The 173,727-nt window shown below is 60.3% G+C and carries 168 protein-coding genes, 2 tRNA genes and 5 pseudogenes; 78 read left to right on the plus strand and 97 right to left on the minus strand.

The window, feature by feature from the left end; genetic code table 11:
- Window positions 1-30: 30 nt before the first annotated feature.
- The 6 genes from MKZ87_RS13465 to MKZ87_RS13490 form a co-directional block, all read right to left on the minus strand.
- Window positions 31-1,272 carry an SfnB family sulfur acquisition oxidoreductase gene (locus MKZ87_RS13465; RefSeq protein WP_266201084.1) on the minus strand — a complete coding sequence of 414 codons (1,242 nt, stop codon included), beginning with the start codon at window positions 1,270-1,272 and terminating at the stop codon, window positions 31-33.
- 266 nt (window positions 1,273-1,538) lie between these two features.
- Complete coding sequence (locus tag MKZ87_RS13470) at window positions 1,539-2,303, minus strand: hypothetical protein (protein WP_085702745.1); 765 nt, start codon at window positions 2,301-2,303, stop codon at window positions 1,539-1,541.
- A 456-nt stretch (window positions 2,304-2,759) separates the two neighbouring features.
- Complete coding sequence (gene tcyN / locus MKZ87_RS13475) at window positions 2,760-3,509, minus strand: L-cystine ABC transporter ATP-binding protein TcyN (RefSeq protein ID WP_064382730.1); 750 nt, start codon at window positions 3,507-3,509, stop codon at window positions 2,760-2,762.
- Between the two features lie 3 nt (window positions 3,510-3,512).
- Entirely contained in the window at window positions 3,513-4,178 is a 666-nt protein-coding gene (gene tcyL / locus MKZ87_RS13480) for a cystine ABC transporter permease (RefSeq protein WP_011331947.1), read from the minus strand.
- On the minus strand, window positions 4,178-4,978 hold the full coding sequence (gene tcyJ / locus MKZ87_RS13485; RefSeq protein WP_085697993.1) for a cystine ABC transporter substrate-binding protein: 801 nt from the start codon (window positions 4,976-4,978) through the stop codon (window positions 4,178-4,180). Before tcyJ ends, tcyL begins: the two co-directional genes overlap by 1 nt.
- A 285-nt stretch (window positions 4,979-5,263) precedes the next feature.
- A complete protein-coding gene (locus MKZ87_RS13490) occupies window positions 5,264-6,268 on the minus strand; it encodes a D-cysteine desulfhydrase (protein WP_085702744.1) in 1,005 nt (334 codons plus the stop codon).
- Between the two features lie 190 nt (window positions 6,269-6,458).
- On the opposite strand from MKZ87_RS13490, the gene epsC reads away from it, so the two are divergent.
- Both epsC and betT read left to right on the plus strand, forming a co-directional pair.
- Window positions 6,459-7,385, plus strand: coding sequence for a serine O-acetyltransferase EpsC (gene epsC, locus MKZ87_RS13495; protein WP_085697995.1), 927 nt, complete (start codon window positions 6,459-6,461; stop codon window positions 7,383-7,385).
- 288 nt (window positions 7,386-7,673) lie between these two features.
- Window positions 7,674-9,635 carry a choline transporter BetT gene (betT, locus tag MKZ87_RS13500; RefSeq protein ID WP_176247724.1) on the plus strand — a complete coding sequence of 654 codons (1,962 nt, stop codon included), beginning with the start codon at window positions 7,674-7,676 and terminating at the stop codon, window positions 9,633-9,635.
- A 24-nt stretch (window positions 9,636-9,659) separates the two neighbouring features.
- On the opposite strand, the gene MKZ87_RS13505 is transcribed toward betT, so the two are convergent.
- The gene (locus MKZ87_RS13505) at window positions 9,660-9,920 is read right to left on the minus strand and encodes a hypothetical protein (RefSeq protein WP_085697997.1); all 261 of its coding nucleotides are present in this window, start codon (window positions 9,918-9,920) and stop codon (window positions 9,660-9,662) included.
- 268 nt (window positions 9,921-10,188) lie between these two features.
- On the opposite strand from MKZ87_RS13505, the gene MKZ87_RS13510 reads away from it, so the two are divergent.
- Window positions 10,189-10,371 carry a type II toxin-antitoxin system HicA family toxin gene (locus tag MKZ87_RS13510; RefSeq protein WP_065261145.1) on the plus strand — a complete coding sequence of 61 codons (183 nt, stop codon included), beginning with the start codon at window positions 10,189-10,191 and terminating at the stop codon, window positions 10,369-10,371.
- A 59-nt stretch (window positions 10,372-10,430) separates the two neighbouring features.
- Window positions 10,431-10,832, plus strand: coding sequence for a type II toxin-antitoxin system HicB family antitoxin (locus MKZ87_RS13515; protein ID WP_085684410.1), 402 nt, complete (start codon window positions 10,431-10,433; stop codon window positions 10,830-10,832).
- 22 nt (window positions 10,833-10,854) lie between these two features.
- On the opposite strand, the pseudogene MKZ87_RS13520 reads toward MKZ87_RS13515, so the two are convergent.
- Window positions 10,855-11,595, minus strand: a pseudogene (locus tag MKZ87_RS13520) (substrate-binding domain-containing protein); the annotation flags it as partial.
- Here MKZ87_RS13520 and MKZ87_RS13525 point away from each other — a divergent pair.
- The 3 genes and pseudogenes from MKZ87_RS13525 to mgrA form a co-directional block, all read left to right on the plus strand.
- Window positions 11,596-12,690 (plus strand): annotated as a pseudogene (locus tag MKZ87_RS13525) (TonB-dependent receptor); the annotation flags it as partial. It lies immediately after the preceding pseudogene.
- A 1-nt stretch (window position 12,691) separates the two neighbouring features.
- Window positions 12,692-14,011: an LLM class flavin-dependent oxidoreductase gene (locus tag MKZ87_RS13530; protein ID WP_085702741.1), complete on the plus strand. Its 1,320-nt coding sequence runs from the start codon at window positions 12,692-12,694 to the stop codon at window positions 14,009-14,011.
- A gap of 39 nt (window positions 14,012-14,050) precedes the next feature.
- A complete protein-coding gene (mgrA, locus tag MKZ87_RS13535) occupies window positions 14,051-15,088 on the plus strand; it encodes an L-glyceraldehyde 3-phosphate reductase (RefSeq protein WP_085702740.1) in 1,038 nt (345 codons plus the stop codon).
- A 161-nt stretch (window positions 15,089-15,249) separates the two neighbouring features.
- On the opposite strand, the gene tauD is transcribed toward mgrA, so the two are convergent.
- The 7 genes from tauD to MKZ87_RS13570 form a co-directional block, all read right to left on the minus strand.
- Window positions 15,250-16,092: a taurine dioxygenase gene (tauD, locus tag MKZ87_RS13540; protein WP_085698001.1), complete on the minus strand. Its 843-nt coding sequence runs from the start codon at window positions 16,090-16,092 to the stop codon at window positions 15,250-15,252.
- Window positions 16,093-16,149: 57 nt separating this feature from the next.
- Window positions 16,150-16,989, minus strand: coding sequence for a taurine ABC transporter permease TauC (gene tauC / locus MKZ87_RS13545; RefSeq protein WP_266201089.1), 840 nt, complete (start codon window positions 16,987-16,989; stop codon window positions 16,150-16,152).
- Window positions 16,986-17,780, minus strand: coding sequence for a taurine ABC transporter ATP-binding subunit (gene tauB, locus MKZ87_RS13550; RefSeq protein WP_085702738.1), 795 nt, complete (start codon window positions 17,778-17,780; stop codon window positions 16,986-16,988). The genes tauC and tauB overlap by 4 nt, the downstream gene beginning before the upstream one ends.
- A 16-nt stretch (window positions 17,781-17,796) precedes the next feature.
- Window positions 17,797-18,774, minus strand: a complete 978-nt coding sequence (gene tauA, locus MKZ87_RS13555) for a taurine ABC transporter substrate-binding protein (protein WP_007952702.1) — start codon at window positions 18,772-18,774, stop codon at window positions 17,797-17,799.
- 267 nt (window positions 18,775-19,041) lie between these two features.
- Window positions 19,042-20,625 (minus strand): glutamate--cysteine ligase, encoded by a 1,584-nt coding sequence (gene gshA, locus MKZ87_RS13560; RefSeq protein ID WP_266201091.1) that lies wholly within the window; start codon window positions 20,623-20,625, stop codon window positions 19,042-19,044.
- Between the two features lie 317 nt (window positions 20,626-20,942).
- A complete protein-coding gene (locus MKZ87_RS13565; protein WP_266201092.1) occupies window positions 20,943-21,326 on the minus strand; it encodes a PaaI family thioesterase in 384 nt (127 codons plus the stop codon).
- Window positions 21,326-23,650, minus strand: a complete 2,325-nt coding sequence (locus tag MKZ87_RS13570; protein ID WP_085698005.1) for a Tex family protein — start codon at window positions 23,648-23,650, stop codon at window positions 21,326-21,328. The genes MKZ87_RS13565 and MKZ87_RS13570 overlap by 1 nt, the downstream gene beginning before the upstream one ends.
- Window positions 23,651-24,010: 360 nt before the next feature.
- On the opposite strand from MKZ87_RS13570, the gene ompR reads away from it, so the two are divergent.
- Entirely contained in the window at window positions 24,011-24,751 is a 741-nt protein-coding gene (gene ompR, locus MKZ87_RS13575; protein ID WP_007952694.1) for a two-component system response regulator OmpR, read from the plus strand.
- A gap of 114 nt (window positions 24,752-24,865) precedes the next feature.
- Window positions 24,866-26,179 (plus strand): ATP-binding protein, encoded by a 1,314-nt coding sequence (locus tag MKZ87_RS13580; RefSeq protein ID WP_085698006.1) that lies wholly within the window; start codon window positions 24,866-24,868, stop codon window positions 26,177-26,179.
- A 35-nt stretch (window positions 26,180-26,214) separates the two neighbouring features.
- Here the strand turns inward: MKZ87_RS13580 and rimK are convergent, their stop codons facing one another.
- From rimK to MKZ87_RS13595, 3 genes are read right to left on the minus strand one after another with little or no spacing between them, the layout of a single operon-like run.
- A complete protein-coding gene (gene rimK / locus MKZ87_RS13585; protein ID WP_065257794.1) occupies window positions 26,215-27,120 on the minus strand; it encodes a 30S ribosomal protein S6--L-glutamate ligase in 906 nt (301 codons plus the stop codon).
- Window positions 27,117-27,563 (minus strand): ATP-dependent zinc protease, encoded by a 447-nt coding sequence (locus MKZ87_RS13590; protein WP_170844915.1) that lies wholly within the window; start codon window positions 27,561-27,563, stop codon window positions 27,117-27,119. Before MKZ87_RS13590 ends, rimK begins: the two co-directional genes overlap by 4 nt.
- A gap of 49 nt (window positions 27,564-27,612) precedes the next feature.
- On the minus strand, window positions 27,613-28,392 hold the full coding sequence (locus MKZ87_RS13595; RefSeq protein WP_227235557.1) for an EAL domain-containing protein: 780 nt from the start codon (window positions 28,390-28,392) through the stop codon (window positions 27,613-27,615).
- Window positions 28,393-28,508: 116 nt separating this feature from the next.
- On the opposite strand from MKZ87_RS13595, the gene MKZ87_RS13600 reads away from it, so the two are divergent.
- On the plus strand, window positions 28,509-28,916 hold the full coding sequence (locus MKZ87_RS13600; protein ID WP_085702734.1) for an RNA-binding S4 domain-containing protein: 408 nt from the start codon (window positions 28,509-28,511) through the stop codon (window positions 28,914-28,916).
- Between the two features lie 65 nt (window positions 28,917-28,981).
- Here MKZ87_RS13600 and MKZ87_RS13605 read toward each other — a convergent pair whose 3' ends face one another.
- Complete coding sequence (locus MKZ87_RS13605; RefSeq protein WP_085698009.1) at window positions 28,982-29,782, minus strand: phosphatase PAP2 family protein; 801 nt, start codon at window positions 29,780-29,782, stop codon at window positions 28,982-28,984.
- A 104-nt stretch (window positions 29,783-29,886) separates the two neighbouring features.
- On the opposite strand from MKZ87_RS13605, the gene hslO reads away from it, so the two are divergent.
- Together hslO and MKZ87_RS13615 are read left to right on the plus strand one after the other, a co-directional pair.
- On the plus strand, window positions 29,887-30,789 hold the full coding sequence (hslO, locus tag MKZ87_RS13610) for an Hsp33 family molecular chaperone HslO (RefSeq protein ID WP_085702733.1): 903 nt from the start codon (window positions 29,887-29,889) through the stop codon (window positions 30,787-30,789).
- A 181-nt stretch (window positions 30,790-30,970) separates the two neighbouring features.
- Window positions 30,971-32,512 carry a phosphoenolpyruvate carboxykinase gene (locus MKZ87_RS13615; RefSeq protein WP_085702732.1) on the plus strand — a complete coding sequence of 514 codons (1,542 nt, stop codon included), beginning with the start codon at window positions 30,971-30,973 and terminating at the stop codon, window positions 32,510-32,512.
- Window positions 32,513-32,577: 65 nt separating this feature from the next.
- Here MKZ87_RS13615 and nadS read toward each other — a convergent pair whose 3' ends face one another.
- The 5 genes from nadS to MKZ87_RS13640 all read right to left on the minus strand — a co-directional run bounded on the left by nadS (window position 32,578) and on the right by MKZ87_RS13640 (window position 35,448).
- Window positions 32,578-32,865, minus strand: a complete 288-nt coding sequence (nadS, locus tag MKZ87_RS13620) for a NadS family protein (protein ID WP_234206267.1) — start codon at window positions 32,863-32,865, stop codon at window positions 32,578-32,580.
- 2 nt (window positions 32,866-32,867) lie between these two features.
- Window positions 32,868-33,182 (minus strand): type II toxin-antitoxin system RelE/ParE family toxin, encoded by a 315-nt coding sequence (locus MKZ87_RS13625; protein WP_011331970.1) that lies wholly within the window; start codon window positions 33,180-33,182, stop codon window positions 32,868-32,870.
- A 111-nt stretch (window positions 33,183-33,293) separates the two neighbouring features.
- Window positions 33,294-33,593 carry a hypothetical protein gene (locus MKZ87_RS13630; protein WP_227234123.1) on the minus strand — a complete coding sequence of 100 codons (300 nt, stop codon included), beginning with the start codon at window positions 33,591-33,593 and terminating at the stop codon, window positions 33,294-33,296.
- 343 nt (window positions 33,594-33,936) lie between these two features.
- A complete protein-coding gene (locus MKZ87_RS13635) occupies window positions 33,937-35,064 on the minus strand; it encodes a hypothetical protein (RefSeq protein WP_266201098.1) in 1,128 nt (375 codons plus the stop codon).
- 102 nt (window positions 35,065-35,166) lie between these two features.
- A complete protein-coding gene (locus tag MKZ87_RS13640; RefSeq protein WP_085698016.1) occupies window positions 35,167-35,448 on the minus strand; it encodes a hypothetical protein in 282 nt (93 codons plus the stop codon).
- A 304-nt stretch (window positions 35,449-35,752) separates the two neighbouring features.
- Here MKZ87_RS13640 and MKZ87_RS13645 point away from each other — a divergent pair, with 304 nt between their 5' ends.
- The 4 genes from MKZ87_RS13645 to MKZ87_RS13660 all read left to right on the plus strand — a co-directional run bounded on the left by MKZ87_RS13645 (window position 35,753) and on the right by MKZ87_RS13660 (window position 40,352).
- Entirely contained in the window at window positions 35,753-36,256 is a 504-nt protein-coding gene (locus tag MKZ87_RS13645) for a polysaccharide deacetylase (RefSeq protein ID WP_227234124.1), read from the plus strand.
- A gap of 371 nt (window positions 36,257-36,627) precedes the next feature.
- Entirely contained in the window at window positions 36,628-38,556 is a 1,929-nt protein-coding gene (locus MKZ87_RS13650) for a RecQ family ATP-dependent DNA helicase (protein WP_227234126.1), read from the plus strand.
- 109 nt (window positions 38,557-38,665) lie between these two features.
- Window positions 38,666-39,889, plus strand: a complete 1,224-nt coding sequence (locus MKZ87_RS13655) for a 3-hydroxyacyl-CoA dehydrogenase (protein WP_266201101.1) — start codon at window positions 38,666-38,668, stop codon at window positions 39,887-39,889.
- Between the two features lie 31 nt (window positions 39,890-39,920).
- Window positions 39,921-40,352 (plus strand): acyl-CoA thioesterase, encoded by a 432-nt coding sequence (locus MKZ87_RS13660; protein WP_085698020.1) that lies wholly within the window; start codon window positions 39,921-39,923, stop codon window positions 40,350-40,352.
- Window positions 40,353-40,416: 64 nt separating this feature from the next.
- Here the strand turns inward: MKZ87_RS13660 and MKZ87_RS13665 are convergent, their stop codons facing one another.
- The 4 genes from MKZ87_RS13665 to MKZ87_RS13680 form a co-directional block, all read right to left on the minus strand.
- Window positions 40,417-40,896: a YMGG-like glycine zipper-containing protein gene (locus MKZ87_RS13665; RefSeq protein WP_085698021.1), complete on the minus strand. Its 480-nt coding sequence runs from the start codon at window positions 40,894-40,896 to the stop codon at window positions 40,417-40,419.
- Between the two features lie 210 nt (window positions 40,897-41,106).
- A complete protein-coding gene (locus MKZ87_RS13670; protein WP_227234130.1) occupies window positions 41,107-43,455 on the minus strand; it encodes an FdhF/YdeP family oxidoreductase in 2,349 nt (782 codons plus the stop codon).
- On the minus strand, window positions 43,452-44,291 hold the full coding sequence (gene fdhD, locus MKZ87_RS13675) for a formate dehydrogenase accessory sulfurtransferase FdhD (RefSeq protein ID WP_085702727.1): 840 nt from the start codon (window positions 44,289-44,291) through the stop codon (window positions 43,452-43,454). Before fdhD ends, MKZ87_RS13670 begins: the two co-directional genes overlap by 4 nt.
- Window positions 44,292-44,383: 92 nt before the next feature.
- The gene (locus MKZ87_RS13680) at window positions 44,384-45,271 is read right to left on the minus strand and encodes a LysR family transcriptional regulator (RefSeq protein WP_234206281.1); all 888 of its coding nucleotides are present in this window, start codon (window positions 45,269-45,271) and stop codon (window positions 44,384-44,386) included.
- 137 nt (window positions 45,272-45,408) lie between these two features.
- Between MKZ87_RS13680 and lysM the strand changes: the two genes are divergently transcribed.
- The gene (gene lysM, locus MKZ87_RS13685) at window positions 45,409-45,849 is read left to right on the plus strand and encodes a peptidoglycan-binding protein LysM (RefSeq protein ID WP_085698024.1); all 441 of its coding nucleotides are present in this window, start codon (window positions 45,409-45,411) and stop codon (window positions 45,847-45,849) included.
- 70 nt (window positions 45,850-45,919) lie between these two features.
- On the opposite strand, the gene yrfG is transcribed toward lysM, so the two are convergent.
- Window positions 45,920-46,582, minus strand: coding sequence for a GMP/IMP nucleotidase (gene yrfG, locus MKZ87_RS13690; RefSeq protein WP_085698025.1), 663 nt, complete (start codon window positions 46,580-46,582; stop codon window positions 45,920-45,922).
- A gap of 88 nt (window positions 46,583-46,670) precedes the next feature.
- Between yrfG and nudE the strand changes: the two genes are divergently transcribed.
- Window positions 46,671-47,237, plus strand: coding sequence for an ADP compounds hydrolase NudE (gene nudE / locus MKZ87_RS13695; RefSeq protein WP_064382762.1), 567 nt, complete (start codon window positions 46,671-46,673; stop codon window positions 47,235-47,237).
- A gap of 5 nt (window positions 47,238-47,242) precedes the next feature.
- Entirely contained in the window at window positions 47,243-48,076 is an 834-nt protein-coding gene (gene cysQ, locus MKZ87_RS13700) for a 3'(2'),5'-bisphosphate nucleotidase CysQ (RefSeq protein WP_085698026.1), read from the plus strand.
- Window positions 48,077-48,089: 13 nt separating this feature from the next.
- Here the strand turns inward: cysQ and MKZ87_RS13705 are convergent, their stop codons facing one another.
- From MKZ87_RS13705 to rfbC, 4 genes are all read right to left on the minus strand, one after another.
- Window positions 48,090-48,545 carry a YiiD C-terminal domain-containing protein gene (locus MKZ87_RS13705; RefSeq protein ID WP_085698027.1) on the minus strand — a complete coding sequence of 152 codons (456 nt, stop codon included), beginning with the start codon at window positions 48,543-48,545 and terminating at the stop codon, window positions 48,090-48,092.
- Window positions 48,546-48,585: 40 nt separating this feature from the next.
- Window positions 48,586-49,974 carry a sigma-54-dependent transcriptional regulator gene (locus tag MKZ87_RS13710; RefSeq protein WP_085698028.1) on the minus strand — a complete coding sequence of 463 codons (1,389 nt, stop codon included), beginning with the start codon at window positions 49,972-49,974 and terminating at the stop codon, window positions 48,586-48,588.
- Complete coding sequence (locus MKZ87_RS13715; protein ID WP_085702725.1) at window positions 49,971-51,779, minus strand: sensor histidine kinase; 1,809 nt, start codon at window positions 51,777-51,779, stop codon at window positions 49,971-49,973. Before MKZ87_RS13715 ends, MKZ87_RS13710 begins: the two co-directional genes overlap by 4 nt.
- Before the next feature lie 106 nt (window positions 51,780-51,885).
- On the minus strand, window positions 51,886-52,431 hold the full coding sequence (rfbC, locus tag MKZ87_RS13720; RefSeq protein ID WP_085698029.1) for a dTDP-4-dehydrorhamnose 3,5-epimerase: 546 nt from the start codon (window positions 52,429-52,431) through the stop codon (window positions 51,886-51,888).
- Window positions 52,432-52,611: 180 nt separating this feature from the next.
- Between rfbC and MKZ87_RS13725 the strand changes: the two genes are divergently transcribed.
- The 9 genes from MKZ87_RS13725 (at window position 52,612) to MKZ87_RS13765 (ending at window position 62,222) form a co-directional block, all read left to right on the plus strand.
- Complete coding sequence (locus tag MKZ87_RS13725) at window positions 52,612-55,524, plus strand: aminotransferase (protein WP_085702724.1); 2,913 nt, start codon at window positions 52,612-52,614, stop codon at window positions 55,522-55,524.
- 179 nt (window positions 55,525-55,703) lie between these two features.
- Entirely contained in the window at window positions 55,704-56,810 is a 1,107-nt protein-coding gene (aguA, locus tag MKZ87_RS13730) for an agmatine deiminase (protein WP_085702723.1), read from the plus strand.
- A gap of 245 nt (window positions 56,811-57,055) precedes the next feature.
- The gene (locus MKZ87_RS13735; RefSeq protein WP_007952633.1) at window positions 57,056-57,268 is read left to right on the plus strand and encodes a hypothetical protein; all 213 of its coding nucleotides are present in this window, start codon (window positions 57,056-57,058) and stop codon (window positions 57,266-57,268) included.
- Between the two features lie 239 nt (window positions 57,269-57,507).
- Window positions 57,508-58,176: a DsbA family protein gene (locus tag MKZ87_RS13740; protein WP_085702722.1), complete on the plus strand. Its 669-nt coding sequence runs from the start codon at window positions 57,508-57,510 to the stop codon at window positions 58,174-58,176.
- 299 nt (window positions 58,177-58,475) lie between these two features.
- The gene (locus tag MKZ87_RS13745; RefSeq protein WP_085702721.1) at window positions 58,476-59,777 is read left to right on the plus strand and encodes an OprD family porin; all 1,302 of its coding nucleotides are present in this window, start codon (window positions 58,476-58,478) and stop codon (window positions 59,775-59,777) included.
- 232 nt (window positions 59,778-60,009) lie between these two features.
- Entirely contained in the window at window positions 60,010-60,756 is a 747-nt protein-coding gene (locus tag MKZ87_RS13750) for a 2OG-Fe dioxygenase family protein (protein WP_011331995.1), read from the plus strand.
- A gap of 79 nt (window positions 60,757-60,835) precedes the next feature.
- Window positions 60,836-61,213, plus strand: coding sequence for a GNAT family N-acetyltransferase (locus tag MKZ87_RS13755; RefSeq protein WP_007952618.1), 378 nt, complete (start codon window positions 60,836-60,838; stop codon window positions 61,211-61,213).
- Window positions 61,210-61,926 (plus strand): AzlC family ABC transporter permease, encoded by a 717-nt coding sequence (locus MKZ87_RS13760; RefSeq protein ID WP_085702720.1) that lies wholly within the window; start codon window positions 61,210-61,212, stop codon window positions 61,924-61,926. The genes MKZ87_RS13755 and MKZ87_RS13760 overlap by 4 nt, the downstream gene beginning before the upstream one ends.
- The gene (locus tag MKZ87_RS13765; protein ID WP_007952614.1) at window positions 61,905-62,222 is read left to right on the plus strand and encodes an AzlD domain-containing protein; all 318 of its coding nucleotides are present in this window, start codon (window positions 61,905-61,907) and stop codon (window positions 62,220-62,222) included. The genes MKZ87_RS13760 and MKZ87_RS13765 overlap by 22 nt, the downstream gene beginning before the upstream one ends.
- On the opposite strand, the gene MKZ87_RS13770 is transcribed toward MKZ87_RS13765, so the two are convergent.
- Window positions 62,139-63,065 carry a LysR family transcriptional regulator gene (locus MKZ87_RS13770; RefSeq protein WP_085698035.1) on the minus strand — a complete coding sequence of 309 codons (927 nt, stop codon included), beginning with the start codon at window positions 63,063-63,065 and terminating at the stop codon, window positions 62,139-62,141. The two genes, MKZ87_RS13765 and MKZ87_RS13770, sit on opposite strands and share 84 nt — an antisense overlap.
- A 446-nt stretch (window positions 63,066-63,511) precedes the next feature.
- On the opposite strand from MKZ87_RS13770, the gene MKZ87_RS13775 reads away from it, so the two are divergent.
- The 4 genes from MKZ87_RS13775 (at window position 63,512) to MKZ87_RS13790 (ending at window position 65,997) form a co-directional block, all read left to right on the plus strand.
- The gene (locus MKZ87_RS13775; RefSeq protein ID WP_227234136.1) at window positions 63,512-64,045 is read left to right on the plus strand and encodes a PBECR2 nuclease fold domain-containing protein; all 534 of its coding nucleotides are present in this window, start codon (window positions 63,512-63,514) and stop codon (window positions 64,043-64,045) included.
- Between the two features lie 348 nt (window positions 64,046-64,393).
- Window positions 64,394-64,612, plus strand: coding sequence for a tautomerase family protein (locus MKZ87_RS13780; RefSeq protein ID WP_007952610.1), 219 nt, complete (start codon window positions 64,394-64,396; stop codon window positions 64,610-64,612).
- Entirely contained in the window at window positions 64,609-65,253 is a 645-nt protein-coding gene (locus MKZ87_RS13785; RefSeq protein ID WP_085702719.1) for a DsbA family oxidoreductase, read from the plus strand. Before MKZ87_RS13780 ends, MKZ87_RS13785 begins: the two co-directional genes overlap by 4 nt.
- A 33-nt stretch (window positions 65,254-65,286) precedes the next feature.
- On the plus strand, window positions 65,287-65,997 hold the full coding sequence (locus tag MKZ87_RS13790) for an SDR family NAD(P)-dependent oxidoreductase (RefSeq protein WP_085608639.1): 711 nt from the start codon (window positions 65,287-65,289) through the stop codon (window positions 65,995-65,997).
- 59 nt (window positions 65,998-66,056) lie between these two features.
- Here the strand turns inward: MKZ87_RS13790 and MKZ87_RS13795 are convergent, their stop codons facing one another.
- On the minus strand, window positions 66,057-66,323 hold the full coding sequence (locus MKZ87_RS13795) for a DUF3077 domain-containing protein (protein ID WP_085702718.1): 267 nt from the start codon (window positions 66,321-66,323) through the stop codon (window positions 66,057-66,059).
- Window positions 66,324-66,851: 528 nt separating this feature from the next.
- On the opposite strand from MKZ87_RS13795, the gene MKZ87_RS13800 reads away from it, so the two are divergent.
- Window positions 66,852-67,277 (plus strand): type II toxin-antitoxin system HicB family antitoxin, encoded by a 426-nt coding sequence (locus MKZ87_RS13800; protein WP_074689493.1) that lies wholly within the window; start codon window positions 66,852-66,854, stop codon window positions 67,275-67,277.
- 115 nt (window positions 67,278-67,392) lie between these two features.
- Here MKZ87_RS13800 and MKZ87_RS13805 read toward each other — a convergent pair.
- The 7 genes from MKZ87_RS13805 to MKZ87_RS13835 form a co-directional block, all read right to left on the minus strand.
- A tRNA-Thr gene (locus tag MKZ87_RS13805) sits at window positions 67,393-67,468 on the minus strand.
- A 76-nt stretch (window positions 67,469-67,544) separates the two neighbouring features.
- Entirely contained in the window at window positions 67,545-68,360 is an 816-nt protein-coding gene (locus MKZ87_RS13810; protein ID WP_085702717.1) for an FkbM family methyltransferase, read from the minus strand.
- Window positions 68,361-68,705: 345 nt separating this feature from the next.
- Window positions 68,706-69,941, minus strand: a complete 1,236-nt coding sequence (locus MKZ87_RS13815) for a methyltransferase (RefSeq protein WP_266201104.1) — start codon at window positions 69,939-69,941, stop codon at window positions 68,706-68,708.
- The gene (locus MKZ87_RS13820) at window positions 69,922-70,611 is read right to left on the minus strand and encodes an ABC transporter permease (RefSeq protein ID WP_007952568.1); all 690 of its coding nucleotides are present in this window, start codon (window positions 70,609-70,611) and stop codon (window positions 69,922-69,924) included. Before MKZ87_RS13820 ends, MKZ87_RS13815 begins: the two co-directional genes overlap by 20 nt.
- Window positions 70,608-71,303 carry an ABC transporter permease gene (locus MKZ87_RS13825; protein ID WP_266201105.1) on the minus strand — a complete coding sequence of 232 codons (696 nt, stop codon included), beginning with the start codon at window positions 71,301-71,303 and terminating at the stop codon, window positions 70,608-70,610. The genes MKZ87_RS13820 and MKZ87_RS13825 overlap by 4 nt, the downstream gene beginning before the upstream one ends.
- 78 nt (window positions 71,304-71,381) lie before the next feature.
- Window positions 71,382-72,128: an ABC transporter substrate-binding protein gene (locus MKZ87_RS13830; RefSeq protein WP_085684088.1), complete on the minus strand. Its 747-nt coding sequence runs from the start codon at window positions 72,126-72,128 to the stop codon at window positions 71,382-71,384.
- A 13-nt stretch (window positions 72,129-72,141) separates the two neighbouring features.
- Window positions 72,142-72,915 (minus strand): ABC transporter ATP-binding protein, encoded by a 774-nt coding sequence (locus MKZ87_RS13835; RefSeq protein ID WP_007897462.1) that lies wholly within the window; start codon window positions 72,913-72,915, stop codon window positions 72,142-72,144.
- A gap of 552 nt (window positions 72,916-73,467) precedes the next feature.
- Between MKZ87_RS13835 and gabP the strand changes: the two genes are divergently transcribed.
- The gene (gabP, locus tag MKZ87_RS13840) at window positions 73,468-74,859 is read left to right on the plus strand and encodes a GABA permease (protein ID WP_266201108.1); all 1,392 of its coding nucleotides are present in this window, start codon (window positions 73,468-73,470) and stop codon (window positions 74,857-74,859) included.
- Between the two features lie 70 nt (window positions 74,860-74,929).
- Here the strand turns inward: gabP and MKZ87_RS13845 are convergent, their stop codons facing one another.
- The 4 genes from MKZ87_RS13845 to MKZ87_RS13860 form a co-directional block, all read right to left on the minus strand.
- Window positions 74,930-75,382 (minus strand): hypothetical protein, encoded by a 453-nt coding sequence (locus tag MKZ87_RS13845; RefSeq protein WP_085698044.1) that lies wholly within the window; start codon window positions 75,380-75,382, stop codon window positions 74,930-74,932.
- Between the two features lie 6 nt (window positions 75,383-75,388).
- Window positions 75,389-75,802, minus strand: a complete 414-nt coding sequence (locus tag MKZ87_RS13850; protein ID WP_085702715.1) for a hypothetical protein — start codon at window positions 75,800-75,802, stop codon at window positions 75,389-75,391.
- Window positions 75,803-75,822: 20 nt separating this feature from the next.
- Window positions 75,823-76,794: an alpha/beta fold hydrolase gene (locus tag MKZ87_RS13855; protein WP_085702714.1), complete on the minus strand. Its 972-nt coding sequence runs from the start codon at window positions 76,792-76,794 to the stop codon at window positions 75,823-75,825.
- A 69-nt stretch (window positions 76,795-76,863) separates the two neighbouring features.
- The gene (locus tag MKZ87_RS13860; protein WP_266201110.1) at window positions 76,864-77,922 is read right to left on the minus strand and encodes a PDDEXK nuclease domain-containing protein; all 1,059 of its coding nucleotides are present in this window, start codon (window positions 77,920-77,922) and stop codon (window positions 76,864-76,866) included.
- A 261-nt stretch (window positions 77,923-78,183) separates the two neighbouring features.
- On the opposite strand from MKZ87_RS13860, the gene MKZ87_RS13865 reads away from it, so the two are divergent.
- Window positions 78,184-78,633: a hypothetical protein gene (locus MKZ87_RS13865; protein WP_085702712.1), complete on the plus strand. Its 450-nt coding sequence runs from the start codon at window positions 78,184-78,186 to the stop codon at window positions 78,631-78,633.
- Between the two features lie 5 nt (window positions 78,634-78,638).
- On the opposite strand, the gene MKZ87_RS13870 is transcribed toward MKZ87_RS13865, so the two are convergent.
- The 5 genes from MKZ87_RS13870 to MKZ87_RS13890 form a co-directional block, all read right to left on the minus strand.
- Window positions 78,639-78,899: a hypothetical protein gene (locus MKZ87_RS13870; RefSeq protein ID WP_227234145.1), complete on the minus strand. Its 261-nt coding sequence runs from the start codon at window positions 78,897-78,899 to the stop codon at window positions 78,639-78,641.
- A 455-nt stretch (window positions 78,900-79,354) separates the two neighbouring features.
- Window positions 79,355-79,849: a hypothetical protein gene (locus tag MKZ87_RS13875; RefSeq protein ID WP_266201112.1), complete on the minus strand. Its 495-nt coding sequence runs from the start codon at window positions 79,847-79,849 to the stop codon at window positions 79,355-79,357.
- 8 nt (window positions 79,850-79,857) lie between these two features.
- Window positions 79,858-80,484: a hypothetical protein gene (locus MKZ87_RS13880; RefSeq protein WP_266201113.1), complete on the minus strand. Its 627-nt coding sequence runs from the start codon at window positions 80,482-80,484 to the stop codon at window positions 79,858-79,860.
- A 1-nt stretch (window position 80,485) separates the two neighbouring features.
- The gene (locus MKZ87_RS13885) at window positions 80,486-81,292 is read right to left on the minus strand and encodes a TIGR04255 family protein (protein ID WP_266201115.1); all 807 of its coding nucleotides are present in this window, start codon (window positions 81,290-81,292) and stop codon (window positions 80,486-80,488) included.
- A gap of 223 nt (window positions 81,293-81,515) precedes the next feature.
- A complete protein-coding gene (locus MKZ87_RS13890; protein WP_266201116.1) occupies window positions 81,516-81,734 on the minus strand; it encodes a hypothetical protein in 219 nt (72 codons plus the stop codon).
- Between the two features lie 869 nt (window positions 81,735-82,603).
- On the opposite strand from MKZ87_RS13890, the gene MKZ87_RS13895 reads away from it, so the two are divergent.
- Together MKZ87_RS13895 and MKZ87_RS13900 are read left to right on the plus strand one after the other, a co-directional pair.
- On the plus strand, window positions 82,604-83,536 hold the full coding sequence (locus MKZ87_RS13895; protein ID WP_266201117.1) for a hypothetical protein: 933 nt from the start codon (window positions 82,604-82,606) through the stop codon (window positions 83,534-83,536).
- Between the two features lie 698 nt (window positions 83,537-84,234).
- The gene (locus tag MKZ87_RS13900; RefSeq protein WP_262158834.1) at window positions 84,235-84,399 is read left to right on the plus strand and encodes a hypothetical protein; all 165 of its coding nucleotides are present in this window, start codon (window positions 84,235-84,237) and stop codon (window positions 84,397-84,399) included.
- Between the two features lie 3 nt (window positions 84,400-84,402).
- On the opposite strand, the gene MKZ87_RS13905 is transcribed toward MKZ87_RS13900, so the two are convergent.
- The 17 genes from MKZ87_RS13905 to MKZ87_RS13985 form a co-directional block, all read right to left on the minus strand.
- Window positions 84,403-87,033 carry a lytic transglycosylase domain-containing protein gene (locus tag MKZ87_RS13905; protein ID WP_266201118.1) on the minus strand — a complete coding sequence of 877 codons (2,631 nt, stop codon included), beginning with the start codon at window positions 87,031-87,033 and terminating at the stop codon, window positions 84,403-84,405.
- Window positions 87,033-88,403, minus strand: coding sequence for a hypothetical protein (locus MKZ87_RS13910; protein WP_266201120.1), 1,371 nt, complete (start codon window positions 88,401-88,403; stop codon window positions 87,033-87,035). The genes MKZ87_RS13905 and MKZ87_RS13910 overlap by 1 nt, the downstream gene beginning before the upstream one ends.
- Window positions 88,404-88,493: 90 nt before the next feature.
- The gene (locus MKZ87_RS13915) at window positions 88,494-88,664 is read right to left on the minus strand and encodes a hypothetical protein (RefSeq protein WP_266201122.1); all 171 of its coding nucleotides are present in this window, start codon (window positions 88,662-88,664) and stop codon (window positions 88,494-88,496) included.
- 493 nt (window positions 88,665-89,157) lie between these two features.
- Window positions 89,158-89,295 carry a hypothetical protein gene (locus tag MKZ87_RS13920; RefSeq protein ID WP_266201124.1) on the minus strand — a complete coding sequence of 46 codons (138 nt, stop codon included), beginning with the start codon at window positions 89,293-89,295 and terminating at the stop codon, window positions 89,158-89,160.
- 102 nt (window positions 89,296-89,397) lie between these two features.
- Window positions 89,398-90,378, minus strand: coding sequence for a hypothetical protein (locus MKZ87_RS13925; RefSeq protein ID WP_266201125.1), 981 nt, complete (start codon window positions 90,376-90,378; stop codon window positions 89,398-89,400).
- 68 nt (window positions 90,379-90,446) lie between these two features.
- Window positions 90,447-90,722 carry a hypothetical protein gene (locus MKZ87_RS13930; RefSeq protein ID WP_266201126.1) on the minus strand — a complete coding sequence of 92 codons (276 nt, stop codon included), beginning with the start codon at window positions 90,720-90,722 and terminating at the stop codon, window positions 90,447-90,449.
- Window positions 90,723-90,750: 28 nt separating this feature from the next.
- Window positions 90,751-91,275, minus strand: coding sequence for a hypothetical protein (locus MKZ87_RS13935; protein ID WP_266201128.1), 525 nt, complete (start codon window positions 91,273-91,275; stop codon window positions 90,751-90,753).
- On the minus strand, window positions 91,272-91,466 hold the full coding sequence (locus MKZ87_RS13940; protein WP_266201129.1) for a hypothetical protein: 195 nt from the start codon (window positions 91,464-91,466) through the stop codon (window positions 91,272-91,274). Before MKZ87_RS13940 ends, MKZ87_RS13935 begins: the two co-directional genes overlap by 4 nt.
- Before the next feature lie 705 nt (window positions 91,467-92,171).
- Entirely contained in the window at window positions 92,172-92,846 is a 675-nt protein-coding gene (locus tag MKZ87_RS13945; RefSeq protein WP_266201131.1) for a KilA-N domain-containing protein, read from the minus strand.
- A complete protein-coding gene (locus MKZ87_RS13950; RefSeq protein WP_266201133.1) occupies window positions 92,843-93,154 on the minus strand; it encodes a helix-turn-helix domain-containing protein in 312 nt (103 codons plus the stop codon). The genes MKZ87_RS13945 and MKZ87_RS13950 overlap by 4 nt, the downstream gene beginning before the upstream one ends.
- A gap of 1 nt (window position 93,155) precedes the next feature.
- Window positions 93,156-93,407, minus strand: coding sequence for a helix-turn-helix transcriptional regulator (locus MKZ87_RS13955; RefSeq protein ID WP_266201135.1), 252 nt, complete (start codon window positions 93,405-93,407; stop codon window positions 93,156-93,158).
- A 117-nt stretch (window positions 93,408-93,524) separates the two neighbouring features.
- Window positions 93,525-94,493 carry a hypothetical protein gene (locus MKZ87_RS13960; protein WP_266201136.1) on the minus strand — a complete coding sequence of 323 codons (969 nt, stop codon included), beginning with the start codon at window positions 94,491-94,493 and terminating at the stop codon, window positions 93,525-93,527.
- Window positions 94,494-94,654: 161 nt separating this feature from the next.
- Window positions 94,655-95,860: a tyrosine-type recombinase/integrase gene (locus tag MKZ87_RS13965; RefSeq protein WP_266201137.1), complete on the minus strand. Its 1,206-nt coding sequence runs from the start codon at window positions 95,858-95,860 to the stop codon at window positions 94,655-94,657.
- Between the two features lie 210 nt (window positions 95,861-96,070).
- Window positions 96,071-96,146 (minus strand) — tRNA-Phe (locus tag MKZ87_RS13970).
- 91 nt (window positions 96,147-96,237) lie between these two features.
- Window positions 96,238-96,510, minus strand: a complete 273-nt coding sequence (locus MKZ87_RS13975; protein WP_007952551.1) for an oxidative damage protection protein — start codon at window positions 96,508-96,510, stop codon at window positions 96,238-96,240.
- A complete protein-coding gene (gene mutY, locus MKZ87_RS13980; RefSeq protein ID WP_085702710.1) occupies window positions 96,507-97,574 on the minus strand; it encodes an A/G-specific adenine glycosylase in 1,068 nt (355 codons plus the stop codon). The genes MKZ87_RS13975 and mutY overlap by 4 nt, the downstream gene beginning before the upstream one ends.
- Window positions 97,571-99,796, minus strand: a complete 2,226-nt coding sequence (locus MKZ87_RS13985) for an AsmA family protein (protein ID WP_085698053.1) — start codon at window positions 99,794-99,796, stop codon at window positions 97,571-97,573. The genes mutY and MKZ87_RS13985 overlap by 4 nt, the downstream gene beginning before the upstream one ends.
- A 355-nt stretch (window positions 99,797-100,151) precedes the next feature.
- Between MKZ87_RS13985 and MKZ87_RS13990 the strand changes: the two genes are divergently transcribed.
- The 7 genes from MKZ87_RS13990 (at window position 100,152) to MKZ87_RS14020 (ending at window position 105,990) form a co-directional block, all read left to right on the plus strand.
- On the plus strand, window positions 100,152-101,816 hold the full coding sequence (locus tag MKZ87_RS13990; RefSeq protein WP_085611172.1) for an OFA family MFS transporter: 1,665 nt from the start codon (window positions 100,152-100,154) through the stop codon (window positions 101,814-101,816).
- A gap of 292 nt (window positions 101,817-102,108) precedes the next feature.
- The gene (gene hisB / locus MKZ87_RS13995; protein ID WP_039764670.1) at window positions 102,109-102,702 is read left to right on the plus strand and encodes an imidazoleglycerol-phosphate dehydratase HisB; all 594 of its coding nucleotides are present in this window, start codon (window positions 102,109-102,111) and stop codon (window positions 102,700-102,702) included.
- Window positions 102,702-103,340, plus strand: a complete 639-nt coding sequence (gene hisH, locus MKZ87_RS14000; RefSeq protein ID WP_085698054.1) for an imidazole glycerol phosphate synthase subunit HisH — start codon at window positions 102,702-102,704, stop codon at window positions 103,338-103,340. The genes hisB and hisH overlap by 1 nt, the downstream gene beginning before the upstream one ends.
- Entirely contained in the window at window positions 103,341-103,601 is a 261-nt protein-coding gene (locus MKZ87_RS14005) for a DUF2164 domain-containing protein (protein WP_056787227.1), read from the plus strand.
- 42 nt (window positions 103,602-103,643) lie between these two features.
- The gene (gene hisA / locus MKZ87_RS14010; protein ID WP_085698056.1) at window positions 103,644-104,381 is read left to right on the plus strand and encodes a 1-(5-phosphoribosyl)-5-[(5-phosphoribosylamino)methylideneamino]imidazole-4-carboxamide isomerase; all 738 of its coding nucleotides are present in this window, start codon (window positions 103,644-103,646) and stop codon (window positions 104,379-104,381) included.
- A gap of 9 nt (window positions 104,382-104,390) precedes the next feature.
- Complete coding sequence (hisF, locus tag MKZ87_RS14015) at window positions 104,391-105,161, plus strand: imidazole glycerol phosphate synthase subunit HisF (protein ID WP_007897430.1); 771 nt, start codon at window positions 104,391-104,393, stop codon at window positions 105,159-105,161.
- A gap of 73 nt (window positions 105,162-105,234) precedes the next feature.
- Window positions 105,235-105,990, plus strand: a complete 756-nt coding sequence (locus MKZ87_RS14020; protein WP_266201143.1) for a substrate-binding periplasmic protein — start codon at window positions 105,235-105,237, stop codon at window positions 105,988-105,990.
- Here MKZ87_RS14020 and MKZ87_RS14025 read toward each other — a convergent pair.
- The 5 genes from MKZ87_RS14025 to gpmI form a co-directional block, all read right to left on the minus strand.
- The gene (locus MKZ87_RS14025; RefSeq protein ID WP_266201145.1) at window positions 105,971-107,377 is read right to left on the minus strand and encodes a Vps62-related protein; all 1,407 of its coding nucleotides are present in this window, start codon (window positions 107,375-107,377) and stop codon (window positions 105,971-105,973) included. The genes MKZ87_RS14020 and MKZ87_RS14025 overlap by 20 nt on opposite strands.
- Before the next feature lie 107 nt (window positions 107,378-107,484).
- Window positions 107,485-108,261 (minus strand): divergent polysaccharide deacetylase family protein, encoded by a 777-nt coding sequence (locus MKZ87_RS14030; RefSeq protein WP_085698059.1) that lies wholly within the window; start codon window positions 108,259-108,261, stop codon window positions 107,485-107,487.
- A 2-nt stretch (window positions 108,262-108,263) separates the two neighbouring features.
- Window positions 108,264-109,583 carry a S41 family peptidase gene (locus MKZ87_RS14035; protein WP_085698060.1) on the minus strand — a complete coding sequence of 440 codons (1,320 nt, stop codon included), beginning with the start codon at window positions 109,581-109,583 and terminating at the stop codon, window positions 108,264-108,266.
- 33 nt (window positions 109,584-109,616) lie between these two features.
- The gene (locus MKZ87_RS14040; protein WP_085698061.1) at window positions 109,617-110,903 is read right to left on the minus strand and encodes a murein hydrolase activator EnvC family protein; all 1,287 of its coding nucleotides are present in this window, start codon (window positions 110,901-110,903) and stop codon (window positions 109,617-109,619) included.
- Window positions 110,904-111,154: 251 nt separating this feature from the next.
- Window positions 111,155-112,681, minus strand: coding sequence for a 2,3-bisphosphoglycerate-independent phosphoglycerate mutase (gpmI, locus tag MKZ87_RS14045; protein WP_085702706.1), 1,527 nt, complete (start codon window positions 112,679-112,681; stop codon window positions 111,155-111,157).
- Between the two features lie 152 nt (window positions 112,682-112,833).
- Between gpmI and MKZ87_RS14050 the strand changes: the two genes are divergently transcribed.
- The 3 genes from MKZ87_RS14050 to secB all read left to right on the plus strand — a co-directional run bounded on the left by MKZ87_RS14050 (window position 112,834) and on the right by secB (window position 114,052).
- Window positions 112,834-113,247, plus strand: a complete 414-nt coding sequence (locus tag MKZ87_RS14050) for a rhodanese-like domain-containing protein (RefSeq protein ID WP_085702705.1) — start codon at window positions 112,834-112,836, stop codon at window positions 113,245-113,247.
- Window position 113,248: 1 nt separating this feature from the next.
- Window positions 113,249-113,503 (plus strand): glutaredoxin 3, encoded by a 255-nt coding sequence (grxC, locus tag MKZ87_RS14055; protein ID WP_039764687.1) that lies wholly within the window; start codon window positions 113,249-113,251, stop codon window positions 113,501-113,503.
- 63 nt (window positions 113,504-113,566) lie between these two features.
- Window positions 113,567-114,052: a protein-export chaperone SecB gene (secB, locus tag MKZ87_RS14060; RefSeq protein WP_007909233.1), complete on the plus strand. Its 486-nt coding sequence runs from the start codon at window positions 113,567-113,569 to the stop codon at window positions 114,050-114,052.
- 183 nt (window positions 114,053-114,235) lie between these two features.
- Here the strand turns inward: secB and MKZ87_RS14065 are convergent, their stop codons facing one another.
- Window positions 114,236-114,691, minus strand: a complete 456-nt coding sequence (locus MKZ87_RS14065) for a tRNA (cytidine(34)-2'-O)-methyltransferase (RefSeq protein ID WP_007952520.1) — start codon at window positions 114,689-114,691, stop codon at window positions 114,236-114,238.
- On the opposite strand from MKZ87_RS14065, the gene MKZ87_RS14070 reads away from it, so the two are divergent.
- Window positions 114,690-115,130 carry a hypothetical protein gene (locus MKZ87_RS14070; RefSeq protein WP_266201149.1) on the plus strand — a complete coding sequence of 147 codons (441 nt, stop codon included), beginning with the start codon at window positions 114,690-114,692 and terminating at the stop codon, window positions 115,128-115,130. The two genes, MKZ87_RS14065 and MKZ87_RS14070, sit on opposite strands and share 2 nt — an antisense overlap.
- A 410-nt stretch (window positions 115,131-115,540) precedes the next feature.
- On the opposite strand, the gene ntrC is transcribed toward MKZ87_RS14070, so the two are convergent.
- The 5 genes from ntrC to glnA form a co-directional block, all read right to left on the minus strand.
- Window positions 115,541-116,977, minus strand: coding sequence for a nitrogen regulation protein NR(I) (ntrC, locus tag MKZ87_RS14075; protein ID WP_007952518.1), 1,437 nt, complete (start codon window positions 116,975-116,977; stop codon window positions 115,541-115,543).
- Entirely contained in the window at window positions 116,974-118,059 is a 1,086-nt protein-coding gene (gene glnL, locus MKZ87_RS14080; protein ID WP_007952516.1) for a nitrogen regulation protein NR(II), read from the minus strand. Before glnL ends, ntrC begins: the two co-directional genes overlap by 4 nt.
- A gap of 230 nt (window positions 118,060-118,289) precedes the next feature.
- Window positions 118,290-118,913 (minus strand): DUF4124 domain-containing protein, encoded by a 624-nt coding sequence (locus MKZ87_RS14085; protein ID WP_234206292.1) that lies wholly within the window; start codon window positions 118,911-118,913, stop codon window positions 118,290-118,292.
- The gene (locus tag MKZ87_RS14090) at window positions 118,910-119,419 is read right to left on the minus strand and encodes a DUF4124 domain-containing protein (RefSeq protein ID WP_085698067.1); all 510 of its coding nucleotides are present in this window, start codon (window positions 119,417-119,419) and stop codon (window positions 118,910-118,912) included. Before MKZ87_RS14090 ends, MKZ87_RS14085 begins: the two co-directional genes overlap by 4 nt.
- A 144-nt stretch (window positions 119,420-119,563) precedes the next feature.
- A complete protein-coding gene (glnA, locus tag MKZ87_RS14095) occupies window positions 119,564-120,970 on the minus strand; it encodes a glutamate--ammonia ligase (RefSeq protein ID WP_085698068.1) in 1,407 nt (468 codons plus the stop codon).
- Between the two features lie 328 nt (window positions 120,971-121,298).
- Between glnA and thiI the strand changes: the two genes are divergently transcribed.
- Together thiI and typA are read left to right on the plus strand one after the other, a co-directional pair.
- Window positions 121,299-122,753: a tRNA uracil 4-sulfurtransferase ThiI gene (thiI, locus tag MKZ87_RS14100; protein WP_085684040.1), complete on the plus strand. Its 1,455-nt coding sequence runs from the start codon at window positions 121,299-121,301 to the stop codon at window positions 122,751-122,753.
- Window positions 122,754-122,892: 139 nt separating this feature from the next.
- Window positions 122,893-124,713: a translational GTPase TypA gene (typA, locus tag MKZ87_RS14105; RefSeq protein ID WP_085702700.1), complete on the plus strand. Its 1,821-nt coding sequence runs from the start codon at window positions 122,893-122,895 to the stop codon at window positions 124,711-124,713.
- Window positions 124,714-124,861: 148 nt separating this feature from the next.
- Here typA and MKZ87_RS14110 read toward each other — a convergent pair whose 3' ends face one another.
- Window positions 124,862-125,299: a YkgJ family cysteine cluster protein gene (locus tag MKZ87_RS14110; protein ID WP_007952500.1), complete on the minus strand. Its 438-nt coding sequence runs from the start codon at window positions 125,297-125,299 to the stop codon at window positions 124,862-124,864.
- A 257-nt stretch (window positions 125,300-125,556) separates the two neighbouring features.
- On the opposite strand from MKZ87_RS14110, the gene MKZ87_RS14115 reads away from it, so the two are divergent.
- From MKZ87_RS14115 to MKZ87_RS14135, 5 genes are all read left to right on the plus strand, one after another.
- Window positions 125,557-128,007, plus strand: coding sequence for a glycogen/starch/alpha-glucan phosphorylase (locus tag MKZ87_RS14115; RefSeq protein WP_227234154.1), 2,451 nt, complete (start codon window positions 125,557-125,559; stop codon window positions 128,005-128,007).
- Between the two features lie 102 nt (window positions 128,008-128,109).
- On the plus strand, window positions 128,110-131,700 hold the full coding sequence (locus tag MKZ87_RS14120) for a DUF2339 domain-containing protein (RefSeq protein ID WP_266201150.1): 3,591 nt from the start codon (window positions 128,110-128,112) through the stop codon (window positions 131,698-131,700).
- Window positions 131,697-133,061 carry a DUF3999 domain-containing protein gene (locus MKZ87_RS14125; protein ID WP_266201151.1) on the plus strand — a complete coding sequence of 455 codons (1,365 nt, stop codon included), beginning with the start codon at window positions 131,697-131,699 and terminating at the stop codon, window positions 133,059-133,061. Before MKZ87_RS14120 ends, MKZ87_RS14125 begins: the two co-directional genes overlap by 4 nt.
- A 195-nt stretch (window positions 133,062-133,256) precedes the next feature.
- Window positions 133,257-134,267: a class 1 fructose-bisphosphatase gene (locus MKZ87_RS14130; RefSeq protein WP_085698074.1), complete on the plus strand. Its 1,011-nt coding sequence runs from the start codon at window positions 133,257-133,259 to the stop codon at window positions 134,265-134,267.
- A 3-nt stretch (window positions 134,268-134,270) separates the two neighbouring features.
- On the plus strand, window positions 134,271-134,873 hold the full coding sequence (locus MKZ87_RS14135; protein ID WP_227234159.1) for a DUF924 family protein: 603 nt from the start codon (window positions 134,271-134,273) through the stop codon (window positions 134,871-134,873).
- Between the two features lie 12 nt (window positions 134,874-134,885).
- Here MKZ87_RS14135 and MKZ87_RS14140 read toward each other — a convergent pair whose 3' ends face one another.
- The 4 genes and pseudogenes from MKZ87_RS14140 to MKZ87_RS29035 form a co-directional block, all read right to left on the minus strand.
- The gene (locus MKZ87_RS14140) at window positions 134,886-135,218 is read right to left on the minus strand and encodes a type II toxin-antitoxin system RelE/ParE family toxin (RefSeq protein WP_085698076.1); all 333 of its coding nucleotides are present in this window, start codon (window positions 135,216-135,218) and stop codon (window positions 134,886-134,888) included.
- Entirely contained in the window at window positions 135,215-135,487 is a 273-nt protein-coding gene (locus tag MKZ87_RS14145; protein WP_085702697.1) for a type II toxin-antitoxin system Phd/YefM family antitoxin, read from the minus strand. The genes MKZ87_RS14140 and MKZ87_RS14145 overlap by 4 nt, the downstream gene beginning before the upstream one ends.
- Before the next feature lie 124 nt (window positions 135,488-135,611).
- On the minus strand, window positions 135,612-136,376 hold the full coding sequence (locus tag MKZ87_RS29030; protein ID WP_371917923.1) for a methyl-accepting chemotaxis protein: 765 nt from the start codon (window positions 136,374-136,376) through the stop codon (window positions 135,612-135,614).
- A gap of 93 nt (window positions 136,377-136,469) precedes the next feature.
- A pseudogene (locus MKZ87_RS29035) lies at window positions 136,470-137,504 on the minus strand (cache domain-containing sensor histidine kinase); the annotation flags it as partial.
- A 282-nt stretch (window positions 137,505-137,786) separates the two neighbouring features.
- Between MKZ87_RS29035 and MKZ87_RS14155 the strand changes: the two are divergent.
- Both MKZ87_RS14155 and MKZ87_RS14160 read left to right on the plus strand, forming a co-directional pair.
- Complete coding sequence (locus tag MKZ87_RS14155) at window positions 137,787-138,041, plus strand: hypothetical protein (protein ID WP_007952486.1); 255 nt, start codon at window positions 137,787-137,789, stop codon at window positions 138,039-138,041.
- Window positions 138,042-138,072: 31 nt separating this feature from the next.
- Entirely contained in the window at window positions 138,073-138,642 is a 570-nt protein-coding gene (locus tag MKZ87_RS14160; protein WP_085702695.1) for a lipocalin family protein, read from the plus strand.
- A 137-nt stretch (window positions 138,643-138,779) separates the two neighbouring features.
- Here MKZ87_RS14160 and MKZ87_RS14165 read toward each other — a convergent pair whose 3' ends face one another.
- A complete protein-coding gene (locus MKZ87_RS14165) occupies window positions 138,780-140,144 on the minus strand; it encodes a formimidoylglutamate deiminase (RefSeq protein ID WP_266201154.1) in 1,365 nt (454 codons plus the stop codon).
- Between the two features lie 146 nt (window positions 140,145-140,290).
- On the opposite strand from MKZ87_RS14165, the gene hutC reads away from it, so the two are divergent.
- The 20 genes from hutC to MKZ87_RS14265 all read left to right on the plus strand — a co-directional run bounded on the left by hutC (window position 140,291) and on the right by MKZ87_RS14265 (window position 164,915).
- Window positions 140,291-141,001, plus strand: a complete 711-nt coding sequence (gene hutC, locus MKZ87_RS14170; RefSeq protein WP_170844914.1) for a histidine utilization repressor — start codon at window positions 140,291-140,293, stop codon at window positions 140,999-141,001.
- The gene (locus MKZ87_RS14175) at window positions 140,998-141,567 is read left to right on the plus strand and encodes a HutD family protein (protein WP_266201156.1); all 570 of its coding nucleotides are present in this window, start codon (window positions 140,998-141,000) and stop codon (window positions 141,565-141,567) included. Before hutC ends, MKZ87_RS14175 begins: the two co-directional genes overlap by 4 nt.
- A 438-nt stretch (window positions 141,568-142,005) precedes the next feature.
- Window positions 142,006-143,703, plus strand: coding sequence for a urocanate hydratase (gene hutU, locus MKZ87_RS14180; RefSeq protein ID WP_085698081.1), 1,698 nt, complete (start codon window positions 142,006-142,008; stop codon window positions 143,701-143,703).
- A 177-nt stretch (window positions 143,704-143,880) separates the two neighbouring features.
- Complete coding sequence (locus tag MKZ87_RS14185; protein ID WP_085684018.1) at window positions 143,881-145,353, plus strand: purine-cytosine permease family protein; 1,473 nt, start codon at window positions 143,881-143,883, stop codon at window positions 145,351-145,353.
- Between the two features lie 70 nt (window positions 145,354-145,423).
- Window positions 145,424-146,392, plus strand: a complete 969-nt coding sequence (locus MKZ87_RS14190; RefSeq protein WP_085702691.1) for an ABC transporter substrate-binding protein — start codon at window positions 145,424-145,426, stop codon at window positions 146,390-146,392.
- A gap of 84 nt (window positions 146,393-146,476) precedes the next feature.
- On the plus strand, window positions 146,477-147,328 hold the full coding sequence (locus tag MKZ87_RS14195; protein ID WP_085698084.1) for an ABC transporter permease: 852 nt from the start codon (window positions 146,477-146,479) through the stop codon (window positions 147,326-147,328).
- Window positions 147,325-148,155 (plus strand): quaternary amine ABC transporter ATP-binding protein, encoded by an 831-nt coding sequence (locus tag MKZ87_RS14200; protein ID WP_085698085.1) that lies wholly within the window; start codon window positions 147,325-147,327, stop codon window positions 148,153-148,155. Before MKZ87_RS14195 ends, MKZ87_RS14200 begins: the two co-directional genes overlap by 4 nt.
- Before the next feature lie 182 nt (window positions 148,156-148,337).
- A complete protein-coding gene (gene hutH / locus MKZ87_RS14205; protein ID WP_266201160.1) occupies window positions 148,338-149,861 on the plus strand; it encodes a histidine ammonia-lyase in 1,524 nt (507 codons plus the stop codon).
- Between the two features lie 130 nt (window positions 149,862-149,991).
- Window positions 149,992-151,524 carry a histidine ammonia-lyase gene (gene hutH, locus MKZ87_RS14210; RefSeq protein ID WP_266201161.1) on the plus strand — a complete coding sequence of 511 codons (1,533 nt, stop codon included), beginning with the start codon at window positions 149,992-149,994 and terminating at the stop codon, window positions 151,522-151,524.
- A gap of 145 nt (window positions 151,525-151,669) precedes the next feature.
- Window positions 151,670-152,875 (plus strand): imidazolonepropionase, encoded by a 1,206-nt coding sequence (hutI, locus tag MKZ87_RS14215; protein WP_266201162.1) that lies wholly within the window; start codon window positions 151,670-151,672, stop codon window positions 152,873-152,875.
- A gap of 10 nt (window positions 152,876-152,885) precedes the next feature.
- The gene (gene hutG / locus MKZ87_RS14220) at window positions 152,886-153,686 is read left to right on the plus strand and encodes an N-formylglutamate deformylase (protein ID WP_266201163.1); all 801 of its coding nucleotides are present in this window, start codon (window positions 152,886-152,888) and stop codon (window positions 153,684-153,686) included.
- Window positions 153,687-153,961: 275 nt separating this feature from the next.
- Entirely contained in the window at window positions 153,962-154,909 is a 948-nt protein-coding gene (locus tag MKZ87_RS14225) for a choline ABC transporter substrate-binding protein (RefSeq protein ID WP_085702686.1), read from the plus strand.
- Window positions 154,909-155,826 carry an alpha/beta hydrolase gene (locus MKZ87_RS14230; RefSeq protein ID WP_266201164.1) on the plus strand — a complete coding sequence of 306 codons (918 nt, stop codon included), beginning with the start codon at window positions 154,909-154,911 and terminating at the stop codon, window positions 155,824-155,826. Before MKZ87_RS14225 ends, MKZ87_RS14230 begins: the two co-directional genes overlap by 1 nt.
- A gap of 104 nt (window positions 155,827-155,930) precedes the next feature.
- Window positions 155,931-156,902 carry a prolyl aminopeptidase gene (gene pip / locus MKZ87_RS14235; RefSeq protein WP_085698092.1) on the plus strand — a complete coding sequence of 324 codons (972 nt, stop codon included), beginning with the start codon at window positions 155,931-155,933 and terminating at the stop codon, window positions 156,900-156,902.
- The gene (gene dtd / locus MKZ87_RS14240) at window positions 156,899-157,336 is read left to right on the plus strand and encodes a D-aminoacyl-tRNA deacylase (RefSeq protein ID WP_085698093.1); all 438 of its coding nucleotides are present in this window, start codon (window positions 156,899-156,901) and stop codon (window positions 157,334-157,336) included. The genes pip and dtd overlap by 4 nt, the downstream gene beginning before the upstream one ends.
- A gap of 321 nt (window positions 157,337-157,657) precedes the next feature.
- On the plus strand, window positions 157,658-159,472 hold the full coding sequence (locus tag MKZ87_RS14245; protein WP_085684400.1) for a glucan biosynthesis protein G: 1,815 nt from the start codon (window positions 157,658-157,660) through the stop codon (window positions 159,470-159,472).
- A complete protein-coding gene (gene mdoH, locus MKZ87_RS14250) occupies window positions 159,465-162,035 on the plus strand; it encodes a glucans biosynthesis glucosyltransferase MdoH (RefSeq protein ID WP_085702684.1) in 2,571 nt (856 codons plus the stop codon). The genes MKZ87_RS14245 and mdoH overlap by 8 nt, the downstream gene beginning before the upstream one ends.
- 254 nt (window positions 162,036-162,289) lie before the next feature.
- Complete coding sequence (locus MKZ87_RS14255; protein WP_085698095.1) at window positions 162,290-163,087, plus strand: transporter substrate-binding domain-containing protein; 798 nt, start codon at window positions 162,290-162,292, stop codon at window positions 163,085-163,087.
- Between the two features lie 141 nt (window positions 163,088-163,228).
- The gene (locus MKZ87_RS14260; protein ID WP_085702683.1) at window positions 163,229-164,188 is read left to right on the plus strand and encodes an amino acid ABC transporter permease; all 960 of its coding nucleotides are present in this window, start codon (window positions 163,229-163,231) and stop codon (window positions 164,186-164,188) included.
- Window positions 164,181-164,915: an amino acid ABC transporter ATP-binding protein gene (locus tag MKZ87_RS14265; protein WP_085702682.1), complete on the plus strand. Its 735-nt coding sequence runs from the start codon at window positions 164,181-164,183 to the stop codon at window positions 164,913-164,915. Before MKZ87_RS14260 ends, MKZ87_RS14265 begins: the two co-directional genes overlap by 8 nt.
- Before the next feature lie 129 nt (window positions 164,916-165,044).
- Here MKZ87_RS14265 and MKZ87_RS29040 read toward each other — a convergent pair whose 3' ends face one another.
- From MKZ87_RS29040 to ubiE, 11 genes and pseudogenes are all read right to left on the minus strand, one after another.
- Window positions 165,045-165,917 (minus strand): methyl-accepting chemotaxis protein, encoded by an 873-nt coding sequence (locus MKZ87_RS29040; protein ID WP_371917924.1) that lies wholly within the window; start codon window positions 165,915-165,917, stop codon window positions 165,045-165,047.
- Window positions 165,900-166,961: pseudogene (locus MKZ87_RS29045) on the minus strand (methyl-accepting chemotaxis protein); the annotation flags it as partial. The gene MKZ87_RS29040 and the pseudogene MKZ87_RS29045, both read right to left, overlap by 18 nt.
- A 107-nt stretch (window positions 166,962-167,068) precedes the next feature.
- A complete protein-coding gene (locus tag MKZ87_RS14275) occupies window positions 167,069-167,776 on the minus strand; it encodes a 16S rRNA (uracil(1498)-N(3))-methyltransferase (protein ID WP_085698098.1) in 708 nt (235 codons plus the stop codon).
- A complete protein-coding gene (tatC, locus tag MKZ87_RS14280; RefSeq protein ID WP_085698099.1) occupies window positions 167,773-168,561 on the minus strand; it encodes a twin-arginine translocase subunit TatC in 789 nt (262 codons plus the stop codon). Before tatC ends, MKZ87_RS14275 begins: the two co-directional genes overlap by 4 nt.
- Complete coding sequence (gene tatB / locus MKZ87_RS14285) at window positions 168,558-169,022, minus strand: Sec-independent protein translocase protein TatB (RefSeq protein ID WP_085702680.1); 465 nt, start codon at window positions 169,020-169,022, stop codon at window positions 168,558-168,560. Before tatB ends, tatC begins: the two co-directional genes overlap by 4 nt.
- A 10-nt stretch (window positions 169,023-169,032) precedes the next feature.
- Window positions 169,033-169,311 (minus strand): twin-arginine translocase TatA/TatE family subunit, encoded by a 279-nt coding sequence (locus tag MKZ87_RS14290; RefSeq protein ID WP_085702679.1) that lies wholly within the window; start codon window positions 169,309-169,311, stop codon window positions 169,033-169,035.
- 25 nt (window positions 169,312-169,336) lie between these two features.
- Window positions 169,337-169,669 (minus strand): phosphoribosyl-ATP diphosphatase, encoded by a 333-nt coding sequence (locus tag MKZ87_RS14295; protein ID WP_085702678.1) that lies wholly within the window; start codon window positions 169,667-169,669, stop codon window positions 169,337-169,339.
- Window positions 169,662-170,063: a phosphoribosyl-AMP cyclohydrolase gene (gene hisI, locus MKZ87_RS14300; RefSeq protein ID WP_085702677.1), complete on the minus strand. Its 402-nt coding sequence runs from the start codon at window positions 170,061-170,063 to the stop codon at window positions 169,662-169,664. Before hisI ends, MKZ87_RS14295 begins: the two co-directional genes overlap by 8 nt.
- Window positions 170,064-170,143: 80 nt before the next feature.
- The gene (gene ubiB / locus MKZ87_RS14305; protein WP_085702676.1) at window positions 170,144-171,748 is read right to left on the minus strand and encodes a ubiquinone biosynthesis regulatory protein kinase UbiB; all 1,605 of its coding nucleotides are present in this window, start codon (window positions 171,746-171,748) and stop codon (window positions 170,144-170,146) included.
- Window positions 171,745-172,368, minus strand: coding sequence for a ubiquinone biosynthesis accessory factor UbiJ (locus MKZ87_RS14310; protein ID WP_085702675.1), 624 nt, complete (start codon window positions 172,366-172,368; stop codon window positions 171,745-171,747). Before MKZ87_RS14310 ends, ubiB begins: the two co-directional genes overlap by 4 nt.
- Window positions 172,368-173,138 carry a bifunctional demethylmenaquinone methyltransferase/2-methoxy-6-polyprenyl-1,4-benzoquinol methylase UbiE gene (gene ubiE / locus MKZ87_RS14315; protein WP_007952418.1) on the minus strand — a complete coding sequence of 257 codons (771 nt, stop codon included), beginning with the start codon at window positions 173,136-173,138 and terminating at the stop codon, window positions 172,368-172,370. Before ubiE ends, MKZ87_RS14310 begins: the two co-directional genes overlap by 1 nt.
- Before the next feature lie 165 nt (window positions 173,139-173,303).
- On the opposite strand from ubiE, the gene MKZ87_RS14320 reads away from it, so the two are divergent.
- Window positions 173,304-173,579: a polyhydroxyalkanoic acid system family protein gene (locus MKZ87_RS14320; protein WP_007952417.1), complete on the plus strand. Its 276-nt coding sequence runs from the start codon at window positions 173,304-173,306 to the stop codon at window positions 173,577-173,579.
- 55 nt (window positions 173,580-173,634) lie between these two features.
- Here MKZ87_RS14320 and MKZ87_RS14325 read toward each other — a convergent pair.
- Window positions 173,635-173,727: pseudogene (locus MKZ87_RS14325) on the minus strand (IS110 family transposase); the annotation flags it as partial.

Consider the following 173,727-nt stretch of genomic DNA (forward strand, 5'->3'; position numbering starts at 1 on the left):
TCCAGAGATCTGGTCAAAGTGTTCTGGTCGTCAGATCCAGGAATGGCGAGCCGGAAGTTTTCCGTTGAGGCAATAAGCGCCGACCGCGTGGTACTTCCAGCGCACCGGATCGTGCAGGGTGTGGACCCGGGCGTTGCGCCAGTGACGATCGAGGTTGAATTCGGCGAGGGTGGCGCGGCTGCCGGCCAGTTCGAAAAGTTTTTCGCTGGCCAGCAGCGAGATCTCGGTGGTCAGCACCTTGGCTTCGGCCACGGCAATCGAAGCGCGGGCGGCGGATTCGGCGGTCAGTGGCGCGGCGTGCACCTGATCCAGCACTTGCCCGGCCTTGCGCAGCAATGCTTCGGCGGCGTGCAGTTCGATTTTCAGTTTGCCGATGTCGGCGATCACGTAGAGGTCATCGCTGGCCCGCTCGACCCTGGCGTCGATCCACGGCCGGGCGCGGGTCTTGACGAATTCGATGGCGTCATCGATGGCGCCACGGGCGATGCCGGCGTCGATGGCCGCTTGAATCAGCTGCGAAACCGCACCCTGGGTGTTGGGCTTTTCGTTGATCTTCCAGTTATCCACCACGAGGCCTGCATCGACCCGCACGTTGTGCAAAAGAATCGTGCCGCTGGCGGTGGTGCGCTGGCCGAATCCCGACCAGTCATCGACGATGCGCAGGCCCGGCGTGCCGCGACGGACGAAGGCCAGTACTTGCTTGCCGTCGTCGTTGAGCGCCTTGACCGCTACCCAGTGGGCGAAGAGGGCGCCAGTGGAGTAGAACTTCTGGCCATTGATCACGTAGTCATCGCCGTCGGCGGTGATGCGCGCTTTCAGTTCCAGCGTGTCCTTGGTGCCGCGCTCAGGCCCGGCGTTACCGATGCGCCAGCCTTCCAGCACGCTCTTCAGCAGCTGCTGTTTCTGCACTTCGGTGGCGCTGCCGAGGATCAGGTTGATGATCCCGAACTGATTCTGCGGGATTTGTCCCAGCGCCGGGTCGGCCGCGGAAATGATCGCGAACACCTCGGCCAACGTGACGAAGGAAACCTGCGGACCGCCGAACTCGCGCGGGATGGCGATGCTGCCCAGACCACTGCGGGTGAACTGTTCGATTTCCGACCATGGCAGCTTGCGCTGGCGGTCACGTTGGGCGGCCTGCACGCGAGCGACTTGCGCCAGTTCATGGGCGGCCTTGATGGCTTGATCGTCGTTGCGCAGCACTTGCGCGGGCAACAACAACGGGGCGATATCCAGGTCACTCTGGACGTTTGCGTCTGCCAGACTGGACATCACTGCCGCTCCTTGACTGCACGCAATGCCCTGGCGATCTGCACTGGGGTGATTGTGTTCCGGACCATGTTACCTACCTCACATCTCATGAAAGACGCCGCAAAAGTGCGGCGAACGAAAGAATGTCCGGTGGTCCGGTTCATATACCCTAAACGCGTATAAATTTTAAATAAACTAACTTTTGGGAATATGTATAGAAGAGGGCGTGGTCCGTCTGGTTAAGCGTGCGGCGGCGAAGGACGTTGTCCCTCGCCGACCATCGATGCTCATTTTTCTCGCGGCTCTGCTGCCTTCAGCGTTTTCTTGAGCGGCACCTTGAGGTAAGGGTTCACGCAGCCGATTTTCAGCGTTCGCGGCGGCGCCCAGCGCGAGTTGTTGCCGACCCGGTCGAGGATGCAGTAGGTGACGTCCAGCCGCAGATCTTCACCGGCTTCGGTGATGATCGCCGGTGGCACCCAAACCTGGACCGGCTTGCCGATGTCGGCCGGGGTGATGCGCGCCAGGTCCATCCGTACATCGCCCCAGCGCAAGGTGATGGCGTCGTCTTCGGCCATGTTCAGATACGGCTCGATGGTCAGCGGCACGCCGCGTCTGATCTGGTTCGCGTTGACGCCGTTGCGGCGAATGGTGTCGGGCAATGTCACCGGTGCAAGTTGCTGGTTCTCGTCGCCACACAGCGCTGGAGGCTGCCCGCCGGGGCAGTCGAGCTTCACCGTGACCCGCGCGGCTGCCGACAGCGATGGCCCGTGACCCACCCGCATGACCCGATAGTGGATGCGTGACGAGCCGCTGGCGATGAAGCTTTCCGGCACTCGCAGGCTGACCGGGGCAGCGACATCCTGCGCTGTCAGCACATGAGAGGCGACATAGCAGTTGTTCCAGAAAAGTTCGATCAAGTCGCCGGTGTCCATGTCCGGATAGGGCGGTACATCGACCCGCAAGCGGGCCGCTGCCGCGAGGTTGATGCCGTTGGTTTGCGAGGGCGCCAGGCGCGGCGCGGCCAGTTCGGGGATGTGCGAAGTGCGGGTCATGAAATCCTCTCCTTGAAGCCTTGCAGCGAAATCCGTTTCTGAAAGTTCAAAAGACCAGAATGACCTGGTAATAAAAAACAGGACTTCTCGGCCGATCGGTATTGGGTATTGGTGATGTGCGGGTTGCGATGAGTGACTAGATAAAAGTTCGCCGAATGGCATGTCAACGGACAGGATTGTTTAATTGAAGAATTACGGACTTATCAGAATGCTCCTACATCGATAAAGCACTCTACCTATCCGGCTTGGCGAATCGGGCCACGGATTTTGCCGGGTTTGACGGTTCTGACGTCGATTGGTTTGGGTAGCTGGCTATTCGAAGGGCGCTGACTTTAATCACGCCGGGTCTGTTGCAGGACATATATATGTACCGCAATGGATTGATTAAGTTCTTGGCAGGAAGGATGTAAATAAAACTTCCATCCATGGAAGTTTGTGTTCAGGAAAGTTAGCGGCTCAGCCGTTGTTTCTGAACTTGCTGAGGAACTGTCGAGTGCGTTCTTCTTTCGGATTGGCAAACAACGCTTTCGCCTCACCTTGTTCGACGATCACGCCTTTATCGAAAAACACCACGCGGTTGGCCACGTCGCGGGCGAACGCCATTTCGTGGGTGACGATCACCATGGTGCGTTTCTCCTCGGCGAGGCCGCGGATGGTCGCCAGCACTTCACCCACCAGTTCCGGATCGAGGGCCGAGGTCGGCTCGTCGAACAGGATCACTTCCGGCTCCATCGCCAGCGCCCGGGCAATCGCCACGCGCTGTTGCTGGCCACCGGACAGGCGCCGTGGGTAGGCGTCTTCCTTGCCCGCCAGGCCGACCTTGGCCAGCAGCTTCTTGCCCAGGGCAATGGCTGCATCGCGGGGCGTCTTCTTGACCACGATCGGGCCTTCGATGACGTTTTCCAGCGCGGTGCGGTGGGGGAACAGGTTGAAGTTCTGGAACACGAAGCCCACATGCTGGCGCAGGTTGCGCACCAGGCTCTGCTGCTGGTTCAGCGGGCGGCTGGTATCGATCTCGATCTCGCCGACCTTGATCCGGCCGCTGGTGGGTTCTTCGAGGAAGTTCAGGCAACGCAGGAACGTGGTCTTGCCCGAGCCGCTGGGGCCGATGATGGCCACGACCTCGCCTTCCTTCACCTCCAGATCAATGCCGTTGAGCACGACTTGACCCTTGAACTGCTTTGTCAGTTTTTCCACGACAATCATGGGTCAGGACTCCTGGTCGTGCCGATTGACCCGCTCTTCCAGCTTGTTCTGGAAGTGCGACAGCACCGTGGCCAGAATCCAGTAGATCAGCGCGGCGGCAAGATACATGGTGAAGACTTCGAAAGTCCGGGCGGTAATCAGTTGTGCCTGACGGAACAGCTCCGGCACCTGAATGGTGGCGGCCAGTGCGGTGTCCTTGACCAGTGAAATGAAGCTGTTGCCCAGCGGCGGCAAGGCCGTGCGCATGGCCTGCGGCAGGATGGCCCGGCGCAGGGTCTGCGCGCGGGTCATGCCGATGCTCGCAGCGGCTTCCCACTGGCCGCGTTCGATCGAACCGATCGCGGCACGCAGGATTTCACAGGCATAGGCGGCCATGTTCAGCGAGAAGCCGATCAGCGCCGCCGGCAGCGGGTCGAGTTCCATGCCCAATTGCGGCAAGCCGTAATAGATCACGAACAGTTGCACCAGCAACGGCGTGCCGCGAAAGAACGACACGTAGATGCGGGCCAGCCAGCTGACCGACTTGAAACGCGACAGGCGCATCAACGCCAGGCCAAAGCCCAGCAGCAGGCCGAAGAACATGCCGCCGAGGCTGAGGATTACCGTGTAGTACGCGCCCTTCAAGAGGAAGGGCGCGGAGTCCAGTGCGAGTTGGAAAGCCTCTTCCATTATTTGGTGACGTCAGCGTTGAAGTATTTCGTGGACAGCTTCTCAAGGGTGCCGTCGGCACGCAGTTCGTCGAGGGCCTTGTTCACGGCGGCCAGCAGCTCAGGCTCGCCTTTGCGCAGGGCAATACCGGCTTCCTGACGCGAGAAGGCTTCACCGGCAGCGACGGTTTTCGGCGCTTTCTTGGCATATTCCAGCGCAGCCAGACGGTCGATCAGGATGGCGTCGGTACGGCCGTTGTTCAGGTCGGCGAACTTGGTCGGATCATCGTCGTAGGTGCGAACGTCGGCACCCGGCACGTTGGCGCGGACCCATTGTTCGTAGTTGGTGCCCAGACCCACGCCGACTTTCTTGCCGGACAGGTCAGCGGCGGACTTGATGTTCAGCGCGGCGGCCTTGTCTTTCAGCACCAGCGCCTGAATCCCGGAAACGGTGTACGGCTCGGAGAAGTCATATTTCTTCTTGCGCTCGTCGGAGATGGTCACCTGATTGACCACGACGTCCAGACGTTTGGATTCCAGGGCCGCGAGGATGCCGTCCCATTTGGTCGGCTGGATCTTGGCCTTCACGCCCAACTTCTTGGCCAGTGCTTCGGACAGCTCGACTTCGAAACCGGACAGCTTGCCGTTCTCGTCAACGAAGCTGAATGGTGGGTAAGTGCCTTCCAGGCCGACGTTGATAACGCCTTTGTCCTTGATCTGTTGCAGTTGCTCACCGGCAACCGCCTGCCCCAGCAGACCGGCGCTCAGTGCCAGGCCCAGCGAACCTACCAGCAGATTTCGACGTAGTGCGGAAAGAATCATGACAAGCCCCTGTGTTTTCTTATGGAAGACGCTTAAGGAAAGTTGGCGAATCCGGGAATTGGACGACAGCGCTATCCTGCCTTAAAGCAGCTTATGCGTCTCTCGCGAAATTCGCCTGCGGCGAGACTATATGACGGCTCCTTTAGAATGGAAAATAATGAATTTTCCATTTGTTATTCTTCTTTGGAATATTTGTTGTTGTTTTGCGAGTGTTCACTGGCTCCGCGTCCCCGGCTGCATTCCCACGCAGAGCGTGGGAACGAGCGCTGCGGTACGCGCTTCGAATTACAGAAAGTCCTTGTAAGCGAACAACGCCGGAGCGCCGCCGGTGTGCAGGAAGATGATCGGGCCTTCATCGAAGCGCCCGCGTCCGATACCGTCGAGCAGCCCGGCCATGGCTTTGCCGGTGTAGACCGGATCGAGCAGCACCGCGTCCTGGCTGGCCAGCAGCTTCACTGCCGACAGCGTCCCGGCATTTGGTTCGCCGTAGCGCGGGCCGAAGTATTCGTCCCACAACTCGACCTTGAAGCTGTCCGGCAGCGCCACGCCCAGCAGGTCGGCGGTGCGTTCGGCCAGGCCCTGGACTTTCGGGCGCTGATCTTCTTCGCTGCGCGAAACCGTTACGCCGATCACCGGCAGTTGCGGCAGGGCTTCGCTCAACGCCAACGCCAGACCGCTGTGGGTGCCGGCACTGCCCGAGGCCAGGACCACGGCGGAAAATTGCAGCCCGGTGTCCTTGATCTGCTCAGCCAGCTCCAGACCGGCGCGCACGTAACCCAGCGCGCCGAGGGCGTTGGAGCCACCGATCGGCACCAGATACGGCTTCTTGCCGTTGCTGCGCAGGCGCACGGCGAGGGCGGCCAGTTGTTCGTCGGCGTTATCGAGGTTGTCGACCAGCTCGACCTTGGTGTCGAACAGATCCAGCAGCAGGCGGTTGCCGTTGCCGGTGTAGTTGCTGTCATCGGTGCCCAGCGGATTTTCCAGCAGGGCCACGCAGCCCAGGCCCAGTTTCGCGGCCAGCGCAGCGGTCTGGCGAACATGGTTCGATTGCAGTGCGCCGGCGGTGATCAACGTATCGGCGCCTTGGGCGAGGGCATCGGCGGCGAGGTATTCAAGCTTGCGCAGCTTGTTGCCGCCCATGGCCAGCGGCGTCAGGTCATCGCGCTTGATGTAGACATCGCGGCCGAGCCAGGTGGACAGGCGTTCAAGTTTTTCCAGTGGGGTCGGTTGGCCGAGCAGGTCGAGGCGGTTAAAGCGTTGCAGCTGTTGTTTGATCGGTTGTGTGGACATGGTTCCGTACTGGCGGAGGAAGATCACAGGACTATAGGCACGCCGATTTTCCGGGGCAACCGCCAATCGCTTATAGCCAAAAGTGCTTGAGCCAGCACTATCGGTTCTTAATTCGCGCCCGTGGGCTTGCCGTAAAGTAGTCGCCGTTGACGCGGCCAGACAGTCCGGCCGCCCGTGAGGAGTCTTTACCGTGAGCGAGCGTTCCAGCCATTGGCAATTGCAGACCATCGTCAGCCAGCTGCGTACCGCGCGGGATCAGTGGCGGGCACAAAATGGCCGTGCTTCCGGCGAGCAGGGCGGGCGCGAATTGCCGTCCCGTGATGCGATGGCGCAGATCCTTGAAGCCCTGTGCGGCGCGCTGTTTCCGATGCGGCTGGGGCCGGTGGATCTGCGTGAAGAGAGCGAAGATTTTTACGTCGGGCACACCCTCGATGTTGCGTTGAATGCGTTGCTGGCCCAGGCACGACTTGAACTGCGTTACGTCGCCCGCCACAGCGCCCGGGATGACAGCGAAGTCGAGGCGCAGGCCACCAGGATCATTCAGGATTTCGCTCTGGCGCTGCCGGGCCTGCGCAGTCTGCTCGACACCGATGTGCTGGCGGCGTATCACGGCGATCCGGCGGCGCGCAGCGTCGATGAAGTGCTGCTGTGCTATCCGGGGATTCTGGCGGTGATCCACCATCGTCTGGCTCACCATTTGTACCGCGCAGGCCTGCCGCTGCTGGCGCGGATCAGTTCGGAAATCGCTCACTCGGCAACCGGCATCGATATTCACCCGGGCGCGCAGATCGGCCGCAGTTTCTTCATCGATCACGGGACGGGAGTGGTGATCGGCGAGACCGCGATCATTGGCGAGCGCGTTCGGATCTATCAGGCGGTGACCCTCGGCGCCAAACGCTTCCCGGCGGACGAGGACGGCCAGTTGCAGAAGGGCCATCCGCGGCATCCGATCGTCGAGGACGACGTGGTGATCTACGCCGGAGCGACGATTCTCGGGCGGATCACCATCGGCAAAGGCTCGACCATCGGCGGCAACGTCTGGCTGACCCGCAGCGTGCCGGCCGGGTGCAACCTGACCCAGGCCAATCTGCAGCATGATGACGGGACACAGAAGTAACACTTGCGCCTCATCGTTCCCGCGCAAGGCGGGAACGATCGCTCTCACTAAAGCGTCATACCCCTCCTTGAGCTAGCGTACGAAAGGTACCGCTGAGCCCTGCGATTAGTCCTGAGCGTACTATCCATGTTTAACTTGAACGTTCATTCAAGTTAAACCGGCGGTTCGCTGCCCGCTCACAACAGGAGGCTTGCCTTTGCTGAGTCCGATCATTTCAGCCATTTTCCAACCCCGTGAGGTGCACCGTTCATGAGTGCATCCTCCACCCCCGCCAGCGGTCTGGTACGCATGAATCCACCGGTGTTCTGGTTCGCCGCAACGGTGATCCTGCTGTTCGGCCTGACGGTCATCGCCATGCCGGAACAGGCCGGCGCCTGGCTTCTCGAAGCGCAGAACTGGGCGGCCAACACGGTCGGCTGGTACTACATGCTCGCGATGACCCTCTATCTGATCTTCGTGGTGGTCACCGCATTGTCGGGCTACGGCAAGATCAAACTCGGTGCCGACCACGACGAACCCGAATTCAGTTACCTGTCCTGGGCCGGCATGCTGTTCGCCGCCGGGATCAGCATCACGCTGTTTTTCTTCTGCGTGTCCGAACCGCTGACCCACATGATCCAGCCGCCGCAAGGCGAGGCCGGCACGGCTGAAGCGGCGCGTCAGGGGATGCAGATTCTGTTTCTGCACTGGGGCCTGCACGGCTGGGGCGTGTTCGCCTTTGTCGGCATGGCGCTGGCGTATTTCGCTTATCGGCACAACCTGCCACTGGCCCTGCGTTCGGCGCTGTACCCGCTGATCGGCAAACGCATCAACGGCCCCATCGGCTACGCGGTGGACGGCTTCGGCATCATCGCCACGGTGTTCGGCCTCGGTGCGGACATGGGCTTCGGCGTGCTCCATCTCAACTCCGGTCTGGACTACCTGTTCGGCATCGCCCACACCCAGTGGATTCAGGTCGGCCTGATCACGCTGATGATGGGCGCAGCGATCATCGTCGCCGTCTCCGGTGTGGATAAAGGCGTGCGGGTCATGTCCGACATCAACATGCTGCTGGCCTGCGCGCTGCTGCTGTTCGTGTTGTTCGCCGGCCCCACACAGCATCTGCTCAACACCCTGATCCAGAATCTGGGCGACTACCTCGGCGCGTTGCCGATGAAGAGTTTCGACCTCTACGCCTACAACAAACCGAGCGACTGGCTCGGCGGCTGGACGGTGTTCTACTGGGCCTGGTGGATTGCATGGTCGCCGTTCGTGGGCCTGTTCATCGCACGGATTTCCCGTGGCCGGACCATCCGCGAATTCGTCTTCGGCGTGCTGCTGATCCCGCTCGGTTTCACCCTGGCGTGGATGTCGATCTTCGGCAACAGCGCCATCGACCAGGTGCTCAATCACGGTATGTCGGCTCTGGGCATGTCGGCCCTCGACAACCCGTCGATGACCCTCTACCTGTTGCTGGAAACCTACCCGTGGAGCAAGACCGTCATTGCGGTGACGGTGTTTATCAGCTTCGTGTTCTTCGTCACGTCTGCCGACTCCGGCACCGTGGTGCTCTCGACCCTGTCGGCCAAGGGCGGAAACCCGGATGAAGACGGGCCGAAATGGCTGCGGGTGTTCTGGGGCGCGATGACCGCACTGATCACCAGTGCGCTGCTGTTCTCCGGCAGCATCGATGCGCTGAAGTCGGCGGTGGTGCTGACCTCGCTGCCCTTCTCGATGATTCTGCTGCTGATGATGTGGGGCCTGCACAAAGCCTTCTATCTGGAGTCGCAGAAGCAGATCGCGCAACTGCATTCGCTGGCGCCGGTGTCCGGCTCACGGCGGGGCAAGGGCGGCTGGCGCCAGCGCCTGAGTCAGGCCGTGCACTTCCCGTCGCGGGACGAGGTGTACCGTTTCATGGACACCACGGTGAAACCGGCCATCGAGGAAGTGACGGCCGTGTTCGCCGAGAAAGGGCTCAATGTCGTTACGCAACCCGATCCGGCGCACGACAGCGTCAGCCTGGAAATCGGTCACGGCGAGCAGCACCCTTTCATCTACCAGGTGCAGATGCGCGGCTACTTCACTCCTTCGTTCGCCCGCGGTGGCATGGGCTCCAAGCAGCTCAACAATCGCCGCTATTACCGCGCCGAAGTGCATCTGAGCGAGGGCAGTCAGGACTACGATCTGGTCGGTTACACGAAAGAGCAGATCATCAACGACATCCTCGACCAATACGAACGGCACATGCAGTTCCTGCATCTGGTGCGTTGATCGGGGCAGGGCGCCGGGACGTTTTCAGGTCTCGGCGCTCAGCACCATGAACAACACCATCGCCGCAATCGGCACGCCGAACACGGCACTGCCGATCGCAATCTCCGACCCCAGCGTCTGCCCGGCGTGCACCACGCCGACCGCCCCGTTGATCACCGTCAACGCCAGCCACAACGCCGCGAAGCCATAGGCCAGCGTCTGCCGACTGAAGCCGATGCGCTCGCCGATGTAGAACATCAGCGCCAGCAGGATCAGGCCGAAGAAGATGATGATTGCGGTGTGCATGGTCGGGATCTACCTGTGGATGGGAGTCGTCCTGGCTTTGCTCATGTTGAGCATAGGTCAGCTGTCGGGCTCATGCTGATCGACACATTTCGCCACGTATACATCTGTTTATGAGAGCTGTGTGCCAGGGCGCGTCCACCGCCGATCTGGCGATTAAACACGCGCCTGTCCACTAGGCTAATATGTCTCCAAGTGTGTATGGTGTGTATTGATGAAGAAGGACAGCTCTTAAAGTACGCAGCTCTTGCTGTCGAACAGGGCGAAGGAAATGCGTAGTCGGGAAATGATCAGGATGATCGAGGAGGATGGATGGTATCTGGTCGCCGTCAAAGGCAGTCACCACCAATACAAACATCCGGGCAAGCCAGGGAGGGTGACGATCAAGCATCCGGATTCAGATCTTCCCAAGGGAACGATCAACAGCATCTTGAAACAGGCGGGTTTGAAATGAAGCCCGTCATTGGAAACGAAATTCCCTTAATGGACATGTCAGAGGAAGGATGCACTTACATGAAATTCCCGGTCGTTCTGCACAAGGATGCCGACTCAGACTACGGAGTGATTATCCCGGATGTACCCGGGTGCTTCTCCGCAGGCACTACGGTAGCCGAAGCATTTGACAACACTCAGGAGGCACTGGCCTTGCACTATGAAGGACTGGTCGCTGATGGCGCACCGTTGCCTCGGGTTCAGGACATTGATGCCCATCTCGAGAATCCGGATTACGCCGGCGGTATCTGGGGTGTAGTCGAGTTTGATATCACTCCCTACTTCGGCAAGTCGGTGCGCTTCAACGCTACGCTCCCGGAGCAGTTGCTGGAGCGTATTGACCAGACTGTGCGACGTGATCAGCGTTACAGCTCTCGCTCCGGATTTCTGGCTGCTGCTGCCTTGCGTGAATTGTCAGCTTAAGGCCGATTTACAGAATTCTGGGTCAGGTACTTTCTCGCTCGATGACTTGGCATTGCAGCAAATTAAGTCGCTGCACCTCATCGCTCGGCAGCACGCCCAGGCTTTCCAGCACCCGCGTCGCCGCGAGTACGCCGATCTCCAGCGCCGGCGGTTTGATGGTGCTCAGGCTCGGCAGCAGCATCTCGGCAAACGGGTAATCGCCGAAGCCGAGGACGGCGCAGTCTTCGGGGATCTTGAGGCCGGCGCGTTGCCCGGCGAGCAGGCCGCCGGCGGCGAGGTTGTCGTTGGCGTAGATGATGGCGTCCGGGCGTTGTGAGGCGTTCATCAGCGCTTCCATTCCTTGCTTGCCGGCCTCGAACGGGGCGTGATCGGCGTCCGGTGCGAACACCCACGGTTCCAGACCGAATTCACGCATGGTCGCGGCGTAACCGTCGCGGCGTTCCAGTGCGCTGAAGTCACCTGGCGCGCTGTTCTGCACGAAGGCGATTCGCCGATAGCCTTTGCCGTGCAAATAACGAGCGGCGTTGACCCCCACTTCGAAGTGCGAGAAACCGATCTGAATCGGTTCGCGATCCGGTTGGTAATCCCAGGTCTCGATCACCGGGATATCTGCTTCGGCGAGCATCTTTTCCGTGCCCGGACTGTGGAAGTGACTGGTCACCACCAGCGCCGCCGGTGACCAGCCGAGGAATGCCCGTACCGCGTTTTCTTCTTGCTCCGCGCTGAAGTAACTCGAGGCCAGCAGCAGTTGGTAGCCATGACGTTCCTTGAATACGTCGGCGGCCTGTTCTACATGCACGGCAAGGATGACGAGACCTATCAGCGCACGCTGACCACTACCACGCGCACAGATCGCGGCGTTGCCGATTACAGCACCACCAGCGACAGCTATGCAGTGTTCGGCGAGAGCACGCTGAATTTCACTTCGGACTTGCGTGGCATCGCCGGCCTGCGCTACACCCACGACGATCTGGAATACGATCACCGTCGAGTTTCCACTTCCGCCACCACCGTCAGCGGCATTCAACCGGCCACCAGGAGTTCCGGTTCGGTGGACGAGGACGGTTGGTCCGGCCGGCTCGGTTTGCAATACGACCTGAGCGATACCGTCACCACTTATCTGACTTACTCGCGCGGCTACAAAGGCCCGGCCTACAACGTGTTCTTCAACATGCAGCCGCGCGACACCGAAGCGCTGAAACCGGAAACCTCCAACACCTGGGAGGCGGGTATCAAAGCCTCAAGCTGGAATAATCGCCTGACCACCAACCTCGCGGTTTTCCACAGCGACTACGACAACTATCAGGCGAACTTCTTCGACACCGTCGCCGGGCAAGTCGTAACTCGGCTAATCAACGCCGGCAGCGTCAGCACCGAGGGTGTGGAACTTGATTTCGCTCTGCAGGCGACCCAGCAACTGAAGTTCTCCGGCGCGCTGGCCTACACCCGCGCCCGGATTGATGAGTTCGCCTGCCCGGCCGGTGCGGCGGCGTCGTGCAACGTCAACGGCAAACCGCTGCCGTTCAGCCCGGACTGGAAAAGCTACGTGCGGGCCGACTACACCATCGCGCTGGATAACGGCCTGGATATCGAACTCGGCACCGACTACAGCTGGCAGAGCGAAGTGCAGTACGACATCAGCCAGAACGCCGACACCAAACAGGGCGCCTACGGTCTCTGGAACGCCAGCGTGGCACTGGCCGATTACTCCAATGGCTGGCGCGTGGCGTTGCTGGGCAAGAACCTCACCGACAAGACGTATTCGCCATTGCTCGCCAGCGGTGGCAACTACATCTACCGCGCTGTGCCGCGCGACGACGAGCGCTACTTCGGCGTGCAACTGCGCAAGGACTTCTGAGATGAGCAGGCAGTTGAAACTCGGCGCGTTCCTCATGGCCACCGGGCACCACGTTGCTGCGTGGCGGCATCCGGACGTACCCGCCAACGCCGGGCTGGATTTCGCCCATTACAAACGCCTGGCACAGATTGCCGAGGCAGCGAAGTTCGACACCTTGTTCGTCGCCGACAGTGTTGCCGCGCCGACCCAGGACATCGCCAGCCGCATGGCCCGTTCGGATCACTTCGAACCGCTGACGTTGCTCTCGGCTTCGAGCGCAGTGACCGAACACATCGGCCTGATCGCCACCGCCACCACCAGCTACAACGAGCCCTACCACTTGGCGCGTAAATTCGCCTCGCTCGATCACCTGTCGGGCGGGCGAGCGGGGTGGAATCTGGTGACCTCGGACAACGCCGCCGAAGCACAGAGTTTCGGCCGCGATGAACACATCGGCCATGCCGAACGCTACAGCCGCGCCCGGGAATTTCATCAGGTGGTCACCGGGCTCTGGGACAGTTGGCAGGACGATGCCTTCATTCGCGACAAGGCCAGCGGCGCGTATTACGATCCGGAAAAACTGCATGTGCTGGATCACGTCGGCGAACACTTTCGGGTCAAGGGCCCGTTGAACGTTGCGCGTTCGCCACAGGGTCAGCCGGTGATTGTGCAGGCCGGCTCGTCGGAAGCCGGGCGTGAACTGGCGGCGCAGACGGCCGAAGTGGTGTTCACCGCGCAGACCTCGTTGGCCAGCGCCCAGGCGTTCTACGCCGACCTCAAGGGCCGCTTGCCGAAGTACGGACGCAACGCCGATTCGCTGAAAATCATGCCCGGCGTGTTTGTCGTGGTCGGACAAACGGAAGCCGAAGCGCAGGAAAAATGTGAAACGTTTCAGCAATTGGTCGAACCCGAGGTTGGCGTCGCCCTGCTTGGGCGTATGCTGGGCAACTTCGATCTGTCGAAGTACCCGCTGGACGGGCCGCTGCCGGAACTGCCGCTGACTGAAAGCGGCCAGCAAAGTCGACAGAAACTGCTGACCGAACTGGCCGGCCGGGAGCATCTGACCCTGGCCGAACTGGGTCGCAGAATCGCCGGCGGTCGCGGGCATTACAGCGTCGTCGGCACCCCGGCGCAGATTGCCGACCGCTTGCAGGAATGGTTCGAGCAAGGCGCGGCGGACGGTTTCAACGTGCTGGTGCCGCACCTGCCGGGCGGGCTCGAGGACTTCGCCATTGGCGTGGTTCCGGAACTGCAACGGCGCGGGCTGTTCAGAACCGAATACGAGGGCCGTACCTTGCGCCAGAACCTTGGCCTCGCCCGGCCCGGCAACAGATTTGCGTAGCAATCGACACCCGATTCAAGACCGACAAGAGAGGATTCGATGACTTACACCGCTGCCGAAAACCGCTATGACTCCATCCCTTACCGTCGCGTCGGACGCAGCGGTCTGGTGCTGCCGGCGCTGTCGCTGGGCCTGTGGCACAACTTCGGCGACAGCACGCCGATCGACACCCAGCGCGCGTTGCTGCGTACCGCGTTCGATCTGGGGATCAACCACTTCGACCTGGCCAACAACTACGGCCCGCCCTACGGCAGCGCCGAGACCAATTTCGGCCGCCTGCTGCGCGAAGACTTCAAGCAGTACCGCGATGAACTGATCATCTCCAGCAAGGCCGGTTGGGACATGTGGCCCGGCCCTTACGGCCAGGGCGGCGGTTCGCGCAAATACGTGCTGGCCAGCCTCGACCAGAGCCTGCAACGCCTCGGTCTGGACTATGTGGATATCTTCTATTCCCACCGCTTCGACCCGGACACCCCGCTGGAAGAAACCGCCAGCGCCCTCGCCACTGCGGTGCAGCAAGGCAAGGCGTTGTACATCGGTATCTCGTCGTACTCCGGGGTGAAAACCCGCGAAATCGCCGCGTTGCTCAAAGAGTGGAAAGTGCCGCTGTTGATTCACCAACCGGCGTACAACCTGCTCAACCGCTGGGTGGAAAAGGACCTGCTCGACACCACCGACGAACTCGGCACCGGCGTGATTGCGTTCACTCCGCTGGCGCAAGGTCTGCTGACCGACAAATACCTCAACGGCGTGCCGGCGGATGCACGGGTCAATCGTCCGGGCGGTGGTTCGTTGCAGGCTTCGCACTTGTCCGAGGCCAACATCGCTCACGTGCGGGCGCTGAACGAGATCGCCAAGCGTCGTGGCCAGAGCCTGGCGCAACTGGCGTTGGCGTGGACGTTGCGCGATCCGCGAGTGACCTCGGCGCTGATCGGCGCGAGCCGGCCGGAGCAGATTATCGAGAACGTCGAAGCGTTGAAGAACCTGAGCTTCAGTGCGCAGGAGCTGGCGGAAATTGACCGGTTTGCCCAAGAGGGCGGGATCAATCTTTGGGAGAAGCCTTCCACGGCTGAATAAGTGACTGGCGCCGAGTCATTCGGCGCCTGCTCTGACGCTTTCGCGGGCAAGCCCGCTCCCACAGGGGGCCGAGTCGTACACAAAACTTGTGAACGCCGCTGTACCTGTGGGAGCGGGCTTGCCCGCGAAGAGGACGGCTCAAGCACCAGGAAAATCGGTGCCTATTTAAAGAACGGCACATCCCCCAATACCGTAGCCCGCTGCATCACCCGCCGCGCCGGACGGTAATCATCCACCGCGTAATGCTGGGTCACGCGGTTGTCCCAGAACGCGATGTCATCCTTCTGCCAGCGCCAGCGAATGGTGAATTCCGGGCGTGTCGCGTGGGCGAACAAGAACTTCAGCACCGCTTCACTCTCGGTTTCCGACAGCTCATTGATCTTCGACGTGAACCCTTCACTGACGAACAGCGAACGCCGTCCGCTCACCGGGTGTGTGCGAATTACCGGGTGCGACAGCGGTGGATTCTTGCGCCGCGCCGCTTCCCACTGCGCCAGTGCTTCCGGGGTATTGCCGTAGCGCTCCAGCGGAAACGAGCGGGTGAAATCATGCGTAGCGGTCAACCCTTCGAGCATTGCCTTCATCGGCGCCGACAGCGCTTCATACGCGGCAATGCCGCTGGCCCACAACGTGTCGCCACCAAACTCCGGCAACAGCTTGGCGCTGAGCACCGCGCCCATGGCCGGGGTCGGCAGGAAGGTCACGTCGGTGTGCCAGATCGCGTTGTCGCGCACGTCGGTGACGGCGGTGTCGAGGATCAGCACTTCTGGCTGTTCCGGCACGTTCGGGTAGATCGGATGAATGTGCAGATCGCCGAAGTAGGCGGCGAAACGCGCCTGCTGCGACGGCTCGATCGGCTGATTGCGGAAGAACAGCACCTGGTATTTGAGCAGCGCCTGCTCGATGGCGTCGCGTTGTTCCAGGTTCAGCGGCTGGCTGATGTCGACGCCGCTGATCTGTGCGCCGAGGGCCGAGCTTAACGGGGTGATGTTCAGGCTGCTCATGGTGGTTCTCTTCAATTCCGGGGCCCCGAAACTGTCGGGGTAGTCAGTGCTGAAAAATCAGTGGGCCTGGCCGTGCCACGGCACCAGCTTGCGTTGCAGGGCGCGCAGGCCCATTTCCATGGCGAAGGCGATCAGGGCGATGACCAGAATCCCCAGCACCACCACATCGGTGACCAGGAATTGCGCGGCCGACTGCACCATGAAGCCCAGGCCGCTGGTGGCTGCGATCAATTCGGCGGCGACCAGCGTCGACCAGCCGACACCCAGACCAATGCGCACACCGGTCAGAATGTCCGGCAGGGCGCTGGGCAAAATCACGTGGCGAATCAGTTGCGTGCGAGTCGCCCCCAGCGATTGCGCGGCGCGCAGTCTGGGCGGGTCGACGGTGCGCACGCCGGTGGCGGTGGCAATCGCGATCGGGGCAAAAATCGCCAGGTAGATCAGCAGCACTTTCGACAACTCGCCGATGCCGCACCAGATCACGATCAGCGGCAGATAGGCGAGTGGCGGAATCGGCCGGTAGAACTCGATCAGCGGATCGAGCACGCCACGGGCGATGCGATTGGCGCCGATGGCAATGCCCACCGGCACGGCGGTCAGAATCGCGAAACCGAGGCCCAGGCCAATGCGGCTCAGGCTCGCGCCCAAGTGCTGCCACAACGTCGAGTCCATGTAGCCCGTGGTCGCCAGCAACCAGCCTTTTTGCAGGACGGCAGACGGTGGCGGCAGGAACAGCGGCTCGATCAGGCCGGTGGCCGTGACGGCCCACCAGATCACCAGTAACGCGAACAGGGTCAGCAGGCTGATCCAGCGGATGCTGAGGCTGCGGCGCACGGGAATCACCGCCGACGTGGCGGCGGGTTTCACGGCGGTGGCGGAAACGTCGTAACTGCTCATGCGCGCTCCTGCCGTTGAACGGCGCTGCGTTGCGAGAACACTTTTGTCAGCACGTGTTCGCGGGTTTCGATGAAGCGTGGATCGGACTTGATCGCCCGCGCCGATTCGCCGGCGGCGTAACGCTTGCCGAAATCCAGGTGCAGGCGCTCGACGATCTGCCCCGGATTCGGCGCCAGCAGAATCAGGTCAGTGGCGAGGAACACCGCCTCTTCAATGTCGTGGGTGATCAGGAATACCGGTTTGGAGGTGCGTTGCCAGACTTGCAGCAACAGCTCCTGCATCTGTTCGCGGGTGAAGGCATCGAGGGCGCCGAAGGGTTCGTCCATCAGCAACACACGCGGGTCCGCCGCGAGGGCGCGGGCCAGGCCGACACGCTGCTTCTGGCCGCCGGAAAGCTGCCAGATGCGACGATGTTCAAAACCGCAAAGGTCGACCAGCGCCAGCATTTCCCGGGCGATCTGTTCGCGTTTGTCCCTGGCCACACCGGCCAGCTCCAGACCGAAGGCAACGTTGGCCAGCACGTCCTGCCAGGGCAGCAGGGCGTCGTCCTGGAATACCACGCCGCGCTCGGCGCTCGGGCCTTTGACCGGCACGTTGTCGAGAGTGATGCGCCCGGCGCTCGGTTCGACGAAACCGGCGATCAGGTTCAACAGCGAAGTCTTGCCACTGCCGGACGGGCCCAGGGCCACCAGCAATTGCCGAGGGCCGAGGGTCAGGGAAATGTCGGACAGAACCGGTTCCGGGCTGCCGGGATACTGTGCGCTGATGCGCTCCAGCTGTAGCAAGGCCATCGCAATGAACTCCCGATCAGTTGGTGATGTACTTGGCGCTGACGTACGGCGCGTAGTCCGGCAGTACCGCTTCGACCTTGCCTTGCTCCTTGAGGAACGCGGCGGTGTCGGTGATGGCTTTGGTGGTCGGTGCGCCGAGGTCGCTGACCTGATCCGCCGCCAGCGGGTAGACGTTGCCCTGCAGCAGCAATGGAATGTCGCTGGCCTTGGCGCCCGAGAGCTTCACCAGCTTGTCGACGTTGCTCTGATTGGCCAGCCAGGCTTTAGGATCCTTGCGGTAGTCGGCGTAGGCGTCGAGGGTGACCTTGGCGAAAGCGGTAACGATTTCCGGGTGCTTCTCGGCGAAGTCCTTGCGCACTATCCAGGCGTCGAAGGTCGGCGCACCGAACTTGGCCAGTTCGCCGGAAGTGATCAGCACTTTGCCGTTTTCCTTGGCCACACCCAGCGCCGGATCCCAAACGTAGGTGGCGTCGATGTCACCGCGTTTCCACGCGGCAATGATCGCTGGTGGGGCGAGGTTGAGAACGGTGACTTTCGACGGGTCGATGTTCCAGTGCTTCAGTGCGGCGAGCAGGCTGTAGTGACCGGTGGACACGAACGGCACGGCGATTTTCTTGCCGACCAGATCCTGCGGGGTTTTGATGCCGGAGCCGTCGCGGGCGACCAGTGCTTCGGCGGCGCCGATCTGGGTGGCGATGAGGAAGGTTTCCACCGGGACCTTGCGGGTGATCGCCGCGGTCAGCGGGCTGGAACCGAGGTAGCCGATCTGCACGTCGCCGGATGCGATGGCGGCGATGATGTCGGCACCGTTATCGAATTTGCGCCAGTTGATGTCGGCCTTGGTGGCTTTCTCGTAGGCGCCATCGGCCTGGGCAACTTTCGCCGGGTCAACGGTGGTCTGGTAGGCGACGGTGAGGTCGGCGGCCTGAGCCAGGAAACTCGCGGCAGCCAGAGAGGCCACGGCCAGCAGGCGAAGCGGGAAATTCAGTTTCATTGAAAAGCTCCATATCAGGCGACCGAACGTCGGCGTGAAAGGAGACTAAATGATCTAAGAAACTAAAAATAAATAACTTTTTAGAATGAGCTTATGAGCGGAAAAATCTAAGGAAGGGAAGGTGATAGTTCCCACGCAGACGGTTGATAGTTCCCACGCTCTGCGTGGGAATTCAGCTCGTGACGCTCTGCGTCACTGGGACGCAGAGCGTCCCTTGAGGCATTCCCACGCAGAGCGTGGGAACGATCAACAATAAAAGACAAACGATCAGTTGCTGATCGCCAGAATGCTCGCCTGATACGCACCGACAAACACGTCGAAATCGCCAACCTCGTTCTGTTCCAGCTCAGCCTGTTGCGCCAGCGAAGACCGCGCCAGTTCTTCGAACCTCGCTTGTTCTTCAGCCGCCAACGGCTCGCTGCGGAAGAACTCGGCGTGGGCCTGGCTCTGGCGCAGGGAGAATTGCGCGAAGCTTTCCTTGTGCGTGGCCATCGCCGCCAGCACCTGGGCCGAAGGCGTCAGCGACGAATCCTTGACCTTCGCCAACTGCGCATCGAGCGCCTTGCTGTGGGCATCGCCGCCGTGGCTTTGATCCAGCAGCGCCGCCAGCGGAGCGATTTTTTCCAGCAGTTCGGCGGCCCATTCCTTCAGCTCGACCGGTTGACCGTCGCGCTGCAATTGCAGGCCCGGACGGCGACCTTCCTTGACCACGCTGAGGAAGTTGGAGGTGGCGTTGCCGCAGGAGTTGTTGGTCAGCAGCGGGCTTTCGTTGAGTGCGCAGTACAGCAGGAACGCGTCGAGGAAGCGCGACTCGGTGAGGTCGATGCCCATCGGCAGGAACGGGTTGATGTCCAGGCAGCGCACTTCGACGTACTGAATGCCACGAGACATCAAGGCCTGGATCGGCCGCTCGCCGGTGTAGGTCACGCGTTTCGGGCGGATGTTCGAGTAGTACTCGTTTTCGATCTGCAGGATGTTGGTGTTCAGCTGCACCCACTCGCCATCCTGGTGCGTGCCGACTTCGACATACGGCGCGTACGGCGTGGCCACCGCTTTGCGCAGGCTGTCGGTGTAGCTCGCCAGGTCGTTGTAGCACGGGGTCAGGCCGGCCTGGGCGTTGCTCTGGTAACCGAGGTCGCTCATGCGCAGGCTGGTGGCGTAAGGCAGGTACAGAGTGTCCGGATCCAGTTGTTCCAACTGATGCGGACGACCGCGCAGGAAACCGGCGTCCAGTGCCGGCGAGGCACCGAACAGGTACATCAGCAGCCAGCTGTAGCGGCGGAAATTACGGATCAGCGCGATATAGGACGATGACTGGAAATCCCGGTCGGTGCCGACGAAGCCTTCGGCTTCTTTCAGCAACGGCCAGAGCTTTTCCGGCAGGGAGAAGTTGTAGTGAATCCCGGCGATGCACTGCATGGTCTTGCCGTAACGCAGGGCCAGGCCCTTGCGATAGACGTACTTGAGCTGACCGATGTTGGAGGTGCCGTAATAGGCGATCGGGATGTCTTCCTCGGCCGGCAACGGGCACGGCATCGATGGACTCCACAGGTACTCGTTGCCGAGCTTGCTGTAGGCGAAGCGATGAATCTTGTCCAGGCTCGCCAGCGTGTCGGCAGGCTCTGGCAGGGCGGGCGTGATGAACTCCAGCAGCGACTCGGAATAGTCGGTCGTGATCTGTTCGTTGGTCAGCGCGGAACCCAGGGCTTCAGGGTGCGGGGTTTGGGCGAGGCGGCCTTCGCCGGTCACGCGCAGGCATTCACGTTCGATACCGTGAAGGCACTGCTCAAGCAGAGAGAGGTTAGCGCGCTCGCCGAGCAGAGCCAGGCGGCGGTTGAGAAGTTCGCTCAATTTGGATTCCTTCACGCGTCAGTCGCCCCAATATGGGGGTGGGCAGGACGGTCTACAAGGGTGAAGTTGAAACTGGCGTTTTCGCCTGGTTTTTCGGGCTCTGAAGCCCCCGTTGAAACGCCAACTTCACTCCCTGAATCTGGCCGATGCACGCGAAGATTACGCAGTCCCTGTGGGAGCGGGCTTGCCCGCGAATGGGGCGTATCAGCCAGTATCAACTTGTCTGACACACCGCTTTCGCGGGCAAGCCCGCTCCTACAGAAAAGCTCGACGCTGCGATCACAGCGCCGAAATTAACTCAAAATGATGAACAACATCTACAGGACAGCGAACGTGCCTTGCGCTTTTGCGACCAGTTTGTCGCCCTGCATCACATCGGCCTCGACCACCAGCGTGCGCCGGCCCGGGTGGATCACCCGTGCCGTGCACATCACCTCGCCTTCGGAGACGGCGCGGATGTAGTTGATCTTGCACTCGATGGTCGCGCTCTGCTGGTCAAAGCCGTGGGTGCTGGAACAGGCCAGCCCCATGGCGATATCCACCAGACTGAACAGCGCGCCGCCGTGCAGCTTGCCGCCGCGGTTGCGCAGTTCGGGTTCCAGCGCCAGGGCGACTTGCGCCACCCCGGTTTCCAGGCTGTGCAGGCTGCAGCCCAACAGCTTGAAAAACGCGCTCTCGACGAGCCCGGCCGGAATGTCCATCAGCGTTTCTTCAACTGCTTGGCGTTGGCAAACAACGACGCCATCGCGTTATTCACCGGAGCAGCCGGGGTGCTTTCCTTGCGTGGCGCCGAACCCTGCGACTGGCGTGGTGCCGAGCCCGGACGCGAGCCACGGGCACCGTCGATCTTCTCGCCCGGGGTGTCGCTCATGCGCATCGACAGGCCGACGCGTTTGCGCGGGATGTCGACTTCCATGACCTTCACTTTCACCACATCACCGGCCTTCACCGCTTCGCGCGGATCCTTGATGAATTTCTCCGACAGCGCCGAAATGTGTACCAGACCGTCCTGGTGCACGCCGATGTCGACGAACGCACCGAACGCGGTGACGTTGGTCACCACGCCTTCGAGGATCATCCCCAGTTGCAGGTCCTTCAGGTCCTCGACGCCTTCCTGGAACTCGGCGGTCTTGAACTCCGGACGCGGGTCGCGGCCCGGCTTTTCCAGTTCCTGCAGGATGTCGGTGACGGTGGGCAGACCGAAGGTCTCGTCGGTGAACTTCTTCGGATCCAGGCGCTTGAGGAACGCGGCGTCGCCGATCAGCGAGCGGATGTCGCGGTCGGTTTCAGCGGCGATGCGTTGCACCAGCGGATAGGCTTCCGGGTGAACGGCCGAGGAATCCAGCGGGTTGTCGCCGTTCATCACGCGCAGGAAGCCGGCGGCCTGTTCGAAGGTTTTCTCGCCCAGACGCGCGACTTTCTTCAACGCAGCGCGGGTCTTGAACGCGCCGTGCTCGTCACGGTGAGTCACGATGTTCTGCGCCAGGGTCGCGTTGAGGCCGGAGATCCGCGCGAGCAGCGCCACGGACGCGGTGTTCACGTCCACACCCACGGCGTTCACGCAGTCCTCGACCACGGCGTCCAGGCCGCGCGCCAGTTTCAGCTGCGACACGTCATGCTGGTACTGGCCGACACCGATGGATTTCGGATCGATCTTCACCAGTTCGGCCAGCGGATCCTGCAAGCGACGGGCGATCGACACGGCGCCACGGATCGATACGTCCAGATCCGGGAATTCCTTGGCTGCCAGCTCCGAGGCCGAATACACCGACGCGCCCGCCTCGGACACCATGACTTTGGTCATTTTCATCGCCGGGTATTTTTTGATCAGCTCGATCGCCAGCTTGTCGGTTTCACGGCTGGCGGTGCCGTTGCCGATGGCGATCAGGTCGACCGAGTGCTTGGCGCACAGGGCGGCCAGGATGGCGATGGTCTGATCCCATTTGTTGTGCGGCACGTGCGGGTAAACCGTGGTGTGATCCAGCAGCTTGCCGGTGGAGTCGACCACCGCAACCTTGCAACCGGTACGCAGGCCCGGGTCGAGGCCCAGGGTGGCGCGCGGGCCGGCCGGGGCGGCCAGCAGCAGGTCGTGCAGGTTGTGAGCGAACACGTTGATCGCTTCGGTTTCGGCGCCGTCGCGCAACTCGCCCAGCAGGTCGGTTTCCAGGTGAGTGTAGAGCTTGACCTTCCAGGTCCAGCGCACCACTTCACCCAGCCATTTGTCGGCCGGCCGGTTCTGGTTCTGAATGCCGACGTGCTGGCCGATCATGCCTTCGCACGGGTGCAGGGTGCCCGGCAGTTCTTCGCCGACTTTCAGCGCGCAGCTGAGGATGCCTTCGTTGCGGCCACGGAAAATCGCCAGCGCGCGGTGCGACGGCACGCCTTTGAGCGGTTCGTCGTGTTCGAAGTAATCGCGGAACTTGGCGCCTTCCTCCTCCTTGCCGGCGATCACGCGGGCACTGAGGGTGGCTTCCTGCTTCAAATAGTTGCGCAGTTTTTCCAGCAGGTTGGCGTCTTCGGCGAAACGCTCCATGAGGATGTACTTGGCGCCTTCCAGCGCAGCCTTGATGTCCGCCACGCCTTTTTCGGCGTCGATGAAGCGCGCGGCTTCGGTTTCCGGGGCCAGGTTCGGATCGTTGAACAGCCCGTCGGCCAGCTCGCCGAGGCCGGCTTCCAGGGCAATCTGGCCCTTGGTGCGGCGCTTCTGTTTGTACGGCAGGTACAAGTCTTCGAGGCGGGTCTTGGTGTCGGCGAGTTTGATTTCGCGCTCCAGCTCAGGGGTGAGTTTGCCCTGCTCCTGAATGCTGGAAAGAATGCTGATGCGCCGTTCGTCGAGTTCTCGCAGGTAGCGCAGACGCTCTTCCAGATGACGCAATTGGGTGTCATCGAGGCTGCCGGTCACTTCTTTCCGGTAACGGGCGATGAAGGGAACGGTAGAGCCTTCATCGAGTAGCGCGACGGCCGCTTCGACCTGTTGTGGGCGTACGCCGAGTTCCTCGGCGATGCGGCTGTTGATGCTGTCCATAAAACCACCTGACAAATTGTGAAAGCAGGCTCGCAGGCGCGTAAATAAAGGCCCGGAGTCTGGTGGGGCGGCTTGATGCTGGCCGCTGCCTGGGTCAAAAGGCATCCCATTGACCCGTGAAATCGAACAATTACTGCGGCGCCCATGAAAATAAGGGGCGGCCACCTGCGGTAACGATTCAGACGTTGCCTGACACAAAAGGCCGCGCATTATAACCAGCGTTCTGTCATTCGGGGGCGACGCAGTCTGTAGGCACAAGCCCCGGTTTTCTGGCAGTGAAGGAAAAATCTGCTAACAATGCACACGGTGCGTATAACGGCAGCTACGCCATAATGCGCGCCGAGCTAAAAGGAGCATCCAATGAGCAGCACTGCACAAACTGCTGAAGGCGAAAAAATTCTCATCGTTGACGACGATCCGGGGCTGAGCAGCCTGCTGGAACGCTTTTTCGTCAGCAAGGGCTACCGTGCCCGCGCCGTACCGAATACCGAGCAGATGGATCGTCTGCTGTCGCGTGAGGTGTTCAACCTGGTCGTCCTCGACCTGATGCTGCCGGGCGAAGACGGCCTCACCGCTTGCCGCCGCCTGCGCGGTGCGAACAATCAGATTCCGATCATCATGCTCACCGCCAAGGGCGACGAGCTGAGCCGTATCAAGGGTCTGGAACTGGGCGCCGACGACTACCTGGCCAAGCCGTTCAACCCGGACGAGCTGATGGCTCGCGTCAAAGCCGTATTGCGCCGCCAGGCGGCACCGGTGCCGGGCGCGCCGGGCAGTGAAGAAGAAAACGTCACGTTTGGCGATTACGTGCTGTCCCTGGCCACCCGCGAACTCAAGCGCGGCGACGAAGTGCACATGCTCACCACCGGTGAGTTTGCGGTACTCAAGGCTCTGGTGATGAATGCCCGCCAGCCACTGACCCGCGACAAACTGATGAACCTGGCCCGTGGCCGCGAGTGGGATGCTCTGGAGCGTTCCATCGACGTGCAGATTTCTCGTCTGCGCCGGATGATCGAACCCGATCCGTCCAAACCGCGTTACATTCAGACCGTCTGGGGTGTCGGCTACGTGTTCGTGCCGGATGGCAACTCCACCAAGTGATGGGTGATTTGTAGGAGCGGGTCTGCGCGAAACGGTCGGAAATGCCGTCCGCGCAGACTCGCAATCCGCAATATGCGAGCATTGCTCGCTCCTGCAAGTGTGTAGCGCTTATCCATGAAAACCCCCGTCTGGTTCCCCCAAAGTTTCTTCTCCCGCACCCTGTGGCTGGTGCTCATCGTCGTATTGTTTTCCAAGGCACTGACCCTGGTTTATCTGTTGATGAACGAGGACGTGCTGGTGGATCGGCAATACAGCCACGGCGTCGCCCTGACGCTGCGTGCCTACTGGGCGGCCGACGAAGAAAACCGCGCGAAAATTGCTGATGCCGCAACCCTGATCCGGGTCGTTGGTGCCGGTGTGCCGGAAGGTGAACAGCACTGGCCGTACAGCGAAATCTACCAGCGGCAGATGCAGGCGGAGCTGGGCGCCGACACCGAAGTGCGCTTGCGCATGCACTCGCCGCCGGCCTTGTGGGTTCGCGCGCCGAGTCTCGGCGATGGTTGGCTGAAAGTCCCGCTGTATCCACACCCGCTGCGCGGCCAGAAAATCTGGAACGTGCTTGGCTGGTTCCTGGCGATCGGTTTGCTGTCCACGGCGTCGGCGTGGATTTTCGTCAGCCAGCTCAACCAACCGTTGAAACGTCTGGTATATGCCGCCCGGCAACTCGGCCAGGGCCGTAGCGTGCGCCTGCCGATCAGCGATACCCCCAGCGAAATGGCCGAGGTTTATCGTGCCTTCAACCAGATGGCCGAAGACGTCGAGCAGGCCGGTCGCGAGCGTGAGCTGATGCTCGCGGGGGTATCCCATGACTTGCGCACACCGCTGACCCGTTTGCGGCTGTCACTGGAGTTAATGGGCGACCGCACCGACCTGACCGAGGACATGGTCCGAGACATCGAAGACATGGACGCGATCCTCGACCAGTTCCTCGCATTCATTCGCGATGGCCGGGACGAGTCGGTGGAGGAAGTGGATCTCAGCGATCTGGTGCGTGAAGTGGCGGCGCCCTTCAACCAGAGTGAAGAGAAAGTACGCCTGCGCCTGGAGCCGATCCAGCCGTTCCCGCTGCGTCGGGTGTCGATGAAGCGTTTGCTGAACAACCTGATCGGCAACGCCTTGAATCATGCCGGCGGCAGCGTGGACGTCGCGGCCTATGTCTCCGGAGACACCAGTGCGCCGTACGTGGTGCTGAGCGTAATGGATCGGGGTGCGGGGATCGATCCTTCCGAGCTTGAGGCGATCTTCAACCCGTTCACCCGTGGCGATCGTGCGCGGGGCGGCAAGGGCACCGGGCTGGGATTGGCGATTGTGAAGCGGATTGCTTCGATGCACGGCGGCAATGTCGAGTTGCGCAACCGCTCCGGTGGCGGGCTGGAGGCGCGGGTCCGGTTGCCATTGGGATTGATGCTGCCGCGAGACGCGGTTTAAGTTTCAGGCGGCCTTGCGGCCGCCTGATTCAAGGTTCAACCCTTGCCTTTTGTGCGGGTCATGTTCGGCCCGCCATTCTTCTCAAGGTGCTCGATGATGATCCCCGCCACGTTTTTGCCCGTGGTGGTTTCGATCCCTTCCAGACCCGGTGACGAATTCACTTCCATCACCAGCGGCCCGTGGTTGGAACGCAGAATATCCACGCCCGCCACCGTCAGCCCCATGACCTTGGCTGCACGCAGCGCAGTCATGCGTTCTTCCGGGGTGATTTTGATCAGGCTGGCGCTGCCGCCACGGTGCAGGTTGGAGCGGAACTCGCCGGGCTTGGCCTGACGCTTCATCGCCGCGATCACCTTGTCGCCGACCACGAAGCAGCGGATGTCGGCGCCGCCGGCTTCCTTGATGTATTCCTGCACCATGATGTTCTGCTTCAGGCCCATGAACGCCTCGATCACCGACTCTGCCGCCGTCGCGGTTTCACACAACACCACGCCGATTCCCTGGGTGCCTTCCAGCACCTTGATCACCAGCGGCGCGCCGTTGACCATGTCGATCAGGTCGGGAATGTCATCCGGCGAGTGGGCGAAACCGGTCACCGGCAGGCCGATGCCCCGGCGCGACAGCAATTGCAGCGAACGCAGCTTGTCCCGGGAGCGGGCGATGGCCACCGATTCGTTGAGCGGAAACACCCCCATCATTTCAAACTGGCGCAACACTGCGCAGCCATAAAACGTCACCGACGCGCCGATCCGCGGAATCACTGCATCGAAACCCTCCAGCGGCTTGCCGCGGTAGTGGATCTGCGGCTTGTGGCTGGCAATGTTCATATAGGCGCGCAAGGTGTCGATCACCACCATTTCATGCCCGCGTTCGGTTCCGGCTTCGACCAGACGGCGGGTGGAATACAGACGCGGATTTCGCGACAGCACAGCGATCTTCATGCAACACCTGTGGAGGAGGTAGATACCGGGAACACCGGCTTGTCTTGTACATATTTGATGCCCGGATTGACCACCAGTTGGCCGTCGATCAGGGCTTTGGAACCGAGCAACAGGCGATAGCGCATGGACTTGCGGCAGGCGAGGGTGAACTCGATCGGCCAGACCCTGTCACCCAGGGCCAGCGTGGTGCTGATCACGTAGCGCACCTGGGCCTGGCCATTGGAACTCTTGATGGTCTTGCGGGCGACCAGCGGCGCTTCGCATCGCCGATGGCGCAACTGCACGACGGTGCCTAGGTGCGCGGTAAAGCGCACCCACTTCTCACCGTCGCGTTCGAACGGCTCGATGTCGGTGGCATGCAGGCTGGAGGTGCTGGCGCCGGTATCGATTTTTGCCCGAAGGCCGGCGACTCCCAGATCCGGAAGCGCCACCCACTCGCGCAGACCGATAACGGTCAAATGGTCAAATGTCTTCAAAGGAAAAAACCAACGATTAACGCGTCCACGCTTCAGGGGACACTTGGGCCAACGCTTTGAATGCGGGCCTGGCGAACCAGAAACCCTGCATCAGAAATATTCCGCAGTCCGCCAGGAAATCCCGTTCCCCCGCACTCTCTATGCCTTCGGCGATGACTGTAACGTTCAACTCCGCACAGATTGTGACAATCCCCCGAACGATAGCCTGACGAACACGGTCACGGTCGATATCGCGGATCAGCGACATGTCGAGTTTGATCAGATCCGGTTGGAAATCGGCCAGCAGATTGAGCCCCGAATAACCGGCACCGAAATCGTCGATGGCCGTCTTGAAGCCGAATTCGCGGTATTCACGCAGAATATTGGTCAAATGGCGATAGTTATCTACGTGCTCGCTTTCCAGGGTTTCGAAAATCAGCCGGTCGATCGGGAAATTGTGTTTCCTGGCAGCCTCCAGGGTGCTGCGAATGCATAACTCTGGACGATAGACGGCGTTGGGCATGAAGTTGATCGACAAGTGTGTCTGCATATTTAGTCCGGCTGCGCCTTCGATGGCGCGAGTCCGGCAGAGCTGGTCGAAACGGTAGCGATTATCTTCCGTAACCTGATCCAGCACGGTTAAAGCGCCTTCACCGGCCACACCACGAACCAGTGCCTCGTAGGCGTACACCGACTCGTCACGCAGATCCACGATGGGCTGATAGGCGAAGGAAAAATCGAAGCCCAGCGGTTCGCTTTGCTGGCAACCCGCGCACCCGGATTTGGGTGAGGTCAATGAAGACGGAAATTTGGTCACTCGATCACTCCATGCCGTTGAACCGGCGAAGATCACAGTTTATCTGGAGGGCCGGATTCTTGCGCCCGACAGAATCGGTAGTACAGTTCCGACTACTGGCTGAACGAGGAATTCATATGGCGCAAAAACAGGAAGAGGACGACAAGGTCCGTCTCGACAAGTGGCTGTGGGCTGCGCGTTTTTTCAAGACTCGCGCGTTGGCCAAGGCTGCCATCGAGAGCGGCAAAGTGCATTGTCGGGGAGAGCGCTGCAAACCTGGCAAAGAACCACGCATTGGTGATGAGTTCGAGATTCGCACCGGCTTCGACGAGAAGACCGTTGTGGTTCAGGCCTTGTCGATCGTGCGTCGCGGCGCACCTGAGGCGCAGACGCTGTATGCCGAGACCGAGGCGAGTATTGCCAAACGTGAATCGGCTGCTGCGATGCGCAAGGCCGGCGCCCTGGGCGTGACCACTGACGGTAAACCGAGCAAGAAGCAGCGTCGGGATCTGTTTAAATTTCGTGGGAACAGTAGCGGCGAATAAAAAAACGCAGCCTGCCGGACTGGGTTCAAGACCCGCTGGCGGCTGCGTTTTTTTCAGCCATTTGATTACTGCGCGGACACCACACTCATCCGCGAAATCACCGGCAGTTTGCCCAGCAGTCGGAAAACCGGCGACGTGACCTTCAGCCAGAAGTTCGCCGCGTGATAAGCAAATGGCGTGTAGTAACCCCAGCCCAGTGCCCACACCGCCAGCAGCATGCCGCCGATGTAATCGTCCTGGCCCCAATGGGCACCGGCGACCAGACGCGGCAGCATGAACAGCAGCGCCAGGCCCCAGATCACTGCGAACTGGCCGACCGTGCGGCTGAACACGCCCATGAACAGCGCCCAGATCAGCAACACCGAAGCGTGGTCACCGGGGAAGCTCTGGCTCGAGCGATCCTTCAGTTCCCAGGTCTTCTCCAGATGCGGGAAGTAATCGCTGATATGCACCGCGCCTTCGAGCACCATCGACGGGCTGCTGTGTTGCCAGTCCATGTGATCGGCGAACTTGGAAAACAGCGCGCGGATCACCACCATCAACAGCAGGATCGAGAAAAATCCGAAAAAGGCGCGACGCACGTCAATCGCCCTGAACACCCAGTCGCCCTTGATCAGCAGCATCAGCAGAATCAGGCCGACGACGATGTCGAACGGTCGCAGACTTGCAATTGCCCAGATGTGGAGCCATATGGGGTTGCTGGCCAGCGGTGCGTTGAGTGAGCGGAACAGCCACTCGTCGAAAATCACACACAGCATCTGACCCGTAGGCCATAACCAGAAAGCCAACAGTGCCAATGGCACGATGTTGCACAGAACCAGCCGGCCGAGGTTCCACCTTGATTGGAACAAACCCGGATTGTTCATAAAATGCCTCCCGTGGCTGAACATCGGCATCAAGAAGGATGCCAGAAGCGCGGAATTTTCATCCTTTGTAACCATTTTGTCATCACATTCAGATACCCAGACCTATGACCGATTTCCTCGATACCGATTACACCCAACGCTTCATCTTCGATGACAGCGACACTCGCGGCGAACTGGTGTCGCTGGAGCGCAGCTATGCCGAAGTGCTCGCCAAGCACCCGTACCCGGAACCGGTTGCGCAATTGCTGGGCGAACTGATGGCTGCCGCGTCGTTGCTGGTGGGCACCCTGAAATTCGATGGCTTGCTGATTCTTCAGGCCCGTTCCGAAGGCCCGATCCCGCTGCTGATGATCGAGTGCTCCAGTGAGCGCGAAATCCGTGGCCTGGCGCGCTATCACGCCGATCAGATTCCGGCCGACGCCACCCTCGGCGAACTGATGCCCAACGGTGTGCTGGCCTTGACCGTCGACCCGATCGTCGGCCAGCGCTATCAGGGCATCGTCGACCTCGACGGCGAAACCCTGTCCGACTGCTTCACCAACTATTTCGTCATGTCCCAGCAGGTTGGCACCCGCTTCAAGCTGTGCGCCGATGGTCGTCGTGCCCGTGGTCTGCTGCTGCAGCAACTGCCGGCCGATCGCTTGAAAGACGAAGAAGAACGCGCCGCCAGCTGGCAGCACATCACCGCGTTGGGCAACACCCTGACCGCTGATGAACTGTTGAGCCTGGACAACGAAACGATTCTGCATCGCCTCTACCATGAAGAGCAGGTTCGTCTGTTCGATGTGCAGAAATTGCGCTTCCACTGCAGCTGCTCCCGCGAGCGTTCGGGCAATGCACTGGTCAGCCTGGGTCTGGAAGATGCGCAGGCACTTGTTGCCGAGCAAGGTGGACAAGTCGAGATCGATTGCCAGTTCTGCAACCAGCGCTACCTGTTCGATGCGGCAGATATCGCTCAATTGTTCGCTGGCGCGGGCGTCGAGACGCCGTCAGAGACCCGGCACTAAAACGGTTCAGCGCAGGTAAATTCACTGCTCAACGACGGAATAACGCCGTTACGACGGGAGGGCCCTACTCTTTTTGGGCTTTTCTGGCATAATCCGGCCCACTTTTTTCGCGGTAGTAGTGCACGACTTTCTACTACAAAACGTTTGGAGCACACTCGGCCACTGGCCGACGGGGAACCTCATGACGCAAGCCAATAACGCCGTGTACACCGATCTGAGTGTTGATGATCTGGTAAAAGAAGCCCTGAACCGCGGTGAAGGCGAGCTTGCCGATACCGGCGCTCTGGTTGTTCGCACCGGTCACCGCACCGGCCGTTCGCCAGTCGACCGTTTCATCGTTGAAGAGCCTTCCACCCAGGCTGCCATTGCCTGGGGCCCGATCAACCGCAAGTTCCCGGCCGACAAGTTCGACGCGCTGTGGGCTCGTGTTGAAGCATTCAACAACGCGCAAGAGCATTTCGTTTCCCACGTGCATGTAGGCGCGGCCGAAGATCACTACCTGGCTGTGAAGATGACCACCCAGACTGCCTGGCAGAACCTGTTCGGTCGTTGCCTGTTCATCAACCCGGCTCAGTACAACCCGGCCGGTCGCGAAGAGTGGCAAGTGCTGAACGTTGCCAACTTCGAGTGCGTACCAGAGCGTGACGGCACCAACTCCGACGGTTGCGTGATCATCAACTTCGCCCAGAAGAAAGTGCTGATCGCCGGCATGCGTTACGCCGGTGAAATGAAGAAAGCCATGTTCTCCGTGCAGAACTTCCTGCTGCCGGCCGCTGACGTGCTGCCAATGCACTGCGCTGCCAATATCGGCGAAGAAGGCGACGTGACCCTGTTCTTCGGTCTGTCGGGCACCGGCAAGACCACCCTGTCCGCCGACGAAAGCCGTTATCTGATCGGTGACGACGAACACGGCTGGGGCGAAGGCGTTGTCTTCAACATCGAAGGCGGCTGCTACGCCAAGTGCATCGACTTGTCCGAGAAGAACGAGCCGGTCATCTGGAAAGCCATCAAGCACGGCGCGGTGCTGGAAAACGTCGTGATCGACGACGCCAAGCACGCCGACTACGCCGATGTCAGCCTGACCCAGAACAGCCGCGCGGCCTACCCGCTGGAGCACGTTGCCAAGCGTTCCGCGAAGAACCTGGGCGGTGAGCCAAACGCTGTAATCTTCCTGACCTGCGACCTGACCGGCGTCCTGCCACCCGTGTCGATCCTCAACGAAGAACAAGCGGCCTATCACTTCCTGTCCGGCTACACCGCACTGGTGGGCTCGACTGAAATGGGCTCGGGCAGCGGCATCAAGTCGACCTTCTCCACCTGCTTCGGCGCACCGTTCTTCCCGCGTCCGGCCGGCGAATACGCTGAACTGCTGATCAAGCGCATCCGCGGCTTCGGCTCCAAGGTCTACCTGGTCAACACCGGCTGGACCGGCGGTGGCTACGGCGTCGGCAAACGCTTCAACATCCCGACCACCCGCGCGGTGATCGCAGCGATCCAGAGCGGCGCGCTGATCGGCGCAGCCACCGAGCACCTGGACACCATCAACCTGGACGTGCCACTGGCTGTACCGGGCGTCGAAACCAACCTGCTCAACCCGCGCAACACCTGGGCTGACAAGGCTGCGTACGACGAAGCTGCCAAAGCACTGGCCGGTCTGTTCATCGAGAACTTCAAGAAGTTCGAAGTGAGCGACGCGATCAAGGCTGCCGGGCCTAAGTTGTAAGACTGGGTTTTGGTGAATGAAAAAGCCGCCTCTTGAGGGCGGCTTTTTTGTGGGCGTTCATTTTCTCAATGGGCCAATGCATTCAAAACATGAACCGGGTCGTTATGAATGGCCTTGAGCAAAGCTTTTGCCGGCCCGGTAGGCTCGCGACGACCCTGTTCCCAATTTCGTAGAGTGCCGAGCTGGACGTCGATCAGTGCCGCAAATTTGGCCTGGGTCAAACCGGTAGCTTTACGAATCTCTTTGACCTGCAAAGCATCAACGTGGAATTCGCGAGAAGGTGCGCGCTGGCCTCGTACAATCTCGTCCATCTCTTGCACACTTTCCATCAGCTCATCAAAAAATTTGCTCATGGTCATCTCCATTTTTCGATCAAGACCTTGAGTGCTTTACGCTCATCGCTGGACAGATCGTGTTGTTCATTTTTAGGGTAGATCATCAATAACCCGATTTGTGACGCCGAAACGAAGTGGTAGTAGATCACCCGTGCTCCGCCTCGCTTGCCGTGTCCTTTCGCTGCGATTCGGGTTTTTCGGATCCCGCCTGTGCCTTCAATTACATCGCCAATCGAAGGACTTACAACCAGTTGCTTCTGAAAAGCGGCGTAAGTGTCATCGTCCAGCAGCTCTTTTACTCGACGGGTAAAGATCCGAGTCTCAATAAAAATCATCGCAAATGTACGCCATTGGCTTACCTTCCAGCAATGCTGGCGGGATTTGAGTAGATGACTGGTAAGTGATCGTTCTCATGTCGAACATGGGAACGATCTGATCACTCAACCTCAGACTGGAGCTTTCCAGTTGAGCATTCGTTGCTGGGCGACCTGTAACAGGTCAAACCCGTCTTTGGTCAGCAGGTAAAGGGCGTGGGTGATGTGCGGGATGTCTTCAACGTCGGCATGTTTGAAGCAGAGGCAGTAGAGGGTTTGCAGCAGGTCGCTTGAGGCGCGCAGACGCTGGACGGCGCATTCGAGGATGTCTTGCGGGTTGGCTTCGGTGTCGATGACGAGGGGCTTGGTGTCGGTGAGATTGGAGTCGAGTGGGCGGTAGCGATTGGAGTGGAGCTCGTTCCATGATTTCATTTTTACTATCTCTGTAGGCATCAATGAACCGCTGCTACCGTGACCAAGCGGTGGAGGCGGACTGTGTTCAAGTTGGTCAAACCGGCAGAGATAACCCGGTACGCCGAAGCGTCCTAAACACAGCCCGCCATAAAGCGTGCCGACAGAAAGAGGTCGGCAGCATACAAGGGCATGCATCAGTTATCTCTGTTTTTCAGGTGACCAAACCTGAATCGCTGAATTGTCAGCGACAGTCACAACTATAGGTTTCGGCCCACTGGCGCCGATAGAAGACAAGGCGCCGCTGCGTGTAGGAACAGGATGCAGATTCGTGCAGCCCGTTCCTACGGATCAATCACGGTTTTCAACGAATCGATCGATACGCCTCAATATCCAGCACACTCGTGGTCAGCCCGGTCGCCGGGCTGTAGATCGTGCCTTTCACCGTCGAGAACGGAACGCCTTTGCTGCCCAGCGAAACGTAGCGCTCGCCTTGATCCAGCTCGGTGAACCAGGTGTAGGAACACTTCTCCATGGCCTTGTATTTCGCTGCCGCGTTGACGATGGCGGCGGTGTGGTTGCGAAGGGCGGCATCGGTGAGGTTGAGGTTTTTGTCGAGTACGGTGCCCCAGCGTTTCAGGCAGACCTCGGCAAAGTGGCGCACGATCAGGCCGGGTTCGGCCAGCACTTTTGGACCACTGTTGCCATCGGCGGAGGCGTTGCCCACCAGGGTGGCGTGACGGCCGGGCATCGGGAAGATGCTGGTCTTGGTTCCGGTCGCGGTTTGCGGGATGACGCAACTGAAGCCCTTGGAACGTTCATCCCGAGCGTAGAAACCCACATACTCTTTTACGTTGCTGTTGAGCTTTACCCGATGTTCCTGAAAGTTGCCAATACCTGGCACCGGGTCAATGGCGAAGATATTCACTGGAATGTTTTTCAGTGCACTGTCCTTGAACATGGCATTGGCCAGCATGTGACAACTGATACCCCCGCGACTCCAGCCCACCGGATTGACTTTTGTTGGAATAACACCGCCCTTTCGAAAGGTTTTAATAATCTGTTCCTGTAACTTCTGTTGCGTGACGCTGCGATCGCCATAGTTGTATTTGCGCCACAGCCACGAACCTTCGACCTTTACATCTTCAATCGGGATGCCGGCGGCTTTGAGGCGGTTATATTCCGCTTCGGTCAGTTGCTCGCGCTGCCAGTCACATTGGCCCTTGATGATGTTTACCGCGTGTTGGACGTTCTCCTCCCAGCCCTTGCCGAACAAGGTTCCGCTGAGACCGTAGTCCTTGGATTTGGTGAACAGATCATCAGCTTGCAGGTTGCTGGTACCGGGGCCATCGACGACGATCCATTCGGCGAACTCGCGCCCCGTGTGATGAGACGCAAGTGTGGAGACCAATTCTCCATTCCAATAGTTTTCGTGAGTATCATCAAACTTTGTCGAACCTGTACCGCAAAAGAAAATAGTCAGCGTAGTCATGTTATTGCTCTTGGTTGATGTAAGAGCGAACAGGCTAGTTCTGAACTTTGCTGTAAGGGAAGTGGTGGGTTGTTGCGAACTTTGTAAGTTTGTCCGCGAGCGCTAATTATTTAATCGTTGCCTGGCAACTTCCAATAAGTCGCAGCCGTCCTGCGTCAATAAATAAAGCGCATTGACGATGTTGGGGATGTCTTTTACATCGGCCTGTTTGAAACACAAGCAGTAAAGAGTTTCCAGAAGATCGCTGGCGGCGCGCAACCGAAGATCGGCGGCATCGAGTAAGTCAACCGGTGTTGCTTCGGTGTCGATGACCATTACCGGGTTGTTGCCGTCGCAGCTCTTGAGAGGGCGAAAACGATTATTCAGCGGTGTGGAAATGTTCATGTTTGAGGCGTGTCCTTTTCGAAGTCGCTTCGGCGGGCCGACACAGAGTTTTCAGTCGCGCCGGCCACTATAGAAGGGCTCCTTCGAATGGGACAAGACAGCCACAATGGACAGAATTCGTAGGGGTTTTTCCGGGGTTCGGGCATTTTCCCTACGCGGTTTTACGGCTTTTTCACAGCCAAACCCTGAGTGGAGAGATTTCCTACGTGTTTAGCGGGCGATTCCCGTTAAACATCTGTATGGTGCGCGCCAGAATCCGTGGGGCGTTTCCGGACGTCCGACCCAGACTTAAAGGGAATTAGGTATGCAGTGGCTACGAATGGCCTCGATCATTTTGCTTTGGGCCGGTGGATGTCGTTTGGCGTTGGCCTCCGAGGCGGGCAATGGACTGGTGCTCGCGCACGTGGAGCGCACGGACTGGCCGGACGCACTCACGACCCAGGCCGGCATCGACACGGCTTCCCGCGCTGAAGTGTTGATGTTCGGCAAGGCACTGCTGGCCTGCGAAGGCCTGGATGAATCCGCACTCAAACAACGCCTGGGTGTGCCACATGCGCAGCTCAAGTCAATCCGTCAGGTGCGTGAGGGTTTATGGGATCGTCTGCTCGCCACCTATCGCAACGCCAGTCAGAGCTGCGACGAGCAAGCGTTCTGCCCACGGGTGCGCAGTGTTGCCGACCTGCGTCAGCTGGCGGCGGCATTCACCGGTGATATCAGCCCGGCCCATGCACTGTGGGCCAGCAAAAGCCTGGGCGTGCATGAGCAGCTGTTGAACGAGCAATTGCGAGTGGCGGTGTTGCAGCCGTAGAGTCTGCTAAGCCGTTGGCGTGGGGCTCGCCGCCACCACGCTGGCGAGTGGCGGAAGCTCGCCGGGAAAGGGCAGGCACCCGCCCAGTAACAGGCTCTGGACAAGAAGGGCGAAGAGCAATTTCAAACGGTTCGACATATTCATTCCTTGGCGAGTCTCTAGATGTATCGGCCGTCCTGGCGCGATGAATGTCGGACGTTACTCTCGCCACGGCGATGCAGGCGAGGAACAAAGTGTTTCATTTGTTTCAAGCCGTGACTCGGCATTTCACGCTGTATCATCCCGTATCGATTTGACCCCCGACCTTTCTCGACGCGCTGCGATCGCCCGCTAGGCTGTTGGCATCACAGCGGTCAACGGAGTGACAGCGAATGCACAACACCCTGGAACAGGTTTTCGGTTATCCACAGTTTCGTCCCGGTCAAGAAGCGGCAATCAGCGCCGTTCTCGCCGGGCGCTCGGCGGCTGCGATCTTTCCCACCGGCTCCGGCAAGTCCCTTTGTTATCAGGTGCCGGCAATCCTGCTGCCACACCTGACGCTGGTGGTCTCGCCGCTGCTGGCGTTGATGCAGGATCAGCTGGAGTTCTTGCGTCGGCACGGGATTTCGGCAGGCAGCATCGATTCGGCGCAGAGCCGCGAAGACGCCAACGATGTGATGGCTCGCGCCCGTTCCGGTGAACTGAAGATCCTGATGATTTCCGTGGAGCGTTTGAAGAACGAGCGCTTTCGCAACTTTTTGCAGCAGGTGCCGATCTCGCTGCTGGTGGTGGACGAGGCGCACTGCATCTCCGAGTGGGGCCATAATTTCCGCCCCGACTACCTCAAGCTGCCGGACTACCAGCGACAGTTCAACATCCCGCAAACCTTGCTGCTGACAGCCACGGCAACACCAAAAGTCATCGCCGACATGCAGGCGAAATTCGCCATCGCAGCAGAAGATGTGGTGACCACCGGTTTCTATCGGCCCAACCTCAATCTGCTGGTCGAGCCGGTGCGTGGACAGGACAAGCGCCGCCGGCTGGTGGAGTGGATGAGCGAGCGTGCGGGTCAGCCGAGCATCGTCTACGTCACCCTGCAGAAAACCGCCGAACAGATTGCCGAACATCTTGAGCGCAATGGCATTCAGGCCGAGGCTTATCACGCCGGTTTGCCCCATGAGCAACGGGACGCGATCCAGAAGCACTTCATGAGCGGGCAGTCCAATTGCATCGTCGCCACCATTGCCTTCGGCATGGGTATCGACAAGAGCGACATCCGCAATGTGGTGCATTTCGACCTGCCCAAATCCATCGAAAACTACAGCCAGGAAATCGGTCGCGCCGGGCGTGACGGGCAGCCGTCCGATTGCCTGGTGCTGGCCAATCGCGACAGCCTCAACGTGCTGGAAAACTTTGTGTATGGCGACACGCCGGAACAGGATGGCATTCGCCATGTGTTGGACGAGTTGCAGGCCGCCGCAGCCGAAGGCCAATGGGAGTTTCTGCTCGGGCCGTTGGCGGATCAGAGCAACATTCGTTCGTTGCCTTTGAAGACGTTGCTGGTGCAGCTGGAACTGCGAGGGCTGATTGCCCCGCGCTACGCGTACTACGCTGAATACCGTTTCAAGTACTTGCTGGAGCCCGAAGCGCTGCTTGAGCGTTTCGAGGGCGAGCGCAGGGATTTCGTTGCCGCGATCATCCAGACCTCAAGCCGCGCGCGCACTTGGGCCACGGTGAATTTCGAGGCGATGTACGAGCAGTATTCGGCCGAGCGCAATCGGGTGGTGAAGGCACTGGATTATTTCCAGGAAAAGGGCTGGGTCGAGCTTGAGAGCAAGCAGATGACCGAGGTCTACAACGTCCTGCGCGGCGATTTCGACAGCCAGGCCTTGAGCGCTGAACTGCACGACTATTTCACCCGCCATGAGCAAACCGAAGTGGCGCGGATTCACGCCATGCTCGAGCTGTTCGCCACCGAGCGATGCCTTGGTTATCGGCTGGCCGAATATTTCGGCGATCACGATGCGCCGCAGCAGTGCGGGCATTGTTCGGTGTGTCACGGGCAAGTCGCCCGGCTGCCGACACCTCCGGAATTGCCGGCGCTTGTGGATAAAAATTTCGCGGCGTTGTGTGGCGATTTTATCCACAGGCATCAGCAGCACGCTGGCAGTACTCCGTCGGCGGAGCAGGTTACCCGGTTCCTGTGCGGCATCAGCGTGCCGTTGTTTACCAAGCTCAAGGCGCGGGCCATTTCCGGGTTTGCGGCGCTGGAGGAATATCCCTACGCCGAGGTGAGGGCCTGGGCTCAGGCGCATCTCTGAGCTCTCGAATCCATCTGCTGAATGTCGATCATCACGGCCATGAACTTCAAAAATGCCCGGTAGCTGACTATGGTGATGGCTGTCTTCGGATCGCCAACAAGAGAACAACATGAGCCAGACATCCTTCGCTATTCAGCAGGCCGCCGTGATCGGCGCCGGCACCATGGGCCGCGGCATTGTCATGTGCCTGGCCAACGCCGGCGTGTCAGTGCAGTGGGTCGATAACAATCCACAGATGCTCGAGCAGGCGCTGGCCACCGTGGCCGACACCTATGCGCACAACGTGCGACAGGGGCGAATTGAACAGGCCGATGCCGATGCCCGGATCGCCCGTATCAGCGCGGCGGCGGACTATGTGGCGATCCGCAACGTCGATCTGGTGATCGAAGCGGTGTACGAAAACCTTGAACTCAAGCAGAAGATCTTCCGCGAGCTCGATGGCGTGCTGAAGCCTGAGGCGCTGCTGGCGAGCAATACCTCGGCGCTGGACATCGACGCCATCGCCGCCGCGACACGGCGTCCGACTCAAGTGCTGGGCCTGCATTTCTTCAGCCCGGCGCACATCATGAAATTGCTGGAAATAGTCCGTGGCGCGCAGACCTCGCCAGCGGTGCTTGAAACCGCGCTTGAGCTGGGCAAGCGCATGGGCAAGGTCAGTGTGGTGTCGGGCAACTGCCACGGATTCATCGGCAACCGCATGCTGCATCCGTATGTGCTCGAAGCGCGCAAGATGTTGCTCGAAGGGGCATACCCGCAGCAGGTCGATGCGGCATTGCAGAGTTTCGGTTTCGCCATGGGGCCGTTTCGCATGTACGACGTGGTCGGCATCGATCTTGAGTGGCGCGCTCGCGAGCTGGCCGGCAAGGGGCAGGACGCGCCCGAGGTTCAGGTGGATAACCGCTTGTGCGAACGGGGCCGGTTCGGTCAGAAGTCTGGCAATGGTTATTACCACTACGAGCCCGGCAGTCGTCAGGCCGAACATGATCCCGAGGTCGATGCGCTGGTGTTGAGTGTCAGCGAAGGTTTGGGGTTTCATCGCCGGGATATCGGCTCGGAGGAGATCCTGGAGCGGTGCCTGTTGGCGTTGGTCAACGAGGGTGCAAAGATCCTGCAGGAAGGGATTGCCGAGTCGGCGCATGACATCGATCAGGTCTATCTGAATGGCTACGGCTTCCCGGTAGAGCGAGGCGGGCCGATGGCCTGGGCGGACGATCAGGGGCTGGCTGACATTCACAAGCGATTGCTGGCGCTGGAGACCCGGCAGGGCGATCACTGGCGGCCGGCGTCATTGATTGGCGAGCTGGCGGCGCGAGGCAAGGGTTTTTACCTTTAGACTGGGCAAATCACTCCAGGAATCGACACTCATGTCTAACCCGATGCCGCAACGCAGCGACTACCCGCACTTCCAGCCGATCACCACGCGCTGGCATGACAACGACGCCTATGGCCACGTCAACAACGTCACCTATTACAGCTTCTTCGACACGGCGGTGAACACCTACCTGATCCAGGTTGGAGGGTTGGATATCCATGACGGCGAGGTGGTGGGGTTTGTGGTGAGTTCGTCCTGCGACTACTTCGCGTCGATTGCTTTCCCGGATCGAATCGAAATCGGTCTGCGGGTCGGCAAGCTGGGCAACAGTTCGGTGCAATACGAACTGGCGGTGTTCAAGGAAGGAGAGGTGGAAGCCTGTGCGGCCGGACGTTTCGTGCATGTATTCGTCGACCGGGCATCCAATCGGCCGGTGGCGATTCCAGCCCGATTGCGCCAAGCGATGGAACGCCTGGCGGTGTGACAGGCAAAAAAAATCGCAGCCCGGGGGAGCTGCGATCTGGCTGTTACGGCAACGAGGTCAGACCTCAGTCGCGGTAGTAGCGGTGGTGCTTGCGATGACCATAGGCATGACCACGACCTGGGTGACGGTCGCGGTAATAGCGACGATCATCATGGCGACGATCGTAACGGCGATCATCGTCGTCACTCTTGTTGCCCATGTAGTTGCCCAGCGCGCCACCGGCGCCGCCGCCGGCTGCTGCGCCGATCAGGCTGCCGGTGGTGCCGCCCATGCTGCGGCCGACCACGTTGCCGCCGGCTGCGCCCAGCGCACCACCGATGGCTGCTTCGCCACGGCTGCGCTTGTCGGCGCCGACCGCACTACCACCCGCGCCGCCCAGGGCTGCGCCAATGGTTGAACCTGTACTGCCGCCTAACGACTGACCGACGACCGAGCCAAGAACCCCGCCCAATGCGCCGCCCACACCTGCTTCGGTGGTGCCTCCGGCAGAAGCGAAGCCACTGACCAGGCCAAGGGACAACAAGAGAATCGAGGAGAACTTCATAGAGGAGCCTCAAAGGGATGACGGCGCGATCCTGAGGCTCTGGAATGGGCGTGACAATCGAAATCCGACGAATAACACGACTTGTATACAATTCTGCAACTTACTGATTTTTGGGCGGAACTTAACGGATTTTCGCCGGTCTTTAGCTACTTCACAAAGGCCGCTTTTATGCAAAAGCGGCCTTTTTTGTGGGCGCAGAAAAGTTTTGTATCAGGCCGATCTGGCCATAATCAGCCCCGTCTCACTCGCCGCTTCCAGCCGGATAGCGATGAACTTCGACGTCGGCGTATGGCTGCCATCGCCGGTGCTTTCCAGCGGTACCAACGGATTCACCTCAGGGTAATAAGCCGCTGCCTGCCCCGCCGGAATGTCGAACGCCAGCAGCGTGAAGCCCTTCACCCGACGCTCGCGGCCATCGTCCCACAGCGACACGATGTCAGCCTTTTGCCCCGGCTTGAAGCCCAGACGAATGATGTCGGCTTCGTTGGCGAACAGCACATCACGCTGTCCCTTCACGCCGCGATAACGGTCGTCCAGACCATAAATCGTGGTGTTGTACTGATCGTGGGAACGCATCGATTGCAGGATCAGGTCCGGCAGTTTGCCGGTAGCGCGAGTGCGCTCGTGGATCAGGTCCTTGGGCAGCATGTTCGGCTTGAAGTTGGCCCGCCCCGACGTGGTGTTCCACTTGCGCGCGCCGGCGCTGTTGCCGAGGTAGAAGCCGCCCGGGTTCTTGACCTTCTCGTTGAAATCCTTGAAGCCCGGGATGGTGTCGGCAATCAGTTCGCGGATGCGTCGGTAGTCGGCCACCAGCCAGTTCCAGTCCACCGGTTTGCTGCCCAGGGTTGCGGCGGCGATGCCGGCGATGATCGACGGCTCCGAGCGCATCTGGTTCGACAGCGGCTGCAACTGGCCGTTGGAAGCGTGCACCATGCTGAACGAATCTTCCACGGTGACGGCCTGCGGGCCTTCGGTCTGGATGTCGATGTCAGTACGGCCCAGGCACGGCAGGATCAACGCGTCCTTGCCGTGGGCCAGATGGCTGCGGTTGAGCTTGGTGCTGATCTGCACAGTCAGGTCGCAGTTGCTCAGCGCCTGGAAGGTGCGCGAGCTGTCGGGCGTGGCCTGGGCAAAGTTGCCGCCCAGACCGATGAACACCTTGGCGCGACCTTCGGCCATCGCGTGAATTGCTTCGACCACGTTGTGCCCGTTGTGGCGCGGCACCTTGAACTGGAAGCGACGCTCCAGGGAATCGAGGAACGCCACCGGCGGACGCTCGTTGATACCCATGGTGCGGTCGCCCTGTACGTTACTGTGGCCACGCACCGGGCACAGACCCGCGCCGGGCTTGCCGATGTTGCCGCGCAGCAGCATCAGGTTGGCGATTTCCTGGATGGTCGGCACCGAATGACGATGTTGGGTGATGCCCATCGCCCAGCACATGATCACATTCTTGCCTTTGGCGTACATGCGCGCCGCTTGCTCGATTTCCACCAGCGTCAGGCCGGACTGCGCGACGATCTGCTCCCACGGCGTGTCGTCGACGACACCGAGGTATTCCAGCACGTTGACGCTGTGCTCATTGAGGAAGTCGTGATCGAACACCGCCGGCGCACCGGCCTTCTGCGCATCGCGTTCCCATTGCAGCAGGAACTTGGCCATGCCGCGCAGTACCGCCATGTCGCCGCCCAGTGCCGGGCGGAAATACGCGGTGTTGGTCGGCTTGTCGCCGTTGGTGAGCATTTCGATCGGGTGCTGCGGATGCTGGAAGCGCTCCAGGCCGCGTTCTTTCAGCGGGTTGATGCACACCACCTGAGCGCCGCGTTTCACCGCTTCGCGCAGCGGTTCGAGCATGCGCGGGTGGTTGGTCCCCGGGTTCTGGCCCCAGACGAAAATTGCATCGGCGTGTTCGAAGTCATCGAAGGTCACGGTGCCTTTGCCGACACCAACGCTTTGCGCAAGCGCAACACCGCTGGCCTCGTGGCACATGTTCGAGCAGTCGGGGAAGTTGTTGGTGCCGAAGGCGCGCACGAATAGTTGATACAGGTACGCCGCTTCGTTGCTGGCGCGGCCCGAGGTGTAGAACTCGGCCTGATCCGGACTCGACAGCCCTTGCAGGTGTTTGCCGATCAGCGCGTAGGCATCGTCCCAACTGATCGGCTTGTAGTGATCGGTTTCGGCGTCATAGACCATTGGCTCGGTCAGACGACCCTGATATTCGAGCCAGTAGTCGCTCTGCTCCAGCAACGCAGTGACGCTGTGCTTGGCGAAGAATTTGCCGTCCACCCGACGCTTGGTCGCTTCCCAGTTCACCGCTTTGGCGCCGTTCTCGCAGAACTTGACCATGCCGCTTTCCGGCGAATCACCCCAGGCGCAGCCCGGGCAGTCAAAGCCGCCGTTCTGGTTGGTCTTGAGCATCGCGCGCAGGTTTTTCAACGCGTTGTCACTGGTCAGCCAGGCCTGGGCCACGCTGATCAGTGCGCCCCAGCCGCCGGCTGGGCCCTTGTAAGGCTTGTAGCGCGGAACGGGTTTCTGGTCGGCTTGATGGTGTTGGCTCACGGGTGTTTCTCCATTTCTGGGCTATACACCCGCGGCGCGTTTTTTTGCGGCAGGTGGATGAGATTGAGGTTATGGCGTCGGGCCCATTGCACGGCGAGGCCGGTGGGCGCGGACAGGCTGACCAGGGTCTGAATCCCGGCCCGAAGGACTTTCTGGATCAACTCGAGGCTGCAACGGCTGGTGACAATCGCCAGGCCGCCCGTTGTGGATATCTTTTGCCGGATCAGGCCGCCGATCAGTTTGTCGAGGGCGTTGTGCCGTCCGATGTCTTCGCGACCCAGCAGCAATTCACCGCTGGCGTTCATGAACACCGCCGCATGTACCGCGCCGCAGTGCTGGCCCAGCGGCTGAAACGCGCCGATGCGCTGTCGCAGACCGTCGAGCCATTCGATGGGCGGCAAGGGGGCGCCGGGTAAAACCTTGAGATCAGGCAGCGCCTGTTCCACCGCTTCCACGCCGCACAACCCGCATCCGCTGGTGCCGGCCAGTTGCCGACGCTGTTGCTTGAGGTTCCAGAAGGCGCGGTTGGCGATGGTCACTTGCGCGTATTGCGCCGAGCCCGAGCCGGTCAGTTGCAGGTCGTAGATGTCCGAAGCGTCTTCGATGATGCCGCTGCCGAGGCTGAAGCCGACGATGAAGTCTTCAAGGTCGGTCGGCGTCACCAGCATCACGGCCTGACTGATGCCGTTGTAGGCAATCGCCAGCGCGACCTCTTCGGCCAGCGCGGTGCTGGCCGATTCCGTGAGGGGAAGATCGCTGTAACTGTAGGTCTGACTGGCAGCAGGCGCGGGCGTTTCGAGAGCAGGCGCCGCGCAGGCCGGGCGCTTGGCGTTCATGGCATCACCGACGGATTGATCAACGTTAAGACTAGGCGCGGCAAGTTGTCGCGTCTAATCGCTAGTGTCGATGCTTCGATAGATGCCGTCGATCAAGCGTCCGTTGGTGATTTTTGATAAAGCGCGAAACAGGCTTCGGCCAGCGCCGACCGGGGTGCTCCGCGACGCATGATCAGGCCCAGTCGGGCGAGGGTCTGGGCGTTTTCGATAGGTTGCAGGCGCAGGTTATCCGTAAGGTTTTCCAGGCCGCCATCCAGTGGCATCACCGCGCAGCAGAGGCCGCCATGCACCGCTTGCAACAATTGGTGAACGGCATCGGTTTGCAGCAACGGTTGCGGCGTCAGGCCTCGGCTGTGGAAGTTGTGGTCGATGGACTGGCGAAAGTGCATGCCGCTGGTGAGCATGCCCAGGGGCAGTTCGATCAGCGATTCCCAACTCAGCGGTGCTTCGCCAAAGCTGAAGAACCGCTGGTCGTAGAGCAGGCCCATGTGCGTTTCACTGAACGCCAGGGATTCAAAACGCTCGCCGTCGAGGCGATCCAGGTAAGACACGCCAATGTCGATGCGGTTGTTCGCCAGTTGCTCCAGAACCTGTTCGGAGCTCAGCGAGGACAGTTCAAAGCGCAGGTTCGGGTGTTGCGCATGCAGGCGTTGCATCAAGGGCAAGGCATCGAAACTCGACAACGGCACCACGCCCAGCCGCAGGGTGCCGATCAGGTTGCCGCGACAGGCCGCCGCTTCCGCCTGTAAACCGTCATAGGCCGCCAGCACCGTGCGCGCCCAGGCCAGCACCCGTTCCCCCGGCGCGGTGAAACCTTCGAAGCGCTGGCCACGGTTGACCAGTGGCAGGTCGAGTTCTTCTTCGAGGCTGCGCAGACGCATCGACAAGGTCGGTTGGGTAATGTGGCAGCGGGCGGCGGCCTGGCCGAAATGGCGGGTTTCGTCGAGGGCGATGAGGAATTTCAGCTGCTTGATGTCCATCTTCGCTCCGGGGCGCTGGCAAGGGTGGGCGATTCTACCGCTTGCGCGGGGGCAGGGTCATTGGTCGGGCCGCAACCGGGTTTGTCCGGCGTGGTCTAGGCTTGGGCGTCTGGAACTTAAATCAAGGAGTGTGTGCTATGAGTCTTTTGAGCTTTGTGAAAGAGGCCGGTGAGAAGTTGCTCGACCTGCTGACCCCCGGCAACGCCAATGCCAGCGACCAACTGAAGGAACACATCAGCAAGGTCGGGTTGGGTAACCCGAATGTCCAGGCGACCGTGGACGGTGACAAGGTAACGGTCACCGGTGAAGTGGCGAGCCAGGAAGAGAAAGAGAAAATTCTGCTGGCAGTGGGCAACATTGCCGGTGTCGGCAGCGTCGATGACCAGATCACCGTGACCGGGCCGGTGGTGGCGGCGGCGCGTTTTGTGGTCGTGAAGAAGGGCGACACTCTCAGCGCGATTTCCCTGGCGGTGTATGGCAACGCCAATCAGTACAACAAGATCTTCGAGGCCAACAAACCAATGCTGTCACACCCGGACAAGATTTATCCGGGGCAGACGCTGCGTATTCCCGAGTAACCGCACGCCTGCGGGAGCGGCCTTGAGCAGCTCCCGCAGTCTTCAGCGCTCGGCAATCAGCGCTCGGCAATCAGAGCCCGGCAATCAAATCCCGATAATCCTCGACCGCCGCAAACTCTCCGGTGTCCTTCGGCCCTTTGCGGCTGTCCGGTTCCTTCACGGCCAACAGATGCGCCACGCCGAAATTCCGCGCACTGCGCAGGATCGGCAAGGTGTCGTCGATGAACAGGCTGCGCGCCGGGTCGAAGTCGATATCGGCCTGCAAGGCGTCCCAGAATTGCGGGTTTTCCTTGGGGAAACCGTAATCGTGGGAGCTGATCAGCCGCTCGAAGTACGGCGCCAGTTCGATTCGTTCCAGTTTCAGCGACAGCGAATCGCGGTGCGCGTTGGTGATCATCACCACACGTTTGCCGGCTCGTTTGATCGCCTCCAGAAACGTGTCGGCGTCCGGGCGCAGGGCGATCAGGTGGGCGGTTTCCAGTTTCAGTTCACGCACCGACAGCTTCAGTTCCGCGCTCCAGAAATCCAGGCAATACCACTGCAATTGACCGGCATGGCGCTCGAACAGCGGCTGTAATTCCATTTCCGCCATGGCCCGGCTCACGCCATGCAGTTCGGCGTAGCGCTGCGGCAGGTGCTCCAGCCAGAAGTGGTTGTCGAAGTGCAGGTCGAGCAACGTACCGTCCATGTCCAGCAGAACGGTATCGATGTCGGACCACGGTAATGAAGGCATGGCAACGTCTCGAACGGTAGAAAGATATCCGACGCAAACAATCGGAAAAGCCGCGTTATAGTAGCGCGTTCACGCCAAGGAGCTTTGCATGCGCCAGAAACCCACCGTACTTGCCCGCGAGATCGTCGCCACCAGCCGACTGTTCTGCGTCGAAGAGCTGAAGTTGCGTTTCTCCAACGGCGTGGAACGCACCTACGAGCGGCTGGTCGGCAAGGGCGCCGGTTATGGCGCGGTGATGATCGTGGCGATGCTTGATGCCGAGCATGCGGTGCTGGTCGAGGAATATTGCGGCGGGACCGACGAGTACGAGCTGTCGCTGCCCAAAGGCCTGATCGAACCCGGCGAAGACGTGCTGGCCGCCGCCGAGCGTGAGCTCAAGGAAGAAGCCGGTTACGGCGCGCGTCAGCTGGAGCATCTGACCGAGTTGTCATTGTCGCCCGGTTACATGAGCCAGAAGATCCAGGTGGTGCTGGCTACCGACCTGTACGAAGAGCGTCTTGAAGGCGACGAACCTGAGCCGATGCGCGTGGACAAGGTCAACCTGCGGGAGTTGTCGGCGCTGGCGCAGAATCCGAATTTCAGTGAGGGACGCGCCCTGGCGGCGTTGTACCTGACCCGCGATCTGCTGACCCAGCGCGGATTTTTTCAGTCATGAGTGAGATGTCTATGAATTTTCCCCATCCGTTGATGGCGCCGGTGGTCGAGCTGGCCCTGCGGGCCGGCGAGGCGATCCTGCCGTTCTGGCGCGCCGGTGTGGCGGTCACCGCCAAGTCCGATGATTCGCCGGTGACGGCGGCGGACATGGCCGCTCACCATGTGATCGTCGCTGGTCTGACGGCGCTGGATCCGAGCATTCCGGTGCTGTCCGAAGAGGATGCCAACATCCCGCAAAGCGTGCGCGAGGGCTGGCAGCGCTGGTGGCTGGTGGACCCGCTGGACGGCACCAAGGAGTTCATCAGCGGCAGCGAAGAATTCACCGTCAATATCGCGCTGATCGAAAACGGCCGGGTGGTGTTCGGTGTGGTGTCGATGCCGACCAACGGGCGCTTCTACGTCGGCGGCGCGGGTCTGGGTGCCTGGCGCGGCGACACGGGCGGTACACCGGTGGCGATTCAGGTACGTGACGTGCCGGGGCCTGGTGAAGCCTTCACCGTGGTTGCCAGCCGTCGTCATTCGAGCCCGGAACAGGAACGTCTGCTGGCCGGTTTGAGCGCCAGTCTTGGCGAGTTGCAACTGGCCAATATCGGCAGTTCGCTGAAGTTCTGTCTGGTGGCTGAAGGTGCTGCCGATTGTTACCCGCGTCTGGCGCCGACTTCGCAGTGGGACACGGCGGCGGCGCAGGGTGTGCTGGAAGGGGCCGGCGGCGAGGTGCTCGACCTGAGCGGCGAAGCATTCTGTTACCCGCCACGGGAGTCGTTATTGAACGGTTTCTTCCTGGCATTGCCGGCGAAAGCCGCCTGGCGGACGAAGCTGCTGGAACTCGCCCGCACGTAAGCTCGCTCAATCTTCAGCGGTGCAGGACGTACTGCCCGCTGAACGTCACCGCATCTTCATCGCTGCCCGTATTGACGACCCGCGTGTGCAGCGTCAGTCGCGCCCGTCCATAGCGCTGATACATCGTCAGAAATTTCTTCCACACCGCAGCGCTCGGTGACGGGCAGATCGCAATGGCATCACCGGTCACCGGCAGTGGATAACTGATCTGTCCTTCCTGGATCACGATGTGTCCCTCCTCGATGCCTTCCTCTTTCAAGCGCAAATGCAGCCAGCCCCAACCCGCCAGTACGGCGCCGCAATATAGGCTGCCGCCGAACATGGTGCTCTTGTGATTGACGTTGGCGTCCAGCGGCAGGTGCAGGCGCAGTTGCTGCTCGTGCCAGTCGAGGACTTTGAGGCCCATGTCCCGGGTCAGCGGAATGTCGTGGTGAAGGACCGATTCCAGATAACGACTGTCGTGCTTCATGCCCGGACCTCTTGCGGCAGAAAAGTGAATTGAGCGTGCTTCATTCGGACTCGTCGGAATGGCCGCCGCTGCCAGCGAAATTCAACCCGTGCTTGCGCAGTTTGTCATGCAAGGTCTTGCGCGGAATGCCCAGGGCTTCGGCGAGACTGCGCACGGAACTGTGAGAGCGGGCCAGTTCGGCGGCGATCAGCGATTTTTCGAAGTTTTCCACTTGCTCGCTGAGCCCTCCCGCCGTGATTTCGACGCTGGTGCCGGGGCTGCCATCGGGCTGCGTGTTGTCCAGTGCCAGTTCCAGGCCGAGGGCAAAACGCTCCGCCGCGTTCTGCAATTCCCGCACGTTGCCCGGCCATGAATGCCGCAGCAGCAACGCCCGTTGCGCCGGCTGCAATTCATGCGGTGGCAGGCCATGGCGGGCGCTGGCTTCGTCGGCGTAATGCTGGAACAGCATCAGCGCGTCTTCACCCCGTTCACGCAGTGGCGGAATGCGCAGCGGCGCCACGTTGAGTCGGTAATACAGGTCCGCCCGGAAACGCCCCTGATCGGCGGCCTGGCGCAGGTCTTCCTTGGTGGCGGCGATGACGCGAATGTCCAGCGGGATCAACTGATTGCCGCCCAGACGCTCGACCACGCGCTCCTGCAGCATGCGCAGCAGTTTGACCTGCACGTCCATGCTCATGCTCTCGATTTCATCGAGGAACAGTGTGCCGCCGTTGGCAAATTCGAACTTGCCGATCCGGCGCTTTTGCGCGCCGGTGAAGGCGCCGGGCTCATGGCCGAACAATTCGCTTTCGACCACCGACTCGGCCAGCGCTCCGGCGTTGATCGCCACGAACGGGCCGTTACGCCGACTCGACAGATCATGCAGGGCGCGGGCGACGACTTCTTTACCCGCACCGGTTTCGCCGAGGATCAGCACGTCGGCCTTGGTCGCCGCCAGTGCGCCGATCTGCTCGCGCAGGCGCGACATCGGCGCGGACTGACCGACCAGCCGCGCGCTCAATTCGTTGCGATCACTCAGGGCCATGCGCAGGCTGCGGTTGTCCAGCACCAGACGCCGCAGAGCCAGGGCGCGACGCACGCTGTCGAGCAGGGCGTCACTGGCGAAGGGTTTTTCCAGAAAATCATAGGCACCGGCGCGCATGGCCTGCACGGCCAGGGGCACGTCGCCGTGGCCGGTGATCAGCAGCACCGGCAGCTCCGGATCCTGAGCGTGCAGTTCGCTCAGCAATTCCAGGCCATCCATGCCGGGCATGCGGATGTCGCTGACCACGACGCCCGGCCAGTCGCGCTCCAGTTGCGCGGCCAGGCCCTTGGCTTCGGACAGCGGCAGAATTTTCAGGCCGGCCAGATCCAGAGTCTGGCCGAGGGCCTGACGCAGGTGCGGATCGTCGTCGATCAGCACCACCTGAATGCGGTTGTCGATGGTCATGCGCTTCGATCCTCGGACGGTTGCAGGCTGACCCCGGGTGCGCCGGCGCGCAGTCGCAGGGTAATCAAGGCGCCACCTTGCTTGTGGTTGGCGAACGACAGTTCGCCGCCGAAGGCGCGCATCAGGGTTTCGCAAATGGCCAGCCCCAGACCGAGACCCTGCGTGCGGGTCTTGGTCGTGTAAAACGGTTCGCTGGCTCGGCCCAGGGCTTCCATGCAGAAACCCGGGCCATTGTCGCGAATGTACAGGTTGACGCCTTCGTCGGTGGATTCGGCACTCAGCCACAATTTGCGCGGCGGGCCTTTCTCGGTCAGGGCGTCGAGGGCGTTGGCCAGCAGGTTGCCCAGCACCTGACGCAGCCGGGTTTCCCCGGCCTCGACCCACAAGGTCGCGGCGGGCAGGTCGCGGATCAGTTCGACGTCCATGCTGCGGCGACGTTTGGCCAGCAAGGCGAGTGCATCATCCAGCGCCGGTTGCAGGGCGACGCTTTCCGGGGCGTGGCGGTCGCGGCGGGCGAAGGCGCGCAGGTGAGCGATGATCGAGGCCATGCGCCCGGTCAGTTCGCTGATCAGTTTGAGGTTGCCGCGAGCGTCTTCGGTCCGCTCATGGTCGAGCAGCACTTCTGCGTTCTCGGCGTAGCTGCGGATCGCCGCCAGCGGCTGGTTGAGTTCGTGGCTGATGCTCGCCGACATCGTCCCCAGCGCCGACAGTTTGCCGGCCTGCACCAGATCGTCCTGGGCGCGGACCAGTTCCTGCTGCGCCTGTTCACGCTCAAGCACTTCCTGCTTCAAGCGCCGGTTGAGGCCTTCGAGATCGCTGGTGCGCTCGGCAACCCGGCCCTCAAGTTCCCGTCGGGCCTTGGCTTCGAAGGCGATGCGTTCCAGGTAATGACGACGACGCTGCATCATCAGGCCCAGCAACAGCATCACCACCAGCAAGGTAGCGCCGCCGATCGCCACCACGGTGCGCACCGGCCGGTCGATCAATGTGCGCGGGGCGAGGATGCTGACGCTCCAGCCGGTTTCCGCGATGTCCTGGGTCTGCGGCAGCCAGGCGGTCTGGCTCAGGTTCAAGGGGCGTGGCTCGCGGGTCGGATAGGGCTGGATCGCGGTAATCGCCGCACGTTCGGTATCACTCAGGGGGCGGGTCGCGCGAAAGCGCCATTCCGGGCGCGAGGTCAGGATGACCACGCCGTTGTGGTCGGTCACCAGCAGTTGTTCCGGGGTTTTGCCCCACAGGCTTTCGGTGTGATCGAGGTCAACCTTGATCACCAGCACGCCGATGATTTTTTCGCCGCTGCGCACGGCGGCGGCGAAGAAGTAGCCGCGCTTGGCGGAGGTGGTGCCCAACCCGAAGAAGCGCCCGAGGCGGCCGGCCATGGCCTCGCTGAAGTAGGGCCGGAAAGAGAAATTGCGCCCGACGAAACTGTCGTGCTTGTCCCAGTTCGACGCCGCCAGTGTCCGGCCGTTGGTGTCCATCAGGTACATGACTTCGGCGCCGGTCTGCGCGGCGATGTTTTTCAACAGGCGATTGGCATTGCCCTGGGTGACGCCGTCGTCCGGCGCGCCGAGCACTGCGCGCAGCGCTGGCAGGTCGCCGAGGATTTGTGGCAGCACCTCATAGCGATGCAGCGTGCCCAGCAGGTTGGCGACGTAGAGGTCGAGGGTCTGGCGGTTCTGGCCGGCCAGTTCGCTGCGGTAATAGCGCTCGGCCAGATGTTCCAGCGGCCACAGCAGCGGTGCCAGGCACAGGGCCAGCAGGGCGAGGCTGCGCCAGCGAGGGCGGCGGGGAAGGGTCGGAGTCATGAGCATCGAGCGCCTGTGGGTACAGGCGCATTATGCCTAGGCTTGCAGGCGCAGTCTGCGCACCCGTGGCCCGGTGTGCAGCGGCGCTGAAGATTCACACAGGACTTCAGGAAAAGACGTCGGCGTCCTTGAGGAGGGCGGCAGCCTGATCCTTGGCCGACAGTTTTGGCGCTTCATCCAGTTGCCAGTCGATGCCCAGGTCCGGGTCGTCCCAGCGAATGCTGCGCTCGGACGACGGGTTGTAGTAGTCGGTGGTCTTGTAGAGGAATTCGGCGAATTCGCTCAGCACCACGAAACCATGGGCGAAACCTTCCGGTACCCACAATTGACGATGGTTGTCGGCAGACAGACGCACCGCCACCCACTTGCCGAAATGCGGCGAGCTGCGGCGGATATCCACGGCGACATCGAGGACTTCGCCGACGGTGACGCGGACCAGTTTGCCCTGGGTGTTTTCCAACTGGTAATGCAGCCCGCGCAGAACGCCTTTCTGCGAGCGCGAATGGTTGTCCTGCACGAACTGCGTGTCGAGGCCGGTCGCGTCCTGAAAGGCCTGGGCATTGAAGCTTTCGTAAAAGAACCCGCGCTCGTCACCGAACACCTTGGGTTCGATGATCAGGACACCAGGCAGGTCAGTGGGGATTACATTCATCGGGATATTCCAGTGGCAGGTTTGAATGGCCGACATTCTTGCGCAAAGTGCCGTTGGGTGCGAGGGGAGGCATGCAAATCCATCTGCTTCGCTGCGTGTCGGGGGACGGATGGTCGGGGGTTGCTTATCGCCCGAAGCAATGGCGATATAGGCGCCTAATAAAATTTCAGGGGTCGTTCCATGTCGTTCGCCACGTTGATTCATCGCGCCAGTTTGCCCAGTCCTCAGGTTTCGCTGGAGCAGGCCCGGCATCTGCTGGCGCAGCATTACGGCTTGAACGGCACGTTACTGGCTCTGGGCAGCCAACAGGACCTCAATTACCGGGTCGACAGCGAGCGTGGGCGGTTCGTGCTGAAGATCTGCCGGGGCGACTATTCGCTGGTGGAGTTGCAAGCCCAGCATGCGGGCCTCAAGTACCTGGCCGAGCAGGGCGCGGTGAAGGTGCCTCGGGTGATTGCGGCCAGCAACGGCGCTGACCTGCTGACGCTGGACGTCGAGGGCGAGTCGGTGCATGTGCGGCTGCTCGATTACATCGAGGGGCAGCCGCTGACGGCCCTTGATCATCTTGGCCATGAGGTTGTCGCCGGCTTCGGTCGACTTTGCGGCGAAATGGATCTGGCCCTCGCCGGTTTCGACCATCCGGGGCTCGAACGCACGTTGCAATGGGATGCGCGCCACGCCAGCGCCCTGATCGAGCACCTGCTGCCGGTGATCGAAGACGAACGCCAGCGCGCGCTGATCGCCGAGGCTGGCGAGCAGGCCAGGCTTCGTTTGCAACCGCTGGTGGAAAAGCTGCCGGTGCAGGCGATCCACATGGACATCACCGATGACAACGTGGTCTGGCAGCGTGACGCACGGCGCCACTGGCAGTTGCAGGGCGTCATCGATTTCGGTGATCTGGTGCGCACCTGGCGCATCACCGATCTGTCGGTCACCTGCGCCGCGCTGCTGCACCACGCCGCCGGCGATCCGTTCGTGATTCTGCCGGCGGTGCAGGCCTATCACGCGGTCAATCCGCTGCAACGCGAAGAGCTTCTGGCGCTGTGGCCGCTGATCGTGGCGCGGGCGGCGGTGCTGGTGCTCAGTGGCGAGCAACAGGTCAGCATCGATCCGGGCAACACCTACAGCCGCGACAACCTGACCCACGAATGGGAAATCTTCCGGGTCGCCACTTCGGTGCCGCTGGCATTGATGGAGGCGGCGATTCTCACGGCAGTGGGGCAGACGTTACCGGCCATTGACAGTGAAGGCTTTGCGCCGTTGTTGCCCGGTCTGGTCGGGCGCGAGTTCGCGTTGATCGATCTGGGGGTGTTGAGTGCGCACTTCGAGGCGGGCAACTGGGAGCAGCCTGGCATCGATCAGCGTCTGTTGAGTGAAGCTGCTGCTATCCATGGCCTGGCGTCCAGTCGATACGGGCAATACCGGTTGTCGCGCACCCGGCCCGACAGTGCCGAAGAGCCAGAGACATTCCCGCTGCACGTTGAATTGCATGTGCCCCAGGGGTCTACGGTGGAAGCACCGTTTGCTGGCGTATTTCACCTGTCGGCTGACGGCGCGCTGCGACTCGACGGCCCGCAACTGAGCTTGCGTTTGCTCGGTGTGAAGCCTTCGTTGCACAGCGGCGCAGCGCTGGTCAAAGGCCAGGTGCTGGGTTCGGTGGACGGTCCGTTGATTGTGCAGTGGGTCCGCGATGCGCATCTGCAGGCGCCGCTGTTCTGTACACCGAGCCGTGCGCCGGCGTGGCAGGCGTTGTCCCCGTCGCCGGCAGCGCTGCTGGGCCTGGCCTGCGACGCCGAGCCGGAACTGGACGCCAAGACCTTGCTGGCGCGCCGCGACGCCAGTTTCGCCCGCACCCAGAAACACTATTACGTCGACCCGCCGCGCATCGAACGTGGCTGGCGCAATCACCTGATCGACATGCAGGGCCGCTCCTATCTCGACATGCTCAACAACGTCGCGGTGCTCGGTCATGGTCATCCGCGCATGGCGGCGGTGGCGAGCCGGCAGTGGTCGCTGCTCAATACCAACTCGCGATTCAACTATGCGGCGGTCGCCGAGTTTTCCGAGCGCTTGCTGAAACTGGCGCCGGAGGGCATGGATCGGGTGTTCCTGGTCAACAGCGGCAGCGAGGCCAATGACCTGGCGATTCGTCTGGCGTGGGCCGCCAGCGGTGGACGCGACATGATCAGTGTGCTGGAGGCCTATCACGGCTGGACGGTAGGGGCGGATGCGGTGTCGACCTCGATTGCCGATAACCCGCAGGCCCTGAGCAGTCGCCCGGACTGGGTACATGCGGTGACCGCTCCAAACACCTATCGCGGCGAATTTCGCGGCCCGGATTCGGCACCGGATTATGTGCGCAGCGTCGAACAGCATTTGGCGAAGATCGATGAGCAGAAGCGTCAACTGGCAGGGTTCATCTGCGAGCCGGTCTATGGCAACGCGGGCGGGATCTCGCTACCGCCGGGTTACCTGAAAAGGGTCTATGAAATGGTGCGCGCCCGTGGCGGCGTGTGTATCGCCGATGAGGTGCAGGTCGGTTACGGGCGCATGGGCCACTTCTTCTGGGGTTTCGAGGAGCAAGGCGTGGTGCCGGACATCATCACCATGGCCAAAGGCATGGGCAACGGCCAGCCGTTGGGCGCCGTGATCACCCGCCGGGAAATCGCCGAGGCGCTGGAAGCCGAGGGCTATTTTTTCTCGTCCGCCGGTGGCAGTCCGGTGAGCTGCCAGATCGGCATGGCGGTGCTGGATGTCATGGAAGAAGAAAAACTCTGGGAAAACGCCCAGGTGGTCGGCGAGCACTTCAAGGCGCGGCTGGAGGCGTTGATCGATCAATATCCGCTGGTCGGTGCGGTGCACGGTTCCGGGTTCTACCTGGGGGTCGAGTTGATCCGCAATCGGGAAACCCTGGAACCGGCGACCGAGGAAACCACGCGGTTGTGTGATCGCCTGCGCGAGTTGGGAATTTTCATGCAGCCGACCGGTGATTATCTGAACGTGCTGAAGATCAAGCCGCCGATGGTCACCTCGCGTCAGAGTGTGGATTTCTTCGTCGACATGCTGGTGAAGGTGCTGGAAGAAGGACTCTAAGGCGTTTCGAACCCGTTAAATGCCGATTTGTATCGATATTTAACGGGTTAAATTGGGATTGTTTTTTGTTTATGGCTTCTAAAGCCGATATTTATCGTTTATAAAGTCGCCATAGTCCGTCGTCCAAACCTGTACGGCGTGTTGAAAAAACCTCGACGGTTCCCTGGAGTCTGATCGACATGACCACCTTGAAAAGTACCCCACGCGCCGATGGCTTCTACATGCCGGCCGAGTGGGCGCCGCAAACCCAGACCTGGATGATCTGGCCCGAGCGTCCGGACAACTGGCGTCTGGGCGGCAAGCCGGCTCAGGCTGCTCATGCGGCAGTGGCCAAGGCCATCGCGCGTTTTGAACCGGTGACCGTGGCGGTCTCCGCCAGCCAGTACGAAAACGCTCGTGCTCGTCTCGACGTGCCGAATATCCGTGTGGTCGAGATGTCCAGCGATGATGCCTGGGTTCGCGACAGCGGCCCGACTTTCGTAATCAACAACAGCGGTGAAGTGCGCGGTGTGAACTGGGACTTCAACGCTTGGGGCGGCTTTGACGGCGGCCTGTATTCGCCGTGGAACCGTGATTCCCAGGTTGGCGGCAAGATTCTTGAAATCGAGCGCAGCCCGCGTTACCGCACCGAAGGCTTCGTGCTCGAAGGCGGCTCGATTCACGTCGACGGCGAAGGCACTCTGATCACCACCGAAGAATGCCTGCTCAACCGCAATCGCAACCCGCACCTGGGCCGCGAAGAAATCGAAGCGGTGCTCAGCGAAAACCTGTCGGTAGACAAGATCATCTGGCTGCCGGATGGCCTGTTCAACGACGAAACCGACGGCCATGTGGATAACTTCTGCTGCTACGTGCGTCCGGGCGAAGTGCTGCTGGCGTGGACTGACGATCCGCAGGATCCGAACTACCCGCGCTGCCAGGCTGCGATGAAAGTGCTGGAAAGCAGCACCGACGCCAAGGGGCGCCCGTTCACGGTGCACAAGATGCCGATTCCGGGGCCGCTGTTTGCCACTGAAGAAGAATGCGCGGGCGTGGATCCGGTGGACGGCACCCAGGAGCGCAATCCGAGCGTGCGCCTGGCCGGTTCCTACGTGAACTTCCTGATCGTCAATGGCGGCATCATCGCACCGAGCTTTGACGACCCGATGGATGCTCCGGCCCGGGAGATCCTGCAGAACCTGTTCCCGCAACACGAAGTGGTCATGGTGCCGGGCCGTGAACTGTTACTGGGGGGCGGTAACATTCACTGCCTTACCCAACAGCAACCCGCGCCGCACAAAGAGTGAGTGCGGATGTAACAGCTTGAGTTGATTGGAAAAACGACCGGGCAGTCATTTGTTGCCCATGCTTGAAGAGAAACCCGCAGCCCGTCAGGACTGCGGGTTTCTTTATGTCCGCTGGTCGACAATTTGATTACGTTGGCATAGCTCTTGTATCGCTTATGGCGCACTAGGGAGGGGGGAGAACTTCAACGGTTCTGTCATAAACCTTGGATAACTTAGCCGCTCATGAACGGGGAGAGAGCGCTGAAATGAACGCCGAAGTGAACGTAATCAGCGAGCGGACGTTGCATCCCATGGCTGTAAATAGTGAGTCGCTCCAGATTGTCGCGCACTGGTTGAAGTCCAATGGAACGCGTCAGATCAGGGAACCTGATCCGCGCCGGATGATGATCGAGCGTTACCCCGCTGGCCTGTTCAGCGAGGCCGAACTGGAAGCACTCTGGGATGTGATGGAAGGATAAGAAGAACAAACAAGGATTGTAAAAAGCGCTGCCGGGATGGCAGCGCTTTTTTTATGGACGCGATATCAGAAGCTGTTGGGGTCGTTGACCACCAGGTTGACTGCCTTTCTGGCGATGACGGCTGGCGGTTTTGATTCGACCGATTGCCGCAACAGACTGAAAGTCATTCCGGCGTTTTTCCGCAGCGACCGAGGGACTAATGTGCCGGCATCTTTCCCATCCTTTGCCGGAGTTCTCCGATGGCTCTTCATTACATCTACGACCCGCTGTGTGGCTGGTGCTATGGCGCCAAACCGCTGGTGCAAGCCGCGCAGCAGGTGCTGCCGGTGATCGCCCACGCCGGCGGCATGATGACCGGTGCCAACCGCCAGAGCGTTTCGCCGCAACTTCGCAATTACGTGATGCCTCACGACCGGCGCATCGCCGAATACACCGGTCAGCCGTTTGGCGAAGCGTACTTCGAAGGTCTGTTGCGCGATCACTCGGCGGTATTTGATTCGACACCACCCATTGCCGCTGTGATGGCAGCCGAAAAAATCGACGGCCGTGGTCTGGAAATGCTTGGGCGTTTGCAGACTGCGCACTATGTCGAAGGGCGGCGAATTGCCGACCAAAGTGTGCTTGTGGAATACGCGGTGACGCAGGGTTACAACGCCGAGAGGTTCTTGTATGCCTTGCAGTCCGTCGACACCGAACAACACATAAAGAACAGCCGCGCCCTGTTGGCAAAACTGGGTGGGCAGGGTTTTCCAACTTTCGCACTGGAACAGGACGGTCAATTCGCATTGGTTGATATCGGGCCGTGGCTTGGCAAGCCAGAGGCTTTTGCCCAATGGTTGAGGGAGTCGTTTACACCGGCGCGAGGGACTGAAAGCCTGCCGGTCTGTGGCCTCGAGGGTTGCGCATGATCCCGCATTAAAATCCCTGATTGCTGGCATTTCCGTGCAATCGGCCATCGCAAAATTTACTTTTTTTAGACGTTTTTCGCCTATTTAAAGACGATTCTTGAAATTGACACATTGTTGAGGGCGCGGCTACGATTCGGCCCAACGCCTGTGGCTAACCGCCATGATTCAAAATCAGGAGCAGGCCCGCCATGACATTGTCTTGAGCGGGTCTTTTTGTTTCGGGGTGAATAAAAGAGTGCACCAAGCGCCGTTTCAGCCGTTCGACACAGCGCGTTTCAACCCGTAATAAGGAAAACAAAATGTTGAACAAGCGAATCAGTTTGATCGCACTGGGGATGTTGAGCGCCACTCAGGCAATGGCTAACGACCAGGCCGAGTCCAAGGGTTTTGTGGAAGACAGCAGCCTCAAAGTGCTGCTGCGCAATGCCTACATCAATCGTGACTACAAAGACGGTCGTAAAGACAAAGCCGAGTGGGGCCAGGCGGCCATCGGTACGTTCTCGTCCGGTTTCACTCAAGGCACCGTAGGTGTGGGTGTGGACGCTTTCGGTCTGTATGCACTGCGTCTGGATGGTGGCGAAGGCCATACCGGCGCGCAGGGTATCGACTTTTTCAAGCAGGGCGATCACCCGCCAGGCTCAAGCGATAAAGCCGCTCATGACCTGTCCAAGGGCGGCGCGGCCGTCAAATTCCGTATTTCCAACACCGTATTGACTTACGGCGACCAGATGCCGGCCCTGCCGGTGCTGAGCTATGACAACGTGCGTCTGTTGCCGGAAAGCTACACCGGTACCTTGATCACTTCCAAAGAGATCAAAGGCCTGGAGCTGAATGCCGGTCGCTTCACTGCCGAATCGCGTAAAAGCGCTGAAGGTCGTGACAGCGGTGGTCTGAAGTCGATCAACGTGTTGGGCGGTAGCTACCAGTTCACCGAACAGTTCAAGGCTGCGCTGTACGCTTCCGACGTCGAAGACGTGCTGAAGAAGCAATACGTGAACGCCAACTACGTGTTCCCGTTCGACAAGGACCAGTCCCTGACCCTGGACTTCAACGGCTACCGCACCAAGCTGGACAACTCCTATGTCCGCGAAAATGGTGTGACCGGCGACGACAACAAGATCTGGAGCCTGGCAGCAACTTTCGCCACCGGCCCGCACTCGTTCACCGTGGCGCATCAGCGCTCCACTGGTGACAGCAACCTGGGCTATGCCTATGGCGGCTATCAGAAAGAACAAGGGCGCGTGGGTGATGGCGGCAATACCATCTACCTGGCCAACTCCTACTGGTCCGACTTCAATGCTGAAGACGAGCGCAGCTGGCAGTTGGGTTACGGTCTGGACTTCACGGCGTTCGGCGTACCGGGTCTGAGCTACAACTTCGCGTACGTGCGTGGCGACAACATCACTACCTCCACCAGCACTGGCGGTACCGAGCGCGAATATTTCAACCAGTTCAAGTACGTCGTGCAAAGTGGCCCGGCCAAAGACCTGAGCATCAAGCTGCGTAGCTCGATCCTGCGTGTGTCGCAGAAATCCAGCGAATACAACGTCAGCGGCAACGAACTGCGTGTGTTTGTGGATTACCCGATCAACGTCTTCTGATGATCGATTGACCCGCAAGACGCGACAGAAAAACCCCGACTCGTTCGGGGTTTTTTTTTGACGCTTTTTGAAAAAACAGCATAAAAACCCGTGTTTTTGTCATTTGAAATGCACTTTCAGGCGGCTTCAAATCGCGTTTCAAACAGCGCTTTAAGTGCCTGAAATTCTTTCTCATGGACGCAAATTCTCCACCTAATAGATTAGGCCGCTCAACGCAGCGGAGAATTGGGTAATGATCGTTTTAACCAGAGAAGTGGGCGAATCGCTACGGCGCGACAAGTACGCCAATGTGCAGGGTGCTGACTTCAATCTCTACGGTCATTTCGCCGACTTCGTCAGACTGACCAAAAGTTGGGAAAACATGGAGCCTGACAGTTACTACGGTCAGGCCGAAGCCGGCATGCGTTACCGTCGTTACAGCGACTTTGAATACAACCCCAAGACGCGCGAACTGAAGCAGCTGGAACATCGCGCGTACGTGCAGTCCAAGGCCAACAACAGCTATGTGGGCGGTGTGGTGCGGCACTTCCAGGACTTCTCGGACGAAGTCATCAGCTCGCCGGTGATGCGCAGCCTGATCGACACCGATTTTGAAGTGTACAAAAGCGTGTTGCCGGAAGAGCTGCACGATGAAATCTGGCAGTGCCAGATCCATCAGATCCGCATTGAGATCAAACCCGGCAAACAACTGGAAATCACTCCGGAGGGGATTCACTGCGACGGCTATCCGTTCAGCGGCGTGCACTTCTGGGGGCGCAACAATGTCGAGGGCGCCGAAAGCCGCCTGTACGACATTCACGAGCAGCAACTGGCGTCGACCACCTACCAGGAAATCCTCGACACCACGTACTTCCTCGACCGCGACATGCGCCACTACGTGACACCGGCACGCAACACTCACTCCCACGCCATGGCGTACCGGCAGATCCTGGCGATTTCCTTCTCGCGGCCCGGGACCGCTTTCGACATTGTTCGCTAATCAGATCACCCCAATCGACGGCGTCGAATGCTCGACGCCGGTGGTGCTGCGGCGCGCGACGGCCAAGGACGCGCAGCGCATGGAGCGTTTCTTCCGCCAGTTCGACGAGGTGTCGTTCTGCGAATGGCAGGACGCCAAATGCCTGCGCGGCGTGCTGATCCAGAAAACTACCACGGCCTATCTGGCCTTCGATGTCGAAGGCGAGATCGTCGGCGCGGTGCTGGGTGGCATGCTCGGCAGTCGCGGCACGATCAACCATCTGGCGGTCAGTCTGCGCTATCGCAGCCAGGGCGTCGGCCAGCGGCTGGTGGAAGCGGCGTCGGCCGACATGAAACGGGTCGGTGTGCTGCGGATGTTCCTGTTCGTCGATGATGCTAACCTCGCGGGCAAGCGTTTCTGGACGGCCCAGGGTTTTTGCGAACCTCATGGCGAGCGGACATTTGAGAGGGATCTATGAATGAAACATCCGGCAGTGCGCCGCTGATGGTCGACCGTCAGCCGTCGCGCACCTTTGCCGAAGCCAGCCCGGTGGTGGCCGGTTACTTCACCGTGTCGTTCGTGTTCGGGCTGATGGCGGTCAACGCGGGGCTGCCGCTGTGGCTGCCGGTGGCCATGTGTCTGTTCGTGTATGCCGGGGCTTCGCAATTCGCGGCGCTGGCGCTGATCAGCAGCGGGGCGTCGCTGACCACCATCGTGCTGACCACGTTTCTGATCAATGCGCGGCACATGCTGATGTCGGTCTACATGGCAAAAGCCCTGCGGGCGCTGGGTCTGAGCCGCATGGAGCGCTGGTGCTACGCCGGCGGCCTGACCGATGAATCGTTTGCCTTCCACAGCGTCAAACTCGGCACCGGTGCGCCGGTGAACATCCGCTATCTGATCGGCTTCAACCTGTTCTGCCACACCTCGTGGGTGATCGGCGGATTGCTCGGCGCCCTGTGTGCGCAGTACGCGTCGCACCTGATCAAGTACCAGCTCGATTACGCGCTGACCGCGATGATGCTCTACGTGCTGGTCTCGCTGTGCAACACCCGCAACAAGCTCATCGCCGCCATGGCCGCCGTCGTCTGCATGGGCGCTCTGAGCCTGGTGGGCAGCTCGCCGTTCAACGTTTTCATCGCCACGTTTGTGGGCTGCGGAGTGGGTGTATGCCTGACCAAACGTTCCTGATTCTGGTGGTCGCGCTCATGATGGCCGTGACCTTTCTGCCTCGGGCTCTGCCGCTGCAGGTCAACACCGAGCACTGGCCGCCCTTCGTCGCCCGGGCGCTGGAATACCTGCCGGTGGCGATCGTCGCTGCGATCAGCCTGACACCCTTGTTGATCAAGGATCAGCACATACAGCTCGATCGCCCGGAATTTTATGCAGCGATTCCGACGCTGTTATGTGCGTACTTCAGCAAAAACCTCTTTCTCAGTGTGGCGGTTGGGACGGCTGCGTACATTGCGCTCGGCTCGTTCATGTAGCGGAAGATCGACCACGTCGTTCAACGCCTGGCCGGACAGGTCCGGGTTGTTCACCGCCAGGCGCACTTCGAGGAAATCCTCGAACCCGGGGAAGATCGTCAGGCCGTTTTTCTGAGCGGCCTCGCGAGAGACCATGCCGATGGCGTCCATCTGCGTGATGAGCGACAAGGTCAGCGTTTCGCTGCAGGAGTAGATCGTCCGCTGACTGTTCTCGTAATTGCCCAGCCCGGCGTCGAGAAAACGCAAAAAGCTGTGGGAATACGGACAATCTTCTGCCGGACGCACTTGAAACTTGTTGCCGAGCAACGTCAGCGGATCGTTCTCCTGACCACAGTGCGCGCCGACCACCTGCACCTGCACTTCCGGCAGGACAATGCTCGGCAAGCCCGGACGCTGTGGCCCGATCAGCACCGCCAGATCGAAGTCCTCGTTCTTCAGCTTGCTGAGGTTTTCCATCGATTCGGCGTAGCTGAATTCCATCTGATAGTCGGGAAACACCTCGATCAGGCGTCCGATCAGTCGCCGGTTGAAATCCGGGTCCAGTGTAGTGTTCAACGCCACTTTCAGCGTGCGCTGTCCCGGCACCTTCAACGCTTCGACTTTCTCTTCCATCTGCCGCGTGGCAATCAGCACTCTGTCCATATAGGGCGTCAGCTCCGTGCCTTGCGGCGTCAGCGTCAGCCCCTTGTTGGATCGTCTAAACAAGCGGAAACCGAACTGCTCTTCGACCTTGTTCAACTGTGCGGCCAGGGCCTGCACGGTCAGGCACGAATGCTCGGCTGCGGCCGACAACGAGCCGGTCTGCACGATGCGCATGAGGTTGCGTAAGGTTCTGCTATCCATGGGTAATGCCCTCTGAAGTGGGCTGGGTATTGTTGTGTACGTGACGGCCTGAACGGCTCCATTTGCCGGCTATATTCCTGTACCTGAGCATAGTTGTCGCGCAATTAGTAGCGAATTGATGTCCGCGCCGATGGCTGGAGGCTGACACAGGATCGGGGTTTTTGGCGACGCGGGGGTGATTGGGGTCAAAAAAAGTGCACGACGCGAAGGAGTCGGGCACTTTTTTGTGCGGTTGGGTTACAGCGGCTGGGACAATTTCGTAAAGCCATCTCGCGCTGTTCTGCGTTGATGTCGGAAGCCTCCTATTGAAAGACAAGAACGGGCTGATTTATTAGCGCAGTACAAGTGGCTGAAATATCAGGCAGTTACTTTCGGGACTTTTTCAGTCCGAGGCCATTGGATATCCAGGCAATGCCGGCATCCGCGAAGCTAGCGAGAAGGTGCCAATGAATTTGCCTTGGAGCATGGCGTTACCTGAACAAAAGAACTGGAAGGATCATGGTTTACCGGACATTCGGGACATTGATCCCGAGTTGCTGACTTCTGCGATCAGAGAACGTCCGGGCGCCGAGAGTCTGGAGGCTGCATGGGAGCAAGTTGCCAAAGGCTTCGGACTTCATGACGGCCTCAATTCGACTGTGATTGAGACACCCATTTGCCCAGTTCTGGTGAGGCGCGAGCACTTGTTGCACATTGTGGAAAAACGTCCGAATGCTCGGGAGCGCTTCACAGACTTCGCGCAAGACACCCTGAAAAAACCGTTAGAGATCTGGAAGATTTCCTACGATGACGACTCTTTCCGGCTCTCATATATCGGTGCCTACAACACGAAATACCAGATGCTGGTCGTGATCCATATCGATCATGGCAACGTACTCTGGAACTTCATGAACTGTGAAAAAAAGGGTCTGAACAAGCATCGGCATGGAGAGCTACTGTTTCAACGTTACCGATGGTCCAAACAAAAAGGGCAGCCTTGATAGGCTGCCCTTCACGAAAAAGTTGCTTGATATTGTGCTCCCTCAAGCAGGGGAGAAGAGGTCTCACCCGAACGCTGATTTTCAGGTCATCAACGGGGTTCCTAACGCCGACTATAGCCACCTGATGGCAGTCGGTTTCGCGCTCTTGGGGCCGATTCTCGGCCACTGAATTCGATGTGTCAACCCGAGACTTCAGGGGGTAACTGGGAGCGACGTAGGTGTTTCAATTCATTACACCACCTCACAAATGAAGTACCCCGCCCCTACTTTTTCCCCTCCCGGCACGCGCCTAAATTGAGCTCCAACACCTGACCATCATCCCGAGGGCAGGTCACTGGAGTAGTCGTCATGCCATTTGTCAGCGTACGCATCACCCGCGACGGCGTTACCCGTGAGCAGAAAGCTCAGGTGATCGCCGAAATCACTGAAACCCTGGAACGCGTCCTCAACAAACGCCCGGACCTGACCCACATCGTGATCGAAGAAGTCGACACCGATAACTGGGGCTACGCCGGCATCACCACCACCGAATACCGCCGACAACTGGCGGAACGGGGTCAGTCATGACCCCGACCGTGACCATCGATTTCGTTTCCGACGTGGTGTGCCCCTGGTGCGCACTCGGGGCGACAGCGCTGGAGCAGGCGATCGGCAATCTGGCCGGCGAGATTTCGGTGGAGCTGACCTACAAGCCCTTCGAACTCAACCCGGACATGCCCGCCGAAGGTGAACCGGCCGTGCAGCATCTGATGCGCAAATACGGCCGCACCGCCGAAGACGTCGCTGCCGGCAAGAAGATGCAGATCGAACGCGGCAAGGCCATCGGTTTCGAGTTCGACCTGGAGAAACGCACGCACTTTCACAACACCTTCGACGCCCATCGCTTGCTGATGTGGGCGGCGCAGGAAGGGCGGCAGGTTGCGCTGAAAAAGATCCTGCTGCGCGCTTACTTCCGCGATGGTGACAACCCCAACGATCACCCGACGCTGATCCGTCTGGCGACCGAAGCGGGGCTGGATGCGGCGAGGGCTCGCAAGGTGCTGGCCAACGACGAATTCGCCAGCGAAGTGCGCCAACTGCAGGCGTTCTACCGGCAGCACGGGATCAACTCGGTGCCCGCGCTGATCCTGAACGGCAAGCACCTGGTGTCCGGTTCGCAATCGGTCGAGTACTACGAACAAATGCTGAAACAACTGGCTATCGCCTGATTCAACACCCACTTATTGATTGAGGATTTCATCATGAGCAACTCGAAAAAAACCGTTGTTATCACCGGTGCTTCCCAAGGTCTGGGCGAAGGCATGGTCAAGGCCTTCCGTGAACTGGGCTACAACATCGTCGCCACCTCGCGCTCGATCAAACCGTCGAACGACCCGCAGATCCTCACCATCGCCGGCGACATCGGCGACCCGGCCACTGCTCAACGCGTGATCAGCGAAGGCGTGGCACGCTTCGGCCGCATCGACACCCTGGTCAACAACGCCGGTATCTTCGTCGCCAAACCGTTCACCGCCTACACCCCGGAAGACTACGCGGCGGTGCTGTCGGTCAACCTCAACGGCTTCTTCTACATCACCCAACTGGCCATCGCCGAGATGGAAAAACAGGGCAAGGGCCACGTGGTCAACATCACCACCAGCCTGGTCGACCATGCCATCGACGGCGTGCCTTCGGTCCTCGCTTCCCTGACCAAGGGCGGCCTCAACGCCGCCACCAAATCCCTGGCCATCGAATACGCCAAACGCGGAATCCGGGTGAACGCGGTATCGCCGGGCATCATCAAAACGCCGATGCACGGCGAGGAAACCCACGCGGCACTGGGTGCGCTGCATCCGGTTGGGCACATGGGCGAGATCGACGACATTGCGCAGGCGGTGGTGTATCTCGATAACGCCAACTTTGTGACCGGTGAGATTCTGCATGTGGATGGCGGGCAGAGCGCTGGGCACTGATTGATCCGGTAACACAAAGCCCTCGCAGCGATGCGAGGGCTTTTTTTATGGGCGGCGGATTACGGATCCGGACTCAACACTTTGACCGCATCATCGACCAGCGCCTTGCTCAACTCCTGCAAATATTGCGAGGCGCAGGCGTGGAGTTCCGGGTCGTTGGCTGCAGAAGTATCCGAGGTGAGCAATTTGGAAATATGAAGCAGGTGGGAGGCGTGGGAGAGGGCGGTGACGACCGGGACGCCGGGGTTGGTGCGGAAGAGTGCGTGGTTGGACTGGAAGGAGAAATGGGTGAGGCCGAGGGTTTTCAGATCGTTGGGGTTGGTCATGGCTTCACCTACCGTTGGCTGGTTGGTGGAAAGGGCAGACTCTGGACGGATCGATGCTAATCATTTGTGAAACTCCCTGTATCAAATGAGGGCTGCCAATTCGTTATCAGGCGAATGGGGTGGCAGCTATGCGCAGGCTGATAAACCGGAGATACAGGAACCCGGCAGACCCAAAGGTCTCCCACGCACAGCCGCCATTACACGGAATTGCAGGCATGAAAAAGCGCCGACAAACGTGGGTTGGGGCGCTGGTGCGCCTGTATCTTACGCGGGTTATCAGGCCCGGTCGCTGAATTGGCAGCGACGGGATTGACGGTAGCGTGGGGGAGGGTTGAGCGCAATCGTGGCCAGGTGGTGGCGAGGAGGACGACATACTCACATGCAACACTTATGTTGCATGGGTAACAAATATGTTGCACGGTCGCTCTGCCGAAATAGCGCGTGATGCGCATAAGCGACATCGAGTTTCAGCGATGCAGCTAGGCCACAAGGGTGAGACTGAGTTTGTACCCCATGAGAGGAAACGTGATGTTCGAATATGCGTTGGAAGTCCACGAGGAGCCGAGCAGTGTCTGGTTGTCCTGCGCAGAAATTCCAGAGATGCACGCCGCTGGCGACACCCTCGAGGAAGCACTCGACGGCGCCATAGATGCAATGGAAACAGCCTTGTCGATCTACGTTGATGATCGCCGATTGATTCCGACAGGTGATGCGGGAGAGCAGGAAAGTGACGCGGTATTGCGTCTGCCTGCACTGACTGCGGCAAAGGTTGGGCTCTGGAATACGCTTCTGGAGTCTGGGGTCAGCAAAGCTGAACTGGCACGACGCTTGGGTGTACAACGACCCCAGGTAGATCGATTAGTCGATTTCCTGCATCACTCCAAGATCGAGAATGTCGAGCGTGCATTGCAGCAGCTTGGGCGCCGGATTTTGCTCTCGGTTGAGGCTGCGTAGGATTGGAGAAAAGCCCCCGACAGCGATTGCTGTTGGGGGCTTTTCATTTGGCGCGGAAAACCCAAACCCCAGAAACAACAAAGCCCCTGCATTTCTGCAGGGGCTTTGTTTTGTATGGTGCCGGCACCAGGAATCGAACCCGGGACCTACTGATTACAAGTCAGTTGCTCTACCATCTGAGCTATACCGGCGTGTGGGCGACGATTATAGCGACTCGGGTGCTTCTGTAAACCCCTGAATTCAGACTATTTTTGCGCCCTCTTCGAATCACGCCCGGCGCAGGACGTTGCGCAGTTTTTGTACAGCGCGCCAGGCGCGGCTGTTTTGCATGGCTCGCAGTTCGGCTTCGGCTTGTTCGGCGCGTTGCAGGGCGGTTTCCAGTGCCGGGTTCACCGGGTGGGCGAGGTTGTGGCCTTTGCACAGCTGGAAGTTGTCGAGATTGCACGGTGGCAGGTCGAACGCGGGTTTGAGGTTGATGTGTTCGTTGGCGAGGAAGAAGCTGTTGAGGCCGTCGAACAGGACGTTGGTGTAGCCGGCGTCGGTCACCAGGTGTTCCCAGGTGTGGTCGCGCTCCCATGGGGTTTCGATGAGAATGATCCATGGGCGGAAACGGTTGAAGTCCATGCCGCGCAGGACGGTTTCCTCATGGCCTTCAACGTCGATTTTCAGGAAGTGGATCGGCCGCTCGGCGGCGTGTTCTTCGCAGATTGAAGTCAGTGTGCGTGCATTGACGGTGAGGCTTTGCACGTTCATGCCGAGGTTTTTGCGCTCTTGTGCAATGACCGGGTCAGCGGTGGACAGGCCAGTGTCGGGAATACCGTAAAAGGTCAGTTCGCCCGGCTGGTCGCTGGCCACGCATTGCAGCGTGGTGTCGCGGGGGCGATGCTGGCGGAGTGCGTCGTGGTAGTTCTGCATCGGTTCGACATTGATGCCCTGCCAGCCACGATCGTAAAAGGCCTTGGTGACCGAGTCGTGGATCGGGTCATTGGCGCCGACGTCGATATAAAAACCGTTTTCAAAATACTGCAGGGCGCGCCAGAGGCGAACGTCCTCGAAATTCTGTGCGTAAGAAATGAACGTCACGGTCGCTTCCTGTCGGTCAGATTTTTTCTTGTTCGGGCGTGCGCTACCTGCACGGCGTAGGTCTGTATAACAAGGGCGGTGGGCAGGCGCAATTGCCGGTTGCCGGCGTCCGCGATTCGGCGGTTATGTCCTTTTATTCGAAGGCTTATGCACAACAGGCTTTGTAGAGAACGCGCTTAGGCAGGTTTTTGTGAACGGGTTCTCATCTGAGTTGCAAATCCCTGTTTTGCCGGTTTTTTCTTTTCATGAACAAAAAATGACCAAGGCTGTTAATGGCCTGAAACAACCGTAGATATTGGATCCACGACAATTCCATCAACAGAGTTATCCACAGGCTGTGAAGGATTAATCGCGTTCTGCCAGCAACAGGAAATTGCGCGGTGTGAGCGGCGCCTCGCAGAAGGTGCCGAGACGTACGACGTATCCTTGTTCGGTGAGGAAAAGTGCCCGATCCAGATTCAGCCAAAGCTCCAGCGGCCGTCGGAACAGTCCGCGCAGCAATTCCAGGTTGCGAACTTCGGCCAATCGCTGCCAACCAGCGGCTTCCAGTGCTACCCAATCTGGCGCGCCAACTGTGGATAACTCTTTCAACGCTGCCAGATCGCGGCAGTAATCGGCGAACGGTTTGTCCAGCCAGGCGCTCGGCAGGGACGGCGTCGGCAAGTATTCGTCGACGCCACGCACTTGCCGTTGCAATAGATCAAAGGCCAGTCGGCGGGCCATGGAGGCGTCACGCTGACGTCGGACGCGGGCACCAGCCGTGACGGTTTCGCTCATTGGCAGGGACAGATCTTCCAGCGAGAGCTGCAGGGCTGATCGCGAACCGGCGCAAGATAGCGCCTGATACTCCGTGCGACTGATCCGGTTGTAGCAACACGGGGCGATGGCCAATTGTCGGCAACCAGCCGCCGAAGCCAGTTGCATCAGCCGCACGTGCAAGTCACCGCATGCGTGCAGAGCGACGGGCGTGTGCTCGGCGCTCAGCAACAATGCGGTGTTCGCCGCAAGCACATCCTGCTCGACATGCAGCGCATGCAAATGATGACGCTGACTCAATGCCTGACCGCTGGCGACCAGCGCCGGGTCATATTCCAGGCATGTGAGTTGCTGGTCAGCACCGAGCAGACGCCGGCCCAAGTGGCCTTTGCCCGAACACCAATCCAGCCAGTGCTTCGGTTGCGCGGCAAACGCCAAGCAGCTGGCGAACGCCTCGATCTGCTGCCATTTGCGCCCCGGCACATCGATATTCAGGCGATGTCCGGCGGCTTCCAGCGTATGCGCAGGCAAATCACCCACCAAACTCAGCTCAAGCGACAACGTTGCCAATGAAGCAAACGGCTCCGGCGAATCTATAAGTTCGGCAGGTTGGTTGTGGGCGTTTTCCGCATCTTCCAGCGATCGCCTGCGTAGCCACGAGGCCAGTTCCGGGTAGGACGCTTCCCAAGGCAGTTGCAGATGAGTGAACGGGCGGGGTTTCCACAGCGCCTGATGCGCTGTGAGAAATGTATCCAGTGCCGTGAAACGGGCGAGCAGATCCTCGCCCATCAGCACGTCAGAAGAATCAGCGCCCCTGGCACGCATCGACGCGCAGCCAGCGTTCAAGCAGCTTGAAGCCGCGAACCAGCACGTAGGCCATCACCAGATAGAACACACCGGCAGCGAAGAAGATCTCCACCGGCAAGTAAGTGCGGGCAATGATCGTGCGCGCCATGCCGGTCAGTTCCAGCAGAGTCACGGTGCTGGCCAGGGCGCTGGCCTTGAGCATCAGGATTACTTCGTTGCTGTAGGCCGGCAGACCGATGCGCGCGGCACGCGGCAGGATGATGTAGAACAGTGCTTTCGGCCGTGACATGCCCAGTGCCCGTGCCGCTTCGATCTCGCCCGGCGGAATCGCCTGGATCGCGCCGCGCAGGATCTCGGCGATGTACGCTGCGGTGTGCAGGGTCATGGTCGCAGTGGCGCACCAGAACGGATCGCGCAGGTATGGCCACATCGAGCTGTTACGCACCGCATCGAACTGCGCCAGGCCGTAGTAGACCAGGAACAGTTGAACCAGCAACGGCGTGCCACGGAAAAAGAAGATGTAGGCGTAGGGCAAAGCGCGCACGTACCACAGCTTCGAAGAACGGGCGATACCCAGCGGAATTGCCAGCAGCAAACCGGCGATCACGGCGATGGCCACCAGTTCCAGGGTCAGCGTCGCGCCCTGAGCCAGTTTCGGCAGCCATTTGATGATGACTTCCCAATTCATTGAGCGCTCCTCGCGAAGCCGCGTGCGGCGCGTTTTTCCAGCAGATGCATGCCGATCATCGCCAGCACGGTCAGGCACAGGTACATGAGCGCCGCCACCATATAAAAGGTGAATGGCTGCTTGGACACGGTCACGCCGATCTGCGCGTGACGCATGATTTCTTCCAGGCCAATGACCGACACCAGCGCGGTGTCCTTCATCAGGATCATGAAAAGGTTACCCAGGCCGGGCAGGGCGATGCGCCACATCTGCGGCATGATCAGTCGGGTGAAGATCCGCCATTTCGACAGGCCCAGGGCCACGCCGGCCTCACGGTGGCCTTTGGGAATGGCGAGGATCGCGCCACGAAACACCTCTGTGGCGTAGGCGCCGAAGCACAGGCCCAGCGCAATGACGCCGGCGGCAAAAGCGCTGAGTTCCAGTTCGGGATTGCCGAGGAACTCACCGAGCGCGCGCATGGCGTTGACCGTACCGAAGTAGATCAACAGCACCCAGAGCAATTCCGGGACACCGCGCACCAGGGTCGAATAGGTTCCGCCAAGCCACTGCAACGGCTTGTACGGGGAAGTCTTGGCCAAGGCGCCGAGCAGACCGAGCACCAGCCCCAGGCACAGGGCCGAGAGTGCCAGTTTGACGGTCATCAGCGCACCGGCGAAGAGCGCCGGGCCGAATCCGTGGAGGTCGATAATCATGGATTTCTTTTCAAATCGCGGCAGGCAAGGCCGGGGATCGGCGCCGCCATGTGACGGTGCCGATCCGGCAGGTCAGGATCAGTAGATGCTGAACGGGAAGTACTTGTCGTTGATCTTCTTGTAGGTACCGTCGGCGACGATTTCCTTCAGTGCAGCGTTCAGCTTCTCGCGGATCGGGTCGCCTTTGCGTACAGCGATACCGATCTTGTCGCTTTCTTCCACCGGGTCGCCTTTGAATTCGTAGGCTTTGCCAGCGTCGCTTTTCAGCCATTCGTAGTTGACGTATTTGTCGGCGAGGATGCCGTCCAGACGACCGGAAGTCAGGTCGAGGTAGGCGTTTTCCTGGGTGTCGTAGAGTTTCACTTCGACGCCCGGCATGTTGTCTTCCATGTACGTACCGGCGAGGGTCGCGCGTTGGGCACCGATCACTTTGCCTTTCAGGGAGTCCTTGTCGGTCTTGAACTCTTTATCCTTCGGCGCGATGAATTGCAGCTTGTTGGAGTAGTACGGGTCGGTGAAATCCACCGCTTGCTTGCGCTCGTCGGTGATCGACATCGAGGAAATCAGGAAGTCGAACTTCTTGGCGTTCAGGGCCGGGATGATGCCGTCCCAGTCCGAGGTGACTACGGAGCATTCAACTTTCATCTTGGCGCACAGGGCGTCGCCGATGTCTTTATCGAAGCCGACGACGTTGCCGCTGGCGTCTTTGTTGTTGAACGGCGGGTAAGCCGCTTCGATGCCCATCTTAAGGGTCTCGGCCATGGCACCGGCGCTGAACGCGAGAGTGACGGCGGCGGCCAGGAAGACCTTTTTGTAGTTCTGCATGCGGGTAGCTCCGTTAGCGGTTGCTGGACATGAATTGTTTGCAGCGCGCCGAAAGCGGGTTCTCGAACACCTGCTGTGGCGATCCTTGCTCTTCGACCAGGCCCTGGTGGAGGAACACCACTTCGCTGGAGACCTGACGGGCGAATCCCATTTCATGGGTCACGAGCAGCATGGTGCGGCCTTCTTCGGCCAGTGCGCGGATGACATTAAGTACTTCCTGGACCATTTCCGGGTCAAGGGCGGAGGTGGGTTCGTCGAACAGGATCACCTTGGGCTGCATCGCCAGTGTGCGGGCAATCGCCGCGCGCTGTTGCTGGCCGCCGGACAGTTGCGCCGGGTAGGCGTGGCGCTTGTCGGCGATGCCGACCTTGGCCAGCAGCGCTTCGGCGACTTCGATGGCTTCGGCCTTGCTCTGGCCGAGCACGCGGCGCGGGGCTTCGATGATGTTGTCGAGCACGCTCATGTGCGGCCATAGATTAAAGTTTTGAAATACAAAACCAATCTCGGAGCGCAGGCGATTGATCTGTTTGCCGTCGGCGGCAACCAGTTCGCCATTCTTGGCGGCCTTGAGCTTGAGTTCTTCGCCGGCGACCAGGATCTGGCCCTGGTGCGGGTTTTCCAACAGGTTGATGCAACGCAGGAACGTGGACTTGCCGGAACCGGAGGAACCGAGGATCGAGATCACATCGCCGTCGCGGGCGGTCAGCGAGATGCCTTTGAGCACCTCAAGCTGTCCGTAGCGTTTGTGCAAGTTGCGGATTTCAAGCGCGGGCGTGGCCTCAGCCATGTGCGTTCCTCATATATGTTGCGCTCCTGCTGTTGGTTGGCCTTCCTGGCGAGGCGGCCAAGCTAGCATAGCGTTTCAATGGCAGCCAACAGCGCTACGAGCGGTAAACGGATGGCGTGTGACAGGTTGTCGCATCGGCGCAGCAGACTGTCGCCCCATCAACAACCGAACGGGTGTTTGAACGTGGATTCCCGTGGGTGTCGCGTAAAAAAAGGCGCGATGTTGCCACCTTTGGCGGGGTGTTGGAAGCGCTAACCGGCCGAACGTTCCTCATTCGCCCTTTTATTGTGCATCCCGTACTTTTTCAGTGTGTTTCTGGTGCGCTGATTCGTTTGAAAAGTGGGTCGCAGGGTAACGCTTTGGCGAAAGGCCATTATTCTCAATGACTTGCGATGACTGTCCGGTCGCGCTGAAAACCGCGGGCCAGAAGACTTTGAAACATTTTGGCGCAATTATTGCGTGCAGAATTCGGAACGCCCCGTTGGATTCTTTTTACGAGAAGGAACGCCAGACGGGCCGGACGCCATCGCTTTCCTCGCAAAGGTAGTTTCAATGAGCAGTACCCAAAGCTCCAATGGCCTCGAACAGGGGCTCAAACCGCGTCATGTGACCATGCTGTCGATCGCCGGGGTGATCGGTGCAGGTCTGTTCGTAGGCTCCGGCCATGCCATCGCCGCCGCCGGTCCCGCTGTTCTGCTGGCTTACGCCGCTGCTGGCGCGCTGGTTGTGCTGGTCATGCGCATGCTTGGCGAGATGGCTGTCGCCTCGCCTGACACTGGCTCGTTCTCGACTTACGCCGACCGTGCCATCGGTCATTGGGCCGGTTTCACCATCGGCTGGCTGTACTGGTGGTTCTGGGTTCTGGTGATTCCGCTGGAGGCCAACGCCGCCGCAACCATCCTGCACGCCTGGTTTCCGAGTGTGGAAATCTGGGCATTCGCGCTGATCATCACCATGCTGCTGACCGTGACCAACCTGTTCAGCGTGAAAAACTACGGTGAGTTCGAATTCTGGTTCGCCCTGCTCAAAGTCGTGGCGATCATTGGTTTCATCATTCTCGGCGTCGCGGCCATTTTCGGCTTCCTGCCGAACAGCCAGGTCAGCGGCGTTTCGCACATCTTCGACACCCAGGGCTTCCTGCCGAACGGCATGGGCGCGGTGCTGGGCGCGATCCTGACCACCATGTTCTCCTTCATGGGTACCGAGATCGTGACCATCGCGGCCGCGGAATCGAAGAACCCTGGCAAACAGATTTCCAAGGCCACCAACTCGGTGATCTGGCGGATCGGTCTGTTCTACCTCGTATCGATCTTCATCGTCGTGGCGCTGGTGCCATGGAACGATCCTGCACTGGCCAGCCTCGGTTCCTACCAGGCCGTGCTTGAGCGCATGGGCATCCCGAATGCCAAGATGATCGTCGACATCGTGGTACTGGTCGCTGTGACCAGCTGCCTGAACTCGGCGCTGTACACCTCTTCGCGCATGCTGTTCTCCCTCGGCAAACGGGGCGATGCTCCAGCCATGTCGACCCGCACCAACAAGAGCGGCACCCCCTACTGGGCGGTGATGCTGTCCACCGGCGCGGCGTTCCTGTGCACCTTCGCCAACTACGTGGCCCCGGCTGCGGTGTTCGAGTTCCTGCTGGCCAGCTCCGGCGCCATCGCACTGCTGGTGTACCTGGTGATCGCGATTTCGCAACTGCGCATGCGTAAACAACGCGTGGCTCGCGGCGAGAAAATCGTCTTCAGCATGTGGCTGTTCCCGGGCCTGACCTACGCGGTGATCGTATTCATCGTGGCGGCCCTGACCATCATGCTGTTCCAGGAAGCCCACCGCGTGGAAATCCTCGCGACCGGCCTGCTGAGCCTGGTGGTTGTCGCGACCGGCCTGCTCGTGGCACGCCGTCGCAAGGCAGAAAACCGTGGTGCGGTGGTGTTGAACTGATCCGTATCGCGTCATGCAAAACGGCCGCTGTCAGCGATGACAAGCGGCCGTTTTTGTTTGCGGGCGAGGTTTATTCGCTCTTTTCTTCCTGCGCTTCGAGCGACTGGCCGTAGGTGTCCAGTGCCTTCCCGAAATCGGTGATGAACTGCGGCTCGCTCAGCCAGGCCTGGGCGGTCTCGCGATCCATTCCGTCGGCCCACATGCGGTAGTCGATCAGCATGTCGGCGGCCAGGTGAGTGGCGGCCATGCCTTCGTCGTCAGCATTTTCCATGTCCAGCAGTTCAGGATGGTCGACGATGATGAACGCCAGCTCCCGCAGCAGGGTCAGCAGCATTTCGTCGCGGCTGACGGCTTCGGCGTCGCGCATTTTGCTGAACATCGCCAGGGTGTATTCCGGGATCGGCTCCGCCAGGTGACCGTGGTCATCGTCCAGGGCCAGAGGTTTGCGGCCGACCATGCGGATCTGCTTGGCTTTGGCCTTGGCGCGTTTGGCGCGTTTCTGCTGCTTGTTCAGGGATGCCATGGGAACTCAGTTTTTCTGTTGGGTTTGTGCGGCGATCGCGTCGGACGCGGCCACATAGTCTTTCTGGAATTCAGGCGACTCGATCCAGGCCAGGGCGCCGACTTCGTCGGTTTCGGTGGACCACTGGCGGTACTCGATCAGGGCGGCGAGGATGAAATCCATCGCGCCTTCTTCGCCTTCCTGCTCGTACACCAGCTCCAGCAACGGGTCTTCGAGGAATGCGGTGCACATGGCCTGCTGGCTGATCTTCTCGGCGTCGATCATTTTCTTGAACAGTTCGGTCAGGTCCACCGATTCGAAATCGATGCGGTCGTCGTTCGGGTCCAGCTCGACCGGTGCTTCGGCACGCTTGGTGCGGTTCTGCCTGGCTTTGGTCTTGGCTCGGGCGGCGCGTTTTTGCTGCTTGTTGGCGGAAGCCATGGTGTGTGTTCCGTGGTGCGTTAAAGGGCTTGGCTGCGTGGGATTTTGCGCCCCGGGGTGTCGGAGGCCAGTTCGCCGGTCTGCAGCCAGGTCAGAGCGATGGGCCATAGTGTGGCTTGGTATGCGCTGCGAAAAAAGGCGAAATGTCCGACTTGCTGTTCACCGATGTCCTGCGGCTCGATTCGCAGGTGGGTCCTTTGCGCGTTGTGAAAGTAAGCGAGCAGACGTTCGATGGCGGCAATCGTGCCGTAGGGATCGTCGCTGATGCTGATTGCCAGGGCTTTGGCCCGGACGTTGGCGAAGGGCAAGTCGGTCATCGTTCTGCCGCTCGGGCGCCGCTCATAACGTGCGTCCGGCGTGCTCCAGTCGCGCACCACGCCGGCGGGGGTGTCTTCCAGCCAGCCAAGTCGTTTGCCCGGAAAGTAGCCACAAAACAGCGTGACCAGTGGCATCAGCAGATGCCATTTGCCGAACATCCGCCAGCGGTGCTCGGGCGCGTAATCGCGCCAGTAAGCGAATTGCGCGCCGACCGTCACCAGTCGCCGGATTATCTTCCCGGACGCCCCCAGGCCTGCTGCGCAGCCACCGAAGCTGTGCCCGACCACATCGATCGGCTGCCCGGGGAACTCCCGCTGCGCGCGTTTGAGCATCGCCTCGAAATCCAGCGCGCCCCAATCCGTCCATGAAGCCTGCAAATGCCTCATCGATTTCGGTCGTGATTCACCAATGCCCCGGTAGTCGTAAATGATCACGTCGAAGCCGTTGGCGAAAAGGTACGCCGCGAAGCGCGAATAGTGACGGCAGCGCACGGACGTGGCGGCGTTGATGATTACCACTGGGCGTTGTGGGTCTGGTGAGGCGTGACGCCAGGTGAAACCGCCGAGCAGATAACCGTCGGCGGCAGGTTCCCGAAAGGGGGCGTCCTGAACATCGCTTGCGAGTGTGGTTCTGTTCCGGGCAGCTTCCAGTGCGTGCGTGTCTTGAAAACCCATGGCTCTCGACCTTCGCGGAGTAGCTGCCAACGATAGTCCCAGCTGGCTCGGTGAACAATCCGTCGGCGATCAATCAGCCGTCTGATCGCTCAAGCGCTCTTCCAGCAGCGTGTGTTCCCGATTCAACTCCGCTCTTAACTCCTCTTCGCTCGGCAGCACCAGTTTGTAGCTGCTGGCGAACAGTTGTTCATTACCCTTGAGGATCGTGTAGCGCGCCACCGATTCATTTTGTTGGGCACAGAGAATGATCCCCACCGTTGGCCCGTCGCCCTCGCTACGTTTGAGGTCGTCGTACATGCGGATGTACATGTCCATCTGGCCTACGTCCCGAGCACTGAGTTTGCCGCGCTTCAGATCGAGGATGACGAAGCATTTGAGCAGGTAGTTGTAGAACACCAGGTCAATGTAAAAATCATCGTCGCCAGCGCTGATGCGTTGCTGGCGACCGACAAAAGCGAAGCCTTTGCCCAGCTCAAGGAGAAATCCCTGGAGCTGGTCGATCAAGGCTTGCTCCATTTCGGATTCCTGAAGCTTGCCCGGTGATGGCAGGCCGAGAAATTCCAGCAGGACCGGGTCGCGGATGAATTCCCGGGGATTGCTTTTCATCGCGGCAATGTTGGTTGCGGCCTCTGCATAGACGTCGGTTTTGTCCCGACTCATCAACAGACGTTCGTAGTAGAGGGTGTTGATCTGGCGATCGAGGGCACGGCTTGACCAGTTTTGCGCAGCGGCTTCGTTCATGTACCACTGCCGGGCGGGTTCGCTTTCGACCTGCAATATCCTGCGGTAATGGGTCCAGCTCAATTCGAGACGCAGTGCGTCTCGAATTGGAAAGAGCTGATAAAACTGCCGCATTTTTCGAAGATTGGTAACGTCGAAGCCTTTCCCAAAGTCTGCAGTCAGCTCCTTCGCCAGCGTAGCCAGAAGCTGTTTTCCGTACCCCGCACGCCGGGCTCCCTGTTGCTCGAACTCGACAATGTGTCGCCCGATCTGCCAGCAGGTCTGGACTTGAATTGTGTCGACCGTTCGCAGCACTTTCTGCCTGGCCTCGCGTATCAGGTCGCCCAGATCGCCCAGCAGCGACTCAAGTTTTGAATCTTGTGGTTCAGCCGTTTCCAGTTGGCTCATCAGGTCTTCCGGCTCGGGGTGAACAGAAGCAAGAGCATGCCAATTGTTCAGGGCCTGGGGATGCCGGCCGTGTCTGATGCCACTGAAGGAAGAGTGGGCGGGTTTTGCGAGATCAGGCTGACGGAGTCCGCGAACGAGGAGTACGGCGTGTAGTCCTTTTCGTATCAACCGCAACTCCCAATCGTTCTAAAACCCACCCCGCAAGACAAAATCTAAAAAGAGGTAACGATTGGGTTCCGCGAGAGCCCGGGAGTCGTCCTCATGAAACGTGTTCTTTCATTCGTGCTGCCCGTTGCCGCTGCTGCGGTGCTGCTGTTTCCGGCCATGGCGCAGGCTGCGAGTCTGGAGCCGATCGACAGCTCCGCTGTGCAGGCTCAGCAGCAAGAACAAAACGGCGTTCGCTATCTGGCTGGCGGGATTGGCGAAGATGAGTCGAAAGCCATTCAGCAATCCGCGGGCTACAACCTGCACATGACGTTCGCCGTCGGCATGCAAAACCAATACACCGCCGATGTCGACGTGATGATCCAGAAAGCTCCGGGTCAGACCGTGCTGACGCTGAATCAGACCGGGCCATTGGTCTACGTGCAGTTGCCGCCCGGCAAATACACGGTCGTGGCGACCCGCAACGGTGAAACACGCCGGGATGCGGCCGAAATAGGCGGCGGTGCTGCGCGCAATCTGGTTTTTCACTGGAATGACAACAGCTAGTAGCGTTACCGGTCGCGCCGGGATGGCGTGACCGTTGCCGTGCGGCCCAGCCAGATCAATACCCATGCTGCGCCCGACAGGAAGAGGGCGAGGAGGCAATGCGTGGCGATGGCAAACCAGAAGTTGGCGGGTTGTGTGGTCAACGAATACACGGCGAAGTGTTTGCCGCGAGCCAGGTTGCCGATGCGTCCCTGAATCAAACCGTCCACGGTTTCATAGGCGATCAGGCCGGTACACAGCATGAACATCAGGCCGAGAGCGATCATCAGCCAGTCGGTGCGTTTTATCGGTGGAGCGGGATGGGGGAGGGGAACGCGGGTTCTTTTCTGGTTCATCGCGCGGATGACCCTCTTGCGTAAGGGTTGAGCAACGTATCGCGATTTCCGGTCTGCAAGAAGGGCGGAATCGGGTCACCGTCAAATCGCAGGCATAAAAAAACCCTGAATCTTGCGATTCAGGGTTTTCGGTATTTGGTGCCAGAGACGGAATCGAACTTTAAGTATAAGTTGCTGTATTGGCTTAATAAATTCCAAGTTTGAGGATTGGTCTACTCACAAATCTACTCACTTTTTAGAATGCTGCACGCTTTTTTAGGTTCGGTGTTCACTGGCAGGTCCAACCAGACGAACGGCTTGAAAAAGATGCGAAATTTACAGCCACTCATTTGAACCCAGGCGAGCAGGACCAATAAAACAAATTTAGGGTCGATCTCTGGTTTTCCTTAGCGTTGCGGAGGGCTGCGCTCTATGACTTCCCCTTCAGGTGTCAAAAGGTAGATATCCAAGGATTGAGATATCTGTCGACTGAGGCCGCGGGATAGATCCCCAGGCTTTAACTTGGTGCGTTCAGCGTCTAAGTAGGGAGTGACCTCAGCGTGTGCGGGATTCTTCGCGGTTGGTTTCTCCAAAACCTCAAAGTGGACTGGGTCTTGGTAGGCGACGCCAATCTCCTTCACATCTCTCACCGTAATCAGGCCCACGGCACGAACAACAACGTTTTTCCCAGGCGACTCCACATCACCCTTCAAATAGGCGATGACCTCCTCCATCGTCAAACCTTTGTGACGAGTTACAGAGGTATTGTTTCTTTTGAAGCAGCCAGGAGATCCTCGCTTCACATTCTCATCCCATTCGGGAGTGAACAGTGCGCGAGCTACGACTTCGTTGTCGCCTAAAGCCGCCGTATGGTTGGCTCCGGCGGGATTCCCTTCACTCAAGCAGTCACCTAAGCGTTTATTGAGTTTTTATTAGTGAATTGCTTGTAGAGATTTTGATCGTTTATGGAGAATCGCTCTTCTCCGGAGTCGGAGTAAATCTCGGCAATACCATCGTAGAAGGCCATATCGATCAACTGCCCCTCCTCGGTCACCCAATTGATCAGTATTTCTCCCTCATAACCAAGGAAGAAACCAATGCCATCAGAAAAACCTCCAGCTTTCTGGATAAAGGTTTCGAGGGTTGAGAGTGACTCGATCGACATTGGGGGGGCGTCAGCGCCGTCCCAGCCTGCAGCTGATTGAGACAGCTCGGTCAATCTGCCAAAAACAGGCGCCCCGAGAATCGAGCTAATGCTCTCTATGTACGCATCCTTCGCGATATTCTCATGCATGGCAGTAGCGTAGAGGATTGCCGAAGGATCTGCCAGCTTATAAGACGGTTTGAAGAACGCCTCAAGGACACTCGCCTCGACACCTTCGACTAGGTCTTTAAGCATTCTTAAAACGTCAACGCCGCAGCTCACGGCCCACTCAATGTAGGCCATCACGTCAAAATTCGAACTAATCTCCTCCGAGTATCCGATCGTGTTGAACGTCGCATATTTAGGATTGAAGCTCGACGACAGGGTCGACATTTTATTGCTCCCTCAGCAATCTCATTTTGTGATGGATAGGTGCAGTCATTTCGACAAAGCTCTGATGTACAACATCCCGAGCAGCGTCGAAACCTTTGAGTAGTATTTCGACATCTCCTGCACTAGGTTCTGACACAGTCACGACGTTCTCCATCAAGAATACGCGCTCGCCTGAGATCTCACCTTCTGCAAACTGTATCTGCAGCGTACCGAAATCGAGGGGAGTGACGAGATGGAGCATAGGCACTACCGTTGACCCGTCAACCGAGAGCTTTTTCAGTGCATCTGGGACGTTTACCTTTATGCCTAAAGCGCTCTCAAGAAAACCTCGATGCGTCATCCCATCGATCAGATCGCCTTTGAAGGCGTCGATATAGCGAAGCGTCAGGCTAAAGCCGCCTACCATCTTAGGTTTTGAAAGTATTAAAGCTGCTAAACCTATTTGTACCACTGGCCGGAACTGCTCCCAGCTTTTATATGGCTGGACTGCATTTATCGTGAAAATGCCCACGCCAGCCTGAAATAAGGTGGAGGCAGTTTTGTCATCAGTAGATGTAGGCTGGACGTTCTTTTTATACCGAATGACAGGGTGTTGCTGTATCAGAGGGAAACCGACCGGAATCATTCGCTCTGATGCACCATAGCCTTGCCGAGACAACTCAGTCAGTAGGTGTGCAAAAAACTCTTCGTAAGCCGCGGATGCCTGTGGATGAAGCATGGGACCATGCGATTCATCACCAACATCGGGCGACCACCGGAGCTCCGCAACGAGTTCCACCAGTGGCGGAGATTCAAAGCGCTCTTTCATCCCTGTACTCAGCATAAAAAGGGGGAGAGAATTCTCCCACAACGTAAAGTTCTAGGCCATAACCCGCCGTTCACTTGATCCCTACGAATTGAGAGTACCTGAGGTCAAATTGCTTGCATAGCGAGGGTTTCATCATGAACTCTGAGACCGGCTGAAGGACGCTCATCCCGCCCATGTATCAGTGTTGGTGGCCTCTGCATATGTGGCCCGGCCTTGAATTTGGTTACTCTCTCCCCTGTGCTTTTAGTCGGGCGATACCTTGATTGATATGCCCGGCGTTCTCTCCGATCGTTTCCATCGCGGTTCGGACGTTATTGCCGACGTCGGCATGCCCTTGGCTTTCGACTAGCAGGGTCAACTCCATTAGCGCTGCCTCCAAGGCGAGCTGGTTTCGATACATACGCTCTAGGATGTCTGGAAGAGAGTATTCAGGGGAGGGCATTGCTTCGACTCCATTCGAGAAAATGAAAGCGTAGCAGCGCTGCTTCGATCGGGGCATGAAACAAACTGCTCACTGGCCGACGGGCATTTTCAACCGGTCGAAATGCGCGGTGCTTGGGGGGTTGTGTATAGCCATTGTTTAAGCGATGCCAGGGGGGTTGTGTATAGCCGGTTTAGGAGGCGTGAGGAGGTGCCGGTAGACCGACTTCACGTCAGCTCGAAAAGTGTGGTCATAGTGCCACACAGTGGCGTTTTCAACACTCTGTTTTGAGGACGCGGGCGGCGCGCGTAGGGATCTACACAGAGTGTAGATTTCAACACTGAATGAATGTAACTGTCAGCTTGGCGCAGCGAGCGGCCATGGTTAATGGATACCAAGCTGGCCGGCCCGACACTAGGTCGCGGCTGCGAAAACTTAGCGCAGTCTCGACGCAAATTCTGGCTGAGGCGATAGAAGGCCTAAGACGGATTACTTCCCGGCTGCCGCTTTGACCCCCCCAAGGGAAAACTGTCAGCGTGATCTCCCTCCTGGGCGAAATTCAGAGGCAACTGGAGATGGATCAAGATCGCGTCCACAGAGATACCCTGTACTCCGAGGTTTGGACCACACCTATGACCTCCCTCGCTCCCAAGTACGGAGTTTCCGCGGTATTCCTGAAGCGGGTTTGCGGCCGCCTGAACATACCTTGTCCAGCACGAGGCTATTGGGCAAGGAAGCAATCGGGAAAGAAACTAAAGGCTCCGCCTTTGCCTAAGTCCCAACCTGGCGATCCTGTCGAGTGGCGGAAGGGTGACCAATTGCCGCGTAAAACGGTTACTGGACTGTCTGAGGCCGCTCCGAAAAAAGCTCGTGACCGACGCACGATGGTGATGGGCTCACTGGATTCATTCACGAGCGGCAGAGTCGCTGGCGATGGCTACCTCAAACCCGCGAAGCGAAATCTCCCTGACCTAGTAGTCACTGAGCCCACGCTTCAGAGGGCGGCATCAGTTCTGCTGAAGCTTGCGAACTGTCTCCGTGAGATGAGTGGTCGAATCTCAATCGCTTGTGGTGAGAGCGGCTTCACACGTAAGGCGCTTGGAGACGAGGAAGGACGGCTGAAACGATCGGTTTTCGAAACAAACATCTGGGCGCCAGCTAGACCAACAATCGTATTCATCTGCGAGGCAGGGATAGGCCTGACTGTCTACGAGGCGACGGTCGAAAAGGAGATGGTCTACATCGATGGCGCGTATTTGCCTGTCAAGGAGGCTAAAGAGCTAAAACCTGGGCTGTGGGACCGAAAGACGAAGACGTTTTACCGGCGAAGTACTCAGCGTGTCGCCTCCAAGCGACTATGCCTTAGGGCTTACAGCCCCTATGGGCGGGTCGACTGGGCTCGTACTTGGACTGAGGACAAAGTCAGCCTTCTGAAACAACTCGACGGCATCGTATTGGCTTTGGTGGAACAGGCGAAAATCTTAGGGCCTCAGATTGCTGAGGCTGACCGGCAGGCGGCAGAGGAGCGAAAGAGGTGGGATGCTGAGCGCGCAATAGCGACAGCGCGCTACGAGCGCTCTCTGATCATCCAAGCCCGGGAAGAATCACTACGCAATCTACTGAAGATCATCGACAAGTGGAGTGCTGATAGAAAACTGCAGGATTTTTTTGACTACATCGCCACTCGTTCGGTTGATATGAATGGCGACGTTCGCGCAGAGCTTTTAGCAAAGGTTCACGAGGCCAAAAAACTGCTCACGAGCACTGACAGCGTTGAGGCACTGATGTCATGGGTATCGCCACCACCGCAGCCTTCCGAGTGAATATGCTGGCTTGTCGTCTGGTTGCCAGTCCTGAATGGCAACTTTCGGTGGAAACCACAGTGGAAACTTGACGCTTGGCAACCGACCGCTCTGGTAACTCTTCGTGGTAACTGCGCTGGTAACCGACAGCAGGGTTCTCACTGTCGGGTGCGAACCAGAAGTGCGAACCTCGAATGCGAACTTGAGCGGTACGCGCTAGAGCGCGTACTAATGGCGCGTACCAGCCTGCGTACTTTGTGGTTTTTTACGCGGCTCGGGTGCGCGATATCTGTGCGTGAAGCGCTACGTGAAACAGCGTGGTTTGCTGTAACAGGGGCTGTAACAGCTTGCCTTGTTACAAGGCGTCGGTATGGGCGCCTGGTTCCTTTTTTATGGAGTCTAAAAACTCGGAATACCCTGGCAACCTGAGTGGCAACAAGTCACGGGTACCTGTGCCGACGATGACAGGGAAAGCGTAGGTGGTCACTGATGCTGGTCACCGCGCCTGGTCACTATCTCCAATATCCGCCTGAACCGTGGATAACAGAACGGGGAGCGGAGAGTAACCAAGCGAGGTGGTTACCTTTAGTGGTTACCGCACGCGACCTGCCCGACTAACGGTCAATCTAGTTGACCTTCTTGGCCCTGCGGAGCGACTAGACTCATGACGAGCCGGGTACCGCTCCGGTAGGCGAAGGCATTACGCTCAGGAGGTTCGTGTGGTTGATGAGCATTTGTTGAAGGTGCTTCAGATAGCCGCCGTGCTCGTCGGCGTGCAGTTGCTGGTCAAGCTGGAAGACTGGCTGACCATCCTTGCCAAAAAGTATCTGCCAAAGGGCAGCCTGATCAGGAAGATCGTCCTAATCAAGCCTGACGAAGACTAGTTTTTACTGCTCCGAGAACCCCAACAGTCCCGGCCCCATGAACAATGGCAGCAAGCCTGATTGTGGCTTCTTGGGCACCGTCACGTTTAACGGCGGGTTCAGCGCTGAGCCAACATCAGACATTTGCTTGGCCTTGCCGGCAGCAGTGATCGTGATGTCGAGCAGCCCCTTGGCGCCCGGAATTGGGAGTTTTCCGAGAGTTTGTGCGAAGCGCAGGAGGTTCGGTGCTGTGGTCGACCCGGCCGGCTTCATCGGTGGGTTGTTGATAGCGCCACCAACCCGCAAGATTCTTTGGTACTCAGCCCAGCCATCCGCCCCAAAAAGTGCTTTCCCCTTTTCCGGGCCGATCCTGTCGAGCGCCTTGCGCATCCCATTGATGGTGAATGAGCCACCCGTTTCCCCCTGCAGTGTTGCCGAGTCGCGGATATAAGCCCGGGCGGCATCCTGCAGCGAACTCATGATCGGCACGCCGCGATCCTTCTCTAGTTGAGACAATCCCTTGAGTTGGTCGATCTTCATTTTGCCGACGATGTCCGGCAGATCCTCGGGCGCGTAGTTGCCCTTCAAGACCTTCTCGATCAATGGGCTGGCTTCTTGGAATCGGAACCGATCAGCTGCGGCCGAGCGCGCAGAGCGAAACGCCTCTGCAATACCCGGGATCGCTTGCTCGTCTGCCTGACCTGCGCCGACAGGACCAACACCACCTTGGAATGGGGCTATTGAACCTTCATTGAAGCCTTGTGCTGCGCTTGGAAGCCTTGCCTGTCCGCCAATTTGCGCAGCAGTGAACGGCTGCCTCGAATCGCCGGGGACCGAGTTGGGACTGCGCATGCCCGGTGCTGGGTTGAATGCCGCCGTCTCGCCATTGTCGATCGCATTGATCAGGTGCTTTTTGACGATCCCGAGCGCCACGGCTTCCGCACGATCGTTGGTGCTGTAAATCCTGCCGTTCAGCGCTTGTAGGCGCTGCAAAGCGGTACCCATGTCGAATGGCTCTTTGCCGTTGGTCGCTTTCTGGAACCAGCTCAGCGTGTCCGCCGGCAACTTCGAGCCCAGCATCTGCTGATCAAGCTCCACGGAGGTGTCGTTGACGAACTTGTGAGGGTCGAGGGGGATATCTCGGCCGGCGGTGTTTCGAGCTGCTTGATACAGATCGTCGGCCTTGGCCTTCAGTCCCGCGTCATAGTCGGTCACGGACTTTTGCAGCGCTTGCCCGCGCTGATAATCCGTTGCTTCGCCTGCGCCCTTTCTCACGCCATAGAGCAGCGATTGCTGAGCATCCATGAACCGCGTTTTGAGTTGGTCATCTACCGTGTTGAGATTGTTTTCCAGCCACCACTGCTTTGGATCTCGGCTCAACCATCCGCGTGTGGGCTTGATGCCGGTGGCATTGAAGTCAGCCATGCGCCCAAGCTGGACAGGATCAAGTTTGTCCACATCTTCCATGGATTTTTTGCCAATATTGATGACCTGGGCTTTAACAGCCTGCGGCAGAGCGTTGTAGTCGATGCCTTTTTGAGCGAACTTTGCCGAGATCTCCATTTCAACCGGAGCGGCAGGTGTCATCATCGCTTTGACTCCACCAGCCACCTTGCCGATGCCGCGCCCGATCGCTAGGCCTGCACTGCCACCAGCCGCGCCGGTGAGTGCATTGGCTGCTCGCTCAGGCAAGTCTCCGGGCTGCGACAAGGCGCCCAATGCTGCACCGGCCCCAGCAGCTTGCTTATAGCTCTTTGGGGCTATGAGGGCATTCCCGGCGCCTTCTACCAGCCCGCCTGCGGTTTTCACTGCCGGCATGGCACGCGCCGCACTCGCCGCCTGGATGGCTTTCCCCCCAGCTTGAAGCCCGCGACCGCCGAGATAGGCCAGACCAATCTGGCCGCCAATGTTGCCGCCAAGTCCGGCAGGGTCAGACATCAGATCGTCGTCCGACCCAGGCGCGCGCTGCCATCCTCGAGGCCAGAGCACTCCACCAAGCCCCACGCCTTCCATCAGGTCAGCGACAGCCTTGCCAGCGCCCAGTGTGCCGCGCTCCAGCCAACTGCGTCCGGCGAGGCGATCTGGTGGAGTGATGCGAGCCTGCTGCGAGATTACCGGGGCGAGCTGATCAGATGGGCCGGGTTGGGCAGAGCTTCCGAGCTGCGCCTGCTGCGGCTCCGGCATCGAGTACTTCTGTCTGAGGGCGCTCCACTCATCTTCTGGCGCGGGGGCCTGTGGCGCCTGCTGACTGTATTTGCTGCGAAGTGCAGCCCAGGCATCGTCCTGCGGTTCCTGTTTGGGCATGTTGGCGGTCACCTTCTGGATGTAGTTGCGGGTCTCGGCCGGCGCAGCATCAATGCCTTTCCGCTGGACGTTGCCGATTCCCCAGTTGTAGGCCGCCAGTGCCGTGGGCACGCTGCCGGTCTGCTGCACCATGTCGGAAATCATTTTCGCTGCTGCGGTGGCCGACTGCTGCAGGTTGTTCGGGTCGCGAAGGCCGTAGTGCGCTGCCGTGGCGGGCATGAACCCGAAGTGACCTTGCGCGCCCTTTGGGGATTGCATGTTCTGGCCACGACTCGACTCTGCCGACCACATCGCATCAAGTAGGCCCGGTGGCAGTCCTTTGTTCTTCTCAAGCTGGCCGAAGAGATCCATTACCGTTTCTGCCAGCGGCTGAGTATCGGGTCGTTCCAGATAGAGCCCTGAATGTTCCGCCACTCACGATCGATACGCATTAGATCGCCTTCCTTCTGGGCTTGGGGGAGGGCGTCCTGATAAAACTGGGCTTTCCGAGCGTCCTGGTTGGCCTTCGCCTCTGCCAGATCCAGAATGAAAGTATTCGCTTCCGGCGTGTTCTTGAGGCTGACGAATGTCTTGCTTGCCCGATCGGCGTCTCCCTCGGTCTGTTGCCCTTTCTGAGCGCCAAGCACCGTCAGCAAGCGGTCCATAGCCACAGACTGAAACTTCTGCGCATTGGATGCGAACAGCTCGGCATTTTTTGGGGCAATCCCTAGGCTTGTTAGAACGTTGGCTCCCAGGGCTTTAGCTTCGGTGCCATACCCTGTTCTCAGGTCGATATTCCGTGCTGACTGGATCGAGTTGCGCATGTCGGCGGCGCTTTTCCCTGAATCCAGCGTCGGCTGATAGGTGTTGGTGATCCAGTTCTTGTTCAGGTCTTGAGTTGCAGATTGATTGATCGGATTGCGTGCGGCCATGAACCCGCCGCCTTGCCCAGGGGCAGCGCCCCCGGCGCCGGCCGCGACGTCGAGTCGCGGCACGAAGTATTCGTTTCCGTCTTGGCCGATCACCTTCATTGGGTCGTAACTTGCGGCTCCGCGCTGCTCGGCGGCTTTTTGGCCGACTGCCCACGGGAATTGGGCCGCAGCTACAGAACCTGCTTCAGCGCCCTTGTAGCCGGCATTCGCTTGCGCTGCGCCAGGCACAGGCATGGCCTGCCCCTGTTCGTTCATCATCACGCCTTCCGCCATTTTCGGCATGTAGGTCTGCTTGCCGGTGCGCGGGTCTACGTAATAGTTGCCGCCTTTGCGCTCTTGCGGGTTATTAGCCTGCTTGTAGAGGTCAAGAATGGTCGAGCCGTTTGGCAGGTCCAGCATGTTGTAGGCTGCGACGTCGTTCAGGCCGAGCGGGAAAGCGCTTTGAGGTTGACGACCCTGGGACTGAGGCATTGAACTTGGTGCGGCGCCGGACGATGCCATGCTGTCTGGCTGCATAGCACCATCTTGCGACGCTCCTGGCGCCGACTGGCCGCCAAACATGCGCTGAGCCATGTCCATCGCCATCTGCTGCTTTTTCAGGCTCGCCTGAATCTGCTGTGCTTGCATGTTGCGATACTGCTCGGTTACGCCGCGTTGCTGAGCATTGCTGTAGCCGCTCAGCCCTGCAAGACCGGCGATGCCCAGCGTGTTTACAGGCGCGCCACGGCGCGCCCCAGCCAGACCGCCGAATGCAGCCGAGAGCAGACCCTGGCCTTCTGGCGTTTTAACAAAATCTAATAGTCCGTCCATATCAGCTCCACGCGTTGCGATGCTGGGCCACCATTTGCTGACGGCTCGGAAGAGGGGAGGCTTGAGTGCCTCTGGTAAGTTGGGAACGAGTCATGCGACAAAGCCCTCAATCGGAAGCAGAGGGCGGCGTTCTGCCAAGGCGATCAGTGCGGCATTCGCCTGCACGCTTCCAGAGTTCGCTGCGATACGCAGGCGCTCATATGCGGCGGTGATCTCCGCGCGGGTTGGCTTGGTTTGGTGGCCTCGGGTCTTGGTGCTCATAACTCATTCTCCGATGCAAGGTTATAACCTAATATTAGCAGATTTGGCCTTATCTGTATATTTAACCAGTGTTTTTGCGTGTCAATCGTCCGATTCTTGTGGCGACTCCATCGGGGTTTTTTCGTGACTAGCGTGCAGTTCTGCGCCAGTCAGGCAGTCGCGGCCGGCGGCCGGCGCACGACGTGGTTGAGGTATTGGCCACAGGTGTAGCGCCTATAGGAATAGGTGGAGAGTGCTGCTCACGTGGGGTGGGTGCGTACTTGCCTTGTTGATGCAACCAGAGAGTTCGGCTTGAACGATATGCCCAAAGGGCACAACTGGTTCTTCTCTTCCAGCACAACTAGTCCTTCCGCAAGGGCATGACAAGTACTACACAGACGGTACAACAGTCCTGCTCCTTTGCTCGACTTCCCGAGCTGGGTGACGAATGTGGTGGAGCCGCCACAGTGTGTGGTTTTCAACACGGTGTGTAGCTATCCACACACAGTGTCGATCAAGTTCTGCTTCTCGGGAACAGGATCAATACACATCCTCCTGGCAGTACTCGCGCTTCCAGCTTGCGCGCATTGATTACCCGCTTTTCCTCTTCGCGATTCTTCATCGCCTTCCACATGATGATCAATGAGCTCATTCGACCGTACTCCGTACTTCGCTGCAAATCACGGCTGCTCTTACTCGAATTGATATACCTTGATATCAACACTTACGTTACTTGATTAGCTTTGAGATCCCTTTAAGAGCCTTTAAAAGCCTTGATATCAACAACGACACCCTTTGGCCTGCAGATCGCCTCAACATTGGCCACCATGGCCTCGGTTTGATCTCGTTCAAGCGCCCACCACCGAGAGGTCTTGCCGGTTTTTGGTCTATAGGTCATTCGGTATAGGCCGACCATGGCAGCCTTTCCTATGTGCTTCGGAGCAAACCCTATCGCATCGTAGAAGCCAATCTGGCGGGCGAATCCCTCGCCGCCGTTCTCTTCAAGCCAGTTGTGAATTGTTCCAATAGCCTGGCTTGTCTCATCGTTTACCGGGTAGATGAGCTCTGAGTCATGCTCGTCAGATTCGGCCATGTATCGGACCTTCTGTATAAGCCCAAGATTCTCAAGGGGCGAAAGCACAATCCAAGCCCCTTTGTTGCCAGCGGCATCCTCCTCGCCGCTGAGCACCACTAACGAGCCGGTGGTTCTGGCCCTCGTCTCTTTCGACTCAAAGCCGTAAAGGATGAATGGGCCAATAGGACAAATCGTTTCACGGGAATACGCCTGCCAAACCAAGCTTCTTGGCAGGCCGCCGTCGTTGTCGATGTCGTGCTCGGCATACAACTCGACAAATTTCTGAAGCAGAACCAACTCTCCGGTTTCCCGAAGCTTGGTCACCGGCGGAACCTCAACTCCGGCGCCGTCGATCAGTGCGTTCGGGAGCCAGATGAGCTTTGCATCGTCCTTTGGCTTGCTGATTTTGTAGCGCGGCTTTTTCCCTGCCTTGAGCACTTTGACGATGTCTGCCGCAACAAGCGCCTCGATTGCCTCCTTCGCGCGGCGCCATGCTATGCCGGTTTTTTCAAAAATAGCCTGGGCACTCCAGGAGGTAGTCGCGTTGTCCTTTCCGGTACCTCGAGCCAATACAAGCAGGGAGACCGCCGGCTTTATTCCTAAATCACAGGCAGCCGCAAACTCATCAGCCCCTATCGCAAAAAAGTTGCCATGGTTCATTTAGCTAAATCCTTTTCCTTGATCGGGGCCTTTAGTCAGCAAAAATCTTATTGCGTGTGATTGTAGCGTCATTCGTGGCTGGCGCTCCCCACGAACATTCGGCAAACCCGTCCATTGTTCACGGCGTGCCAGTGCGTGATGTCGTCGATTGACTCCACGAGACAGGCTGTCACTTGAGCGTCGACGCTGCGCATAACTACGCGCCCGCACTCGGCGTCAGACTCCGTCAAGAACGGGCCAAGCAAGGCCTTGAGCGCTTTCGGATGGGTCACGTAAAACAGTTCTTTGGCTTTTTCCGGGCAAGCCGATCCCGTGGACGCGTGCGCGACATTTTGAATTTTCATGTACTTAAGCCTTTAAGCCTTTATCGAATCAGCAATTCACGGGAGTCAGCGATGCCGCGCGCTGGCGAGAATTGATCTGCGGCCCGTCGGGCAACCGGAGCTGCGTTGCCAAGTGGCGGACGCGCGATTGACCAAACAGCAACTGGTTAACTTGGGCCGATTTGTCAGTCCACCGATCATGATCCGGCCCATTAGCTATGCGATTAGTCACAACCCAATCCGGTAGCTGTTTACGTGCCCGCATTTCGCTGAGCATGGTCCACCACGTCAGGTAGCGGGTGCGCTCCAACTCCATCAGATCAATGAGCCGCTGACATTCGTAGGTGCGGGGTTCTAGGTCCTCTGACGGTTCGATCTCGTCGACGCCAAACAGAGCCTGATTGACGTCGCTTCTCGCGATCAGCGCTTTCTGATAGTCGGTATCGCTACCAATGTCTTTGGCGCGAACCCAGTCCGGCAACTCGCTGGAAAGGCGTAACTGATTGAGAACACCCCACCACTGAGCCGCGTGTTCCCGTTCGGCGTTGAGCGCAGTTGAAAGTAGGCTGCTCATTGGACACCCCCTTGCGCGGCGATCAAGTCGTCGAGAAGTTCGGCCCAGGCCATTGCGGTGTGCTGAGACATCACGGCTACAACGCGCGCCATCGGTTGCGGCACATTCGGATTGGCCACGATTGATGAGGCCAGGGCCAGCAGCGTCAGCGTGTCGCGGAGTTCGGCTAGGGAATAGTCATGAGTGTTCATTTCGACACCCCCAAGGCTTCCAGCTCTGCGCGCCAACCTTCAGTTTCTGAGGCGACCAAGCTGGCAATATCGAGCGCCGTAGCGGCACCTAGAGCGGCAATCCGACTGTTATGGCTCGCGCCGAGATTGGATTTCAACGTCCATAACAGTGACTCGAGTTGGCTCAGCGTATTCAGGCATACGTCGAGCTGATCAAGGGCCGCAGCGGCTATTTCCTTCGGGGTGGTAGTAGGGCCTCTCATAGCGCACCGCCTTGCGCTTGTAAGGCGCGAGCTTTGGCCATGTGAGCGTTGTAGCGGGCTAGACGAGCGGGCAGTGATGAGTTGGCGCGCAAAGCGCTCAGGGCCATGCGGCGGTGAGCAAAAGCGCGGATTACGGACGGAGTGATGGCGTGTTTCATGGGTGTAGCTCCTTTACTTTGGAGCCACTCCTTTCTGCCGCCAAGCAGGGAAGGGTGGCGAGTCGCACAGGATTGGCGGATCGGGGTAAAGGAGCCCGACGCACCCGAAGGTGCTCCTGCGCAACCCGCCATAACACGAGAATGCGGGCGTAAAAAAAGCGCCTGCAATCGTAATGGGGGCGCTGTTGCGCCTTTACTATTCGACCCGCCAAGGTCGTTGTCAGCAATGTGACAATTTGAACAATACCGGCGGGCGTGCTGGCTGGCAAGAGAAGTTATAGACCATTGATCGCAAGGCATGAGGGTCATACAGCAATCCTCCGCGGGTGCTTGCTCTGCTGGTCACGGACGTATTGAAGCAATAGCACCTTGCGCTCGGCAAAGCTTAGTCCTTGGCCCATGAGTAGTACGTCGCGGATCTCTACCATGGTGACAAGCTCTAGTTCCCCTGCGCTCAGCAGGTCACGGTTGCGGCCAGTGAAAGCTCCCGTGATGACCTCGTTGATAAGCCGCGCCTCGTTGATGAAATGGTATCGCTGTGGCGTCTTGCCTTGGGCTTCGCAGTTGAGCGCGACGGCGTCACACACAGCTTTGTGGCAGATTGCAGCCTCGCGGCGGGTGCTCGCCCAGGGCTTTGACTCGCCGCGCAGCAAGGCGTCAATCTGTTCGTCACACCAAATTTCAAAGTCCACGGAAAGCCAGCGGGCGAACTTCACCGCCAGTTTTGGATGCAACCAAGTCCCGCTAGTTGCAGTATTGCCGCGCCGAGTCTTCACCAGGGTAATGTGTGATTTCTCCACATTACTTTTCTGCATGCACTCAGATAGGCGCTCGATGTATTCCTTGGTCGAGTCGAGGCGCAACCATTGCGCAGGCTCTTTGCCGAAGCGCTCCGCGATCTCAGTTGCGTGAAGCCAGCCGTCTGCATTGAAGCGCACGGCCTGGCCTTCGTAGTTGAAGGGGATGATCTTGGCCGTCATGCTGCCACCTTCACGCCAGGTTTGGCGATCAGGGTGTACAGGGCAACGCGACGGTGGGTGCGGCCCCATTCATCTATCAGCACAATGCGGTTGGTGATGATCTTGTAACCAGCGTTTCTCAAGTCGCAGATACGCGCACCAGGGCGGCAGATGTTCAGCTCGCGCATGATGGTGAAGGTATCTATAGAGCCTTGCTCCATACGAACTGCAAGCCGATTGTTCTGCGCACGGTTGCTGGTATCGCTGATATCATTACAGGGAGATCTTTCGTGGCTGGCCTGTTGGTCGGCCATTTTTTTTGAGCTCATATTAGGCTGCCTCCACTCGCGACGCGATGAGGGAGTCGCACCACGCAATGACCTCGGCCTCGATCCAAACGACGGACTTTGGCCCGAGCATTACTTGCTTGGGGAAGCGTCCCGATGCAATGCGGCGGTAGATTTCGGATGTGGAAAGAGTTGTCAAAGTTTTAACGGTGCCCAGCTTGATAAAACGCATGGGCTGATCGCCCGCGGTAATCAGATGTTCAGATTTGCGGCTGGAGTGGGCTTGAGTTGCCATCGTCTGCGCCTCCTAGGGCGTTATTGGTAATCGACGAAGGCAATGCTGGCAGGGAGTACGCGGGGTTAAAATTGCTGAGCGGCACCGGATATTCTGTTATCCGGCCGGGCGTGTGATTTATTTTTTTGATTTTTCCTTGCGCGGACGTCCAGGCCGCTTTGCAAAAGGTGGCGCCGCGTCTTCTGATAGCCATCGAGCAAGGACTTCATCCGTCTCCGGCAGCCTGCCCATCGGCTCCGTTTCAGCTAGACACCTAATCGTGCGAACCATATCCATGGTCCGATGATCGGCAAAGTCTTCGTGAAGCCACAACGGGCGAGCACGCTCAGCGACTGCCTTTCTGGTCGCTCTCACTTCTTCATTGAAAATTTCTACGTTGGTAGGTGTGTGCTTTTTTGCTTTGGACGCAGTTGGTTGTACTGATACAAATGGCTGGGCAGTTTGGGCGCGGGCTTTCCGTAGCTGATCATTCTCAATAGTTAAAGTTTTGACCATTCGAGCGAGGGCGGTTTTTTCGTCAGTCGCCGCCACTTTATCAGCGTTAGAAATATCGAGCAGTCCCTGTAAGCGCTCTATCTCTCTATCTCGCTGGTCATCAGATCCAATCGTCAGATTTCGTTCTATACGAATTTTGAGCTTGCGAAGCTCGGTGCGGGCGACCTCCGGAGTTTGATCCTCAAGCTGCGGCAGGATCGGAGTTACTGTCGCGCCTTTCGAGGCATACGATCGTAGCGCTACCTCTCGTATAACCTCTGGTTGGTGTGCGGCGTACTCGCGCTGATTAAGCAACCACTCGCGATTGACTGCGACGTGCGAAGACTCAATAACGCCAACTTCGGTTTCGATAAGGACCGAGGCGTACTTGCTTACGGCTATATCTAGATATGCGCCAAGCTGCCCGTAGGTAAGGGCGAAGCCTGGAATGCTGTTCCCGTATTTTGATCCGGTGATGGTTTCGCGGTCGAACTCAGTGCGAGGATCAAATGAGTTAATGGCCTTGGCAATGGCCTTTAACGCCTCCGGGAATTCGCGCCTGAGTGAGGCTATAGCGCTTTCAAGCGGTATGTACTCTCCACGTGGAAGCATTTAGTTGCCCTGTCCGCACACTTTTTGGGGTCGGTCTGGCGACTGGCCGACTGGATGGGAACATCTGGCTGGTATTCTATGCTGTATGAATATCCAGCGTTGGCCATTATGTTATCAGCAAAGCCCGACCAGACCCAAGCCATCCTCGCGCATCCTAGGAACTACGCTTTACGCTTAATGCTCACTACACTGGTGCCGGCGCATAGGGCGTCGATCGAGTCAGCCCATGCCTGCATCATTTCTCGACGCTGCTCGACATAGGTCGCATGGTTGTATGTACCGCGAATCTCGTTACTGTCGCCGTGGGCAAGCTGGCGCTCGATCCAATCCTTGTTGTACCCGCGACCATTTAACTCGGTGCTTAACAGGTGACGAAAACCATGGCCGGTCTGCCGACCTTCGTAACCAATTACTCGCAGTGCTTTGTTGACGGTGTTCTCGCTCATAGGTCGTTCTGGATTGGTGCCAGCAAAGACCAGCGTGTAGCGTCCAGTGATCTCATGCAGCTGGCGCAGGATGGTGACGACCTGGCGGGGCAGCGGGACGATATGAGGGCGGCGGGCTTTCATGCGTTCGGCGGGAATTGTCCAGAGAGCGGCATCCAGGTCGAACTCTGCCCAGGGCGCTTGGCGAAGTTCACCAGGGCGAACGGCCGTCAGCGCCAGTAGGCGAATGGCGTGCCGAGTCAGTAAATGGATATTCGCGGCTTCGCTCTTGGCCAAGAGCTCGGGCAATTCGGCAAAAGTGATGTGTGGGTGATGGCGGGCAGCTTTAGTCGGCGCAGCTACCACGTTGAGGTCGGTGGCCGGATTGACCTCTATGACGCCCTTGGCCAGTCCGTACCGGAATATCTGGTGTAGCCATTGGCGGATCTTGCCTGCGGCATTCAGTGTGCCCCTGGCTTCCACCTTGCGCACCAGTTCCACCAGATCGGGCCGGGTGATTGCTCTTACCGGGCGGGCGCCGATACCCGGAATCAAATCATTCTCCAGGTACAGCTTGGCCTTGTAGGTAGTGCTCTCAGCCCACCGGGGAGCATTGTAGGCAAACCATTCTCGCGACAGCGTCTCGAAAGTCAGCCCTTCGACCTTCTGCGCTTGCTTGGCCGTTTTCTTCTGCTCGCCCGGGTCGGTGCCCTCAATTAGTAGCTGGCGCGCTCCATCGCGAAGCTGACGGGCTTTCAGAAGGGTGACCGCAGGGTATGCGCCGAGCGCCAACATCTTCGCGCTGCCGTTGAAGCGGTAGCGGTAGCGCCAGAGCTTTGAGCCCGTCGGGGTGACTTCAAGGCATAGGCCATTGGAGTCGGTCAGCCGGTAAAGCTTTTCCTTCGGTTTGGCGGTGCGGATGGTGGTATCTGACAGTGGCATAGCAGCCCCCCTTGCAGGCCGCACCAGGAGGGCAATTTGCCGCCGCGGTGTGAGTAGATTTCTAGACCGAACTGCATCTACTCGCGAATCTACTCACATATATTTGGGCTTACAAGGGAACGGTTGGAAACCGTAGAAAGCAAAAAACCCGCACTAGGCGGGTTTCTTGTGTGCTTTCAGGTGTGCTTGGCATCACCTGAAAACGAAAGGTGGTGCCCAGAGACGGAATCGAACCGCCGACACGGGGATTTTCAATCCCCTGCTCTACCGACTGAGCTATCTGGGCAACGGGGCGCATTAAAAGGGTTTTTCGGATTTGCGTCAACGACTTTTTTAAAATTTCTTAAATTAATTCCGTCGCTTACGAAATCCGGGGGTTATTCGGCTGGCGGAACGTAGCCTTCGGCCTGAGCGTATTCCTCGCCGGAGAAGTACTTGTCCATTTCGCCCTGAAGAAATTTGCGGTCTTCGGCGTTCATCATGTTCAGGCGTTTTTCGTTGATCAGCAGGGTCTGGTGTTTCTGCCAGTCGGCCCAGGCCTTGGCCGAGACGTGTTCGAAAATGTCCTGGCCCTTGGCGCCCGGGTACGGTGGGCGCTCCAGACCTTCGAGTTGTTCTTTGTATTTGCGGCACATTACGGTGCGGGTCATGTCGACTCTCCTGCATTCAAGACGGCGGCCGCGCGTTCGAGCAAGGTCTTGACCGGGGCGGCGAGGCCCAGGCGCGGCGGGGTGGCGAGGTTATACCAGAGCCAGTCGGCCTCGGCCACGTGACCGCCGACCTCCTGCACCTGAACCAGCCAGGGTTCGATGGACAGCTGGAAGTGGCTGAATGTGTGGACAAGGCTCGGCAGCGCCTGCTGCTCGCCCAGTTCCAGCGAGTGCTGCGCGGCGAGGTGTTGCAGGTCGTCGAGGTCATCGAGCTCCGGCAGGCTCCACAAACCGCCCCACAATCCGCTGGACGGTCGACGATAAAGCAGAATTGCGCCGTTCTCGTTGGCCAACAGCGGCATCAGCGTGCGTTTCTGCGGGATGGCCTTGCGCGGCTTGGGGATCGGGTAACGCGTCTCCAGGCCGAGCAGGTGCGCTTCACAGCCCTTTTTCAGCGGACACAGCAGGCAGCTCGGTTTACTACGGGTGCACAGCGTGGCGCCCAGGTCCATCATCGCCTGGGTGTAGGCGTTGACCCGATCCTGCGGCGTGAAGCGCTCGGCGTTGGCCCACAGCTGTTTCGCGACCTTAGGCTCGCCGGGGTAGCCTTCTTGCGCGGTAAAGCGCGCCAGCACCCGTTTGACGTTGCCGTCGAGAATCGGCGCACGCAGGCCCATGCTGATGCTGGCGATCGCGCCGGCCGTGGACAGGCCAATGCCCGGCAGTTCGGTGAGCTTCTCGACATCCCGGGGAAACTCGCCGCCGTACTGGCTGACGACGATCTTCGCGGTCTTCTGCAGATTGCGCGCGCGGGTGTAGTAACCCAGGCCCGTCCACAAGTGCAGCACTTCATCCTCCGGCGCTTCGGCCAGGGCTTCGACCGTCGGCAGCGCGGCCATGAAGCGGTCGAAGTAATTGAGCACGGTGCTGACCTGGGTCTGCTGCAACATGATCTCGGACACCCACACCCGGTACGGGTTGATGTTCTGTTGCCAGGGCAAATCATGGCGGCCGTGGCGGTCGAACCATTCCAGCACCGCCGTGGAAAACTGCTCCGCTCTCATCGCTTGAACAGCCCCTTCAATGCGTTTTTCAGTTCCGGGCTGACTTTGTCGCCCAGTTTCTCGTCGATTTTTTCGCTGAGCTTGTCGCCGGCCATTTTGGTCGCGACCTGGCCCAGGCGCTCGTTGTCCACGCGGCAGGCCTTGGCGCCCAGTTCCAGCGGGCCACGGCAGCGCAGCGGCCATTCGATGCCGACGAACTTCTCGCCGACCTGGCAGGCCGGATCCGGCATGGCACTGGTATCGCCTTCGACGATGATGCCGACGCGGTAATCCATGCCCAGCACCTTGAGGTCGATATCGCCGTCACCGTTGACGCTCATGCCGGGGATGCGCACTTTCAAGTCCGGGTTGCTGGCCACGCCGTTGCGGAAGGTGAGGTTGCCCTTGAGTTCCTGGAACGGCGTGTCCTTGCCGCGCGGCTCACCGCTCAGGGATTTGCGGTTGAGCGTGGCGATGCCCTTGCACAGTTGCTGCTCAAGGTTGGCGTTGAGCAATACGCCATTGTTGATCACAAAACTGGCGTTGCCGTTGAGGGTGTCGATCAGCGCCTGCTGGCTGTTGCCGCTGCCGGTGACGGTACTGGTGAGATTGACCAGACCTTTGACCGGCGGATTCTTGCCCTGGCTTTCGAGGATTTTCTCCACCGGCACCCGGTTGATCCGGGTTTGCAGGTTCAGCACCGGCGCTGTCTGGCGCACATCCAGCGTGCCCTTGGCTTCGAAGTCGCCGTTGTACAGCTCGCCGCGCAGATTTTCCAGGGTCAGCAGGCCGCCCTGGCCGGTGGCTTTCAGTGCGGCGTTCTGGATCGGCAGCTTGTCGAGGGTCAACTGGCCGAAGGTCAGGTCGGCGTTTACGTCGAGTTTGCTCAGGCGCTCAACCGGGAACAGGCGCTCGGTGCTCCAGGCGCTTTTGCTCGGTTTTTCCGGCAGCGGTGTGCTGCCGGCACCGGCCATCGCATCGGCCTCGGTGTTGGCAACTTCGGCCTGGCGGACCTGGGTGGCGTTGTTGGCTTTCTCCGATTTCGGCGGCAGGTAGCGGTCGACATTGAAGGTGTCGGCCTTGAGGATCGCCCGCAATGATTGTTTGGCAAAGTCTTCGACGGCGATGCGGCCGCTGAAGCTGCTGTCGTCGAGTTTCAGGTTGATGTTGTCCAGCGAAACGCTGGTCGGCGTCGCGGCGACACGGCTGACCAGTTCAACCTTGCTCAGGCTGCCTTCTGCCATGGCTGGCAAGGTCTGACCGATGCTGTCGACGAATTTCGCCAGGTCGAACTGGGCAATGGAAATCCCGCCGGTGATCTGTGGCGTCTTGTCCAGGTCGTTGGCTTTCAGCTCGCCCAAGGCACGCAGCTGATTGACCGACAGCTTGATGCCGGTCCATTCGGCGACGTTGGCGGCCTTGTCCAGCAACAACTGGCCTTGGGCGGCGAAGGTCACGGTTTTGCCTTGCAGCGGATCGCCGGCGACTTCGCCGGAAAGCTTAAGGTCTTCGAACTTGTAGCGTTGCAGGGCGCGCTCGAAGCGCAGCTCGCCGTTAAGCTCGGTGCGCACCCGCAGCACTGGCTGATTGGTGCCGAGAAATGCGGTGGCCTTGACCGGGATGTTGGTCGAATCGTGGACCGCGCCGGTGCTCAGCTGAATGCTTTCGGCGCTGAATTGCTTGCCGGTCAGCTCGTCGTTGTATTCCACGCGGGCGTTGTTGACGGTCAGGCTGTCGATGTCGAGGCGGATCGGCTGGGCCGGTTTTTCCGGTTGCGGGGTGGTCTCGGGTGCGGTTTCGGCGGTGGTGGTCGGTGCCGGTGTGCTGCCGGCCTTGGGCGGCACCTTGCCGATGTCTTCCCAGTTGCCATGACCATTCTTGTCACGATTCAGGCGCAGGTTCAGGCCTTCGACGCGCACATCGCTCATCTGGACTTCGCGGCGCAGCAGCGGCAACACGCGCACGGACAGGCCGAGCATCTGTAGGTCGGCAAACGGTTCGGCAGGCTTGGCCAGAGTAGCGACGCTGGCCTCGTGCAGTTCCAGGCCGAGCCACGGGAACAGGCTCCAGCCGATGTCGCCATTGAGCGTCAGCTCGATGTGGGCCTTGTCGCGGGCAATCTGGCGGATCTCGTCTTTGTAGTCGTTGGGATCAAACAGGTGGGTCAGGGCGAAGCCCGCCGCCACAATGATCAGCAACAGCCCGAGAAGTACCAGACCCAGGATTTTGCCGAACGCTTTCATGGGCGAGTCCTTGTAAGTAGTCGAATTCGTGATTTAGCCGGGGAGTATAGCGCTGCATCAACCCTCGCTGTTGCGGTGCCCCGTCAGCCCGCTGAACCGTGATGTACAGCGCTTCGACAACGATCGGCATCGGGGTTCCCCGGCGTCAGGAGATCAGATGACCCAAAAAAGGTGATGTCAGTTTGGTTTTTCTGTCACGTGCAAATGGTAACCTTCGCCCGTTCGTCCGCCCATCTGCGACTTAACGTCGCGCTTTCAAGGAGCTTCACCCGCAAAAAAACGGTCATGCCTGCGTGCATAAAGGCCGGGGGTGAGCAGTGGCTGGCGAACCATACTAATAATTGGGGGATACATAATGAGCACGACCATTACGGCGGACGGCTTCAAAGCCGATCAGCCCGGGTTCCTGTCCAAGGAACGCATCATCGCCAAGCCCGGTTTCAACCGTTGGCTGGTTCCGCCGGCCGCTCTGGCCATTCACCTGTGCATCGGCATGGCCTACGGCTTCTCGGTGTTCTGGTTGCCGCTGTCCAAGGCGCTGGGCGTGACCGCTCCGGTGGCTTGCGCACCGGACATGAGCTTCATTGCACAAGTCTTCTCGTCGCAATGCGACTGGCCGATCTCCATGCTCGGCTGGATCTACACCCTGTTCTTCATCTTCCTCGGCTGCTCGGCAGCGATCTGGGGTGGCTGGCTCGAACACGCAGGCCCGCGCAAGGCTGGCGTTGTATCGGCTCTGTGCTGGTGCGGCGGTCTGCTGATTTCTGCGCTGGGGATCTATACCCACCAGATCTGGCTGATGTGGATCGGCTCCGGCGTGATCGGCGGTATCGGTCTGGGCCTGGGCTACATCTCACCGGTCTCGACCCTGATCAAGTGGTTCCCGGACAAGCGCGGCATGGCGACCGGCATGGCGATCATGGGTTTCGGTGGCGGCGCGATGGTTGGTGCTCCACTGGCAACCGCATTGATGAGCCACTTCGCTTCGCCGACTGGCGTGGGCGTATGGCAGAGCTTCGTGGCCATGGCTGCGATCTACTTCGTGTTCATGATCGGTGGCGCGTTGGCCTACCGCGTTCCGCCAACCGGCTGGAAGCCTGAAGGCTGGACCGCGCCGGCGAAAAAAGCATCGAACGCGATGATCACCCACCGTCACGTTCACGTGAACGTGGCCTGGAAGACCCCGCAATTCCGTCTGGTGTGGCTGGTGCTGTGCCTGAACGTGTCCGCCGGTATCGGCATCCTCGGCATGGCTTCGCCGCTGTTGCAGGAAGTGTTCGGCGGCAAGCTGCTGGGCAACGACCTGCCGTTCGGTCAACTGGACGCCGGTCAACTGGCTTCCATCGCTGCCATTGCAGCCGGTTTCACCGGTCTGCTGAGCCTGTTCAACATCGGCGGTCGCTTCTTCTGGGCGTCGTTCTCGGACTACCTGGGCCGCAAGAACACTTACTTCGTGTTCTTCGCACTGGGTTTTGCGCTGTACGCGCTGATCCCGAATCTCGGTCACCTGGGCAACGTTGCGCTGTTCGTGGCGGCGTTCTGCATCATTCTGTCGATGTACGGCGGTGGTTTTGCGACCGTGCCGGCGTATCTGGCCGACCTGTTCGGTACGCAAATGGTCGGTGCGATCCATGGTCGTCTGCTGACTGCCTGGGCCGCCGCCGGCGTGCTGGGTCCGGTGCTGGTGAACTACCTGCGTGAGTATCAGCTGAGCATCGGCGTTGAACGCGCCGCCGCTTACGACATCACCCTGTACATCCTCGCCGGCCTGCTGGTGCTGGGCTTCCTGTGCAACCTGCTGGTGCGCCCGGTGGCCGACAAGTACTTCATGACCGACGCCGAACTGGCTGCCGAGCAGGCGCTGGGCCACGACAAGGGTGCTGACGCCAGCACCGTGCTGGAGTGGAAAGCCGCGCCGGGCAGCAAGCCACTGGCGATCGCTGCGTGGCTGGTGGTGGGGATTCCGTTGGCGTGGGGTGTGTGGGTGACCCTGCAGAAGACGGCGGTTCTGTTCCACTAAGACGCTGAAATTGCCGGCCTGATATCTCAGGCCGGCACCAACACCTGTGGGAGCGAGCTTGCTCGCGAAGAGGGTAGATCAGTCGACATCGTTGTCGGCTGACCCACCGATTTCGCGAGCAAGCTCGCTCCCACATTTGTTTTCAGGCTGCCTGTAATGGCTTGTATGGACATGTCTACCCGCGACGGCCGGGGGTTCTATCCGTCAGTCATTGCACCTCTCGTGTTTCTGTTTCGGCCCCGCGCCCCTATAATGGCTGCCTTTTTCGCCCAATGATTTTGCGGAGCTGGTGATGGCCGAACGTAAGGCGTCTGTCGAGCGCGACACTCTGGAAACCCAGATCAAAGCCTCGATCAACCTTGATGGCACCGGAAAGGCCCGATTCGATATCGGTGTTCCTTTTCTTGAGCACATGCTGGACCAGATCGCCCGTCACGGGTTGATCGACCTGGATATCCAATGCAAGGGCGATCTGCATATCGACGACCACCACACGGTGGAAGACGTCGGTATCACCCTCGGCCAGGCCTTCGCGCAAGCCATTGGCGACAAGAAAGGCATCCGTCGCTACGGCCACGCCTACGTGCCGCTCGATGAAGCGCTGTCGCGCGTGGTGATCGACTTCTCTGGCCGCCCGGGCCTGCAGATGCACGTGCCGTACACCCGCGCCACCGTCGGCGGCTTCGACGTCGACCTGTTCCAGGAATTCTTCCAGGGCTTCGTCAACCACGCGTTGGTCAGCCTGCACATCGACAACCTGCGCGGCACCAACACCCACCACCAGATCGAAACCGTGTTCAAGGCTTTCGGCCGCGCGCTGCGCATGGCCGTCGAGCTGGACGAGCGCATGGCCGGCCAGATGCCTTCGACCAAAGGCGTCCTGTAATGCAGACCGTTGCAGTTATCGATTACGGCATGGGCAACCTGCACTCGGTGGCCAAGGCCCTCGAGCACGTCGGTGCCGGCAAGGTGCTGATCACCAGCGACGCGGCAGTTATCCGCGAAGCCGACCGGGTGGTTTTCCCCGGCGTCGGCGCGATTCGCGATTGCATGGCGGAGATCCGTCGCCTCGGTTTCGACTCGCTGGTGCGTGAAGTCAGCCAGGATCGTCCCTTCCTCGGCATTTGCGTCGGCATGCAAGCCTTGCTCGACAGCAGCGAAGAGAACGACGGCGTCGACTGCATCGGCCTGTTCCCGGGCGCGGTGAAGTTCTTCGGCAAAGACCTGCATGAAGACGGCGAACACCTGAAAGTCCCGCACATGGGCTGGAACGAAGTGAAGCAGGCGGTGGATCACCCGCTGTGGCACAACATTCCGAACCTGGCGCGCTTCTACTTCGTGCACAGCTACTACATCGCCGCCGGTAACCCGCGGCAGGTGGTCGGCAGCGGTCATTACGGTGTCGATTTCGCTGCGGCGCTGGCCGAAGGTTCGCGTTTCGCCGTGCAGTTCCACCCGGAGAAGAGCCATACCCATGGCCTGCAATTGCTGCAGAACTTCGCCGCGTGGGACGGTCGCTGGTAAATGGCCGTCAAGAAATCCAGGCCGCCGATCCTGACCCTCACGCCTGAGCAGGAGAGTGAGGCCAACCGCAAGATTCAGCGGTTCATGGAGGATCGTTTCGAACTGGACCTGGGTTCGTTCGAGGCTGCGGAAATTCTTGAGCTGTTTACCCGCGAAATTGCTCCGCACTATTACAACAGGGCGATTTTCGATGTGCAGACCCACCTCAAGGAGCGGTTTGAAAGCATTGAAAGCGACCTGTGGGCGCTCGAGAAAAACTGATTTCCGAGCCAAGCTGAACATTCAAATTTGAAGGTTTGCCAGATGCTGATTATTCCCGCTATCGATCTCAAAGACGGTGCCTGCGTACGTCTGCGCCAGGGCCGCATGGAAGATTCCACAGTGTTCTCCGATGATCCGGTGAGCATGGCTGCCAAGTGGGTGGAGGGCGGTTGCCGCCGTCTGCATCTGGTCGACCTGAACGGCGCTTTCGAAGGGCAGCCGGTCAACGGCGAAGTCGTCACCGCAATCGCCAAGCGCTACCCGACCCTGCCGATCCAGATCGGCGGCGGCATCCGTTCGCTGGAAACCATCGAGCACTACGTCAAGGCGGGCGTCAGCTACGTGATCATCGGCACCAAAGCGGTGAAGGATCCGGCGTTCGTCGCTGAAGCCTGCCGCGCGTTCCCGGGCAAGATCATCGTTGGTCTGGACGCCAAGGACGGGTTTGTCGCCACCGATGGCTGGGCTGAAATCAGCACCGTGCAGGTCATCGACCTGGCCAAGCAGTTCGAAGCCGACGGCGTGTCCTCGATCGTTTATACCGACATCGCCAAAGACGGCATGATGCAGGGCTGCAACGTTCCGTTCACCGCTGCACTGGCGGCTGCCACCAGGATCCCGGTGATCGCTTCCGGCGGCATTCACAACCTGGGTGACATCAAGTCGCTGCTCGACGCCAGGGCGCCGGGCATCATCGGCGCCATCACCGGCCGGGCGATCTACGAAGGCACTCTCGACGTCGCCCAAGCGCAAGCTTTCTGCGACTCGTACCAAGGCTGAGGACTGACCATGGCGCTGGCCAAACGCATCATCCCTTGCCTGGACGTGGATAACGGTCGGGTCGTCAAAGGTGTGAAATTCGAGAACATCCGTGACGCCGGCGATCCGGTGGAAATCGCCCGTCGCTACGACGAGCAGGGTGCCGACGAGATTACCTTTCTCGACATCACCGCCAGCGTCGATGGCCGTGACACAACACTGCACACCGTCGAGCGTATGGCCAGCCAGGTGTTCATTCCGCTGACCGTCGGCGGTGGCGTGCGTACCGTGCAGGACATCCGCAACCTGCTCAACGCTGGTGCGGACAAGGTCTCGATCAACACCGCTGCCGTGTTCAACCCGGAATTTGTCGGCGAAGCGGCGCAGCATTTCGGCTCGCAATGCATCGTCGTTGCCATTGACGCGAAGAAGGTTTCGGGCCCGGGCGAAACCCCGCGCTGGGAGATCTTCACCCACGGTGGCCGCAAACCGACCGGCCTCGACGCGGTCGAGTGGGCGAAGAAAATGGAAGGCCTGGGTGCCGGTGAAATCCTCCTGACCAGCATGGATCAGGACGGCATGAAAAACGGCTTCGACCTCGGCGTGACCCGCGCCATCAGCGATGCGCTGGGTATTCCGGTGATCGCGTCCGGCGGCGTCGGCAACCTGCAGCATCTGGCTGACGGCATTCTTGAAGGCCACGCCAGCGCAGTACTGGCGGCAAGTATTTTCCACTTCGGCGAATACACCGTTCAGGAAGCCAAGGCTTATATGGCTCACCGCGGCATCGTAATGCGTTAAACGATACAGGCCAGTGGACAGCATGGCGTACCCAAGGCACTCTTGGGCACGCCATGGATTTCGGTAGCCCGACATGATCAAACGCCTGTTTCTCGCTCTCGCCAGTGTCTCCGTGTTGTTGATCAACACCGGCCACGCCGAAGAAAGTCCCGACACCGATCTGGTGCTTCTTACCGAAAACTTCCCGCCGTACAACATGGCGAAGAACGGCAAGAATTTCGCCCAGGATGAAAACATCAACGGCATCGCCACGGACATCGTGCGCGAGATGTTCAAGCGTGCCGGCATCACTTACAGCCTGACCCTGCGCTTCCCCTGGGAGCGGGTTTACAAACTGGCGCTGGAGAATCCCGGTTACGGTGCGTTCGTCATGGCGCGCCTGCCGGATCGCGAAAAACTCTTCAAGTGGGTCGGCCCGATCGGCCCGGACGACTGGGTCATGCTGGCCAAGGCCGACAGCAAGATCACCCTCGAAACCCTCAATGACGCGCGCAAATACAAGATCGGCGCCTACAAGGGCGATGCCATCGCCGAGACGTTGACCAAACAGGGTCTGAAGCCGGTGGTGGTGCTGCGCGATCAGGACAATGCCAAAAAACTTGTCAGCGGCCAGATCGACCTGTGGGCCACCGGCGATCCTGCCGGCCGTTATCTGGCGCGGCAGGATGGCGTGATCGGGCTGAAAACCGTGCTTCGCTTCAACAGTGCCGAACTGTATCTGGCGCTGAACAAGGACGTACCGGATGCAACCGTTGCCAAGTTGCAAGCTGCGCTGGATCAGATGCGCAAGGATGGCGTGGTCGACGAGATCATGGGGCGATATCTGTAACCGCTGCGGGTTCAGCCGGTGGTTGCGGTTTAACTGCGACCTCCGCCACCGGCGGCTCTTCAGGCTCTTTTGCCGGTTCAGTGACGGTCGGTTCCGCGGGTTCTTCGAGCGGTTCCTTCACGCGTTCGAGTTCAGGCTCGACCGGGCAATCCGTCATATGCAGGCTGTCCATGTCGGTAAAGCTGAAATGACCTTCCACTTGTGAGCCGTCTTCGCGCAACAGTCGATAGTCGCTCTGCAAGACGTAAACCGCCGCGAACCGGTTTTTTGCAACGAGTGCGATGACCTCTGCGTCCGAAGAGTTCACCCATTCGAAAGGTTCTGACTCGGCGTTGAAGAAGCTGTTGTGCAATTTGGCCGAGCAGATGATGACAGGCTCAGGTAAAGACCTGCTTGGTGACCATTGATCGCCGATTTCAATACCTGTGTTACGGCAGAACTTGCGCAACGTCTCCCAGGACTGGGTACGGCCGGCCTTCGATTTGAGCGCTCGGTTCATGTCTGTACTGTTTTGCCCCTGGCCGACAAGCAAATAGCGATCTGTTCTCTCCAGGCTGTAAAACGGTGAGGTGCGCAGTTGTTCAAGGTTTGCCATGAGTGAGTCGTTTACCGCGAACCACGGCAACTGCACCACTCGTGTGATCTTCGCTGGTGTAAGGGCGGCAGAGGCATCGTGCCCGGTGAGTACGGGGGCGGCTGGTGGTGACTCGACCTGAAGGGGAATCTGCATCCGCAAGGCATAGGCGATGATTGGCGACGCAGGCTTGCCGTAGCCGTTTTCGCCAATGAACGTGCCCGGAGCAAAGTAGATTTCCCCTGCGGGCGCTGCGGGAGGCTTGACGCTCCAGGCGCTGAAATCGCGGTCGGCTCCGCTGCCCTTGTCGCTCCAGATCAGGTCGCCGGTACTGGCGGCGATCACCAGGTCGGTGCGCACACAACGAACGGCATTGAAGGAAGGCTTGCTGCGGTCGTTGGAGCACACCAGCCCGAGAGCCACGTAACCTTGCGGAGGGATCGGCCGCCAGACAGAGCAGTCGCCGTTGGCGTTCGAGCCGATATCGTTCCAGACGAGTTGGTAATCATCCGGCCTGCTCAGTGCAGGACCTTTGCCCGGCTCGGTATTTTGCAGATCCCCCTCGCGGACGACAGCCATCACCTTCTTATCGTTGATGTTGTCTCGTCCGGCGACAACGAGATCACCCAACGGAAAATAACCGGGTAGCAGGTCGGGAGCCGGTGTCGGACGCCAGAAACTGCCGGGTTTTGACTTCGAGCCGGTGTTGTCCCAGATCCGGTGGAACTCGGTGGTGAAATTGATCAGCAGGTTTTCAACCGCTATGGGTTCCATCTGCCGAACAGGCAAATGAAGATTGGTTTGGGTGTTCATGATTGATCCCGAATAAAGAAACGGCTCGGTGTGGCCGCGACGGGTCTCAATATCCGGGTAGCGAGGGGGCTGGCTGCGGTATCTATCTATCGCTTCGTGACAGCTTGTTACCGATAAACGCCGTCTTTCCCATGAGCGGCGGTGGCCCGATTGCTGCGCACGCTGATCATCTGCTTGATGTCGATCCACTCGATGCCTTGAGCTTTCAATTTCGGCAGCTCGCGCTCCAGCACGGCCAGGGTCTGCGGATAGGGATGGCCGATCATCACTGCCGAACCCTGTTTGTGCGCCAGGCTGATTGCGGTCTGCAATTGGGTCAGGATCGCCGCTTCGGTGCGCTCATCATCGAGAAACACATCCCGCGAAACGCTCGCCAGATCGATCTTCTGCGCCTGTTGCGCTGCGACGGTCTGCGCGCTGGTGCGACTGTCGACGAAGAATTTGTGGCGGCGCTGCAACTCGCCCATCAGCCACGCCATCGCCACTGGTTGAGCGGTCATGCGGCTGCCCATGTGGTTGTTGATACCTGCGGTGTACGGGACCATTTTGAACGCGGCGTTCAGCCGTTTTTCCAGCTCTTCGATCGGCAGTTCGGGATGCCAGGCGAACGGACCGGTGGCCGGGTCCATCGGCATGTGCAGGATCACGATCTTGCCGGCGCGATGGGCTTCGCGGGCGAATTCGGTGGCGTGCGGGGTGTCGGGCATGATCGCCGTGGTCACCGGCCCGGGGAGGGCCAGCACGCGGCGATCCCGGGGCAGGTTCTGCCCCAGGTCGTCGATGATCAGTGTCAGGTAGGCTTTTTGAGGTGTTGGTCTGGCAGGTTCTGCATGAGCAGCACCCGCCAGACAGCACAGCAGGACGAAGAGAAAACGCAAGGACATCCTCAACGGCCGGACGTGATGCTCAGGCCTTTGAGCAGGCTCAGGGCCTGGGCCAACTGGTAATCGTCATCCTGCGGCATCGCCTTGGCCTTGCCGCCCGAACCGGTTGGACGGTCCGCGCCGCCGTTGCCGTTGCCCAGGTGACCTTGCAGGTCGGCTTCCTTGAAGTAGTCGCCGTCTGCCTCGTTGGTGATCTTGGCCTTGCGTACCTCGATGTCCGGGACGATGCCCTGGGCCTGAATCGAGCGACCGTTCGGCGTGAAGTACAGCGCAGTGGTGATCTTCAGCGCGCGGTCGTTGTTCAGCGGCAGCACGGTCTGCACCGAGCCCTTGCCGAAACTGGTGGTGCCCATGACCACGGCGCGTTTCTGATCCTGCAGGGCGCCGGCGACGATTTCCGAGGCCGAGGCGCTGCCACCGTTGATCAGCACAACCATTGGCACCGCTTCGCTTTCGTCCTTGCCGGTGGCGGAGAAGCGCAGTTCGGAGTTGGCGATCCGGCCCTTGGTGTAGACGATCAGGCCTTTGGTGATGAAGTGGTCGACCACTTCCACCGCTGCCTGCAACACGCCGCCCGGGTTGTTGCGCAGGTCGAGGATGATGCCGTTGAGCTTCTTGCCGTTGTCCTTGCGCAGTTTGGCCAGGGCCTTGGAGACCTCTTCGCCGGTCTTGACCTGGAACTGGGTGATGCGGATCAGGCCATAACCCGATTCCAGCAGTTGCGCCTTGACGCTCTTCACCTGAATCACGGCGCGAGCAAGGGTCACGTCGAACGGCGTGCCGCCGTCGCGAACCAGGGTCAGGGTGATCTTCTGGCCGATCTTGCCGCGCATCTTGTCCACGGCTTCGGTCATGGTCTGGCCACGGGTCGGCGCGCCGTTGATCTTGACGATGAAGTCGCCGGCCTGGATGCCGGCCTTCGACGCCGGCGTGTCGTCGATTGGCGACACGACCTTGATGAAGCCGTCTTCGGCGCCGACTTCGATGCCCAGGCCGCCGAATTCACCGCTGGTGCTTTCCTGCAACTCGGCGAAATCCTCGGGACCAAGGTAGGCGGAGTGCGGATCAAGGTTGCTGAGCATGCCCTTGATCGCGTTTTCCAGCAGGGTCTTGTCGTCCACCGGTTCGACATAGGCGGCCTTGATTCGGTCCATGACCTCGGCAAAGGTGCGCAACTCTTCCAGCGGCAATGGCGCCTTGGAGGTCGCGGCAGTGCCTGCCGGAGCGACAGCCGGGGCCGGTTGAGCGGCAAACGCCAGAGGCGCGCCGATCACCAGGGCGATCGTCAGGGCCAGCGAGGTAAGGCGGGACAAATGCAGCATGTCGAACGAACTCCTAATTTAGGTTGCCCGCGCTTATCCTTGCGCGCGGCACCATTGCGCCGGATCACTCGGGTGACCCTGCTGACGAATTGCGAAATACAGCGCCGGAGTGTCCTGGCCGCCACTGTTACCCACAGTGGAGATGGACTCGCCGGCCTTAACCACGTCACCCGCCGACTTCAGTAGCGTCTGGTTGTGACCGTAAAGACTCAGAAAACCGTTGCCGTGGTCGAGGATCACCAGCAGCCCGGCGCCGCGCAACCAGTCGGCAAACACCACGCGCCCGCCGTGTACGGCATGCACCTGGCTGCCGGCGGAGGCGCTGATCATCACGCCGTCCCACTTGGTGCGGGCATCGTCGCCACGGGTTTCGCCGAAGCGTGCCAGCAGTCGACCATCAACGGGCCATGGAAGTTTTCCCCGACTAGACGCAAAAGGGCCACCGAAGGTCTCGCCGCCGCTGGACACCAGGGCGCCGGGAGTCGATCTGACCGGTTTGCGTGGGGCGTCGGTGTTTTCCGCCTCGGCCTCACGCAAGCGCTTTTTTTCGGCTTCCTGCTGGGCGATGAGCGCTTTCTGCCGCGCTTCTTCTGCCTCACGGGCCTGGCGGGCCAGGGTTTCTTCAATGGTTTTAAGGACTTTAGACAGGTCTGCCTGATCCTGCTCGCGGGCGGCCAGTTTCTGGTCCCGGGCTTTCACGTCTTCATTGAGTTTGGCGAGGGCCTGCTGGCGCTCCTTGCGGACTTTGTCGAGCGCTTCGCGCTGAGTGTCGAGATCGCTTTGCTGCGCCAGCAATTGCGCCTGCTGCAAGCCGATGTCCTTTTCGACATTGGCCAGTTGGCGCAGGGTTTCGTTGAAGCTTTTCAGCTGCTCCAGGCGAGCCTGGCTCAGGTAGTCGTAATAGGTGAGGGTGCGGGCGAATTTCTCGGGGTTCTGCTGGTTGAGCAGCAGCTTGAGGTATTCCTGGCGACCATTCTGGTAGGCGGCGCGGGCCTGGATGGCGATCAGTCGCTGCTGTTCAGTGCGCGCGCTCTGGAGTTTTTTTTTCTCCGCATCGAGCCGCTGCAGCTCGGATTCGCTCTTTTTCAGCTCTTTCTGCAGGGCTTCGACCTGTTTCTCGAGCTTGCCCATCTCGGTTTCAGTGCCCTTGAGCTCCTTTTGCACGCCGGATTTTTCTTCCTGGAGCTTGCCCAGCAGTTTTTTCAGCTCGGCGATGTCCTGGCGCGTGGCGTCCAGTTGCTGTTGGGTTTGCGCGCGCTCATCCGCGAAGGCCGGTTGGAGCAGGCATGTCAGAGCGAGGGCGATCAGGACGCGAAGCATAGAGGCGGGCGGCACCAGGGTAAGGGACGGCCTAGTATGCCCGCCCGACGCGGCAAAAAAAACGCCCAATTGGGACTGTGTGATAACCGGGGTGCCGGACAGAGTGAAATCCTCTTTGAAAACCCCAAAAACCAATGTGGGAGCTGGCTTGCCCGCGATGGCGTCTGAACATTCAACATAATTGTCGGCTGTCAGATTGCTATCGCTGGCAAGCCAGCTCCCACAGGGTTTTTCAGTGTTTTGACGGGCGATTACACCAGAATCGAAGTGCCAGTCATTTCCGCCGGTTTTTCCAGGCCCAGCAGTTTCAGCATGGTCGGCGCCACGTCCGCCAGCACGCCGCCTTCGCGGACTTTCAGATCACGCTTGCCGACATAGATGAACGGCACCGGCTCGGTGGTGTGCGCGGTGTGCGCCTGACCGGTGGATTCGTCGGCCATCTGTTCGACGTTGCCGTGGTCGGCGGTGATCAGCGCTTCGCCGCCGACTTTTTCCAGGGCTTCGACGATACGACCGACGCAGGTGTCCAGGCACTCCACGGCTTTCACCGCGGCTTCGAACACGCCGCTATGGCCGACCATGTCGCCGTTGGCGTAGTTGACCACGATCACGTCGTAGCGCTGATTCTCGATGGCTTCGACGATGCGGTCGGTGACTTCGGGCGCGCTCATTTCCGGCTGCAAGTCATAGGTGGCGACTTTCGGCGACGGGATCAGAATGCGCTCTTCGCCGGGGAACGGCTCTTCACGACCGCCGGAGAAAAAGAAGGTCACGTGGGCGTATTTCTCGGTTTCGGCGATGCGCAGCTGGGTCTTGCCGTTTTTCGCCAGGTAGTCGCCGAGCACGTTTTCCAGGCTGCCCGGGGCAAAGGCGGCGGGGGCCGGGATGCTGGCGGCGTATTGGGTCAGGCCGACGTACTGCACTTTTGGCTGGCGTGCGCGCTCGAACTCCTTGAAGTCGTCTTCGACAAACACACGGCTCAGCTCGCGGGCACGGTCGGCACGGAAGTTCATGAACACCACGGCGTCGCCGTCTTCGACTTTTACCGGCTCACCGATGCTGGTGGCTTTGACGAACTCGTCGCTCTCGCCACGGGCGTAAGCGGCTTCCAGACCTTCCTGGGCGGTGGCGGCGCTGAATTCGGCTTTGCCATCAACGATCAGGTTGTAGGCCTGAGACACGCGATCCCAACGGTTGTCGCGATCCATGGCGTAGTAGCGGCCGATCAGGCTGGCGATGCGGCCCTTGCCGAGCGCCTGGAAGGTCGCGTCGAGCAGTTCGATCGACGAGGCGGCGCTTTTCGGCGGCGTGTCACGGCCGTCGAGGAAGGCGTGCAGGTAGATTTTCTCGGCGCCGCGCTTGAAGGCCAGTTCGGCCATGGCGATCAGGTGATCCTGGTGGCTGTGAACACCGCCGTCCGACAACAGACCCATGAAATGTACGGCCTTGCCGGCGGCCACGGCCTTGTCCACGGCGGCGCAGATGGTCGGGTTCTCGAAGAACTCGCCATCGCGGATCGCTTTGGTCACGCGCGTGAAGTCCTGATACACCACGCGACCGGCGCCGAGGTTCATGTGGCCGACTTCGGAGTTGCCCATCTGGCCGTCCGGCAGACCGACGTCCATGCCGCTGCCCGAGATCAAGCCGTTCGGCACGGTGGCCCACAGGCGATCCAGTACAGGCTTTTTGGCCGCATAGACGGCGTTGGATTCGTGGCTGTCGCTGTGACCGAAGCCGTCGAGAATCATCAGGACCAAAGGTTTAGGCGTGGTAGTCATGGAATCCACTCGTGGCTAATAAGAAGAGGGCGATGGAAAAGGGAGTTGGAGTTTAAAGCGAAGTTCCGGCGGCGTCACCGCCGGACGGGGTTTGGCCGACCATAGTGGCTGTGTATACTGGCCGACATTTTAACGCCCTGGAACCTCCTTCGATGGTTGCTCACCTGATTGAATTTGCCACTAACCACTACATTCTTGTCGGTATCTTCGTCGTACTGCTGGCTTTGCTGCTGGCGCATACGGTGCAGGGCGGCGGTAAAAGCCTGAGCACGGGCGAGCTGACCGCACTGGTCAACAAGGAAGCCGGCGTGGTCGTGGACATCCGTCCGAGCAAGGAATACGCCGCCGGTCACATCGTTGGCGCGGTGAACATTCCCCAGGACAAACTGGCTGCCCGTATCGGCGAGCTGGAAAAACACAAGGCCAAGACCATCATCCTGGTCGACGCCCTGGGCCAGACCGCCGGCACCCACGCCCGCGAGCTGATGAAGGCCGGCTTCACCGCCGCCAAGCTGTCCGGCGGGATTTCCAGCTGGAAAGGCGACAACCTGCCGTTGGTGAAGTGACATGAGCAACGTCATCGTCTACTCCAGCGATTACTGCCCTTACTGCTCGCGCGCCAAGTACCTGCTCGCGAACAAAGGCGTGGCCTTCGAAGAGATCAAGGTCGATGGCAAGCCGCAGGTGCGCGCCGCCATGGCCCAGAAGGCCGGACGCACGTCCGTGCCGCAGATCTGGATCGGCGACACCCACGTCGGCGGATGTGACGATTTGTACGCCCTGGAGCGCGCCGGCAAGCTCGACGCGCTGCTCAAGGCCTGACCTGCTGCACGCTCTACCGAACACCAAGAACCCTAAAAGACCCGAGATCAGAAAGGATCTGAGATGACTGACCAACAGAACACTGCAGCCAGCGAAGAAGAAACCGCACCGCAATTCTCCTTGCAGCGCATCTACGTACGCGACCTGTCCTTCGAAGCCCCGAAAAGCCCGGCGATCTTCCGCCAGCAGTGGGATCCGGCGGTCGCTCTGGATCTGAACACCCGCCAGAAAGCCCTGGAAGGTGATTTCTACGAAGTCGTGCTGACCCTGTCCGTCACCGTGAAAAACGGTGAAGAAGTCGCCTTCATCGCTGAAGTGCAACAGGCCGGTATCTTCCTGATCAAGAACCTGGACGCGGCTTCGATGAGCCACACTCTGGGTGCGTTCTGCCCGAACATCCTGTTCCCGTACGCTCGCGAAACCCTGGACAGCCTGGTGACCCGTGGTTCGTTCCCGGCCCTGATGCTGGCCCCGGTGAACTTCGACGCCCTGTACGCGCAAGAGCTGCAGCGCATGCAGGAGTCCGGCGAGACTCCGACCGTTCAGTAAGCGGTGGATGCAACAACGAAAAAAGCGCCGTTACAGGCGCTTTTTTCTTGGGCGATCGTTCTCGCGTTGATCGTTCCCATGCTCTGCGTGGGAATGCCTCTGGGGACGCTCCGCGTCCAGTGACGCGGAGCGTCACGGGCTGCATTCCCACGCGGAGCGTGGGAACGATCCAGGACTGGCGTGTTACTTGAAGTCGTTCTGACGCCACGCTTCGTACACGGCCACTGCCACGGTGTTGGACAGGTTCAGGCTGCGGCAGCCTTCGCGCATCGGCAGGCGCAGGCGCTGTTCGCCCGGCAGGGCGTCGAGCACCTCCGGCGGCAGGCCGCGGCTTTCCGGTCCGAAGATGAACGCATCGCCCGGGACGAACGCGGCATCGTGAAACGGCCGCGAGCCCTTCGTGGTGAAGGCGAACAGCCGTGGATGACCGAGGCTTTCCAGGCAGCTGGCCAGGTCGGCGTGGCGTTGCAGCGTGGCGTACTCGTGGTAGTCGAGACCGGCACGACGCAGGCGCTTGTCGTCCATCTCGAAGCCCAGCGGTTCGATCAAATGCAGGTGGCAGCCGCTGTTGGCGCACAGCCTGATAACGTTGCCGGTGTTCGGTGGAATTTCCGGTTGAAAAAGGATGACGTGAAACATGCACGGCTCCGAAGGTAAAGATGACGCGCATTCTACGCCGCAAGCGGATCCGCGTTCGAAACTATTCCCGCGGGTGATGGCTTCGCTGGCGATTGTCGGTGTGATGGTCGGGATGATGATCGGCCGTTTGACCACGCCTGACCCGACCGTTTTACAGCAGGTCGAGGTGATCGATGGGGGGCTGGCGGTCTGGTTCAACAACGAGCCGAAGCTGCACGGCGAGATCGTCGATGGCAGCATTGCGTTGCTGTTCGAGGCCGAAGGCAGGGTGCAGAAAGGACAGCTCAAGTTCAACGGCAAGGACGTGAACTGGCGGACACGCTTGAGTGACGGGGGATTGTTGCTGACGCTGGTGGCGGCGCGGCCGCTGCAGGGCGACTGGGCCGGCCAGGCGGTCGATGACCGCTGGCGGCTGGAGATCCATCTCCGGGAGCAATAAAAGAGGGAATCCCCGGCCTGCCTGTACCAAGGTTCCCGAAACGGGCGGGCTCATCGCATCGCGTTCTGAGCCGGTGTAAAGAAGGAACCCCTGACCTGCCTGTATCAAGGGCCCCAAAAGGGTGGACTCGATGAGTCCGGTGTAAAGAGGGGAATCCCCGGCCTGCCTGTACCAAGGCCCCCGAAAGGGTGGGTGAATCGAATCACCTGATGGAGTTATTGCAGGGGGCGTGCCAGGTTTTCTCGTTTTGAAACAAAAAAGCCCGACACAATGACGAAGGCCCCGTAATACGGGGCCTTCGTCTTTTCACAGGATGGGATTTTCAGCGGTTTTCAGTGCAAGCCTGAGCCATTGGCCGTGCCCGATTACGGGTCACGGTGCCTTGCGGCGGTGCAGGCTGGCGCTCAATCTCAGCCTTCATCACCCTCATCGTCATCCCCGCCATCGACCTTCATGCCGAGCTCCTTGATCTTGCGGGTCAAGGTGTTGCGGCCCCAGCCCAGCAGCACCGCAGCGTCACGACGACGCCCGGCGGTGTGCTTGAGTGCGGTCTCGATCATGATCCGCTCGAACGCCGGCACCGCGCTGTCGAGCAGGCTCGACTGACCGCGAGCCAGGGCCTGATCGGCCCACTGGCGCAGCGCCTGTTCCCAGTTGGTCACCGGCGCCGAGTCTTGCGGCAGGCTCAGCAGTTCCGGCGGCAGGTCGCTGATGTGCACTTCGCGCCCGGACGCCATCACGGTGATCCAGCGGCAGGTGTTTTCCAGCTGACGCACGTTGCCCGGCCATGGCAGGTTTTTCAGGTATTCCTCGGTCTCGCTTTTCAGCAGCTTCGGCTCGACCGCCAGTTCTTGCGCGGCGCGGCTGAGGAAGTGCTTGGCCAGGGTCGGGATGTCTTCGCGGCGATCCGACAGGCGCGGGATGTGGATGCGGATCACGTTGAGGCGGTGGAACAAGTCCTCACGGAATTTCCCGGCGTGAACCAGGGTTTCCAGATTCTGGTGAGTCGCGGCGATGATCCGCACATCAACCTTGACCGGCACGTGCCCGCCAACGCGATAGAACTCACCATCGGCCAGCACCCGCAGCAGTCGGGTCTGGGTGTCCGCCGGCATGTCGCCGATTTCATCGAGGAACAGCGTGCCGCCGTCGGCTTGTTCGAAGCGGCCGCGACGCAGGTTGGCCGCGCCGGTGAACGCGCCTTTCTCGTGGCCGAACAGCTCGGATTCCATCAGGTCTTTCGGAATCGCCGCCATGTTCAGCGCGATGAACGGCGAGGCCGCGCGCGGGCTGTGGCGGTGCAGGGCGTGAGCCACCAGTTCTTTACCGGTGCCGGATTCGCCGTTGATCAGCACGGTGATGTTGGAATGGCTCAGGCGCCCGATGGCGCGGAACACTTCCTGCATCGCCGGCGCTTCGCCGATGATTTCCGGGGTGCGGGTCAGGGTCGGAGCGACTTCCAGGCCCTGTTGCTCCTGGGCGTGCTGGTTGGCGCGCTTGACCAGCGACACCGCTTCGTCAACGTCGAACGGCTTGGGCAGGTACTCGAACGCGCCGCCCTGATAGGAGGCGACAGCGCTGTCCAGATCGGAGTGAGCGGTCATGATGATCACCGGCAGCCGCGGGTGCTGCTCGCGGATCCGCGCCAGCAGGTCCAGGCCGCTGGCGCCGGGCATGCGGATATCGGAGATGATCACGTCCGGCTGCTGGCGCGCGAGGCGGCTCATCACGCCATCGGCACTGTCGAAGCTCTGGGTGGTCATGCCTTCCTGTTGCAGGGCTTTTTCCAGAACCCAACGGATAGAACGGTCGTCATCGACGATCCACACGGTTTCACTACGGCTCATGTCGATGTGGCTCCTTGTTCCAGTGGCAGAAAGATCGAAAACGTGGTGTGGCCTGGATGGCTGTCACATTCGATCAGGCCCTGGTGCTGGCTGATGATGTTCTGGGTGATGGCCAGGCCCAGCCCGGTACCGTCCGGACGGCCGCTGACCATGGGAAAGAAGATGGTTTCCTGGAGTTCCGCCGGAATGCCCGGGCCGTTGTCGATGATCTCGATCTTGGTCACCAGACGATGGCGGACGTGGCCGATGGTGAACTGGCGCATGGCGCGGGTACGCAGGCTGATGCGGCCCAGGCGCAGCTCGTTCTGGCTGCTGATGGCCTGCATCGCATTGCGCACGATGTTCAGCACCGCCTGAATCATTTGTTCGCGGTCGATCAGGACGTCGGGAATGCTCGGGTCGTAATCACGCACCAGCGTGATGCAACCCTGGCTTTCGGCCTCGACCAGTTGGCAGACGCGCTCCAGCACTTCGTGGACATTGCACAGGGCCAGCGACGGCAGTTTGTTGGAACCGAGCATGCGGTCGACCAGATTACGCAGGCGGTCGGCCTCTTCGATGATCACGTTGGTGTAGTCGCGCAGGCTGTCTTCCGGCAGCTCCCGGGCCAGCAATTGCGCGGCACCGCGGATACCGCCCAGCGGATTCTTGATCTCGTGAGCCAGGCCGCGCACCAGCATCTTGCTGGTTTCCTGCTTCGACAACTGCGCCTCTTCCTTGGTGATCCGCAACAGACGGTCACGGGGATGCACTTCCAGCAGGAGCAGGGTCGCGCCGTTGCTGAGGATCGGCGTCACCGCGTAATCCACGGTCAGGGTCTGTCCGGTGAGAGCGGTGAGCATCGCTTCGCGCTTGGTGAACGGGTGCGCCTGCTCCACCGCCTGGCGCAACGAGTTGAGCGCCTCGGTGGACTCGGTGAACAGCTCGCTGATGAACTGCCCATGGCTGCGCTGACCGCTGATGGCCAGCAGCATCTCCGCCGCCGGGTTCATGTACTCGAGGCGCAATTCGCTGTCGAGCAGGATGGTGGCGGTGGTCAGGTTGTCGAGTAGCAAGCGATGCAGTGCGTCACTGATGGTCATGAGGACCTCTTTTGGAGCATGGCGCGCGCAGGGATACAGCGCTGATGCGAGGAAAATGCAAAAACCAAACCAAGGCTCCGAAAAGAAGCGTTCAACCCCTGAAACGGGCGTTTGACGCTCGTTTGCGTGGCAGTCAAACCGCTCTGGCGGGTACTTTCGAACCAAAATGGGTTGGAATGTGAGTACGGTGCAGTGTATTGCACCAATATAGTGCGCAAAGCTGAACGGCGTCAGAAGAAACGCAGGAAAGGGTTTTTCGGTTCGGCGGGTTTGTCTTTCAGCGGGCATTCCGGACGCACGCCATAGTCGGCGCTGACGCACGGTTTGACCTGACGCTTCTGGGCCAGAGAGATGCGTTGCATGTGGAACGGCTGGTTGGCGGTTTTCTCCACGGTTCGGCCCTGAGCGTCGAGGATCTCGACCGACAGATTGTGGCTGCCGCGATCGATATTGCTCAGCGGGAACACCGGACTCAGACCTGGTTCGCCGACGGCTTTGCCATCCAGCAGCAAGCGATACAGATGACCTCTTTGCAGGCCCGGCTCGCTGGTGACGCTGACGATCAGTTCGCCGGCGCTGCTGCGAATGGTCGCGTCCGGCTCGGGGATCAGCACGCGCAGCATGTCGTAGTGGAACAGCGGTGGTTCCGCAGATTTCTTCGACGGCGTGATCGTGGCGGCGCTGCTCGGATTCGAGGCCATGCGATTGCTGGTGGCCAGCGGCACGCGCCTGGCGTTGCCACGCGGCTGATCGGTGTAGACGCGATTGCCCTGTGCGTCGATGTAAGTGAACACCTCGGCCGATGCGCCGAGCGCGATCAACGACAGGAACAAGGCAATCAATCCCCGCGTCATGGCTTGTGCACCCGCTGCACGGTGAACACCACCGCCGGACTCTGCTGAATGATCGCCTCGCCATTGATGACCTGCACCGCCAGCCGATGCTCGCCCCGGTCGACGTTCACCAGTTGCAGGATCGGCACGTTGCTCGGCTGGCCATAAGGCGCGTCGTCCAAAAGCAGGCGCAATTGATGCGGCGGTTGCAGACGCGGCTTGATCAGCACACTGACCGTGAAGGTGCCGTTGTTGGCGCGCAGGGCTTCCTCGGTGGGCAGGCCGGTCAGCTCCAGCACTTCGTAGGCATTGCGCGCAGGCTCACGACTGACCGTATCGGTAGACGGCGCATTCGGTGCCTGAGGCTGGACGCTGTTGAGCGGCGGCAACTCCACCGCCTGCGCCTGCACGCCGTCCGGCGCGTGATCGCTGTACACCGTGTTGCCGCCGGCGTCGGTGTACTTGTAGATCTGCGCGGCGACGGGCAGGGCGATCAGCAGCAAAATATAGAGAAGGGTGCGACCCATGAAATCGACCGAAAACGAAAACGATGGGCTGCAGCATAGGACAGTGGAGCGGGGAAGGCTCGGATGGAAAACATCCGTCCAATAAAAAAGGCCTCCCGAAGGAGGCCTCTCTTTTGCCACGCCGCGTAGCGCGGCGCTACCGGATCAGCAGCTGTAGTACAGCTCATATTCCAGTGGGTGTACGAAGGTGCGGACCTTGATTTCTTCTTCGGATTTCAGCGCGATGTAGGCATCGATGAAGTCGTCGGAGAACACGCCACCCTTGGTCAGGAACGCACGGCCCTTGTCCAGCTCTTCCAGAGCTTCTTTCAGGCTGCCGCAAACTTGCGGGATCTCTTTCGCCTCTTCAGGCGGCAGGTCGTACAGGTTCTTGTCGGCAGCATCGCCTGGGTGGATCTTGTTCTGGATACCGTCCAGACCGGCCATCAGCAGTGCTGCGAAAGCCAGGTACGGGTTGGCAGCCGGATCCGGGAAACGTGCTTCGATACGACGGCCACGCGGGCTGTTGACGTAAGGAATACGGATCGAGGCGGAACGGTTGCGAGCCGAGTAGGCCAGCATCACCGGAGCTTCGAAGCCTGGCACCAGACGCTTGTAGGAGTTGGTGGCCGGGTTGGTGAAGCCGTTCAGGGCCTTACCGTGCTTGATGATGCCGCCGATGAAGTACAGGGCGGTTTCGGACAGGCCGGCATAGCCTTCGCCAGCGAAGGTGTTCTTGCCGTCTTTGGCGATGGACATGTGCACGTGCATACCCGAACCGTTGTCACCGTACAGTGGCTTCGGCATGAAGGTCGCAGTGCGGCCGTAGGCATCGGCCACGTTGTGTACAACGTATTTCAGAGTCTGAACTTCGTCAGCTTTCTTCACCAGGGTGTTGAACTTGACACCGATTTCGTTTTGACCGGCGGTTGCCACTTCGTGGTGGTGAACTTCAACGGTCTGACCCATCTCTTCCAGTGCGTTGCACATGGCGGTACGGATTTCGTGGTCGTGGTCGAACGGCGGAACCGGGAAGTAGCCGCCTTTCACGCCTGGACGGTGGCCCTTGTTGCCGCCTTCCACGTCCTGGTCGGACATCCACGAGCCTTGCTCGGAGTAGATCTTGAACATCGAGCCGGAGATGTCGGACTTGAACTTCACTTCGTCGAAGATGAAGAACTCAGGCTCGGGACCGGCGAATACGGTGTCACCGATACCGGTGGTCTTCAGGTATTCCTCGGCGCGACGGGCAATGGCACGTGGGTCGCGGTCGTAGCCCTGCATGGTCGAAGGCTCGATGATGTCGCAGACCAGGATCAGGGTCGGTTCTTCGGTGAACGGGTCCAGAACGGCGGTTTCGTCGTCCGGCATCAGGATCATGTCGGAGGCTTCGATGCCTTTCCAGCCAGCGATGGAGGAACCGTCGAACATCTTGCCCGCTTCGAAGAAGTCGTCTTCCAGCGCATCGCGAGCCGGCATGGTCACGTGGTGCTGAGTGCCTTTGGTGTCCGTGAAGCGCAGATCAATCCACTTGACGTCATGATCTTTGATGAGTTGAACCGACTTCGACATAGTGTCCTCCGGGTGGCTTAGGGCGGGTAGTGGATGCCCTTAAATGTTGGTGATGCCGGCGCGAATACTCTGCCAAGGCAACCTGCCTCACAAGGGAGCAAATTGCATGCCAGTGCCCCAGCATGGGTTTTTTGCCCCAAATTCACGCTTCTGAAGGTCGAAAGCGCCTTAATGGCGAAAATCTCGCCCTTTAATGTAGCGTTCAAATCTAAAAATGACCCGTTTTGGTGCGCGCAAAACCTTCTGCACATTAACTGGTTAAACCTTGAGCAATTTCCGCTATAATCCGCGCCCCCCTTTTTCGGCTGGCCCTGCGCGCGCTGTTTTCATGAAACTAATCGTTAAAGTCTTTCCCGAGATCACCATCAAAAGCCGACCTGTCCGGACGAAATTCATCCGCCAGCTGGCCAAGAACATCCGCACCGTGCTCCGCGACCTGGACCCGGCGGTGGTGGTGAACGGTGTGTGGGACAATCTCGAGCTGGAAACCCGCGTCACCGATCCCAAGGCCCTGAAGGAAATGGGCGAACGCCTGACCTGCATGCCGGGCATCGCGCACTTTCTGCAGATCGACGAGTACCCGCTGGGCGACTTCGACGACATCACCGAGAAGTGCAAGCAGCACTACGGCGATGCACTGGCCGGGAAGATTTTCTCGGTGCGCTGCAAACGTGCGGGCAAGCATGCGTTCAGCTCGATGGACGTCGAAAAATACGTCGGCAGCAAGCTGCGCCGTGAATGCGGTGCCGCGGGGATCGACCTGAAAGCGCCGGAAATCGAAGTCCGTATCGAAGTTCGCGACAAACGGTTGTTTGTGATCCACAGCCAGCACAATGGCATCGGCGGCTACCCGCTCGGTGCGCTGGAACAGACGCTGGTATTGATGTCCGGCGGCTTTGACTCGACGGTTGCTGCTTACCAGATCCTGCGCCGCGGCCTGATGACGCACTTCTGCTTCTTCAATCTGGGCGGTCGTGCCCACGAGTTGGGCGTGATGGAAGTCGCGCATTTCATCTGGAAGAAGTACGGCAGCTCGCAACGCGTGCTATTTGTCAGTGTCCCGTTCGAAGAAGTGCTGGGCGAAATTCTCGGCAAGGTCGACGACAGTCATATGGGCGTCGTATTGAAGCGTATGATGTTGCGCGCAGCGTCGAGCATTGCCGAACGCCTGCACATTGATGCGCTGGTCACCGGCGAAGCGATTTCCCAGGTGTCGAGCCAGACGTTGCCGAACCTGTCGGTCATCGATTGCGTTACCGACAAACTGGTGCTGCGACCGCTGATCGTCGCCCACAAGCAAGACATCATCGACACGGCCGACCAGATCGGTACCGGTGATTTCGCCCGGCACATGCCGGAATACTGCGGCGTCATCTCGGTCAACCCGAAGACCGCCGCCAAGCGTGGCCGGGTCGAGCACGAAGAGCAGGAATTCGACATGGCGGTGCTCGAGCGTGCGCTCGCAAACGCCAGACTGGTGCCGATCGATCGGGTGATCGACGAATTGGGCCAGGATTTGCAGATCGAAGAAGTCAGCGAAGCGCTGGCCGGTCAGATCGTCATCGACATCCGCCACCCGGATGCCGCCGAGGATGACCCGCTGGAACTCGCCGGCATAGAGGTACAGACGATGCCGTTCTACGCAGTGAACGCTCGTTTCAAGGAACTGGACCCTACTCGCCAGTACCTGCTGTATTGCGACAAAGGCGTGATGAGTCGCCTGCATGCCCACCATTTGCTCAGTGAGGGGCATGCCAATGTGCGCGTTTATCGACCGAGCTAAGTGCCCGGGGCTGTTTGCCTGTGGCCTGCGTCACCGGCCCCCCGACACTGCCGTCAAGCTGTAACGGCCATGCCGGACACTACTGCTAATCGCTGCCAGGACTTGTCAGCAAACCGAATCCTCTGATCGAGATACACAAGTGATCGAAAATCTACGTAACATCGCCATCATTGCCCACGTTGACCACGGTAAGACCACCCTGGTAGACAAACTCCTGCGTCAATCCGGCACCCTGGAGCGCAACGAGCTCAACGACGAGCGCGTGATGGACTCCAACGACCAGGAAAAAGAACGCGGCATTACCATTCTGGCGAAAAACACCGCCATCAACTGGAACGGCTACCACATCAACATCGTGGACACCCCGGGCCACGCCGACTTCGGCGGCGAAGTAGAGCGCGTAATGTCGATGGTCGACTCCGTGCTGCTGCTGGTTGACGCCCAGGACGGCCCTATGCCGCAAACCCGTTTCGTGACCAAGAAGGCGTTCGAAGCCGGTCTGAAGCCGATCGTCGTGATCAACAAGGTCGACCGTCCGGGCGCGCGTCCTGACTGGGTTCTGGACCAGATCTTCGACCTGTTCGACAACCTGGGTGCCACCGACGAACAGCTGGACTTCAAAGTCGTCTACGCCTCGGCCCTGAACGGCATCGCCGGTCTGGACCACACCGACATGGCCGAAGACATGACCCCGCTGTACCAGTCGATCATCGACAACGTTCCAGCGCCGGCCGTTGACCGTGACGGTCCGTTCCAGATGCAGATCTCCGCACTGGACTACAACAGCTTCCTGGGTGTGATCGGTGTTGGCCGTATCGCCCGTGGTCGCATCAAGCCGAACACTCCGGTCGTCGCCATCGACACCGAAGGCAAGCGCCGCAACGGTCGTATCCTGAAGCTGATGGGTCACCACGGTCTGCACCGCGTTGACGTCGAAGAAGCCCAGGCCGGCGACATCGTCTGCATCAGCGGTTTCGACGAGCTGTTCATCTCCGACACCCTGTGCGACATCAACACTGTCGAAGCGATGAAGCCGCTGACCGTCGACGAGCCGACCGTTTCCATGACCTTCCAGGTCAACGACTCGCCGTTCTGCGGTAAAGAAGGCAAGTTCGTGACTTCCCGCAACATCAAGGAACGTCTGGACAAAGAGCTGCTGTACAACGTTGCCCTGAAAGTTGAAGAAGGCGATTCCGCCGACAAGTTCAAGGTATCGGGTCGTGGTGAGCTGCACCTGTCGGTACTGATCGAAACCATGCGTCGCGAAGGCTTCGAGATGGCAGTGGGCCGTCCTGAAGTGATCATCCGCGAAGTGGGCGGCGTGAAGCAGGAACCGTTCGAAAACGTGACCATCGACATCCCTGAAGAGTCCCAGGGCAAGGTCATGGAAGAAATGGGTCTGCGTAAGGGCGACCTGACCAACATGTCCCCGGATGGCAAGGGCCGTGTGCGCCTGGAGTACAACATCCCGGCTCGCGGTCTGATCGGTTTCCGTAACCAGTTCCTGACCCTGACCAACGGCGCAGGCATCCTGACCTCGATCTTCGATCGTTACGACACCATGAAGTCCGGTCACATGTCCGGCCGTCAGAACGGTGTTCTGGTATCGGTTGAAACCGGCAAGGCACTGACCTACTCCCTGGAAACCCTGCAGGCTCGTGGCAAGCTGTTCGTGGAACACGGTCAGGAGATCTACAACGGTCAGATCGTGGGTCTGAACAGCCGTGACAACGACCTGGGCGTCAACCCTACCAAGGGCAAGAAGCTCGACAACATGCGTGCTTCGGGTAAAGACGAAACCATCGCTCTGGTTCCACCTGTCCGCTTCACCCTGGAACAGGCTCTGGAATTCATCCAGGATGACGAGCTGTGCGAAGTGACGCCGAAGTCCATCCGTCTTCGCAAGAAGATCCTGGACGAAGGCGAGCGCACCCGCGCTGCCAAGAAAGCCAAGGCATAAGCTTTAGCCAGGCTTGAAAAAAACGCCCCCGGTCGAGAGACCGGGGGCGTTTTTGTTTGTCCGGGATTTGAATATCGCGTTCGGCGTCTGGGACGCGGAGCGTCCCGGGCTGCATTCCCACGCGGAGCGTGGGAACGATCAAGCAGGATCAGAAGCGTTCGATCGACCGCGAATTCTGCACCCGCTCCACTTCCTTTGGCTTGTAAGCGCAATATCCCGGGCGCGGGCCGATTTTCGGGTGGTTGCGGCAGGTGTCCGGGCGCTTGTCATAAATGGTGCACAGGCGGCTCTTGCGATCCAGGTAGTAGCAATCGTTGTTGCTCATGCGCTGGAGGGTGAAGATCCCCGACTTCTGGTTGAAACGCTCGACCAGACCTTCCTTTTGCAGACGCTTGGCGATGTTCTTCGGCGGGTCGCCCAGTTCGAACTCGTCGACCACACCGATACGCACCAGATCCTTGATCTTGACCTCGACCGGCAGCGTGCAGCAGCTGGAGACGCACGAGCCGCACATCGGGGCCGAATATTTGGCCCAGGTATCGAGACGGTCGATCTCGGCTGCGGCGATCAGGTTGGGCTTCATCATCGGTGTTTACCAAGCGTGTGCATCAGGGCGCGCGATCATACCGGGACTGGTGGATTTTTGAACAACCTTTCGCCAGATTTTTTCTTCATGCGCAAGTATCGTCCAACAATTCGGCACGGCCCCTGCATTCATTAAGGCATTGCCCAAGGTATTGCCGGACGAAGTCTCACTCTCACGAAAAACTGCCGAACCAGAGCCCCTACCGTCGGTCAGACCGTCTAGGCTCTGACAATTCCCGCTCGCTCGAGGTCCTATCGATGACTCAAGAACCACTAGTTCGCGAAGCAGAGGTGGCCGCATTCCGCGACGCCGTCCTGACCAAACTCACCTACGCGGTGGGCAAAGACCCGGATCACGCCTTCGACCATGACTGGTTCGAAGCCATCGCCCTGGCGGCGCGCGATCACATGGTCGAGCACTGGATGGACCACACCCGGCAGATCTACCGCAAAGGTCAGAAGCGGGTGTATTACCTCTCGCTGGAATTCCTTATCGGCCGCTTGCTGTACGACAGCCTGAGCAACCTAGGTCTGCTGGACGTCGCCCGTGAAGCGCTGACCGAACTGGGCGTCGATCTGGAGCGCATTCGCATCCTGGAGCCGGATGCGGCGCTGGGCAACGGAGGTCTCGGACGGCTGGCGGCGTGCTTCATGGAAAGCATGTCGACCCTCGGCATCGCCGGCCACGGCTACGGCATTCGTTACGAACACGGGCTGTTCCGCCAGGCCATCGTCGACGGCTGGCAGCAGGAACAGACCGAACACTGGCTGGATTTCGGCAACCCCTGGGAGTTCGAGCGGCCAGAGGTGGTCTATCCGATCGGCTTTGGCGGCAGCGTCGAGACCGTGACCGACAACGAAGGCAAATCGAAACAGGTCTGGCATCCGGCGGAAACCGTGCGGGCCATCGCCTACGACACCCCCGTGGTCGGCTGGCGCGGGGCGAGCGTCAACACCTTGCGCCTGTGGCGGGCCCGGGCCATGGAAGACCTGCACCTGGAGCGCTTCAACGCCGGTGACCACCTGGGCGCCGTCGCCGAAGTGGCCCGGGCCGAAAGTATTTCCCGCGTACTTTACCCGGCGGACAGCACCGAAGCCGGGCAGGAACTGCGCCTGCGTCAGGAATACTTCTTCGTCGCAGCCTCGCTTCAGGATCTGCTGCGCCGTCACCGCAACATGCACACCTCGGTGCTGACGCTGGGCGATCACGCGGCAATCCAGCTCAACGATACGCACCCTTCGATCGCCGTCGCCGAACTGATGCGCCAACTGGTCGACGTCTACGACGTGGCCTGGGATGCGGCATGGCAAGTCACTGTCGATACGCTGTCGTACACCAACCACACGCTGCTGCCCGAAGCGCTGGAAACCTGGCCGGTGGGGCTGATGGAACGCATGCTGCCGCGGCACATGCAGATCATTTACCTGATCAACGCCCAGCACATCGATTCGCTGCGGGCCAAGGGCATCCACGATTTCGACGTGCTGCGCGCGGTGTCGCTGATCGAGGAAGACAACGGGCGCCGGGTGCGCATGGGCAACCTGGCGTTCCTCGGCTCCCATAGCGTCAACGGGGTGTCCGGGCTGCACACGCAACTGATGCGCAAAACCGTGTTCGCCGAACTGCACAAGCTGTATCCGGAGCGGATCAACAACAAGACCAACGGCATTACCTTCCGCCGCTGGCTGTACCAGGCCAACCCTGAACTGACATCGATGCTGGTCGATTCCCTCGGCCCGGACGTCCTGGATAACCCGGAACAGCGATTGCTCGATCTTGAGCCGTTCGCCGAACAACCAGCCTTTCGCAAAGCCTTCGCCGAGCAACGGTTGCACAGCAAAAAAGCCTTGGCGTACCTGATTCATGAAAGGCTGGGGATCGCGGTCAATCCGGCAGCGATGTTCGACGTGCAGGTCAAACGGATTCACGAATACAAACGTCAGTTGCTCAACCTCATGCATACGGTCGCGTTGTATCAGGCGATTCGCGCCGAGCCGGAAATCGACTGGGTGCCGCGCGTGAAAATCTTCGCCGGCAAAGCGGCGGCGAGTTATCACCAGGCCAAGCTGATCATCAAACTGACCAACGACATCGCCCGGGTGGTGAACAACGACCCGACCGTGCGTGGGCTGCTGAAAGTGGTGTTCCTGCCCAACTACAACGTCAGTCTGGCGGAAAGCATCATTCCTGCGGCGGACCTGTCGGAGCAGATATCCACTGCCGGTTTCGAAGCCTCGGGCACCAGCAACATGAAGTTCGGCCTCAACGGTGCGCTGACCATCGGCACCCTCGACGGTGCCAACGTGGAAATGTGCGAAAACATCGGCGCCGAGCACATGTTCATCTTCGGCCTCAGTGCCCAGCAGGTCGAAGCGCGCAAGCAGAACCACGAGTTCAGCGCCTTGCCGGATATCGCTGCGTCCCATCGCCTCAACGACGTGCTGCAGGCGATCCGCAGCGGGGTGTTCTCGCCGGACGACACGTCGCGCTACACCGGACTGATCGATTCGCTGGTGGATTACGACCGGTTCTTCGTCTGCGCCGATTTCGATTCGTACTGGGAAGCGCAGATGCGCGTCGATGCGCTCTGGCACGACGCCAATAACTGGTGGCGTTCGGCGGTGCTGAACACCTCGCGCATGGGCTGGTTCTCGTCCGACCGGACGATCCGCGAGTACGCCACGGATATCTGGAAGGCACTGGAGTAACTTTTAGCGACAAATGTGCGCCCGGCCCCACGATTGTTGGGCCGGGCCGATATACTGAGCCTTGGTTTCGCCCCGCCACGGGGCTGCTCAGGGATATCGACCATGCAATGGATGTTCATGTTGATCGGGCTTTTGCTCGGCTGGCTGCTCGACGAGTCGTTCAGCGATGCGCTGTTGGGCGCGTTACTGGGGCTCGCCATCGGACAGGCGATGCGCATCGCGCGGCTCGGTTCACAGGCTGCCGAGCAACAGCGTCAGCTGGATCACGCGAAGATCGCGTTGCAGGGCGTCGAACAGCGTCTGTTTCTGCTGGAGGGCGCTCCGGCACATTCGCCGGCACCGGCGAGTGTCGCACCGGCCAGCGAAACGCTCGTTGAGCCTGTCACGGTATTTGAACAACCCTCTGGCGCAGAACCCGAGCTGATCTGGGAGCTGCCACCCGAACTCGAACCTGTCGCCGTCGCCGCCAGCGAAGCTGAACAGCCGCTGCCGGTCGATGCCTGGCGCCCGGAGCCCGTTACCCGCGAACCACAATCGCCTGCCGAACCTCGTGGCCCGAATCTTATCGAGCGCGGCATCAGCGCTGCGCGCAACTGGCTGTTCGGTGGCAATACCGTGTTGCGGGTCGGTGTGGTGCTGTTGTTCTTCGGTCTGGCCTTCCTGCTGCGTTACGCCACCGAAGGCATGGTGGTGCCGATCGAAATGCGTTACGCCGGGGTCGCAGCGGCGGCGCTGGGATTGCTGGCGCTGGGCTGGTGGTTGCGCCATCGCAACAACAGCTACGCCTTGATGCTGCAAGGTACCGGGATTGCGGTGTTGTACCTGACGGTGTTTGCGGCGATGCGTCTGCACCCGCTGCTTGATCCGTCTGCTGCGCTGGGATTGCTGGTGGCAGTGACGGTGTTTTCGGCCATTTTGGCGATCACTCAGGATTCCCTTGCCCTGGCCTGCGTCGCCGCGCTGGGCGGTTTCGCTGCGCCGATCCTGACTTCCACCGGCGCCGGTAACCATGTGGCGCTGTTCAGTTATTTCGCGCTGCTCAACGCCGGCATTCTGGCCATCGCCTGGTTCAAGGCCTGGCGCCTGCTCAACCTGATCGGCTTCATTGGCACCTTCGGCATCGGTTTCGCCTGGGGCCTGCGTTCGTACACGCCGGAACTGCTGTGGAGCACAGAGCCGTTCCTGATTCTGTTCTTCCTGATGTATCTGGTCATCGGCCTGCTGTTCGCCCGGCGCAAGCTGCTGGACATGCCGGACGCCCCGGCAGAAAGCGATCGCGAGGCGCTGCTGCACTGGTCGGCGCGCAAGGGTGATTACGTTGACGGCACCATGCTGTTCGGTCCGCCGCTGGTGGGTTTCGGTCTGCAATTCGCATTGATCCAGCATCTGGAATTCGCCGCCGCGTTCAGCGCATTGGCGCTGGGCATGATTTACATGACCCTCGCCCGGGTGCTGATGGGCGGCCGGGCGTTGCTGCTGGGCGAGACTTGCCTGGCGCTCGGGGTGATTTTCGCCAGTCTGGCGATTCCGCTGGGGCTGGATGCGCGCTGGACCTCTGCGGCCTGGGCGGTAGAGGGCGCGGGGATTTTCTGGCTGGGCTTGCGTCAGCACCGGCCGTTGGCCAGGGCCTTCGCGTTGCTGCTGCAACTGGGCTCGGCGCTGGCGTTTCTCAGCCAGTTGCGTGTCGGTGAAAGCAGCCTGCTCGACGGTGCGCCGTTGGGCGCGTTGATGCTGGGCATTGCGCTGTTGTTCAGTTTCTATCAATTGCGTAAAACCCCGGCGGAGCACACCTCGGCATGGGAGCGCCAAGGCCTGCCGGTTTTGGCGAGTCTCGGTCTGACTTTTCTCTATCTGTTGGCGCCGCTGTTTTTCTTCGTCCAGTTCACGGCAATCAGTTGGGCCCTGGCCGGACTGGTGACCTTGTTCGTCGGCTTGCGCCTGCAATCGCGCACATTCCTGTTCACCGCGTTTGCCGTGCAACTGCTCGGCGGGGTGTTGTTCCTGCTGCGCCTGCAAGGAGCAGGCGAGGATTCGGCGGCCGTGTTCAGCGCTGGCTGGAGCGGTTTGCTCAGCGCCTCGCTGATCGGTCTGGCACTGATCGCCGGCATGCTGCTGGCCGCGCGCGACAATATGGTGCGCAGCGATGTTCGTCTGCTGCGCGGGTTGTCGGTGGTGCTACTGGCGGGTCTGGTGCTGGTCAATCTGGCGGTGTTGTTCGTGCTGCCGTGGCAAACCGCGAGTGCGGTGTGGGCGGCCAGTGGCTTGCTGATCATCTGGCTCAGTCTGTACCTCAGGCAGCGCGTGAGTTTTATCTTCGGTCTGTTGTTGCAGTTGATCGGCGGCGCGGCGTTCTTGCTGGCCGGCCCCGAGTTGCTCGGGCCGTTGTCCAGCGAAGGCCTGCGACCGCTGGCCCATGGCGGTTTCTGGACGCCGCTGGTGCTGGGGCTGGCGGCGATGATCGGGGCGTGGCGCCTGCAACTGGGCAATCACGCTTCGGCTTTCGATGTGCTGAGTTTGCAGCGGTTGTCCGACGTGTTGCTGGTGTGGGGCGCCGGTTGGTGGGCGCTGGCGTGGGTCAGTGAAGTGCTGCGGTTTGCGCCGCTGAATGTGCAGGCGACGCTGTTGCTGCTGGTCGCCGCGCTGAGCGTCGTGTTGTGGACGCTGTTGGCCTCGCGCCTGAAATGGCCGTCTCTCGGTCTGCTCTGCACCCTGCTGATGCCAGCGGCCGGTTTGGTGTTGCTCGCCGCGTGGCATTCGCGTTATCACCCGGCGGCGAATTTCGGCTGGCTGGCGTGGGCGGCGGTGTTCGTCGTGCATTTCATCAGTCTGCGGCGTCTGGCGCCCATGCTGCCGGCGCGGGCCTTGAGCACGGCGCATGTACTCGGTTGCTGGCTGCTGATCGGCGTGCTGGCGCTGGAATTGCGTTACGGCCTGCTGCTGTTGTCCGAGCAATACAACGCCTGGCGCTGGCTGGGCTGGGCGATTCTGCCAAGCGTGTATCTGTTGCTGATGGCCGCGCCGCGCAACTGGCCATGGCCGGTGGCGGCGTTCCCTCGTGAGTACCGTTTGTACGCGGCGGCGCCGCTGGCGGTGCTGATGCTGGTCTGGTTCTGGCTGGCCAATGGCGTCAGCGATGGCAACGCCGAACCGCTGCCTTATGTGCCGCTGCTCAACCCGCTGGAATTGGGTCTGCTGTTTGCGTTGTTCGGTGTTTACGTCTGGTCGCGCAGCGCTGTTGCCGAGCTGTCGATCCGCCAGGATTACGCGGCTTACGCCACGCAACTGATTGCCGGTGTTTCGCTGTTCGCCTTCTGCACCGCGCTGGTCACCCGCGCCGCGCACCATTGGGCGGGGATTCCGTTCGAGCTGGATCTGCTGCTCGAATCGATGCTGGTGCAGGCCGGGTTGTCGATCGTCTGGACGCTGATGGCGCTGGGGCTGATGATCGGCGGGCACCTGCGCCATCGCCGCGAAGTGTGGCTGATCGGCGCGGCGCTGATTGCGCTGGTGGTGGCCAAACTGATTTTTGTCGAATTGAGCAACCGTGGCGGACTGGCCCGGATCGTCTCGTTCATCGGCGTCGGCGTGTTGCTGCTGGTGGTGGGCTACTTTGCGCCGCTGCCGCCCAAACGCGCCGAAGCTGCACCGGCGGCGGACAAACCGGCCCCGGAAACCGAAGGAGTGTCGTCTTGAGTCGCAAGCTTAATCTCGGTTGGCTGTTGCTGGGCGTGGCCATGACGGCCGGCGCCCAGGAAAAACCGGCGGACTTCGCCACGCAGGTGCCGTTGTCGGTCAGTGGCGCAGGCCCGTGGTATCGCCTCGAACTGCCGCTGAGCGTGCAGTTGCAGGCACGTCAGACCGATCTCAGCGATCTGCGGGTGTTCAACGCCGCCGGAGAGCCGCAGGCCTATGCCCTGGCCCGGGAATCAGCACAGACCCGCGACGACGGCCAGTTACATGACGTGAAGTGGTTCCCGCTGTACAACTCGGCGGATGCGACCGAGCGTGCGCCGAACGTTCGCGTGCAATCCACCACCACCGGCACGCTGGTGGAAGTGCAGCCGTCCAGCCAGCTCGAAGCCGGTGAAGAAGTGCTGCGTGGCTGGCTGCTCGACGCCAGTGCGATCAAGGCGCCGTTGCAGCAATTGATCCTCGACTGGACCAGCGAGCGCGACGGCTTCCAGCGTTTCAGCATCGAGGCCAGCGACGACTTGCAGCACTGGCAAGCCTGGGGCGAAGGCCAGGTCGCGCGCCTGACCTTTGCCGACGAACGGGTCGAGCAACATGAAGTGGCGCTGCCGGGGCAATCGGCGCGGTATCTGCGTCTGCTGTGGGATTCCCCGGCCTCGGCGCCGGAGCTGACGTCGGCACAACTGAAAAGCAGCGACCCGCGTCACCTGCCGCTGCCATTGGTCTGGTCGCCGGCGCTGGCGGGCAGCAGCGGCAAGGTCGGGGAATACACCTGGCAGTTGCCGATGGGGCTGAACATCGAGCGGGTGCAGGTCGAACTGAAGCAGGCCAACAGTCTGGCGCCGGTGACGTTGTCGGGACGTCGCGAAAGCAGTCTGCCGTGGCAACCGCTGAGCAGCGGTCTGCTCTATCGCCTGACCCAGAATGGCCAGGACGTGCTGCAGAACGAATTGCAGCTTTACGGCCAGACCGTGCAGCAGTTGAAGCTCACGGTCGACGAACGCGGCGGCGGCCTCGGCGAACAGGCACCGAGCTTGAAATATGCGGTGCGCGCCACGCAGGTGATCTTCCTTGCCCGTGGTGAAGGGCCGTACAGCCTGGCGCTGGGCAATCCGACCGTGAAGACGGCGAACCTGCCGCTGACCACGCTGATTCCCGATTTCAAACCGGAGAAACTGGCCACGCTGGGCAAGGCCGCGGTGCAGGGCGAAGCGCTGGCGACCCAGACTTCGACGGCCACTGCAGCAGCGACCAGCCACACCAACTGGAAGAAATTCGGCCTGTGGGCGGTGTTGTTGCTCAGCGTGCTGTTTCTGGCGGCGATGGCCTTCAGTCTGCTGCGCAAGCCACCGGCCAAATCCTGAATATGACGGGTGTGGTCGCTACACCCGTCGGGTTTCCAACTACGCTGAATCCGGTGCCTGAACTCTCCAGGTCCGATCACGTCTGATAGCAGGAATTGCACTCGACGCACGTTACCGGGCGTCATTGCTCGCTACGGTTTCAGACTCCCTGTAAACTGCGCGGGTTTTTAGCCCCCCATTCCACCGGAGCCGTCCATGTCCCGCGTTACCCTGAGTCGCTATTTGATTGAGCAGACCCGCAGCAACAACACTCCTGCCGATCTGCGTTTCCTGATCGAAGTGGTGGCGCGCGCCTGTAAGGAAATCAGCCACGCCGTGTCCAAAGGCGCCCTGGGCGGCGTTCTGGGCAGCATGGGCACTGAAAACGTGCAAGGCGAAGTGCAGAAGAAGCTCGACGTGCTGTCGAACGAAATCCTGCTCGAAGCCAACGAGTGGGGCGGTCACCTGGCCGGCATGGCATCCGAAGAAATGGACAACGCCTACCAGATCCCGGGCAAATACCCGAAAGGCGCCTACCTGCTGGTGTTCGACCCGCTGGACGGTTCGTCGAACATCGACATCAACGCCCCGGTCGGCACCATCTTCTCGGTACTGCGTTGCCCGAACGAATACCTGAGCCAGAACGAAGCCCTGAACGAAAAGGCCTTCCTGCAGCCAGGTACCCAGCAGGTCGCGGCCGGTTACGCGATCTACGGTCCGCAAACCATGTTGATCCTGACCCTGGGCAACGGCGTGAAGGGCTTCACCCTGGACCGCGAAATGGGCAGCTTCGTCCTGACCCACGAAGACATCACCATTCCTGAAAGCACCCAGGAATTCGCCATCAACATGTCCAACCAGCGTCACTGGGAAGCTCCGGTACAGCGCTACGTTTCCGAACTGCTGGCCGGTGAAGAAGGCCCGCTGAAAAAGAACTACAACATGCGTTGGGTCGCGGCGATGGTGGCCGACGTGCACCGCATCCTGACCCGTGGCGGTCTGTTCATGTACCCACGCGACAGCCGCGAGCCGTCCAAGCCGGGCAAGCTGCGCCTGATGTACGAAGCCAACCCGATGTCTTTCCTGGTGGAACAGGCAGGCGGCGCTTCCACCGACGGCCACCAGCGCATTCTCGACATCAAGCCTGAAGGCCTGCACCAGCGCGTAGCGGTGTTCCTCGGCTCGAAAGAAGAAGTCGCCCGCGCCACGGCTTACCACAAGGAATAAACCATGACCGCGCCCTGGCAGCCGTTGCTCGATTGGTGGTTCGGTCATGCCGAATCAGCCACTGAAGTTTCGGCGCAACAGGGCAAGTTGTGGTTTGGCAAGAAAGACAGCCAGGACCTCGAAGCGCGTGAGCGTTTCGGGGTCTTTGTCGATCAGGCCCTCGCTGGCGGATTGACCGAGTGGACGCAACGTCCCGAAGGTTGGCTGGCAGTGGTGCTGTTGCTCGACCAACTCCCGCGCATGATCTTTCGCGATACGCCCAAGGCTTTTTCCGGTGATCTACGGGCCCAGAAGCTGGTTGCTCAGGGGATTGCTGCAGACTTCGATCGGCAGTTGAAACCGATCCAGCGACTCTTCATCTACCTTGTCTTCGAACACTGCGAAAACCTCGCGGTGCAGAATGAAGCCGTCTCGCGATTCATCGAACTGGTGGCAGAACAGCCGGAGGCGGAGCGCGGGGTGTTTGCCGACAACCTGGATTATGCCGAGCGGCATCAGAAGGTGATTGCCCGGTTTGGCCGGTTTCCGCATCGCAATGCGGTGTTGGGGCGGGAGTCTACGGTGGAGGAGCTGGAGTTTCTTTCGCAGCCGGGGTCGAGTTTCTGAGCTGCATCAGACTCAGGGATTGCCTTGAAGCAAACGCTTCATCAAGAGTGCAGGCAGGTTTTTTCTCGTATCGGCGATGATATGGATATAAATAGTCTGCTCTCGGACTTCATAAATAATGCGATTCAAACCAGAGATGACTTGCCGATATTGACCAAGGTTCAGTCTTTCTATTTCTTCGGGAATGGATCCTGAATAGGGTAAGGATGCGAGACTGCGAATAGCGACCTTCAAGCTGGCATAAGTGCTATGCCAGGTTTGAGGTGAGAACTGTTTGATGAGGTAGGTGCGAAGATCTTTGAGATCTGTTTCGGCGGACTGAAGAATAACGACCTTCAAACTCATTGGGGGTCGATCCTGTCCAGCTCTGCGAAAACGTCTTCAACGTCCCTGTACTTGCCTTCCTCAATTTCTCGATTTCCCATGGCAAGCAGTTTGAGCAGAGCCATTGTTTCTTCCTGCTCTTCAAAACTCTTGATGTCCATGACTACAAGCTTCGCTTCACCGTTCTGGGTTATCACCAGCGGCTCACGGCTTTCGCTAATCGTTTTGACGATTTCGGCGGTATGGCTTTTCAGGTAACTGATGGGTTTGATCTGGGATGAAAGCTTCACGGGCTGCGCCTCGCTCAGTGGACTAGGACCGAGTTTAGTCTTAATTCAGTCCTGAGTCAGGCCGAGGTGACAAGCGTGTTGTTCCGTCTTCGCGGTTTTACGCGCGAAGACGGCTTCGGACGCCTTAGATCCGGAAACTACCCACCAACTGCTTCAACCGCGCAGCCTGCTGCTCCAGATCCGCACAAGCGCGCAACGTCGCCTGCAAATTCTCGACCCCTTCCTGGTTCAGCGTGTTGATCTCGTTGATATCAACGTTGATCGACTCGACCACCGCTGTCTGCTCTTCCGTCGCCGTCGCCACCGACTGGTTCATGCCGTCGATTTCGCCGATGCGCTGGGTCACGCTGCCCAGACGTTCGCCGGCCTGGTTGGCGATGCCGACGCTGCTTTCGCTCTCACGCTGGCTCTCGGTCATGATGCCGACCGCCTGACGCGCGCCGACTTGCAGTTCTTCGATCATGTTCTGCACTTGCTGCGCCGAATCCTGAGTACGGTGCGCCAGGTTGCGGACTTCGTCGGCCACCACGGCGAAACCACGACCGGCTTCACCGGCACGGGCTGCTTCAATGGCCGCGTTGAGCGCCAGCAGGTTGGTCTGCTGGGAGATGCTGGTGATCACTTCCAGAATCTGCCCGATGTTCACAGTGTTGCTGTTCAGGGTTTCGATGTTGCCGCAGGAGTCGCTGATCTTCGCCGACAGTTGCTGCATCGCGTGGATGGTTTTATCCACCACCTGCTGGCCGTCTTCTGCCAGGCTGCGGGCATCGCTGGAGTGTTGCGAGGCGAGGGCGGCGTTCTGGGCGATTTCCTGGGCGGCGGCGCCGAGCTGGTTGATCGCGGCGGCCACGCTGTTGGTGCGCGAGGCCTGCTGGTCGGAGTTGAACATCGACGAGTTGGACGCGGCGACTACGCGCAGTGCGACTTCGTTGACTTGCCCGGTGGCTGACGACACTTCGCGGATCGAGGTGTGAATGCGCTCGACGAAACGGTTGAACGACAAGCCCAGCGCACCGAATTCATCGTGGCCGTGGATGATCAGGCGTTTGGTCAGGTCGCCTTCGCCTTCGGCGATGTCATGCATGGCGCGGCCCATGGTCAGCAGCGGCTGCATCAACACACGGATCAGCATGCCGAGCAGGGCGATGATGATCACCACGGCGATGACCATGGCGATCAGCGCCGAGGTGCGGAATTCGCTGAGCATCGAGAACGCGGTGTCCTTGTCCAGCACCAGCGCCACGTACCAGTCGGCCGACGGTACGCCGTTGACGTGGGTGAAGGAGATCAGCTGGGTCTTGCCGTCGAACTCGACTTCCTTCAGGCCCGGGCTGACTTTCGGCGCACCGTTGGGATAGGCCTCGACCAGAGTCTTGAGCACCAGTTTGCTGTCCGGGTGGATCAGGATCTTGCCGTCGGCACTGACGATGAACGCGTGACCGTGGCCGCCGAAGTTCAGTGAGTTGATGATCGCGCTGACACTCGACAGATCAATGTCGGCGCCGGCCACACCGATCATCTGGCCCTGGCGCTGCACCGGCGTGGCCACGGTGATCACCAGTTTGCCCGACGAGGCGGCGATGTACGGTTCGGTGACGATGGTCTGTTGCGCAGCATTGGCTGCCTTGTACCAGCCACGGGCGCGCGGGTCGTAATCCGGCGCACGGTTGCCGGCCGGGACCGAGAACATCACGCCGTCGGCGCCGCCAAAGTAACTGAGCTGGAAGTTGCCGGTGTAGGCGGGCAGGTCGATGATGCGTTTCAGGCTGGCCGGGGCGTTGCCGTCGGCGACGACCTGTTGCGCCATCGATTGCAGCAACTGGATGCGGCTTTCCAGCCAGGTCTGGATGTTGCTGGTGGTCAGACTGCCCAGTTCCTGCATCGACGCTTCGGTGCTGCTTTGCAGGGCTTCGCGCTGGCGATAGTCGTTGAACAAAATGAAACAGGCGAATGCAACGGCCACCACGAGGGCGGCAGCCAACAAGATCTTGTGGCTGAATTTCATGTTTCTGGTCATTAAGGGAGCTACCGCGAAGGGGCTGGTCAAGAAAGGGCGGCAATTTGCCACACTCTGGGGCTTTGCGCTGCTCTTATTTCGACCGCCACGCGCCAAAGATTAGGCGCCTTTTGCGAAAGGCGACGAAATGCTCAACAGCTTTACAAACTGTCTGATTTATCGGCGAAAGCCGGACGAGCGGGTTAACAAATAGCCGGCCTGCCAGGGAACCAGACAGGGGTTTTCTCTTCTAAGCTTCTGGTTGGCGCCATGCCATCCCCCTTCCGCTCCAGGAGTTACACCATGTCGCTGCGATCTATCGCCCTGCTGTCGTTTTGCGTGCTGTTGGCTGCATGCAGCAAGGTCAATCAGGAAAACTATTCGAAGCTCTCGGCCGGCATGGCCAAGGCTGAAGTCGAGACGCTGCTCGGCAAGCCCACCGATTGCTCGGGCGCGCTCGGCATGTCCAGTTGCACCTGGGGCGACAAGAACAGCTTTATCAGCGTGCAGTACGCCGGTGACAAAGTGCTGATGTTTTCCGGCCAAGGCCTGAAGTAAACCGGGGCTCCGCGCCCACGGGAGAAAAACAATGAAGCGGTTATTGCTTGTCCTTTTGGCCGGCCTGGTATTGGCCGGCTGCGCCACGTCCGGTGAAGATCCGCTGGCGCCGAAGACGGTCAACAGTGTCAATCTCAAGCGTTACCAGGGCACCTGGTACGAACTGGCGCGTCTGCCGATGTATTTCCAGCGCAATTGCGCACAATCCGAAGCCCGATATTCCCTCAAGCCCGACGGCAATGTCGCGGTGTACAACCGCTGCCTGACGGCGGACTGGACGTGGGAAGAAGTCAAAGGCACGGCTTATCCACAGGTGCCTGGCAAGACCGACAAGTTGTGGGTCGAGTTCGATACCTGGTTCTCGCGTCTGATTCCGGGTGTGGCGAAGGGTCAGTACTGGGTGCTGTACGTCAGCGATGACTACAAGACCGCTCTCGTCGGCGACCCGAGTCGCCGCTATCTGTGGCTGTTGTCGCGCACGCCGACCGTCAACGGTGTGGTGCGTGAGGAACTGTTGAGCAAGGCGCGCCAGCAGGGTTACGACACCACGCGCCTGATCTGGCGTACGTCGGATCAGCAGATGGCCAAGACGTCCAACTGACTTCTCCTGTTCTGATCGTTCCCACGCTCCGCGTGGGAATGCCTCAATGGACGCTCTGCGTCCGCTTTTGGGACGCGGAGCGTCCCGGGCTGCATTCCCACGCAGAGCGTGGGAACGATCAGTAACAGAAGTTTGTGTCAGCCCAAAAGCTCTCGCAGGACCTGGGTAAAGGCGCGATTGCTGTCCTCCTCCTCGGCATGTCGCCCCTCGCGCACGACCCACTGACCGTTGACCAGCACATCGCGCACCTGACGGTCGCCACCGGCAAACAGCCAGCGATTGAGAATCCCGTCACCACTGGCCGTGGCCAGGTATGGATCGCTGCCATCGAGCACAATCCAGTCAGCCCGCTTGCCGACTTCCAGCGCACCAATCGGTTGGCCCAGCGCCTGAGCGCCACCGTCGAGCGCCGCGTCGTACAGCGTACGGCCGACCATCGGCTGATCTGCGCCATACAAGCGATTGCGCCGCTGATCGCGCAGGCGCTGGCCGTATTCCAGCCAACGCAATTCTTCCACCACACTCAACGACACATGGCTGTCGGAGCCGATGCCCATGCGCCCGCCCTGAGCGAGGAAATCCACCGCCGGGAAAATACCGTCGCCGAGGTTGGCCTCGGTAGTCAGGCACAGACCGGCGATGGCGCGGCTCCTGGCCATCAGCGTGACTTCTTCCGGATTGGCGTGGGTCGCGTGCACCAGGCACCAGCGCTGATCGACTTCGGTGTTTTCATACAGCCATTGCAGCGGGCGGCGACCGCTCCAGCTCAGGCAGTCGTCCACTTCTTTCTGTTGTTCGGCAATGTGGATGTGCACCGGGCATTGCTTGTCGCTGGCTGCCAGCACTTCGCTGATCTGCTGCGGGGTGACCGCGCGCAAAGAGTGGAAGCACAGGCCCAGCGACTGCGCCTTTTGCTGCGCGAGCAGGGGTTGCAGGCGCGATTGCAGTTTCAGGTAGTTTTCGGTGCTGTTGATGAAACGGCGCTGACCTTCGTTCGGCGTCTGGCCGCCAAAACCGCTGTGGCTGTAAAGCACAGGCAGCAATGTCAGGCCGATGCCGGCGGCACTGGCCGCCTGGCTGATGCGCAATGCCAGCTCGGCCGGGTCGGCGTACGGCTGGCCGTTGTTATCGTGGTGGACGTAATGGAATTCGGCGACCGAGGTGTAACCGGCCTTGAGCATTTCGATGTACAGCTGGCGGGCAATCACCCCGAGCTGGTCGGGGCTGATTTTTCCGACGAGCCGATACATCAGATCGCGCCAGGTCCAGAAACTGTCGTTGGGGTTGCCGGCCACTTCCGTCAGTCCCGCCATCGCTCGCTGGAACGCGTGGGAGTGCAGATTCGGCATCCCCGGCAGCAGCGGACCGCTCAGCCGTTCGGCGCCATCTGCGGTGGAATCGGCCTGGATTCGGGTCAACACGCCATCGGCGCTGACCTCGAGACGTACATTGTTGGCCCATCCGTTAGGCAGCAGCGCGCGTTCGGCAAAGAAGGCGGACATGGTTCGGCACCCCATCGTGTGTTATTTGTATATACATATACAGACGTTTGCCTGCCCGGTAAACTCCGGCAAGCTAGCAACTTTCATCCAATGAACAGGGATCCACCGTGCCGACTCCGCCTCCAGTCTCCCCGTTGGCCGCGAACATGGGCGACAGTCCGGCGCCCTTGTACGCCCGCGTCAAACAGATGATCACTCAACAGATCGACAGCGGTAACTGGCCGCCGCATTACCGCGTACCTTCGGAAAGCGAGCTGGTCAGCCAGTTGGGCTTCAGCCGCATGACCATCAACCGCGCGCTGCGGGAAATGACCGCCGACGGCCTGTTGGTGCGCATGCAAGGCGTCGGTACTTTTGTCGCCGAACCGAAGAGCCAGTCCGCGCTGTTCGAAGTGCACAACATCGCCGACGAAATCGCCTCCCGTGGCCATCGCCATACTTGCCAGGTGATCACCCTGGAAGAAGAGGCCGCCGGTTCCGAGCGCGCGCTGGCGCTGGACATGCGCGAAGGGCAGAAAGTCTTTCACTCGCTGATCGTGCACTACGAAAACGACATTCCGGTGCAGATCGAAGACCGCTTCGTCAACGCGCTGGTGGCTCCGGAATACCTCAAGCAGGACTTCACCCTGCAAACGCCTTACGCCTATCTGAACCAGGTCGCGCCGCTGACCGAAGGCGAGCACGTGGTTGAAGCGATCCTCGCCGAAGCGTCCGAATGCAAATTGCTGCAGATCGAAAAAGGCGAGCCATGCCTGCTGATCCGCCGTCGTACCTGGTCGGGTCGTCAGCCGGTGACGGCGGCGCGCCTGATCCACCCCGGTTCCCGTCATCGTCTGGAAGGTCGGTTCCATAAATGAAAGAGTTGAAGGTTCTACGCGCCGAAGGCTACCCGCGCATGCCGTGGAAAAACGGCGGCGGCAGCACCGAGGAAATCACCCGTGACGCCGGCGCCGGCCTCGACGGTTTCGGCTGGCGTCTGTCGATTGCCGACATCGCCGAATCCGGCGGTTTCTCGACCTTCGCCGGTTACCAGCGGGTGATCACGGTATTGCAGGGCGACGGCATGACCCTGTGTGTCGACGGCGACGACACCCGGCCGTTGTTACCCCTCGACCCGTTTGCCTTCAGCGGCGAGAGCCAGGTGTCCTGCACCTTGCTCGGCGGCGCGATCCGCGACTTCAACCTGATCTACTCGCCGCAGCGTTACAGCGCACGCCTGCAATGGCTGGACGGCGAACAGCGGTTTTTCAGTTCGGCGAGCACGGTGCTGGTCTTCAGCGTCAGTGAACGGCTGGAGGTCACGGTCGGTGACAGCGCATCGCAACTCGGCCGCCATGACTGCCTGCAACTGGACGGTAACACCGGTTTGACCGAGATTGCCGTCAATGCCGGTTGCTGCGGGATCGAACTGTCTGCGCGCTGATTCTCTCTACTGCTCGTTCGCACCAGAACGTGGGAACGATCAACGATCAAAAACCGCTGCTTTGAAAGCAGCGGTTTTTTTTCGTCCCGACGTTCCCGAAATGCGCACCAACTTGTTACCGAACGCCCCAGCGTGGCGCAAAACCACGCTTTCGTAACAACCTGTCGCTGTCCTCAATCCACCCCGCGAAAAAATTCATGAACGTCGGAGCCCTTGATTCAGGCGCTCTGCAGACCTGTCTTGGATTTTTGTTGAACGGTCCTCCAACAAGTTGGCCGCTTGATTGCATATGCTTGTATGTACAAGTAAAGACGTATGCGTATGAGTCGAACGAGACTCTCCGCAGCGTCCACTGATTCGCTTGCCGCGCACTGATGCGCACAGGCTGCTTGCCCACTGCCAGGGTTGGTTTGAATTGATCGCTGAGGAGTCTTTTTCGTGACTGACAACAAAACCACTACTTCTTCATTCACAAAGCATCGTGACGTCGAAATCCGCGCTGCCCGCGGCAACAAGCTGACCGCCAAGAGCTGGCTGACCGAAGCGCCGCTGCGCATGCTGATGAACAACCTCGACCCGGAAGTCGCCGAGAACCCGAAAGAGCTGGTGGTCTACGGTGGCATCGGCCGCGCGGCGCGTAATTGGGAGTGCTACGACAAGATCGTCGAGAGCCTGACCAACCTCAACGAAGACGAAACCCTGCTGGTGCAATCGGGCAAGCCGGTCGGCGTGTTCAAGACCCACAGCAACGCCCCGCGCGTGCTGATCGCCAACTCCAACCTGGTGCCACACTGGGCGACCTGGGAACACTTCAACGAACTCGACGCCAAAGGCCTGGCCATGTACGGCCAGATGACCGCTGGCAGCTGGATCTACATCGGCAGCCAGGGCATCGTTCAGGGCACCTACGAAACCTTCGTTGAAGCCGGTCGCCAGCACTACAACGACAACCTCACCGGCAAGTGGGTCCTGACTGCCGGTCTCGGCGGCATGGGCGGCGCCCAGCCACTGGCCGCAACCCTCGCCGGTGCCTGCTCGCTGAACATCGAATGCCAGCAGATCAGCATCGATTTCCGCCTGAAGACCCGCTACGTCGACGAGCAGGCCAAGGACCTCGACGACGCATTGGCCCGCATCGCCAAATACACTTCCGAAGGCAAGGCTGTTTCCATCGCCCTGTGCGGCAACGCCGCTGAAATCCTTCCGGAACTGGTCAAGCGCGGCGTGCGCCCGGACATGGTCACCGACCAGACCAGCGCCCACGATCCGCTCAACGGTTATCTGCCGGCCGGCTGGACCTGGGACGAATACCGCGCCCGCGCCAAGACCGAGCCAGCCGCTGTGGTCAAGGCCGCCAAGCAATCGATGGCCGTTCACGTCAAAGCCATGCTCGACTTCCAGAAAATGGGCGTGCCGACCTTCGACTACGGCAACAACATCCGTCAGATGGCTCAGGAAGAGGGCGTCGAAAACGCATTCGATTTCCCGGGCTTCGTACCGGCCTACATCCGTCCGCTGTTCTGCCGTGGCATCGGCCCGTTCCGCTGGGCTGCGCTGTCGGGTGATCCGCAGGACATCTACAAGACCGACGCCAAAGTCAAAGAGCTGATCCCGGACGACGCCCACCTGCACAACTGGCTGGACATGGCGCGCGAGCGCATCAGCTTCCAGGGTCTGCCGGCGCGTATCTGCTGGGTCGGCCTGGGCCTGCGCGCCAAGCTCGGTCTGGCGTTCAACGAAATGGTGCGCAGCGGCGAGCTGTCGGCACCGATCGTGATCGGTCGCGACCACCTCGACTCCGGCTCGGTCTCCAGCCCGAACCGTGAAACCGAATCGATGCAGGACGGCTCCGATGCCGTCTCCGACTGGCCGCTGCTCAACGCGCTGCTGAACACCGCGAGCGGTGCGACCTGGGTGTCCCTGCACCACGGCGGCGGCGTCGGCATGGGCTTCTCCCAACACTCGGGCATGGTGATTGTCTGCGACGGTACTGACGAAGCGGCCGAGCGTATCGCTCGCGTTCTGCACAACGACCCGGGCACCGGTGTCATGCGTCACGCCGATGCCGGTTACCAGATCGCCATCGACTGCGCCAGGGAACAAGGGCTGAACCTGCCGATGATCACCGGCAAATAAAGGGCTTTGGCTTTGTGTGGGAGCGAGCTTGCTCGCGAAGAGGCCGGCACATTCAGTATCTGTGCTGACTGACAAATCGCTTTCGTCGGATCGCCGCCCGGAGCAAGCTCGCTCCCACAGAAAAGCTGCCCTACAGAAGCTTAGTGAACAATCAAAACAATCCACAGAGGTTGAATCATGGCAGGCAACACCGATCGTGCAGGCAGTAAACCGTTGATCGAAAGGCGTTCGATCGACTACATCCCGGAAGCGGAAAGACACGGTCGTCTGTTCAGTCAGTTCACCCTGTGGATGGGTGCCAACCTGCAAATCACCGCGATTGTCACCGGGGCCCTGGCCGTGGTGCTGGGCGGTGATGTGTTCTGGTCGTTGATCGGTCTGCTGATCGGTCAACTGCTGGGCGGAGGGGTGATGGCGCTGCACGCGGCACAGGGGCCGAAACTTGGCCTGCCGCAGATGATTTCCAGCCGGGTGCAGTTCGGCGTCTACGGCGCGGCGATTCCGATCGTGCTGGTGTGCCTGATGTACCTCGGTTTCACCGCCACCGGGACCGTGCTGTCCGGCCAGGCGCTGGGCCAGTTGTTCGGGGTCAGCGACACCGTCGGCATCCTGCTGTTCGCCAGCGTCATCGTGGTGGTCACGGTGCTCGGCTATCGGGTGATTCACTGGATCGGCCGGATCGCCAGTGCCATTGGTGTGATCGCTTTCGTGTACCTGTTCAGCCGCCTGATGAGTCAGGTGGACGTCGGCGCACTTCTGGAAATCCGTCACTTCAGCTGGAGCAGTTTCCTGCTGGCGGTGTCGCTTGCGGCCTCCTGGCAGATCGCTTTCGGCCCGTATGTTGCGGACTACTCGCGCTACCTGCCGAGCAAGGTGTCTTCGGTGAAAACCTTTTTCGCCGCCGGTGCCGGTTCGGTGATCGGCGCGCAGGTGGCGATGATCCTCGGTGTGTTCGCAGCCGCTTCGGCCAACGGGCAATTCGCCGGGCATGAAGTCGCTTACATCGTCGGTCTGGGCGGGACCGGTGCCACTGCCGCGCTGCTGTATTTCAGCATCGCGTTCGGCAAGGTCACCATCTCCACCCTGAACTCCTACGGCAGCTTCATGTGCATCGCGACCATCATCAGCGGCTTCCGTGGCCACCTGACGGTCACCCGGATGCAGCGCCTGGTTTTCGTGCTGGTGATCGTCGGCGCAGCGACCCTGATTGCGCTGCTCGGCCAGCATTCGTTCCTCGGTGCGTTCAAGTCCTTCATCCTGTTCCTGCTGGCGTTCTTCACGCCGTGGAGTGCGATCAACCTGGTGGACTACTACTGCATCACCCGCGAGCGCTACGACGTACCGGCGCTGGCGGATCCGAACGGTCGCTACGGCCGCTGGAACCTCCTCGGTATCAGCGTTTATGTGTTCGGGGTGCTGGTGCAACTGCCGTTCATTTCCACCAAGTTCTATACCGGTCCATTGGTAGCGGCCCTGGGGGATGTGGATATTTCCTGGATCATCGGTCTCGTGCTGCCCGCAGCGCTGTACTACGTCTGCGCGAAAAAATGGCACGGCACCGTACCCGATCGACTGATTCTGCCCGTCGAGCAGGACAGCGTTGTACAACCTAAAACAAGCGGGGCCGGTCGCGCTGCGGCGCAGGCCTGATTTGGACGTGGACAGGGCTGGATGCCTCTTGACTGCCGTAAGCCAATTCATGATTAGGAGCGTCACAACAATGAAATCGAACAAGACCCTGCTGACCACATTGCTTTCCATGGGCCTGCTGGCCAGCGCTGGCGCGACCCAGGCCGCCGGCTGGTGCGAGTCCGGCAAACCGGTGAAATTCGCCGGCCTGAACTGGGAAAGCGGCATGCTGCTGACCGACGTTCTGCAGGTGGTGCTGGAGAAAGGTTACGACTGCAAGACCGACAGCCTGCCGGGCAACTCCATCACCATGGAAAACGCCCTGAGCAGCAACGACATCCAGATCTTTGCCGAAGAATGGGTCGGCCGCAGCGAGGTCTGGAACAAGGCCGAGAAGGCCGGCAAGGTCGTCGGTGTCGGCGCCCCGGTGGTCGGTGCAGTGGAAGGCTGGTACGTGCCGCGCTACGTGATCGAAGGCGATGCCAAGCGCAAGCTGGAAGCCAAGGCGCCGGACCTGAAAAACATCGCCGACCTGGGCAAATACGCCGCCGTCTTCAAGGACGCCGAAGAGCCTTCCAAAGGCCGCTTCTACAACTGCCCGGCCGGCTGGACCTGCGAGCTGGACAACAGCGAAATGCTGAAAAGCTACGGCCTGGAAAACAGCTACACCAACTTCCGCCCGGGCACCGGCCCGGCGCTGGATGCGGCCGTGCTGTCGAGCTACAAACGTGGCGAGCCGATCCTGTTCTACTACTGGACACCAACCCCGCTGATGGGGCAGATCGACGCGGTGAAACTGGAAGAAAAACCGGGCGTCGACAAGACCGTGACCATCAAGGTTGGCCTGTCCAAGACCTTCCATGACGAAGCCCCGGAACTGGTGGCCGTGCTGGAAAAGGTCAACCTGCCGATCGACCTGCTGAACCAGAATCTGGGCCGCATGGCGAAGGAACGTATCGAGTCGCCAAAACTGGCGAAAATCTTCCTCAAGGAACATCCTGAGGTCTGGCATGCGTGGGTGAGTGAAGACGCTGCCAAGAAAATCGAAGCGGCGCTGTAGGTCGAATTCCTCCCGGCCAACCGAGAGGCGGGCCGGGGTATTCGCCGCAATCGCTTGATTGAGTTTCCTGATTGAGAGCCGCTTATGTTTCCCGAAAGCTTTACCTTTTCCATCGCCGACTGGGTCAACGGTTGGGTCGACGCGCTGGTCACCAACTACGGCGATGTGTTCCGCCATATCTCCGACACCCTGCTGTGGGCCATCGTCAATCTTGAAGGCCTGCTGCGCGCCGCGCCGTGGTGGTTGATGCTGGCCATCGTCGGTGTCGTGGCCTGGCACGCAACGCGCAAAGCCGTGACCACCGCCGTGATCGTCGGTCTGTTGTTCCTGGTCGGCGCTGTCGGTCTGTGGGACAAGTTGATGCAGACCCTCGCGCTGATGATGGTGGCGACGGTCATTTCGGTGCTGATCGGCGTACCGCTGGGGATTCTCTCGGCGCGCAGCAATCGCCTGCGTTCGGTGCTGATGCCGCTGCTCGACATCATGCAGACCATGCCCAGCTTCGTGTACCTGATTCCGGTGCTGATGCTGTTTGGCCTGGGCAAGGTACCGGCGATTTTCGCCACCGTGATCTACGCCGCGCCGCCGCTGATCCGCCTGACCGATCTGGGCATCCGCCAGGTCGACGGCGAAGTGATGGAAGCCATCAACGCCTTCGGCGCCAACCGCTGGCAGCAACTGTTCGGCGTGCAACTGCCACTGGCCCTGCCGAGCATCATGGCCGGGATCAACCAGACCACCATGATGGCCCTGTCGATGGTGGTGATCGCCTCGATGATCGGCGCCCGTGGCCTGGGTGAAGACGTGCTGGTGGGCATTCAGACCCTCAACGTCGGACGCGGCCTGGAAGCCGGTCTGGCGATCGTGATTCTCGCAGTGGTCATCGACCGCATTACCCAGGCTTATGGTCGGCCACGGCATGAGGTGAGCAAATGAGCAACGCAACCGTGAGCAAGATCGAAGTCAAAAACGTCTTCAAGATTTTCGGCAATCGTGCCTCGGACGCTCTGGCGATGGTCGGCCAGGGCAAGACCAAGGATCAGGTGCTGAACGAAACCGGTTGCGTGGTCGGGGTCAATGACTTGTCCCTGAGCATAGGCACCGGCGAGATCTTCGTGATCATGGGCCTGTCCGGCTCCGGCAAATCGACGCTGGTGCGCCACTTCAACCGCCTGATCGACCCGACCAGCGGCGTGATCCTGGTGGACGGCGTGGACATCCTGCAATACGACATGGAAGCGCTGCGCGAATTTCGCCGGCACAAGATCAGCATGGTGTTCCAGAGCTTCGGCCTGCTGCCGCACAAGACCGTCCTCGACAACGTCGCCTACGGCCTGAAAGTGCGCGGCGAGAGCAAGCAGCTGTGCGCCGAACGCGCGCTGCACTGGATCAACACCGTGGGCCTCAAGGGCTACGAAAACAAATACCCGCACCAGCTCTCCGGCGGCATGCGCCAACGTGTGGGCCTGGCTCGCGCCCTGGCGGCGGACACCGACATCATCCTGATGGACGAAGCGTTCAGTGCACTCGATCCGCTGATCCGCGCCGAGATGCAGGACCAGTTGCTGGAGCTGCAAAAGACCCTGCACAAGACCATCGTCTTCATCACCCACGACCTCGACGAGGCCGTGCGCATCGGTAACCGCATCGCGATTCTCAAGGACGGCCGCCTGATCCAGGTCGGTACGCCGAAAGAGATCCTGCATTCGCCGGCGGACGAATATGTCGACCGGTTCGTGCAGCGCCGGGCGGCGGTGGTTTAAAGGTTTTACGGCAGGCTCGTTCCCACGTCGAGGCGTCGAACCGTCTGCGTGGGAATGCATACCGTGACGCTCCGCGTCACCATTGCGCAGGACTCCAGTCTTGCGTTGAGAGCGGGACGCGGAGCGTCCCAAGCGGCATTCCCACGCAGAGCATGGGAACGATCAAGTCCAAGAGGTTTTAGATGTCCCAGGCTGAAAAAATCGTTATCGCCGACGCTCCGATGCGTTGGCAGGATGTGGTCGCAGTCGCCCGTCACGGCGCGCAGCTCGAGCTGTCGGCGCAGACCTGGGCGCGCATTGAAAACGCACAGGGCATCGTCCAGCGCATCGTTGCCAGCGGCGAGCGCGCCTATGGCGTGAACACCGGTCTCGGTGCGCTGTGCAACGTTTCGCTGAAAGACGAACAGCTCAGCCAGCTGTCGCGCAACACCTTGCTCAGCCATGCCTGCGGCGTCGGCCCGATACTGACCGATGAGCAGACGCGCGCGATCATGTGCTCGGCGATCCGCAACTACAGCCACGGCAAATCCGGTATTCATCGCCGGGTGGTCGAGGCGTTGCTGGCGCTGCTCAATCGCGGCATCACCCCGCAAGTGCCGTCCCAGGGTTCGGTGGGTTACCTGACCCACATGGCGCACATCGGCATCGCGCTGCTGGGCGTGGGCAATGTCAGCTATCGCGGGCAAGTGGTGTCCGCGCAGCAGGCGCTGGCCGAAGAGGGCCTGCAACCGGTGCAGCTCGGGGCGAAGGACGGTCTGTGCCTGGTCAACGGCACGCCGTGCATGACCGGCCTTGGTTGCCTGGCGATCGCCGACGCCACGCGTCTGGTGCAATGGGCGGATGTGATCGGCGCCATGAGCTTCGAAGCCCAGCGCGGCCAGATCGCCGCATTCGATGCCGAGATCATCGCGCTCAAGCCGCATCCGGGCATGCAGCAGGTCGGCGTCAATCTGCGCGCCTTGCTCGATGGCAGTGAAGTGATCGCCGCGAGCAAAGGCATTCGCACTCAGGATGCCCTGAGCATCCGCTCGATCCCGCAGGTGCATGGTGCCGCGCGCGATCAACTGGAACACGCGATCAAACAGATCGAAACCGAACTCAACGGCTGCACCGACAACCCGTTGCTGCTGGGCACGCCGGACGACTTCCGGGTGATGTCCCAGGCCAACCCGCACGGGCAATCGGTGGCGCTGGCGACGGATCTGCTGGCGATTGCGATGGCTGAAATCGGCTCGATTGCCGAGCGGCGCCTGGATCGCCTGATCAACCCGCACGTCAGCGGTCTGCCAGCGTTTCTGGTGGCCAATCCGGGGGTGAACTCCGGGATGATGATCGTGCAATACGTCGCCGCATCGCTGTGCGCGGAAAACCGCCAGTTGGCGCAACCGGCGGTGCTCGACAACTACGTCACCTCGGGCCTGCAGGAAGATCACTTGAGCATGGGTACCAACGCCGCGCTGAAGCTGCACCGCGCGCTGGAAAACTGCACGCAGATCCTCGCCATCGAATACCTGCTGGCGGCCCAGGCGTTTGAGTTCCTCAAGGAACAGCGCTTCGGCGCGGGCACCGATACCGCCTGGCGACTGCTGCGCGCAAAAGTCCCGGCCTACGATCAGGACCGCTGGCTGGCACCGGACATCGCCGCCGCCGCTAGCGTTCTGAAAGACTCGAACCTGCTGCACGACGCATTACCGAATCTGCACTGACAACTACCCATACCAGCGTGCCAAGGCGCGGATCGTCCAAAAGACGAAAAGCGACGGATAACGGAATGCTCCGGAGCGACTGGTAGTTTCTCTTTAACTAAGAGCTGAATGCCTCAAAAGGAGCATTTAAATGACTGCGCTGAACCTGATCCCCGGCCAACTGAGCCTGGCCCAACTGCGTGACGTTTATCAGAACCCGGTCAAGCTGACCCTCGACAACAGCGCCAGCGCGCAGATCGAAGCCAGCGTGGCGTGCGTCGAGCAGATCCTTGCGGAAAACCGCACCGCCTACGGCATCAACACCGGTTTCGGTCTGCTGGCCTCGACCCGTATCGCCAGCGAAGACCTGGAAAACCTCCAGCGTTCCCTGGTGCTGTCCCACGCCGCCGGCGTCGGCCAGCCGATCAGCGATGAGCTGGTGCGCCTGATCATGGTGCTCAAGGTCAACAGCCTCAGCCGTGGTTTCTCCGGCATCCGTCGGGTGGTAATCGATGCGCTGATCGCCCTGATCAACGCCGAGGTTTACCCGCACATTCCGTTGAAAGGATCGGTCGGTGCCTCCGGTGACCTGGCACCGCTGGCGCACATGTCGCTGGTGCTGCTGGGCGAGGGCAAGGCGCGCTACAAGGGCGAGTGGATGGAAGCGACCGAAGCGCTGAAAGTCGCCGGCCTGACCCCGCTGACCCTGGCGGCGAAAGAAGGTCTGGCGTTGCTCAACGGCACACAGGTTTCCACCGCGTTTGCGCTGCGTGGTCTGTTCGAAGGTGAAGACCTGTTCGCCGGCGCGCTGGCGCTGGGCGGGCTGACGGTGGAAGCGGTGCTCGGTTCGCGTTCGCCGTTCGACGCACGCATCCACGCTGCCCGCGGCCAGAAAGGCCAGATCGACGCCGCTGCCGCTTACCGCGATCTGCTGGGCGAGCGCAGCGAAGTCTCCGACTCGCACCAGAACTGCGAAAAGGTTCAGGACCCGTATTCGCTGCGTTGCCAGCCGCAAGTCATGGGCGCGTGCCTGACCCAGTTCCGTCAGTCCGCCGAAGTGCTGGTTGTCGAAGCCAACGCCGTATCCGACAACCCGCTGGTGTTCGCGGCCGAAGGCGACGTGATTTCCGGCGGCAACTTCCACGCCGAACCAGTGGCCATGGCCGCTGACAACATGGCCCTGGCCATCGCCGAAATCGGCTCCCTCAGCGAGCGCCGTATCTCGCTGATGATGGACAAGCACATGTCGCAATTGCCGCCGTTCCTGGTGGCCAACGGTGGCGTGAACTCCGGCTTCATGATCGCCCAGGTGACCGCTGCGGCCCTGGCCAGTGAAAACAAGGCGTTGTCCCATCCGCACTCGGTGGACAGCCTGCCGACTTCTGCCAACCAGGAAGACCACGTTTCGATGGCTCCGGCCGCCGGCAAGCGCCTGTGGGAAATGGCCGAGAACACGCGCGGGATTCTCGCGGTGGAATGGCTGGCGGCGGTGCAGGGGCTGGACCTGCGCAATGGTCTGAAGACCTCGGCCAAACTGGAGCAGGCCCGAGGGATTCTGCGTCGCGAAGTGCCGTTCTACGAGAAGGACCGCTTCTTCGCGCCGGACATCAATGCGGCGACTGAACTGCTGGCGTCGCGGGTTCTGACCGAACTGGTTCCGGCGAAACTGCTGCCGAGCCTTTAACCCCACCACTGATCGTTCCCACGTCGAGGCGTCGAACCGTCCGCGTGGGAATGCAGCCCGCGACGCTCCGCGTCACTGGACGCGGAGCGTCCCTTGAGGCATTCCCACGCAGAGCGTGGGAACGATCACAAGACGAGGACTTGGGATGAAAACCCTCTGGCAACACTGCCACGTCGCGACCATGGCGCAAGGCGTCTACTCGATCATCGAGGATGCGGCCATCGTGACGTCCGGTGCGCTCATCGAGTGGATCGGCCCGCGCAGCCAATTGCCGTCCGGCGAATACCCGGCGGCCAATGACCTGCAAGGCGCGTGGGTCACCCCCGGCCTGATCGACTGCCACACCCACACCGTGTTCGGCGGCAACCGCAGCGGCGAGTTCGAGAAGCGCCTGCAAGGCGTCAGCTACGCCGAGATCGCAGCGGCCGGTGGCGGCATCGCCAGCACCGTGCGCGCCACCCGTGAAGCTTCGGAAGACGAGCTGTTCGCCAGCGCCGCCAAACGCCTGAAAAGCCTGATGCGCGACGGCGTGACCACGGTCGAAATGAAATCCGGCTACGGTCTCGATCTGGCCAGCGAGCGCAAGATTTTGCGGGTCATCCGTCGCCTCGCCGCCGAGCTGCCGATCAGCGTGCGCAGCACCTGCCTGGCCGCTCACGCCTTGCCGCCGGAATACAAGGATCGCGCTGACGATTACATCGATCACATCTGCGCCGAGATGCTCCCGGCGCTGGCCGCCGAAGGCCTGGTGGATGCGGTGGATGCGTTCTGCGAATACCTGGCGTTCTCCCCGGAACAGGTCGAGCGGGTGTTCATCACCGCGCAAAAACTCGGGTTGCCGGTGAAGCTGCACGCCGAGCAATTGTCGTCGCTGCACGGCTCAAGTCTGGCCGCGCGCTATCACGCGTTGTCCGCCGATCACCTGGAGTTCATGGACGAGGATGACGCCATTGCCATGGCCAAGTCCGATACTGTCGCGGTGTTGTTGCCGGGCGCGTTCTACTTCCTGCGTGAAACCCAGTTGCCGCCGATGGAAGCCTTGCGCAAGCACAAGGTGAAAATCGCTATCGCCAGCGACCTCAACCCCGGTACTTCGCCGGCGCTGTCGTTGCGCCTGATGCTGAACATGGCCTGCACCTGCTTCCGCATGACCCCGGAAGAAGCCCTGGCTGGCGCCACGATTCACGCGGCGCAAGCTTTGGGAATGGCCGAAACCCACGGTTCGCTGGAGGTCGGCAAGGTCGCGGATTTTGTCGCCTGGCAGATCGACCGCCCGGCGGATCTGGCGTACTGGCTGGGTGGTGAACTGGACAAACGCGTCGTGCGTCACGGCGTTGAATCAAGTCTGTAGGAGAGCGGTTGTGGATAAGGTTCTGAACTTCAAACAAGGTCGCGTACCGCTGCTGATCAGCATGCCCCACGCCGGTGTGCGCCTGACCCCGGCGGTCGAGGCCGGGTTGATCCCGGACGCGAAAAGCCTGCCGGACACCGACTGGCACATTCCGCAGCTTTACGATTTCGCTGCCGAACTGGGCGCCAGCACACTGGCGGCCGAGTATTCGCGGTTCGTCATCGACCTGAACCGGCCCTCCGACGACAAACCGCTGTACGCCGGCGCCACCACCGGTCTGTATCCGGCGACGCTGTTCGATGGCATTGCGTTGTTCAAGGAAGGCAAGGAGCCGTCGAAAGAAGAACGTGCGACGTATCTGGAGCAGATCTGGACGCCGTATCACCGCACCTTGCAGCAAGAGCTGGCGCGGCTGAAGGCCGAGTTCGGTTACGCGCTGCTGTTCGATGCACACTCGATCCGCTCGATCATCCCGCACCTGTTCGACGGCAAACTGCCGGACTTCAACCTCGGCACCTTCAATGGCGCCAGCTGCGATCCACAACTGGCCACGCAACTGGAAGCGATCTGCGCCCGCCACGACGCTTACACCCATGTGCTGAACGGGCGCTTCAAGGGCGGCCACATCACCCGTCACTACGGCAACCCGGCCGATGACATCCACGCCGTGCAACTGGAACTGGGCCAGTGCACCTACATGGAAGAGTTCGAACCGTTCCGCTACCGCGCCGATCTGGCGGAGCCGACTCGGGTGGTGTTGAAGGAATTGCTGCAGGGATTGCTCGCCTGGGGCGCGAAGCACTACAACTGAGTCTGCTCTGATCGTTCCCACGCTCTGCGTGGGAATGCAGCCCGTGACGCTCCGCGTCACTGGACGCGGAGCGTCCCTTGAGGCGTTCCCACGCGGAGCGTGGGAACGATCTGCAGTGAGTGAGCGGTCTGGGGGCGCAGCCAAACAGTCGCCACCGTGCAAATCCCGGTCGCCACAGTTCGTTTTTCCGTCTCGTCTGCTGCGTAATGTTTCGGCCACGGTGCAAGAAGACACCGATCCGAACAATAACCCGCTGCCGCACGAGACGATCCCACATGAAAAAACTGTTCACTCGTTGTGCGTTAATCCTCACCAGCAGTGCGCTGCTCAGCGCCGGCGCCATGGCTTCCGACGATGCTTCCTGCAAAACCGTGCGCATGGGCGTGGTCAACTGGACCGACGTGATCGCCACCAGCGGCATGGCCGACGTGCTGCTCAACAGCCTCGGTTATGAAAGCAAGCAGACCAGTGCGGTGCAGCAAATCATCTTCGCCGGCATCCGCGACAAGCGTCTGGATATCTTCCTCGGCTACTGGAAACCGGCGATGGACAAGAACATCGCGCCGTTTCTCGCCGCCAATCAGGTCAAGGTCATGGACAAGCCAAGTCTGGCGGATGCCCAGGCGACGCTGGCAGTGCCGGACTACGTCGCGGCGGCCGGGCTGAAAACCTTCGGCGACATCGCGAAATTCAAGGATCAGCTCGGCGGCAAGATCTACGGCATCGAGCCCGGCAGCGGCGCCAACACCACGATCAAGACCATGATCGAAACCAACCACTTCGGCCTGAAGGATTTCAAGATCATCGAATCCGGTGAGGCCGGCATGCTCGCCGCCGTGCAACGAGCGGTGAACCGCAAGGAATTCGTGGTGTTCGTCGGCTGGACCCCGCATCCGATGAATATCAACATGAAGATCACCTACCTGACCGGCAGCGAAGACGTCTACGGTCCAAACGAGGGCGCCGCCACCGTTTCCACCGTCACCGCGCCGGACTACGCCGAGCGCTGCCCGAACGTCCATCGACTGCTGGAAAACCTGACCTTCACTGCGGCTCAGGAAAGCCAGTTGATGGTCCCGATCATGGAGCGCAAGACACCGCAGGAAGTGGCCAGGACCTGGCTGCGTGAGCATCCCGAAGACCTGCAACGCTGGCTGGCGGGTGTCAGCAGTTTCGATGGCAAGGATGGCGTGGCCACGGTTCAGGCCAGCCTGAAAAACTGATGGGCACTTATCCACTCTCGCCGTCGATGGCGGCGTTCGTCGCCAGGACCGAAGGCTTTGCCAGCGATGACAGCAGCCTCGGCGGGTTGCGCAAATCCTATGATGAGATGTGCCGCGCCTTCACGCCCGAACGGCCGGCGGGGCTGGAGGTGGTGGATTTCCAGTTGAGCGGGGTGGCGGTGCGTTCCTATCGCCCGCCCGTCCAGCCACCGGCCAGTGGCTGGCCGTGCGTTTTGTACCTGCACGGCGGCGGTTGGGTGGTCGGCGGGCTGGATTCCCACGATTTCATCTGCTGCGAGCTGGCCATGGCGCTCGGGGCGATGGTGGTCGCGGTGGATTATCGGCTGGCGCCGGAGCATCCGTTCCCGGCCGGTTTCGAGGATTGTCTGAGCGTCTGGCGCGCATTGCGCAGCGGGCCGTTCTGGTTCGATCCCGGACGGATGCTGGTGGCGGGCGACAGCGCCGGGGGCAATCTGGCGTCGGCGTTGTGCCTGGCGCTGCGCGATGCCGGCGAGCCGCTGCCGGGCGCGCAGGTCTTGATCTATCCGGGGCTGGGTGGCGACAAGCAGTTACCGTCGCGCAGCGAATGCGCCGATGGGCCGTTGCTCGCCAGCAGCGATGTCGATTGCTATCACGCCTTGTACCTGCGCGGCACCGCGCAGCCGAACGCTTATGCGATGCCGTTGCTGGCCGAGGACTTCGGTGGGTTGCCCCCGGCCTGGATCGCCGTGGCGCAGTTTGATCCGCTGCGTGACGACGGCGTGTGCTACGCCGAACGGCTGAACGCGGCGGGCGTCGACGCGACGCTGTACTACGGCGAAGGGCTGGTTCACGGCTGCCTGCGAGCGCGGCATCAGGTCGCCGAGGTCGATCGTCTCTTCGAGAACCTGCTGGGGTTCATGGCTGACAAATTGTGACAGCGCGCGGGCATGCTCATTGACGTAAATCGGGTTTATGATGCCGGACGGCAGAATAATAGAAGTCCCCCCAGGGATGACCTCGACCCCTTACGGAGCGCGCAATGCAGACTTTGTTTCCGCAGATCAAACCTCACGCACGGCACGATCTGGCCGTCGATGACACCCATACGCTGTACGTCGACGAAAGCGGTTCACCGGAAGGCTTGCCGGTGGTGTTCATCCACGGAGGTCCCGGCGCCGGGTGCGACGCCCAGAGTCGCCGCTACTTCGATCCGAACCTGTATCGCATTGTCACCTTCGACCAGCGCGGCTGCGGTCGTTCCACGCCCCACGCCAGCCTGGAAAACAACACCACCTGGGATCTGGTCGAAGACCTTGAGCGCATTCGCAAACATCTGGGCATTGATAAGTGGGTGCTGTTCGGCGGTTCCTGGGGTTCGACCCTGGCGCTGGCCTACGCGCAGACTCACCCGGAGCGCGTGCATGGTCTGATCCTGCGCGGGATTTTTCTCTGCCGTCCGCAGGAAATCGAATGGTTCTACCAGGCCGGTGCCAGCCGTCTGTTCCCCGATTACTGGCAGGACTACCTCGCACCGATCCCGTTGGACGAGCGCGATGACCTGCTCAGCGCTTTCCACAAGCGCCTGACCGGCAACGACCAGATCGCCCAGATGCACGCGGCCAAGGCTTGGTCGACCTGGGAAGGGCGCACCGCGACCCTGCGCCCGAATCCGCTGGTGGTCGACCGTTTCTCCGAGCCGCAGCGCGCGTTGTCGATCGCGCGGATCGAATGCCACTACTTCACCAACAACGCGTTCCTTGAACCAGACCAGTTGATTCGCGACATGGGCAAGATTGCTCATCTGCCGGGCGTGATCATCCATGGTCGCTACGACGTGATCTGCCCGCTCGACAACGCCTGGGAACTGCATCAGGCCTGGCCGAACAGTGAGCTGCAGGTGATCCGCGACGCCGGCCACGCCGCGTCCGAACCGGGCATCACCGATGCACTGGTGCGCGCCGCCAGCAAAATGGCCCGGCGTCTGCTTGACCTGCCGCCTGAAGAAGCATGAAAGGTCTGCTGCAGCGCGTGAAAGGCGCGCGGGTCGAAGTGGCGGGCGAGGTGGTTGGCAGTGTCGATCAGGGGTTATTGGTGCTGGTGGCGGTCGAACCCGACGACACACCGGCCAGCGCCGACAAACTTCTGCATAAGCTGCTTAACTATCGAGTGTTCAGTGACGCCGAGGGCAAGATGAATTTGTCCCTGACGGATGTGGGCGGCGGGTTGCTGCTGGTCTCTCAGTTCACCCTCGCCGCCGACACCAAAAGCGGGTTGCGCCCGAGTTTCTCGACCGCCGCCCCTCCGGCGTTGGGCGAGGAGTTATTCGACTATCTATTAAGCAAAGCGAAACAGATGCATGGCACAGTGGCATCAGGTAGATTCGGCGCGGATATGCAGGTGCACCTGGTCAACGATGGCCCGGTCACCTTCCTGTTACAGACATGAAAGCGCTTGAAACATCTTTTTAAGGGCTTTTCGACTGAAAACAGGGAATTTTCGCGATAAATACTTTGTTACCCCTGATGCGTTGTCACGCGGGCTACTAGATAATCGCGCGCTACGGGGATCAGCGTTCGTTGGTCCATTTTGACTTAGGTAGAGACTTGTCCGGATCCGATTGGGGAATCATTTTGACCCAGCGGAGTCGGAACAATGCTCGCCAACTTGGCAAGGGTGCCCTGAAAGGTCGGTTTTTTTGTACCGAATCCCTCACAGGCACTTCATCTGGCCGTTGGTTTATTGATCTGTTTTCGGCGAGGGTTGCTCGTGATTGTTAGTCCCTGTAATGCAGCAAAATTGTCTGCCAAACGCTTGCGCAGCGCTCTGGTAGCGGGCTCGGCAGTACTCTGCCTGCTCAGCGCCGGCCAGCTTTGGGCATTCAATCTTGACGATGTGTCGGCCAAGGCCAAAGAGCTGGCCGGGCAGAAGTTCGAAGCCCCGCGCAGCAACCTGCCAAACGAATTCCGTGAGATGAAATTCGCGGACTATCAGAAGATCCGTTTCCGCACCGAAAAAGCCGAATGGGCCGACCAGAAGACCCCGTTCAAGCTGTCCTTCTATCATCAGGGCATGCACTTCGATACGCCGGTGAAAATCAACGAAATCACCGCGAACACCGTCGAAGAGATCAAATACGATCCGAGCCGTTTCGATTTCGGCGACCTGCAGTTCGATCCGAAGGCCACCGAACAACTGGGCTACGCCGGTTTCCGTGTGCTGTACCCGATCAACAAGGCTGACAAGCAAGACGAAATCATGACCATGCTGGGCGCGAGCTACTTCCGCGTCGTCGGCAAGGGTCACACCTACGGCCTGTCGGCCCGTGGCCTTGCGATCGATACTGCTCTGCCGTCCGGCGAAGAATTCCCGCGTTTTCGCGAGTTCTGGATTCAGCAGCCGAAGCCGGGCGACAAGCACCTGGTGATCTTCGCCCTGCTGGACTCGCCGCGTGCGACCGGCGCCTACCGTCTGATCCTGCGTCCGGGCAGCGACACGATCGTCGACGTCAAGGGCCAGATGTACCTGCGTGACAAGGTCGGCAAGCTTGGCATTGCGCCGCTGACCAGCATGTTCCTGTTCGGCGCCAACCAGCCGTCGAAAGTGCTCAACTACCGTCGTGAGCTGCACGACTCCAGCGGTCTGTCGATCCATGCCGGCAATGGCGAGTGGATCTGGCGTCCGCTGAACAACCCGAAACACCTGGCCGTGAGCAACTTCAGCGTCGAGAACCCGCGTGGTTTCGGTCTGCTGCAGCGTGGCCGTGATTTCAGCCACTACGAAGACCTCGACGACCGCTACGACAAGCGCCCAAGCGCCTGGATCGAGCCGAAGGGCGACTGGGGCAAAGGCACCGTCGATCTGGTCGAGATCCCGACCGCCGACGAAACCAACGACAACATCGTTGCGTTCTGGAGCCCGGAAAAACTGCCGGAGCCGGGCCAGCCGCTGGACTTCGCCTACCGCATGCACTGGACCATCGACGAAGCCGCGCTGCACGCGCCGGACAGCGCCTGGGTCAACCAGACCCTGCGCTCCACGGGTGACGTCAAGCAATCGAACCTGATCCGTCAGCCGGATGGCAGCGTTGCCTACCTGATCGACTTCGAAGGCCCGTCCCTGGCCGCTTTGGCCCCGGATGCGGACGTTCGCAGCCAGGTCAGCGTCGGCGACAATGCCGAACTGGTCGAGAACAGCGTGCGCTACAACCCGGAAACCAAGGGCTGGCGCCTGACCCTGCGGATGAAGATCAAGGACCCGAGCAAGTCCACCGAGATGCGCGCAGCGCTGGTGCAGCCAGTGGTTACCGCTGATCTGGCCAAGTCTTCGGTGCCGACGTCCAATTCGTCGGTGGCCAAGGCCGACAAGGTTGCCGCCAAGCAACAAGAGAAAGCCGACAAGGAAGCCAAGGCCGCCGAGGCCAAACAGGCCGACGCCAAGCCGGTTGCAGATGCCAAGGACAAGGCCAACAAAGACGCCAAGCAGCCAGCCGCTGCGGACGCGGCCCCAGCCACACCGGAATCGGCACCGACTGAAGAAGTCCTGACCGAGACCTGGAGCTATCAGTTGCCTGCCGATGAGTAACTCTCAAGTACAGCCAGAGACTCTGTCCGAGTACCTGGCGCATCTGCCGATGACCGACGAGCAGCGCGCGGAACTCGCGGGCTGCCAGTCCTTCAGCGAATTGCATGAACGCCTGTCGTCCAAGACTTTTGACGCTCCGACCGAAGCCGCCCAGGCTTCGGTGGGCAAGCGCCTGATCCTGAGCACCGCCGAAGAGCTGCAAGACGCGGAAATGCTGGTGCTCGACGCCAGCGGCCGGATCAGCATGAAGGCCACGCCGCCGATCCGTCGGACCAAGGTCGTGCCGGAACCGTGGCGCACCAACATTCTGGTGCGTGGCTGGCGCCGCCTGACCGGCCGGACCAATCCGCCGAAACCGCCGAAGGACGCCAACGTGCTGCCGGCGGCGCGCTGGCGCACGGTCGGTTCGATCCGTCGCTACATTCTTTTGCTGCTGATGCTGGGTCAGACCATCGTCGCCGGCTGGTACATGAAAGGCATCATGCCGTACCAGGGCTGGTCGTTTGTCGATCTGGAAGAAGTCCTGCATCAACCGCTGCTGCAAACCGCCACGCAAGTGCTGCCGTATGCGCTGCAGACCAGCATCCTGATCATGTTCGGGATTCTGTTCTGCTGGGTGTCGGCCGGTTTCTGGACCGCGCTGATGGGCTTCCTCGAATTGCTCACCGGCCACGATAAGTACCGGATCTCCGGTAAAAGTGCCGGTAACGAGCCGATTCCGAAAGACGCGCGCACCGCGCTGGTGATGCCGATCTGCAACGAAGACGTGCCTCGGGTGTTCGCCGGCCTGCGCGCAACCTTCGAGTCGGTCGCGGCTACCGGTGATCTGGACCGTTTCGACTTCTTCGTCCTCAGCGACAGTAACGACACCGACATCTGCGTTGCCGAGCAGCAGGCCTGGCTGGACGTCTGCCGCGAAGCCAAGGGCTTCGGCAAGATCTTCTATCGCCGCCGTCGCCGCCGCGTCAAACGCAAGAGCGGCAACCTCGACGACTTCTGCCGTCGCTGGGGCGGTGACTACAAGTACATGGTCGTGCTCGACGCCGACTCGGTGATGAGCGGCGAGTGCCTGACCAGTCTGGTGCGCCTGATGGAGGCCACTCCGGACGCCGGCATCATCCAGACCGCGCCGCGCGCTTCGGGCATGGACACGCTGTATGCACGCATGCAGCAGTTCGCCACCCGCGTGTACGGTCCGTTGTTCACGGCCGGTCTGCACTTCTGGCAGCTGGGTGAATCCCACTACTGGGGTCACAACGCGATCATCCGCATGAAGCCGTTCATCGACCACTGCGCCCTGGCGCCGTTGCCGGGCAAGGGTGCGTTCTCCGGTGCGATCCTCTCTCACGACTTCGTTGAAGCGGCGCTGATGCGCCGTGCCGGCTGGGGCGTGTGGATTGCCTACGATCTGCCGGGCAGCTACGAGGAACTGCCGCCGAACCTGCTCGACGAGCTCAAGCGTGACCGTCGCTGGTGCCACGGCAATCTGATGAACTTCCGCCTGTTCCTGGTCAAAGGCATGCACCCGGTGCACCGCGCGGTGTTCCTGACCGGCGTGATGTCTTACCTGTCGGCGCCGTTGTGGTTCTTCTTCCTGGTGCTGTCGACCGCGCTGCTGGCGGTGAACACGCTGATGGAGCCGCAGTACTTCCTCGAACCGCGTCAGCTGTATCCTCTGTGGCCGCAATGGCACCCGGACAAAGCAATTGCGCTGTTCTCGACGACCATCGTGTTGCTGTTCCTGCCGAAACTGTTGAGCGTCATCCTGATCTGGGCCAAGGGCGCGAAAGAGTTCGGCGGCAAGTTCAAGGTCACTCTGTCGATGCTGCTGGAGATGCTGTTCTCCATGCTGCTGGCGCCGGTGCGGATGATTTTCCACACCCGTTTCGTGCTCGCCGCGTTCCTCGGCTGGGCTGCGACCTGGAACTCGCCGCAGCGTGACGACGATTCGACGCCGTGGAGCGAAGCGGTCAAGCGTCACGGTCCGCAGACCCTGTTGGGCTTCCTCTGGGCGCTGCTGGTGATCTGGCTGAACCCGAGCTTCCTGTGGTGGCTGGTGCCGATCGTCGGTTCGCTGATGCTGTCGATTCCGGTGTCGGTGATTTCCAGCCGCGTCGGTTTGGGCCTCAAATCCCGTGACGAGAGCCTGTTCCTCATCCCCGAGGAATACAATCCGCCACAGGCGCTGCTGGCCACCGATCAGTACACCCACGAAAACCGCTGGCACGCGCTGAACGATGGCTTCATCCGCGCCGTGGTCGATCCGCAGCAGAACGCCCTGGCGTGCTCGCTGGCGACCTCGCGTCACGGTGAGGCCGAGCCGATCGAATGGCTGCGTCAGGAACGTGTGCGTCACGCGATCAAGGTCGGCCCGGCCGGGCTGAACAACCATGAGCGCCTGCAACTGCTGAGCGATCCGGTGGCCCTGGCCCGTCTGCACGAGCAGGTGTGGGCCGAAGGCCACGCCGAGTGGCTGGACGCCTGGCGGGCCTCGGTGAAAGCCGATCCCCATGCGCCGCTGCTGCCGCTCAAGCCTGTGAGCTTGCAGGCGCAACCGGCCTGATGAAGAAACCCCGCGAAAGCGGGGTTTTTTTTGCCTGCCGATTACCGACGCGGATCAATCATTCCCACGTCGAACCGTCTGCGTGGGAATGCAGGCCGGGACGCTCTGCGCCCCATCCGGCACCGACCGATCAAAAAACCTTGTGCAAACGAACGAGTGCGTTAGCATCCGTCCCCGAATTGGCGCACCCGGACACTCTTGTCCATTTCTGTCGTTTTTCGCGCTGCAAACGCAATGGTTTTGGGGACTTGAAGATGAAGAAGTATCTGTCGATGCTGCTGGTCGGCGTCACGGCACTGGTTGCAGTCAACGCGGCGCAGGCCGGCGCAATCGATGACGCGGTCAAGCGCGGCTCGTTGAAAGTCGGTATGGATCCGACCTACATGCCGTTCGAAATGACCAACAAGCGCGGCGAAATCATCGGTTTCGAAGTCGACCTCCTCAAAGCCATGACCAAGGCCATGGGCGTCAAGCTGGAACTGGTCTCCACCGGTTACGACGGGATCATCCCGGCACTGATGACCGACAAGTTCGACATGATCGGCAGCGGCATGACCCTGACACAGGAACGCAACCTGCGCCTGAACTTCAGCGAACCGTTCATCGTGGTCGGCCAGACCCTGCTGATCCGCAAGGAGCTGGAAGGCACCATCAAGTCCTACAAAGACCTGAACAGCGCCGACTACCGCATCACCTCCAAGCTCGGCACCACTGGCGAGATGGTCGCCAAGAAGCTGATCTCCAAGGCCAAGTACCACGGCTACGACAACGAGCAGGAAGCCGTGCTCGACGTGGTCAACGGCAAGGCTGACGCCTTTATCTACGACGCCCCGTACAACGTGGTCGCGGTGAACAAGGTCGGCGCCGGCAAGCTGGTGTTCCTCGACAAGCCGTTCACCTACGAGCCGCTGGCGTTCGGTCTGAAGAAGGGTGACTACGACAGCATCAACTTCATCAACAACTTCCTGCACCAGATCCACGAAGACGGCACCTACGATCGCATCCATGACAAGTGGTTCAAGAGCACCGAGTGGCTCAAGGACATGGAATAAGGCCCGCCCGCTGATCGTTCCCACGCTTTGCGTGGGAACGCCGCCCGGGACGCTCCGCGTCCCTTCGCAAGCGTGACGCAGAGCGTCACAGGATGCATTCCCACGCAGAGCGTGGGAACGAGCGAATCAGAGAAACATTCAATGAAACAGAAAAAAGCCCAATGGCCCTGGCACGTCCTGACCGTGCTGGTGCTGGTCGGCCTGGCCGGCGCGCTGTATTACGCCACGTCGCTGATGTCCTACGAATGGCGCTGGAACCGTGTGCCGCAGTACTTCGCCTATCAGGCCGAGGAAACCCAGCGCGCGAACGATATTTCCACCGTCAGCGAACTGGTGCGCAAGGGCGGCAGCGCGCAAGTCACCCTGCGCAACGATGCCGGTGACGAGCAGCACCTGACCGTCGACGAAAACAGCCTGCAATTCGCCCAGGGCGACGATGTGGCCGAAGGCGACGTCGTGGGCGTGACGCGGCATTGGGCGGCGGGTCCGCTGTTGTGGGGCCTGTGGACGACACTTTGGCTGTCGGTGGTGTCCGGCGTGCTGGGTTTGTTGATCGGTCTGGCCACCGGGCTGTGCCGGCTGTCGAGCAACCCGACCCTGCGCGACCTGTCGACGATCTATGTCGAACTGGTACGCGGCACGCCGCTGTTGGTGCAGATCTTCATTTTTTATTTCTTCATTGGCACGGTAATGAACCTGTCCCGGGAGTTCGCCGGGATCGCTGCGCTGTCGCTGTTCACGGGCGCCTACGTGGCGGAAATCATCCGTTCCGGTGTGCAGTCGATTGCCCGTGGGCAGAACGAAGCGGCCCGTTCGCTGGGCCTGAGTGCCGGCCAGTCGATGCGTCATGTGGTGTTGCCGCAGGCTTTCAAACGCGTGCTGCCGCCGCTGGCCGGACAGTTCATCAGTCTGGTCAAGGACACTTCGCTGGTGTCGGTGATCGCCATTACCGAGCTGCTGAAAAGCGGTCGTGAAGTCATCACCACCTCGTTCTCGCCGTTCGAGATCCTGTTCTGCGTCGCCGGTCTGTACTTGTTGATCAACCTGCCGCTGTCGAAAATCGCCAGCCGGCTTGAGCGGAGGCTCGCGCAAAGTGATTGAAGTCCGCGATCTGGTAAAAGTCTTCGACACCCGTGGGCAAGTGGTGCGCGCGGTGGATAACGTCAGCACCGTTGTCGCCAAGGGTGAAGTGCTGGTGGTGATCGGTCCGTCCGGTTCCGGCAAGTCGACCTTCCTGCGTTGCCTTAATGGTCTGGAAGAATTCGATTCCGGTTCGGTGAGCATCGACGGCCTGCAACTGGCCGACCCGAAAACCGACATCAACGCCTACCGCCGCGAAGTCGGCATGGTGTTCCAGCATTTCAATCTGTTCCCGCACATGACCGTGCTGGAGAACCTGTGCCTGGCGCAGAAAGTCGTGCGCAAGCGCGGCCAGAAAGAAAGCGAAGCCAAGGCGTTGGCGTTGCTGGAGAAGGTCGGTATCGCCCAGAAGGCCCGCGAGTACCCGTCGCGCCTGTCCGGCGGTCAGCAGCAGCGTGTGGCGATTGCCCGGGCGCTGGCGATGGATCCCAAGGTCATGCTGTTCGACGAGCCGACTTCGGCCCTCGACCCGGAAATGGTCGGCGAAGTACTGGACGTGATGAAAAACCTGGCCGTGGAAGGCATGACCATGGTCTGCGTGACCCACGAAATGGGTTTTGCCCGGGAAGTGGCGGATCGGGTGCTGTTCTTCGATCACGGCAAACTGCTGGAAGATGCTTCGCCGACGGAATTCTTCGACGCGCCGAAGGATCCGCGAGCCCAGGCGTTCCTGCGACAAGTCCTCTAAACGCGACGTCACCGATCGTTCCCACGCTCTGCGTGGGAATGCATCCTGTGACGCTCCGCGTCACGCTTGCGAAGGGACGCAGAGCGTCCTGAGCGGCATTCCCACGCAGAGCGTGGGAACGATCAAGCGTTATACCTTGAACCGGCCCACCAGCGTTTGCAGGTGAGTGCCCAAACGCGCCAGTTCGACGCTCGAGGCCGCCGTCTCTTCACTGGCCGCCGAGGTCTGGTCCGAGACGTCCCGCACATTCAGCACGCTGCGGTTGATCTCCTCGGCCACGGCACTCTGCTGCTCGGCCGCCGCTGCGATCTGCTGGTTCATCGCCTGAATCGCCGAAACGGTGCGGGTGATGCTTTCCAGCGAACCACCGGCACGTCGGGTCAGCTCGACGCTGCTGTCGGTCAGGGTGCGGCTGTTATCCATGATCGTCGCCACTTGCTGGGTGCCGTTCTGCAGGCCGACGATCAGCTCTTCGATCTCTTCGGTGGACTTCTGGGTGCGCTGGGCGAGGCTGCGCACTTCATCGGCCACCACCGCAAAACCACGTCCGGCTTCACCCGCGCGGGCGGCTTCGATGGCGGCGTTGAGGGCCAGCAGGTTGGTTTGCTGGGCCACGGACTTGATGACGTCGAGCACGCTGCCGATCTTGTCGCTTTCGCGCTTGAGTTCGCCCATGGCCTCGGTGGAATGGCCGACTTCGGCGGCCAGACGTTCGATCTGGGCGATGGCCTCGCCCACCACCTTGTCGCCTTCACGGGCCTGCTGGTCAGCAGCGACGGCCGCTTCCGAAGCTTCCTCGGCGTTGCGCGCGACTTCCTGCACGGTGGCGGCCATTTCGTTCATGGCGGTGGCGACCTGGTCGGTCTCGACTTTCTGATTGTTGACCCCGGCGCTGGTCTGCTCGGTCACGGCGGACAACTGTTCGGCAGCGCTGGCGATCTGGGTCACGCCGTCGCTGATGCCGCCGATCAGTTCGCGCAGGCCCTGGGTCATGCTCTGCATCGAACGCTGCAACTGACCGAGTTCGTCACGGCGCAGGGACACCAGATTGTGGGTCAGGTCGCCGGCGGCCACGCGTTCGGCGACTTTCAGGGTCTGCTCCAGCGGAATGATGATCTGCCGGGTGATCGCCCAGGCGGCGAGCAGGCCGAAGGCCAAGGCCAGCAGGGTGGCAATCATCAGCATGTTCTTGGCGTGCGCGGCGTCGGTGTCGCGGACGATGGTCTGGGATTCGGTGAGTTTTTTGCTGACGTCGAGCAGGATGTCGCCCTGGGTCGACATGCGAGCCAGCGCCTTGGCGTTGTTCACCTGGGAGTCGCGGAACTGGCTGACGGCAGCGCGGTAAGTCTTCAGCGATTCGGTGGCCTGTTGCAGGTTGGCGATGTGTTGCTCGGGCAGTTTGCTCGGCAGGCTTTCCAGACTGTTCAGGGCGGCGGCGATGGCATCCAGCGCCGGTTGTTCGGCGTCGGCCTTGCCGCTGTAGGTGTAGCCGCGCACCTGATAGCGCGCCTGTTGCAGCAGTTTGCTCAGCTCGATCACGCTGTTGAATTGCGCAACGCTGTCGCCTTGCAGCAGGGATTTTTCGACTTCGCTGACCTTGGCCACGGCGTTGTCGGCGCTGGCGCCGAGTTTGCTGCGGGCGTCTTCACGCTGCACGGTGGCCTGGGTCATGTCGGCAAAGGCACGTTTGTATTCGGCGACTGCCGCCAGTTGCTGATCGATCAGGGCTACGTCGGACGGTTGCTCGATCATGCCGCGGGCGCTTTGCAGGCCGCTGTCGAGTTTGCCGAGCAGGTCGTTGACCGCGCCGGGGCCCTGTTCGCCACGGCGGGCTTCATAGTCCAGGCGCGCCAGGCGCAAGTCTTTGGTCAGCTCATTGAGGCTGGAGATGAAACCGAGCTTGTCGCCCCGGCTGATGATCCCGCTCATGCCGGTCCAGCCGGTAAAGGTGATCAACAGCGTCAGCAGCAGCACCAGGCCGAAACCGATGCCCAGCTTGCGTTTGACGCTGACGTTTCCAAGATTCTCGGCTAACCAACGGTACATGCGACGACTCCCCTCGGACCACTAATTGGACTTATGGAGAGTGTATCGGCCGCATGATGGCAATCTGTAACGCGATTTGTCTGGCGAAGTGCCTGGAACGGCAGTGTTCAGAACAGCCGGGCGAGCAGCGCAGTGACGGCGGTTTCAACCCGCAGGATACGCTCGCCGAGTTGCACCGGTTGCAGGCCGGATTTGGCCAGCAGGTCGATTTCGTAGGGAATCCAGCCACCTTCGGGGCCGATCGCCAGGGTTACCGGTTCGCTGAGCGCGCGGGGGCAGGGCGGGAAGTTGCCCGGATGACCGACCAGACCGAGGGTGCCGTCGGTGATGGCCGGAAGGCGATCTTCGACGAACGGCTTGAAGCGCTTCTCGATGATGATTTCCGGCAGCACGGTATCGCGGGCCTGTTCGAGGCCGAGGATCAGTTGTTCGCGGATCGCTTCCGGCTCCAGGAACGGCGTCTGCCAGAAGCTTTTCTCGACCCGGTAGCTGTTGACCAGAATCACCTTCGATACGCCCATCGTCGCTACGGTCTGGAACACCCGGCGCAGCATCTTCGGGCGGGGCAGCGCGAGTACCAGGGTCAGCGGCAGTTTGGCCGGCGGTGGTTGGTCGAGGGTGACTTGCAGTTCGGCTTCGCCCGCTTCCAGACGCAGCAACTCGGCCGAGCCCATCAACCCGTTGATGCGTCCGACCCGCAGGCTGTCGCCGACTTCCGAGCGGTGGACTTCCTGCATGTGGGTCAGGCGCCGATCACGCAGCACGACGCGGTCGGCCGCGATGAAGTCGGCTTCTTCGAGCAGCAGCAGGTTCATGGCTGAGTCGCTGGCGGCTGGTCGTTATGATCGTCGACGGTTTCTTCCGGGCGCTCACGCTTGCTCACCAGGCTGCCGAACAGGATGCCGACTTCGAACAGCATCCACATCGGCACGGCCAGCAGGGTCTGGGAGAAGATGTCCGGCGGGGTGAGGATCATGCCGACCACGAAGCAGCCGATGATCACGTACGGTCGGATCTTCTTCAGGTATTTGACGTCGACCACACCGATCCACACCAGCAGCACAACGGCCACCGGGATTTCGAACGCCACGCCGAAGGCGAAGAACAGCGTCATGACGAAGTCGAGGTAACTGGTGATGTCGGTCATCATTTCCACGCCGGCCGGGGTGGCCGAGGCGAAGAACTTGAAGATCAGCGGGAACACGAAGAAATAGGCGAACGCCATGCCGGTGTAGAACAGCAGGATGCTGGAAATCAGCAACGGCACCGCGACGCGCTTTTCATGCTTGTACAGGCCCGGTGCGATGAACCCCCAGATCTGATGCAGGATCACCGGGATCGCCAGGAACAGCGAGACCATCATCGTCAGCTTCAGCGGCGTCAGGAACGGCGACGACACGTCGGTGGCGATCATCGTCGCGCCGGCCGGCAGGTACTGGCGCAGCGGCGTCGAGACGAAGGTGTAGATCTGCTGGGTGAAGGCAAACAGCCCGGCGAAGATGATGAAGATCGCCGCCACGCAACGCAGCAGGCGGGTGCGCAACTCGGTGAGGTGCGAAACCAGCGGCATGTGCTGGTCGTTTTCGGGGAGATCGCTCATTGTGCTCGCGGAGGCTGTGTTGGGTCGTGAGGGGCTGGCGTGGTTGGCGCAGCCGCAGGTGCTACGGGTTCGATCGGTTTCATGACCGGGGCAGCTTCAGCGGCTGCGGCAGAAACGTGCTCGACGCTCGCCGGTGCATGAATCGTTTGCTCAGCGACAGGCGGTGTTGGCGTCTGGTCTGCCGCCGGCTGCACGGGCGTCGGCTCCTGCTGAACCGGTGGCGTGAAGATTTTCCGCGCCTCCTGCTCCAGCGACAGGATGTGCTCGTTGTGCAGTTGCCGACGGATTTCGTCGGCACCGATTTCACGTTCGACTTCCTGTTTGATCGCGTTGAAGCTGCGCTTCAGCCGTCCGACCCACAGGCCGGCGGTGCGCGCAGCACCCGGCAGACGCTCGGGGCCCAGCACCAGCAGAGCCACGAGGCCGACGAGCAGCAGTTCAGAGAAGCTGATACCAAACATTAGTCAGTGCTCACACGTCTTTGCGGATCGGCTCTTCGACTTTCTGCGCCTGCACGTCGATGGTGTGCGGCGGGTTGGCCTGAGCATTGGCTTGCGGCTGTACCGGTGGAACCGGCTGCGCAGGCGTGACGGTCGGATCGGCCGGCTTTTCGTCGTCGTTCATGGCTTTGCGAAAGCCCTTGATCGACTCGCCAACGTCGGTGCCGAGGTTTTTCAGTTTCTTGGTGCCGAACACCAGTACCACGACCACCAGGATGACGATCCAGTGTTTCCAGTCAAAAATGCCCATGTTGCTGTTCCTCTCTAATAGTTGTTCAGGCGGACGGGCGCGAGGCTTTCTCGACGTGTCCGGACAGGCCGAAACGGCGATCCAGTTCATCCAGCACTGCCTGCGGATGCTGCCCCAGCTGGGCGAGCATGACCATGCTGTGGAACCACAGGTCGGCAGTCTCGTAGATCACGTCGCTGCAGTCGCCGCTGACGGCGGCGTCCTTGGCGGCAATGATCGTTTCGACCGATTCTTCGCCGACTTTCTCCAGAATCTTGTTCAGACCCTTGTGATACAGGCTGGCGACATACGAGCTGTCGGCGGCTGCGCCCTTGCGCTCTTCCAGCACCTGAGCGAGGCGGGTCAGGGTGTCAGTCATGTTTGTGTCCTGCGGAATAGATTGCGTGCGGGTCTTTCAGGACCGGGTCGACCGTTTTCCAGTCGCCGTTTTCGAAAACGCGGTAGAAGCAGCTTTGACGGCCGGTATGGCACGCGATGTCGCCGATCTGTTCGACCATCAGGATGATGACGTCGGCGTCGCAGTCCAGACGCATTTCATGCAATGTCTGTACGTGGCCGGACTCTTCGCCCTTGCGCCACAGCTTGCCACGGGAACGTGACCAATAGATGGCACGGTTTTCCGCCGCAGTCAGCTCCAGGGCTTCGCGGTTCATCCAGGCCATCATCAATACGCGTCCGGTCTTGTGATCCTGGGCAATCGCCGGCACCAGGCCATCGGCGTCCCACTTGATCTCGTCCAGCCAGTTTTTCATCTTCGACTCCGACAGCGAACCCACACTTCAATAGTCGGGTTCAGGCGTTGAAACAGTGTGCCAGCCGATCACGGAACTGGCTATCGGCGAACGACCAGATACAAGCCGACGGCCACCATGATCCCGGCAGGCCAATGCCCCAATTCGTTCAGCGGACCACCGGCAGCGAGGATAGTACCTCCTGCCAGATGCGCACTGCCGAGCAGACGCAGGAACCAATCGTCCTTGCGTTTTTTCCACGGTGGCGGCGGGTCGTTGGCGTGCGGTTGGGACATCCTTTCGAGCAGATCGCGGGCCATGTTGGCCAGGTGCGGCAGCTGTTCGAACTGGCTCTGGACGTTGCCGAGCAAGGCTTTCGGGCTGACGCGCTCGCGCATCCAGCGCTCGAGGAACGGCTGCGCGGTGTTCCACAGATCAAGGTCCGGGTACAGCTGACGGCCCAGGCCTTCGATGTTCAACAGGGTCTTTTGCAGCAAGACGAGTTGCGGCTGCACTTCCATGTTGAAGCGGCGCGCAGTCTGGAACAGGCGCATCAGCACCTGACCAAATGAAATATCTTTTAATGGTTTTTCGAAGATCGGCTCGCACACGGTACGGATCGCCGCTTCGAATTCATTGAGCTTGGTTTCCGCCGGCACCCAGCCCGAATCGATGTGCAATTGCGCCACACGGCGATAGTCGCGCTTGAAGAAGGCGAACAGGTTGCGCGCCAGATAGTCCTGGTCTTCCGGGGTCAGGCTGCCGACGATGCCGCAGTCGATCGCGATGTACTGCGGGCTCCACGGATTGACGGTGCTGACGAAGATGTTGCCCGGGTGCATGTCGGCGTGGAAGAAACTGTCGCGGAATACCTGGGTGAAGAAAATCTCCACGCCGCGTTCGGCGAGCATTTTCATGTCGGTGCGCTGGTCGGCGAGGGTCGCCAGATCGGTCACCTGAATCCCGTAGATGCGCTCCATCACCAGCACTTTCGGCCGGCACCAATCCCAATAGACTTGCGGCACGTAGAGCAGCGGCGAGCCTTCGAAGTTGCGCCTCAACTGACTGGCGTTGGCTGCCTCGCGCAACAGGTCGAGTTCGTCGTAGATGGTTTTTTCATAGTCGCTGACCACGTCCACCGGGTGCAGCAGGCGGGCGTCGGCCGAAACCTTCTCGGCGGCGCGGGCAAGGATGAACAGCCACGCCAGATCCTGGGCGATCACCGGTTTCAGGCCCGGGCGGATCACCTTCACCACCACTTCTTCACCGGTCTTCAGTTGTGCGGCGTGTACCTGCGCCACCGAGGCCGAGGCCAGCGGTTCGACGTCGAAGCGGCTGAACACTTCACTGATCTTTTTGCCCAGTTGTCCTTCGATCAGCTTGACCGACAGCTGCGAATCGAACGGCGGCACGCGGTCCTGCAACAGCATCAGTTCGTCGGCGATGTCTTCCGGCAACAGGTCGCGGCGGGTCGAGAGGATCTGCCCGAACTTGATGAAAATCGGCCCCAGGTCCTGCAACGCCAGGCGCAGGCGTGCGCCACGGCTGAGGTCCAGCGACTTGCGCGGGAACCAGCGCCACGGCAGGACGTAGCGCAGCGCCAGCAGGAACCACGGCAAAGGCAGATCGAACAGCAAGTCATCGAGGCGGTAGCGGATCACGACGCGCTGGATGCGCAACAGACGGCGGACGGCGAGCAGCTTCATGCGTTATCGCTTGGGTCGAGGGATCGGGAAAGGCGCTCGAAGCGCGCCTCGAGACGTTCCAGATCGAGTTTGATCCGGTCCAGTTCGCTGAAACGGGCTTCGGCTTCGCGCTGCCCGACGAGGGTGCGCGATTCCTCCGCCAGGTATTCGGCGAGGTTCTGGTTGAGGCTGGCAAATCCTTGTTGATACCAGCGAGCGCGGCTGCGCAGGTGACCGCCGACCAGTTGCGTGGCGACAGGTCCCAGCCAGCGCGAGAGTTCGAACTCCCAGTCCAGCTCCAGATCCTGCAGGACTCCCGCCAGCTCCAGCAGCACGCCGCTGTCGCCGTCGAGTTCGACTTCCGGCGCGTGCAGCACCGCCGTCTTGTCCTTGCTCAGGGCCAGTTTCACCAGGCTCGAGGCCGGGGCGCGCAGGGTGCAGTCGACACCGGTTTCCCAGTGGGACGCCAGCATCAGGCCTTCGTCGCTCGGCAGGATGAACAGTTGCAGCGCCGGGCTGCGGCAATCCACGGCAATCACTTTGCCGGTCAGGTGCGCCAGTCTCGGCAGCGCCGTGCTGTCGAGACGCAGCACACGGTTGAGGCCGAGTTCGACGCTGGCGAGCAGCCCGGTCAGCAGCATCAGGGTTTGATGCCGCGGTGCAGGGCGACGATGCCTGCGGTCATGTTGTGATAGGTCACGCGGTCGAAACCGGCGTCGACCATCATCGACTTCAGGGTTTCCTGATTCGGGTGCATGCGGATCGATTCGGCCAGGTAGCGATAGCTTTCCGAGTCGTTGGTGATCAGCTTGCCCATCAGCGGCATGAAGGCGAACGAGTAGGCGTCATAGGCCTTGGACATCAGCGCGTTGGTCGGCTTGGAGAACTCCAGCACCAGCAGGCGGCCGCCGGGCTTGAGCACGCGCAGCATCGAACGCAGGGCGTCTTCTTTATGCGTCACGTTGCGCAGGCCGAAGGCGATGGTCACGCAGTCGAAATGGTTGTCCGGGAACGGCAGCTTTTCAGCGTCGGCCTGGACGAACTCGACGTTGCCCGACACGCCGACATCCAGCAGGCGGTCACGACCGACCTTGAGCATGGATTCGTTGATGTCCGCGAGAACGACCTGACCGGTCGGGCCGACCAGGTGCGAGAATTTCTTGGTCAGGTCGCCGGTGCCGCCGGCGATGTCCAGCACGCGGTTGCCGGCGCGTACGCCCGAGAGTTCGATCGCGAAGCGTTTCCACAGACGGTGCATGCCGCCCGACAGAAGGTCGTTCATCAGGTCGTACTTGGCGGCCACGGAGTGGAAAACCTCAGCGACTTTTTCCGCTTTCTGGCTTTCCGGAACGTTTTTGAAGCCGAAGTGAGTGGTGGGTTCGGCATCGCTGCCTTTGCGCTGATCAGTCATATCGCTGTCACCAAAAGAGAATGCGCGACATTCTAATCCCCAAGCCATGCTTTGTCTTGGAATGGCTAAAGGTAAGATGGGCAACCTTCGGGACGATTTGCCGCAGTGGCGGTCAAGATTCGTTGCAGGCATTCATAGCCCCATTCAAAAAGCAGGAGTCATTCAATGGCCCATATCAGTGTTGAGCGTGCCCACAGCCTGGGCAAGGAAGCGGCCCGCGAGAAAGCCGACAAACTGGCGCAGAAACTCTCCGATCAATATGGTCTGGAGCCGCAGTGGTCGGGCGATGTCCTGAACCTCAAGCGTTCGGGCGTGAAGGGCGCGGTGCATGTGGCCGAGGATTCGATTCGGGTCGACGTGGAACTGGGCCTGATGATGTCGGCCATGAGCGGCATGATCAAAGCCGAGATCGAAAAGGCGCTGGATAAAGCGCTGGTCTGATTTCTGCCTGAAATGAAATCCCCCTGTGGGAGATTCTATGGTTTAGGGGAAACCCTCAACTTGCTTTCGGTTGGTATTCGCTCTGCCCCTTTAGTAGTGCGAATACGACCCGAGCAAGTTTACGGGCCAGAATCACCAGTGCCTGAGT

It is taken from the genome of Pseudomonas sp. MCal1 (assembly GCF_026341415.1).
Taxonomy (GTDB): domain Bacteria; phylum Pseudomonadota; class Gammaproteobacteria; order Pseudomonadales; family Pseudomonadaceae; genus Aquipseudomonas.

What these genes read in the sequence shown, in the direction of transcription:
- MKZ87_RS13465 (WP_266201084.1), bottom strand. Translation starts at nt 1,272, where the DNA reads ATGTCCAGTCTGGCAGACGCAAACGTCCAGAGTGACCTGGATATCGCC.
- MKZ87_RS13470 (WP_085702745.1), bottom strand. Translation starts at nt 2,303, where the DNA reads ATGACCCGCACTTCGCACATCCCCGAACTGGCCGCGCCGCGCCTGGCG.
- tcyN (WP_064382730.1), bottom strand. Translation starts at nt 3,509, where the DNA reads ATGATTGTCGTGGAAAAACTGACAAAGCAGTTCAAGGGTCAAGTCGTG.
- tcyL (WP_011331947.1), bottom strand. Translation starts at nt 4,178, where the DNA reads ATGGAAGAGGCTTTCCAACTCGCACTGGACTCCGCGCCCTTCCTCTTG.
- tcyJ (WP_085697993.1), bottom strand. Translation starts at nt 4,978, where the DNA reads ATGATTCTTTCCGCACTACGTCGAAATCTGCTGGTAGGTTCGCTGGGC.
- MKZ87_RS13490 (WP_085702744.1), bottom strand. Translation starts at nt 6,268, where the DNA reads ATGTCCACACAACCGATCAAACAACAGCTGCAACGCTTTAACCGCCTC.
- betT (WP_176247724.1), top strand. Translation starts at nt 7,674, where the DNA reads ATGAATCCACCGGTGTTCTGGTTCGCCGCAACGGTGATCCTGCTGTTC.
- MKZ87_RS13505 (WP_085697997.1), bottom strand. Translation starts at nt 9,920, where the DNA reads ATGCACACCGCAATCATCATCTTCTTCGGCCTGATCCTGCTGGCGCTG.
- MKZ87_RS13510 (WP_065261145.1), top strand. Translation starts at nt 10,189, where the DNA reads ATGCGTAGTCGGGAAATGATCAGGATGATCGAGGAGGATGGATGGTAT.
- MKZ87_RS13515 (WP_085684410.1), top strand. Translation starts at nt 10,431, where the DNA reads ATGAAATTCCCGGTCGTTCTGCACAAGGATGCCGACTCAGACTACGGA.
- MKZ87_RS13530 (WP_085702741.1), top strand. Translation starts at nt 12,692, where the DNA reads ATGAGCAGGCAGTTGAAACTCGGCGCGTTCCTCATGGCCACCGGGCAC.
- mgrA (WP_085702740.1), top strand. Translation starts at nt 14,051, where the DNA reads ATGACTTACACCGCTGCCGAAAACCGCTATGACTCCATCCCTTACCGT.
- tauD (WP_085698001.1), bottom strand. Translation starts at nt 16,092, where the DNA reads ATGAGCAGCCTGAACATCACCCCGTTAAGCTCGGCCCTCGGCGCACAG.
- tauC (WP_266201089.1), bottom strand. Translation starts at nt 16,989, where the DNA reads ATGAGCAGTTACGACGTTTCCGCCACCGCCGTGAAACCCGCCGCCACG.
- tauB (WP_085702738.1), bottom strand. Translation starts at nt 17,780, where the DNA reads ATGGCCTTGCTACAGCTGGAGCGCATCAGCGCACAGTATCCCGGCAGC.
- tauA (WP_007952702.1), bottom strand. Translation starts at nt 18,774, where the DNA reads ATGAAACTGAATTTCCCGCTTCGCCTGCTGGCCGTGGCCTCTCTGGCT.
- MKZ87_RS13565 (WP_266201092.1), bottom strand. Translation starts at nt 21,326, where the DNA reads ATGGACATTCCGGCCGGGCTCGTCGAGAGCGCGTTTTTCAAGCTGTTG.
- MKZ87_RS13570 (WP_085698005.1), bottom strand. Translation starts at nt 23,650, where the DNA reads ATGGACAGCATCAACAGCCGCATCGCCGAGGAACTCGGCGTACGCCCA.
- ompR (WP_007952694.1), top strand. Translation starts at nt 24,011, where the DNA reads ATGAGCAGCACTGCACAAACTGCTGAAGGCGAAAAAATTCTCATCGTT.
- MKZ87_RS13580 (WP_085698006.1), top strand. Translation starts at nt 24,866, where the DNA reads ATGAAAACCCCCGTCTGGTTCCCCCAAAGTTTCTTCTCCCGCACCCTG.
- rimK (WP_065257794.1), bottom strand. Translation starts at nt 27,120, where the DNA reads ATGAAGATCGCTGTGCTGTCGCGAAATCCGCGTCTGTATTCCACCCGC.
- MKZ87_RS13600 (WP_085702734.1), top strand. Translation starts at nt 28,509, where the DNA reads ATGGCGCAAAAACAGGAAGAGGACGACAAGGTCCGTCTCGACAAGTGG.
- MKZ87_RS13605 (WP_085698009.1), bottom strand. Translation starts at nt 29,782, where the DNA reads ATGAACAATCCGGGTTTGTTCCAATCAAGGTGGAACCTCGGCCGGCTG.
- hslO (WP_085702733.1), top strand. Translation starts at nt 29,887, where the DNA reads ATGACCGATTTCCTCGATACCGATTACACCCAACGCTTCATCTTCGAT.
- MKZ87_RS13615 (WP_085702732.1), top strand. Translation starts at nt 30,971, where the DNA reads ATGACGCAAGCCAATAACGCCGTGTACACCGATCTGAGTGTTGATGAT.
- nadS (WP_234206267.1), bottom strand. Translation starts at nt 32,865, where the DNA reads ATGAGCAAATTTTTTGATGAGCTGATGGAAAGTGTGCAAGAGATGGAC.
- MKZ87_RS13625 (WP_011331970.1), bottom strand. Translation starts at nt 33,182, where the DNA reads ATGATTTTTATTGAGACTCGGATCTTTACCCGTCGAGTAAAAGAGCTG.
- MKZ87_RS13630 (WP_227234123.1), bottom strand. Translation starts at nt 33,593, where the DNA reads ATGAAATCATGGAACGAGCTCCACTCCAATCGCTACCGCCCACTCGAC.
- MKZ87_RS13635 (WP_266201098.1), bottom strand. Translation starts at nt 35,064, where the DNA reads ATGACTACGCTGACTATTTTCTTTTGCGGTACAGGTTCGACAAAGTTT.
- MKZ87_RS13640 (WP_085698016.1), bottom strand. Translation starts at nt 35,448, where the DNA reads ATGAACATTTCCACACCGCTGAATAATCGTTTTCGCCCTCTCAAGAGC.
- MKZ87_RS13645 (WP_227234124.1), top strand. Translation starts at nt 35,753, where the DNA reads ATGCAGTGGCTACGAATGGCCTCGATCATTTTGCTTTGGGCCGGTGGA.
- MKZ87_RS13650 (WP_227234126.1), top strand. Translation starts at nt 36,628, where the DNA reads ATGCACAACACCCTGGAACAGGTTTTCGGTTATCCACAGTTTCGTCCC.
- MKZ87_RS13655 (WP_266201101.1), top strand. Translation starts at nt 38,666, where the DNA reads ATGAGCCAGACATCCTTCGCTATTCAGCAGGCCGCCGTGATCGGCGCC.
- MKZ87_RS13660 (WP_085698020.1), top strand. Translation starts at nt 39,921, where the DNA reads ATGTCTAACCCGATGCCGCAACGCAGCGACTACCCGCACTTCCAGCCG.
- MKZ87_RS13665 (WP_085698021.1), bottom strand. Translation starts at nt 40,896, where the DNA reads ATGAAGTTCTCCTCGATTCTCTTGTTGTCCCTTGGCCTGGTCAGTGGC.
- fdhD (WP_085702727.1), bottom strand. Translation starts at nt 44,291, where the DNA reads ATGAACGCCAAGCGCCCGGCCTGCGCGGCGCCTGCTCTCGAAACGCCC.
- MKZ87_RS13680 (WP_234206281.1), bottom strand. Translation starts at nt 45,271, where the DNA reads ATGGACATCAAGCAGCTGAAATTCCTCATCGCCCTCGACGAAACCCGC.
- lysM (WP_085698024.1), top strand. Translation starts at nt 45,409, where the DNA reads ATGAGTCTTTTGAGCTTTGTGAAAGAGGCCGGTGAGAAGTTGCTCGAC.
- yrfG (WP_085698025.1), bottom strand. Translation starts at nt 46,582, where the DNA reads ATGCCTTCATTACCGTGGTCCGACATCGATACCGTTCTGCTGGACATG.
- nudE (WP_064382762.1), top strand. Translation starts at nt 46,671, where the DNA reads ATGCGCCAGAAACCCACCGTACTTGCCCGCGAGATCGTCGCCACCAGC.
- cysQ (WP_085698026.1), top strand. Translation starts at nt 47,243, where the DNA reads ATGTCTATGAATTTTCCCCATCCGTTGATGGCGCCGGTGGTCGAGCTG.
- MKZ87_RS13705 (WP_085698027.1), bottom strand. Translation starts at nt 48,545, where the DNA reads ATGAAGCACGACAGTCGTTATCTGGAATCGGTCCTTCACCACGACATT.
- MKZ87_RS13710 (WP_085698028.1), bottom strand. Translation starts at nt 49,974, where the DNA reads ATGACCATCGACAACCGCATTCAGGTGGTGCTGATCGACGACGATCCG.
- MKZ87_RS13715 (WP_085702725.1), bottom strand. Translation starts at nt 51,779, where the DNA reads ATGACTCCGACCCTTCCCCGCCGCCCTCGCTGGCGCAGCCTCGCCCTG.
- rfbC (WP_085698029.1), bottom strand. Translation starts at nt 52,431, where the DNA reads ATGAATGTAATCCCCACTGACCTGCCTGGTGTCCTGATCATCGAACCC.
- MKZ87_RS13725 (WP_085702724.1), top strand. Translation starts at nt 52,612, where the DNA reads ATGTCGTTCGCCACGTTGATTCATCGCGCCAGTTTGCCCAGTCCTCAG.
- aguA (WP_085702723.1), top strand. Translation starts at nt 55,704, where the DNA reads ATGACCACCTTGAAAAGTACCCCACGCGCCGATGGCTTCTACATGCCG.
- MKZ87_RS13735 (WP_007952633.1), top strand. Translation starts at nt 57,056, where the DNA reads ATGAACGCCGAAGTGAACGTAATCAGCGAGCGGACGTTGCATCCCATG.
- MKZ87_RS13740 (WP_085702722.1), top strand. Translation starts at nt 57,508, where the DNA reads ATGGCTCTTCATTACATCTACGACCCGCTGTGTGGCTGGTGCTATGGC.
- MKZ87_RS13745 (WP_085702721.1), top strand. Translation starts at nt 58,476, where the DNA reads ATGTTGAACAAGCGAATCAGTTTGATCGCACTGGGGATGTTGAGCGCC.
- MKZ87_RS13750 (WP_011331995.1), top strand. Translation starts at nt 60,010, where the DNA reads ATGATCGTTTTAACCAGAGAAGTGGGCGAATCGCTACGGCGCGACAAG.
- MKZ87_RS13755 (WP_007952618.1), top strand. Translation starts at nt 60,836, where the DNA reads ATGGAGCGTTTCTTCCGCCAGTTCGACGAGGTGTCGTTCTGCGAATGG.
- MKZ87_RS13760 (WP_085702720.1), top strand. Translation starts at nt 61,210, where the DNA reads ATGAATGAAACATCCGGCAGTGCGCCGCTGATGGTCGACCGTCAGCCG.
- MKZ87_RS13765 (WP_007952614.1), top strand. Translation starts at nt 61,905, where the DNA reads ATGCCTGACCAAACGTTCCTGATTCTGGTGGTCGCGCTCATGATGGCC.
- MKZ87_RS13770 (WP_085698035.1), bottom strand. Translation starts at nt 63,065, where the DNA reads ATGGATAGCAGAACCTTACGCAACCTCATGCGCATCGTGCAGACCGGC.
- MKZ87_RS13775 (WP_227234136.1), top strand. Translation starts at nt 63,512, where the DNA reads ATGAATTTGCCTTGGAGCATGGCGTTACCTGAACAAAAGAACTGGAAG.
- MKZ87_RS13780 (WP_007952610.1), top strand. Translation starts at nt 64,394, where the DNA reads ATGCCATTTGTCAGCGTACGCATCACCCGCGACGGCGTTACCCGTGAG.
- MKZ87_RS13785 (WP_085702719.1), top strand. Translation starts at nt 64,609, where the DNA reads ATGACCCCGACCGTGACCATCGATTTCGTTTCCGACGTGGTGTGCCCC.
- MKZ87_RS13790 (WP_085608639.1), top strand. Translation starts at nt 65,287, where the DNA reads ATGAGCAACTCGAAAAAAACCGTTGTTATCACCGGTGCTTCCCAAGGT.
- MKZ87_RS13795 (WP_085702718.1), bottom strand. Translation starts at nt 66,323, where the DNA reads ATGACCAACCCCAACGATCTGAAAACCCTCGGCCTCACCCATTTCTCC.
- MKZ87_RS13800 (WP_074689493.1), top strand. Translation starts at nt 66,852, where the DNA reads ATGTTCGAATATGCGTTGGAAGTCCACGAGGAGCCGAGCAGTGTCTGG.
- MKZ87_RS13815 (WP_266201104.1), bottom strand. Translation starts at nt 69,941, where the DNA reads ATGCGTGCCAGGGGCGCTGATTCTTCTGACGTGCTGATGGGCGAGGAT.
- MKZ87_RS13820 (WP_007952568.1), bottom strand. Translation starts at nt 70,611, where the DNA reads ATGAATTGGGAAGTCATCATCAAATGGCTGCCGAAACTGGCTCAGGGC.
- MKZ87_RS13825 (WP_266201105.1), bottom strand. Translation starts at nt 71,303, where the DNA reads ATGATTATCGACCTCCACGGATTCGGCCCGGCGCTCTTCGCCGGTGCG.
- MKZ87_RS13830 (WP_085684088.1), bottom strand. Translation starts at nt 72,128, where the DNA reads ATGCAGAACTACAAAAAGGTCTTCCTGGCCGCCGCCGTCACTCTCGCG.
- MKZ87_RS13835 (WP_007897462.1), bottom strand. Translation starts at nt 72,915, where the DNA reads ATGGCTGAGGCCACGCCCGCGCTTGAAATCCGCAACTTGCACAAACGC.
- gabP (WP_266201108.1), top strand. Translation starts at nt 73,468, where the DNA reads ATGAGCAGTACCCAAAGCTCCAATGGCCTCGAACAGGGGCTCAAACCG.
- MKZ87_RS13845 (WP_085698044.1), bottom strand. Translation starts at nt 75,382, where the DNA reads ATGGCATCCCTGAACAAGCAGCAGAAACGCGCCAAACGCGCCAAGGCC.
- MKZ87_RS13850 (WP_085702715.1), bottom strand. Translation starts at nt 75,802, where the DNA reads ATGGCTTCCGCCAACAAGCAGCAAAAACGCGCCGCCCGAGCCAAGACC.
- MKZ87_RS13855 (WP_085702714.1), bottom strand. Translation starts at nt 76,794, where the DNA reads ATGGGTTTTCAAGACACGCACGCACTGGAAGCTGCCCGGAACAGAACC.
- MKZ87_RS13860 (WP_266201110.1), bottom strand. Translation starts at nt 77,922, where the DNA reads ATGAGCCAACTGGAAACGGCTGAACCACAAGATTCAAAACTTGAGTCG.
- MKZ87_RS13865 (WP_085702712.1), top strand. Translation starts at nt 78,184, where the DNA reads ATGAAACGTGTTCTTTCATTCGTGCTGCCCGTTGCCGCTGCTGCGGTG.
- MKZ87_RS13870 (WP_227234145.1), bottom strand. Translation starts at nt 78,899, where the DNA reads ATGATCGCTCTCGGCCTGATGTTCATGCTGTGTACCGGCCTGATCGCC.
- MKZ87_RS13880 (WP_266201113.1), bottom strand. Translation starts at nt 80,484, where the DNA reads ATGTCGACCCTGTCGTCGAGCTTCAATCCTAAATATGCGACGTTCAAC.
- MKZ87_RS13885 (WP_266201115.1), bottom strand. Translation starts at nt 81,292, where the DNA reads ATGAAAGAGCGCTTTGAATCTCCGCCACTGGTGGAACTCGTTGCGGAG.
- MKZ87_RS13890 (WP_266201116.1), bottom strand. Translation starts at nt 81,734, where the DNA reads ATGCCCTCCCCTGAATACTCTCTTCCAGACATCCTAGAGCGTATGTAT.
- MKZ87_RS13895 (WP_266201117.1), top strand. Translation starts at nt 82,604, where the DNA reads ATGGGCTCACTGGATTCATTCACGAGCGGCAGAGTCGCTGGCGATGGC.
- MKZ87_RS13905 (WP_266201118.1), bottom strand. Translation starts at nt 87,033, where the DNA reads ATGGATCTCTTCGGCCAGCTTGAGAAGAACAAAGGACTGCCACCGGGC.
- MKZ87_RS13910 (WP_266201120.1), bottom strand. Translation starts at nt 88,403, where the DNA reads ATGGACGGACTATTAGATTTTGTTAAAACGCCAGAAGGCCAGGGTCTG.
- MKZ87_RS13915 (WP_266201122.1), bottom strand. Translation starts at nt 88,664, where the DNA reads ATGAGCACCAAGACCCGAGGCCACCAAACCAAGCCAACCCGCGCGGAG.
- MKZ87_RS13920 (WP_266201124.1), bottom strand. Translation starts at nt 89,295, where the DNA reads ATGAGCTCATTGATCATCATGTGGAAGGCGATGAAGAATCGCGAAGAG.
- MKZ87_RS13925 (WP_266201125.1), bottom strand. Translation starts at nt 90,378, where the DNA reads ATGAACCATGGCAACTTTTTTGCGATAGGGGCTGATGAGTTTGCGGCT.
- MKZ87_RS13930 (WP_266201126.1), bottom strand. Translation starts at nt 90,722, where the DNA reads ATGAAAATTCAAAATGTCGCGCACGCGTCCACGGGATCGGCTTGCCCG.
- MKZ87_RS13935 (WP_266201128.1), bottom strand. Translation starts at nt 91,275, where the DNA reads ATGAGCAGCCTACTTTCAACTGCGCTCAACGCCGAACGGGAACACGCG.
- MKZ87_RS13940 (WP_266201129.1), bottom strand. Translation starts at nt 91,466, where the DNA reads ATGAACACTCATGACTATTCCCTAGCCGAACTCCGCGACACGCTGACG.
- MKZ87_RS13945 (WP_266201131.1), bottom strand. Translation starts at nt 92,846, where the DNA reads ATGACGGCCAAGATCATCCCCTTCAACTACGAAGGCCAGGCCGTGCGC.
- MKZ87_RS13950 (WP_266201133.1), bottom strand. Translation starts at nt 93,154, where the DNA reads ATGAGCTCAAAAAAAATGGCCGACCAACAGGCCAGCCACGAAAGATCT.
- MKZ87_RS13955 (WP_266201135.1), bottom strand. Translation starts at nt 93,407, where the DNA reads ATGGCAACTCAAGCCCACTCCAGCCGCAAATCTGAACATCTGATTACC.
- MKZ87_RS13960 (WP_266201136.1), bottom strand. Translation starts at nt 94,493, where the DNA reads ATGCTTCCACGTGGAGAGTACATACCGCTTGAAAGCGCTATAGCCTCA.
- MKZ87_RS13965 (WP_266201137.1), bottom strand. Translation starts at nt 95,860, where the DNA reads ATGCCACTGTCAGATACCACCATCCGCACCGCCAAACCGAAGGAAAAG.
- MKZ87_RS13975 (WP_007952551.1), bottom strand. Translation starts at nt 96,510, where the DNA reads ATGACCCGCACCGTAATGTGCCGCAAATACAAAGAACAACTCGAAGGT.
- mutY (WP_085702710.1), bottom strand. Translation starts at nt 97,574, where the DNA reads ATGAGAGCGGAGCAGTTTTCCACGGCGGTGCTGGAATGGTTCGACCGC.
- MKZ87_RS13985 (WP_085698053.1), bottom strand. Translation starts at nt 99,796, where the DNA reads ATGAAAGCGTTCGGCAAAATCCTGGGTCTGGTACTTCTCGGGCTGTTG.
- MKZ87_RS13990 (WP_085611172.1), top strand. Translation starts at nt 100,152, where the DNA reads ATGAGCACGACCATTACGGCGGACGGCTTCAAAGCCGATCAGCCCGGG.
- hisB (WP_039764670.1), top strand. Translation starts at nt 102,109, where the DNA reads ATGGCCGAACGTAAGGCGTCTGTCGAGCGCGACACTCTGGAAACCCAG.
- hisH (WP_085698054.1), top strand. Translation starts at nt 102,702, where the DNA reads ATGCAGACCGTTGCAGTTATCGATTACGGCATGGGCAACCTGCACTCG.
- MKZ87_RS14005 (WP_056787227.1), top strand. Translation starts at nt 103,341, where the DNA reads ATGGCCGTCAAGAAATCCAGGCCGCCGATCCTGACCCTCACGCCTGAG.
- hisA (WP_085698056.1), top strand. Translation starts at nt 103,644, where the DNA reads ATGCTGATTATTCCCGCTATCGATCTCAAAGACGGTGCCTGCGTACGT.
- hisF (WP_007897430.1), top strand. Translation starts at nt 104,391, where the DNA reads ATGGCGCTGGCCAAACGCATCATCCCTTGCCTGGACGTGGATAACGGT.
- MKZ87_RS14020 (WP_266201143.1), top strand. Translation starts at nt 105,235, where the DNA reads ATGATCAAACGCCTGTTTCTCGCTCTCGCCAGTGTCTCCGTGTTGTTG.
- MKZ87_RS14025 (WP_266201145.1), bottom strand. Translation starts at nt 107,377, where the DNA reads ATGAACACCCAAACCAATCTTCATTTGCCTGTTCGGCAGATGGAACCC.
- MKZ87_RS14030 (WP_085698059.1), bottom strand. Translation starts at nt 108,261, where the DNA reads ATGTCCTTGCGTTTTCTCTTCGTCCTGCTGTGCTGTCTGGCGGGTGCT.
- MKZ87_RS14035 (WP_085698060.1), bottom strand. Translation starts at nt 109,583, where the DNA reads ATGCTGCATTTGTCCCGCCTTACCTCGCTGGCCCTGACGATCGCCCTG.
- MKZ87_RS14040 (WP_085698061.1), bottom strand. Translation starts at nt 110,903, where the DNA reads ATGCTTCGCGTCCTGATCGCCCTCGCTCTGACATGCCTGCTCCAACCG.
- gpmI (WP_085702706.1), bottom strand. Translation starts at nt 112,681, where the DNA reads ATGACTACCACGCCTAAACCTTTGGTCCTGATGATTCTCGACGGCTTC.
- MKZ87_RS14050 (WP_085702705.1), top strand. Translation starts at nt 112,834, where the DNA reads ATGGTTGCTCACCTGATTGAATTTGCCACTAACCACTACATTCTTGTC.
- grxC (WP_039764687.1), top strand. Translation starts at nt 113,249, where the DNA reads ATGAGCAACGTCATCGTCTACTCCAGCGATTACTGCCCTTACTGCTCG.
- secB (WP_007909233.1), top strand. Translation starts at nt 113,567, where the DNA reads ATGACTGACCAACAGAACACTGCAGCCAGCGAAGAAGAAACCGCACCG.
- MKZ87_RS14070 (WP_266201149.1), top strand. Translation starts at nt 114,690, where the DNA reads ATGCACGGCTCCGAAGGTAAAGATGACGCGCATTCTACGCCGCAAGCG.
- MKZ87_RS14065 (WP_007952520.1), bottom strand. Translation starts at nt 114,691, where the DNA reads ATGTTTCACGTCATCCTTTTTCAACCGGAAATTCCACCGAACACCGGC.
- ntrC (WP_007952518.1), bottom strand. Translation starts at nt 116,977, where the DNA reads ATGAGCCGTAGTGAAACCGTGTGGATCGTCGATGACGACCGTTCTATC.
- glnL (WP_007952516.1), bottom strand. Translation starts at nt 118,059, where the DNA reads ATGACCATCAGTGACGCACTGCATCGCTTGCTACTCGACAACCTGACC.
- MKZ87_RS14085 (WP_234206292.1), bottom strand. Translation starts at nt 118,913, where the DNA reads ATGACGCGGGGATTGATTGCCTTGTTCCTGTCGTTGATCGCGCTCGGC.
- MKZ87_RS14090 (WP_085698067.1), bottom strand. Translation starts at nt 119,419, where the DNA reads ATGGGTCGCACCCTTCTCTATATTTTGCTGCTGATCGCCCTGCCCGTC.
- glnA (WP_085698068.1), bottom strand. Translation starts at nt 120,970, where the DNA reads ATGTCGAAGTCGGTTCAACTCATCAAAGATCATGACGTCAAGTGGATT.
- thiI (WP_085684040.1), top strand. Translation starts at nt 121,299, where the DNA reads ATGAAACTAATCGTTAAAGTCTTTCCCGAGATCACCATCAAAAGCCGA.
- MKZ87_RS14110 (WP_007952500.1), bottom strand. Translation starts at nt 125,299, where the DNA reads ATGATGAAGCCCAACCTGATCGCCGCAGCCGAGATCGACCGTCTCGAT.
- MKZ87_RS14115 (WP_227234154.1), top strand. Translation starts at nt 125,557, where the DNA reads ATGACTCAAGAACCACTAGTTCGCGAAGCAGAGGTGGCCGCATTCCGC.
- MKZ87_RS14120 (WP_266201150.1), top strand. Translation starts at nt 128,110, where the DNA reads ATGCAATGGATGTTCATGTTGATCGGGCTTTTGCTCGGCTGGCTGCTC.
- MKZ87_RS14130 (WP_085698074.1), top strand. Translation starts at nt 133,257, where the DNA reads ATGTCCCGCGTTACCCTGAGTCGCTATTTGATTGAGCAGACCCGCAGC.
- MKZ87_RS14135 (WP_227234159.1), top strand. Translation starts at nt 134,271, where the DNA reads ATGACCGCGCCCTGGCAGCCGTTGCTCGATTGGTGGTTCGGTCATGCC.
- MKZ87_RS14140 (WP_085698076.1), bottom strand. Translation starts at nt 135,218, where the DNA reads ATGAGTTTGAAGGTCGTTATTCTTCAGTCCGCCGAAACAGATCTCAAA.
- MKZ87_RS29030 (WP_371917923.1), bottom strand. Translation starts at nt 136,376, where the DNA reads ATGTTCAACTCCGACCAGCAGGCCTCGCGCACCAACAGCGTGGCCGCC.
- MKZ87_RS14155 (WP_007952486.1), top strand. Translation starts at nt 137,787, where the DNA reads ATGTCGCTGCGATCTATCGCCCTGCTGTCGTTTTGCGTGCTGTTGGCT.
- MKZ87_RS14160 (WP_085702695.1), top strand. Translation starts at nt 138,073, where the DNA reads ATGAAGCGGTTATTGCTTGTCCTTTTGGCCGGCCTGGTATTGGCCGGC.
- MKZ87_RS14165 (WP_266201154.1), bottom strand. Translation starts at nt 140,144, where the DNA reads ATGTCCGCCTTCTTTGCCGAACGCGCGCTGCTGCCTAACGGATGGGCC.
- hutC (WP_170844914.1), top strand. Translation starts at nt 140,291, where the DNA reads ATGGGCGACAGTCCGGCGCCCTTGTACGCCCGCGTCAAACAGATGATC.
- MKZ87_RS14175 (WP_266201156.1), top strand. Translation starts at nt 140,998, where the DNA reads ATGAAAGAGTTGAAGGTTCTACGCGCCGAAGGCTACCCGCGCATGCCG.
- MKZ87_RS14185 (WP_085684018.1), top strand. Translation starts at nt 143,881, where the DNA reads ATGGCAGGCAACACCGATCGTGCAGGCAGTAAACCGTTGATCGAAAGG.
- MKZ87_RS14190 (WP_085702691.1), top strand. Translation starts at nt 145,424, where the DNA reads ATGAAATCGAACAAGACCCTGCTGACCACATTGCTTTCCATGGGCCTG.
- MKZ87_RS14195 (WP_085698084.1), top strand. Translation starts at nt 146,477, where the DNA reads ATGTTTCCCGAAAGCTTTACCTTTTCCATCGCCGACTGGGTCAACGGT.
- MKZ87_RS14200 (WP_085698085.1), top strand. Translation starts at nt 147,325, where the DNA reads ATGAGCAACGCAACCGTGAGCAAGATCGAAGTCAAAAACGTCTTCAAG.
- hutH (WP_266201160.1), top strand. Translation starts at nt 148,338, where the DNA reads ATGTCCCAGGCTGAAAAAATCGTTATCGCCGACGCTCCGATGCGTTGG.
- hutH (WP_266201161.1), top strand. Translation starts at nt 149,992, where the DNA reads ATGACTGCGCTGAACCTGATCCCCGGCCAACTGAGCCTGGCCCAACTG.
- hutI (WP_266201162.1), top strand. Translation starts at nt 151,670, where the DNA reads ATGAAAACCCTCTGGCAACACTGCCACGTCGCGACCATGGCGCAAGGC.
- MKZ87_RS14225 (WP_085702686.1), top strand. Translation starts at nt 153,962, where the DNA reads ATGAAAAAACTGTTCACTCGTTGTGCGTTAATCCTCACCAGCAGTGCG.
- MKZ87_RS14230 (WP_266201164.1), top strand. Translation starts at nt 154,909, where the DNA reads ATGGGCACTTATCCACTCTCGCCGTCGATGGCGGCGTTCGTCGCCAGG.
- pip (WP_085698092.1), top strand. Translation starts at nt 155,931, where the DNA reads ATGCAGACTTTGTTTCCGCAGATCAAACCTCACGCACGGCACGATCTG.
- dtd (WP_085698093.1), top strand. Translation starts at nt 156,899, where the DNA reads ATGAAAGGTCTGCTGCAGCGCGTGAAAGGCGCGCGGGTCGAAGTGGCG.
- mdoH (WP_085702684.1), top strand. Translation starts at nt 159,465, where the DNA reads ATGAGTAACTCTCAAGTACAGCCAGAGACTCTGTCCGAGTACCTGGCG.
- MKZ87_RS14255 (WP_085698095.1), top strand. Translation starts at nt 162,290, where the DNA reads ATGAAGAAGTATCTGTCGATGCTGCTGGTCGGCGTCACGGCACTGGTT.
- MKZ87_RS14260 (WP_085702683.1), top strand. Translation starts at nt 163,229, where the DNA reads ATGAAACAGAAAAAAGCCCAATGGCCCTGGCACGTCCTGACCGTGCTG.
- MKZ87_RS29040 (WP_371917924.1), bottom strand. Translation starts at nt 165,917, where the DNA reads ATGCAGAGCATGACCCAGGGCCTGCGCGAACTGATCGGCGGCATCAGC.
- MKZ87_RS14275 (WP_085698098.1), bottom strand. Translation starts at nt 167,776, where the DNA reads ATGAACCTGCTGCTGCTCGAAGAAGCCGACTTCATCGCGGCCGACCGC.
- tatC (WP_085698099.1), bottom strand. Translation starts at nt 168,561, where the DNA reads ATGAGCGATCTCCCCGAAAACGACCAGCACATGCCGCTGGTTTCGCAC.
- tatB (WP_085702680.1), bottom strand. Translation starts at nt 169,022, where the DNA reads ATGTTTGGTATCAGCTTCTCTGAACTGCTGCTCGTCGGCCTCGTGGCT.
- MKZ87_RS14290 (WP_085702679.1), bottom strand. Translation starts at nt 169,311, where the DNA reads ATGGGCATTTTTGACTGGAAACACTGGATCGTCATCCTGGTGGTCGTG.
- MKZ87_RS14295 (WP_085702678.1), bottom strand. Translation starts at nt 169,669, where the DNA reads ATGACTGACACCCTGACCCGCCTCGCTCAGGTGCTGGAAGAGCGCAAG.
- hisI (WP_085702677.1), bottom strand. Translation starts at nt 170,063, where the DNA reads ATGAAAAACTGGCTGGACGAGATCAAGTGGGACGCCGATGGCCTGGTG.
- ubiB (WP_085702676.1), bottom strand. Translation starts at nt 171,748, where the DNA reads ATGAAGCTGCTCGCCGTCCGCCGTCTGTTGCGCATCCAGCGCGTCGTG.
- MKZ87_RS14310 (WP_085702675.1), bottom strand. Translation starts at nt 172,368, where the DNA reads ATGCTGCTGACCGGGCTGCTCGCCAGCGTCGAACTCGGCCTCAACCGT.
- ubiE (WP_007952418.1), bottom strand. Translation starts at nt 173,138, where the DNA reads ATGACTGATCAGCGCAAAGGCAGCGATGCCGAACCCACCACTCACTTC.
- MKZ87_RS14320 (WP_007952417.1), top strand. Translation starts at nt 173,304, where the DNA reads ATGGCCCATATCAGTGTTGAGCGTGCCCACAGCCTGGGCAAGGAAGCG.